This is a genomic window from Ornithinibacillus gellani (genome assembly GCF_003730295.1).
GTDB lineage: Bacteria > Bacillota > Bacilli > Bacillales > Amphibacillaceae > Ornithinibacillus_A > Ornithinibacillus_A gellani.
Window position 1 is genome coordinate 1 of the sequence record NZ_QTSZ01000037.1, and the last position, 230686, is coordinate 230686.

At 38.1% G+C, this 230686-nt stretch carries 243 protein-coding genes, 1 other RNA gene and 1 riboswitch (1 of these 245 cut by a window edge); of the genes, 62 read left to right on the forward strand and 182 right to left on the reverse strand.

The features are described from left to right. The 8 genes from DX933_RS10325 to DX933_RS10360 form a co-directional block, all read left to right on the forward strand. Positions 1-420 (forward strand): IS1634 family transposase (locus DX933_RS10325; RefSeq protein WP_145962274.1); only part of this gene is annotated, 420 nt, incomplete at its 5' end. A gap of 192 nt (positions 421-612) precedes the next feature. Then, complete coding sequence (locus DX933_RS10330; RefSeq protein WP_223805942.1) at positions 613-1749, forward strand: ATP-binding protein; 1137 nt, start codon at positions 613-615, stop codon at positions 1747-1749. A 257-nt stretch (positions 1750-2006) separates the two neighbouring features. Further along, entirely contained in the window at positions 2007-4718 is a 2712-nt protein-coding gene (gene acnA / locus DX933_RS10335; RefSeq protein ID WP_123316359.1) for an aconitate hydratase AcnA, read from the forward strand. A gap of 500 nt (positions 4719-5218) precedes the next feature. Then, the gene (locus DX933_RS10340) at positions 5219-5803 is read left to right on the forward strand and encodes a TlpA family protein disulfide reductase (protein ID WP_123316360.1); all 585 of its coding nucleotides are present in this window, start codon (positions 5219-5221) and stop codon (positions 5801-5803) included. Positions 5804-5908: 105 nt separating this feature from the next. Then, entirely contained in the window at positions 5909-6040 is a 132-nt protein-coding gene (locus DX933_RS10345; protein ID WP_123316361.1) for an FbpB family small basic protein, read from the forward strand. Positions 6041-6692: 652 nt separating this feature from the next. Further along, positions 6693-6929, forward strand: coding sequence for a small acid-soluble spore protein Tlp (gene tlp, locus DX933_RS10350; protein WP_123316362.1), 237 nt, complete (start codon positions 6693-6695; stop codon positions 6927-6929). A gap of 83 nt (positions 6930-7012) precedes the next feature. After that, positions 7013-7435: an acyl-CoA thioesterase gene (locus DX933_RS10355; RefSeq protein ID WP_123316363.1), complete on the forward strand. Its 423-nt coding sequence runs from the start codon at positions 7013-7015 to the stop codon at positions 7433-7435. Then, entirely contained in the window at positions 7435-7734 is a 300-nt protein-coding gene (locus DX933_RS10360) for a hypothetical protein (RefSeq protein WP_123316364.1), read from the forward strand. Before DX933_RS10355 ends, DX933_RS10360 begins: the two co-directional genes overlap by 1 nt. 63 nt (positions 7735-7797) lie before the next feature. Here DX933_RS10360 and DX933_RS10365 read toward each other — a convergent pair whose 3' ends face one another. From DX933_RS10365 to plsY, 4 genes are all read right to left on the reverse strand, one after another. Then, positions 7798-8088, reverse strand: coding sequence for a HesB/YadR/YfhF family protein (locus DX933_RS10365; RefSeq protein WP_123316365.1), 291 nt, complete (start codon positions 8086-8088; stop codon positions 7798-7800). Between the two features lie 48 nt (positions 8089-8136). Next, positions 8137-8361 (reverse strand): membrane protein insertion efficiency factor YidD, encoded by a 225-nt coding sequence (yidD, locus tag DX933_RS10370; protein ID WP_223805943.1) that lies wholly within the window; start codon positions 8359-8361, stop codon positions 8137-8139. Between the two features lie 56 nt (positions 8362-8417). Continuing rightward, positions 8418-9347 carry a GTP cyclohydrolase FolE2 gene (gene folE2, locus DX933_RS10375; protein WP_123316367.1) on the reverse strand — a complete coding sequence of 310 codons (930 nt, stop codon included), beginning with the start codon at positions 9345-9347 and terminating at the stop codon, positions 8418-8420. A 126-nt stretch (positions 9348-9473) separates the two neighbouring features. Beyond that, a complete protein-coding gene (gene plsY / locus DX933_RS10380; RefSeq protein ID WP_123316368.1) occupies positions 9474-10058 on the reverse strand; it encodes a glycerol-3-phosphate 1-O-acyltransferase PlsY in 585 nt (194 codons plus the stop codon). Positions 10059-10376: 318 nt separating this feature from the next. Between plsY and DX933_RS10385 the strand changes: the two genes are divergently transcribed. From DX933_RS10385 to DX933_RS10470, 17 genes are all read left to right on the forward strand, one after another. After that, positions 10377-11444: an ABC transporter ATP-binding protein gene (locus tag DX933_RS10385; RefSeq protein WP_123316369.1), complete on the forward strand. Its 1068-nt coding sequence runs from the start codon at positions 10377-10379 to the stop codon at positions 11442-11444. Further along, positions 11437-12963 carry an ABC transporter permease/substrate-binding protein gene (locus DX933_RS10390; RefSeq protein WP_123316370.1) on the forward strand — a complete coding sequence of 509 codons (1527 nt, stop codon included), beginning with the start codon at positions 11437-11439 and terminating at the stop codon, positions 12961-12963. The genes DX933_RS10385 and DX933_RS10390 overlap by 8 nt, the downstream gene beginning before the upstream one ends. 16 nt (positions 12964-12979) lie before the next feature. Further along, on the forward strand, positions 12980-13399 hold the full coding sequence (locus DX933_RS10395; protein ID WP_123316371.1) for a CoA-binding protein: 420 nt from the start codon (positions 12980-12982) through the stop codon (positions 13397-13399). Positions 13400-13847: 448 nt separating this feature from the next. Then, the gene (parE, locus tag DX933_RS10400) at positions 13848-15803 is read left to right on the forward strand and encodes a DNA topoisomerase IV subunit B (RefSeq protein WP_123316726.1); all 1956 of its coding nucleotides are present in this window, start codon (positions 13848-13850) and stop codon (positions 15801-15803) included. Between the two features lie 67 nt (positions 15804-15870). Continuing rightward, positions 15871-18324, forward strand: coding sequence for a DNA topoisomerase IV subunit A (gene parC / locus DX933_RS10405; RefSeq protein WP_123316372.1), 2454 nt, complete (start codon positions 15871-15873; stop codon positions 18322-18324). Between the two features lie 282 nt (positions 18325-18606). Further along, positions 18607-19749, forward strand: a complete 1143-nt coding sequence (locus DX933_RS10415) for an acyl-CoA dehydrogenase family protein (RefSeq protein WP_123316374.1) — start codon at positions 18607-18609, stop codon at positions 19747-19749. Positions 19750-19804: 55 nt separating this feature from the next. Continuing rightward, complete coding sequence (locus DX933_RS10420; RefSeq protein WP_123316375.1) at positions 19805-21163, forward strand: acetyl-CoA carboxylase biotin carboxylase subunit; 1359 nt, start codon at positions 19805-19807, stop codon at positions 21161-21163. Positions 21164-21177: 14 nt separating this feature from the next. Then, complete coding sequence (locus DX933_RS10425) at positions 21178-21390, forward strand: acetyl-CoA carboxylase biotin carboxyl carrier protein subunit (RefSeq protein ID WP_123316376.1); 213 nt, start codon at positions 21178-21180, stop codon at positions 21388-21390. Positions 21391-21434: 44 nt separating this feature from the next. Further along, positions 21435-22217: an enoyl-CoA hydratase gene (locus DX933_RS10430; RefSeq protein WP_123316377.1), complete on the forward strand. Its 783-nt coding sequence runs from the start codon at positions 21435-21437 to the stop codon at positions 22215-22217. Between the two features lie 19 nt (positions 22218-22236). After that, on the forward strand, positions 22237-23766 hold the full coding sequence (locus DX933_RS10435) for an acyl-CoA carboxylase subunit beta (protein ID WP_123316378.1): 1530 nt from the start codon (positions 22237-22239) through the stop codon (positions 23764-23766). Between the two features lie 219 nt (positions 23767-23985). Then, a complete protein-coding gene (locus DX933_RS10440; protein WP_223805944.1) occupies positions 23986-24456 on the forward strand; it encodes a flavin reductase family protein in 471 nt (156 codons plus the stop codon). Between the two features lie 273 nt (positions 24457-24729). Continuing rightward, positions 24730-25593 (forward strand): ABC transporter permease subunit, encoded by an 864-nt coding sequence (locus tag DX933_RS10445; protein ID WP_190279489.1) that lies wholly within the window; start codon positions 24730-24732, stop codon positions 25591-25593. After that, positions 25586-26500 (forward strand): ABC transporter permease, encoded by a 915-nt coding sequence (locus DX933_RS10450; RefSeq protein ID WP_123316380.1) that lies wholly within the window; start codon positions 25586-25588, stop codon positions 26498-26500. Before DX933_RS10445 ends, DX933_RS10450 begins: the two co-directional genes overlap by 8 nt. 72 nt (positions 26501-26572) lie before the next feature. Next, positions 26573-30217: a dynamin family protein gene (locus DX933_RS10455; RefSeq protein WP_123316381.1), complete on the forward strand. Its 3645-nt coding sequence runs from the start codon at positions 26573-26575 to the stop codon at positions 30215-30217. Between the two features lie 3 nt (positions 30218-30220). Then, complete coding sequence (locus DX933_RS10460) at positions 30221-31081, forward strand: 5'-3' exonuclease (protein ID WP_123316382.1); 861 nt, start codon at positions 30221-30223, stop codon at positions 31079-31081. Positions 31082-31324: 243 nt separating this feature from the next. Next, positions 31325-31528 (forward strand): DUF1657 domain-containing protein, encoded by a 204-nt coding sequence (locus tag DX933_RS10465; RefSeq protein ID WP_123316383.1) that lies wholly within the window; start codon positions 31325-31327, stop codon positions 31526-31528. 188 nt (positions 31529-31716) lie between these two features. After that, positions 31717-32370 (forward strand): peptidylprolyl isomerase, encoded by a 654-nt coding sequence (locus DX933_RS10470; protein ID WP_123316384.1) that lies wholly within the window; start codon positions 31717-31719, stop codon positions 32368-32370. A 248-nt stretch (positions 32371-32618) separates the two neighbouring features. Here DX933_RS10470 and DX933_RS10475 read toward each other — a convergent pair whose 3' ends face one another. The 6 genes from DX933_RS10475 to DX933_RS10500 all read right to left on the reverse strand — a co-directional run bounded on the left by DX933_RS10475 (position 32619) and on the right by DX933_RS10500 (position 41242). Beyond that, a complete protein-coding gene (locus tag DX933_RS10475; protein WP_123316385.1) occupies positions 32619-34136 on the reverse strand; it encodes an FAD-dependent oxidoreductase in 1518 nt (505 codons plus the stop codon). A 105-nt stretch (positions 34137-34241) separates the two neighbouring features. After that, entirely contained in the window at positions 34242-34664 is a 423-nt protein-coding gene (locus tag DX933_RS10480) for a hemerythrin domain-containing protein (RefSeq protein ID WP_223805945.1), read from the reverse strand. A gap of 94 nt (positions 34665-34758) precedes the next feature. After that, entirely contained in the window at positions 34759-35496 is a 738-nt protein-coding gene (gene narI, locus DX933_RS10485; protein ID WP_123316387.1) for a respiratory nitrate reductase subunit gamma, read from the reverse strand. Positions 35497-35516: 20 nt separating this feature from the next. Then, positions 35517-36050 carry a nitrate reductase molybdenum cofactor assembly chaperone gene (gene narJ / locus DX933_RS10490; protein WP_190279490.1) on the reverse strand — a complete coding sequence of 178 codons (534 nt, stop codon included), beginning with the start codon at positions 36048-36050 and terminating at the stop codon, positions 35517-35519. Beyond that, positions 36025-37575, reverse strand: coding sequence for a nitrate reductase subunit beta (gene narH, locus DX933_RS10495; protein WP_123316389.1), 1551 nt, complete (start codon positions 37573-37575; stop codon positions 36025-36027). Before narH ends, narJ begins: the two co-directional genes overlap by 26 nt. Then, positions 37565-41242: a nitrate reductase subunit alpha gene (locus tag DX933_RS10500; protein ID WP_123316390.1), complete on the reverse strand. Its 3678-nt coding sequence runs from the start codon at positions 41240-41242 to the stop codon at positions 37565-37567. The genes narH and DX933_RS10500 overlap by 11 nt, the downstream gene beginning before the upstream one ends. 256 nt (positions 41243-41498) lie before the next feature. Between DX933_RS10500 and DX933_RS10505 the strand changes: the two genes are divergently transcribed. Then, complete coding sequence (locus tag DX933_RS10505; RefSeq protein ID WP_123316391.1) at positions 41499-41768, forward strand: acylphosphatase; 270 nt, start codon at positions 41499-41501, stop codon at positions 41766-41768. A gap of 50 nt (positions 41769-41818) precedes the next feature. On the opposite strand, the gene DX933_RS10510 is transcribed toward DX933_RS10505, so the two are convergent. The 13 genes from DX933_RS10510 to DX933_RS10570 form a co-directional block, all read right to left on the reverse strand. Continuing rightward, complete coding sequence (locus tag DX933_RS10510; protein ID WP_123316392.1) at positions 41819-42064, reverse strand: DUF362 domain-containing protein; 246 nt, start codon at positions 42062-42064, stop codon at positions 41819-41821. Between the two features lie 168 nt (positions 42065-42232). Continuing rightward, a complete protein-coding gene (locus DX933_RS10515) occupies positions 42233-42787 on the reverse strand; it encodes a histidine phosphatase family protein (RefSeq protein ID WP_123316393.1) in 555 nt (184 codons plus the stop codon). Between the two features lie 194 nt (positions 42788-42981). Continuing rightward, a complete protein-coding gene (locus DX933_RS10520) occupies positions 42982-43194 on the reverse strand; it encodes a DUF6501 family protein (protein WP_123316394.1) in 213 nt (70 codons plus the stop codon). Positions 43195-43217: 23 nt separating this feature from the next. Then, entirely contained in the window at positions 43218-44186 is a 969-nt protein-coding gene (msrA, locus tag DX933_RS10525) for a peptide-methionine (S)-S-oxide reductase MsrA (RefSeq protein ID WP_123316395.1), read from the reverse strand. Positions 44187-44276: 90 nt separating this feature from the next. Next, entirely contained in the window at positions 44277-44750 is a 474-nt protein-coding gene (gene vrrA, locus DX933_RS10530) for a VrrA/YqfQ family protein (protein WP_123316396.1), read from the reverse strand. Between the two features lie 252 nt (positions 44751-45002). Further along, positions 45003-45332, reverse strand: coding sequence for a YolD-like family protein (locus DX933_RS10535; protein WP_190279491.1), 330 nt, complete (start codon positions 45330-45332; stop codon positions 45003-45005). Between the two features lie 108 nt (positions 45333-45440). Further along, on the reverse strand, positions 45441-45653 hold the full coding sequence (locus DX933_RS10540; protein ID WP_123316398.1) for a YozE family protein: 213 nt from the start codon (positions 45651-45653) through the stop codon (positions 45441-45443). Positions 45654-45670: 17 nt separating this feature from the next. After that, complete coding sequence (gene tatC, locus DX933_RS10545; RefSeq protein WP_123316399.1) at positions 45671-46432, reverse strand: twin-arginine translocase subunit TatC; 762 nt, start codon at positions 46430-46432, stop codon at positions 45671-45673. Positions 46433-46514: 82 nt separating this feature from the next. Beyond that, positions 46515-46688 carry a twin-arginine translocase TatA/TatE family subunit gene (locus DX933_RS10550; protein ID WP_123316400.1) on the reverse strand — a complete coding sequence of 58 codons (174 nt, stop codon included), beginning with the start codon at positions 46686-46688 and terminating at the stop codon, positions 46515-46517. 29 nt (positions 46689-46717) lie between these two features. Next, the gene (locus tag DX933_RS10555) at positions 46718-46918 is read right to left on the reverse strand and encodes a twin-arginine translocase TatA/TatE family subunit (protein WP_123316401.1); all 201 of its coding nucleotides are present in this window, start codon (positions 46916-46918) and stop codon (positions 46718-46720) included. A 151-nt stretch (positions 46919-47069) separates the two neighbouring features. Further along, on the reverse strand, positions 47070-47648 hold the full coding sequence (gene mobA / locus DX933_RS10560) for a molybdenum cofactor guanylyltransferase (RefSeq protein ID WP_123316402.1): 579 nt from the start codon (positions 47646-47648) through the stop codon (positions 47070-47072). Between the two features lie 24 nt (positions 47649-47672). After that, positions 47673-48173, reverse strand: coding sequence for a dihydrofolate reductase (locus DX933_RS10565; RefSeq protein ID WP_123316403.1), 501 nt, complete (start codon positions 48171-48173; stop codon positions 47673-47675). Positions 48174-48186: 13 nt separating this feature from the next. Continuing rightward, positions 48187-49143 carry a thymidylate synthase gene (locus DX933_RS10570; RefSeq protein ID WP_123316404.1) on the reverse strand — a complete coding sequence of 319 codons (957 nt, stop codon included), beginning with the start codon at positions 49141-49143 and terminating at the stop codon, positions 48187-48189. 208 nt (positions 49144-49351) lie between these two features. Between DX933_RS10570 and DX933_RS18820 the strand changes: the two genes are divergently transcribed. Continuing rightward, on the forward strand, positions 49352-50407 hold the full coding sequence (locus DX933_RS18820; RefSeq protein ID WP_123316405.1) for a C40 family peptidase: 1056 nt from the start codon (positions 49352-49354) through the stop codon (positions 50405-50407). Positions 50408-50479: 72 nt separating this feature from the next. Here DX933_RS18820 and DX933_RS10580 read toward each other — a convergent pair whose 3' ends face one another. Both DX933_RS10580 and DX933_RS10585 read right to left on the reverse strand, forming a co-directional pair. Beyond that, positions 50480-51079, reverse strand: coding sequence for an HD domain-containing protein (locus DX933_RS10580; protein WP_123316406.1), 600 nt, complete (start codon positions 51077-51079; stop codon positions 50480-50482). Beyond that, positions 51080-52750, reverse strand: a complete 1671-nt coding sequence (locus DX933_RS10585) for a formate--tetrahydrofolate ligase (RefSeq protein ID WP_123316407.1) — start codon at positions 52748-52750, stop codon at positions 51080-51082. 426 nt (positions 52751-53176) lie between these two features. Here DX933_RS10585 and DX933_RS10590 point away from each other — a divergent pair, with 426 nt between their 5' ends. Next, positions 53177-53377, forward strand: a complete 201-nt coding sequence (locus DX933_RS10590; RefSeq protein ID WP_123316408.1) for a cold-shock protein — start codon at positions 53177-53179, stop codon at positions 53375-53377. Positions 53378-53449: 72 nt separating this feature from the next. Here the strand turns inward: DX933_RS10590 and DX933_RS10595 are convergent, their stop codons facing one another. After that, a complete protein-coding gene (locus DX933_RS10595; RefSeq protein ID WP_123316409.1) occupies positions 53450-53965 on the reverse strand; it encodes an isoprenylcysteine carboxyl methyltransferase family protein in 516 nt (171 codons plus the stop codon). Then, positions 53962-55053: a type III polyketide synthase gene (locus tag DX933_RS10600; protein ID WP_123316728.1), complete on the reverse strand. Its 1092-nt coding sequence runs from the start codon at positions 55051-55053 to the stop codon at positions 53962-53964. Before DX933_RS10600 ends, DX933_RS10595 begins: the two co-directional genes overlap by 4 nt. Before the next feature lie 391 nt (positions 55054-55444). On the opposite strand from DX933_RS10600, the gene DX933_RS10605 reads away from it, so the two are divergent. The 4 genes from DX933_RS10605 to DX933_RS10620 all read left to right on the forward strand — a co-directional run bounded on the left by DX933_RS10605 (position 55445) and on the right by DX933_RS10620 (position 58443). Continuing rightward, complete coding sequence (locus tag DX933_RS10605) at positions 55445-55597, forward strand: cytochrome c oxidase subunit 2A (RefSeq protein WP_123316410.1); 153 nt, start codon at positions 55445-55447, stop codon at positions 55595-55597. 24 nt (positions 55598-55621) lie between these two features. After that, a complete protein-coding gene (locus tag DX933_RS10610; protein ID WP_123316411.1) occupies positions 55622-56104 on the forward strand; it encodes a cytochrome c oxidase subunit II in 483 nt (160 codons plus the stop codon). Then, on the forward strand, positions 56104-57753 hold the full coding sequence (locus DX933_RS10615; protein WP_397316364.1) for a b(o/a)3-type cytochrome-c oxidase subunit 1: 1650 nt from the start codon (positions 56104-56106) through the stop codon (positions 57751-57753). The genes DX933_RS10610 and DX933_RS10615 overlap by 1 nt, the downstream gene beginning before the upstream one ends. A gap of 102 nt (positions 57754-57855) precedes the next feature. Next, positions 57856-58443 carry an SCO family protein gene (locus DX933_RS10620; protein ID WP_123316412.1) on the forward strand — a complete coding sequence of 196 codons (588 nt, stop codon included), beginning with the start codon at positions 57856-57858 and terminating at the stop codon, positions 58441-58443. Between the two features lie 58 nt (positions 58444-58501). Here DX933_RS10620 and DX933_RS10625 read toward each other — a convergent pair whose 3' ends face one another. The 6 genes from DX933_RS10625 to DX933_RS10650 all read right to left on the reverse strand — a co-directional run bounded on the left by DX933_RS10625 (position 58502) and on the right by DX933_RS10650 (position 61895). Then, on the reverse strand, positions 58502-59635 hold the full coding sequence (locus DX933_RS10625; protein ID WP_123316413.1) for a THUMP domain-containing class I SAM-dependent RNA methyltransferase: 1134 nt from the start codon (positions 59633-59635) through the stop codon (positions 58502-58504). A 135-nt stretch (positions 59636-59770) separates the two neighbouring features. After that, positions 59771-60150, reverse strand: an RNA gene (rnpB, locus tag DX933_RS10630) — RNase P RNA component class B. A gap of 77 nt (positions 60151-60227) precedes the next feature. Beyond that, positions 60228-60533, reverse strand: coding sequence for a cell division regulator GpsB (gene gpsB / locus DX933_RS10635; RefSeq protein WP_123316414.1), 306 nt, complete (start codon positions 60531-60533; stop codon positions 60228-60230). Positions 60534-60672: 139 nt separating this feature from the next. Further along, the gene (locus tag DX933_RS10640) at positions 60673-61071 is read right to left on the reverse strand and encodes a cytidine deaminase (protein WP_123316415.1); all 399 of its coding nucleotides are present in this window, start codon (positions 61069-61071) and stop codon (positions 60673-60675) included. 14 nt (positions 61072-61085) lie between these two features. Then, a complete protein-coding gene (locus DX933_RS10645) occupies positions 61086-61460 on the reverse strand; it encodes a DUF1798 family protein (protein ID WP_123316416.1) in 375 nt (124 codons plus the stop codon). A gap of 228 nt (positions 61461-61688) precedes the next feature. After that, entirely contained in the window at positions 61689-61895 is a 207-nt protein-coding gene (locus DX933_RS10650; RefSeq protein ID WP_123316417.1) for a hypothetical protein, read from the reverse strand. A 133-nt stretch (positions 61896-62028) separates the two neighbouring features. Here DX933_RS10650 and DX933_RS18740 point away from each other — a divergent pair, with 133 nt between their 5' ends. Next, on the forward strand, positions 62029-62151 hold the full coding sequence (locus tag DX933_RS18740; protein ID WP_263363195.1) for a hypothetical protein: 123 nt from the start codon (positions 62029-62031) through the stop codon (positions 62149-62151). Positions 62152-62294: 143 nt separating this feature from the next. Here the strand turns inward: DX933_RS18740 and DX933_RS10655 are convergent, their stop codons facing one another. Beyond that, a complete protein-coding gene (locus DX933_RS10655) occupies positions 62295-63248 on the reverse strand; it encodes a DUF2515 family protein (protein ID WP_123316418.1) in 954 nt (317 codons plus the stop codon). Positions 63249-63373: 125 nt separating this feature from the next. Here DX933_RS10655 and recU point away from each other — a divergent pair, with 125 nt between their 5' ends. Together recU and DX933_RS10665 are read left to right on the forward strand one after the other, a co-directional pair. Further along, positions 63374-63961, forward strand: a complete 588-nt coding sequence (recU, locus tag DX933_RS10660; RefSeq protein WP_123316419.1) for a Holliday junction resolvase RecU — start codon at positions 63374-63376, stop codon at positions 63959-63961. A gap of 16 nt (positions 63962-63977) precedes the next feature. Further along, entirely contained in the window at positions 63978-66656 is a 2679-nt protein-coding gene (locus DX933_RS10665) for a transglycosylase domain-containing protein (RefSeq protein WP_123316420.1), read from the forward strand. 270 nt (positions 66657-66926) lie between these two features. Here DX933_RS10665 and nth read toward each other — a convergent pair whose 3' ends face one another. The 15 genes from nth to DX933_RS10740 form a co-directional block, all read right to left on the reverse strand. Then, a complete protein-coding gene (nth, locus tag DX933_RS10670; RefSeq protein ID WP_123316421.1) occupies positions 66927-67589 on the reverse strand; it encodes an endonuclease III in 663 nt (220 codons plus the stop codon). A 1-nt stretch (position 67590) separates the two neighbouring features. Beyond that, positions 67591-68268 (reverse strand): DnaD domain-containing protein, encoded by a 678-nt coding sequence (locus DX933_RS10675; RefSeq protein WP_123316422.1) that lies wholly within the window; start codon positions 68266-68268, stop codon positions 67591-67593. Between the two features lie 124 nt (positions 68269-68392). Next, positions 68393-69685: an asparagine--tRNA ligase gene (asnS, locus tag DX933_RS10680; protein ID WP_123316423.1), complete on the reverse strand. Its 1293-nt coding sequence runs from the start codon at positions 69683-69685 to the stop codon at positions 68393-68395. 19 nt (positions 69686-69704) lie between these two features. Further along, positions 69705-70886 carry a pyridoxal phosphate-dependent aminotransferase gene (locus tag DX933_RS10685; RefSeq protein ID WP_123316424.1) on the reverse strand — a complete coding sequence of 394 codons (1182 nt, stop codon included), beginning with the start codon at positions 70884-70886 and terminating at the stop codon, positions 69705-69707. Positions 70887-70919: 33 nt separating this feature from the next. Then, a complete protein-coding gene (locus DX933_RS10690) occupies positions 70920-71456 on the reverse strand; it encodes a cell wall elongation regulator TseB-like domain-containing protein (RefSeq protein WP_123316425.1) in 537 nt (178 codons plus the stop codon). Between the two features lie 197 nt (positions 71457-71653). Next, positions 71654-74437, reverse strand: a complete 2784-nt coding sequence (gene dinG, locus DX933_RS10695) for an ATP-dependent DNA helicase DinG (protein ID WP_123316730.1) — start codon at positions 74435-74437, stop codon at positions 71654-71656. Between the two features lie 110 nt (positions 74438-74547). Beyond that, positions 74548-74931, reverse strand: coding sequence for an aspartate 1-decarboxylase (gene panD / locus DX933_RS10700; protein ID WP_123316426.1), 384 nt, complete (start codon positions 74929-74931; stop codon positions 74548-74550). A 1-nt stretch (position 74932) separates the two neighbouring features. Continuing rightward, positions 74933-75814 carry a pantoate--beta-alanine ligase gene (panC, locus tag DX933_RS10705; protein WP_123316427.1) on the reverse strand — a complete coding sequence of 294 codons (882 nt, stop codon included), beginning with the start codon at positions 75812-75814 and terminating at the stop codon, positions 74933-74935. A gap of 4 nt (positions 75815-75818) precedes the next feature. Continuing rightward, positions 75819-76658, reverse strand: coding sequence for a 3-methyl-2-oxobutanoate hydroxymethyltransferase (panB, locus tag DX933_RS10710; protein ID WP_123316428.1), 840 nt, complete (start codon positions 76656-76658; stop codon positions 75819-75821). A gap of 180 nt (positions 76659-76838) precedes the next feature. Further along, on the reverse strand, positions 76839-77828 hold the full coding sequence (locus DX933_RS10715; RefSeq protein WP_123316429.1) for a biotin--[acetyl-CoA-carboxylase] ligase: 990 nt from the start codon (positions 77826-77828) through the stop codon (positions 76839-76841). After that, positions 77804-79006 (reverse strand): CCA tRNA nucleotidyltransferase, encoded by a 1203-nt coding sequence (locus DX933_RS10720; protein WP_123316430.1) that lies wholly within the window; start codon positions 79004-79006, stop codon positions 77804-77806. Before DX933_RS10720 ends, DX933_RS10715 begins: the two co-directional genes overlap by 25 nt. A 20-nt stretch (positions 79007-79026) precedes the next feature. Continuing rightward, positions 79027-80151, reverse strand: coding sequence for an N-acetyl-alpha-D-glucosaminyl L-malate synthase BshA (bshA, locus tag DX933_RS10725; protein WP_123316431.1), 1125 nt, complete (start codon positions 80149-80151; stop codon positions 79027-79029). Continuing rightward, a complete protein-coding gene (gene mgsA, locus DX933_RS10730; protein ID WP_123316432.1) occupies positions 80148-80567 on the reverse strand; it encodes a methylglyoxal synthase in 420 nt (139 codons plus the stop codon). Before mgsA ends, bshA begins: the two co-directional genes overlap by 4 nt. A 26-nt stretch (positions 80568-80593) precedes the next feature. Beyond that, entirely contained in the window at positions 80594-81397 is an 804-nt protein-coding gene (dapB, locus tag DX933_RS10735) for a 4-hydroxy-tetrahydrodipicolinate reductase (protein ID WP_317843093.1), read from the reverse strand. A gap of 28 nt (positions 81398-81425) precedes the next feature. Further along, positions 81426-81764 (reverse strand): nucleotide pyrophosphohydrolase, encoded by a 339-nt coding sequence (locus tag DX933_RS10740; RefSeq protein ID WP_123316434.1) that lies wholly within the window; start codon positions 81762-81764, stop codon positions 81426-81428. Positions 81765-81925: 161 nt separating this feature from the next. Here DX933_RS10740 and DX933_RS10745 point away from each other — a divergent pair, with 161 nt between their 5' ends. Then, positions 81926-82798 (forward strand): YitT family protein, encoded by an 873-nt coding sequence (locus tag DX933_RS10745; RefSeq protein WP_123316435.1) that lies wholly within the window; start codon positions 81926-81928, stop codon positions 82796-82798. Positions 82799-82921: 123 nt separating this feature from the next. Here the strand turns inward: DX933_RS10745 and DX933_RS10750 are convergent, their stop codons facing one another. From DX933_RS10750 to prsW, 33 genes are all read right to left on the reverse strand, one after another. Beyond that, complete coding sequence (locus tag DX933_RS10750) at positions 82922-83605, reverse strand: zinc metallopeptidase (RefSeq protein ID WP_123316731.1); 684 nt, start codon at positions 83603-83605, stop codon at positions 82922-82924. A gap of 63 nt (positions 83606-83668) precedes the next feature. Continuing rightward, a complete protein-coding gene (locus DX933_RS10755) occupies positions 83669-83935 on the reverse strand; it encodes a sporulation protein YpjB (protein ID WP_123316436.1) in 267 nt (88 codons plus the stop codon). Between the two features lie 67 nt (positions 83936-84002). Then, a complete protein-coding gene (locus tag DX933_RS10760; protein WP_123316437.1) occupies positions 84003-84581 on the reverse strand; it encodes a DUF1405 domain-containing protein in 579 nt (192 codons plus the stop codon). Positions 84582-84793: 212 nt separating this feature from the next. Further along, on the reverse strand, positions 84794-85573 hold the full coding sequence (locus DX933_RS10765; protein WP_123316438.1) for a menaquinol-cytochrome c reductase cytochrome b/c subunit: 780 nt from the start codon (positions 85571-85573) through the stop codon (positions 84794-84796). Between the two features lie 15 nt (positions 85574-85588). Further along, complete coding sequence (gene qcrB / locus DX933_RS10770) at positions 85589-86263, reverse strand: menaquinol-cytochrome c reductase cytochrome b subunit (RefSeq protein WP_123316439.1); 675 nt, start codon at positions 86261-86263, stop codon at positions 85589-85591. A gap of 16 nt (positions 86264-86279) precedes the next feature. Beyond that, positions 86280-86783, reverse strand: a complete 504-nt coding sequence (locus DX933_RS10775) for a QcrA and Rieske domain-containing protein (protein WP_123316440.1) — start codon at positions 86781-86783, stop codon at positions 86280-86282. Between the two features lie 167 nt (positions 86784-86950). Beyond that, a complete protein-coding gene (locus DX933_RS10780; protein WP_123316441.1) occupies positions 86951-87409 on the reverse strand; it encodes a YpiF family protein in 459 nt (152 codons plus the stop codon). 134 nt (positions 87410-87543) lie between these two features. Beyond that, positions 87544-88788, reverse strand: coding sequence for a tetratricopeptide repeat protein (locus DX933_RS10785; RefSeq protein ID WP_123316442.1), 1245 nt, complete (start codon positions 88786-88788; stop codon positions 87544-87546). A gap of 127 nt (positions 88789-88915) precedes the next feature. Then, positions 88916-90205, reverse strand: coding sequence for a 3-phosphoshikimate 1-carboxyvinyltransferase (aroA, locus tag DX933_RS10790; RefSeq protein WP_123316443.1), 1290 nt, complete (start codon positions 90203-90205; stop codon positions 88916-88918). A 17-nt stretch (positions 90206-90222) separates the two neighbouring features. Further along, positions 90223-91323 carry a prephenate dehydrogenase gene (locus DX933_RS10795; RefSeq protein ID WP_190279492.1) on the reverse strand — a complete coding sequence of 367 codons (1101 nt, stop codon included), beginning with the start codon at positions 91321-91323 and terminating at the stop codon, positions 90223-90225. Beyond that, positions 91320-92426: a histidinol-phosphate transaminase gene (gene hisC, locus DX933_RS10800; RefSeq protein WP_123316445.1), complete on the reverse strand. Its 1107-nt coding sequence runs from the start codon at positions 92424-92426 to the stop codon at positions 91320-91322. The genes DX933_RS10795 and hisC overlap by 4 nt, the downstream gene beginning before the upstream one ends. Next, complete coding sequence (gene aroH / locus DX933_RS10805) at positions 92423-92803, reverse strand: chorismate mutase (protein WP_123316446.1); 381 nt, start codon at positions 92801-92803, stop codon at positions 92423-92425. Before aroH ends, hisC begins: the two co-directional genes overlap by 4 nt. Positions 92804-92859: 56 nt before the next feature. Continuing rightward, on the reverse strand, positions 92860-93939 hold the full coding sequence (gene aroB, locus DX933_RS10810) for a 3-dehydroquinate synthase (RefSeq protein WP_123316447.1): 1080 nt from the start codon (positions 93937-93939) through the stop codon (positions 92860-92862). Then, a complete protein-coding gene (gene aroC, locus DX933_RS10815; protein ID WP_123316448.1) occupies positions 93940-95106 on the reverse strand; it encodes a chorismate synthase in 1167 nt (388 codons plus the stop codon). It abuts the gene before it with no gap. 136 nt (positions 95107-95242) lie between these two features. Then, positions 95243-96016 (reverse strand): CheR family methyltransferase, encoded by a 774-nt coding sequence (locus tag DX933_RS10820; protein ID WP_123316449.1) that lies wholly within the window; start codon positions 96014-96016, stop codon positions 95243-95245. A 64-nt stretch (positions 96017-96080) separates the two neighbouring features. Continuing rightward, positions 96081-96527: a nucleoside-diphosphate kinase gene (gene ndk / locus DX933_RS10825; protein ID WP_123316450.1), complete on the reverse strand. Its 447-nt coding sequence runs from the start codon at positions 96525-96527 to the stop codon at positions 96081-96083. Positions 96528-96612: 85 nt separating this feature from the next. Continuing rightward, entirely contained in the window at positions 96613-97584 is a 972-nt protein-coding gene (gene hepT / locus DX933_RS10830) for a heptaprenyl diphosphate synthase component II (protein WP_123316451.1), read from the reverse strand. A 203-nt stretch (positions 97585-97787) separates the two neighbouring features. Continuing rightward, a complete protein-coding gene (locus DX933_RS10835; protein WP_123316452.1) occupies positions 97788-98495 on the reverse strand; it encodes a demethylmenaquinone methyltransferase in 708 nt (235 codons plus the stop codon). Between the two features lie 4 nt (positions 98496-98499). Beyond that, a complete protein-coding gene (locus tag DX933_RS10840) occupies positions 98500-99231 on the reverse strand; it encodes a heptaprenyl diphosphate synthase component 1 (protein WP_190279493.1) in 732 nt (243 codons plus the stop codon). A 113-nt stretch (positions 99232-99344) separates the two neighbouring features. Beyond that, on the reverse strand, positions 99345-99569 hold the full coding sequence (gene mtrB / locus DX933_RS10845; RefSeq protein WP_123316454.1) for a trp RNA-binding attenuation protein MtrB: 225 nt from the start codon (positions 99567-99569) through the stop codon (positions 99345-99347). A 129-nt stretch (positions 99570-99698) separates the two neighbouring features. Further along, complete coding sequence (locus DX933_RS10850) at positions 99699-99971, reverse strand: HU family DNA-binding protein (RefSeq protein ID WP_123316455.1); 273 nt, start codon at positions 99969-99971, stop codon at positions 99699-99701. Between the two features lie 477 nt (positions 99972-100448). Further along, on the reverse strand, positions 100449-101927 hold the full coding sequence (gene spoIVA / locus DX933_RS10860) for a stage IV sporulation protein A (RefSeq protein WP_123316457.1): 1479 nt from the start codon (positions 101925-101927) through the stop codon (positions 100449-100451). Positions 101928-102273: 346 nt separating this feature from the next. Further along, positions 102274-102996: a hypothetical protein gene (locus tag DX933_RS10865; RefSeq protein WP_123316458.1), complete on the reverse strand. Its 723-nt coding sequence runs from the start codon at positions 102994-102996 to the stop codon at positions 102274-102276. 16 nt (positions 102997-103012) lie between these two features. Next, entirely contained in the window at positions 103013-103210 is a 198-nt protein-coding gene (locus DX933_RS10870; RefSeq protein WP_123316459.1) for a DUF2768 family protein, read from the reverse strand. A 328-nt stretch (positions 103211-103538) separates the two neighbouring features. Next, a complete protein-coding gene (locus tag DX933_RS10875; protein WP_123316460.1) occupies positions 103539-103799 on the reverse strand; it encodes a stage VI sporulation protein F in 261 nt (86 codons plus the stop codon). A 59-nt stretch (positions 103800-103858) separates the two neighbouring features. Further along, positions 103859-104896 carry an NAD(P)H-dependent glycerol-3-phosphate dehydrogenase gene (locus DX933_RS10880; protein WP_123316461.1) on the reverse strand — a complete coding sequence of 346 codons (1038 nt, stop codon included), beginning with the start codon at positions 104894-104896 and terminating at the stop codon, positions 103859-103861. A gap of 13 nt (positions 104897-104909) precedes the next feature. Continuing rightward, positions 104910-106220: a ribosome biogenesis GTPase Der gene (gene der / locus DX933_RS10885; protein WP_123316462.1), complete on the reverse strand. Its 1311-nt coding sequence runs from the start codon at positions 106218-106220 to the stop codon at positions 104910-104912. Between the two features lie 483 nt (positions 106221-106703). Further along, positions 106704-107834, reverse strand: coding sequence for a 30S ribosomal protein S1 (gene rpsA / locus DX933_RS10890; protein ID WP_123316463.1), 1131 nt, complete (start codon positions 107832-107834; stop codon positions 106704-106706). Between the two features lie 193 nt (positions 107835-108027). Beyond that, positions 108028-108708, reverse strand: coding sequence for a (d)CMP kinase (gene cmk, locus DX933_RS10895; RefSeq protein WP_123316732.1), 681 nt, complete (start codon positions 108706-108708; stop codon positions 108028-108030). 176 nt (positions 108709-108884) lie between these two features. Then, positions 108885-109544: a flagellar brake protein gene (locus DX933_RS10900; protein ID WP_123316464.1), complete on the reverse strand. Its 660-nt coding sequence runs from the start codon at positions 109542-109544 to the stop codon at positions 108885-108887. A 128-nt stretch (positions 109545-109672) separates the two neighbouring features. Further along, positions 109673-111034, reverse strand: coding sequence for a germination protein YpeB (gene ypeB / locus DX933_RS10905; RefSeq protein ID WP_123316465.1), 1362 nt, complete (start codon positions 111032-111034; stop codon positions 109673-109675). Positions 111035-111049: 15 nt separating this feature from the next. After that, the gene (gene sleB, locus DX933_RS10910; RefSeq protein ID WP_123316466.1) at positions 111050-111838 is read right to left on the reverse strand and encodes a spore cortex-lytic enzyme; all 789 of its coding nucleotides are present in this window, start codon (positions 111836-111838) and stop codon (positions 111050-111052) included. A gap of 176 nt (positions 111839-112014) precedes the next feature. Next, a complete protein-coding gene (gene prsW / locus DX933_RS10915; protein ID WP_123316467.1) occupies positions 112015-112686 on the reverse strand; it encodes a glutamic-type intramembrane protease PrsW in 672 nt (223 codons plus the stop codon). 89 nt (positions 112687-112775) lie between these two features. On the opposite strand from prsW, the gene DX933_RS10920 reads away from it, so the two are divergent. Further along, complete coding sequence (locus tag DX933_RS10920) at positions 112776-113750, forward strand: asparaginase (RefSeq protein ID WP_123316468.1); 975 nt, start codon at positions 112776-112778, stop codon at positions 113748-113750. A gap of 620 nt (positions 113751-114370) precedes the next feature. Here the strand turns inward: DX933_RS10920 and DX933_RS10925 are convergent. The 8 genes from DX933_RS10925 to DX933_RS10960 form a co-directional block, all read right to left on the reverse strand. Further along, positions 114371-115351: a YpdA family putative bacillithiol disulfide reductase gene (locus DX933_RS10925; RefSeq protein ID WP_123316469.1), complete on the reverse strand. Its 981-nt coding sequence runs from the start codon at positions 115349-115351 to the stop codon at positions 114371-114373. 135 nt (positions 115352-115486) lie between these two features. Then, positions 115487-116719, reverse strand: coding sequence for a Glu/Leu/Phe/Val dehydrogenase (locus DX933_RS10930; RefSeq protein WP_397316481.1), 1233 nt, complete (start codon positions 116717-116719; stop codon positions 115487-115489). 304 nt (positions 116720-117023) lie between these two features. Continuing rightward, a complete protein-coding gene (locus tag DX933_RS10935) occupies positions 117024-117599 on the reverse strand; it encodes a genetic competence negative regulator (RefSeq protein WP_123316471.1) in 576 nt (191 codons plus the stop codon). Positions 117600-117700: 101 nt separating this feature from the next. Beyond that, a complete protein-coding gene (locus DX933_RS10940) occupies positions 117701-118510 on the reverse strand; it encodes a metallophosphoesterase (protein ID WP_190279494.1) in 810 nt (269 codons plus the stop codon). Between the two features lie 180 nt (positions 118511-118690). Then, on the reverse strand, positions 118691-119014 hold the full coding sequence (locus DX933_RS10945) for a hypothetical protein (protein WP_123316473.1): 324 nt from the start codon (positions 119012-119014) through the stop codon (positions 118691-118693). Then, a complete protein-coding gene (locus tag DX933_RS10950; RefSeq protein ID WP_123316474.1) occupies positions 119007-119594 on the reverse strand; it encodes a CPBP family intramembrane glutamic endopeptidase in 588 nt (195 codons plus the stop codon). Before DX933_RS10950 ends, DX933_RS10945 begins: the two co-directional genes overlap by 8 nt. Beyond that, positions 119581-121134 carry a RecQ family ATP-dependent DNA helicase gene (locus tag DX933_RS10955; RefSeq protein WP_123316475.1) on the reverse strand — a complete coding sequence of 518 codons (1554 nt, stop codon included), beginning with the start codon at positions 121132-121134 and terminating at the stop codon, positions 119581-119583. The genes DX933_RS10950 and DX933_RS10955 overlap by 14 nt, the downstream gene beginning before the upstream one ends. Beyond that, entirely contained in the window at positions 121109-122209 is a 1101-nt protein-coding gene (locus DX933_RS10960; protein WP_190279495.1) for a helix-turn-helix domain-containing protein, read from the reverse strand. Before DX933_RS10960 ends, DX933_RS10955 begins: the two co-directional genes overlap by 26 nt. Positions 122210-122379: 170 nt before the next feature. On the opposite strand from DX933_RS10960, the gene DX933_RS10965 reads away from it, so the two are divergent. Continuing rightward, entirely contained in the window at positions 122380-122634 is a 255-nt protein-coding gene (locus tag DX933_RS10965) for a ferredoxin (RefSeq protein ID WP_397316390.1), read from the forward strand. 40 nt (positions 122635-122674) lie between these two features. Here the strand turns inward: DX933_RS10965 and DX933_RS10970 are convergent, their stop codons facing one another. The 12 genes from DX933_RS10970 to DX933_RS11025 form a co-directional block, all read right to left on the reverse strand. Then, on the reverse strand, positions 122675-124432 hold the full coding sequence (locus tag DX933_RS10970) for an ATP-binding protein (protein WP_123316478.1): 1758 nt from the start codon (positions 124430-124432) through the stop codon (positions 122675-122677). Next, complete coding sequence (locus DX933_RS10975) at positions 124432-125148, reverse strand: response regulator transcription factor (RefSeq protein ID WP_123316479.1); 717 nt, start codon at positions 125146-125148, stop codon at positions 124432-124434. Before DX933_RS10975 ends, DX933_RS10970 begins: the two co-directional genes overlap by 1 nt. A gap of 126 nt (positions 125149-125274) precedes the next feature. Then, positions 125275-126465 (reverse strand): c-type cytochrome biogenesis protein CcsB, encoded by a 1191-nt coding sequence (gene ccsB / locus DX933_RS10980; protein WP_123316480.1) that lies wholly within the window; start codon positions 126463-126465, stop codon positions 125275-125277. Between the two features lie 26 nt (positions 126466-126491). Continuing rightward, complete coding sequence (gene resB, locus DX933_RS10985) at positions 126492-128132, reverse strand: cytochrome c biogenesis protein ResB (RefSeq protein WP_123316481.1); 1641 nt, start codon at positions 128130-128132, stop codon at positions 126492-126494. A gap of 33 nt (positions 128133-128165) precedes the next feature. Continuing rightward, positions 128166-128738 carry a thiol-disulfide oxidoreductase ResA gene (gene resA, locus DX933_RS10990; protein ID WP_123316482.1) on the reverse strand — a complete coding sequence of 191 codons (573 nt, stop codon included), beginning with the start codon at positions 128736-128738 and terminating at the stop codon, positions 128166-128168. 51 nt (positions 128739-128789) lie between these two features. Next, positions 128790-129527, reverse strand: a complete 738-nt coding sequence (locus tag DX933_RS10995) for a pseudouridine synthase (RefSeq protein WP_123316483.1) — start codon at positions 129525-129527, stop codon at positions 128790-128792. A gap of 269 nt (positions 129528-129796) precedes the next feature. Next, complete coding sequence (locus DX933_RS11000; protein ID WP_123316484.1) at positions 129797-130327, reverse strand: spore maturation protein; 531 nt, start codon at positions 130325-130327, stop codon at positions 129797-129799. Between the two features lies 1 nt (position 130328). After that, positions 130329-130916: a nucleoside recognition domain-containing protein gene (locus tag DX933_RS11005; RefSeq protein ID WP_123316485.1), complete on the reverse strand. Its 588-nt coding sequence runs from the start codon at positions 130914-130916 to the stop codon at positions 130329-130331. Next, complete coding sequence (locus tag DX933_RS11010) at positions 130904-131848, reverse strand: D-alanyl-D-alanine carboxypeptidase family protein (RefSeq protein WP_123316486.1); 945 nt, start codon at positions 131846-131848, stop codon at positions 130904-130906. Before DX933_RS11010 ends, DX933_RS11005 begins: the two co-directional genes overlap by 13 nt. Before the next feature lie 138 nt (positions 131849-131986). After that, positions 131987-132589 carry a DedA family protein gene (locus tag DX933_RS11015; RefSeq protein ID WP_123316487.1) on the reverse strand — a complete coding sequence of 201 codons (603 nt, stop codon included), beginning with the start codon at positions 132587-132589 and terminating at the stop codon, positions 131987-131989. A 141-nt stretch (positions 132590-132730) separates the two neighbouring features. After that, positions 132731-133309: an SMC-Scp complex subunit ScpB gene (scpB, locus tag DX933_RS11020; RefSeq protein WP_123316488.1), complete on the reverse strand. Its 579-nt coding sequence runs from the start codon at positions 133307-133309 to the stop codon at positions 132731-132733. A 41-nt stretch (positions 133310-133350) separates the two neighbouring features. After that, positions 133351-134076 (reverse strand): segregation/condensation protein A, encoded by a 726-nt coding sequence (locus DX933_RS11025; protein ID WP_123316489.1) that lies wholly within the window; start codon positions 134074-134076, stop codon positions 133351-133353. A 144-nt stretch (positions 134077-134220) separates the two neighbouring features. Between DX933_RS11025 and DX933_RS11030 the strand changes: the two genes are divergently transcribed. Continuing rightward, entirely contained in the window at positions 134221-134310 is a 90-nt protein-coding gene (locus tag DX933_RS11030) for a YjcZ family sporulation protein (protein ID WP_123316490.1), read from the forward strand. A 243-nt stretch (positions 134311-134553) separates the two neighbouring features. Here the strand turns inward: DX933_RS11030 and DX933_RS11035 are convergent, their stop codons facing one another. The 4 genes from DX933_RS11035 to lysA form a co-directional block, all read right to left on the reverse strand. Then, on the reverse strand, positions 134554-134943 hold the full coding sequence (locus DX933_RS11035) for a GNAT family N-acetyltransferase (protein ID WP_123316491.1): 390 nt from the start codon (positions 134941-134943) through the stop codon (positions 134554-134556). Between the two features lie 197 nt (positions 134944-135140). Next, positions 135141-135599 carry a M50 family metallopeptidase gene (locus DX933_RS11040; RefSeq protein ID WP_123316492.1) on the reverse strand — a complete coding sequence of 153 codons (459 nt, stop codon included), beginning with the start codon at positions 135597-135599 and terminating at the stop codon, positions 135141-135143. A 24-nt stretch (positions 135600-135623) separates the two neighbouring features. Continuing rightward, positions 135624-136064, reverse strand: coding sequence for a peptidylprolyl isomerase (locus DX933_RS11045; RefSeq protein ID WP_123316493.1), 441 nt, complete (start codon positions 136062-136064; stop codon positions 135624-135626). 125 nt (positions 136065-136189) lie between these two features. Next, positions 136190-137491 (reverse strand): diaminopimelate decarboxylase, encoded by a 1302-nt coding sequence (gene lysA, locus DX933_RS11050; RefSeq protein ID WP_123316733.1) that lies wholly within the window; start codon positions 137489-137491, stop codon positions 136190-136192. A 153-nt stretch (positions 137492-137644) separates the two neighbouring features. Between lysA and DX933_RS11055 the strand changes: the two genes are divergently transcribed. Continuing rightward, positions 137645-138040: a hypothetical protein gene (locus DX933_RS11055; protein WP_123316494.1), complete on the forward strand. Its 396-nt coding sequence runs from the start codon at positions 137645-137647 to the stop codon at positions 138038-138040. 11 nt (positions 138041-138051) lie between these two features. Here DX933_RS11055 and DX933_RS11060 read toward each other — a convergent pair whose 3' ends face one another. The 21 genes from DX933_RS11060 to DX933_RS11165 form a co-directional block, all read right to left on the reverse strand. Next, positions 138052-138681 (reverse strand): nucleotidyltransferase family protein, encoded by a 630-nt coding sequence (locus DX933_RS11060; RefSeq protein WP_190279498.1) that lies wholly within the window; start codon positions 138679-138681, stop codon positions 138052-138054. Next, complete coding sequence (locus tag DX933_RS11065) at positions 138617-139681, reverse strand: XdhC family protein (protein ID WP_190279499.1); 1065 nt, start codon at positions 139679-139681, stop codon at positions 138617-138619. Before DX933_RS11065 ends, DX933_RS11060 begins: the two co-directional genes overlap by 65 nt. Further along, positions 139665-140144, reverse strand: a complete 480-nt coding sequence (locus DX933_RS11070; protein ID WP_123316497.1) for a (2Fe-2S)-binding protein — start codon at positions 140142-140144, stop codon at positions 139665-139667. Before DX933_RS11070 ends, DX933_RS11065 begins: the two co-directional genes overlap by 17 nt. Next, positions 140145-140978 carry an FAD binding domain-containing protein gene (locus DX933_RS11075; protein WP_190279500.1) on the reverse strand — a complete coding sequence of 278 codons (834 nt, stop codon included), beginning with the start codon at positions 140976-140978 and terminating at the stop codon, positions 140145-140147. Continuing rightward, the gene (locus tag DX933_RS11080) at positions 140978-143314 is read right to left on the reverse strand and encodes a xanthine dehydrogenase family protein molybdopterin-binding subunit (protein WP_123316499.1); all 2337 of its coding nucleotides are present in this window, start codon (positions 143312-143314) and stop codon (positions 140978-140980) included. The genes DX933_RS11075 and DX933_RS11080 overlap by 1 nt, the downstream gene beginning before the upstream one ends. A gap of 130 nt (positions 143315-143444) precedes the next feature. Further along, on the reverse strand, positions 143445-144941 hold the full coding sequence (locus DX933_RS11085; protein WP_123316500.1) for a spore germination protein: 1497 nt from the start codon (positions 144939-144941) through the stop codon (positions 143445-143447). A gap of 23 nt (positions 144942-144964) precedes the next feature. Then, positions 144965-145396: a stage V sporulation protein AB gene (locus DX933_RS11090; protein WP_123316501.1), complete on the reverse strand. Its 432-nt coding sequence runs from the start codon at positions 145394-145396 to the stop codon at positions 144965-144967. Beyond that, a complete protein-coding gene (locus tag DX933_RS11095; RefSeq protein ID WP_123316502.1) occupies positions 145374-145991 on the reverse strand; it encodes a stage V sporulation protein AA in 618 nt (205 codons plus the stop codon). Before DX933_RS11095 ends, DX933_RS11090 begins: the two co-directional genes overlap by 23 nt. A gap of 410 nt (positions 145992-146401) precedes the next feature. Next, positions 146402-147163 (reverse strand): RNA polymerase sporulation sigma factor SigF, encoded by a 762-nt coding sequence (gene sigF / locus DX933_RS11105; RefSeq protein ID WP_123316504.1) that lies wholly within the window; start codon positions 147161-147163, stop codon positions 146402-146404. Between the two features lie 9 nt (positions 147164-147172). Beyond that, positions 147173-147613: an anti-sigma F factor gene (spoIIAB, locus tag DX933_RS11110; RefSeq protein ID WP_123316505.1), complete on the reverse strand. Its 441-nt coding sequence runs from the start codon at positions 147611-147613 to the stop codon at positions 147173-147175. Beyond that, positions 147610-147963 carry an anti-sigma F factor antagonist gene (spoIIAA, locus tag DX933_RS11115; protein ID WP_123316506.1) on the reverse strand — a complete coding sequence of 118 codons (354 nt, stop codon included), beginning with the start codon at positions 147961-147963 and terminating at the stop codon, positions 147610-147612. Before spoIIAA ends, spoIIAB begins: the two co-directional genes overlap by 4 nt. Positions 147964-148067: 104 nt before the next feature. Beyond that, positions 148068-149246: a D-alanyl-D-alanine carboxypeptidase family protein gene (locus DX933_RS11120; protein WP_123316507.1), complete on the reverse strand. Its 1179-nt coding sequence runs from the start codon at positions 149244-149246 to the stop codon at positions 148068-148070. A gap of 227 nt (positions 149247-149473) precedes the next feature. Then, positions 149474-150781 carry a pyrimidine-nucleoside phosphorylase gene (locus DX933_RS11125; protein WP_123316508.1) on the reverse strand — a complete coding sequence of 436 codons (1308 nt, stop codon included), beginning with the start codon at positions 150779-150781 and terminating at the stop codon, positions 149474-149476. Between the two features lie 16 nt (positions 150782-150797). Beyond that, the gene (locus DX933_RS11130) at positions 150798-151625 is read right to left on the reverse strand and encodes a purine-nucleoside phosphorylase (protein WP_123316509.1); all 828 of its coding nucleotides are present in this window, start codon (positions 151623-151625) and stop codon (positions 150798-150800) included. 15 nt (positions 151626-151640) lie between these two features. Further along, a complete protein-coding gene (gene deoB, locus DX933_RS11135; RefSeq protein WP_123316510.1) occupies positions 151641-152819 on the reverse strand; it encodes a phosphopentomutase in 1179 nt (392 codons plus the stop codon). Between the two features lie 107 nt (positions 152820-152926). Then, on the reverse strand, positions 152927-153817 hold the full coding sequence (gene xerD, locus DX933_RS11140; RefSeq protein ID WP_123316511.1) for a site-specific tyrosine recombinase XerD: 891 nt from the start codon (positions 153815-153817) through the stop codon (positions 152927-152929). A gap of 4 nt (positions 153818-153821) precedes the next feature. Continuing rightward, positions 153822-154025: a DUF4227 family protein gene (locus DX933_RS11145; RefSeq protein WP_123316512.1), complete on the reverse strand. Its 204-nt coding sequence runs from the start codon at positions 154023-154025 to the stop codon at positions 153822-153824. A gap of 196 nt (positions 154026-154221) precedes the next feature. Continuing rightward, positions 154222-154689 (reverse strand): ferric iron uptake transcriptional regulator, encoded by a 468-nt coding sequence (fur, locus tag DX933_RS11150; RefSeq protein WP_123316513.1) that lies wholly within the window; start codon positions 154687-154689, stop codon positions 154222-154224. Between the two features lie 138 nt (positions 154690-154827). Further along, positions 154828-155478 (reverse strand): stage II sporulation protein M, encoded by a 651-nt coding sequence (gene spoIIM / locus DX933_RS11155; RefSeq protein ID WP_123316514.1) that lies wholly within the window; start codon positions 155476-155478, stop codon positions 154828-154830. Between the two features lie 126 nt (positions 155479-155604). Next, positions 155605-156777 carry an endonuclease Q family protein gene (locus DX933_RS11160; RefSeq protein ID WP_123316515.1) on the reverse strand — a complete coding sequence of 391 codons (1173 nt, stop codon included), beginning with the start codon at positions 156775-156777 and terminating at the stop codon, positions 155605-155607. 3 nt (positions 156778-156780) lie between these two features. Further along, positions 156781-157353, reverse strand: coding sequence for an NUDIX hydrolase (locus DX933_RS11165; protein WP_123316734.1), 573 nt, complete (start codon positions 157351-157353; stop codon positions 156781-156783). Positions 157354-157475: 122 nt separating this feature from the next. Between DX933_RS11165 and DX933_RS11170 the strand changes: the two genes are divergently transcribed. Beyond that, entirely contained in the window at positions 157476-158396 is a 921-nt protein-coding gene (locus DX933_RS11170; protein WP_123316516.1) for an aldo/keto reductase, read from the forward strand. A 16-nt stretch (positions 158397-158412) separates the two neighbouring features. Here the strand turns inward: DX933_RS11170 and DX933_RS11175 are convergent, their stop codons facing one another. The 4 genes from DX933_RS11175 to DX933_RS11190 all read right to left on the reverse strand — a co-directional run bounded on the left by DX933_RS11175 (position 158413) and on the right by DX933_RS11190 (position 162363). Continuing rightward, positions 158413-158751 carry an iron-sulfur cluster biosynthesis family protein gene (locus DX933_RS11175; RefSeq protein ID WP_123316517.1) on the reverse strand — a complete coding sequence of 113 codons (339 nt, stop codon included), beginning with the start codon at positions 158749-158751 and terminating at the stop codon, positions 158413-158415. Between the two features lie 165 nt (positions 158752-158916). Further along, positions 158917-159711 (reverse strand): SDR family NAD(P)-dependent oxidoreductase, encoded by a 795-nt coding sequence (locus DX933_RS11180; protein ID WP_123316735.1) that lies wholly within the window; start codon positions 159709-159711, stop codon positions 158917-158919. Next, entirely contained in the window at positions 159701-160663 is a 963-nt protein-coding gene (locus tag DX933_RS11185; RefSeq protein ID WP_123316518.1) for an MBL fold metallo-hydrolase, read from the reverse strand. The genes DX933_RS11180 and DX933_RS11185 overlap by 11 nt, the downstream gene beginning before the upstream one ends. A 53-nt stretch (positions 160664-160716) precedes the next feature. Then, entirely contained in the window at positions 160717-162363 is a 1647-nt protein-coding gene (locus DX933_RS11190) for a M20/M25/M40 family metallo-hydrolase (protein WP_123316519.1), read from the reverse strand. A 150-nt stretch (positions 162364-162513) separates the two neighbouring features. Between DX933_RS11190 and DX933_RS11195 the strand changes: the two genes are divergently transcribed. Genes DX933_RS11195 through DX933_RS11210 form a run of 4 tightly spaced genes read left to right on the forward strand, consistent with a single transcriptional unit; the run spans position 162514 to position 166622 of the window. Then, complete coding sequence (locus DX933_RS11195; protein WP_123316520.1) at positions 162514-163248, forward strand: glycerophosphodiester phosphodiesterase; 735 nt, start codon at positions 162514-162516, stop codon at positions 163246-163248. Positions 163249-163268: 20 nt separating this feature from the next. Then, positions 163269-164288: an NADPH dehydrogenase NamA gene (namA, locus tag DX933_RS11200; protein WP_190279501.1), complete on the forward strand. Its 1020-nt coding sequence runs from the start codon at positions 163269-163271 to the stop codon at positions 164286-164288. Positions 164289-164310: 22 nt separating this feature from the next. Next, complete coding sequence (rnz, locus tag DX933_RS11205; RefSeq protein WP_123316522.1) at positions 164311-165246, forward strand: ribonuclease Z; 936 nt, start codon at positions 164311-164313, stop codon at positions 165244-165246. Between the two features lie 5 nt (positions 165247-165251). Then, complete coding sequence (locus tag DX933_RS11210; RefSeq protein WP_397316408.1) at positions 165252-166622, forward strand: aldehyde dehydrogenase; 1371 nt, start codon at positions 165252-165254, stop codon at positions 166620-166622. 52 nt (positions 166623-166674) lie between these two features. Here DX933_RS11210 and DX933_RS11215 read toward each other — a convergent pair whose 3' ends face one another. From DX933_RS11215 to DX933_RS11235, 5 genes are all read right to left on the reverse strand, one after another. Next, a complete protein-coding gene (locus DX933_RS11215) occupies positions 166675-167925 on the reverse strand; it encodes a DNA polymerase IV (protein WP_123316524.1) in 1251 nt (416 codons plus the stop codon). 110 nt (positions 167926-168035) lie between these two features. Further along, positions 168036-169166 (reverse strand): M20/M25/M40 family metallo-hydrolase, encoded by a 1131-nt coding sequence (locus tag DX933_RS11220; protein WP_123316525.1) that lies wholly within the window; start codon positions 169164-169166, stop codon positions 168036-168038. 48 nt (positions 169167-169214) lie between these two features. Next, positions 169215-170762: an acyl-CoA carboxylase subunit beta gene (locus DX933_RS11225; RefSeq protein WP_123316736.1), complete on the reverse strand. Its 1548-nt coding sequence runs from the start codon at positions 170760-170762 to the stop codon at positions 169215-169217. 2 nt (positions 170763-170764) lie between these two features. Beyond that, the gene (mce, locus tag DX933_RS11230) at positions 170765-171592 is read right to left on the reverse strand and encodes a methylmalonyl-CoA epimerase (protein WP_123316526.1); all 828 of its coding nucleotides are present in this window, start codon (positions 171590-171592) and stop codon (positions 170765-170767) included. A 15-nt stretch (positions 171593-171607) separates the two neighbouring features. Beyond that, entirely contained in the window at positions 171608-173254 is a 1647-nt protein-coding gene (locus DX933_RS11235; protein WP_123316527.1) for an acyl-CoA mutase large subunit family protein, read from the reverse strand. A gap of 142 nt (positions 173255-173396) precedes the next feature. Between DX933_RS11235 and prli42 the strand changes: the two genes are divergently transcribed. After that, positions 173397-173519 (forward strand): stressosome-associated protein Prli42, encoded by a 123-nt coding sequence (gene prli42 / locus DX933_RS18280; RefSeq protein ID WP_223805947.1) that lies wholly within the window; start codon positions 173397-173399, stop codon positions 173517-173519. A 144-nt stretch (positions 173520-173663) separates the two neighbouring features. Here prli42 and DX933_RS11240 read toward each other — a convergent pair whose 3' ends face one another. The 9 genes from DX933_RS11240 to DX933_RS11280 all read right to left on the reverse strand — a co-directional run bounded on the left by DX933_RS11240 (position 173664) and on the right by DX933_RS11280 (position 184261). Beyond that, on the reverse strand, positions 173664-174095 hold the full coding sequence (locus DX933_RS11240) for a BrxA/BrxB family bacilliredoxin (RefSeq protein ID WP_123316528.1): 432 nt from the start codon (positions 174093-174095) through the stop codon (positions 173664-173666). 106 nt (positions 174096-174201) lie between these two features. Continuing rightward, a complete protein-coding gene (locus tag DX933_RS11245; RefSeq protein ID WP_123316529.1) occupies positions 174202-175470 on the reverse strand; it encodes a dihydrolipoamide acetyltransferase family protein in 1269 nt (422 codons plus the stop codon). A 15-nt stretch (positions 175471-175485) separates the two neighbouring features. After that, positions 175486-176469, reverse strand: coding sequence for an alpha-ketoacid dehydrogenase subunit beta (locus tag DX933_RS11250; protein ID WP_123316530.1), 984 nt, complete (start codon positions 176467-176469; stop codon positions 175486-175488). Positions 176470-176483: 14 nt separating this feature from the next. Continuing rightward, entirely contained in the window at positions 176484-177476 is a 993-nt protein-coding gene (locus DX933_RS11255; protein ID WP_123316531.1) for a thiamine pyrophosphate-dependent dehydrogenase E1 component subunit alpha, read from the reverse strand. 42 nt (positions 177477-177518) lie between these two features. Continuing rightward, positions 177519-178940, reverse strand: coding sequence for a dihydrolipoyl dehydrogenase (lpdA, locus tag DX933_RS11260; RefSeq protein WP_123316532.1), 1422 nt, complete (start codon positions 178938-178940; stop codon positions 177519-177521). Positions 178941-178957: 17 nt separating this feature from the next. Continuing rightward, positions 178958-180043 carry a butyrate kinase gene (gene buk, locus DX933_RS11265; RefSeq protein WP_123316533.1) on the reverse strand — a complete coding sequence of 362 codons (1086 nt, stop codon included), beginning with the start codon at positions 180041-180043 and terminating at the stop codon, positions 178958-178960. Positions 180044-180067: 24 nt separating this feature from the next. Then, positions 180068-181162: a branched-chain amino acid dehydrogenase gene (gene bcd, locus DX933_RS11270; protein WP_123316534.1), complete on the reverse strand. Its 1095-nt coding sequence runs from the start codon at positions 181160-181162 to the stop codon at positions 180068-180070. Then, a complete protein-coding gene (gene yqiS, locus DX933_RS11275; RefSeq protein WP_123316535.1) occupies positions 181162-182073 on the reverse strand; it encodes a phosphate butyryltransferase in 912 nt (303 codons plus the stop codon). The genes bcd and yqiS overlap by 1 nt, the downstream gene beginning before the upstream one ends. 115 nt (positions 182074-182188) lie before the next feature. Further along, a complete protein-coding gene (locus DX933_RS11280) occupies positions 182189-184261 on the reverse strand; it encodes a sigma 54-interacting transcriptional regulator (RefSeq protein WP_123316536.1) in 2073 nt (690 codons plus the stop codon). 151 nt (positions 184262-184412) lie between these two features. Here DX933_RS11280 and DX933_RS11285 point away from each other — a divergent pair, with 151 nt between their 5' ends. Both DX933_RS11285 and DX933_RS11290 read left to right on the forward strand, forming a co-directional pair. Beyond that, complete coding sequence (locus tag DX933_RS11285) at positions 184413-184682, forward strand: DUF2627 domain-containing protein (protein ID WP_123316537.1); 270 nt, start codon at positions 184413-184415, stop codon at positions 184680-184682. 95 nt (positions 184683-184777) lie between these two features. Continuing rightward, a complete protein-coding gene (locus DX933_RS11290; RefSeq protein WP_123316538.1) occupies positions 184778-186127 on the forward strand; it encodes an aspartate kinase in 1350 nt (449 codons plus the stop codon). A gap of 63 nt (positions 186128-186190) precedes the next feature. Here DX933_RS11290 and spo0A read toward each other — a convergent pair whose 3' ends face one another. From spo0A to DX933_RS11420, 26 genes are all read right to left on the reverse strand, one after another. Then, positions 186191-186973, reverse strand: coding sequence for a sporulation transcription factor Spo0A (gene spo0A / locus DX933_RS11295; protein ID WP_123316539.1), 783 nt, complete (start codon positions 186971-186973; stop codon positions 186191-186193). Positions 186974-187227: 254 nt separating this feature from the next. Then, positions 187228-188409 carry a SpoIVB peptidase gene (gene spoIVB, locus DX933_RS11300; protein WP_123316737.1) on the reverse strand — a complete coding sequence of 394 codons (1182 nt, stop codon included), beginning with the start codon at positions 188407-188409 and terminating at the stop codon, positions 187228-187230. A gap of 304 nt (positions 188410-188713) precedes the next feature. After that, a complete protein-coding gene (gene recN, locus DX933_RS11305; protein ID WP_123316540.1) occupies positions 188714-190435 on the reverse strand; it encodes a DNA repair protein RecN in 1722 nt (573 codons plus the stop codon). A gap of 27 nt (positions 190436-190462) precedes the next feature. Continuing rightward, positions 190463-190912 carry a transcriptional regulator AhrC/ArgR gene (ahrC, locus tag DX933_RS11310; protein ID WP_123316541.1) on the reverse strand — a complete coding sequence of 150 codons (450 nt, stop codon included), beginning with the start codon at positions 190910-190912 and terminating at the stop codon, positions 190463-190465. Positions 190913-190950: 38 nt separating this feature from the next. Continuing rightward, positions 190951-191775 (reverse strand): TlyA family RNA methyltransferase, encoded by an 825-nt coding sequence (locus DX933_RS11315; protein WP_397316416.1) that lies wholly within the window; start codon positions 191773-191775, stop codon positions 190951-190953. Beyond that, entirely contained in the window at positions 191768-192415 is a 648-nt protein-coding gene (locus DX933_RS11320) for a hypothetical protein (protein ID WP_123316543.1), read from the reverse strand. The genes DX933_RS11315 and DX933_RS11320 overlap by 8 nt, the downstream gene beginning before the upstream one ends. 688 nt (positions 192416-193103) lie before the next feature. Continuing rightward, on the reverse strand, positions 193104-193991 hold the full coding sequence (locus DX933_RS11325; protein ID WP_223805949.1) for a polyprenyl synthetase family protein: 888 nt from the start codon (positions 193989-193991) through the stop codon (positions 193104-193106). 2 nt (positions 193992-193993) lie between these two features. Beyond that, entirely contained in the window at positions 193994-194227 is a 234-nt protein-coding gene (locus tag DX933_RS11330; protein ID WP_123316544.1) for an exodeoxyribonuclease VII small subunit, read from the reverse strand. A 1-nt stretch (position 194228) separates the two neighbouring features. Beyond that, positions 194229-195575, reverse strand: coding sequence for an exodeoxyribonuclease VII large subunit (gene xseA, locus DX933_RS11335; protein ID WP_123316545.1), 1347 nt, complete (start codon positions 195573-195575; stop codon positions 194229-194231). After that, on the reverse strand, positions 195572-196426 hold the full coding sequence (gene folD / locus DX933_RS11340) for a bifunctional methylenetetrahydrofolate dehydrogenase/methenyltetrahydrofolate cyclohydrolase FolD (RefSeq protein ID WP_123316546.1): 855 nt from the start codon (positions 196424-196426) through the stop codon (positions 195572-195574). The genes xseA and folD overlap by 4 nt, the downstream gene beginning before the upstream one ends. Before the next feature lie 68 nt (positions 196427-196494). After that, positions 196495-196881, reverse strand: a complete 387-nt coding sequence (gene nusB / locus DX933_RS11345; RefSeq protein ID WP_123316547.1) for a transcription antitermination factor NusB — start codon at positions 196879-196881, stop codon at positions 196495-196497. A 234-nt stretch (positions 196882-197115) separates the two neighbouring features. After that, positions 197116-197508 carry an Asp23/Gls24 family envelope stress response protein gene (locus DX933_RS11350; RefSeq protein WP_123316548.1) on the reverse strand — a complete coding sequence of 131 codons (393 nt, stop codon included), beginning with the start codon at positions 197506-197508 and terminating at the stop codon, positions 197116-197118. A 27-nt stretch (positions 197509-197535) separates the two neighbouring features. Further along, entirely contained in the window at positions 197536-198894 is a 1359-nt protein-coding gene (gene accC, locus DX933_RS11355) for an acetyl-CoA carboxylase biotin carboxylase subunit (RefSeq protein ID WP_123316549.1), read from the reverse strand. 13 nt (positions 198895-198907) lie between these two features. Further along, entirely contained in the window at positions 198908-199423 is a 516-nt protein-coding gene (gene accB / locus DX933_RS11360) for an acetyl-CoA carboxylase biotin carboxyl carrier protein (protein ID WP_123316550.1), read from the reverse strand. Positions 199424-199678: 255 nt separating this feature from the next. Beyond that, positions 199679-200227 carry a SpoIIIAH-like family protein gene (locus DX933_RS11365; RefSeq protein ID WP_123316551.1) on the reverse strand — a complete coding sequence of 183 codons (549 nt, stop codon included), beginning with the start codon at positions 200225-200227 and terminating at the stop codon, positions 199679-199681. 12 nt (positions 200228-200239) lie between these two features. Next, entirely contained in the window at positions 200240-200860 is a 621-nt protein-coding gene (spoIIIAG, locus tag DX933_RS11370) for a stage III sporulation protein AG (RefSeq protein ID WP_317843094.1), read from the reverse strand. Continuing rightward, a complete protein-coding gene (gene spoIIIAF, locus DX933_RS11375; RefSeq protein WP_123316553.1) occupies positions 200857-201477 on the reverse strand; it encodes a stage III sporulation protein AF in 621 nt (206 codons plus the stop codon). The genes spoIIIAG and spoIIIAF overlap by 4 nt, the downstream gene beginning before the upstream one ends. Before the next feature lie 10 nt (positions 201478-201487). Next, a complete protein-coding gene (gene spoIIIAE, locus DX933_RS11380; RefSeq protein WP_123316739.1) occupies positions 201488-202651 on the reverse strand; it encodes a stage III sporulation protein AE in 1164 nt (387 codons plus the stop codon). 35 nt (positions 202652-202686) lie between these two features. Then, positions 202687-203079 carry a stage III sporulation protein AD gene (gene spoIIIAD / locus DX933_RS11385; protein WP_123316554.1) on the reverse strand — a complete coding sequence of 131 codons (393 nt, stop codon included), beginning with the start codon at positions 203077-203079 and terminating at the stop codon, positions 202687-202689. Between the two features lie 4 nt (positions 203080-203083). After that, positions 203084-203290 carry a stage III sporulation protein AC gene (spoIIIAC, locus tag DX933_RS11390; RefSeq protein ID WP_123316555.1) on the reverse strand — a complete coding sequence of 69 codons (207 nt, stop codon included), beginning with the start codon at positions 203288-203290 and terminating at the stop codon, positions 203084-203086. An 18-nt stretch (positions 203291-203308) separates the two neighbouring features. Next, positions 203309-203821 carry a stage III sporulation protein SpoIIIAB gene (spoIIIAB, locus tag DX933_RS11395; RefSeq protein WP_123316556.1) on the reverse strand — a complete coding sequence of 171 codons (513 nt, stop codon included), beginning with the start codon at positions 203819-203821 and terminating at the stop codon, positions 203309-203311. Then, positions 203818-204741 (reverse strand): stage III sporulation protein AA, encoded by a 924-nt coding sequence (spoIIIAA, locus tag DX933_RS11400; protein WP_123316557.1) that lies wholly within the window; start codon positions 204739-204741, stop codon positions 203818-203820. Before spoIIIAA ends, spoIIIAB begins: the two co-directional genes overlap by 4 nt. A 371-nt stretch (positions 204742-205112) precedes the next feature. Beyond that, positions 205113-205670 carry an elongation factor P gene (gene efp / locus DX933_RS11405; RefSeq protein ID WP_123316558.1) on the reverse strand — a complete coding sequence of 186 codons (558 nt, stop codon included), beginning with the start codon at positions 205668-205670 and terminating at the stop codon, positions 205113-205115. 30 nt (positions 205671-205700) lie between these two features. After that, a complete protein-coding gene (locus DX933_RS11410; RefSeq protein WP_123316559.1) occupies positions 205701-206762 on the reverse strand; it encodes a M24 family metallopeptidase in 1062 nt (353 codons plus the stop codon). Between the two features lie 39 nt (positions 206763-206801). Next, complete coding sequence (gene aroQ, locus DX933_RS11415; RefSeq protein ID WP_123316560.1) at positions 206802-207239, reverse strand: type II 3-dehydroquinate dehydratase; 438 nt, start codon at positions 207237-207239, stop codon at positions 206802-206804. Positions 207240-207344: 105 nt separating this feature from the next. After that, positions 207345-207872, reverse strand: coding sequence for a YqhR family membrane protein (locus DX933_RS11420; RefSeq protein ID WP_123316561.1), 528 nt, complete (start codon positions 207870-207872; stop codon positions 207345-207347). Positions 207873-208187: 315 nt separating this feature from the next. On the opposite strand from DX933_RS11420, the gene DX933_RS11425 reads away from it, so the two are divergent. Further along, a complete protein-coding gene (locus DX933_RS11425) occupies positions 208188-208565 on the forward strand; it encodes a UbiA family prenyltransferase (protein ID WP_223805950.1) in 378 nt (125 codons plus the stop codon). Positions 208566-208588: 23 nt separating this feature from the next. On the opposite strand, the gene DX933_RS11430 is transcribed toward DX933_RS11425, so the two are convergent. The 3 genes from DX933_RS11430 to DX933_RS11440 form a co-directional block, all read right to left on the reverse strand. Then, positions 208589-209485, reverse strand: a complete 897-nt coding sequence (locus DX933_RS11430) for a patatin-like phospholipase family protein (protein ID WP_123316563.1) — start codon at positions 209483-209485, stop codon at positions 208589-208591. Between the two features lie 68 nt (positions 209486-209553). Continuing rightward, positions 209554-209976 (reverse strand): transcriptional regulator MntR, encoded by a 423-nt coding sequence (gene mntR, locus DX933_RS11435; RefSeq protein WP_123316564.1) that lies wholly within the window; start codon positions 209974-209976, stop codon positions 209554-209556. 226 nt (positions 209977-210202) lie between these two features. After that, complete coding sequence (locus DX933_RS11440) at positions 210203-212758, reverse strand: vitamin B12-dependent ribonucleotide reductase (RefSeq protein WP_123316565.1); 2556 nt, start codon at positions 212756-212758, stop codon at positions 210203-210205. 518 nt (positions 212759-213276) lie between these two features. Here DX933_RS11440 and DX933_RS11445 point away from each other — a divergent pair. Then, on the forward strand, positions 213277-213645 hold the full coding sequence (locus DX933_RS11445; RefSeq protein WP_123316566.1) for a rhodanese-like domain-containing protein: 369 nt from the start codon (positions 213277-213279) through the stop codon (positions 213643-213645). Positions 213646-213749: 104 nt separating this feature from the next. Here the strand turns inward: DX933_RS11445 and gcvPB are convergent, their stop codons facing one another. Genes gcvPB through gcvT form a run of 3 tightly spaced genes read right to left on the reverse strand, consistent with a single transcriptional unit; the run spans position 213750 to position 217694 of the window. Next, positions 213750-215210 (reverse strand): aminomethyl-transferring glycine dehydrogenase subunit GcvPB, encoded by a 1461-nt coding sequence (gene gcvPB, locus DX933_RS11450; protein WP_123316567.1) that lies wholly within the window; start codon positions 215208-215210, stop codon positions 213750-213752. Next, positions 215203-216555, reverse strand: coding sequence for an aminomethyl-transferring glycine dehydrogenase subunit GcvPA (gcvPA, locus tag DX933_RS11455; protein ID WP_123316568.1), 1353 nt, complete (start codon positions 216553-216555; stop codon positions 215203-215205). The genes gcvPB and gcvPA overlap by 8 nt, the downstream gene beginning before the upstream one ends. Before the next feature lie 35 nt (positions 216556-216590). Then, positions 216591-217694: a glycine cleavage system aminomethyltransferase GcvT gene (gene gcvT, locus DX933_RS11460; protein ID WP_123316569.1), complete on the reverse strand. Its 1104-nt coding sequence runs from the start codon at positions 217692-217694 to the stop codon at positions 216591-216593. 509 nt (positions 217695-218203) lie between these two features. Then, positions 218204-218298, reverse strand: a riboswitch (glycine riboswitch). Positions 218299-218447: 149 nt separating this feature from the next. Between gcvT and DX933_RS11465 the strand changes: the two genes are divergently transcribed. Together DX933_RS11465 and DX933_RS11470 are read left to right on the forward strand one after the other, a co-directional pair. Continuing rightward, complete coding sequence (locus tag DX933_RS11465) at positions 218448-220097, forward strand: DEAD/DEAH box helicase (RefSeq protein WP_123316570.1); 1650 nt, start codon at positions 218448-218450, stop codon at positions 220095-220097. 1 nt (position 220098) lies between these two features. Continuing rightward, positions 220099-220896 (forward strand): YqhG family protein, encoded by a 798-nt coding sequence (locus DX933_RS11470; protein WP_123316571.1) that lies wholly within the window; start codon positions 220099-220101, stop codon positions 220894-220896. A gap of 19 nt (positions 220897-220915) precedes the next feature. On the opposite strand, the gene DX933_RS11475 is transcribed toward DX933_RS11470, so the two are convergent. Beyond that, entirely contained in the window at positions 220916-221098 is a 183-nt protein-coding gene (locus tag DX933_RS11475) for a YqzE family protein (protein ID WP_223805951.1), read from the reverse strand. 136 nt (positions 221099-221234) lie between these two features. Here DX933_RS11475 and comGA point away from each other — a divergent pair, with 136 nt between their 5' ends. The 9 genes from comGA (at position 221235) to DX933_RS11520 (ending at position 226249) form a co-directional block, all read left to right on the forward strand. Beyond that, positions 221235-222245 carry a competence type IV pilus ATPase ComGA gene (gene comGA / locus DX933_RS11480; RefSeq protein ID WP_123316572.1) on the forward strand — a complete coding sequence of 337 codons (1011 nt, stop codon included), beginning with the start codon at positions 221235-221237 and terminating at the stop codon, positions 222243-222245. Beyond that, the gene (comGB, locus tag DX933_RS11485) at positions 222208-223263 is read left to right on the forward strand and encodes a competence type IV pilus assembly protein ComGB (protein ID WP_190279502.1); all 1056 of its coding nucleotides are present in this window, start codon (positions 222208-222210) and stop codon (positions 223261-223263) included. Before comGA ends, comGB begins: the two co-directional genes overlap by 38 nt. Positions 223264-223275: 12 nt before the next feature. Further along, positions 223276-223593 (forward strand): competence type IV pilus major pilin ComGC, encoded by a 318-nt coding sequence (gene comGC, locus DX933_RS11490; RefSeq protein WP_123316574.1) that lies wholly within the window; start codon positions 223276-223278, stop codon positions 223591-223593. Further along, positions 223556-224011: a competence type IV pilus minor pilin ComGD gene (gene comGD, locus DX933_RS11495; protein WP_190279503.1), complete on the forward strand. Its 456-nt coding sequence runs from the start codon at positions 223556-223558 to the stop codon at positions 224009-224011. The genes comGC and comGD overlap by 38 nt, the downstream gene beginning before the upstream one ends. Beyond that, positions 223998-224336, forward strand: a complete 339-nt coding sequence (locus DX933_RS18905; protein ID WP_190279504.1) for a type II secretion system protein — start codon at positions 223998-224000, stop codon at positions 224334-224336. Before comGD ends, DX933_RS18905 begins: the two co-directional genes overlap by 14 nt. Further along, entirely contained in the window at positions 224284-224736 is a 453-nt protein-coding gene (locus tag DX933_RS11505) for a competence type IV pilus minor pilin ComGF (RefSeq protein ID WP_123316577.1), read from the forward strand. Before DX933_RS18905 ends, DX933_RS11505 begins: the two co-directional genes overlap by 53 nt. Next, on the forward strand, positions 224705-225112 hold the full coding sequence (locus tag DX933_RS11510; RefSeq protein ID WP_123316578.1) for a hypothetical protein: 408 nt from the start codon (positions 224705-224707) through the stop codon (positions 225110-225112). The genes DX933_RS11505 and DX933_RS11510 overlap by 32 nt, the downstream gene beginning before the upstream one ends. Before the next feature lie 126 nt (positions 225113-225238). Then, a complete protein-coding gene (locus DX933_RS11515; RefSeq protein WP_123316579.1) occupies positions 225239-225937 on the forward strand; it encodes a helix-turn-helix transcriptional regulator in 699 nt (232 codons plus the stop codon). A 69-nt stretch (positions 225938-226006) separates the two neighbouring features. After that, positions 226007-226249 (forward strand): DUF2626 domain-containing protein, encoded by a 243-nt coding sequence (locus tag DX933_RS11520; protein WP_123316580.1) that lies wholly within the window; start codon positions 226007-226009, stop codon positions 226247-226249. A gap of 103 nt (positions 226250-226352) precedes the next feature. On the opposite strand, the gene DX933_RS11525 is transcribed toward DX933_RS11520, so the two are convergent. Next, the gene (locus DX933_RS11525) at positions 226353-226979 is read right to left on the reverse strand and encodes an MBL fold metallo-hydrolase (RefSeq protein WP_123316581.1); all 627 of its coding nucleotides are present in this window, start codon (positions 226977-226979) and stop codon (positions 226353-226355) included. Positions 226980-227128: 149 nt separating this feature from the next. On the opposite strand from DX933_RS11525, the gene DX933_RS11530 reads away from it, so the two are divergent. Next, positions 227129-227308, forward strand: a complete 180-nt coding sequence (locus DX933_RS11530) for a DUF2759 family protein (protein WP_123316582.1) — start codon at positions 227129-227131, stop codon at positions 227306-227308. A 205-nt stretch (positions 227309-227513) separates the two neighbouring features. Here DX933_RS11530 and DX933_RS11535 read toward each other — a convergent pair whose 3' ends face one another. The 3 genes from DX933_RS11535 to DX933_RS11545 all read right to left on the reverse strand — a co-directional run. Further along, positions 227514-229421: an LTA synthase family protein gene (locus tag DX933_RS11535; RefSeq protein WP_123316583.1), complete on the reverse strand. Its 1908-nt coding sequence runs from the start codon at positions 229419-229421 to the stop codon at positions 227514-227516. 147 nt (positions 229422-229568) lie between these two features. Continuing rightward, positions 229569-230546 (reverse strand): ROK family glucokinase, encoded by a 978-nt coding sequence (locus DX933_RS11540; RefSeq protein ID WP_123316584.1) that lies wholly within the window; start codon positions 230544-230546, stop codon positions 229569-229571. A 5-nt stretch (positions 230547-230551) separates the two neighbouring features. Further along, positions 230552-230686: the 3' portion of a YqgQ family protein gene (locus tag DX933_RS11545; protein WP_123316585.1), read on the reverse strand. Its footprint extends 69 nt past the window's final position; only the last 135 of its 204 coding nucleotides appear in the window; the start codon falls outside the window, past its right edge; the stop codon is at positions 230552-230554.

The following is a 230686-nucleotide window of genomic DNA, read 5'->3' on the forward strand; positions in this document are numbered from 1 at the left end:
GGATTCTATGGTGTATGTACAAACTTAGAAAGTACCCCGGAGGAAATTGTAAAAATCAATCAGCGCCGCTGGGAGATTGAGGAAACTTTTCGAATTCTGAAAAGCGAAATGCGGACACGTCCGGTTTACCTTCAAAAAGATGAGCGTATCGAGGCACATTTCTTAGTGTGCTTTCTATCATTATTGACCTATCGCCTGATTGAAAAGAAAATTGATGAGTCAGCTACCTGTTTTGAAATCATTCAAACATTACGGGAAATGAGAGTGCTGGAAGCCACGAATGAAGGATATATTCCTACTTATACCAGAACGGATTTAACAGATAAATTGCATGATGTATTCGGATTCCGAACAGATACTGAAATCGTACCCATAAAAAAAATGAAAAAAATTTTAAAAGAGGTAAAAAAACATAAATAGTACTCACTTTTGAACACTAAAAAAACCACAGAAATGCTAAGTGTGAAAGCATTTCTGTGGTTTTAACTGTCAAACATGAGAGTATAAAAGGAATTATACATATAAACAAGTTTCATATCTTAATAATTGATGACATATACATTCACTAGAGCAGTTTTTCTTGTTGAATTTTGGGGGAAAGGAGCGAATGTGATGGTACCAAATAAGAAAGAAAGGGAATACAAATTGGATATGGAGCTAATGGCAAGCGAGAACGAGCACGATCTGCCCTTTAAATCAAGTTTATCATCGCTTCCTAAAAACATGCTTAAGTGGATTGAACAGTCCAGTAATGAATTAATCGTTGTTAGTAATCAAAAAGGTAGAATCGAATTTATTTCGCCCTCTGTGAAATGGTTATTGGGATTTAACCAAGAGGATTTAATCGGATTACCATGGAAAGATTTGGTTTATGAGGCTGATGCATCAGATATTTCGGCTATTTACGATAAAAATTGTAAAAAAGCACAACAGTTTAAAGTTCAAGTTCGAAAAAATAACGATCGATTACTTTACTGTGAATGTAAGGCGGGTAACTTCTATGATGAACATAGCAATCGCAATTATTATATAGGTATTTTATCAGATATTACGGAGAAAAAAGAAGTAGAAGAAATGATGATACGATCGGAAAAAATGTCGATTGCTGGTCAATTGGCTGCTGGAATTGCACATGAGATTAGAAATCCATTAACAGCAATCAAAGGTTTTTTACAGCTGTTACAGGCTGGCGTTAACCGAAAAGATGCGTACTATAAAATAATGATTGATGAAATCGAAAAAATAGAGACAATAACTTCAGAACTATTATTTATTTCCAAGCCAGTCACACATCATATGCAACGAGAATCCGTAAATCAAATGATTTTGGATGTTATTTCTTTACTAAAACCTGAGGCGAAATTAAAGGATATTGAAATTCTTTGCAGGCAAAAGCAAGATGCTTTCATTTATTGTGATCGTTCACAGATAAAACAGGTTCTAATCAATTTGGTTAAAAATGCGATTGAAGCAATGGATGCGGCTGGGATGATTATCGTACATGTGCATCCAAATGAAACGGGTATTTTTTTGGATGTCATTGATGAAGGAAATGGAGTTCCCAAGGAAGCGATACATAAATTGGGGGAACCGTTTTTTACAACAAAAAAGAATGGGACCGGCCTAGGTCTTATGATTACCAAACAAATATTGCAGCGACACGATGCAGCGCTGCAGATCATCAACAATATGGAAAAAGGGAGTACATTTCGGATTAGTTTTCCGATAAAAGATGAAACATCAACCTAAGATATTACGTTCTTTTTGCATACATCATAGTACCATATAAGAAAAACTTATCAGTTTGCATAATATTATTATATATATCTTCAAGCATGAAACATTTGTTTTATGCTTGATTTTCATTTAATATAATACATGGTTAGTAATGTTGAAAGCGTATCTATGAAGGCTTCAACAGGAATGATGAGAGTAATCATATAAATTTCGTCATGAAAATCTATTTTGAATGAACCGAAAAATGTAAACGAGGGGAGATTGTCAACGTGTCAGAACAAAATGCGTTTCAGGCAAAAAAGCAGTTTGAGCTTCATGGGAAAAAGTACAATTATTATCAGCTGAAGGCGTTGGAAGATGCAGGTTTGGGTGGAATTTCCAGATTACCTTTTTCCATCCGTGTGTTATTGGAATCTTTAGTTCGTCAGTATGATGGTAGAGTGATTAATGATGAACACGTCAAAGGCTTAACGGAATGGGGTAAAGTAAAGGGAGAGGCTGTTGACGTTCCTTTCAAGCCATCCCGTGTTATTTTGCAGGACTTTACTGGAGTACCTGCTGTAGTAGACTTGGCATCATTGCGTAAAGCAATGGTAGACATGGGCGGCGAACCAAATAAAATTAATCCAGAGGTTCCAGTTGATCTTGTAATTGACCACTCTGTACAGGTTGACCAATATGGTTCAGCTGATGCTTTGCGTGCAAATATGGAATTGGAATTCGAACGAAATGGTGAACGCTATGAATTCCTGCATTGGGCACAAAAAGCATTCGATAACTATCGTGCAGTGCCACCAGCAACAGGTATTGTCCACCAGGTAAACCTGGAGTATATTGCTAACGTTGTTCACGGTTTGGAAAATGAAGATGGCACATTTGATGCTTTCCCAGACACATTAGTAGGTACCGATTCTCATACAACGATGATTAACGGTCTTGGTGTTTTGGGTTGGGGTGTTGGTGGAATTGAAGCAGAAGCTGGTATGTTAGGACAGCCTTCTTATTTCCCTGCTCCAGAAGTAATCGGTGTGAAATTCACAGGCAGTTTCCCACAAGGTACTACTGCAACAGACTTGGCATTAAAAGTAACACAAGTATTACGTGAGAAGAATGTAGTTGGGAAATTTGTCGAATATTTTGGTCCAGGCTTACAGGATATGCCACTAGCTGACCGGGCTACTATTTCTAACATGGCGCCAGAATATGGTGCGACATGCGGATTCTTCCCAGTAGACGCAGAAACATTAAACTATTTACGTTTAACTGGTCGTAGTGAAGAACAAATTGAATTAGTTGAAGCGTATTGTAAGGCAAATGATTTATGGTATACACCGGAACAAGCAGATCCAGATTATACAGAGATTGTTGAAATCAATCTTTCTGAGCTGGAGCCTAACCTATCCGGTCCAAAACGCCCACAGGATCTAATTGCTTTGTCTCAGATGCAAAAAGAGTTTAATAAAGCAATTACAGCACCATCCGGTAACCAAGGCTTCGGTTTATCAAAATCTGAATTTGATAAAGAAGCGGTTGTGGAACATCCTAATGGCAAAAAGTCCGTATTAAAAACAGGTTCTTTAGCTATTGCTGCTATTACGTCTTGCACGAACACGTCGAACCCTTATGTAATGCTCGGGGCTGGATTACTTGCGAAGAAAGCGATTGAAAAAGGCTTAACCGTACCTGCTTACGTGAAGACATCCCTTGCACCAGGCTCTAAGGTAGTAACACGCTATCTGGAAGACTCCGGTTTAAATGAATATTTAGACCAGCTTGGATTTAACACAGTAGGTTATGGATGTACGACTTGTATTGGTAACTCAGGTCCATTACTTCCAGAAATTGAAAAAGCAATTGTGGATGAAGACCTTACGGTAGCTTCTGTATTATCCGGTAACCGTAACTTTGAAGGGCGTATCCATCCACTGGTAAAAGCTAACTACTTAGCTTCACCGCCATTGGTTGTTGCTTATGCACTTGCAGGTTCTGTTGACTTTGATTTAACAAATGACCAGCTTGGTACAGATTCAGAAGGTAACGCAATTTATCTGAAGGATATTTGGCCAACCATGCAAGAAATTAAACAAGCCGTTTCAGATGTCGTAACACCAGAAATTTTCCGTAAAGAATACGAAAGTGTATTTGATTCCAACGAAAAATGGAATGAAATTAAAACGACAGATGAGCCATTATTTGAGTGGGATGACGAATCCACGTATATTCAAAACCCACCATTCTTTGAAGGACTTTCAAAGGATGCAGGTAAAGTAGAGCCGTTAAAAGGCTTGCGCACCATTGGATTATTCGGTGATTCTGTAACGACTGACCATATTTCACCAGCTGGTGCAATTGCAATGGATATGCCTGCAGGACGTTATTTGCAGGATAAAGACGTATCCCCACGTAACTTCAACTCATATGGATCCCGTCGTGGAAACCATGAAGTCATGATGCGCGGTACATTTGCAAACATCCGAATCAGAAATCTTATTGCTCCTGGAACAGAGGGTGGCTACACTACTTATTGGCCAACAGGAGAAATCATGCCAATATATGATGCAGCAATGAAATACCAAGCAGATCAAACGGGCTTAATTGTGATGGCCGGTAAGGATTATGGTATGGGATCCTCTCGTGACTGGGCTGCAAAAGGTACCAATTTACTTGGTATTAAGACAGTCATTGCAGAAAGCTTTGAACGAATTCATCGTTCTAACCTTGTGATGATGGGAGTTCTACCACTTCAGTTTGAAAAAGGTGAAAGTGCAGAGAAGCTTGGCTTGACTGGTAAAGAAACGATTCATGTTGAAATCGATGAGCAAGTTAAACCACATGATCTTGTAAAAGTAACAGCAGTGGATGAAAATGGAAAAACTACTGAATTCCGTGCAGTTGCTCGCTTTGATAGTGAAGTAGAAATTGACTACTATCGTCATGGTGGAATCTTGCAAATGGTACTTCGTGATAAACTAAAAGCTTAATAGAATAAATATATGATGAGGGACTTGGGTATAACTAGTCCCTCATCATGATTAAACGGTCATGTTTTTCTCGAACAGATAAACATGACCGTTTATTTTATCACAGATTAATTGGTTGTAAGAACTTTATTTCAAGAATTTATGTTGATAGGGGATCAACAGCCAGTAAAGGCCTGATTTATTCAACGAACAGTCAGTGGAGAAGAACGAAAACTCCTACTGATTGAAACTTCACTTTATTGTGAATTTATTGCAATGAAGGAAACAGGAATATATTTTCTCGAATTTACCGCCAATCAGGCAAAACCTAATTTATTTTCTACATTTTGCATTGGGATTTAATGGAATAAAGTCTAATGATTCGATTGTAGTATGCCAGTAAATATGGACAAAATATGAACCTTTACAGGTTAAAAGCTAAAAGGCTTTACTATTCAAATGCCGCTATTTAGAATATAATGTAGCAACCAATTTGCGTAGTTAAATAAAGGAGATTTTATATGTCCAAAAATATTATTGGTGTTGCATTAATTACCATATTAGCCGTTATTTTAATGATAAATACCTTTCAACCGAAGGAAAAAGCATCAAATGAAACAGATGTGACAGGCGATACAAATGTCAATGGAGTTGCCATATCCGCACCTAATCAAGGTGGCATTGAACAGGGCGAAGAAGCACCAGATTTTGAATTGGAAACCATTGAAGGAGAAACCATTCGCTTATCTGATTTACGTGGCAGCAAGGTTCTATTGAACTTTTGGGCCTCCTGGTGTGGACCATGTCGAAAAGAAATGCCGGAAATGCAGCAATTTCATGAGGAACATGGTGATGATATTGAGATTCTTGCGGTTAACCTAACAAATACAGAAAACAAAGAGACAGATGTACATAAATTTTTGGAAGAGAACGGCTTTACATTTCCAGTTGTTTTGGATCGTGACATGGCTGTCGGTGAGACTTATATGGCGGTTTCACTGCCCACCAGTTATTTTATTGGAACAGATGGTGTCGTTCAGTTACCAAAAAAGGTTGGTCCAATGACCTATGAATTTATGGAAGAAATGTTGGAAAAACTAAACTAAATGATAGGCATCATTCAAAGTCATTATGAAAAAGGATAAAAATGATAAGATATGGCAACACTTCTTAATAAAAAGGGGTGAAATGCCATATCTCTTAAAAAACGAATGACCTTTGAAGAGCTCGTTCAAGCAAATAGACAACAAATCTTGCGAGATAAAGAGCGAATGGAACGAATAGAATTAATGATAGAAGAGAGGATGCACCAGTCTCTGAAGGAAAATGAAAAAGAAGCATAGCTATTACCTAGAGCAATGGAGGCATCTAAAGTAAACATGCAAGTTGGAGTTCATATCGTCAATCCAACTTGTATTTTTTATTGTATAAAAGTTTAAGAAAGGCCTCGATCCTATGTTTTGCACGCAGAAAAAATGCTTTTCATTTTCAGGAATCGTGCTAATTTTAGCATGTCAAAAATCAAATAATTATACAACTGTAATTATGCTTGGAAATGCATCATAAAAGACATAGAAAAATGAGGTCACATATTAGTATTTGGGAATACAATCACTATTCTCATTTTAGTTTCTTAGGATTCTAAATTTTTATCACATACTATTATAACAAGTTTTGTAAAATGAATACATTAAAGACAGCATCTTGTCATCAAATGTATTTTGAAGCAACAACCCTTTAGAACTTAGCCTTCACACTCAAAGCGGTATGCGTTCTCCTAGGGTATGGATTTTTATTTTATTCAAATTCACCGTCAATTGCCCAGTTGTTTTATGCGTTTTATCAGAACGAGGGTTTATTCGTCATATGGACGAATCGCTATAGCTTATCCCCACGCCGCAGCATGTCATGCTAATAGTGTATATTTTGATAGCATGGTGAGAAGCTAAGTGTAGCCATTTGGGCAATCATATCATATATGGGAGGAACGGACGAATGACAGACAAAAGGCCAAAAGCAAAACCAGATGATCGCAGTGATAATGTTGAGAAACTGCAAGGAATGGTGCAGGACACATTGGAGAATAAAGAGGCGGCTGAGGAAACGCTGGATTATGCTTCAGGTGAGCAAAAGCAACAAATAAAAGAAAAGAACAAGCGACGCGAAGAAGCGATTAAAGGTATGCGAGATGAAATTGAAGATGAAGCTGATTTCCAAAATCGTACGGAATAAACAGCATCCCAAGCCAACTTGGTTTGGGATGCTGTTTTATATGGAGATATGTTAAAATAGACGGTGTTGGGGAGGACAGAAATATGAAGAAAACATTGACACCAATTGACGTACGTTATCAGGAAACAGATCAGATGGGAGTTGTATATCACGCCAATTATCTGGTCTGGTTTGAAATAGGTCGAACGAAATTTATTGAAGAACTTGGGCTAAGCTATGCGGCGATGGAAGAGAAACAAGTCGTTTCACCGGTTGTGGATGCACAATTATCATTTAAGAAACCAATTCGTTACGGTGAAAAAGCTTATGTAGAAACATGGCTAAAAAGCTATGATGGATTACGCACTGTGTATGGCTATCATATTTTGAATGAAGCAAATGAAGCTGTCGTTTCCGGTTCAACAGAGCATGTGATCGTGAAGAAAGATAGCTTTCGTCCATTATCTTTACGTCGTTCCTTTCCTGAATGGCATCAAGCTTACTTATCCAGCCTGGGAGAAAGCTAATGGCATTTGGAATTGATCGTGTGGAATTAAATGAATGGAAACGTCAGGTAAGAGCTGGTAATATCGCTTTTCTAACACATTATTGGCAGGATGAAAGATTCCCGGGCGCTAATACAGTGACAAAAGTAGGCTGTAGTAATCTGGAAAAATTAATTACCTGGGGCAAGCAATATGGGTTACAGCCAGAGTGGGTTCACAGGGATAGACTTTATCCACATTTTGATCTTTTTGGAAATCGGCAGAAGGACATCTTAATCAAGGAAGGCCAATGGGAGCAGCTGGAACGATTTCATTTATAATCTATTAAAAAAAGTTGGCGCATTGTCGTGTAGCTATACACGAGCACTGTACCAACTTTTTTATCATCCTTGATAATGAAATTCTGGTTCTTTCATTTTGGGATTATAATCAATTTGTAAGTCTTTTTCTTCAAAATACCATGCATCATCTTGATCGACAAAAAAGGTGATGTGGTCCACTTTGGCTGAAGAATGAATCTCTTCTGGTTCTTCGACATTGATACCTAATGAAAATCCTGGAATGTTTCCTCCAAAGCCTCCATACCTGACATAAAAGCGTACATGGGATGGTGATTCTAATTCTAGTTCATCTTTATACCATTTCGCTGCATCTTCACTAATTTGAATTTTCATGTATGACATCTCCTTGGTATAGTAAATCTAGTGATTGGGAACCCCGTATTATTTTTCCTTTTTCTCCGGTACCAGATCAACGCCACCTTTATGAAACGGGTGACATTTACTGATGCGTTTGATGGTTAAATAACCACCTTTGATTGCGCCGAATCGCTTCAATGCCTCTAAACCATAAGCGGAGCAACTTGGATAGAATCGGCATGTCGGTGGCTTAAAAGGACTAATTGCCTTCTGATAAAATTTAATGATTCCAATAAACAAGTATTTCATCATTATTTCCTTCTTTGCTTGGAAAGTAGCCTTGTTTCATATGGGATAAAAATCTCCTATTCGTAAATATCTTCTTCTTTATTATAGCTTAAAGATGCAATGGCGTCATGCATATGGATGGATTCTTCATTTCGACAAGAAACTTTAAAATGTCGGACAAATGGCATTTCATATAAATCTGCAGCTACGAGCCGAACAACATCTTCTACAAAACGAGGATTTTCATATGCTGTTTCAGTTACCATTTTTTCATCGGGACGCTTCAGTACGGGATGAAGTCTGGAACTTGCATTACTTTCCGCAGCTTCAAGCAGCATTACCTTCCAGTCAATTGAATCATGATCAAAATCATCTCGGAATCCAGCTGTCAGAACCACTTCTCCACGCTGATTATGAGCACTATATTCACTGATTTCTTTTGAACAAGGACAAAGCGTTGTAATAAATACGGATAATTTTCCTTCTAATTGAAAGCCTTTCTTTACATCATACGTTACCTTCATCGTAACATCAGCATGATTTAATCCAGCAATTCCCATTTGTGGCCCTTTACGTTCATAGAACCATGGGAAGGTAAGCTCTACTGTTGCATCCTCTTGTTTAAGTCGCTCCGCAAGCTCCTTTGTAAACTGCTTTAGAACTCCAAAATCTGCTATCAATCCTTTTTCTTGATAGATATGCAATTGCTCTGTGAATCGACTCATATTTGTTCCTTTACTCGTTTTAAGAATACTGGAAGAGAAGGTGAATCGTGCAACAGAGGTCTGTTCCAACGGTTTTAGCGTGCTTTTTACGATGATTGGGTGCTTCACATTGGAAATACCAACTACATCTAATGGAAACAGAAAGTCTTTTTGGACATTCTGCAAATCTGACATACTTTCTTTATCAGTCGGTTTAGACTTTGGTCCTGGCGCAACAGAACCGAATATTTGATGCCGCTCTGCTTTTGGAGGCAGCTTTCTTAACGTTTTAATATGATCCATAGCAATATCCCTTTCTCCACAAACTATCAATTTCATTCAAAGTATACGCAACTGCTTGTACATATTCAATCGTTCTGTTTGTATGCTGCAAGTAGATTGATTAAATACCTAATTGAACCGGTACATTTACATCCACGTAATCTTTGGTTCTGTTTTGTTTATGATTCGCTTAATGTTTTCTTTATGTCGGTAAAAGACGAAGATTGTCAATGCGATAGTTACGATAATTAAGCCGACATCCTTCAAGAAAAAGGAGACAATAATTGCAACAATCCCAGTAATCATAGATGATAGTGAAACATATTTGGAAATGTACAGGGTAATTAAGAACGATGCGATCATCACGATAAATAAAAGCGGACTCACACCAAGAATAATACCGCTCGAGGTAGCAACCGCCTTACCACCTTTAAATTTAGCAAAGATTGGATATGTATGGCCTAGCACAGCGAAAATACCGATAATTAACCGATGAACCTCGACATCAGCAAATAATAGCGGAATTAATGTTGCAGCTGTGCCTTTTAAAATATCTACGAGTGTAACAATACTTCCTGCCTTGATGCCCAATACGCGGAAGGTGTTTGTAGCACCGAGATTACCACTTCCATGCTCGCGAATATCTATATTAAATCCAATTTTACCAACTAAGAGTGCGGATGGTATTGATCCAAGTAAATAAGCAATTAGTCCAAAAATAATATATTCCATCATCATTCCCACTTTCCGGCCGTACGAAGCCTAGCCTGGATTTTCTTTCTAGCTCCAATCCTATTCTATCATGAAGTATCTTTTGTAGGGATAAAAAAATGATAAAATCTTCCCTAGGTAACATTATATCAGCGAATTTGCTTCAACAGAAATCCTAATCATCAATGGAGGTGGATTGGTTTTTTAATATAAAACGTTAAGAAAAGACGCTGATTTTGTCGAAGGATGTTTCATTTCCACTGTTCAGGGTAATAATTTTTATGATACGCTAAGTGTCGCTTTACATGTATATGTTGGAAAATAAAAGGGAGCTTGCCAATGATAAAATTTAACAATATTACCAAAAGATATGAAGATGGTACACAAGCTATTCGTGATTTCTCCCTTCATATAAAAAAAGGGGAACTCATGACATTAATCGGTCCCAGTGGCTGTGGGAAAACAACAACGATGAAGATGGTAAATCGTTTAATCGAGCCAACTTCTGGTGAAATATACATAAATGATCAGGATATACATTCCTATAATATTCATGAATTGAGATGGAATATCGGGTATGTACTTCAAGAAATAGCCTTATTTCCACATATGACGATTGCAGAAAATATAGCAATCGTTCCAGAGATGAAAAAATGGAACCGCAAAAAAGTGAAGGACCGTATCCATGAGCTGTTGGAAATGGTTGGACTGGATCCAGCAACCTATGCAAAGCGGATGCCTAGTGAGTTATCAGGTGGTCAGCAGCAGCGGATTGGGGTCATTCGTGCGCTTGCAGCGGATCCGGATATCATTTTAATGGATGAGCCATTTAGTGCACTTGATCCAATAAGTCGTGAACAATTGCAACAGGATATTCGAGCATTAAATGAAAAAATAAAGAAAACCATCCTTTTTGTTACCCATGATATGGACGAGGCAATGGCACTAGGGGATCGAGTGTGTTTAATGAAGGATGGTGAGGTCATTCAGGTTGATACACCACAGCAATTGATTTTACAGCCCAAGACAGATTTTGTGAAATCCTTTATTGGGGAGCGTAAATCCCCTTGGCAAACGGCAATTGATGTGATTGCCAATCGATCAGATACGTACACGTTAACAACGGCTAATAATCCTCCCCAGGAATTGGCCGAAGAAATATTGTTTTTAAAGCATGATGATGGCACATACGAGGGAGCGATTCAATTTGGTAAACGGGTAGATATTCAACCTTTACCGCATGATTTAACTTTGAATAAGGCGAGCGAAATTTTTCAGGGAAGTCGATTTACGCGCCATCCGGTTGTAAGGAATGGAAAGTTAATTGGAACGCTTGATTATGAGGATATGATCCGTTACCTCCATGATAAAACTGCTATGGAAAAGGGAGGGATCAAACATGGCTGAATTTTGGGCAGTCTTTCAGCATCGACAAGATATTCTTATTCAAACGATATGGGAACATTTGCAAATATCCTTGATATCATTGGTCATTGCAATCCTCATTGCTGTGCCACTTGGTTTATTATTAACCAGATATCAACGTATTGCAGAACCAATTATCGGTATATCGGCTATTATGCAAACCATTCCAAGTCTTGCGGTGCTGGCATTTTTGATTCCGTTTTACGGCATTGGTAAAACCCCTGCTATCATTGCATTAACGGCTTATGGTCTGTTACCTATTTTACGAAATACGTATACAGGTATTAAAGAAGTGAATCCAGCCCTTCTAGAGGCAGCAACTGGAATGGGAATGAATTCCATGAAGCGGCTCGGTAAAGTAGAATTACCTATTGCTATGCCTGTTATTATGGCAGGTATTCGGACTTCTATGGTTCTCATTGTTGGTACGACTACCATTGCTGCTTTAATTGGTGCAGGCGGTTTAGGTGAGCTTATTTTACTTGGTTTGGACCGTGGTGCAGACATTAATTTGATATTACTAGGGGCAATCCCCGCAGCACTTCTAGCAATTATATTGGATTTTATTCTGCGCGGCTTTGAGAAAATATCGAAACGTGCGGGCTTTAAATCTTTTATTGCAATGTTAATTATTGCGATACTAGTTGCGGCATCTCCACTGATTATTCCTTCCGCGCAAAAAGGAGACATTGTGATTGGTGGTAAGTTGGGATCAGAACCGGAAATACTCATTAATATGTATAAATTATTAATTGAAGATGAGACAGATTTATCCGTCGATTTAAAGCCTGGATTGGGTAAAACGGCATTTGTATTTACTGCATTAGAGCAAGGGGATATTGATATCTTTCCGGAATTTACCGGAACCGCCATTGTTACCCATTTGGAGCAAGAAGCACAAAGTAATGATGCATACGAAGTATATGAACAAGCGAAAGCAGGTATGAAGGATCAGTTTGATATGGCATATCTGGAGCCGATGGATTTTAATAACACGTATGCCGTTGCTACAACGAAGGAGTTAGCGGAACAGTATGGCTTGGAAAACATTGGGGATTTAAAAGCCATTCAAGATCACATCACAGCTGGTTTCACGTTGGAGTTTAAGGATCGTTATGATGGCTATGTTGGCATGCAAGAAATCTATGGTCTAGATTTAGCAAATGTAAAATCGATGGAGCCAGGTATTCGCCAGCAAGCATTGTCGAATGGTGAGGTCGATGTGATTGATGCCTACGCAACTGATAGTTATATGGTAGAATTGGATTTAGTTACATTAGATGATCCAGAGAACTTATTTCCACCATATCAAGGGGCGCCATTGTTGAGACAGGAAACATTGGAGGAATATCCAGAGCTGGAAGAAATATTAAATCAGCTAAGTGGTAAAATTACCGATGATGAAATGCGCGAAATGAACTACAAAGTAGATTACGATGATATGGACCCAGAAAAAGTTGCAAAAGATTATTTGGTGGAGAACGGTTTGCTTGATCAATAAAAGGAGATGGATGTAAATGGCGTGGGAAAATCCTTCCAAAGAAAAGATAACAACTCTATTACAGCAAGCAAAAACGATTGCGGTGGTAGGTTTATCGGCGAATCCAGACAGAACATCGCATCAGGTTTCTAAAGTTATGCAGGATGCAGGGTACCGTATTATCCCTGTGAATCCGACAGCAGATGAGGTATTGGGTGAGAAGTCATATGCTTCTTTAACTGACATTCCGGAACGGGTGGACATCATCAATGTATTTCGCCGACCAGAATATTTACCCGCTATAGCCAAAGAAGCAGCCAAAACGGATTGCAAAGTCTTTTGGGCTCAACAAGGTATTGTAAACGAGGAAGCGGCTGATTATTTGCAAGCTCGTGATTTCACGGTTGTGATGGATATATGTATAAAGGTTGCACACGCAGTTTTACTTAAAAAATAAGGTGGATTCGAAAGCAAAAGTGCCTTCACTCAGAGGCGCTTTTGTTTTGGAAATCATTTTGGATAATGCATGCAATGTGTTGTAAATGCAGCGTTTAAACTGAATATCCATAAACAACCATAGCAATGCTATACAATGGGAAACGAGTTGTAGTATACTAATACACGGGTTTAGACAAGGATTCATAAATAAATGACACACATATGCAATCATACGTTCGTTTGTGGTATAGTAACAGGAAATGCCATGCTGCATATTTTTGGTATCATAGATGCGGTGTGTGTGATGACATTTTTTTATTGACGTGATGTTCGTAAATTGGGTGTGAATGAACAAACAGCGTGCATGATAAACTATTGTTTCATAGCGGTTCTTTATACCTATTTTTGAGTACGCATATGAATGAAGAATAAATTAAGGGAGTCGATGGCTTTTGGCAAAGGAAACTATGCAGTATTCTGATGATTCCATTCAAGTACTGGAAGGTCTGGATGCGGTTAGAAAACGACCAGGTATGTACATTGGAAGCACAGATCATCGTGGCCTTCATCATCTTGTATTTGAAATCGTCGATAATGCAGTAGATGAGGCATTAGCAGGCTATGGTAATAAAATAACAGTTACCATTCATCATGATAATAGTATTTCTGTAGAGGATCAGGGCAGAGGCGTGCCAACAGGTCTACATAGCACAGGTAAATCAACAGTGGAGGTTATCTTCACTGTGCTTCATGCTGGTGGTAAATTTGGCCAAGGTGGCTATAAAACAAGTGGTGGTTTACATGGTGTAGGTGCCTCCGTTGTGAATGCCTTATCAGAATGGATGGAGGTTACGGTTCATCGTGATGGACATACGTATTTTCAACGATTTGAAAAAGGCGGTCATCCTGTTGGGGGCTTGGAAAAACGAGGCACAACAAGAAAAACAGGGACTATTATCCATTTTAAACCGGATCCAGCTATCTTTTCTGTAACGGTCTATGATATAGAGACCATCTCGGAGCGGTTAAGAGAATCAGCTTTTTTATTAAAAGGGTTGCAAATAGACTTAATAGATCAGCGCAGTGATGAAAAGCAGCATTTTGAATTTCCGGATGGCCTGGAATCTTTCGTTCATTATTTAAATGAAGAAAAGGATACCCTTCATGAAGTTGCTTCTTTTGAAGGGGAGCAGAACGATATTGAGGTAGATTTTGCTTTTCAATTTAATGATGGGTATGCAGAGAGTATGCTATCCTTTGTAAACCATGTACGGACAAAGGATGGAGGAACACATGAGTCAGGTGCTCGTGCTGCCATGACTAGAACCTTTAATGATTATGCCCGAAGAGCTGAATTATTAAAGGAGAAGGATAAGAATCTGGAAGGCTCTGACATTCGGGAAGGATTGACCGCTATCGTTTCTGTACTTATTCCAGAGGAAAAGCTGCAGTTTGAAGGTCAAACAAAAGGAAGACTCGGAACTTCAGAAGCACGATCCGCAGTGGACTCCATCGTTTCAGAACAGCTTTCTTATTTCTTGCAAGAAAATCCTGACATTTCTACCCAGCTTGTTAAAAAAGCAATTAAAGCAAAAGAAGCCCGTGAGGCTGCGCGGAAAGCCCGTGAGGATGCACGAACAGGAAAACAGCGTAAAAAACGTGATACGCTCTTAAGTGGAAAGCTAACACCAGCACAATCCCGCAATCCTAAGAAAAACGAGCTTTATTTAGTGGAGGGGGACTCTGCCGGAGGTTCTGCGAAACAAGGGAGAGATCGTCGTTTTCAAGCGATTCTGCCATTGCGTGGAAAGGTAATTAATACGGAAAAGGCAAAGCTGGAGGACGTGATGAAAAACGAAGAAATCTCAACCATCATTCATACGATTGGTGCGGGCGTTGGTGGGGATTTTGATTTAGAGGATGTACAGTATGATAAAGTGATCATCATGACAGATGCTGATACGGATGGTGCACATATCCAGGTGCTTTTACTGACATTTTTCTATCGTTATATGCGTTCCCTTGTGAAAGCTGGAAAGGTATATATTGCATTGCCACCACTGTTCAAGATTTCAAAAGGTAAAGGTAAAAAAGAACAGGTTGTCTATGCATGGGATGAGGATGAAATGCAGACAGCAATTAAACAATTTAAAAATGGCTATATGGTTCAACGTTATAAAGGTCTGGGTGAAATGAATGCAGACCAGCTATGGGAAACGACAATGAATCCAGAAACGAGAACCTTAATCCGTGTAACCATTGATGATTTAGCGCGTGCAGAACGTAGAGTGACAACATTAATGGGTGATAAGGTCGAACCAAGAAGAAAATGGATTGAAAGTAATGTTGCATTCGGCTTAGAAGAAGATACGAATATATTGGAAAACGAAAAAATTCACAATCAACAGGAACAACAGATTTAAAAAGCTGCTGTGAATTGGTGCAGGAAAAGAATTTTTCCACGGATGTCTGAAAGAAGGGGGAATTGGTTTGTCACAGACGGATAATTATTTGGATCTTCCACTGGAAGAAGTAATTGGTGACCGGTTTGGAAGGTACAGTAAATATATTATACAGGATCGGGCACTACCCGATGTCAGAGATGGATTAAAGCCAGTGCAGCGAAGGATTTTATATGCAATGTTTGAGGATAAGAATACGCATGATAAAAACTTTCGAAAAGCTGCAAAGACAGTTGGAACGGTAATCGGTAATTACCATCCACATGGTGATATATCTGTTTATGATGCGATGGTACGTCTTAGTCAGGATTGGAAGGTAAGAAATGAATTAGTAGAAATGCATGGGAATAATGGAAGTATTGATGGAGACCCGGCTGCTGCGATGCGTTATACAGAAGCGAGGTTATCTAGCATCGCTTCCGAGCTGCTACGTGATATTCATAAGGAAACGATTGATTTTGTACCGAACTTTGATGATACAATTGACGAACCTGTCGTGCTTCCAGCGAAGTTTCCGAACCTGCTTGTAAATGGTTCAACGGGTATTTCCGCTGGCTATGCAACAGATATTCCGCCACATAATCTCGCAGAAATTATAGATGGGGTTATCATGCGCATTGATAAGCCAGCATCATCTGTAGATGATTTAATGAAGGTAATTAAAGGACCTGATTTTCCAACTGGGGGCATCATCCAAGGTGTTGATGGAATCAAGAAGGCATATGAGACTGGTAAAGGACGAATTATAGTTCGTGCGAAGGCTGCAATAGAGGATTTACGAAGTGGACGCCAGCAAATTGTCGTGGATGAAATTCCATATGATGTGAATAAAGCCAATATGGTCAAAAAAATCGATGAGCTTAGACTGGACCGTAAAGTGGAAGGAATAGCTGAAGTAAGGGATGAAACAGATCGAACTGGGCTGCGTATTGTTATTGAACTTCGGAAAGATGTAAATGCAGAAGGTGTATTGAATTATTTGTATAAAAATACGGATCTGCAGGTTGCCTATAACTTTAATATGGTCGCCATTCAACAAAAGACACCAACATTAATGTCTTTGCCGATGATATTAGATGCTTATATTGCACACCAAAAAGATGTTGTTACCCGACAAACCGCCTTTGATCTAAAGCAGGCAAATAGTCGTGCACATATTGTGGAAGGGTTAATTAAGGCCATTTCTATTCTGGATGAGTTGATTGCGACCATCCGTGCCTCGAAGGATAAGCAGGATGCAAAGCGTCAAATCATAGATAAATATGGATTTACTGAAATACAAGCAGAAGCAATTGTTATGCTACAGCTTTATCGACTAACAAATACCGATATTACTGCTTTGGAAGCAGAAGCTGAAGAACTGCGTAAAAAAATTGCGGAATTGGAAGCAATTTTAGCAAGTGATAAGAAATTATTTCAAACGATTAAGCAAGATTTGCGCCAGATTAAGAAAACCTATGGTGATAAGCGTCGTTCGATTATTGAAGAAAAGATTGAAGAACTCACCTTCGATATCGAAGTTACGATTGCAAGCGAGGATGTACTTGTTTCCGTTACGAAAGATGGCTATGTGAAGCGAACAAGCATTAGATCTTACGCGGCATCTAATGGTGAAGACTTCGCAATAAAAGATGATGATTATCTCCTGCGATTATTAGAAATAAATACGACTGATAAGCTGTTAATATTTACGAATAAAGGAAAATACATTTATGTACCGGTTCATGAGCTGCCGGAAATCCGCTGGAAGGATATTGGTCAGCACATCTCGAATATGGTGTCACTGGATCGGGATGAAAAAATGGTGCAATGTATTCCAGTACGAGACTTCAATGTGGATGACTATATCATTTTCTTTACAAAAAATGGTATGGTTAAACGAAGTGAATTGCGATTGTATGAAGTACAGCGCTATTCCAGAGCACTCGTTGCAGTCAATTTAAAGCAGGAAGATGAAGTAATCAATGTGTATCGAACAGATGGAAATGCCGATGTATTCTTAGCTACCAATACTGGGTTTGGGCTTTGGTATCATGAATCGGAAATTTCTGTTGTAGGTGTCCGAACCGCCGGAGTCAAATCTATTCAATTGAAAAAAGATGAATTTGTTGTTGGTGGGCAGGTCTTTGATGATCTATCTGATCCTTCGCTCGTTGTCGTCACACAGCGTGGTGCTTGTAAACGTATGACATTACGTACATTTGAAAAAATGAGTCGGGCAAGACGAGGGTTAGTCATGCTGCGAGAACTGAAAAGCAAACCGCATCGTGTCCGCGGGTTCTTTGCAGCAGATGTACATGAAACCATCTATTTCCGCACAGCAAAAGGAGAAACACATACCATTTATCCGTTGGAACTATCTGCAAGTGATCGTTATAGTAATGGTTCCTTTGTAATTGATGCAGATAACCAAGGGGAAGTAACCGAAGTCTGGCGAGAAGCAAGCTATGAAAAACCTTTTCAAAATGATGAGAAAGAATAATTTCCAAACAGGACAGTTGATTATTTCTCTGTCCTGTTTTTCTATGGAAAATATGTCTTGGATGCAGTGTAAAAACGAAAAATTGCATAGAAATAAGTGTCCAATTCTTCCAATAGGAAAATCAATCAAAATAAAAAAATGCATATTATTATTGAAAAGCGCAACTTTTCACGATAAAGTAAGATGGGAGCATGAAATAGTAAACGCTTTCTTTTTGAGCGTAGCAGGATTTTGTCAAAGTCTGTCCAAGTGACTCTGACATACTTAAGGGGAGGTTATGGGATGAATTTTGAATTAACAAAGGAACAGCAAATGGTTCGAAAAATGGTTAGAGATTTTGCAGAGGAAGTCATTAAACCGCGTGCAATTGAAATAGATACGTCGGCTACGTTCCCAAAAGATATATTTGATCAAATGGGAGAGCTCGGGTTTATGGGAATACCGTTTCCTGAGGAATATGGTGGTTCTGGTGGAGACACTATCTCCTATGCGATTGCGGTAGAAGAAATCGGCAGGGTGTGTGGCAGTACAGGTTTAAGCTTTGCTGCAACCGTTTCGCTTGGGGCTAGTCCGATTTATTATTTTGGTACCGAAGAACAGAAACAAGAATTTCTAAAACCTCAAGCAGAAGGCAGAGCACTTGGAGCATTTGGATTAACAGAACCAAATGCGGGATCTGATGCAGGAGGTACAAAGACAACGGCAATAGCAGATGGCGATAGCTACATTATTAATGGTGAAAAATGCTTTATCACGAATGCTAGTTTTGCAGATACGATTATCGTTACCGCTGTTACTGGAAAAAATGAAAAGGGCAGAAACATCATTTCCGCTATCATCGTACCAACAGATACAGAAGGCGTGAAGGTAACGAGCAACTACGATAAGATGGGAGTTCGAGGCTCTGATACCGCGGAAGTTGTCTTAGATCAAGTTCGTGTCCCGAAGACGAATCTATTAGGTGACCCACAAAAAGGCTTTCATCAGTTTTTATATACCTTGGATGGTGGAAGAATTTCCATTGCGGCGCTTGGATTGGGTATTGCACAGGCTTCCCTGGAAAAATCCTTGAACTATGCAAAGGAAAGAAAGCAATTCGGCGAATCTATTTCTGATTTTCAGGCTATTCAGTTTAAATTAGCTGATATGGCGATGGAAATAGAATTGGCAAGAAATATGGTATATAAGACAGCGTGGTTAAAGGATCAAAATAAACCATTCACTAAAGAGTCAGCTTACGCGAAGCTTTTTGCATCTGAAACGGCGGTACGGGCTGCTGATCAGGCAATCCAAATTCATGGTGGCTACGGATATATGCGTGAATATGAAGTAGAAAGATATTTAAGAGATGCCAAGCTTCTTGAAATTGGTGAGGGAACCTCTGAAGTGCAGCGTCTTGTCATTGCACGACAGCTAGGCTGTTAGATGTGTGTGATATGTTGCTAATTGAAAGATTCATATAGAGGGGGAGAAAATGTGTATGATTAAGAAAATACTTATTGCCAATCGCGGAGAAATTGCGGCACGTGTCATTCGCAGTTGTAAACAGTTGGGGATTCGCTCCATTGCAGTCTTTTCTGAAGCAGATCAAAAATCACCCTATGTAGAAATGGCAGATGAAGCATTCCTGATTGGTCCTCCAAGGGTGAATGAAAGCTATTTGAATATGGATAAGATCATCACTATTGCTAAGGAAGCAGGCGCCGATGCGATTCATCCTGGCTACGGTTTTCTGAGTGAAAATCCTGCATTTGCAAAAAGCTGTGAAGAAGCAGGTATCTTATTTATCGGTCCTCGTAGTGATGCGATGATTAAGATGGGCAGTAAAATCGAAGCAAGAAAAACGATGAAGACGGCTGGAGTGCCAATAGTTCCAGGTAACGAAGCAGCTATAGCTACTGCCGAAGAAGCAGTTAGGGTAGCACATGAAATTGGCTATCCAATCATGCTGAAGGCATCTGCAGGCGGCGGTGGTATTGGTATGCAAGTCGTTCACTCGGATGATGAATTGATAAAGGCCTTTGCCAGTAATCAAAAGCGGGCAGAAACCTTCTTCGGTGATGGTTCGATGTTTTTAGAGAAAAAGGTGGAGAATGCACGACATATTGAAATACAGATTCTTGCCGATCATCATGGAAATGTGGTTCATTTATTTGACCGGGAATGCTCCATTCAACGTCGTAATCAAAAGGTAATCGAGGAGGCACCTTCCCCATTTATTTCCCAAGCAACGCGGGAAGCGATGGGGGAGGCGGCAGTAACAGCTGCCAAGGCACTTGCCTATACGAATGCAGGTACGATAGAATTTTTAGTAGATAATCAGCAGCATTTCTATTTCCTTGAAATGAATACAAGAATTCAAGTTGAGCATCCAATCACAGAGGAGATTACTGGTGTTGATATAGTCGCTGAGCAAATTCATATTGCAAATGGAAACAAACTTTCTTATTCACAGGATGACTTACGTATAGATGGTCATGCCATTGAAGCAAGAATTTATGCGGAAAATCCGGAAACTTTTTTCCCGTCACCAGGACATATCACTGTTTTTGACATGCCGACTGGATCATTTGTGCGTAATGACACCTCTGTTCGTCAAGATATGGATATTACCCCATATTACGATCCGATGATTAGTAAGCTTATCGTGAAAGGTCGTACGAGAGAGGAAGCGATTACACGTATGCGACAAGCATTATCGACATTTCGAGTAGAGGGAATTCAAACAAATATCCCGATGCTTGAAAAGGTAGTGGAACATGAGGCATTTCAAGCAGGTGATACGACAACCTCATTTGTCGAACAGTATTATTTACCGTTAATAAAATCAAAGAAATAATTGGAGGTATGAACATGCAAGAGGTAAAAGCAAGTATGGCCGGAAGTGTTTGGAAAATTACAGTTCAAGTTGGAGAGCAAGTAGAAGCGGATCAGGATGTAGTTATCTTAGAGTCTATGAAAATGGAAATTCCGATAGCTGCGGAAGAGGCTGGAACGGTAAAGGAGTTAAAGGTTGCTGAAGGTGATTTTGTAAACGAAGGGGACGTCATTGCAATCATAGAATAAGTGTTCGGTTCGTCTTTTAAGCATGTGTGACAAAGGGGGATTATATGGGAAAATTAGTAGAATATTCATTGGTGCAAGATCATGTTGCGATGATTCGATTACAACGTCCAGAAGCAGCAAATGCATTATCCAGCGCATTGTTGGATAACTTCAACCGTATCATTCAACAAGCTGATGCTGACCCAAAAATTCGTTGTGTGATTATTACGGGTTCGGGTGAAAAAGCCTTTTGTGCGGGAGCTGATTTAAAAGAAAGAAGCAGGATGAATGATAGCGAGGTAGTTGCCGCTGTTCGTTACATAGGAAAGACCGTATCCGCAATTGAGCGCATGAGAATGCCTGTTATTGCCGCATTGAATGGGGTAGCATTTGGTGGTGGGTTAGAGCTGGCATTGGCTTGTGATATACGAGTTGCCATTGCTGATACAAAAGTTGGCTTAACGGAAACGTCACTCGCAATTATTCCTGGAGCCGGTGGTACACAACGATTGGCAAGATTAATTGGCCCTGGGCAAGCAAAAAAACTGATATTTACAGCAAAGCCAATTACTGCGGAAGCAGCTTATCATATTGGGTTAATAGAAGATTTGACCAATAGAGAGGAACTAATGAAACGTGTTATTCAACTTGCGACGTCTATTGCACATAATGGTCCGATTGCCTTGGAACAAGCAAAGCTCTCTATCAATCAAGGTCTACAAACAGATTTGGCAACTGGATTGGAGTTAGAGCATACCTATTATCAAAAGACAATACCAACGGCTGATCGCATGGAAGGACTAGAAGCATTTAAAGAAAAGCGTCGTCCGATTTATTATGGGAAATAAGACAGGAGGAAAAGAAGACATGTCTTATCAAGAGGAACTTAGGAATCGTATAGAGAAAATTGAACAAGGCGGAAAAGCTGCTTATCATGAGAAGAATGAAGAAAAAGGAAAGCTATTCGTCCGGAAAAGACTTGAAATCCTGTTTGATGAAGGCGTAGAAATAGAAGACGCATTTTTTGCCAACTGTATGGCGGAGGACCTGCCCTCAGACGGGGTTGTTACAGGAATTGGTAAAATAAATGGTCAACCAGTTTGTGTCATGGCTAATGATTCAACAGTTAAAGCAGGGTCTTGGGGAAAACGTACCGTTGAAAAAATCATTCGTATTCAAGAAACGGCAGAGAAACTTGAAATCCCCATGCTTTATTTAGTTGATTCGGCAGGTGCAAGAATTACCGACCAAATTGAAATGTTTCCAGGTCGTCGTGGTGCGGGACGTATTTTCCATAATCAAATTAAATTATCTGGAAGGGTTCCGCAAATTTGCTTGCTGTTTGGACCATCAGCAGCTGGCGGGGCTTATATACCTGCTTTTTGTGATATCGTCGTTATGGTGGATGGAAATGCATCTATGTATCTCGGGTCACCACGGATGGCTGAGATGGTAATTGGCGAAAAGGTTAGTTTGGAAGAAATGGGCGGTGCAAACATGCATTGCTCTGTTTCCGGATGCGGAGATGTATTGGTTAAATCAGAGGAAGAAGCATTACATTATGCTAGAACCTATTTAAGTTATTTCCCACCAAACTTTAGAAAACAACCAGAAGCAGCTGCTAATAAGGATGTAAAAGCATTTGAAAAATCCATTGTAGATATCATTCCTGAAAATCAAAATGCACCTTTCAATATGCATGATTTAATCCAAAGAATTATTGATGAAGATAGCTTCTGTGAAGTGAAGAAAAAGTTTGCACCAGAATTAATAACTGGCTTAGCACGGATAAATGGAAAATCAGTAGGAATTATTGCCAACCAGCCTCGAATGAAGGGTGGCGTGCTTTTCCACGATTCAGCGGATAAAGCAGCTAAATTTATTCAGCTATGTGACGCATTCCATATTCCATTGCTTTTCCTAGCAGATATTCCGGGATTTATGATTGGAACAAAGGTAGAGCGGGCAGGGATCATTCGCCATGGTGCGAAGATGCTTGCTGCAATGAGTGAAGCAACGGTGCCTAAGATTTCCGTTATTGTTCGTAAGGCATATGGAGCAGGGCTTTACGCAATGGCCGGTCCAGCGTTCGAACCAGACTGTTGTTTAGCCCTGCCTACTGCACAAATCGCTGTTATGGGACCTGAGGCGGCCGTCAATGCGGTCTATGCTAATAAAATAGCTGCGCTTCCAGAGGATGAGCGACCAGCCTTTATTAAGCGAAAACAAGAGGAATATCGTGATGACATTGATATTTATCGACTTGCTTCCGAGATGGTCATTGACGCCGTAATTGATCCAGAAAATTTGCGTCAGGAATTAATGACACGGTTTGAACTATACGAATCGAAAAATGTACACTTTACGGAAAGAAAGCATGGTGTTTATCCCGTTTAAGAAATGTAAGAAAATACTTTCCGCCAATATGTTGGGGAAAGTATTTTTTTGAAATGCATCAAGTAAACTATAATTATATTATGTAAACTAAAACATAAACAAGTTAGTTTAAAATTCAAAATGAACGTGTTACCCTAATGAATAGTGTTTATATAAAATCACAGTTTATGCTGCTATAAGTAAAATATATTAGATAACTGGGTGAAGGGGGAAGAAAAGGTGAATGACCGCCAATTTCGTGATGCGATGGGTAAGTTTGCAACAGGGATCACTGTCGTGTCGACTTATCATCAGCAAGAAACAAGAGGTATGGTTGTCAATGCTTTTATGTCCGTATCTTTAGATCCAAAACTCATTGCTATTTCAATTGATGAAAAAGCAAGTATGTACCCGATTTTACAGGAGACGAAGCAATTTGGTGTCAGTATTCTGAATGCAGACCAACAAATTTACTCCATGATGTTAGCCAAGCAAAAGGAAAAGGATAGAGAAATTCCTTATACAGACTTACGTGGTATGCCTGTTGTCGCTGACGCACTTGCAGCCATTGCTTGTGAGGTCAAAGATATGGTTAAAGCAGGTGATCATATGATTTTTATTGCTGAAGTAAAGGACCTGATCATGAAAGATGATAAACCAGTGTTGTATTATGCTGGAAAGTATAGAAATCTATCGGAAGATCATGCGTAAATATTAAACTATCCTATCATATGTAAGTATTTCATATAATTCAAAGCAAAGACCAGAATTTCTTAATAGATTTTCTGGTTTTTTTATGCAAGAAAAAGTATGTAATTTGCATCAGGTTACCTATGATTGTCAGTAATTGTTTCATCCAGCTTAAACACTATATATCATTGTATAAAAAAGGAGTATATGGATAAATTTTTACTTGAATAAATTTTCAGATAGTGGTAACTTTTATCTATTCTAAACATCTATGAAGAAATGGAGAAGTGTGACATGAGAATTGCGCTATCATGTATCGGTATGATTCTTGGAATATTCCTATTGGCTGCTATTCCGCTTACCATTAACATATCAACTGGATCTCTTGTGTGGCAATTGGATGGCGCCTGGCAGGCTATGACTAATTATGTAATCGGGATCGTGAATGGTGATTCCTTCCTGTTTCAAGAAGGTACAAACCGATTTCAAGACTTTTTAAAAGTAGTCCCGAGACATTTCTTATTATCGCTTGGTTATATCGTTTTATCTGGTTTAACCGCAGTCATACTTGGTATGCTCGTTTCTACTTGGTACAGCAGATCAAAGCAGGAGTGGGTTAAGGATATTATTGGTTTTCTAGGAATGATACCGGATTTTATTCTTGTTCTCTTTCTGCAAATTGCGGTCGTATCCGTCTATCAATCTACTGGCTGGAAGGTTGCTAGGGTTGCATCCAAAGGGGTTCATGATCATGCGATTTTATTACCTTTAATAACACTCGCTATTATTCCAACCATCTATCTAATACGCACGCTTTCAGAACGTGCCTATGACGTGATGGGGGAGGATTATATACTAACCGCCAAAGCAAAAGGTTTAACCAAATGGTATATATACATACAGCATGTCGTTCGAAATGTACTGCCGTTTTTAAAAGCAGATTTACATAAGGTCGCATCAATCATGATCAGTAATTTATTCATTGTCGAATATTTATATAATGTAAATGGACTTACTAAATTATTATTTGCTTCCACAGGTTATCAATTTAATTTAACTGTTAATGCGTTGCTTGCTTTTATCGGTCTATACATAGTGATGTATGCAGTACTGCGGCTATTTATCGGCTGTCTCGAAAGGATTTTTGCTTATGATTAATTGGCGGCTTGTTGTAGGAATCACACTTGTGTCTGCGTTTTTTATCGTGGCAATTTTTGGTCCGCTTTTTGCACCGTATGAAAAGGATTTTGTTGAACCATCTGGTTATTATTACAATAATCCAGATGATTTTGGTATGTATGCCTCCCCATATCCACCATCGAAGGCACATATATTTGGAACGGATGAATGGGGCTATGACATATTAACGCTTTTATTATATGGTGCAAAATATACCATATTCATCGGTGTCATTACAGCTGTTCTTCGCATGATAATTGGTGGTTTTCTGGGGATGATAACTGGTTTACAAAAAAAGAAACGTCGAACGGATAATGTATTTGGTTTACTTGGCAGTATTCCAGCATTTATTATTGTTTATTTTACGATGACGGGCATTATTGTTAATTCCCCACTCTCCACGGGAACATTGATCATGATTCAAACAACGGTAATGGTGCTTGTTGGAATTCCAGGAGTTTATGCAGCCGTTTATAGTAAAACAACTGCATTAAAGCAGCATCTTTATATTACGGCCTCTTCTGCATTAGGCGCTGGGTCGATTCGAATCGCAATTAAACATCTGCTGCCACATTTACAAGGTACATTCATGGTGATGCTCCTAAAAGAGATTATTCTGGTGCTCTCGCTGATGGGGCAACTGGGGATATTTAATATTTTTATTGGAGGAACCATTTTACGACTTGGTGGTCCACCTGTTTATGTATCCATTACAAGGGATTGGGCTGGATTAATTGGACAGTGGCGTTCCTTTATATTTGATTACCAATGGATTCTATTCTATCCATTATTGGCATTCGTGCTGTTAATATTTGCATTTTATATGCTTTTGCGTGGTATAGAACTAAATCAGAAGGGTGCTTTCCATAAATATCCCCATATATAGTGTGGTAGAAAATTAGCCGTGACATGCGTATAATAGTACTTAGAATTGTATTGTAGAAGGGATTTGTACAACTTGACTGTTCGAGATGTGGAATTAGCAGCTATCACACCGGAAAAAATAGCTGCGGCTTATCAAACGATAAAGAATCATGGAGATGACGCAAATGCGGATAAAATGATTGATCTATACCAGAAGTTAATGGATCATGAACTGACTGTTGCGTTTGCTGGTCATTTTTCAGCTGGAAAATCTTCGATGATTAATGCATTACTAGGGAAGGACATGTTACCGAAAAGTCCAATTCCAACGAGTGCAAATATCGTAAAAATTACTTCCGGAAAGGGAACGGCCCGTGTTTACTTTCATGAGGCTCCTCCCGTGGATTACAAGGAACCATATGACCTGGACGTGATTCGGGATTACTGTATGGATAAGAATAGCATCAAAAAAATAGAACTTAGTGCATCAGATCCGATTTTACCACCACAAGCTGCTTTGATGGATACGCCTGGCATTGATGCAGCAGATGATGCTGACCGTCTGATTACAGAATCGTCCATGCATTTAGCCGATTTTATGTTTTATGTGATGGATTATAATCATGTGCAGTCAGAGGTTAATTTACAATTTCTAAAGGAAGTACAGGAATTAGGAATACCATACGCCATTATAATTAATCAAATAGATAAGCATCGTGAAGAGGAAATAACATTTTTGAATTTTGAGAAAAGCATTAAACAAACGTTTGATCAATGGCAAGTGACACCACAACAAATCTTTTTTACATCATTAATAGATACACATCATCCGCTTAACCAATTTTCGCTGGTTCAAGAGAGACTAAAACAGATTTATACCATTTCTGAGTCAAAGTGGATGAAAAGCATGGAGCGATCATTACAACAAATTGCTAAAGATCATAGGCAATACTTGGATCAAGAAGCGGATGAACAAGTACAAGAGTATGAGGGACTAGATGACCTTTCCAAACTGGAAACAAGACTTGCTGAGACACTTGACCATATGCAAGAACTGAAGGATAAGCAAGCAAGCTTGGAGCAGGCGTTCCGCTTTATTGTTGATCAAACGCTGAAGAATGCCTATATGATGCCTGCCGACCTACGTGAGCTGGCCAAGGATTTCTTGGAATCACAGCAAAGTCAGTTTAAAGTGGGATTATTTGGTTCCAAAAGGAAAACAGCTGAGGAAAAGCAGGAACGCCTCCGTCGATTTTTAGAACCGCTTCAAAAGGGGATGGAGACGAATATTCAGTGGAAGCTTCGCGATAAATGGACAGAGCTATTACATGCCTATGACTTGAATACGAGTACGGTTATGGATAAGCTTCAAAAGGTACATGTAAATTATGAAGCAACAGATTTACAACGACTAATAAAGCCCGGCGCAGAGATCAATGGCAATTATATTTTACATTATACCAATGATGTGTCAGCAGATATGAAACAAAAATGGAAACAGGCATCCCAAACCATTTTGCGACTTATCCAGGATACCTATATTTCTCAAACGGCTTCAACCTATCAAAAATTACAGGAAGAATCGGAAAAAGGCAAACAACAGCTACGGGAAAGAAAGCAGTTGAATGAAGTACATTCGGTATGGGATGAAAAGCGTGCAGAATTATCCAAGCAATTGGAGCATCCGGATCCTAAAGAGGAAACATTAACCTGGTTGCAGGAACAATATATGCATATGCAAAAACCACAGAACATCCAGGCCGACATGCAAGTTTCGATTGCATCTAAGAAGTCTACACCTGTGCATGTATCGAATACGGAAGTAGACAAACAGGTTTCGGGTAAGTATGTATCGATCGAACGCATGGTTGAATTATTAACACAGGCTCGTTCAATCACGAAAGCTGTTGCAGGTATGGAAGCAATACGAGAAGATTTAGATGATAAGCAAGCGCGATTGGCAAATCGTTCGATTACAGTTGCATTATTCGGAGCGTTCAGTGCCGGAAAATCTTCGTTTGCGAATGCCATATTGGAAGAAGCCATATTACCAACATCACCTAATCCAACAACAGCAGTGATTAACCGTATCATGCCCGTAACAACGGAACATCCGCATGGAACAGTATCCATTCAGTTTAAGGATGAGGAAACACTTATAAATGATATCGTTGCTATTACGGATAAATTATCACCTGAAAAGTCTAGTTTACAGTCGTTATTGCACTGGGTTCGTACAAAGCAGATTGATCAATCTCCTGTGCTGCATAAGCCACACCGTGCATTTTTATCAGCTGTATTAGCAGGAGAATCGAATAATAGTAAATTTATCGGCAGTAAGCTAACGATAACGTTAAAGGATTTTGCCGCTTTTGTAACGGATGAGACAAAGGCATGCTTTATCGAGTCGGTGAATCTTTATTATGATTGTTCGATTACAAGACAGGGCATTATCCTCGTAGATACACCTGGGGCAGATTCCATTAATGCACGTCATACGAATGTGGCATTTGATTATATTAAAAACGCAGATGTTATATTATACGTCACCTATTATAACCATGCTTTTTCACGTGCAGATCGTGATTTCTTAAAGCAATTAGGTAGAGTGAAGGAATCTTTTGAATTAGATAAGATGTTCTTTATTATCAATGCGGCTGATTTATCAGCTCATGATGATGAACTAAAACTGGTGGAGAATTATGTTCATGATCAGCTCGTGCAGATGGGAATTCGTCATCCTAAGCTTTATCCACTATCGAGCAAAAGAGCTTTGGAAAACATCCAGCAGAAGCAGCAGATGGATCAGCAAATGCGTCTATTTGATTCCAGCTTTCAGTCGTTTATTCAAGCCGATTTAGCTCGTTTAATGATAGCTTCCGCAACAGTTGAGTTGCATAGAGCAGAAAAGGCGTTGGCAGGTTATATACATGCATTAAATCTGGATGAACAGGAAAAAGCAGAACGCCAGAAAGCACTTCAAGTAAACTGCGAACGTATGGTTCAGGAGGTTGCAAGGATGGATTTGGAATATCATTTGAAACAAATCCAACAAAAAATAGAAAAGCAGTTATATTATACTGCAGAACGTATGGCTATTCGGTTTCATGACTTCTTTAAGGAAACATTCAATCCAACCACAATAACTGAATCAGGTAGACACGCGGCAAAACAATTGAAAGCTTGCTTGAAAGAACTGCTTGATTATACTGGCTATGAGTTGCTGCAAGAGGTACGTGCTGTGTCATTGCGTGTAGAAAGTGTGATGCGTGAACAGCTGGAAGAGGCAAATCTGAAGTGGAACGAACAATTGCGAGCAGTGGACTCGCAAATGGTTCTCTCAGGAATGACAAGGCAGGATTGGGAAAGCCCGTCCTATCCGCAGGCACTGACTGCGGTGGATATGCGGGATTTTGATCATTGCCTTTCCGCTTTTAAAGGTACGAAGGCATTTTTCGTAAAAAATGAAAAGGAACAAATGAAGGAATCTCTATATGAAGTACTTGAGGAGGAAATCAAACAATACTTGGCTTCTATGCAGCAAATAATGGAGGAATCTTTTGTTAAACAATGGAAACAAGCAGCTCAAATGCGAATAGATCGCATTAATCAGGAGATTACATCTTATACAGACAGTCAGTTGCGTATCATGGCTGAAACGGTGGATCAATCTGTATTAGAGGAAAAACATCAGCTGCTTCAGAACATTTTACAGGAAGTGCAGGAAAAAGGAGACTAAACAATGCGACAAAAAATATTACTTGTGGACGGAATGGCCTTATTATTTAGGGGATTCTACGCAACAAGCTTTCGTGGTAATTTCATGTACACCAGTTCAGGTGTACCAACAAATGGGGTTTATCAGTTTTTACGATACCTATTAAACGCAGTTGATACATTTCAACCAACTCATGTTATTTGCTGCTGGGATATGGGGAGCAAAACATTTCGGACAGATTTATATGAGAATTACAAAGCAAATCGCGGGGCACCTCCGGAGGAATTAATTCCGCAATTTGACCTCGTTAAAGAAGTAGTAGATGCCTTTAATATGCCTAACATTGGCCTGGAAAACTTCGAAGCAGATGATTGTATTGGCACATTGGCGAGAACCTATGCTGAGACAGATTCGGTTCTTATATTAACAGGTGACCATGATATCCTGCAGCTGGTAGATGAGCATATTCAAGTAGCGATAATGAAAAAAGGCCAAGGCAATTATGAAGTATTTAATGTAGATAATTTTTATGAGAAAAAAGGAATTCATCCATACCAGATGGTTGATTTAAAAGGTTTAATGGGTGACTCCGCTGACAATTATCCAGGTGTCAAAGGAATTGGTGAAAAAACGGCATTAAAGCTATTACAGGAGCATGAAACAATTGATCAATTACTGGAGAATTTAGATACCTTGCCTAAAGGAATTCAAACGAAGGTTAGGGATAACTTAGACATGCTTCAGCTGTCAAGAACCTTGGCAGAAATTAAATGTGATGTGCCAGTTGCTTGTCCTTTGGATGATGCAAGATGGCAATATGATAAACCAACCGTAGAAGCAAAATTTATGGAGCTGGAATTTACTCGGCTTACCAAATTAATTTAATATATCTTTTGAGAATAGTCTTTGCCACGCTGCAAGGGCTATTTTTTTATGCCTCATGATATACCCTGCGCACTTTAGTATATACCCCTCTCTATTTATAACATACCCCTATTAGGTATATTATAAATAGAGAGGGGTATATCGCTTGTTGGTGGAGGTATAGGTTGGGAGGAGGAGGGTATGTAAGGATTAACTTATATTCTTGCACCAATTGGATAGCATAAGGAAAGGAGGTGAAGATGAATGACAGTTGCAACACAAATGCAGCAAGCCATTGCCAGTTGCCAAAGTGTTTTGGCTAACTTAAATACATTTGCTCTTGAAACTGAGGACCAAAATGTGAAGAAAATGTATCAAACGTTGGCCCAGCAGCAGCAGGTGATTTTAGACAATTTGGATGCACGATTTTCTTATATTAAAGCAGAGGAACCACAATTTAATGAGTAATGTATAAATGAAGACGAAGCCTGCATGCAGTGATAGCATGTCAGGCTTCATTAGGTTCTATTCGGACATTAGTTGGAAAGTATGATATATCGAACGGGAATAAGCCATTTGATGTATTGATGTTCGCTTTGCAATAATGGTATAATTTAGTCGGTTTATGCATTTATTTTGCTGTAGGAGGTTGGGGAATGCGGAAGAGCAAGATATTAATCGTACTCATGATTGGATTTGCCATGTTATTCACTTTAGGCGCCTGTGGATCCAATTCGGATGAATCTGCCAATGACAAAGACAAAGAAGAATATCCAGATTCAGTTAAGGAAAATCCGGAAGTTACCATTACAATGGAAAATGACAATGAAATTGTTTTGGAGTTGTATCCTGAGGTTGCTCCTAATACGGTTGCAAACTTTGTTTCACTAGTGGAAGACGGTTTCTATGATGGATTGATTTTTCATCGTGTTATTCCAGGCTTTATGATACAAGGTGGAGATCCAGACGGAATCGGTACAGGTGGTCCAGGGTATGCTATTAAAGGTGAATTCAGTGCTAATGGAATTGAAAATAATCTGGAACATGAACGTGGTGTGTTATCCATGGCTCGTTCACAAGCACCAGATTCTGCTGGATCCCAATTTTTCATCATGACGAAAACATCACCACGTTTAGATGGTGAATATGCAGCATTTGGTAAAGTAATCGATGGTATGGATGCCGTAGATGAAATTGTGAATGCCGAACGTGATGCTGTAGATAAGCCATTAGAAGATCAGAAAATGAAATCCGTAACGGTTGATACAAAAGGATTTACATATCCTGAACCGGAAAAAGCAGAAGAATAATTAATAAAACCAGCAAATGCTGCTGGTTTTTTGTTTGCTACGTATGCAACAACTGAATAGAAGGGAATCATCCATGACGGTTTCATTAAAAATAATTTCCTAGTTTACATAATATATATTATAGGAAGTTAATGAGTAGGTTATTTCATAACCAAGTATACTTATGATATTGAGATATTTTTAAAAAATGGATTACATCGCATACAAATATTATTTATATCATGTATGCGATGTTTTAATAAGTTATTTTAATCCCGTTTGTCCAATGGTTTGTTAGCTGGACCTTCGATTACTTCACCAGTGTATGCAAATCTTGATCCATGACATGGACAATCCCAAGTTCTTTCTGCAGCATTCCAGGCAACTTCACAGCCTAAATGTGTGCATGTTGTATCCACCATATGAATTTGTTGCTCTAAATCCTTGTATACACCAGTCCGTTTTCCATCAATATCGGTTATCACTGCTTGATCAGGTGCTAAATGATCGATTGATTGCTGATTAGACGATAATTTTCCTTTTACAAGATGTTTTGCTACATCTGCATTGATGGAAGCGAATGTTCGCACAGACGGATCTGCTTGAAAACGTGCAGGCAAAAATACATTCTCATATGGAGAAGATCGCTCTAATATTCGATCACATAGCATGATTGCTGCGATTGTACCATTGGTTATTCCCCATTTTCTAAAACCAGTTGCAGTGAAAACACGATGTTGCTTTTTGGTAACAGGTCCGATATATGGTAATTTATCTAATGTTGTGTAATCCTGGGCGGACCAGTGATAACATATTTCTGTAGGTTGGAAATTTTTCTCTGCATATTGTTCCAATGCTGCATAATGCTTTGTTGTTGATTCTCCCTGTCCTGTTTTATGCTGTTCCCCCACTAATATCCATAGGTCCTCCCCGTTCTCTGGTGTTGTACGGATAGAATGGGTTGGATTTTCAGCATTGATATATATTCCGCCTGGATACATCTTATTTGTTTTAAAAGCGACAGCATAGGCTCTTTCTGCATACATTCTTGTCGGATAAAAGCCTTGTCCATCATAAAATGGATAATGTGACGCTTGTATCACATAATCACAAATGATGCGGTGCCCCTCGTCTGTTACAATTGCAGGGTTTTTATTGTATTCCACATCAACTGCAGTTGTATGTTCAAAGATTTGTATATTGCTTCCGCAAGCCCCCAATAGGCCTGTTAAATACTTTAATGGATGAAATTGAGCTTGCTCTTTCATCATCAGTGCACCATGTATGGGAAGCTGTAATGGTATTTCGGAAAGGTATTCATGGGGAATATTGAGTGTTTCATATGCTTGCAGCTCTGTTTCCAGCTTTTGCACACTTTGTTCCGTCTCTGCAAATATATACGCGTGCTCGGATTGATGATCACAATCGATTTGTAAAGCTTTGCTTGTTTCGTCCATGTACCGTTTGGCTTCTGTATTTGCTTCATAATATAACTTAGCCTTTTCGGTTCCAAAATGCTGGATGAGCTCATCATAAATGATTCCATGCTGTGCAGTGATCTTTGCGGTTGTATGACCGGTTGTTCCATTTAAAATGACACCAGCATCTATTAAAGCAACAGAAACATTCTGCTTGGATAGCTCGTATGCAGCGGTGATACCAGTTATCCCGCCACCTACAATTCCAACATCTGCTTTAATGGTTTCAGTTAGTGGCGGATAGGACGGAAATTCGATGGATTGTCGCCAAAATGTTTTGGGAAAAGGTCGGATAGGTTGCTTGCTCATTGTCCAGTTCTCCTTTATAAATTTCGTACCATTAGTTTTACCTATAACGACTTTTATATGAAAAAAACCACCCAGCAAATAGATCCAGGTGGTTCCTAAAAAGGATTATTCTTCTAATAGTAATCTTTCCTCGTCCCGACTATGGATTTCATTCACAATTAACAACGATTGGAATTGATCGAGCACCAATTTGGTGACATGATGATTTTCCTTAAATTGTGTTTTTATTTTGTCCAATATTATCCGAAGCAGATCATGGTCACGCGTGAGCATATGGATTTCTTTTTGTAATTGCGGATTTTCCTCGGCTATTTCCACATATAGTCCTTCTTCTTCTGCATCAGCATGGGCAATCACTCGTGTTTCCCAGTATTCTATCAAGACATCCGCTGCTGTGCGGCATTCATCATCACGTTCCTGCTGAAATAATTGATTGACTACATCTGTTAAATCTCGAGCTTCTGCATATGCACCATCATGGATAGAGCGATGCGCAGCGAGTTTTCGTAAGGCTGGACCAGTTGCCATAATCATACTTCCCCCTATTCATTTCTTTTTGACTACCTAATCGTAACGAAGGTTGTCATCAAAGGTCCTGATGACAACCATTCAAACCATCGTATTACTTCGATGAAACGTCGTATTTCGTTTTAGTTTTTGGTGTGCCATATGGTTTGGCATTGCGATATACGACATAGTTACGGTTTAAATACTTTAATGGCAGGCTGAACACGTGCACGAGACGGGTAAATGGCCAGATTGCAAATAATACAAATGCCAATGTTACATGTAATTGAAAACCGATTGGTGCTTGAGCCATGGAAGCAACCATCGCTTGGGATGGTTGAAATGTAAGTAACTCTCTCACCCACGGACCAATGACAACACGATAGTCAAAGGTGCCACCTGATGCAGTATATCCTGCGGTATTTGTAAAACCGACTAACACGACAATGCCCAGCATGATCAGTGCAACATAGTCGCTTGGTGAACTATTTTTTACTACTCTTTTTACAGAAACCCTCCGCAAGAATAAAAAGAATCCACCAACAACAACTGCTAAGCCTGCTAAACCACCAAACCAAATAGCACCGAAATGATAATATTCATCTGTAATGCCAATGGTATCAAACCAAAGCTTTGGTATCAGCAAACCACCTACATGGCCGAGAAATACAAAGATGATTCCCCAATGAAATACCGTACTTCCAAATCGCAGCCTCTTTTGCTCTAAAAATTGGCTTGATTTTGCTGTCCAACCGAATTGGTCCTTATTATAACGGTATATATGTCCAAGGACAAAAATGGTCATGGATATATATGGAAATACTATCCAAAGAAAGATATCCAGACTTGTCATGGTGCTTCCACCCCTTTAAATTAAGATACTTTAGCATCCTGTAAGACATCATGAGCAACTTCCAAAGCTGCTTTTATCAAAAAATGATAGCTGCTATCGTTCTTAACGAGGTCCTTATCCAACTGCTTAAAGGAATTATAATGCAGCTGTAAGAGACGAATCGTGTATTTTTCATCGGCAACAGCTAAAAACTCTAAAATCATTGGCACATAATCCGGTAATTCATTCGTTTCTGTTTCCACATCAGAATCAGAAAAAATTTGTCTTAATTTTACCAATGCTGCCCCTCTGTCACGTGAATCTTTAAAAACATTGTAGGTCAAATTTAAAGTTGTAACTCCGTGAAAATCAAAGGTATTCACATATATTTTGCATAAGTCTTCAAATGAGTGAGATTCCAGATAGTGTATAAAGGATTGAATGTACATCTTTGCTGGTAGCTGTTCAATCGTTTCAACCTCTTGCTTTATTTCAGGTAGCATATCCATCCATTCTTTTTCTGGATAATGCATGAATACGGAAACGAGTTTAAAAACCTTTTGGTGCGTTTTCATCCAATTCCCTCCAAAATCCGCTTTCATAATACGAAAGAGGGTCTGCGTCTTGTGGGCTTCCACCCATACAGCTTCTGCATGCTTCCATGAAGTCAAAGCCTGCAGTACCTTGGCGTAAATGCATGTCTCCAGCATCTTCGCGGTGAGATTTCGGAATGACATATCGATCTTCGTATTTTGCAATCGCAGATAACTGATACATTTCTTCAGCCGTTTCCTCTGTCATCCCAGCCTCTGTAAGGATGGATCGGTCAAATTCTTTATTTAATTCCTTATAACGCATGTACGTCCGCATTGCGACAAGTTTTTGTAATACTTTTCGAATAACATCCGAATCCCCTGCAGTAAATAAACTGGCCAAGTAATCAATTGGAATTCGGAATTGATTAATAGTCGGGAAAATAACATTCGGATCCAATGTATTCACCTGTCCCCCCATTGCGTTCATAAATGGACTAAGTGGAGGAACATACCAGACCATAGGCATTGTTCGGTATTCCGGGTGTAGCGGAAGTGCAATTCGCTGTTCGACTGCCATTTTATAGACTGGTGATTTCTGTGCTGCCTCAATCCAATCAGCAGGAATGCCTTGTTTTAATGCTTCTTTTTGGATTTCCGGGTCGTAAGGATCCAAGAATGTTCCAAGCTGTGCTTCGTATAAATCCTTTTCATCCGGAACAGACGCCGCTTCCAAGACTTTGTCCGCATCATAAAGTACTATTCCGATATATCGTAACCGTCCAACACATGTCTCCGAACAAATGGTTGGCTGACCAGTTTCAATTCGTGGAAAACAGAAGGTACATTTTTCTGCCTTATGTGTCTTCCAGTTAAAATACACTTTCTTATATGGGCAGCCAGTCATGCAGAATCTCCAGCTTCGGCAAGTGTCCTGGTCTACCAAGACAATTCCATCTTCTTCCCGCTTGTACATCGCACCAGATGGACAAGAGGAAACACAGGATGGATTTTGACAATGTTCACATATGCGTGGTAGATACATCATGAAAGTTTCTTCAAATTCAAATTTAATTTGTTCATCTAAATTCCGCATGTTGGGGTCTTGTTTTCCTGTTTCATGCACACCAGCCAAGTCGTCCTCCCAGTTGGGTCCCCATGTGATATCCATATATTCTCCTGTTAACTGTGATACAGGACGGGCTACAGGCTGGTGTTCCTTTTCCGGGCTATTAATTAAATGCTCATAATCATAGGTCCAAGGCTCATAGTAATCATCGATTTGAACCAAATCCTTATTGTAAAAAATGTTAAGTAGCTTACTAGCCTTTCCACCGGCTTTCAGCTCAAGCTTTCCATTCTTTACCTGCCAGCCACCTTTTCGCTCATCATTATCTTCCCACCGTTTTGGATATCCCATTCCGGGCTTGGTTTCAACGTTATTCCAATACATATATTCTGTTCCTGGTCGGTTTGTCCAAGTGTTTCCACAGGTCACACTACATGTATGACAACCGATACATTTGTCCAAATTCATGACCATTCCAAATTGTGCTTTAATCTTCAAGCCAATCCACCTCATCCCTATCCATTCTTCTAATCTTCACCTGTTCATCCCGCTGGTTACCTGTAGGTCCATAATAGTTGAAGCCATAGCTTAACTGTGCATAACCACCAATCATCTGTGTCGGTTTGATATGGATTCTTGTCGGACTGTTAAAGGTTCCACCCCTTGTTTTGGTTATTTTTGAGCCTGGTACGTTAATGAGTCGATCTTGAACGTGATACATATAAACAATGCCACGCGGTATCCGGTGACTTACGACCGCTCGCGCAACAACAACTCCGTTACGATTGTACATTTCAATCCAATCATTATCTTTGATGTGTACCGATTCCGCATCATCGTTGTTCAACCAAACATGCGGTCCCCCTCTGAATAATGTCAACATTGGCAATGTATCGCCATATGTGGAGTGATAGGACCATTTAAAATGTGGTGTTAAATAACGTAATGTGATTTCATTTTCAACCGGCTCAGGTTTTCGATCCTGGCTATAGAAAGTCAGCTTTTGCAATGGTGGTTTAAATGTTGGCAGTTCTTCACCAAATTCCAACATCACATCATGATCCAAATAGAAGTGCTGGCGGCCAGTTAATGTCCGGAACGGAATCATATGTTCAATATTAATGGTAAAAGGTGAATACCTTCTATTGCCTGTTTCTGTACCAGTAAATACAGGTGTTGACAAAACCTTACGTGGTTGAACGGTGATATCATTAAAAGTAATGTGCTCCTCCGCTCTTTCAATTACGAGCTTTGTCAAATCTTTTTGACCTGATTTCTTTTCGAGTGTTTCCCATGCTTTTATTGCCAGCGAACCATTTGTTGCACTGGATAGGCTGAGGATTGCTTCTGCAGCCTTACGATCGGATTCAATACTTGGTAAATCGTGATAATCCTCTGTTCGTTTATTTTTACCCAAAAGTCTGCCCAGCTTATCATATTCTTCTTCTGCCGGCCAACTTAGACCGTGTGCTCCAATTTGTTCGCTAACTTTACTGCCCACTTTTATGAACTTTTCATAAACCTTCGTATAATCTCGCTCCACTAAGTGAATTCTTGGGAAGTTGACTCCTGGAACCGGATCATATTCACCATGCTTCCAATCTGGAATGGTCCCATATGCTTGGGATATTTCGTCTTTCGTATCGTGCTGCAATGGTGTAGCAACGACATCTTTAATTGGATCGGGTAAATATTTCTTCGCCATTTCCGATAATCGCTTTGCTAACGATTTAAAAGAATCCCAATCTGATCGTGATTCCCAAGGGGTTGCGATCGCCGGATTAAATGGGTGTACAAACGGATGCATATCCGTACTGGATAAATCATGCTTTTCGTACCAAGTCGCAGCTGGTAAGACAATATCGGAATACAACCCAGTTCCACTCATTCTAAAATCATAATTGATTAGAAGATCTAATTTTCCTTTTGGTACTTCCTCAATCCATTGAATTTCATTGGTGTTTCTCTCTTCCTCTTGTTCACTTAGTACACCATCATGTGTACCAAGTAAATGCTTTAGGAAATATTCATGTCCTTTCGCTGAGCTTCCAATCAGATTGGCGCGCCAGACAAATAACAACTTTGGAAAATTCACTGGATTTTCTGGGTGATCAATTGCAAACTTTAAATCGCCTGACTTGATTTGTTCAATAATATGGTTGGCTGTTTCATCCACGGTATCTTTAGCTAATGTAATTGGATTTTTATTAAATTGCGGATAGGAAGGTAACCAGCCGAGTCTCGCTGCTAGAGAGTTATAATCACCTAAATGCTCATACATCCCTTTTTCAGTTAGTGGAGAAATGAGTGAATCTACCTTCTGATCCTCATATCGCCATTGTTCTGTTGCAAAATAGAAAAATGAAGTTCCGTTTTGCAATCGTGGAGGTCCGCCCCAATCCTTTGCCATTGCAATGGTTTGGAAGCCCTCCAAAGGTCGAACCTTTTCTTGACCGACATAATGTGCCCAACCGCCACCATTCACACCTTGGCAGCCAGTTAACATGACAAGGTTTAAAATGGTTCGATAAATCATATCGGAGTGGTACCAGTGATTAATACCAGAACCCATGATGATCATGGATCTTCCCTTGGAATCAATCGCATTTTGGGCAAATTCACGGGCGATTTGTGCAACATCTGCTGCAGGAACACCAGTTAGCTTTTCCTGCCATGCAGGTGTATAGATTGCTTCTTCATTTGTATAGCTGGCATCTGGCTCTCCTTCTAATCCTCTTGCAACACCCGTACTTGCTAATACCAAATCAAATACAGTTGTAATCCATTTTTCCTCTCCATTTATAGTTACTTTCTTTACCGGTACAGGGCGTTGGAAGGTTTTCCGTTCTACCGTTACAAAATCCGGAAAACTGACGTTGATGACTTCATCTGAAAAATCAATCATAGATAAGGCAGGATCAATATCGCCAAGCCCATTGTCGGTATCCTGCAAATGAAGATTCCATGTTTGGCGTTCTTCCCAGCGATGACCGATTGTGCCATTCGGTACAGCGAATGTATCTTTGTCATGGTCATAAACCACTGTTTTCCATTCGCTATTAGAAATATCCATGCCAAGGTTTTCTGCACGAAGAAACTTACCAGCACGATAGTGATTTTCATGCTTGTCGAGCGTAATGAGGAACGGTAAATCCGTATATTTCTTCACGTAATCCATGAAATATGGTACCTGCTGATCCACATAATACTCTTTTAAAATCACATGGGTCATAGACATGCCTAATGCAGCATCCATCCCTGCCTCAACCGGCAGCCATGTATCCGCAAACTTAACATATTCAGCATAGTCCGGTGCCACTGCTACTACTTTCGTGCCTTTATACCGAGATTCAATCATAAAATGTGAATCGGGTGTACGTGTTTGTGGAATGTTGGAACCCCAAACAAGCAAATAACTAGAGTTATACCAATCCGAGCTTTCCGGTACATCCGTTTGATCTCCCCAAACTTGTGGTGAAGCTGGAGGTAAATCAGCGTACCAATCATAAAAGCTAAGCAGTGGTGCACCTATTAAATTAAGGAAGCGAGCTCCTCCTGCATAACTAACCATAGACATTGCAGGAATAGGAGAGAAACCAAATATACGATCTGGTCCTTCAGTTTGAATGGTGTGTATAATAGATGACGAAATGAGCGTATGAATCTCATCCCAAGAAGTACGGACAAATCCGCCCTTTCCGCGAGCAGTTTTGTATCTTTCAGACCGATCAGGGTCCTCAACAATACTTTTCCATGCTTTAACTGGGTCTTGCTGTTCTGCTAAGGCCTCTGCCCATATGGAAAGTAATGCTGAACGAATATAAGGGTATCGCACCCGGTGAGGACTATACGTGTACCATGAAAAGCTAGCTCCACGTGGACAACCACGCGGCTCGTATTCTGGCATTCCTGGTCCAGTAGAAGGATAATCTGTTTGTTGTGTTTCCCAGGCGATAATTCCATCTTTAACATGCACTTTCCAGCTACAGGAACCTGTGCAGTTTACGCCATGGGTAGTGCGAACTACTTTGTCATGCTGCCATCTTCTGCGATAAACTTTTTCTGAACTGCGATCCATTGGAGAACGTTCATATTGTTCGTTTAGTTTTTCTGATTTTCCAAAGTACGACAATCTTTTCCAAAAAGGCGTAGTAGATTGTTTCATCCGGCACCTCCATGATATTATTTAAGTAAAAATTGAGAATATATGATTTTTTTCAGCATAACACGTACAATTTTAGAGCACAAATGATAAAGGAAAATAATGGTGTTTCTGTGATACATATCACAGTTATTGCTGTTATCACAATTATCATCCCTACTCTAGTATTGCCGAGCAACTTGACTAGAATACATGTCATGCAAAAATAGGTTTCAGATATTGGAAAATGGTCTAACATAAGAATGGGAGGGGAAAATATATGCATGCACACATTATTGTACATGGTCGTGTACAAGGAGTAGGTTTTCGTTATACGGCCCAGCTTCGCGCCACAGAGAAAGCATTGACCGGCTGGGTTCAAAACAAAGAAGACGGTACGGTAGAATTAGAGATTGAAGGAGCGGATGCAACGGTTACCTCCTTTATCGAGGAGTTGGAAAAAGGTTTCCATCGCTTTATCCAAGTAGACCACATGGATGTAGATACAACCAGTGAAGAAAAAGGATATACAGCATTTCAAATTAAATGATTTATCCAAACAAAAAAGCCTGCGATTTTGAATCGCGGGCTTGATGTGTATTAACCAATGCCATCTTCGTAAAATTTACGGTTAAGGGCAATATATTCAAATTCTTCTTCAGGAACTTCATCTTCCATGTATATTGCTTCCACTGGGCATACGGCCTCACATGCTCCACAGTCGATGCAGATATCTGGATCAATATAAAACATATCTTTTCCTTCTTCTATACAATCAACAGGGCAAACTTCTACACATTCGCCTGCTTTTTCCGCTTTACAAGGTGATGTAATTACAAAAGCCAAAACGATACTCCTCCTTTTTCCTGACGATGCGGCATTAAGATTTAATGTCTATTATTATAAGTCTATGTTTATATTACAGAACATCCTGGATTCTTTCAAGTCCTTTTCATGGACAAAACGCCTCATATGGGGAAAAACAGTACTTGATTGGAGGCCAGTATATATAAATTAACGTTGCCAAACATGACTTGCAACTATATCCTGCTGTGGGTGATATTCTACTTTGTATACATCTGGATTTGTAAGATTCTTCCACTCCGCAAACCCAAAATTCGAATCGTATTGCTGTAATAAAATGGCTAACCAATTTCCGTGCGTGACTAAGATCGTATGCTGAATATTTGGTTGCTCGAGTACGGTATCCAGTAATGGATTCATTCGATTTAAAACATCATTCGCTGATTCTCCACCTGGTAAGCAAAAGTCTGGATGATTAAAGGATTCTTCTAACACATCAAGCCAATCGTCAACTGGTTCCTCACTTAGAATCCGCTCCCCGAGGCGGTCATCCAATTTAATGGATATGCCAGCCTGTTCGGCAAAAGGCCTAATGCTATCTGTTGCCCGTAAAAATGGACTAGAAATAATTTGATCAATTGATATATCTTGTCCACGAAAAAAATCTGCCAATTGTTCGGCCTGCAGTAGCCCTTCTTTTGTTAGCGGTGAATCCTTATGCTGTCCCTCTGCTTGACAATGTCGTACGAAGTAAATGGTTTTCATATGACTCACTCCTCGATTGGGTGGATGAAAAACAGCTTTATTCGTTAAAAGTATACCACTAATCAAACAATAGGAAAAGTACGAGAACAAAAGAATAACCCTGAAAATAGGGTTTATTTGGATTAAATGAAAAACCGAATCGAAGCCAATCGATTCGGCAATCTGTATATATTAGTTTTGTCGTTAGTTACAGCTTATGATTGGGCTACTTCTTCAAAGTATTCTTTGTGGAAGCCACCTATACGTTCGCTATTGTCTATAATAAAATAAAATTCTTCTGTTTCATTTTTGACATTATAGATTTTTCCTGGTGTTAGCTTATTGTTAACAATATATTTTTTGGCATTTGCATGTACACATTTAATTTGTTTCATCGTTGGTCGGTTTTCCCAATCTTTATGAATCATCGTACTTCCCCTCTCTCTATTGGCTACTTTGAATGTTTGTTTTGAAATAAGTAGCTATAGTTACCGTACCCTTCTTCTTCCATCTTGTCCACCGGGATAAAACGGATAGCAGCTGAATTGATACAATAACGCAGACCACCAGTTTCAGCAGGACCATCCTCAAAAACATGTCCCAAATGGGAATCAGCGCCCTTGCTTCGTACCTCTACTCGATTCATACCAAAGGTTCGATCCTTATGTTCCGTAACATGATACTTGTCCACTGGTTTGGTAAAGCTTGGCCATCCACAGCCGGCATCATATTTATCTTCTGATGAAAACAAGACTTGACCAGAAACAATATCAACGTAGATGCCTTTTTCCGCTAAATCCCAGTATTCATTTTGGAATGGTGGCTCAGTCGCATTATTTTGTGTGACATCATATTGCATTGGTGTAAGTTGTTGCTTTACATCTTCCTTATCATATGTCCAATGCTGATTAATAAAATCTGCTCTTCCAGAACCTTTTTTATATAATCGATAGTGAAAGGATTGTTTTTTATAATAATCTTGATGTGCTTCTTCTGCTTCGTAAAATGTTTTGGCAGGAAGAATTGGCGTAACAATTGGTTTATTAAACTTTCCACTTTCTGCAAGCTCTTGTTTCGATTGTTCGGCAATGTCACGCTGTTTGTCATTATGATAGAAAATGGCTGTTTGGTAGGATTCTCCACGATCATGAAATTGACCACCCGCATCGGTTGGGTCGATTTGCTGCCAAAATGTTTCCACAAGTCTTTCGTACGGCATGATGTCCGGATTAAAGGTGATTTGTACCGCTTCGACATGCCCCGTTTTATCTGAGCATACCTCTTCATATGTTGGGTTTTCTGTATGGCCACCAGTATAGCCGGAGCGGACCTTGATAATTCCAGGGCGTTCATCAAAGGGTTCCACCATACACCAGAAGCAGCCACCTGCAAATGTTGCTTTTTCTTGTTTTTGATTCATTATCAACCCTCATTTCTATAACTAATTCCATTGCCTGCTTCTATTCTTTCGCTTTCCGGAACGAAAATCAAGCAGTACGCATGCCAATTGTTATATATATAATTTTGGTATGGACTGTCCTTGTCCTGTTCGGTGGCTTTTCTTTACTTTTTCTTCTTGAATAGCCTCTTGCATTTGAGGTTGCTTTATGGACGCTTCATCAGAATTAACAGAATTACTATCCTGGCTGGCCTCCCCTTCATCCTCCAAATCGATATCCTTGAATGCTTTTAACATCCGATACATTGCAGGAAGGTTTTTCACCATTGGGCCATATTGCTTTACAATGGGGGCAGTCGTTTCTACAACCTTTAACACCTGTTGCAGGTTACCAAGCGCTTTGGAAATGCCTCCAACACTTTTTCCAGCTAATTCAGTTAAGGGAGCATTTGGAGTTGTTAGTTGCTGCAGCATTTGCTGTAAACCAGCTCCACTCCCCCTTCCCATCTGCTGCCTCCCATGCGGCATCACAAATGGTTGTCTATTATATGTTACATGGTCTTGATACGGCGTCGGGAATACCATTTGAACATCCTCCACTCCTATTGTTATTAGGCATCTGCTTTTATAGGATGCACCTTTCTTTCTATTGTACGCCTAGCTAAAAAAAGCGTGCGGGCATAAAGGGGTGGAAATATCTCCTGGATATTTCCCGGGCAAGCGCATAAAACTACAAAAGCCACCAATTACAGTTGCATATTTTGACGAAATCAAGCGAAGTGGGACGAAATATCGGTTCTTCTATACTTATATAACCTTATGATTTCCAAAATATGATTATACATGCTGTGCATCAATTAGATTTTTCGCGGGAATGATGATTTTATTTTTTAGTTTATTTTCAAGGATTACTTGTTGTGTGTTGGAATCTACAGATTGAATAAATCCAGTTACATTGTTGACCTGCTTTTTACTGTAATAAGAAATACATATGGGTGTTTGCTCCCGCTGCGCTTCCATAATGATGGAATGGATGTGTTCCACTTGCTGTTCATCGATTTCTGGTTGCTGTACATGCTGATCCTGTTCGTATAATTCTTTTAACAGGACGACATGCTCCGGCAGCATCAGGGATGTCCATTTGATGCTTCCACGATCCTGATTCATGATGTTTCCCTCCATAAACAAACATATGTTCTTATTATACATCGTATGAAGGATGATAATCAATATACACATCAAAAAATCCGACCCTTTTATGAGGATCGGATGTAATTATTGATTTTCATATTTCTCCCATAATGCATCAAACACGACAAGCGCAGTAGAAAATGGACTATTCCATTCCAAATAATCACTGATCTCTTGATAAGAAGTGGAATACTTAGGGAATAGATGATCTAAAAAAGCCCACTCTGCCAGCCTGCTTTCATCATCTGGCTTTAGCTTTCCGCGGTAGGTCATCAAAAATTGATAAAATGTTTGCATCGCTTTATTCCCCTTACTTATAGGCTATCCTGCTTCATGAATTCTTCGTGCTTGCGTTGCTTTCTACGATATACGATAGCCGAAAGATGGATACTAACCTCATACAATAAGATTAATGGAACGGCAACAACAAGCTGTAGCACGAAATCGGGAGGTGTTACAGCAGCCCCAATAATCACCAAAACAAAATATGCGTATTTCCTTGTTTTCTTCATAAATGTAGGAGTAAGTATACCTAAACTTGTTAGAAACATAGCGACAATTGGTATTTCAAATAAAATTGCAAATGGCAATGTCACACGGATTACAAATTTAAAATAGCGCTCCACTGTAAACATTTCATTAAACATACCATCACTTAATTGGAATAAAAATGGCATAATTAGTTTAATAAAAACCGTATACCCAAACACAAGCCCCACAATAAATAAGATAAATAAAGCAGGGATGTATGCGAGTGAAGCCTTTCTTTCTTTCGAAGTTAGGCCAGGGCGAATAAACAGCCATACTTGAAGCGCGAAAATCGGCAAAGTACCTGCAATGGCAACCATACCTGCAATCGTAAAGTATATCCAAAATACTTCGCCAGGGCTAATAATATTTAATTTCATATCGAGCCCAGATTCAAAAAAGTGATAAATATCTTTTACAAAATAAAAACCAAGGCCAAAAAACAAAATGAAAAATACGACTGTAACAATTAGTCGGTTCCTTAGTTCTGTTAAATGTCCAGTAACATTCATTTCTTTTTCTGAATTGGGATGAGTATGTACTGCCATCTATTTACACTTCCGTTCATTCTGACATAAAAGAAGATGTAAGGTAAGTACCTTACACCTTCAGCCTGTGTACGCATCGTCATTACTTTTTTTCTTTCGCGGAACGATCATCCACGATATCTTTGGTGGCATTTTTAAATTCCTTCAATGAAGAGCCAAATGCTTTACCAATTTCCGGGAGCTTGTCTGGCCCGAACACAATGAGTGCTGTTACGAGGATAAGTATTAACCCCGGGAAGCCAATATTGCTAAACATAAAGACCACCACTCCAAGTATAGAATCAATTATTTATTTTCTTTAATAATTTCCTTAGCTTCATCCAACTCGTCAGTAACATCACTTGTTAAGTCTCGAGTGGATTTCTTAAATTCACGTAGCGTTTGTCCAGCAGCTTTACCAATCTCAGGCAGCTTTTTAGGACCAAAAATGACTAGTGCAATAATTAATATTAAAATTAAACCTGGGAATCCAATATTTTGGAACATCTTGTCACCTTCTTTGCAAGTTAGTATAAAGTATACTCTATTTGCTTATAGCTATCATCCAATCAATGAAAAATACACATAATGTTCAAATCCCACTCACTATGTATTGTTTCTCTACTCAGTTTAACATGTTTCACTTGAATAGAAAAGTTTAAAAAGACTTTGCTGCTTCATATTGTTCCGGGTAGTTCATATTGAAAAAATGCTTTTGTAATACTTCTTGCGTAAATCCGGGAAATGTATCGATTTGAAGCATATCTATATGGTTAAAAAAGCTTTTTACCTTTCGCTTATCCCTCTGTAACTGTTCTTGTATAGCAGGGAGCACGCAAGCACGATAGACGCCCGCTAGTGGGTGTAACTGGTTATCATAGTATGGAACTACCGCATCATGCGTCTTTAGCTGGCACAACAAATAGCGGTACATATCAGGATTGATGAATGGCATATCACATGCTGCGACAACATAAATATCCGCTTTCATATGAAACAAACCAGATTCCAATCCCGCTAATGGCCCTTTATCAACAAATCTGTCGCAGTACATTGGAAGCCCTAGATGGGCGTATTGTTCCATATCATTGGTTACGATACCGACTGTATTACAGCAGGACTGAAGTGCTTCCTCAACATGTTCGATTACCGCCCTGCCTTGAAGAGTCAGTAAGGATTTATTAGTCCCCATCCGGGAAGATTTTCCGCCTGATAAGATGATGCCACCAATATTCATGTCAGGGTTCCCCCATTCAAGGAATTATTGTTTTGATTTTCGATCATATTGCAAAAAATAATAATCATATGGATTTTTTTCATCCTTTTCCCCTTTTACTTTCGAGGTCAGCGCCCATTCCTCATCAGAAAACGCTGGAAAAAACACATCCCCTTCAAAGCGATGATCAATCCAAGTAATATACATCCGATCAGCGGCTGGTAACATCTGTTTAATTAAATTACCTCCGCCAATGATGAATAACTCGTCCTGTGGATGTTTTTTCTGCCAAGCTTCAATTTCCTTTACATCGTGAATAACTTCAACGCCTTCTGGAAAAGTCAGGTTTTTATTTCTCGTCAGGACAATGTTTTTTCGGTTTGGCAACACTCTGCCAATGGATTCAAAGGTTTTTCTTCCCATCACAATGGTGTTCCCGGTTGTTTTTTGTTTAAAAAACTGTAAATCCTTTGGCAAATGCCAAGGTAGGTCATTGTCTGCTCCTATAAGCTGGTTACGATCCATGGCAACAAGTAAAGAAATCATCGTTGTGCCTCCTCTATACTGCTATCGGTGCTTTAATGGTCGGATGTGGTTGATACCCAATTAATTCAAAGTCGGATAGCTCAAAATCAAAAATAGAATACTTCTCTTTATTTATTTTTAATTGTGGAAATTCCCGAATGTCTCTTTTAAGTTGTGTCATCACTTGTTCGGTGTGATTGGAATAAATATGTGCGTCTCCAAGTGTATGCACAAATTCACCTACATCTAAATTACATTCATGTGCAATTAAATGTGTAAGTAAAGCGTAGCTAGCTATATTAAATGGTACGCCTAAGAATACGTCAGCACTTCGCTGGTATAGCTGGCATGAAAGCTTACCATTTTGTACATAAAACTGAAATAATGTATGACATGGTGGTAAGGCCATGCTTGGTATATCCTCAGGATTCCATGCAGATACGATTAATCTGCGTGAATCAGGTGTTTTTTGAATTGCTTCCACTACATCCTTTAATTGATCAATGGTTTCATGATTGGATGTTTTCCAGCTGCGCCATTGTTTCCCGTATACAAAGCCAAGATCACCATATGCCTTTGCGAACGCATCATCTGTTAAAATACGTTCTTTAAATAGCTGTAATTCCTTCTGATAGCTTTCATTAAAGTCCGGATCAACTAAGCTTCGATTACCAAAATCCGTCATATCCGGACCTGTATACGCTTCGCTTTCCACCCATTTTTTAAATGCCCACTCATTCCATATATTGTTATTGTTTTCTAATAAATAGCGGATGTTGGTGTCGCCTTTTATAAACCAGAGCAATTCACTCGCTACTAATCGGAAAGGTACTTTCTTTGTAGTTAATAAAGGAAAGCCTTCCTGCAAATTGAAACGCATTTGATGTCCAAACACAGAGTAAGTGCCAGTATTGGTGCGATCATCTTTTTTTACCCCGTTTGATAAAATGTGCTGACAAAGATCTAAATATGCTTGTTCCCCTTTGCTCATGCAAATCCCTCCAATTTATTGATGATTTTTACTTATTTTTATCCGTGAATAAATGATGATATCAGGATATTACGATTTATCCTATTCATTGTATCACATTACATTTTTACGCCAAATAAAATCTTTGTAACGAAAACGTAATTCATAGTAGGCATCAAATACCCATAAAAATTGTAAAAGAGTGTGGTAAAGAAAGGAGAAGCAAAACATGCAAAGTGCTACGCTGGAAAAAGTAGTCAAACATTCCATGGTGTATAGTCTGATTGCAAGCCAGCCGTTTGCGATTTATGTAGATGCCAATCCAAATGCGACTCGTTCGCTTCAGCAGTCGGAGGGGCTTTCTTTTGGAGCCCATGGGAAAACCGTCCGGCAGCTGCAGTACAAATTATATCAATCATCCTTTTATCCAGATGATGTAGATGGTGATTTTGGTGTATTGACGGAACATGCCTTAAAAAAGCTACAACAACAGTATCAGCTGAAAACTACTGGACAAATGGACGCAGAAACCATCTTCATTTTAGAAAAACTGGAAAACAAACGTTTGCTTAAAAAGCTAAAAGGCTTGTCGACAGCTATTTATCCCGGTATGCATGCAGATGATGTAGCGGTGGTCCAAGAGGCGCTACAGCATTTTGGTTATTATGAAGGTGAAATTGATGGGATGTATGGACCTTTAACAGCAAAAGCATTAAAGATTGCTGAAGAAGCCCATGGAATCCCACTTACTAATCATGCTGGACATACGCTAATTGCAGTTTCAGAGGCTGTACAGCAGGAACAACAGTTACAGGAACAAAAAATGCAGGCTCAGCAAACTGAAACAGCAATGGAAACTGTGGAAAAGGAAGTGGCTCAAACACAAACAACCGAGACAAAAAAAGTACCTGTGAAAGCAGCAGCTGCGCAAGAAGCAAATGCCGTTCAACATGCTAAGGCATTAATAGGAACCCCATATGTATGGGGCGGTACTTCCCCTTCCGGTTTTGATTGCAGTGGATTTATTCAATATATATTTAGTGGAAAGCGTCATACGTTGCCTCGAACGGTGCATGATTTATGGAATTATTCTAGTCCGGTAGCGGAGCCGTCTGTTGGTGATCTTGTGTTTTTTGAAACATACAAACCAGGCCCATCACATGTCGGCATCTATATTGGTAATGGCGAATTTATTCACGCAGGTCAATCACGTGGTGTTACCACTGCCAAATTAGCAGAATCATATTGGTCTAACAAATATCTAGGTGCAGCAAGAATACCTTAAAAGCAGTAATCTGAATATGTGATGGAAGTAAAGAAAGGGGATGTTCTCTGTTGATGACATCCCCTTTCCTAATTACGTGTTCCCTTCCCATTCCTGCAGAAATTGCTCTAGAAATGTTTCCATAAACTGATGACGTGATGATGCCATCGTTTTAGCTGCAGCAGTATTCAATTGATCCTTCAATTTTAATAGTTTGTCATAGAAATGTTGGATGGATGCTGATGGATTCGTTGGATGATGAATCAAGTTTCCCTTTGCTCCACCATAGGCAAAGGTTCTAGCAATACCAATTGCTCCGATGGCATCCATTCGATCAGCATCTTGTACAATTTTTCCCTCTATTGAATGCGGAATGTTACCTTTGGAAAAGGAAACATTCGCTATAATATGCTCTATCTCCTGGATAGTTGAACGAGGCATCTGAATCGAAACGAGAAAGTCTTTCATCGATTGGATTGCTTGTAATGGATCTTGAAATAGTTTTTTATCTCCTACATCATGCAACCATGCAGCAGCTGTGCAAATAAATCGATCAGCACCTTCTGTTTCTGCCAGCTTTCCAGCTGTATGCGCGACACGCTTCATATGAAAGAAATCATGACCAGATGCATCGTCTTGGAATAATTGATATACATAATCTTCAATACATGCTAGTTGCTTTTCTTGGTTCATTTAAAACAACCCGGTGATCTTTCCATCTTCTGTTACATCCATGTTAAGCGTGGCTGGCTTTAACGGAAGTCCAGGCATGGTCATCATATCGCCAGTAAGTACAACAATAAATCCTGCTCCTACTGACGGTCTTAATTCGCGAATGGAAATGGTGAAGCCTGTTGGGCGCCCGACTAGGCTGGGATTGTCTGATAAGGAATACTGCGTTTTAGCCATGCAGACTGGTAATTTCCCCCATCCTTGCTGTTCATAAAAGCTGACTTGCTTTTTCGCTTTTGGTGATAATTCAATATCGTCTGCACCGTAAACGTTTTGTGCTATTTTTCTAATTTTGGTTTCCAATGAATCATCCAGGTCATACATATGTTTAAAGTGACGGTCAGCAGATTTTGTTTTTTGCATGATTTTTTCAGCAAGTTCTATGCCGCCCTCTCCGCCTTTTGCCCACACATCTGTTAAAGCTACTTCAATATCTCGGGATGCACACCAATTTTCAATGAAATCTGTTTCGGCTTTCGTGTCGGTAGGAAACTTATTAATAGCTACAACATATGGCAGTCCGAATTGTTCAATGGTTTCAATATGCTTGTTTAAGTTTTCCATTCCTGCTTTTAGTGCCTCAATGTCTTCCTGCTTTAATTCATCTTTGGCCGCTCCACCATGCATTTTTAAAGCACGGACGGTAGCAACAATAACGACGGCATCCGTTTCAAAATTACCTGCACGAGACTTAATATCCAGGAACTTCTCTGCCCCTAAATCTGCACCAAAGCCAGCTTCTGTAACAACATATTCTCCAAGCTTAGCTGCTGTTTTCGTTGCCATGATACTGTTACAGCCATGGGCAATATTAGCGAATGGCCCTCCATGAATAATGGCTGGCGTATTTTCAAGTGTTTGTACCAGATTTGGTTTAATTGCATCCTTTAGTAAAAGTGTAAGTGCTCCCTCAATAGCCAGATCCTTTACGGTAATTGGCTTTTCATCATATGTATAAGCAATTACGATATTTGCCAGCCTAGCCTTTAAATCTTCTAAACCTGTAGCCAGACATAAGATTGCCATAATTTCTGAAGCAACGGTAATATTGAATCCATCTTCACGTGGTACGCCACGGAGTGGACCACCAAGACCAACAACAATTTGGCGTAATGCACGATCATTCATATCCATTACACGCTTCCATTCTACTCGACGAGGATCAATATTTAATTCATTGCCACGATGAATATGATTATCCAGCATTGCTGCAAGTGCATTATTTGCCGTTGTTATGGCATGTAAGTCCCCCGTGAAATGTAAATTTATATCCTCCATTGGCAGTACTTGGGAATAGCCTCCGCCTGCTGCTCCGCCCTTCATCCCCATAACTGGGCCAAGGGATGGCTCTCGTAAAGCAATCACTGCTTTCTTTCCAAGACGATTCAATGCTTGTCCCAATCCAACCGTTACAGTCGATTTCCCTTCGCCAGCTGGAGTCGGATTAATAGAAGTAACCAGAATAATTTTACCGTCTGGTTTATCATCCAATTGATGTAGTAATTTATCGGATAGCTTTGCCTTTGTATGTCCATAAGGCTCCCAATCATGATCCTGTAAACCGAGCTGTTCGGCTATGTCGCGAATTGGCTTTAATTGGGCTTCCTGTGCAATTTCGATATCTGTTTTCATGTACAACTCTCCCTTGTCAAATGCTAATCCTAGTGTATATCATTTATACAGATTTTTCACCTAAAACAAAAGCGCTTTCATTTTGAATAAAAAGGCTGTAAATGAATCCTAATCCTTCTGTATGTACAAGAAATTAAAGAAGCAAATAAGAAAAAAATAAATATTAAGGATAATTCCCGGAGAAACATTCATATTATTTAGGTAATTCATGCATTATGGGTTCAGATATGGATAAAACCCTTGACTGGACTGATAAAATACGCTATATTAAATGCAAGCAAAGCGGATGTTTGGATCATTAAAAGGCAGCTTCTATAGAAGTGGATGTATGGTCCAATAATCTATAGAGCTGCCTTTTTGATATCATTTTATCTGATTTGTATTAATACGTTTTACGTGAACGTTTTTTTAGGAGGATTAATTTACATGGAAAACGGAGTAGTAAAATGGTTCAACGCAGAAAAAGGTTATGGTTTCATCCAGGTTGAGGAAGGAAATGATGTTTTCGTACATTATTCCGCCATTCAAGAAGAAGGATTTAAATCACTGGAAGAAGGTCAAGAAGTTACTTTCGAAATTGTAGAAGGTGAACGCGGGCCTCAAGCAGCTAACGTAACCAAAAACTAATCATATGATCAATGATAAAAAGCGGTAATCATCGGATTACCGCTTTTTTTGGTTGTTGCATGATTCAAATCTTTAATCTGGAACACCAGCTTTTCGAAGGGCTCGCTCTTCTTCCGGTACTCGAATTTTTAAGAGTAATACATGTAGAATTGGAAATAGAAAAGCTGTCCAATAGGCACCGACAAGCAGTGGAATAACAAACATTTCTATACCAACAATAATATAATTTGGGTGCTTCACCCATTTGTATGGTCCCCTTGTAATTAATGCTACATTAGGAAGCACGATAATTTTTGTGTTCCAAAATTTCCCTAAGCTGGTGATACACCAAACCCTTCCCAACTGTGCAATTAAAAAAATCAGAAATAATCCAAGATGAAATGAAATATTTGCCGTTTGAAGATGGGCCTCCGTCAACAGTGAAAGAAAAAATATTACATGCAATAAGACCATCCATTTATAATGTGTTTCCCCTTGCTCCACTCCCCCTCTCTCTTTCATCCATTGTTCATTATGTTTGGCAATGACTAGCTCTATCAATCGCTGACAAATGATAGCAATAATGAATAACCACATCCATATCGTCATGATTCATCCCACCTAAGCATAAGCAATTCTGAACTGAAACCGGGTCCCAATGCAGCTAATAAATGATATCCTAATTTATTTTCCTCTTGTAGCAGCCAATTGTTGATAACATAAAGAATTGTAGCGGATGACATATTCCCATGCCATTTTAATACATCATATGCGTATATGAGTTGATCCTTTGTTAGCTGTAAACTGTCTTCCATCGTGGTAAGAATTTTTTTACCACCAGGGTGGACGAGAAATCGATCTAGCATACCCAAATGCATATTCATTGATTTTAAAAATGTCTGAACATGTTTCTTCCATAAGGAATTCACAAGGTTCGGGATTTCTTTTGAAAAGATGACCTCTAAGCCATCGTTGGTAAGCTCCCAGCCCATGGCATCCAAACTATGTTTTTGGGTAAAAGAATTGGTAGCCATCACTTGTGGTTTCCCTTTTAATAGAAAGCTTTGTACAGAGGATTGATCACCAATCATTAATGCCGCAGCAGCTCCATCACCGAAAATAGCCGTTCCAATGAAGTTGCTCATTTGCTGATCCTGTTTTTGAAAGGTTAGGCTGCATAGCTCGCAGCAAACAATGAGGACAAGTTTATCCGGATAGGCCTGAAGCCAATCATAGGCCCTGGAAAGTGCACTTGCCCCACCGGCACAGCCAAGTCCCCATAAAGGCATACGTACAACATCATCACGAAAGCCTCGTTCATTCATCATTCTGGCATCTATTGTAGGTGTTGCAATTCCAGTACTCGAAACGTAGATAATCGCATCAATCGCATCATATGGAACTGCCTTTGATAAATAAGACGTGTTCATTAAGCATTCATCTGTGGCTTGTAAGGAATATTGCAATGCCTTCTTTAAATACTGTTCATTCGCTTCAGCAAACGAGTACTCCCCCATAAACCATGCAGGAGGAACGACAATCTGTCTTTCTGAAACAGCAGCATGATCAAATACAGGCAATAATTTATCTATCTCTGCCTGCGGAAAATCAAATAATTTTGGAATCAATTGTTTCACGGAAGACTGTTTTAATGTATGCTCCGGAATTCCCCTCCCAATAGCTGCAATTGTCGCCATAAAATCACCCATTTTCATCTCATATTTCACAACAAGTTAGATAACATTATTAAAATATTTTTCAAAAAATGTATTCCTCGCCTATTCATTTCTATCTATCTTGTGCTTTATTTCATAATTTATTACCAAAACAGCCATAAATACTTCACAAACTTTATTAACAAAAAGGTTAGTAAAATCAATGCTATCAACTAATTTAGGGTTATTGAACAATTTGTGAAAGCGTATAAAAATGACTTAATCCTATTGTTGTATTGTGTATGATAAAAATAGGACTTCACCTACTGCAATCCTTACGTCTAAGCATGTTGTCAATCAACACCATATTTAGATTTGAACTTCCGTTGCAGTAGTCGGGTCATTTATTGAATAGGAAAGGAGCGTCCATGTTATGCCCAAATCACAGTTAAAAAAGCAGGCTGTTGAAAGTCCTGAAGTGGAGGAAAAAGATTCACTTAAAGGAACCTTCATTTCCGTCATGTTAATAGGTGGATTTATTATTATTACCTGGATTGGTGTATGGGCTTTATATCTCTATCGCTAAAACAGAAAGGAGAGAATTGAGCATATGAATATGCATAAATACGAGAAAATATGGCTGCTGTTTGGAACAGCTACATTATTGGTTTTTTTAACAGTAGTAGGAATTAGTGCATTCTATATGGGGAACCAACCACCAAGCTGTGCAGTAACACTTAACCCAGAAAAGGTTCATGAAACAGCTCCATTTGATGAACCTGGATTAAAACAGCTTGGCGACAATGAATACCAGCTGACAATCGTAGCTTCAGCATTTAACTTCGATGTTGGTAATAATGAGAAGCTCATTCAAATACCAAAGGGTGCTACCGTTCATTTTAATGTCACAACGACAGATGTGGTTCATGGATTTGAATTGGCTGGAACAAACGTTAACATGATGCTTGAGCCAGGTTATATCAGTACTTATACCAATACATTTAAAAATACTGGCAAATTTACGCTCGTTTGTAACGAATATTGTGGTGCTGGCCATCACCTAATGGCAGCAACGATCGAGGTGATTGAATAATGATGAAAGCTATACGAAGCATTCATGCTCCAGATGCAAAATTGACGATGGCACATATGTATGTGGCTTTTGCAGCATTATTTGTTGGTGCATCTATGGGGTTATTACAGACACTAGAACGGTCTGGGAAATTTACATTACCATTTGGAATTGGCTATTATCAGATTCTTACAGTGCATGGGGTCGTATTAGGGCTCGTATTAACGACATTCTTTATTCTAGGCTTTATGGTAGCTGTTCAAAGTAAAACAGCAGGAAAATATACATCAGGAGAAAGAAAATGGGGTTGGGCTGGTTTCTGGATGATGACAACCGGGGTCATTACCACAACCATCTTTATTCTTTTGAATGAAGCATCTGTGCTTTATACATTTTATGCACCGTTAATGGCCCATCCAGGCTTTTATATTGGTCTTACGTTAGTAATTGTCGGTAGCTGGCTGGAAGGCTTTGTTATCTTTCGTCGCCATGCGAGATGGCGTAAAGAAAATCCCGGTGAACGCACACCATTATTAAGCTTTATGGCGGTTATCACGATGTTGATGTGGCTCATTGCTACAATTGGTGTTGCAGCAACTGTATTGCTTCAATTCATCCCATGGTCTTTAGGATTAGTTGATAGCATTGATGTGCTGGTAAGTCGTACCCTATTTTGGTATTTCGGACATCCACTTGTGTATTTCTGGTTGTTACCTGCTTACATGGCATGGTACGCCATCATTCCAAAAATTGTCGGTGGAAAAATTTTCTCCGATTCATTAGCAAGACTGTCTTTTATTTTATTGTTGTTATTTTCCATTCCAGTTGGATTCCACCACCAGTTAACAGAGCCTGGTATTGATCCATTCTGGAAGTATATGCAAGTTATCTTGACATTTCTAGTCGTTATTCCGTCTTTAATGACCGCATTCTCTCTGTTTGCAACCTTTGAAGCACGCGGTCGTGAACTAGGCGGTAAAGGGTTATTTGGTTGGGTGAAAAAAATGCCTTGGAAGGATGTTCGTTTCCTTGCACCATTCATTGGAATGCTTTGGTTTATTCCAGGTGGAGCTGGTGGAATTATTAATGCATCCAACCAAATGAACCAAGTCATTCACAACACCATTTGGGTAACGGGACATTTTCATTTAACTGCGGCAACTTCCGTTATCTTAACATTCTTTGGAATTGCATATTGGCTTGTGCCTTCCGTTACAGGGCGTAAATTAACTGCAAAAATGAATAGATTAGGTATTATACAAACGATTGTTTGGTCTGTCGGTATGGCAATTATGTCCGGTGCAATGCATTGGCAAGGATTGTTAGGTGGACCACGACGCTCTGCTTATTCCGAATATCTTGGAAATGCAGATACTGCTGCATGGGGACCATATCAGTTGGCACAGGCTGTAGGTGGATCCATCCTCTTTATTGGGATGATTATTATGCTGATCATCTTTGTTAACTTGGCATTTTTCGCCCCTAAAGGTGAGGAAGAATTTCCAATTGCTGAAGTTTCCGAAGATGCTGGTGAAACACCGAAAGTATTTGAAAATTGGAAGCTATGGATTGGTGTAACGGTTGCACTTATTTTATTTGCCTACACCATACCATTTATCGATATCATCCAGAATGCACCTCCTGGTTCAAAAGGTTTCCGATTATGGTAGCATAGAGGGATTCCCTTCCCTCTATGATCTACGCTATACATCGTGATACGTGCTACATGGAGATTTTGCAATCGATTATCATGAAAAATTGGAGGGAAGGTTTTGAAGAAATTATATATAAGTTTCTCTGTGTTACTCGTTATTGGAATTTCAGCAGGTATCTTTTATTTGACCGTTGTTCGTTCCGGAAATGCAGAATTACCTGCTGACGTGGTTATGGAATCAGCCTTTGATGAGGAATATGCATTTGCTGATATGCCAAAGAAAGCTCGATTAATTGAATTTATGTATACCAATTGTCCGGATGTCTGTCCAACAACAACACTTGAAATGTCTAAGCTTCGTCAGGAATTGATGGAGGAAGGTGTATTTGGAGATAAGGTTGAATTTATAACGATTACCATTAACCCAAGAGACGATACACAAGATGTTCTACGTGATTATGCTGGTCGATTTGAAGTGACATCAGCCGATGATGGTTGGAAGTTTCTAAGGAGCTCAGAAGAAAACACGAAAAAGGTTGCTGACTCCCTCGGCTTTATGTATCGAGATCCGGGAACCGGAGATATCATTCATTCCACTTTTGCATATTTTATGGATGAAAACAACAACCTGTTAGAAAAGTTTGCAATGGGAAATGGGTTCGATAAAGAAAAAGTATACAAAAGAATCATGAGTACGATTAATTAAGATATGATAAAAGCCACAATGCTTAAAACAGCAATGTGGCTTTTCGTTTGAAAAGCGTTTATTTCTCCCATTTTCCAAAGTATTGATAGTAGTCAGTCCGAATGAAACCGTTAAATAGCTTCCGTTTTTTGGTAGCTTTCTGACCATAATATTGCTCAAAGGCTTCAAATGCCGTAATGATATAAACACTCCATGATGGATGCTGTTTCATTACATTACCTAGATCTTGATACATTTCTATAACCCTATCCCTTGTGCTGATTCGCTCTCCATACGGAGGATTTCCGATAATATAACCATTTTTCTTCCGCGGAAATAAATCTTTAACTTGCATTTGTTTCCAGGATATTAAATCTCCTAGCCCAGCTTCCTGACTATTGTTCATCGCGATGCTGATCATATTATGATCAATATCTGCCCCCTGTATGTCCAATTTCTGATCATATTTAGCTAGATTTTCTGCTTCTTCAAATGCTGATTCCCAATATGCATGACGGATAAGTCCCCAGTCTTCGGAAGCAAAGTTTCGATTAAATCCAGGAGCAATATTCTGTCCAATCAATGCAGCTTCAATTGGAATGGTGCCAGAGCCGCAAAATGGATCGATAAGTGGATGATCTGGTTTCCAGTTTGTTAGAAGAATTAAGGCAGCAGCAAGTGTTTCTTTTAATGGTGCCTCCCCCTGCCCTGTTCGATAACCACGCTTATGCAAACCATCACCACTCGTATCAATTGTTAAAGTTGCAATATCTTTATGTAGGGCAATTTCAACCTTGTACAATGCGCCGGTTTCTGCCATCCTGGAAGCAACACCGTATTTCCATTTTAAACGTTCTGCAATTGCTTTTTTGACGATAGCTTGACAATCAGGCACACTGTATAAAGTAGACTTATGGGATTTACCAGTGACTGGAAATTGACCATCCTCACTAATAAAATTCTCCCATGGGATAGCCTTCACCCCTTCAAATAATTCATCAAATGTCGTTGCTTTGAATTCTCCCGCAAGTAATTTTACCCGATCTGCCGTTCTCAACCATAGATTACAGCGTGGAATAGCGGATACCGGTGCATCAAAGCGAACTTTCCCATTTGAGACGGATGTTTCATAACCAAGATTCTTTACCTCATTTGCAACCACTGATTCAAGGCCCATGGCAGCTGTAGCAATTAATGTAACGTGTTGAGCCATATTTGTCGATCCCTTCGTTTATAATGAAATTAAGTCAAGTGTAGCATATACTACTAAAAAATAAATAAAAAAACCTTTCGTAGCTTAAAACTGCAACAAAAGGTTTTACGACTATGTATGATGGACCATTGAATGCTCGATAAGCCATGTTCTGTCCCATAGTACTGCAAACGGTGGTCAGCCTCGTACGCCGGGTGCAATCATCTATCTACAGGCAATAGCCTGTCCCTCTTTCGGTTCATTTCCCTACTTAAGGATGCCCCTACCATTATTTGGGTTGCTCACTCGTGGGGTTTACCTCGTTCCACCCAGTACGTTTCCCTACTGGCTCCGTCACTGTGGCACTTTCAAGGAGTGCAGTCCATATCCCCGAAAGGACTTAGGAGACCTCCTGCCGTTAGCTATAATAGCTACCTTGACTTATGATTTCGTCAAGCACGAACACTACAGACATCGCAATCTGTGTGAGCATGGACTTTCCTCTGCATGTAAACATACAGCGATTGCATAAGCATCCAATTATTATCCACAAGTAATTATATCATAATAACATGAATATTTCACTATTCCTATTGCTGGAAATAGCAAATCATCATGAATCACCATTGGCAAACTTTTTACCAAACACAGCTTTTTCCAAGTTGGAAAGTCGCTTCAAGATATCATAATTCACTTGATGATTTGGTGTTGCTGATCTTGTTCTAACATGATCGGAATCTTTGCGAAGGCGCTCATTTTCCTGTTTCAATCGGTCAATTTCATATTGGAAGGTTTCATAGTCCTGTATAATGGCATCTAGAAATTCATCTACTTCTTCCTGATTGTATCCTCGCATAGCTGTTTTAAAGTCTTTTTCAAGTATTTCTTTACCGGTAAATTGAATCTGATTTGTATTCATTTTGTCACCTCATCAATTTATGAATGGAATTATCAATTATCATACAAAAGTTTCAAGGTCTATATTCCATGCTATTTCAATGTGTATGTTTTATTATACCATAAAAAATTTCATACCATACCGATTTTCATGAAACGGTCTAGTCCATATCCTGAGGAGAAAATGAAAATGGAAGTAGTTCTTTCATTGAAAAAGTCTCATGTTTTTCTGCTTCATTCGTTAGGTGGATTGGCATAGAATCTGTGAAGAATTCACTCATTACCTGGCGACAAGCACCACAAGGTGGTACGGGACGTTTTGTGTTGGCAGCGACAGCCATACCTACAAAATCAGTTTCCCCTTCTGATACGGCCTTGAAGATAGCAACTCTTTCCGCGCAACATGTAACAGAGTAAGCAGCATTTTCGATATTACAGCCTGTATATATTTTACCAGAAGCAGTTAAGAGTGCTGCTCCAACTGGGAATTTTGAGTAAGGAACATACGCTTTATTCTTCATTTGAACGGCAGCCTGAATTAATTGTTCTTTATTTGACATGTGTTGTACTCCTTTCATTCTGTTGCATCTGAATGTAACCTATCGAGCTCTCGAACGAGCTGATCAAATATATATTGTACAGAGTGATTTAGTTCCATATAGCGCTTTCGTCTCGCATCAATAAAGTAACTATGCATAAGCAATAGCTCCAGGTTTTCACGTGTTGATGTAACCTGATGAGGGTGTAAATTGATATTCTTCGTTTTTACAACCGCAAGTGTTTCTTCCTCCCATTGGGCTAATAAATCATAGATTGGAGAGGTTTCTGTCTTTACCATTTGAAAAAAATCACGATCCTTACGATTTTCGGGTGGTTCGTGACTTTCGTACCTATTTTTTAATTCGTCTGTGTGCTTCTTTAATATGATTGTTTTTTCCTTTAAGTCCATGACAAAAAAACCGCCTTTGCACATTTCACTTTGCTTTTAAGTATACAACATTTCACGCCAAATGTTGATATGCTTTTTTGAAATGTATAAAACGGTTTATCGTGTCGTATGCCATGATATTTATATAGATTGTTATTTCGTACTTTTATCACAGATCAACAGGCTTGATTGGTTCAACTAACAAACAGTTGGGAAAGTACGAAAACCCCCACTGATTGAAATTTCACTTTATATTTCCTTATGTGCATCTGTACGTGCGTGTATCTTCCCCATTCTATCGTATTGACGGTAGTAATAATTCCAAATTTCACGGTTTACTTTTTTCGTAATTTGTTGATCAATCTGTTCAAGCTGATGATTCATTTTTTCTAAACCTGACATCAAATCTGCGATGGACACATTGTTTCTTTTCATATCATATAAAACTTCACGCATGTAACCACCCTTTTCTTTATTAAGATTATGATATATTTCGCTGTTTTTGAATATACTCCTTCCCATTCGACAAAACTAGAACTGGATATACAAAAGAAGTCAAAAGATCTCAAAATAAACAGGAGGTATGTACATGAATCACAAATCATCTAATAAACAAGGTAGAAAAGAAACACGTCCCCCGAAGAAACAACAGGATCGAGCGTTGTATCGTGGCGACAAGAAATTGGAAGGCCCTAATCGACCATCAACTTAAATATTTGATTTTTATGAGTAACAGGAAAGTATAAAGGAAACGCTGATGAAAGGTGGCTGCGCTCTAGTAAGCGTCAGCCACCTTATTAACCTGCATTTTTAGCTGTTTTCTTGTATTAGTTGTCTTTAAACAGCTATTTTGCTTCATGTTTGGCAAATTTTTTGTTTTAAGCGTTCATAATTTTGTATCAATCGTCTTTTTCGATAAAAGGTCGAACCGATACTGCGAATTTTAAATGGTTTTTCAGGCAGGATCCATGATTCTTTTATCATTGTATCCTGGTACCAATCCTTTCGCTTGATGTGCTGATGCGAGATGGACGGACAGACGGAGCGGAGATTGGGACTCCTTGTTTTTTCATAGAAGGAAAAAATTTCATAATCCAATCTTGAACCTGTATGTGGCACCGTGTGATGGAATGCATGAATTTCTGGATATAGTTGCGGGTGGAAAATAATGGTGGCTAGTTGCTTTCCAAGTAAAATACGCTCATCCACTTTTGTAAAACGTCGCACCCATTGCCCATAGATGGTTGATTTTGTCGTTGGTAGTAAAACCGCATTTGTTTTCAAGCTATTTTGCAGCATATATGGTAGATTTTTAAAAATGGAATGATGATAATCCTTATTTTCAATGATTGGTTTTTGTATAACATGCTGTTCGTTTATAATGAGTGAACGTAAAAGCCTTTCCCCATCCCGGTGCATCCAATAATGACTCCACTCTGCAATCATAAATTCTGATACTTGCCACTCCGGTAGTAAATAAAATAAAGGGCGTTTTAGCTTTTTGGATAGTTGATATATAAGTAGCTGTGGATAGGCATCGGAAAAAATAAGCCAATTTGCCTTTTCATAGATTAAAAACAATTGTAATCTTTCTTTCTCTCCTAACAGCCCATGAAGTGGTTCATGATATAAATCTGTCATGTTCCACCCTGCATTTCTCGATACCAAGCTTGCAAGTAGCACCCACTTCATTTCTGGAAATCTCGAATAGTATTGTTGATAAGCTTTTGTCCGTTTTAGGTTATCTAGATTATACCTGTTCGTCTGATTTGTTATATAATGTAGGTAATCCTGCAGATGGTATGGCATAAGATGTTGGTTTCCTTTCACATTTTTGTCATATTAGAAGCGGAAGGATTGCTTGAATATTGTGTAAAAGTTAAAAAACGAAACTTTTTCTGTTATGATACGGTAATGTACTAGGAGGGCATCAAATGAACTACCCAAATGGGCAGAAAAGGAGTATTATGAGTAGTCAGTCAAGTCCATTAAAGAATAGCTACAGTAATCGTGGAATGACCCTGGAGGAAGACATTCATGCTACGAATCAATTCTATCTAGATCAAAACAAAGCGGTTATTCATAAAAAACCAACACCAGTTCAAATTGTTAAGGTAAACTATCCAAAACGTAGTGCTGCGGTAATTACAGAAGCTTATTTCAAGCAAGCATCCACGACGGATTTTAATGGCATTTATCGACATAAATATATTGATTTTGAGGCGAAAGAAACCAAAAATAAAACCATCTTTCCCCTCGCTAATATTCATGCTCACCAGATACAACATATGCAATCGGTTGTTGAACATGGAGGTATTTGTTTTGTAATTATTCGCTTCGCCTTCCATGGTGAAACGTATTTATTTGAAGCCAAATACCTATTGGAGTATTGGGATAATATGTTAAATGGTCAAAGAAAGTCGATCCCATATGATATTATTAGAGAACATGGACATTTTATTCCTTTTAAATATCAAGCAAGGGTTGATTACTTAGCAGTTATTGATCGGCTTTATTTTTAGATTGGAGGCGCGTAAGATGGCAGGAAATGGCCAAACTCGCACAGAAAGAAGAAAACAAAAACAAGCAAAAAAGAAACCTATTGGTAAAAGAATATTATGGGGTGTGTTGATTGCATGCCTAGCTGTTATGATTGGCGTTGGTGCACTGTTTACTTATTATATTGTCACTGCTCCTAAAATTGATGCATCTCAGCTCACTGACCCATTCTCTTCCAAAATATACGATCAGGATGAAGAACTATTTGCTGATTTAGGCTCTGAAAAAAGAACAAAAATTGAATTTGATGATTTACCTCAAGTATTAGTAGATGCCGTTACAGCTACAGAGGACGTACGTTTCTTTAAACATCCGGGTATTGATGTTCGCCGGATTGGAGCAGCTGTTATTGCCAACTTTAAACGTGGATTTGGTGCAGAAGGTGCTAGTACCATAACGCAGCAGCTCGTTGAAAAGTCATTCTTACCACCAGATAAGAAAATAAAATATAAAGTTCAAGAAGCCTGGTTATCCTTAAAGCTGGAGCGTAAATATTCTAAAGAAGAAATCCTGGAAATGTATTTAAATAAAATCTTCTACGGTAATGGTTCGTACGGTGTTGCTAAAGCTGCACAAAATTATTTCGGTGTAACGGACTTAAATGATCTAACTTTAGCAGAAGCGGCTATTTTAGCAGGATTACCGCAACGACCTACTGCTTATAATCCGTTTCAAAACCCTGACTTAACGAAAAAGCGAATGGAAACAGTTCTGAAGCTCATGGTTAGGCATGATAAAATTACACAAGAACAAGCAGATGAAGCAATGAAAGTAAATGTTGAAGATTTACTTACGAAAACGAAGACGACCTCTACCCCTTATGAAGCATTTTTACAACAGGTAGAGCGAGAAGTGAAAAACAAGCTTGATGGCGTGGATATTAATACAGATGGCTTGAAAATTTATACAACACTGGATCCAAATGTTCAAAAGCATGTGGAGTTTCTATTGAAAGATGGTGGAGATAATCCTATTCCATATCCGGATGATGAAATGCAAGCAGCAATGACCGTATTGGATACGAAGACAGGTGCTATTCGTGCAATTGGTGGTCGTAGAAACAGTGATGGTACCGGTCAGTATAATTATGCTATTCAAGGCGGTCAACAGCCTGGATCTACCTTTAAGCCGATTGTAGCGTATGGACCAGCCATTGAATATGATAAAATCTCAACATATCACCAGTTAAACGATGATAAGCCTTATGAAGTTAAGGGATCTACTCCAATTCGAAACTGGAACCGAAAGTATCAGGGCTGGATGTCTGCTCGTTACGCATTGAGTCAATCATTAAACGTTCCGACTGTAAAGCTGCTGGAGGAAACGGGATATGGTAATGCGAAAAAATTTGCAGAAGGCATTGGTATAAACTTTGCAGATGATACGATCTCCATCCGTGATGCAATTGGTGGTACTGCAACCATTGCTACACCATTGCAAGTCGCAGGTGCATATCGAGCATTTGCCAACGAAGGTATTTATAATGAACCATACGCAGTAACAAAAGTTGAATTTCCAGATGGACGCGTTGTGGAAATGAAATCCGAATCTAAACCTGCTATGTCAGATTACACTGCTTATATGGTTACAGACATGTTGAAAACAGCTATTACAGAAGGAACTGGTACACTTGCTAACATTCCAGGATTGGCAGTCGCTGGTAAAACCGGTACGACGACACATCCAGATAAAAATGGTGCACCAGATTCATGGTTTACTGGTTATACAACGAATTATACCATCTCTGTTTGGACTGGCGGCTATACAGATGAAAATGGAAAACGAACTGTAATTCCAAATTCACAAACGAAAATACCACATGCATTGTTTAAAAATACAATGACAGAGATATCGAAAGAAATCGAAACAAAAGATTTCAAGATGCCTAGTTCTGTGGTTAAGATTGGTGTAGAAAAGGGATCTAATCCCCCTGCCCTACCGAGCAAATATACACCACAGACACTGATTACAAACGAGCTGTTTGTCAAAGGAAACGAGCCAAAGCAAACATCGGAACGATATGACAAACTGGATCCGGTGAAGAAGCTGAAGGCTAAATACGATGAAGATGCTAATGCAATTGAAGTCAAATGGAAACATGATTCAGATCAAGATGTTACCTTTGAAGTAAGTGCAAGCGTAAATGGTGGTTCAATGCAAGTATTATCAACAACAGATGATACTGAAATGACCATTGAACAGGTTGAAGCCGATGCTACGTATGATATACAAGTAGTAGTCGTTAGTGCGCAGGATTCAGCTAATCGGAGTGATGCTGTTTCAACCAAGGTGAAGACCCCGAAAGATGAAGAGGAAGAAGAAGAGGACGAAGAGGAAGAAGAGTCAATGGTACCTGTTTCCGGATTGGAAGCATCGTATAAGGAAGACAGTGGAATCATTGATGTTTCCTGGGAATATGAAGGTCCTGCTGCTTCCTTTGAGGTAGATGTAAATGGTCAAAAGCAAACCGTATCTTCAAATGGAATTGAAATTAGTGGTGTGAAACCAGATACAACGTACACTATTACGGTGACACCAATAGGAAAAGAAGGTGCTAACGAAGGTATTCGTGCTGAACCTAGAAATACATCTGTTCAAACGCCGCCTCAAGAGGAAGAAGAAGACCCCGGTGAAGAACAACCGGATGAAGGTGAATAATCAATAATAAATACACCCTATCGGAATACCTTTTGGAATTCCAATAGGGTGTATTTTTATCAGTGATGAAAGTGCGAAAATCCCCACTGATTGAAGTTTCACTTTATCACAGATTAACTGGCTGTAAGCCCCCCTCAATAAATTTGTTGATCACAAGCATTGTAAGTGGTGGATCAACAGCCAGTAAAGGCCTGATCGGTTCGACTAACAATCAGTGGGGAAAGTGAAAAAAGCCCACTGATTGAAGTTTCACTTTATCAAGCTTTCGCTTTAATTCGGGGTAACCTCAAGCTTTTTCATCCGTTTCTTCCCTTCTCTACAAATCTCGAGAAGCGGGCATTCCGGACAATTTGGATTTCTAGCCTTACAATGGTAGCGGCCAAAGAAAATCATACGATGATGTGTTTCACTCCACTCTTCCTCTGGTACCTTTCGCATCAACGTTTCCTCTACTTCCAAGACCGAATCCTTCCATCTGCATATCCCAAGTCGTTTGGAAACACGTTCCAAATGGGTATCCACTGCAATTGCTGGTACTTTAAAGGCGACAGAAACAACGACATTCGCTGTTTTTCTACCAACCCCAGCCAGTTTCATTAACGCTTCACGTGTTTGTGGTACTTCACCATGATGCTGATCGATTAATGCTTGGCAAAGTTTTTGAATATTCTTTGCCTTATTTCGGTATAAACCAATCCTGCGAATATCCTGCTGAAGTTCTTCTAGGCTGACAGCTAAATAATCCTCAGGTGTTTGATATTTCTTAAATAAATCAGCAGTTACTTTATTAACGAGCACGTCTGTACATTGTGCTGACAATAGTACTGCGATAACTAATTCAAAAGGATTACGATGATTCAGTTCACATTCAGCATCTGGAAACATCTTCTTCATTTCGTCCAGACAAAATCGAACCTGCTTACGATTCAGCATGCTATTCCCCCTCCAACCAATTATAATAAAATGATGTATCACGTTTTGGATTATTTGGCTGCTGTTGATCTTGTTTGGAATGGAACTTTCTACTAGCCTCTCTTGCATCCTCTACGGTTTGAATTCCTTTTTTATTCCATTCACGCAGGATCCTGTCAATATATTTAAAGTTTAGTTTTCCCATTAAAACAGATTCCCGTAATGCAGCTTTAATTAATGCGGGCATCAACTGATCTTCATCCAACCATACATTAATCGTTTCTATTTCAAAGGGTGATAACGGGCGACCAAATTCTTGTTCAAATAATACAAAAATAGTGCCAGTTTCCGGCTCTTCTTCTGTTTTAGAAGGTGGTGCAAATAGCTTTGTCCAAAGTCCCTCTAATGAATACACTTCACTCAAAACTTGTTTATCGTTGGATTGTTCAATCTTTAACAAACCTTTTTGAATGAGCTTTCGTAAAATTAAGGAACATTCCTGCTCATCCATCGTCAAGCAGGCAGAAAGTTCTGTTGGTGTGGGGAATAGATTCCCGGCTGTAGAAAAACGATGTAATTGAAGAATGAGAAGTACTTCCTGTTCATTCAATCCCAATGATGGAAAATCAGTTAATAATTTAGTAGGAATTGATATTTGATTTTGCAGCACATATTGCATTGAAATAGTATTTTTTTTCATCTGATGCACCTCCCTGCTAGTATATCATGAGTCTTGTGTTTCTGTTGGCTAAATAGAATACATTCCATATGAAAATCCCCTGCCCAACCGCGCAAGGGATTATCTATAAAATGTAGCGATTTGTTTATGGATAAAGTCGATTTAACAGACGTGGGAATGGGATTGTTTCACGTACATGGTCTACACCAGACAGCCATGCAACTGTTCTTTCCAGGCCCAAGCCAAATCCGGAATGTGGTACATTTCCGTATTTTTGTAAATCTAAATACCATTTATAAGCATCACCAGTGAGTCCGTGTTCCTCATATCTTTCTTTCATTAATTCTAAATCATCAATTCGCTGGGACCCACCAATAATTTCACCATAGCCTTCAGGTGCGATAAGGTCGGCGCAAAGTACAACCTCTTCACGTCCAGGAACTGGCTTCATGTAAAAAGCTTTGATTTCCGCTGGATAATTGGTAATGAAGACAGGCTTATCAAAATGTTCAGCGATAGCTGTTTCATGTGGCGCACCAAAATCATCGCCCCAATCTATATCTGTAAAGCCTTTTTCTTTTAATAGTGTAATTGCATCATCATAAGAAATTCTAGGGAACGGAGCTTGAATTTGTTCTAATTTAGATGTATCTCTTTCTAAGGTTGCTAATTCAAGCTGACAGTTCTCTAATACAGATTTGGCAATGTAGCTCACATAGTTTTCTTGGATTTGTAGACTTTCTTCATGGTCGACAAATGCCATTTCAGGCTCTATCATCCAAAATTCAATTAAATGACGTCTTGTTTTGGATTTTTCAGCGCGAAAGGTCGGGCCGAAAGAAAAAACTTTACCAAATGCCATAGCTGCTGCTTCCATGTATAGCTGCCCACTTTGAGACAAATATGCTTCTTCATCAAAATACTGCGTATGAAATAGCTCTGTTGTTCCTTCTGCAGATGAAGCTGTTAAAATAGGCGGATCTATTTTTACAAATCCTTGTTGATTGAAAAACTGGTAGGTCGAACGAATGATTTCGTTACGTATTTTCATAACAGCATGCTGTCTGCGTGAACGTAACCATAGATGTCTGTGATCCATAAGAAATTCAGTTCCGTGTTCCTTTGGTGTGATTGGATAATCAATTGCTTCATGAATTAATTCCAAACCAGTTACCTGCATTTCAAACCCAAGTGGTGAACGCTTATCCTCCACAATTTTACCAGTTATGTAGATAGATGATTCTTGATGTAAGTTCTTGGCAAGCTGAAAAATTTCCTCGTCTACATCATTTTTCGCAACCACTGCTTGCATAAAGCCTGTACCATCCCGAAGCTGTAAAAATGCTATTTTACCACTGGAACGTTTATTTTCCAACCATGCACCAATGGTTACTGTTTCATTTTCATGTTTTTTTACATTTGAAATCGTTGTTTTCACGTTAGTTACCTCCATCAATCTAGGAATGATTTTCTACGAATCGTTTCATTCGTTTTGCTGCTTCAATTAATGCTTCAGTTGATGTTGCATAGGACAAGCGAATGTTATCTGGTGCTCCAAAGCCACCACCTGGTACAACAGCAACCTTCTCTTCTTCAAGTAATGCTTCAACCCATTCTTCTGTACTGTTAAATTGGTTCATTTTAACAGCTTCAGCAATATGAGGGAATAGATAAAAAGCACCGTGTGGTTTAGTACATGAGAAACCAGGAATATCTTCTAATAAATTATATAATAAATCCAGTCGTTCCGAAAATACCTTACGCATGTCAACGGTTGGATCTTCTGTTGCAGTATATGCTGCTAACGCGGCATATTGGGCAATGGAAGTAGGGTTAGATGTAGCATGAGAAGCATGGCTGCTCATTGCTTTTATGATGTCGGCATCACCTGCAGCGTAGCCAATCCGCCATCCAGTCATTGCATGTGATTTAGAGACACCATTAATGACAATGGTTAAATTTTTTAATGCTGGTGACAATTGTGCAATTGAAATATGTTTTTCAGTTGTATAAATCAGTTTTTCATAAATTTCATCGGAAACAATCCATATCTGATGTTTCACACATACTTCACCCAATGCTAACAGTTCTTGTTCTGTGTATGTCATTCCTGTTGGGTTACTTGGAGAATTAATGATTACTGCTTTTGTTTTTTCTGTAATAGCAGCTTCTAATTGTTCAGGTGTAATCTTATAATTGGTTTTTTCATTTGCTTCCACAATTACTGGTTTTCCTTCTGCTAATTTAATCTGCTCAGGATAGCTTACCCAATATGGAGCAGGAACAATTACCTCGTCTTCCGGATTTAATATCACTTGGAATAATGTGTATAAAGCATGCTTTGCACCAGTCGTGACAATGATTTCCTTAGCAGTATAATCCAGCTCATTATCCTGTTTAAACTTATTTGCTATCGCTGCCTTTAGCTCGGGAATTCCACCTGCTGGTGTATATTTCGTATGCCCTTCTTGTAATGCTTTGATTGCTGCTTCGTTAATAAAGTCAGGGGTATTAAAATCAGGTTCACCAACACCTAAACCAATTACATCGTACCCGGCCTGTTTTAACTCTTTAGACTTGGCTGCAATTGCTAGCGTAGAGGAAGGTGTCATCTGTTTTACTCTATTTGCTAATTCCATTTTGAAAACGCTCCTTTTCATGCTTGAATAAGCCTATTTAAATACACGACGGAAACGTAATTGTTCCACTCGCTCTCCGTTATTCATGGAAAAATAATCCAGTACATGACGACCAGAATGATCGGTATAGGTGACTTCCCATAGGGGCTCTTTACCTGAAATGGCTGGAATGATATCAATCAGCTTACAACGATCACAATTTTTTATCCAATCTTGCTGCATCGCTTGCTTACTGACAAGATTTTTTGTTTCAAATACCAAGAAACCATCATTTGTTTTTCGGTTTACTGGTACAAAGACAAGTTTATGTGTCCCATCTTTTTTTGTACCAGTTACAGCAAAATAGCTTTCATCCCCATTAAATCGAGTAATATCGGTAATTGCAGTTAAATCTGTTTCTTTTAATACAGCTTGCTTTGCTTCCACCATTCCAGCTTCTTTTGTTTCCTGGATGTCCTTGTACAGAAAAATACCGTAAATAAACCCAACGATTAGTATAACTCCTAATATGATCATTCCCCAAGCTAACCAGGTAGGAATGGATCGTTGGGAATGTCTCATTTGTTTCATGCCAGGACACCGACTTTAACTTTTTTACAATCATCATTTGTTACTACCATCTGTTTACCTCCTGTATGTATATGAGGTTTTTTCTAGATTGAAAGCGTATTTTCCATCTGTTTGTTAAACATGGATAAATACCTCATTTTATTACTAACAATCTTTTTATATTATATACGGATATGAAACGCATTGCATCCGAATCTTTAAAACCATTTTTCCGCTTCTTCCATCAATGCAGTAGTAGAAGCATATTTCATTGGAACGGCAGGAATAGAAGATAAAAATATGTTACCATAACGTGCCTTCTTCAGTCTGGCATCACAAACAAATACTATACCGCGGTCACGCTTGGAACGAATCAGCCGACCAAAGCCTTGTTTGAATCGTATGACTGCATTTGGTAAGGACAATTCATAGAATGGGTTTTTGTTTTGCACACGCATTGCAGTAGATTTTGCCTCATAAACTGGGTGATCAGGAGGCTGAAATGGTAATCTGACAATGACTAAGCAAGACAAATCCTCACCTGGAATATCAATTCCTTCCCAAAATGAGCTCGTCCCTAATAGTATAGCACGTTCAAAGGTTTGAAAGTTCTTTTTTAATCGTTCCCGACTTCCACTCGAAATTCCTTGAGCAATTACATTATATTCATTTGCTTCCATCATTTCTTTTAACAAATGATAGGATTTTCTAAGCATGTCATAAGATGTAAACAAAACGAGCATTCGACCTGAAGTAATTTTTGACAAAGATAGAATTGCTTCAGCAGTTGAATAAATAAAGTCATCCAGTTTGTCATACTTGATGTCCGGAAAATCATTTGGAATGAGTAATTTCACTTGCTTATCATAAGAGAAAGGTGACGCAATTATTTCTGTTATCAGCCGATCACTTGGAATACCTAAGCTTTTTTCAATAAAGGAAAAAGACTTCCGCATCGTTAAAGTAGCACTTGTTAAAATAACACTTTTTTTCACAGCAAAAAAATCATTCGCAAGCCAACTTGATATATCGGTTGGTTCACTATATAAATAAACTGCATTTCGGGCACCTAAAGCTTCTATTTCTATCCATTTAACTCGTGCAGCTTCTTCCGGTTCTAAAAATAAATGCTCCAGATGGTCAATATATTGTTGGAAGGCTTGTACCGCTTGTGTAGCCTGTTCCCCTTCCCCATTTTCTCTCTCCTGAACTGACAAAAAGGATAAAAGATGAATCAAATCTCGTATGGATACCATTAAACGTCCGACCATCTCTATTATATCATGCCATGCATCATTTGCTTCTGTTTCCGCATGGTAACGATACTGAATTCGTCCGATATCACTTAATGATTTATCCTGCTTTCGCTTATCAATGACATATTGAAATATAGTACGAAATAAATCATCCATTTCATGCTTTACATCATAGAATATAGCATCCCATTGTTCAATAGGAAATTGCTGCTTTATTTGTGGATATTTAGATAAATAATGCGCTAGCCAGCCGTCTTCATCTGAAGTGCCAATTTGGTTGAAGGAATAAAGCATGCTACGATAATCTAATTTTTTTCCGTGATGATGTGATGCTGTTGTTTCAAAATGATGGGCTTCATCGATAATGACACGTTCATAGCTTGGTAAAAATTGATATTCATTCATCATATCTGTGCATAGTAAGGCATGGTTGGTAATGATCAAATCTGCTCGTTGCGCTTTTTTACGAGCATGTTGATAATAGGAATACATCATCCAAGGTGACAATGGATCAAAACTTTCTGATTCACTGGAAATTCGTTTAAAGAAAAGATAACCGCTCGAAGGTAAATTAATCTCCTCAATATCGCCAGTTTCCGTTTCCGTAAGCCAGACTAAAATAATTGCTTTTGCCAGTGCGACATCGTAATTCCCTTGCTGTTCATTCTGAAGCTCCTGCTCAAACTTTTCCAAGCTGATATAATGTTGTTTCCCTTTTAATAATGCTGCCCGAAATGGAAAAGGCATCCATTTTTGTAAGGACGGAATTTCTTCGTGTAACAGCTGAGATTGTAGTTGTGTCGTATAAGTACTAATAACAATACGTTTATTTGTTTTTACAGCTTCATAAATTGCTGGCAAAAGATAGCCAATTGATTTCCCTGTTCCTGTTTCCGCTTCAATCAGTGCATGCTTTTCAGATTGAAATGCATGATACACTTCTTCGGACATATGGCGTTGACCTTCTCTTTTTTCATAATGAGCCATCGATTGTTGCATGATTCCATCATCAGAATAAAGATCATCTAAAAAAGTACCAAAAGAAATGACATCGGTAACTGTCCGCGACATAACCTCATCCTGTTTTCGAAATGCCAATCCGCGGTAAACAACCAGACTTTCATTCGAATCCTGTGCAAAAGCCAGTTGCTCTTCTAATTCTTCGAGCATCGTATGTAAATCAGAATGCAGTTCCTTTGTAAGCTTTCTCAATTGAACAATTGTTTCATAAGGGAGCGTATGTAATTTCTTTTTAAGCATAATAAATAATTTTGCTGTGACAAATGCATCTGAAAGTGCTCGATGTGGATCATCATGTTCGATTTCTAAATAAGCAGCAAGCTGACCCAATTTATAACCAGGAGCATCAGGATATAGAATGCGTGCGAGTTCAACCGTATCAATTGATGGGTTGTTCAGTGATTTTCGTCCACTTGCCTTTAGTTCAGCATTTAGAAATCCCAAATCAAATGGAACATTATGTGCAATTAAATAACTGTCTTTAAATAAATCCACTATATGATCTGCACACGCTGTAAAAGTAGGTGCTTCAGCAACATCTTCGTCAGTTATTCCTGTTAAATTAGAAATAAATGGCGGAATAGTCTGTTCTGGATGAAGGAAGGTCGTATATTCATCAACGATTTTATCATCTTGAATGATTACCATACCAACTTCGATAATTTTGTCTTTCGCTGCAGCGGCATGCCCAGTTGTTTCTAAGTCAATCACAACGTACTTATCCAATATCTCACCAACTTTCTTGGTCGGATTATCATCCTTATGAATCACCTTGTAAGGTACTAAAATCGGTGTAAAACAGGACCCCTATCCATAGATAAGCGTCCTGTTTAAGGTTACATTTTTGTCAATGGAGCTTCTTGTTCCAGTAATTGTTCAATTTCATTATCTGTATTCATAATAGCAACTTTCGGTTTATGATGCTCTAGTTCATCATTAGCAATCATTGCATAAGCGATTATGATAACTGAATCCCCAGGCTGAACCAAACGAGCAGCAGCCCCATTTAAACAAATAACCCGTGAGCCACGTTCACCCGGAATAACATAGGTTTCTAAACGTGCACCATTATTGTTATTTACAATTTGAACCTTTTCATGTGGTAGTATATCTACCTGATCTAATATATCTTGGTCTATCGTAATACTGCCAACATAGTTTAAGTTAGCTTCTGTAACGATAGCTCGATGAATTTTTGATTTCATCATCGTACGAAACATGCTATTTCCCCCTACTGAATGTGGTGATGATCTCCCCTTTTTCATTAAAAAGAAGATTATCAATTAAGCGAGCATGTTGAAATTGAACGGCAATTGCTAAAACAACCATTTGCTTGACTGTAGTAGTTTTTGTTAGAGAAGGATACGCTAGCAATTCTACATAATCAATTTTACCATTTGTTTTTTGTTTCACATACTCTTTTACCTCTTCTACAATGATAACAGGATTGCTTTCACCGTCAACTACTAATTGTCTACCTTTTTCCAGCGCTGCAAATAATGCAGCAGCTTGGGCTCTCTCTGTTTCGGACAAATACACATTTCGGCTACTTTTTGCCAGTCCATCGGCTTCCCTTACAGTGGGTACGCCAATCAACTCGATTGGAAAGTTATAGTCCTGAATGAGCGCATCAACTACCGCAACCTGTTGAGCGTCCTTTAGTCCAAAATAGACACGTGTCGGTTGAATCAGATGAAATAATTTAGTCAATACAGCTACGACTCCATCGAAATGACCAGGTCTTGATTGTCCGCATAGAACATCTGCACGATCAGTAACTTGAAGTTTGATCTGTTGTTTTTGGGGATACATCTCCTTTACATTAGGAAGAAATAGAATATCTACTCCAACTTCTTCAGCGAGCTTGGTATCCCTCTGTGCATCTCTTGGATAGGTTTCAAAATCCTCGTTCGGTCCAAATTGCAATGGATTCACGAAAATGCTTGCAACGACAATATCATTTTCTGTTCCTGCTTTTTCCATTAAGCTCAAATGCCCTTCATGTAAAAAACCCATCGTTGGCACAAAGCCAATTTTCTTACCCTGCTGCATTTCCAAAAGCATTCGTGCTTGCATATCTTGGATGGAAGTAATTATTTTCATGCTATTATTCCTCGCTTTGTTTCGTTGGCAATAATGCTTGATCTTGTATTAAAAAGGAATAATCTTCTGTTGGAAATGCTTGATTTTTTACTTCCCTAATATACTGTTCCAATGCTTGTACACCGATTTCATTGAAATCTGCAAAAGGTTTTACAAACTTTGGTAATCGGGATACGCCGTATTGAAGAATATCATGGTAGACGAGCACTTGCCCATCACAATCTACTCCTGCACCGATTCCAATAGTTGGAATAGAGATACTGTCTGAGATTATTTTTGCCAATTCCATAGGTACACATTCCAATACAACTGCGCATGCGCCACTTGCAGCTAAATCCTGCGCTTCTTTAAGTAGTCTTTCACCTGTTTCCCGGTCTTTTCCTTGTACTTTATATCCACCTAAGACATTCACTGTTTGTGGTGTCAATCCAATATGGCCAACTACCGGAATACCAGCATAAGTAAGTCGTTTGATAAGCTCCGTGACCGCATCATCAGCACCTTCTACTTTTAGCGCCTGTGCATTTGACTCCTGAAAAAGCTTTTGAGCATGTGATAATGAAGCTTCCATGGAGATGTGGTAGGACATAAAAGGCATATCCACAACAGTAAACGTGTTTGGTGCGCCTCTTCGGACGGCTTTTGCATGATGAATCATATCATCCACCGTAACCTGAACGGTGGAATCATAGCCTAAAACAACCATCCCCAATGAGTCACCTACAAGAATCATATCGACTGCCGCTTTCTCAACGGTTTTGGCAGAAGGATAATCATAAGCGGTTACCATAGTGATTTTTTCTTGATCCTGTTTCATTTGTAATAAATTAGAAGTCGTAATCATTTTATTCCCCCTCAAATAGTAAAATATATGATCTATTCACCATTCTTGAAAATGAATCTAATCATTAACTAGAAATCCAAGCATTCGTTCGTATACTTTTGCATGGCCAATGTAATATGGAGATGTGTTGTGTTTCATACCGTTTTCATTGAGAAAGATATCACTTTCCATCAAATAATTCTAATCAGCCTCATGAAACCAATCGATTTCAGCAGAATATAGTTTTTCCGGTTTTCCAGCGGAATCTGTTACTAATAACGCACCATCATCTGCAATGCCTAGAAAAGTGGCATCCCACTCTTTTTGGAAAGTGCGAATATGGATCGATTCGTTTAAGCGAAATCCAAATTGTTCCCATTTTCGTTTGATGGGTGCAAACCCTTGTTTCATATAAGCTGCATAGGTCGGTTCAAAAGCTGCCAAAATTTCTTGAATAAGTGGTTTGATTTGGATGGAGGTTCCCGTTTCCAATAATAAAGAACTTGCTTTATGCCATAGCTCTTCCGGAATATCCCCCTCTTGATGAAGTACGTTCATTCCAATCCCGATAACCATATATTGAATCCGATCCTGCTCAGCCTGCAGCTCAGTAAGGATACCGGAGACTTTTTTGTTTCCAATTAATATATCGTTAGGCCACTTAATATATAATGACTGATTGAGTTTTCTTTGTAGCACGTCAGCTAACACAGTTGCTGTTAATAAGGTAAGCTGTGGTGCTTGATGTGGTGGTAGGGATGGTCTAAGTACCATACTCATCCATATGCCTTTATGAAGCTTTGAGTTCCATGGGCGCTCCATCCTACCCCTGCCATTGGTCTGTTCATCGGCAATAACAACTGTACCATGCGGTGCGCCTTCCTGTGCAAGTTTATGTGCCAAAACCTGTGTCGAGTCTATCGTCGTTCGATGAATCATTGTTGTGCCAAGCCAATCAGTTGTTAGCCCCCATTGTACTGTGTTGGCGCTGACCTTTTCGGGAAAGGAAATAATTCGATAGCCTTTTCTTGGTTTTCCTTCGATTTGATAGCCGTCTTTTTCTAATTCCTTCATATGTTTCCATACAGCACTTCTAGAGATTTCCAGCTGGTCAGAAAGTGTTTGACCGGAAATATATGTATCTGTGTTTTCAGCTAGTAGGTCAATTAATCGATTACGGGTGGGTTCCATTGTAGCCATTCCTTTATCTTTATTTTCGAATTGTCCAATCTGCCCATGACAATTTCCTTTTCAATTCGTAATAGTGTTTCCTGCATCCAACGCCCTTTTTTCCAATCTGGGAAACATCTTGATAAATCATTTCCATTCCAATTCATTTCCTGTTTAGAGCGGATGGGAAGCTGATTAAATAATTGATAAAAATATGTTTCATCCATCTCCTCGTTTGGATTTAGAAGTGACGTGATTGTTAAAAAACATGTCTGAAGCTCTGGCATTAGTCTATAAACAAGCCAGCGATCCATACCATGTGTTTTTGCATAGCTTATTGCTTCCACAAGGTTCATTGCTTCTTTTTTTGTTCGGTTAGAACACTTCCAACCAGTAATCCATGTTTGCAGACGTATTTCTGGAGCTAACATATGGAAAAAGGCAGTGAGGCCGCCCAGTGAATGTATTGGTTTCATATGGTTTGGAATCCGTTCCATGATATATGGATAGTGTATCATAACAGGCAGTTGTTCATATACCTTTGTCTGTCGTAAATACATAAAGCCCTTGGCAGCATATGTCCCTGCTGCCAATTTGGCTAATTCATTGGTGATTCTTTCTACAGCAAGATTCCTCATTTGTGATTGAACTTCTTGGATGGCATGTAATGTTTGTGCTTCAATCTTAAAACCGAGCTGACTGGAAAAACGAAGTGCACGCAAAATGCGAAGTGGATCTTCCGTAAAGCGTTCCACTCCATTACCCACAGTACGAATTAACTTTTTTTGTAAATCAGCTTGCCCGCCGTATAAATCAATAATATTACCGTCTATATCCATTGCCAGCGCATTAATAGTAAAGTCTCGTCGTTGTAAGTCCTCATCAATTTGATCCACATAAAGTACAGTATCAGGATGACGCTGATCAGAATAGGTGCCATCCTTGCGAAACGTAGTTACTTCATAAGACACATGATTTAGACGGACAATTACTGTTCCATGTTCAATCCCCACAGGAATCACCGTATCGAAAATTTGTAACATTTTGTCTGGTGTGGCAGATGTGGCAATGTCAATATCACCTATCTCACGATGTAATAGTACATCCCTTACACAACCACCTACGAAATAGGCATGCTCACCATGCTCCTTTAGTTGTACAATAACTTCTTTTGCGGGATTAAATATATGTGGTAGCATATTTCTTCACCAATTTCTAATTATTTTTCCAATACATGATTGTATAATGCGATATATTGCTCCACAATTTCTGATGAATGAAAGGTTGTTCTAGCATGTTCTACAGCTGATTTTGAAAAACGGTATAATTGTTCCTCATTGGATAATAAATCGATAGCATATGCTGCAGCCTGTTCTACATCTCCCAGTTCTACAATATAGCCTGTTTCTCCATGCTTGATTACTTCTGGGATTCCGCCCACATTTGTTCCAATACAAGGGACTTCACAAGCCATTGCTTCCAGTAAAACAAGACCAAAGCTTTCTTTTTCAGACAATAACAGCTTCAGATCAGAAATGGATAATAAATCACTTATGTTTTTTTGCTTACCTAAAAAAAGCACTTGTTTCTCCAGTTTGAGCCATTGAACCATATGAAATGCATTAGAATATTCTGGTCCATCACCAATAAGCAGTAGCTTTGCTTTCACTTTAGGATAAATAAGTTGAAATGTTTCAATAATATCTTCCAACCGCTTCACTTTACGGAAGTTGGAAATGTGTATAATAACTTTTTCGTCGTTTTCAATTCCGTACTGCCGTCTAATTTCATGCAAATCTTTTTTATAGTACTCTTCTTCATTAACAAAATTATAAATAACCGAAATATCTCTTTCAATGCCCAATGTTGACTTTGTTTGTTCTACGAGACTATTGGATACAGCAGTTACCGCATCTGATTGTTCAATGCCATATTTAATCATCTTTTTAAACGTTCCATCAATGCCTAATACTGTAATATCCGTTCCATGCAAGGTTGTGACGATTTTAACATCATGCTCTGAAATGCTTTGTGCTAATATGGCACAAATGGCATGTGGCATTGCATAGTGTACATGTAATATATCCAGCTTTTCCCTATCGATAACCTCTGCCATTTTAGAAGCTAGTGCCAAATCATAAGGTGGATATTGAAACACGGGATAATGACTTAGCTCTACTTCATGATAAAAAATAGATGGATGGATATGGTTCAGGCGGAAAGGAATGCTGGACGTAATAAAATGAATTTCATAACCCTGTTCGGCTAACAGTTTTCCAAGCTCAGTCGCAATAATTCCGGAACCGCCTACGGTTGGATAGCAGGTAATACCGATTTTTTTCATAGATTTTGTTCCTTCTTCTTTTGGTTAATCATTTCCCGCCATTCAAAATCCCCTTGTTCGATACTGCGAACCATGATCTCCGCACCGGCAGCATTGGTTGCGAGTGGAATCATATGAACGTCGCAGAGTCGCATCAATGCACTCACATCGGGTTCATGCGGTTGGGCTGTAAGAGGATCCCGAAAGAAAATAACCAGATCTAACTCATTATCGGCAATTTTGGCCCCTATCTGCTGGTCTCCCCCTAAAGGGCCTGATTGAAATCGGTGGACGGATAATTCTGTTGCCTCTGTTATTTTCTGACCAGTTGTTCCTGTGGCAAATAGCTGATGTTTTTTTAAAATATGTTTATAGGCTTGGGTAAATTGTATCATTGCTTGCTTCTTTTTATCATGTGCAATTAAAGCAATATTCACGGGTCAATCCCCTCTCTGTCAGATATTCAATCTAAATTTAAAATGTTTTCTAATCCATAGACGAGCTGCTCCAGGTTCATAACATGTTCAACACTTAAACGAATTCCATCCATAAAGGATTCTCGATGATGAGAGTCATGCTTAATGGTCAGTATTTGGCCGCTACCACCAAACATTACCTCCTGATGAGCGACTAAACCAGGCAAGCGTACACTATGAATATGAATGCCGTCGTCCGCTGCTCCTCTTGCTCCGGGAATCAGTTCAACTTCATCTGGATGCCCTTGCTGCTTATTATTTCTTGCTTCCTTTATGAGTTCAGCTGTTTTGATTGCAGTTCCAGACGGCGCATCCAGCTTTTGATCATGATGTTTTTCAATAATTTCTACATCCGGCAAATATCTTGCAGCCAGCTTGGAAAATTGCATCATTAAAACAGCTCCAATTGCAAAATTTGGCGCAATGATGCATCCTGTTTTATTTTCTGCGGCCAGTGCTTGCAATTCGGCAATTTGTTGCTCTGAAAAACCTGATGTCCCAACTACCGCACGTACATGGCTTTTTAGTGCGATTAATGTATGCTCAAATCCCGCATATGGCGTAGTTAAATCAATGAGAACATCTGGGTGAACAGTATGCATGCATTCTTCAGGATCCTCAAATATTGGAACATCTGAATTTGGAAGTGATGAGATATCAGTTAGCTTTTTTCCATTGTTCTTGCGATCGATACAACCCACCAATTGAAATTCTTTATTTTTCAGTACCATATTAACGGCTTCTTGTCCCATCTTTCCCCTGGGTCCAGCAATAATTATACGTATAGTCATTATATATTACTCCAGTTCTTGTTAGATTTTATTTGTTTTCTTTATGCGTCCAGCGGTTCTTATCACGTGTTTCTATTTTTGATATAGATGCTTCGAAGGCCTGAGATAAATCGATATCAAGTGAATTGGCAAAACATGTTAATACAAATATGACATCTCCAAGCTCTTCTTCGATTGACTTTTCTACTTCGCTTGATTTTTTTGGCTTTTCACCATAATAGTGATTAATTTCTCTGGCTAATTCTCCAGTTTCTTCGGTTAATCTAGCCATTAAGCTTAGTGGTGAAAAATAACCTTCTTTAAACTGAGATATGTAATCATCTACCCGTTTTTGAATTTGTTTGGTATTATAAAGTGGTGTGTTCAACTTGTAAACCCCTTCGGTAATCTATTTTCTTTTAATGTTAGCCAATTGACCACCATTTGACAAATTATTTATTCGATTAGGAAAGAATAATGAATGATGGTGTAAAAAAGATGAATGATGGGTACGGTTTTAAGGAAAGCTTTTGAAAGGAGGATATATAGATGATATTTGGTCTAAAAATAAAGAATACCTTTTTTATTCTGCTTGGTTCAGCAATTATGGCATTTGGTCTTGTTCATTTTAATATGCAGAATAATTTAGGTGAAGGTGGCTTTACCGGAATTACTTTACTACTTTATTTTGCTTGGAATTGGGATCCTGCCATTACGAATATTGTATTAAATATACCGGTGTTTTTTATCGGTTGGCGTTTTTTGGGAAGGAATACCTTTTATTATACAATCATTGGTACAGTTGCGGTTTCAGTCTTTTTAAGGATATTTCAAATCAAGCCGTTTCCTAACTATTTGCAGTCTGACATGACGTTAGCTGCATTATTCGCAGGTGTTTTCATCGGTGTAGGTTTAGGTATTATTTTTCGTTATGGTGGTACGACAGGCGGTGTAGATATCATTGCCAGATTAGTACATAAATATGTTGGCTGGAGTATGGGAAAGACAATGTTTCTCTTTGACTTTCTTGTCATCACAACATCTATATTCACCATGTTAGATTTGGTTGAGGGAATGTATACGCTGGTGGCTGTTTTTGTCGGTGCCCGGATTATTGACTTCATTCAGGAAGGTGCCTATTCAGCTCGTGGTGCAACCATTATCTCCATTAAAAGCAATGAAATAGCTGAAAAGATAAATATAGAGATGGACCGTGGCGTGACCGTCTTAGCTGGTCGAGGCAGCTATACTGGTGAACAACGGGATGTACTCTATTGTGTCGTAGGTAGAAATGAGATTGTTAAGTTAAAAAATATTATCAACGCAATTGATCCACATGCATTTGTAGCGATGAGTTCAGTACATGATGTATTAGGTGAAGGCTTTACGTTCGATGAAAATAAGAATCCATTAAAGGATTAAAAAAGGATGACTGTGATCCAACATCGGCACCACTTGGTGTAATTGGATTACTGTCATCCTTTTTATTTATATTTATCACAGATTAACTGGCTGTAAGCCCCCACTGATTGAAGTTTCACTTTATTAGTCTCTGCTTGATGCGTAAATCATAATAAAACGTGCAAGTTCCGCAACCGCCACTAGTGCGGCAGCTACGTAGGTCATTGCAGCAGCACTGAGAACTTTTTTCGTTTCTCTTTCCTCATCATTACGAATGATACCAGTAGATACAAGCTGGGTCATGGCCCTGCTGGACGCATCAAACTCAACAGGAAGCGTGACGAGTTGGAATAAAACAGCAGCTGACATGAAAATAATACCAACTAACATTAACTGATGAAGTGATGAAAAAATCATTCCAGCAATGATTAAGTAAATTCCTAATCTAGAGCCTATATTGGCTACCGGAACAATTGTACTTCTAAATTTCAAAAAGGCATAGCTTTCCTGATCCTGTAGAGCATGTCCAACTTCATGGGCGGCAACAGCAGATGATGCCATCGATTGACCATGGAAATTATTACTGGAAAGGCGTACCACCTTTTGTCGAGGATCGTAGTGGTCTGAGAGAACACCACCTGTCTCTTCCACAGGAACTTCGTATAATCCATGATCATCTAAAATCTTTCTGGCAACCTGTGCTCCAGTCATCATTGAGGATGTAGGAACCTTTGAATATTTTCGATAGGTTGATTTTACCTTGGACTGTGCCCACAAGGGAATAATCATTAAAATAGCCACATAGATAAGATAGCTACTGAAACTCATCATCTTCCATTCCTCCAAAATTATAATAACGCTCTAAGGTCAATTATAGTCAAAAATGATGCATCAGTCTACGTTTTTGTTCTCTTGCTCAAACTTTTTTTGTTCACCTTTATATTTTCTCCAGCTGACGTAAGATAAAGTAAGCCCAATGCAGCCACCGACTATTACAATAATCCAAAGAAATGGTGCCATGTCCATTTGTTTTGAGTTGGTTTTCGCTGATTCTACGGCTGCAAATATTTCTGTAGGATAAAGCAGCGATATAATCAGCAAGATCATTATGATCCAAGTATGGAATGTTCTTATTTTATTCCATATATTCATTCTCATGCATCTGTCACTCCATATACGCTCATTTACTTCAATATATGAAATGTTTGATGTTTATATAACAATTTTACAGGTATTGCTTTTGTTTCTTAACTGTTAATACATAAGCAATCCAGATTGATAAAACACTTAGCCAGAATGTGAAATATCCTATCTCTTGCATATATTGTGTTAAGGAAGAGTAAATTGGCATCATACCAAAGACATAATCAATCACATCATTATGTAATGTCCATATACCTGCTACAACGAGATGGCGCATTTTTATTTTATAAAAAGGAGCATAAAGTAACCCTTGTATCGCCATCGCTCCGTGAGACACAATTAGCATATAAGCTTCCCATGGTAATGGCCCAGAGGTAAAATAAGTTAAAATATTCATCACCACTGCCCAGACCCCGTATTTGAATAATGTGATGATAGCTAGTGCTTCAATATATGGAGTGTTTTTTCCGAATAAAAAAAACAAAAGAAAAATAGTAAAAAACAAGCTTGCTGTAGGACTATCTGGCACAAATGGCAGAAAAATAGGAGGTGTAATGGCAAGCTGATGTTCATACCAAATAAAACCATATATTGTACCAAATAAATTCACCATAAATAAGAAAAACAAAAACTTTTTGTCAATCAGCAAATATTTAAACATATTTAACACCTTTCATACATGTGGGATGCGTTGTAATGGTTATTTTGATGCTTTAGACAGTTTTGCCAATAATAATCGTTCTTAGAATGATAGAACCCCTGAAAAGGAAGGATAGGTATATTTACGCGATGCATTGCTAAGCTTTACGCTTTGTGTATGCATAAATAAAAAAAACAGCACCTTCGCCATCAAGGGAAAAGGTGCTGTTTATATTATTCTGCTGCTTGTTCATTAACGGATAAGATAAACTCAACCAGTTGATCAAGCTCTTCGTCAGATCCTTCAAACATACCAGGAGGCATGCTGCCAATTCCATCATGTGCAATTTGAGCAATTTCCTCAGCTGAATGTTCCATTCCAATTAACGTTGGAGCAGCTGCAGAACCTTCTAAAGAGTCACCATGACAGGACATACAGTTACTTTCGTAAATAGCATATCCCGGATCAGTCGTGTCGATTTCTACTTCTGAAGCAGGAATAGGCTTATTCGCTTCAGCACGGGCTTCCCAATCAACTGCGGAAGCAGATTCGTAAGTTAGCCACATGGTAGCAGCTAGTCCAAGTAGCATCATACCTACTGCAATTGGACGTTGGTGTGGTCGACGTCCTGGTCCATTATCAAGAAATGGAGCAAGTAACAAACCACCAAAAGCAAGTCCTGGAATAACTAGAATACCAAAAATAATATATTGACTACTTGCAAATTTATATTTCAATAATTCATACAAGAACAGGAAGTACCAGTCTGGCAATGGTACATAAGCACCGTTTGTCGGATCAGCAACACCTTCAAGTGGTGCTGGATGCGCCAATGTTAAGCTTAGGAAACCTGCCAGAAATACAGCACCTACTAGCCACTCCTTCAATAAAAAGTTGGGCCAGAAAGCTTCTGTTCTTCCGGGATATTCAGAATAGTCTTTAGGTATTGCGGATTTGCGTTCGGCGGAAATACGTGAATCGCCGACAAATTTCATTCCTTTACCCTTTTTCACAGCTTTCCCTCCTTTTTATAGTGGACCAGAGATACCTTGTCTACGGATTAAGATAAAGTGAACTGCCAGTAATGCGAATAGTGCCCCCGGCAAGAAGAACACATGAATTGCAAAGAAACGTGTCAAGGTTTGTGCCCCAACAATATGATCGCTTCCTGCTAATAATGTTTTCAGATAATCACCTATAAATGGAACTTGTTCTGCGATTTCAAGACCTACTTGTGTTGCAAAGTAAGCCTTGTTATCCCAAGGCAGTAAATATCCGGTAAAGCCTAAGCCGAGCATTACAAAGAATAATAGTACACCTACCATCCAGTTTAACTCACGAGGCTTTTTATATGCTCCCTGGAAAAATACGCGCAATGTATGTAATAACAGCATAACAATAACCACACTGGCACCCCAATGGTGCATACCTCGAACAATTTGTCCGTGGGCTACCTGTGTTTGCAGGTAATATACGGATTTCCATGCATTTTCAATATCTGGCACATAGTACATCGTTAAGAACATACCGGATAGTATTTGGATAACAACTACGAAAAAAGTTAATCCACCAAAGCAATACACAAAAGCCGAGAAATGATGTGCCGGGTTAACATGTTCAGGAACCTCATGATCTGCTATATCCCGCCAAATTGGCGTAATATCTACACGATCGTCGATCCAATCATAAATCTTCTGTAGCATAAATGATTACGCCTCCTTATCTAGGTTTTGCATCACCCAAGTATAGTATTCCATTTTCTACTTTTTGATCATATACATGTAAAGGAGCTAATGGAGGTGTACCGGGAATGTTTGTACCGTCTTTTTCATAACGTCCATTGTGACACGGACAGAAAAATTCATTTGGATAATTGTCGCTACCTTCCCAGGATACAACACAGCCAAGGTGTGTACAAACTGGAGAAAGTGCTAAAATTTCATTTTTATCATCTTTAAATACCCATGCAGACCGGCTTACCTTGGACTCGTACCAGCCGTCTACCTGATCCACTTTCCAATCAACACGCTGTGGCGTGTCAGTAATATCATCAACAGATAAACCTACATTTGCGTAGTCACCTGCTGTAGAAGGCTGCAATACTGGATCTACCGCCATTCTTAACATTGGAACGAGCATACCAGCAGCCATGAAACCACCCACACCTGTTAATGTGTAGTTAAGAAATTGTCTTCGGGACACCTGCTGCTTTTTTTCACTCATGATTTTCCCCCCTCTTTACGTTTCGTTCACGGACATCATTTTTTAGAAAACATATTACTAGGACAATATCATGATAGCGTAAACTATCTTTACGGTCAATCAATATTACTAATTGTGGATAAAGTTTTTTTGCTTCTCCTTATTAATTTGTCCATAATTATCTTTTTTTACCAAAATGAACGAATTAATTCACTTACTTGTGCGACTTGATCTGTAATTAAGTGATGGGTTTCGGATGCATGCACGTCTCCACTTTGAATACTTGGGAACCATAGTAAATTACCTGTAAGATCTTTTTCGCATTTTTTCCAAGCAGGGTCAAAGGTTAAGAAAATGAAATTTGTGAATGGTTGGGTTTCCATGTTTTGTACCCAGGTATTCAAACGTTTTACTTCCACTTCCTGCTCCAATGGCTTTACGTAATAATACGGTGGTATCAGCATAACTCTTCCACTTAGTTCCTTTTCGATTTCGCCGGCAAAGATAGTTGCAACCTCTGCTTGAAATGCTAACTTCTTCATCTCTGCATCTGCAGAAAAGTGAAATGGAATTAAGGGAATGATGATGGTATCCACAAATTCCTTTGCTGGGATGTATTGTTCCATATGATTACTACTATATTTCATATAATCGTCATTCCTCCAGTTAATTAAACATGTTGATTTATCTTGTATCTGCATAAATATTATCGTATTTATATGCAGAAAATCAACCCTTTCCCTTCCAGTTGAAGGAAGGGAAAAGGAGGATCAAACAGGATTTAAGCATCCATCCGTTCTACGTATTCAAGTGTTTCCGCATCTTCTGGAATAATCTGCAAGTATGCTTTTAACAATGCTAAACCATCTTCCTTCTTCCCATCCTCAATCAAAAAGTAGCCATATTCTTTTAAAAAGTCGCTATCTTTATCAAGTACTACATATGCCTCTTGATAATATTTAGCTGCTTCAGCATAGTCTTCCAGCTCATTGTAGGCGCGGGCAAGCTCCCAATCATAAATAGAATCATCTGAACCAGTTAGCTTCATATCTTGAATGAGTTCTATGACTGCATCATGGTTTTCCTTATCTTTAAATATCTGTATTAAAAATAATATCGCTTCTTTATAGTCGGGATCCAAATCAATGGCTCTGCGGATATATTCCTCCCCCTCATGAGGATTGTCCAATTTAAATAACAATGTACCAGCAAGATAATAAAGTTCTTTATTATATTCATTGTGATCAATGCCGGCTTTTGCAGTTTGATATGCTTCTTGCACCCATTCTTCTTCATCATACACTTTCGCCAAATGATAGTAGACAGCATAATAATAGGGATCGATTTCAATTGTTTTTTCCCAAGCTTTGATGGCTAAATCATTACGACCTGCACGTGATGCGGTTAGTCCAAATTTAAAAAGTAACGCAGGGTCTTCACTATCAATCTGCAAGAAACAATCAAGCGCCTTTTCATATTGTCCAATGGCTGCATATGATTCTGCTAATCGGTCGATAATCGTGACATCGGCAATTTTTGGCGACTGTACTTTGAGATAATATGTGATTGCTCGTCCGTAATCAGCGATGGAAAATAGTAATTCAGCCAGTGCAAAATCAATTATCTCCTCATCTGGTGCAAGATTTCTTGCTTCAGATAGCTTCTGCTCTGCCACCTCATATAACCCCTGTGCTTGATATAAATCAGCTAGTTGCAGCAATGCTGGAACATATGCATCATCTCCCGGAGAAATTCGATGTAGCAGTTCCAATGCGTTATCATCTTGATTCATCTCAGTATATAATTGAGCAAGCATCATTAATAGCTCGCTTTCTTCGGGGTATATATGGATGAGCGGCGATAGAACGGATAGTGCCTCCTCGTAAAATCCCCATTGCATATAAATATCTGCAATTGTAAACTTCTCATCATCTGTTGCATGATCAAGAGATTGTTTCAATATAGATAAAGCATTTTCTGTATCATTGTTTTCTAGTAATTGCATTGCTTTCGTTAATTCATTCATACTTCTCACCCTTCCAACAATCAAAATCCTGCAAATAAATTTTACCGATGAAATGCCTAGTTGTAAAATATGTGAATTATTATGCATATAAAACCCCAGAAGCTACTTCCTTCTGGGGTCATTCGTTTTAAGATTGAATACTTGCTAAGTCTTGGAAGAAATTCGGGTATGAAATAGCTGTGGAAGAAATATCATCAATGATAACTTCCTCTGTTGCAATAAGTCCTGCAACCGCGGCCATCATGACAATTCGATGATCATGATAGGATGAGACTTTACCACCGTGCAGGGTTGTACTTCCTTGAATAATCATTCCATCTTCTAAAGTGGTGATGTGTGCACCAAGTGTTGTTAATACATCTGCAACAGCTGCAATCCGATCTGTTTCCTTTACACGAAGTTCTGCAGCATCGCGGATAATGGTTTCTCCTTTTGCCTGTGTGGCCAATAAGGCAATAACAGGAATTTCATCAATCAATCGAGGGATGATATCCCCTTCTATTATTGTACCTTGTAACGCTGCATGGTTTATTGTAAGGCGACCAAATTGTTCCCCGGCTTTCTCAGATACTTGATCAATGATCACATTTGCACCCATTGCTTCTAGTACTTCTAGAATACCGGAACGGGAGAAGTTGATGCCAACTTGTTCTAATACAATGCTACTATGTGGAACAACTGCTCCTGCAGCAAGAAAGAAAGCAGCAGAAGATATATCCCCGGGCACATGAACATCGACAGGTTGCAATGCCTGTTTAGCTTTTATGGTTATTTGTTTTTGGTTAATTAATATATCTGCACCAAATGCCTGAAGCATATTTTCTGTATGGTCACGGGTTAAGGCTTTCTCTGTTATTTTCATTTCACCTTCACTTATTAAGCCCGCTAATAGCAGTGCGGATTTTACTTGTGCACTTTTGACAGGAAGTTGATAGTCAATTGCTTTCAATTTAGACCCGCGTATTGCTAACGGTAATAAATTACCTTTATCACGACCATCTATATTAGCCCCCATTTGGCGTAATGGTTCAACGACACGATTCATGGGGCGTTTGGATAAAGAAGAATCTCCGTGGACAACAGTGAAAAAAGGTAGCCCTGCTAGTAATCCAATCATCAATCTAGCAGTCGTACCTGAATTTCCAAAATAAATGGGTGTCTCTGGTTCCTGAAGTGCTTCAAGCCCGCCACTTTCAACAAAGACAGTTGTTCCACTTCTTTGAATATGCACGCCCATTGCTTGAAACGCGGCAATGGTACGTAAGCAATCTTCGCTTTCCAAAAAATTGGTAATGGTTGTTTTTCCTTCTGCCAGAGCTGCAAAAATAATGGCACGATGTGAAATTGATTTGTCTCCTGGAACCGCAATTGTGCCGGATAGCGGTTTACATATGGACTGAATTATTCCTTCCTTCATCCACCTTCACTTCCCTCTTAGTTTTCAATCATAACTTCATAACCATGGTGTTGGAGTAATGCGTGACTCTTGACTAACTGTTCCTTTGTAGAAAATGTTAGACGAAGTGCACCTGTCATTCGTTCGCGTATTTCTAAAATTTGTATATTTACAATACTAATCGCTTCGGTTGCTAATATACCTGTAACAGCAGCTAGCGCTCCCGGTTGGTCCGTGATATCAACATATAAATCATAGAATGCTGGTATGGCTCCTCTTTCTTGTTGGCCCAAACCATCTCGATATTCTTTCGCTTGCTCAAGATAAGCGATTGTTTTTTCCTTGTCATTGTATTCTAGTAAACCCCTAAGTGAAACCATTTCCGTAATCCATTCATCCAGCAGTTGCGTCATTTTTTCCCGGTTATGATAAAAGATATCTTGCCACATTGTTGGATTGCTAGAGGCAATTCGTGTAATATCTCTAAAACCACCTGCTGCTAGTTTTGGTAAATAAGTATGTGTTTTCTCCCACTTTTTTGCCTGATGTACTAAGGAAGATGCAATGAGGTGCGGGAAATGGGAAACAACCCCAGTCATTTCATCATGTTCATTCGGTTGCAGTACAACGAAATTACTTTTTAACGGTGCCAATAATTCCTTCATCTGCTGTAAAATCACATCTTGACAATTATGAGTTGGAGTAAGCACGTAAATGGCGTTTTCAAATAAATGGGCTTTTGCTGCTTGTACACCCTTTTTATGCGAACCAGCCATTGGATGTCCACCGATGAAAGTGATTTTTTCGTTTGTCAGGCTATTTGCAGTAGCCAAAATGGAGCTTTTCACAGATGCAACATCAGATACGATGACTTGCTTATCTAGTGTTAACTCATTAAGTTCTCCCAGTAACCGAATGGTTGCAGAAATGGGAGCTGCTAAAAAAAGAACATCAGCTTGCTTGGCAGCCTCGGGAAAATTGGTGGTAGCTTCATGAATGATATGATGTTGAATCGCATAATCAAGCGATGCTTCATTCGTATCATATCCAATTATATAATTTTGGTCAGATTGGATTAACCCTTTTGCAATGGAACCGCCAATTAGTCCCAGCCCCGCAATAACGATCGTCTGTTTCACAATGTTGTCTCCTCAAAAATTTGTTCATGTAATAAAGTTAGCAACTGTTGAAGTTGTTTCATATCATCTGCTGTGCCAATGGTAACCCGAATTGTATTTGGATATCCTAACAATTCGCCCGGACGGACGATAAAGCCACGTTCCAAAAGAAATTGAAATGTGTCCATCCCACTTATTGGGGTCGACACCAGTAAAAAGTTTGTATGGGATTCAAAATATTTCCAGCCGAGCTTTGTTAAAAACTGCTCAAACGATTCTTTTGTTTCTTTATTTAATTTTACAGTTTTATCAATGAATGATGTATCCTTCAAGGCAACCATTGCAGCCTTTTGGGAAAGGCTTGTTGTATTAAAAGGAGGTCTGGCAATATTAATCTTGTCAGCAATTTCTTTTTTTGCAATACCATAACCGACGCGGAACCCTGCAAGACCATATGCTTTCGAAAAAGTTCTAAGCACAATTAAATTGTCATATTGATTTAATAGTTCAATAGCCTGAACATCATAATTTGTTGAAACAAATTCTATATATGCTTCATCTAAAACAACTAATGTGTCTTTCGGGCAAGTATCCATAAAATGAATTAGTGATTTACGATCTATTAATGTTCCAGTAGGGTTATCTGGTGAGCATAGCCAAACAACAGCTGTTTGTTTATCGATAGCGTGTAGCATACCATTCAGATCATGCTTCCCGGAAATAGTTGGTACTTCCCGAATTTCAACACCTTCAATTAAAGCATTATGACGATATTGTGGAAAGGTACCTGCTGCCATCACCGTATTGGAAGACGGATATAGCATGGAGCGGCATATCATTTGAACAATTTCATCTGATCCACTACCAAATACGAGCTGATCTTGCTCCACTTGTAATCGATCCGCAACAGCGTGACGCAATTCACCAGCATAACCATCAGGATAGAACTCCATTTCGAAATTCCCTGATGATAACATTTTTTTAACTTCCTCCGAATAGCCATAAGCATTTTCATTCGAAGCAAGCTTCACGATTCGATCTAATTGATAAAGTTTTTTTACTTCGTCAATTTGCATGCCTTGTTTATAGGGCTTTAATTGCTGTAATATCTCTTTTCCAATCATCGATTATTCACCGCTTTTTCTGTTAAGTCTGGACGGAGCTGAATGGCACCGTGATGAAATATATGTTTTATATCCTGTTGGTGAACAGTGGTATTGACAACCATCATTACCCGGATACATTTATCTAAACTGTTTGGTACCTCTATTTCTTTCATGCACATAACTGGGACAAAGGTCCAGTTGGGTAATTGTCGTAAAGCTTTTGCTGGAAATACAGCATTTAAATCAGCAGTTACCGAGATAAATACGTGAGAAATCATATCTGGTGTCACTTGGTTTTCCGCTACCATTTCTTCGATTAATTCTTTCGTGCGGGTAATCATTTCATCTGCCTGATTATGTTCTACTGTTGTTGCGCCGCGTAATCCGCGTGTCATCTAATCACCTGCTCTCCGTCGAATATATAAAAATATCTGAATTTATTTTTGATAAACTATCTTAGCAAGGACGAATATAAGGATAAAAAGGATTCGATATAAACCCGCATATGATGATCATCAATTTTTACAGCCAAAGGCTTCCCTACTTCTTCCAGCAATACCATCTGAATCACTTGATGGCTCGTTTTTTTATCCTTCTTCATCGTTTGAATGATCTGCTCAACCGACAATGACACCTCCATAATAGGATAATCATTCTGAACCATCCAGTTATAAAAGGCATCCATCGGCAATTCACTTGATAAATGTTTTTCACTTACATGTAATGCAAACAATAAACCAATTGCTACTGCTTCACCATGAGTAAGCTTGCCATAGCCAAGCAAAGTTTCCAATGCATGACCGAAAGTATGGCCAAGATTAAGATACATACGAATACCGTTTTCTTGTTCATCCTGCTCAACAATATGTCCTTTAATTTGTACACCTTTTTTCAGATGAGCAATTAAAGCTTCGTTTTGGACTTTTGTAAGCTTTGTTTCAAGCAGTTCTTGGAATAATATTGGATTTGCAATTAATGCTTCCTTCATAATTTCTGCATAACCAGAACGCCATTCCTTCGTTGGTAAGGTTGACAATGTCTCTACATCATAAATGACCATTTGTGGGGAATAAAAACTACCAATGAGATTTTTACCAAGTTGGTGATTGATAGCGACTTTTCCGCCCACACTACTATCGTGTGCCAAAATGGTTGTCGGAATTTGAATATAATCTATACCACGTAAAAAAGTAGCAGCGACAAAGCCGGCCAAATCACCAACAACACCTCCGCCTAATGCTAGAATGAGTGATTTTCGATCCAGACCATTTTGTATGGCTTTCGTTTGTAATTGATGATATGCTTCCATATTTTTGGATGCTTCCCCTGCTGGGATAATTTCAGTGAAAATACGGGGATGATCTAGTGATTGTACCAGATCATCTAAGTAAATTGCAGCTACATGCTCATCTGTTATAACGAAAACAGATGAATATGATTTTTGTAATAGATCGTTAATCCCATAGCGGATTCCTTCCCCAATATAAATTGGGTAAGAATGGGTCTGTGACTGAATCATAGTTTTATGCAATTAAAAACACCTGATTTCATTACGGTAGTCATCCATTGCTTGCTTTAATACTGGGAATTGATCACTTGGGAATTGTTCTGTAATCGCTTTTGCGATTTCGAATGCAACTACATGCTCCATCACGACAGCTGCAGCTGGTACAGCGCAGGAATCAGATCGCTCGATGCTGGCTTGGAACGGTTCCTTCGTTTCAATGTCCACACTTTGTAATGGTTTATATAAAGTTGGTATGGGTTTCATAACCCCTTTTACGACAATTGGCATCCCAGTTGTCATACCACCCTCGAATCCACCTAATCGATTGGTTTTTCGGTAGTATCCTTTCTCTTCTGACCACGCAATTTCGTCATGTACTTCACTTCCATTACGTCTAGCTGCTTCAAAGCCAATGCCAATCTCTACACCTTTATAAGCATTAATACTCATAACTGCTCCAGCAATTTTACTATCTAACTTTCGATCAAAATGTACGTAAGATCCTAGCCCGGCTGGGACTCCTTCTACATAAACTTCTGTGACACCACCAATTGAATCGCCATCTTTTTTCGCTTGATCAATCGCATCCATCATTTGCTGTTCAACAGATTTATCGAGTGTTCGCACGGGTGAAGCTCTTGATATATCAATTCGTTCTTCCATAGATAATGATTCATTTTCAGCAGCATGTATTCCGGCAATTTCTTTTACATAACCGCAAATTTCAATTCCGAGCTGTTTCAGTAATGATTTAGCAACAGCGCCAGCAGCTACTCTGGCAGCGGTTTCTCTTGCAGAGGAACGTTCCAGTACGTTTCTCATGTCACGGTGCCCATATTTTAATGCTCCATTTAAATCAGCATGGCCAGGTCTCGGTCTAGATACAATTCTGCGTAGCTTCGTGTCCTCAGGAATTGGATCTTCCCCCATTATATCTGTCCAATGTTTGAAATCATCATTACTTATCACTAAAGTAATTGGGGAACCTAACGTATAGCCATGTCTTACACCGCTTGCAATATCGACGAGATCCTTTTCAATTTGCATACGTTTTCCGCGTCCATGCCCTTTTTGACGCTCCAGTAATGAATCGTCAATATCTTCTTTCAATAAAGGCATATTTGCGGGTACACCTTCAATAATTGTAGTAAGTTGTTTGCCGTGTGATTCTCCTGCAGTTAAGTAGCGCATTTTTCTCCCCCTAAATATAATTGTTTATTACTATATCACATCTGATTTTACTTTTGTTATTATTCTTTTAATTAATCTGGATAATCTGAGATTAAAAAAACTTCTATCAGAGATGCTTGATAGAAGTAAGCGCATACTATTTTTTTTGATAGAAAAATGTTTCTGTCAGTTTAAATCGATATGTTTCTGGGTGGAATATTTGTTCTGTGCTTCCAACAAATAGTACACCCTCATCAACTAATGCTTGGCTAAAATGCTGATAAATACTTTTTTTGGCTTGTTCTGTAAAGTATATAAGAACATTTCTGCAAATTATAATATGCTGTTGACTTGGATATGTATCTGCTAATAGATTGTGTCTTTTAAAGACAATTTCTTTTTTTAACGCTGGATCAATCGTATATAGCCCATTTTTTTCATTAAAATATTTTTTCTTCCAGGCTTCTGGCAGCTCTTTTAATGCTTGTTCCCGATAAATCCCCTGCTTTGCTTTTTCAAGCACACCTTCATCCAGGTCTGTTGCGATAATGCGAAAGGAAACTTGCGGAAAGTGTTCTCGCATAAGCATTGCTATACTGTATGGTTCTTCACCTGTTGAACAAGCTGCACTCCAAATTGAGATGCTCGTATGTTGTTTGACAATCGCAGGAAGGATATCATTCTTCAATACTTCCCAACGTTTGGGATTTCGATAGAACTCTGAAACATTAATAGTTAGTCGGTCAATAAATTCATTCATTAAAATTGGGTTATTCTCTAACCCTAAAAAGTACGCTTGGAAGCTGTGAAAACCCCGCTTATCCCGTAAGGAAGTTAAACGACGTTTCATTTGTGCCTCTTTGTATAGGGAAAGATCAATTCCTAGCTTCTGTTTCACTTTAGAAATAAAATCTGCATACTCTACTGGCATTGTCCTACCTCTTTTACATATGTAGATGAAAAAATGCCCCCGTTCTAACGGAGGCGGTTATGATTTAATAAATCCAAGCTGTGTCTTGCTTCTCATAGGAAATTAATTCTTCCGGTTGGAAAAATAGACCAATTTCTCTTTCTGCACTTTCAGCTGAATCCGAACCATGAATAACGTTCTTTCCAACTGTTACACCGAAATCACCACGAATTGTTCCTGTAGCGGCTTCAGATGGATTCGTACTACCCATCATATTACGTGCAGTCTTTATCACGTTCTCACCTTCCCATACCATTGCAAATACTGGTCCGGAAGTAATAAAGTCAACCAATTCACCGAAGAATGGGCGTTCTTTATGTTCACCATAATGTTCCTTCGCCAATTCATCAGAAATTTGCATTAGCTTTGCGCCAGCTAATTTAAAGCCTTTAGACTCGAAACGATTTGTGATTTCTCCAATCAAATTACGTTGTACACCGTCTGGTTTTACCATTAAGAATGTTTTTTCCATATTTACACCTCTTTGATTATGTATTGTTCATCAAATATGCAACCTTTTTGATTTTACCAAATTACCTTAAAAATAACAATCATTGCTACATTCTTCTCTTGCCAATATACATCGCGATCTGCTGAAGTGTAGCCTTTGGTTTGCTATTTGGAAATGGTTCAATGGCTGCCATTGCTTTTTGCAAATAGCGGTCACTCATTTGATAGGATTTTTCAATTGCTTTTAATTCTTTTAAATGCGTAATTAAATCGGTAAGCTCCCCAGCATTTATTTTATTCGGATGCTTAAATAAATTACTCAGCCTTTGCTCAAATGCTTTGTCTTCCCGTGCAATTAGTATTGGCAGTGTGATATTACCTTGGATTAAATCATTTCCTGCTGGTTTCCCCAGTTGTTTTTCGGAAGAAGTAAAATCTAGAATATCATCAATAATTTGATACGACATGCCAATAAAATAGCCATATCGATACAGCATGTGTACCTCATAATCAGGTAGTCCAGCAGAAATCGCACCTAATTTACAGCTGGTAGCGATTAATAATGCTGTTTTTCGCTTTATTCGACGTAAATATACCCGTAGATTCTGTCTTAAGTCATATTTATCTTTAATCTGTTCTATCTCACCTATGCAGACCTCTACAATCGCTTTTGACAGCGTATCATGTATGGCAGGCTCTTTGATCTCAGCGATGTTCTCTAGTGCTCTTGCCAGAATATAATCACCAGTATACATCGCCACCCGATTATCATATTGATGGCGAATGGTGAGTTCTCCTCTGCGTAGCTCAGCATCATCAATTACATCATCATGAACAAGTGTTGCCATATGGATGAGTTCTAAGGAAACTGCAATTGAATTGACCTTCTCTCGATTAAAGTCACCGAATTGTCCAGAGAGCAAAACAAAAACAGGACGAATTCGTTTTCCTCCTGCCTTTAATAACTGCGTCGAAGCATTTCGCAGAACAGGGTGCTCTGCTTGAATAACCTGCTGCAAGGCTGTTTCAATTATTTCCAAGTCTTTTTTTAAATACGTATATGTTTTTGCTAGTTTCATGCAGTTCACCTTTTTTATTACGTGTTCAAAAACTCCATACAAATGCACATCCTAGTCTGCTTCTGAAGAAATAATAAATAATGCGGTCACATGTACAAATAAGAGTAGGCTGACAGTCCCTGATCATGGATAGATGAAAGGACTGCAGAGCATTTAAGCAATTCATTATTTTTAAACCCGTATATAATTTCTTTTCATGATTCCTATTGTTTATATCCCATATGCATTGCAGCAACACCCAGGGTATACGATTTGACATCTACCTGCTGAAATCCTGCTTCTAAAAACATGTTTTTCAGTTGATGCTTATCAGGAAATTCTTTTGCAGATTCATGTAGCCATGCATACTCTGAATAGCTTTTGGCAAATAGTTTTCCAAAAAAAGGCATGACAAATCGAAAATATAAATAATATCCTTGTCTGAAGCCAATAAGCGTTGGTTGGGATGTTTCCAAACACACCACTTTTCCACCCGGCTTTACAACACGATACATTTCTTTTAAGACCGTCATATAGTCAGGTACATTTCTAAGTCCGAACCCAATTGTAACGTAGTCAAATTGGTTATCTTCAAATGGTAGTTCCATTGCGTTACCATGCATGAAACGAAGCTGCTTTACATGCATATGTTGCTGTTTTCCTTCTGCTACACTAAGCATATTTTTGCTGAAATCCAGACCAATAACACTACCAGTCTCGCCAGTAGCTTCTGCAAGTGAAAAAGACCAGTCTCCTGTTCCACAGCAAACATCTAATGCTTTAGCACCCTTTTGGACTTGCATACGCTTCATGACGTCTTTTCTCCATGCTTTATGTCTTTGGAAGGAGATAATAGAATTCATCGAATCATAATCGTCATATATTTTTTCGAACACGTGATGCACGCGTTCTTCTTTTGATTGCTCCGACATCGTTTTACCCTTCTCCCAGTTTAATAGCTTTTAGTTGTTGGCTGAAATAAGCCTTTATTTTTATGAAGTTTGATGGCAGTGAGGTTAATTCCAAATCTGCATCCTTCATGAGTGAATCCAAGTATTCCTGACGCTTATAGGCAGGTTCATCAACGATGGGGTGAACACTGTTTTCTAATGGGTGATTCGCTTTCCAAAGTAAAGCTACTTTTTCAGCAAAATCATTCATCTCTGTAAAACCAACAAATTCAGCTACATGTATGATAAGTAATGATTCCATACGCTTTAACATCTCAAATAACTCTAAAGGAGATTGATATTCTTTAAAATAGACATGCATTTTCAATTCATTGATTTTTTTAATGGCTGATGCCAATGTTTGAATCAGTTTAAAGTCTCTTGTCTCTGATAATAATAAATAATACAAACCACTATAATAATCGCCTGCAAGTACAGTCAATTGATTGGTTACTGCTTCCGGAGAATGCTCGGAAAGATTTGGATCATCAACGACTTGATCATGCGCATCCAATGCTATTTGAATAAGCATCGTCGTCGTAACAATCGTTTCTAATCTGCTTTCCGGGACATGAGCCTGTTTTAAAATAGAATACAATATAAATAACGTATAATCATTAATTTCAGGAGTTTGGACAAACTGATTTAAATATGTATGTTTCATCCGATTTTCTATTATATTTTTTAGATGATTGATTTCTCTATTTAATTCTTGCAACATAATCACCTTTGCTCTATTCGTATTCCGTTATGCTTTGTTATTATAACATAGATAGGTGTAGCAGGATATGACGGAAAGCTGGAAAAAAAGACCGCAGAACAAATAAGTGATTAGTCGTTTGTGATCTCACCATGGCTTGTTTGTATAAGTGCCTTACCTCTAATTTTAACTGCTGAAGTATGCTCTGTAAATTGGGCTATCATAATTTCTCCCTGATCCAATTTTTCAGCATGATGGAAGCGTGTATCCGTTCCTCGGGTTAAGCCAATCACATTGACCCCATCTTCCAACGCTTTAATTACAAAAAAATCCGATTTTGCAGCCGATGCTTCCATAAGATTCACTCCCAGTCGATGTACTTTCTTTCAATATGACCTATTCTTTGAACGATGTCAAAACAGATGAATCGAATGCAAAATAAAAAGGGTGCGATTGAACGCACCCTATATGGCCCTATGTACAGATTATTTTACACTGTCTTTAAGGGCTTTACCTGCTTTGAAAGCAGGAACTTTGCTAGCTGCAATTTCGATCTCTTCCCCAGTTTGTGGGTTACGACCCTTACGAGCAGCACGTTCACGTACTTCAAAGTTACCGAAACCAATTAACTGTACTTTTTCACCTTTGCTAAGTGAATCCATGATAGCTTCGAAAACTGCATCTACAGCTTTACCAGCATCTTTCTTAGATAGTTCGCTTTTGTCAGCTACTGCGTTAATTAAGTCTGTCTTGTTCATGATATTCACCTCCTCCCAGTTAATTTTAATCGACATTGGAACAAATCATTTCACAATCATTTGTTCACCATATTGCCATCTTTTATACAAGGTTGCTACCAAATCATTGGTAACAAGGCTTATATTAACTGAGTTCGGCATAAAATTCAACAATTTTTTAGCTATTTCTTAAAAAATGTCTACTATTTGCGGATTTTTAGTTGAAATCCTGTTCCTGCCAGACAGCTAATGGCTTGTACAATATTTGTACACAATAAATATATACGACATGGTTTTTCATTTTCCTTCCGTCCAACTTCATTTTAACGGAAAGAGTTATTGACTGAATCTTATCTTGAATAAATGATGGTCGTCCAGCGGTTGTCGGATGATGAACAAACTGCAAATATTGAAATCAACAAAAAACACGATGCCTCCTGATGCACCGTGTTTTTCAAAAGTCTCGTATTTCATGTTTTCGAGAGCCTTGCATGTTCATTATAGGATGATGGCAATCAGTCCACCAGAGCCTTCATTGATGATTCGTTCTAGTGTGTCTTTTAGTTTATATCTGGCATTTTCAGGCATGAGTGAAATTTTTGCTTGAATTCCTTCCCTTACGATAGAGTTTAATGACCTACCAAAAATATCAGATTCCCATATGGATAATGGGTCTTCTTCAAAATCTTGCATTAAATACCGAACCAATTCTTCACTTTGCTTCTCTGTACCGATAATTGGGGCGAATTCGGATTCAACCTCCACCTTAATCATGTGGATAGATGGTGCTACCGCCTTTAATCTTACACCATAACGTGGGCCTTGGCGTATAATTTCCGGTTCATCCAACTCCATATCCTCCAGGGTCGGTGCAGCAATTCCATAGCCCACTTGTTTCACCATTTGCAACGCACCTGCAACCTGATCGTATTCTCGTTTTGCATGTGAAAATTCCTGCATAATCTCCAGTAAATGGTCTTTTCCTCTAATCTCTTCCCCAACAATCTCTTTTAAGACATCATCATAAAGATGATTTGGGGCATGCAAATCAATTTCTGCGATTCCCTCTCCCATTTCCATACCGGCAATATTTGCGCCATCAATATATTCGTAGTCCGTAAAGGATTGGACAATTTGATCCACATCTCGTAGTCTGCGAATGTTTTTAACAGTAGCCTGAATGGCTTCCTGATAGCTGTCCTTCAACCAATGATTTTCACGTAGTACCATTACCCAGCTTGGTAAATTAACATTCACTTCTAATACAGGAAACTCATACAGTGCTTCCCGCATGACATTATATACATCGTGTTCTGTCATAGATTCTACGCTCATCGATAACACAGGAATGTCATATTGTTCTGCTAAATCCTGTCGAAGCTGCTCCGTCTGATCGCTATTCGGTCGAACAGAATTAACAATCATAATAAATGGTTTTCCAACCTCTTTTAATTCTTCAACTACTTTTGCTTCCGCATCTTCATATTCTGAACGAGGAATTTCACCAATTGTACCATCCGTAGTTACGACGACACCGATAGTAGAATGTTCTTGGATTACCTTCCTCGTACCAATTTCGGCAGCGTCGTGAAAAGGAATAGGATCCTCATACCAGGGCGTATGGACCATTCTAGGGCCGTTTTCATCCTCGAAGCCCTTAGCCCCCTCTACAGCATATCCAACACAGTCTACTAGCCTTATATTAACTTCTAATCCATCTTCTACATTCACTGTGACTGCTTGATTGGGAATGAATTTCGGTTCAGTCGTCATAATTGTCTTTCCTGCAGCACTTTGGGGTAATTCATCATGTGCTCGTGCGCGTTCACTTTCATCCACAATATTCGGTAGTACCAACAGCTCCATCATTTTTTTAATAAAAGTAGATTTTCCTGTCCGGACTGCTCCCACGACGCCTAAATAAATATCTCCATTCGTCCGTTTCGAAATATCTTTAAAAATATCAATTTTCTTCAAGCGATCCCCTCCCGATCTCACTTACAATTGTTATCTTCATGCTACGAATAATTGACATTACAAGTCTATGATGTTGTCCTATTTAAATATGACTGTTTATGTAAAAAGGATGATATTATTTTTAAAGGAACGGTTGCAATACTATTATCTCGTTTGTCTAAGCATGGATAACAATGAATATATCCTAATTACATGACGGGTATGTCAGACATTAAAGGCTAATTAATGCTTTATCCATATTTGGATATTACCAAGTAACCACCCATCTATCATGACAAAAAAGCACACTTGCAATAATATATGCTGCAAGTGTGCTTTTATGTTGGATATTTATATCCTGAATATACTATTTTTTCATGAAAACAGGTTCCCCATCTTTAATGGTATATGGAAAGGAATAAGCGGGTAAAAATGGTGTGTTTTCAGCGATGATGTAGCGAATGTCATCACCGGTTTCATAAGGATTTTCAAAATCCTTTATAGCCTGATTCAAGTCAATACGGTAGTCAACAAAAAGATTACCTTCCACATCCATAATGATTGGTAAATTATTTTTTGTATACGGACTTGTTACATAGGGTGCCTGTTTCAAGCCAAGCTTTTTAAAGTCTATTTGAAAAATATTCCCTTCAATCTTATCGCCAAATGGTGGATATAAGTGTTTATTTCGATAAATATTTAACTTAGTATGAACGCTTCGAATTTGTTCTGTCATACGCAAGTCAATTAGTTTCACTTGTGGATTGTTTTCGGGATCCAAGATAGCATATTGATAAACTCCTCCATTTTCATATGCATTACCAGGGATCGTTTGCAGTGTATTACTTTCTCGTAGCAAGGAAAAATCAACTAAATATTTTTCAAATATAGGTGTATCATTATCCTTCGTTTTAATAGGTAAAATCCCTTGGTTTTTTTCCTGATATGCTTCCACAGCATGTTGAACCATTGCTAACTGTTCTTCATTAGGCGATTGATTTTTTTCCAATTCGTTCTGTGGATACATACAGCCGCCAAGCAAAGATATAACAAGGATTATTCCTGATAATTTCAATAAAGTGTGCTTCATTATTTATCCTCCTAGCCTATACTCCTGTTGGGCCACTGAACACAATATATAATATAATTAAGCCGCCTAGTATCAGGCAGATAAAGCCAAGTATATTTATGATAATGGCTAGGACACCATTTAATTTACCACTTAAAAATTTCAAACCCAATGCAAGAAATAACAATATCATTCCAGCAAAGGAAACCCACATTTTTAACATTGATAAAGACATCTTTCATCTCACCTCTGCTTTTCGAAATGGCTTGTAAAAACATGATTATGTAGTGTTTATTTGATATGCTTTTTAGTAATAACTCCAATTGAACGATAAAATGACCCTTCCGTATTATATCATAGGATGGGGTCAAGATTGTAAGGAAATCTTTCTATGATTGAAGTAATGGTTACTGAATGTCATAAAAAAGAAGCCGGAATAAAAGGGGCAATTTTTATTCCGGCTCGACTAAATAACACCCACAGCAACTCTATCCATGAATGCTTCTGCGTTTTATTGTATGCGGGTTAGCAAGCATTTGCATCCTCATCAGCCCAGCCTTTTGCTACTTTTTAAAAAGCTGACTTAAGGACTGCATATCATGGGGCATTTTATTATTCGTGATCGACTGGACAATTCGATCCTCTTTTTCTTTTGTCAATGGTTTATTTGCCATTCGAGCTAATTGGCGAACAAGATTTCGGACCGTACGTTCATCCGAAAAATCAGCATGCTTTACAGAATCAGCGACCTGATAAATATCACCTGGTTTCATATTTGTATTCTGTTGGATTTTTTTAAACACATTGCTGCGATTTTGATTCACTTATTCTCCTCCTTGCTGCATGAATTCAACATATTATATGCAGCAATGGATAAATCGTGTTACTTCGTATAACGGTTCCGCAGCAGTGAAGCTAAATCATCCATTTCTTCGCGTTTGTCGCGATTCATAAGCTGCTCGACAACATCCTTTGGTGATTTGTCTTCAAACAAAATTTGATATATCCCCGTTGTAATTGGCATTTCGACATTTTCCGATAATGCAAATTTATAGGCTGCCTTTGCTGTTCGCACTCCCTCAACTACCATTCCCATTTGTTCGAGAACCTCATCCAATTTACGTCCTTTACCGAGTAAATTTCCAGCCCGCCAATTCCGGCTGTGTACACTTGTACAGGTCACTATTAAATCACCGACACCTGGAAGACCTAAGAAAGATAACGGGTTGGCACCTAAAGAAGTTCCCAGCCTGGTAATTTCCGCTAAACCACGCGTAATTAAAGCTGCCTTTGCATTATCACCATAGCCAAGACCATCGGAAATACCTGCGCCAAGGGCAATAATGTTTTTTAATGCCCCGCCTAGTTCAATTCCAATTAAGTCTTTACTTGTATAGACTCTGAACGAATCATTAAAAAACAAATCCTGCGCGAATTTTGCATGTTCTTCATTTAAAGAAGATACAGTTACAGTCGTTGGTTGGCGTTTGGCAACCTCTTCTGCATGGCTTGGTCCAGATAAGACGACAATATCTTCGTAGGTTATCTTGGTCATTTCTTCACTTATCATTTGTGAAACGCGCTTCAATGTACCAGGCTCAATACCTTTAGATGCATGAATAATGACTGCAGAATCTGGCATTATCGAATCAAGCTGAGCACAAACATCCCTTATGGCTTTTGTTGGAACAACTAGAACAATCGCTTCTACACCCTTTACTGCTTCTTCCATTGAGTAAAATGCCTTTATTTTTTCGGGTATCATAATTTCAAGATATTTTTCGTTTTTATGTGTCGTATTAATGGTTTCTGCTTGTTCTTTGCGATGAGACCATAGACGCACATCATGTCCACAATCTGCTAAGACGATACTTAACGCTGTTCCCCAGCTACCCGCTCCCAAAACTGCTACAGTAGACATAATAAATTCCTCCTTATTGCCTCTTTCTTGCAAAGATTTTAATCGGTGTTCCAATAAAACCAAAAGCATCACGAATTTTATTTTCTAAAAAACGTTGATAAGAAAAATGCATGAGCTCAGGCTCATTTACAAATATGACAAAACTAGGTGGCTTGGTAGATACCTGAGTCGCATAAAGTACCTTTAATCTCCTGCCTTTTATCGTAGGTGTTGGGTTCATTGCAATGGCATCCATAATGACGTCATTCAAAACATTAGTTGGTATTCTTTTCACATGGTTTTCACTGGCCATGTTTACTGCAGGCAGAAGCGTGTGCAACCGTTTTTTCGTTTTAGCTGAAAGAAAGACTATTGGTGCATAATCTAGAAATTGAAAATGTGCCCTAATATTTGCTTCAAAATCTTTCATCGCTTTTTCATCTGAAGCAACGGTATCCCATTTATTTACAACAATAACAATTGCTCTTCCTGCATCATGTGCATAACCAGCAATTTTTTTATCTTGCTCTCGTATTCCTGTATCAGCGTCGATTAATACAAGAACGACATCTGATCTTTCTATTGCTTTTAGTGCGCGTAACACACTATATTTTTCTGTCGTTTCATATACTTTACCGCGTTTTCGCATACCAGCTGTGTCAATGATGACATAATCTTTATCGTCCCGATGCAAATGTGTATCAACCGCATCACGCGTCGTTCCTTCTATATCACTAACAATGACACGATCTTCATTTAAAATAGCATTAACGAGCGAAGATTTACCAACATTTGGTCGTCCGATTAAACTAAAATGAATGGTGTCTTCACTTTCTTCTATCGGTTCATCCGTAGGAAAATGACGAACCACCTCATCCAGCATATCACCTAAGCCAAGTCCGTGCGCTCCTGAAATAGGAAAAGGTTCCCCAAAACCAAGTGAGTAATATTCATAAATTTCATCACGCATTTCAGGATTGTCTACCTTATTTACCGCCAACACAACAGGTTTGTTGGAACGAAATAATAATTTGGCTACTTCTTCGTCTGCACCCGTAATACCTTCCTTTGCGTTAACGATAAAAATAATAACATCCGCCTCATCAATTGCAATTTCGGCTTGCTGGCGGATTTGCACCAATAGTGGTTCATCGCCAATATCTATTCCACCAGTATCAATTAAGTTAAATTCAGTGGCTAACCACTCACCCTGTGCATAAATTCTATCCCGTGTAACACCTGGTTTATCCTCAACAATTGAAATTCGCTCGCCAACAAGACGATTGAAAATGGTTGATTTTCCTACATTCGGTCTTCCAACAATTGCTACAACAGCTTTTCTCATGAAAGGTACATCCTTTCCTTTATATCATTAACTTTTTTCACGGATTAACTGGCTGTAAGTCCCCCACGTCAAGAATTATAGTTGATCACAAGCATTGTAAGTGGGGGATCAACAGCCAGTAAAGGCCTGATTGGTTCAACTAACAATCAGTGGGGAAAGTGCAAAAACCCCCCCCTGATTGAAGTTTCACTTTATTATTCTAGCAAATGTGACCAAGATAAACAATTTTAAGTTGTGGCCACTAGGCTATCTATAGACGCTTTTAACGTACTTCTTATCTTAAATGATACTTGAATGAATGATGGAAAGCGAATCTGCCATATTTGGACTGATCATGATTCGCATGTTATTTCACGAAGTATATGATCCGATTCATTTCAACCTGAGAACATATTAAGAAAAACAAACAGCACCATTATTAGCGTAAACAAAAAAGGTCCCTCCCAAACATTGGGAAGGACAAAATCCTTAAGAGTTGGATTATTATTTGTATTTATTCAATTTATCTCCAATGATGTCGCCGAATTGAAAACTAGACTGATCGTCGTCTTTTTCGTATTTTCTATAGTCTTCTGCTTCCTGCTCTTGTTCAATTTCTTTGATGCTCAGTGACATACGTTCCTCTTCTTCATTAATATCAAGCACCTTGACATCGATTTCTTGACCAACCTCTAATACTTCTTGTGGCGTGCCAATATGACGGTTTGCAATTTGAGATATATGAACAAGCCCCTCCACACCAGGTGCTACTTCAACGAATGCACCAAAGTTTACAAGACGTTTAACCGTTCCTTGTACAACTTGTCCTTTTGAAATTTTATCAGAAATATTGGACCAAGGTCCAGGTAGAAGTGTTTTACGTGATAAAGAAATTCGCTCATTATCACGGTCTACAGATAATACCTCTACTTTAATAACATCTCCTTCTGATACAACATCAGAAGCTTTTTCTACATGTTCATGTGCTAATTGTGAAATGTGAACCAATCCGTCAATGCCGCCTAAATCAACAAATGCACCAAAGCTTGTTAGACGTTGGACCTTACCTTCTAATACTTGGCCATCTTCAAGGGAGTGAAGTAATTCGTTCTTTTTCGCTGCAGCTTCTTCTTCTGCTACTGCGCGGTGAGAAAGAATGACGCGATTTTGTTCCCTATTGAAGTCGACAATTTTAACTGCTAGAGTTTGACCCTGATAGTCAGAGAAATCTTCTACAAAATAGGTTTCAACTAAGGATGCTGGGATAAATCCACGGACCCCAACGTCTGCAACTAGTCCACCTTTTACAATTTCTTTAATTTTTGTTTCAAATACTTCACCTTGATTAAATTTTTCTTCAAGATCTTCCCAGGCGGCCTCAGCATCTACTGCCTTTTTGGAAAGAACTACTTCATCATCGTCGATTTTTTTAATTTTTAATGTGATGGAATCTCCTACGCTGACTACATCTCCAGGTACTTCTACATGAAGGCTTGAAAGTTCACCAATTGGGACAATGCCTTCCGTTTTATAACCGATGTCCACTAGAACGTGGTTGTCTTCTAACTTTACCACTTCTCCAGTAACCATATCGTCTACCTTTAAATCCGGAAATTCATTATTCACTTCACTCATTGCCTTTTCCTCCTTAATATGCAGTTACCTCATTTTAATCAAATGAATGGTGGATTCATTCATTTTTGTATGTGATAGCGTTTTAAAAACAGCTTTCTTGTTATAACTTCTAATAATTCGATATATTTGTCAAGTAAAGAAGATTATGATTTATTAACCGTTCTGATTTATTCATCATGCACTTTAGTAACGATCACCGTTGAATACATTCCTTTGCTCGGTTAAGAATTTCTGTTGCCACTTGGTCAATCGTCATAGAGGTTGTATCTAATTCAATTGCATCGTCTGCTTTCACAAGTGGTGCAGAGGAACGATTCGAATCAATGCGATCTCGTGCTTCAATCTCCTTTTTTAATTCTTCTAAATCCGACGCAAAACCCTTCTCCAGGTTTTCTTTATGCCGCCGTAGAGCACGTTCTTCCACTGATGCGATTAAAAATATTTTCAGTTCCGCTTGGGGTAAAACATGCGTGCCTATATCCCGGCCGTCCATGACAACGCCATGTGATACCGCCAAATCCTGCTGCCGTTTAACCATGATTTCTCTCACTGGCGGGTGCTTAGCCACATAAGACACACTGTTTGTCACATCATGCGACCTAATTTCAAGGGTAACATCTTGCTGGTCCATTTCCACACGTTGACCATCTTCCGTTTGTTTTAATCCAATTTCTGTATGACGCAATAATTCAGTTAATGCAGCTTCGTCTTCCAAATCAATTGAATGCTGCAGTGCTTTTAAAGTAAGTGCACGATACATGGCTCCCGTATCAATGTAGAGATATGAAAGCTTGTTTGCAACGATTTTAGCAACTGTGCTTTTACCTGCAGCTGCAGGACCATCGATTGCAATGGCGATTGTATTTCTGTTCATCAACACTGACCTTTCCTTTCATTGGACATTTAGTGCGGTAAACCATTTAAAAAACTTGGCATCCGCCAAGTTCAATTGACTTCCTACTATAAATAATACCATACGTTGCTAGAAAATGGACTACGTTTTGTGATTCGAAATATAATTTTTGTCTGATTTGTAACAGCAATCCTATCTCAGGTGTTGCCCATTTCCTTTCGCCTTGCATCACGCTGCTTTTGAAAGCAGTAGCGAATAATTCGTTGTTTATCCTGTCTATGTATCGCAGTAAATTTAATGGATGCTAATGGGACGGATTGTTCATAGCTACGAACATGCTCACCCTTAGCGTAAATATAATGTGGGTTAGCTCCATCCATCGGAATAACGAGACAGATATCCAAAGCATCTTTATGAGGAATTTCATTATCTTCAGGTACGATCAATGACAATCCTCCTGCACTAATATCCGCAGTAACGGTGCTAAATGGCGCGAAATTTCCTCCAATCGAATGAACAGCAACGTCTACAGCGGTTTCAATTCTAACATATTGCCTGCGTTGGATTCGTTCAATTTCCTCTGGTGCAGGCATCATCAATGCCAATGCTGGTATGGGTAGATTTGCTTTACCTGCAATATAAGTTTTAAATTGATAAATACTTTGATCTTTATCGATATACGTAACAATAAATCTAGCGTGACGTGGAAAATAATTTGTTCTTTTACTTAACTCATCAAAAGGATAATCGATAAAGATGTATTGCTCATTTTTTTCAATTATTTTGGAACGAAAGGTTTGTTTATCATAGGGATGAGCTAGTAAAGTTTCCAGTTGCAGGGATGCACCGATTTGCATAGACTTCACTCCTTGTTAATGGGTAAAAAGGCTTAATTATTATTTTTAATCATGCTTTATCCCTATTATTGCAGAAAAATGAAAATAAGGAAAGGCTTTTTACCTTCCCTTATGACTAAATGGTTGTTTTATCCAATTAATCGAGTTAATATACCGGTGTATGCGACATTGGCTGCGCTCTTGCTAACTTTTTCAACTTTTTCCTCTCTGCCATCCATTGCATTAATAAAAATTCGGTAGGTATCATTTCCCATCGTACCTAGAAATTCATATGTTAATACTTCTTCACCTAAATCATTATCTATAATGGACAGATATTCTTCATGAATGGTAACATTTGGATTAACCATGTCTTTTGCTTCATCTGATGAAAGCTCTGGATTAGGGATATCACGTTTTGTATGATTCATGAAGAAGTTTCTAGATGCCATTCCTAATATTTCGCCATCATCTAATGCAACCTTGATTTCAATGGCATCTGAATAAACTCTTACTCCATCCTGATGGTGAAGGAAAGAATAAACACCAATCGTATCATATTGGGAGCTGCGAAATAATTTCATATCTGTAAAGTTATGCTTCTTTATATAATCTTCTGCTTTAACCAATCCCTCATGTAGGCTTAGCTCTTGTTTACCAATTTCCCTTGAAACTAATAAGGATAATGGATGTCCCCCTTGTTCTGTAACATCAACATAAGCAGTTTTATTATCATCTTCGTAGGATATAGTATAGGTTGGAACATCTGCTCCTTTTCCACTTTTTACGACTTGTAATTGGCTTGTGTTTTTATTTAGCAAAGATTTACCGAGCTTTAAAGCCTCTTGTTTAGAAATTTTCTTTTCATCTAAATTTTTAAAGCTATGGGTTTGTGAAACAGTACCAAGTACGTTCGACTTTTCGTTTGCTTCTGCATATCCTTCTACCTTCTTTTCCACTGTTTTGAATCCATCGATAATCGTATTATCCATTTGTTCATCAGCCGTCGCTAAAGCTAATTGTACATCCATCCAACGTAAATTATTTTCCAGTACATTTTTCTGTACTTGTCTAAGCTCCGACTTTATTTCTCCAGACTGTTTATATAAATTCTGTAAAGACTTTAATTCTTGATCGGATAGTGGTTCTTGATCTAAATCTCGTACAGCAGTTCGATAGGTGAAATTTCCAATGTTAGATAAAAATTCTTCCGTTTTATTGAATGGTAAAAGGGTTAAAGGAAGCTGTCCGACATTAGACATAGCCTCCGAGGTGAGTCGCCAAATTTCAACTAATTGTGGTGAAATTCTATCCTTGGTATTCATCGCTAGCGTTGTCCCTATTTTATCGTGAAGCATATCCATATGGTAAGAAAGCTCATGAAAGGAGCGCTGGTATGTGTTCTCTGCTTGAATGAGTATTGCATTCTTCTCCTGATGCTCTTTATATCCCCAAAATGCAGTACCAGCAATTGCTAGTGACAGTATGGAGATTAGAATCCAGCGAAACATAAAATTACCGCCTTTCTATTTACAAAATATATGCTTGCCAATTTGTTTGATTTGAGGTCGAGTCCAAATCCATGCCGATGTTGCTGTATCTGGATTAAAATAGTAGGTAGCATTACCAGTAGGATCCCAACCATTAATTGCATCTAATACTGCTTTTTTTGATGTTTCATTGGGTGTTAAATATATCTGACCATCTGCAACTGCTGTAAATGCTCTTGGTTCAAAAATAACACCTGCAATTGTATTTGGGAAAGTTGGGCTGTTTACCCGATTTAGAATAACAGCAGCTACAGCCACTTGTCCTTCATATGGTTCCCCTCGTGCTTCCCCATGAACGGCATTTGCCATTAGATCAATGTCATTCTGGGAATAACCCTGTGGGGTTTGGTTAATGGAAGTTGTATTACCTGTATTGCCTTTTTCAGGTGCTTTATTTGACTGATTACTTCCTTGCGATTTTTCCTGCTCTGTTTGAACAGAATTACGATCAAATTTTGTTGCCTTTACTAATTTGTTCTTTGTCGTTTGGCCAGCAAGTCCATCTATTTCCAGACCGAATTCATATTGAAAGTTACGTAATGCCCAGTATGTTCTCCATCCAAAGATACCATCAATTGGACCAGTATAAAATCCGATATACTTTAATCTGGATTGCAGTTCAATAACATCTTCTCCAACCGCTCCATGTTGAATAACCTGTGGACTAAACGCATGTACGGTTTGTCTTTCTGTAGTCACTGTCGTTACTGCAATGCATAAGGTTATCATGAGTAGCAATATGATTGGATTTTTATGATCATTCATGCTTATTCCTCCCACTTTTGTCCTAAAGCTCCTGCTATCTATTTTTCGATAGATGTTATATTTTATACATGTAAGGGATGTTTATTTTGGAAGGAATCGCTTGAACTAAAATCGGCATCCGAAATTAGCAGTTTATATGCTGCCATTTAGGATGCCGCTAAAGATACATAGATCATTTATGCTTGTTTTTTCATGGTCTGTTTTTGATAGGAACTGGATTTATTTGCTGATCGTACACGCTGTAGCCCAAATATCCAAAGTACAATCATGAATGGGATCAGTATAAAGAGCCAATCGGTTTCTACCGCTTTTAAAATATAATTATAGGAACCATGTAATAAAAATGGGATTAGAAATGCAAGTAAAAAGTTTCTTTTCTGATATGCTGGCTGCATTTTTGCCTTACCAAAATGGTACCCCATGATGACACCAAACAAAGCATGGGAGGAAACCGGGAAGATAGCTCTAGTAAATGCATAGCCAATGCCATTGACAAACAAATATAAAATATTTTCGACTGTAGCAAAACCAAGACTGATAGAAACAGCATAAACTATTCCATCGTAATGTGCGTCAAATTCTGTATGATGATAAATGACATAAATAAATACAAACCATTTAAAAAATTCTTCGGTAAATGCGATAATAAAGAAGGATTGGATAAAGTGTTGATCCACCCCTTCTGTTGTAAATGTATATTGAATAAACATGATTGGAAAAACGAGCAGTGCACCAATAATGAATGTACGAATAATTAAAGGAATTGGCTCTGAAATCCTGTCCTTTAAATAGAAAAAGGACAAGAGTGCTAGTGCAGGTGCTATTCCAGCTGAGAATATGGCAAACATATCTGCAAACCTCTTTCTGAGTCTATTATACTAATCGTACCATGCAATAGAGGTAATGAAAATAAAAATAATAATGGTAGGTGTTTTGGATGAAAAAAATCGCAATTATTCATACAGGTGGTACTATTTCTATGGTTGAAAATAAGCAGACAGGTGTCGTCCAGCAAACAACAGAAGATCATCCACTTCACGCAAGTACGCCTTTACTAGGTAAATATGCTGATGTAGATGAATATAACGTATTCTCCCTTCCTTCTCCCCAAATTACTCCAAAGCATATGCTTGAATTAGCAAAGCTGGTGGAAGCTAAATTGGATGATTATGATGGATTTGTCATTACGCATGGCACGGATACATTGGAGGAGACGGCATATTTTTTAGATCTTGTTTTAGAGACAAATAAGCCAGTGGTTATTACTGGGGCAATGCGGTCTAGTAATGAAATTGGTTCGGATGCACTATACAATTTAATAAGTTCTGTTCGAACAGCTATCAATGCGGAATCTAGGGAAAAAGGTGTACTTGTTGTGATGAATGATGAAGTGCATACGGCAAGTAATGTCACCAAAACAGCAACGAGCAATATTGCAACGTTTCAAAGCCCGCAATATGGCCCAATCGGTTTGCTTACGAAGGATTCAGTTATTTATAAGCATCATCCAATCCGATCATCTACACTTCGAGTAGAAGAAATGAATAAAAATGTTATACTTTTAAAGGCTTTTGCCGGTATGGATTTAACTTTTATGCAGGCAATGAAGAATTTACAACCTGATGGTTTGGTTATTGAAGGATTTGGGCAAGGGAATTTACCAAAGCAAATTTTACCTGCTATCCAGGACATGCTATTAGAGAAAATTCCAATTGTACTTGTTTCTAGATGTTATCAGGGAATTGTTCAGCCTACTTATGCCTATGCGGGTGGTGGCAAACAGCTAAGGGATATGGGTGTGATTTTCACCAATGGATTAACGGGCCCAAAAGCACGTTTAAAGCTGTTAACAGTTTTGGAAACGACCAGTAATATGAATGAAATAAAATACTTATTTGAAAAAACCTATTAAGTTTTGACTCTTCTCCGCTCTGACATGCAGACAAAATATCGTCTAGAAAGAAATACAGTGAAACACAATAACAGGAGTTGAGACAAAACTAATTCTATCCAATCATCAAGCGAACCATTCATAAGTAGAATACCTCGCTCCAGGAATATACTTTGCTTACAGTACTACGGGTACGAGCGCAAGCGCAGCCCCAGGACGTCGCGATTTTCTGGTTCGCTTTGCGGGGTCTTATATGGCTCTTTGTTCCCACAGGACAGGGTTGCTGCAGTGATGTATCGAACGCAGAAAAAGCGCATTGCATTTTCAATTGGTCCAGGTATATTCCCGGAGCTGATTCAGTCGTTTATTCGTCTTTTTAACTGATATTTTGAGTTATGACCCAGCTCCCTTCTATTTTTTTGGAGCAATTTCGCGGTCCATCAATCTACCGCACCGGCCCCAGCTAATAAAGAAAGAAATTCACCATAAAAAAGGTCATGTTTTTCTTTTCGTAAGAAACATGACCTTTTTATTCATAATAAGAGACTCGTCTTCCTAAGAATAGCGGAGCAAGCTCATCCGTTGATGATCTAACCCTGTTTTATATATCATTCAGTACCCCATTATTTACTCATAGATGGTTATTTCATTTTATTTAGAATATCGTTGGCAATTACTTCTCCGTGAAATCTGCCATTCTCAATAAAAATCTCATTGTTATTATAACCAGCGGCAATGACGCCAGCTATATATAAATTAGTCAAGTTGGTCTCATAAGTAGCTTCATTAAATGTGGGTTTTCCTGTATTTGAATCATATGTTATTCCAATATTTGATAAAAATTTGATATCAGGCTTATATCCAGTCATGGCGAACACAAAATCATTATCTACTTCATGTGTCTTCCCATTCACCTGATAAATCACTTTGTCGGCTGTAATTTCAGTTGGATGTGCTTGAAATGCCATATGAATGAGATCTTTCTTAACAAGCGCGTCAAAATCAGGAAGAATCCATGGTTTGATACTTGGTGAATAATCATTTCCACGATAAAGAACTGTAATATTTGCACCTGCTTTATAAAGCTCAAGTGCTGCATCTACTGCAGAATTTTTACCACCTATGATAGTAACGTTTTTCCGATAATACGCATGTGCCTCTTTGAAATAATGCATGACTTTAGGCAATTCTTCACCCGGTATATCCATATAATTTGGCTGATCATAGTAACCTGTAGCCAAAATAACATATGTTGCTTGATATTGTTTTTGCTGCCCATCTCCTGTAATAACCTTTAATTGGTATCCAGTGCTTGTCTGAATGACTTCATTTACCAATTCAAAGGAATGGACCCGTATATCACTTCTTTGAGCAACTGCACGATAATAAGCTAAGGCTTCATTACGAACGGGTTTTTGTCTTTCCGAAATAAACGGATAAGAGCCAATTTCTAGTTTCTCACTTGAGCTAAAAAACGTTTGATGAGTAGGAAAATTGTAAATCGTATTTACGATATTTCCTTTTTCAATAATTAATGGATTGATACCTTGTTTTTGCAGTTCCATTGCGCAGGACATCCCACAAGGTCCTGCTCCAACAATAATTACATTTTCTTCTTGCATGATGACGCACTTCCTTCTAATCTAGTGGTACAATATGTGTATTAGAATGAAAAAACTCCTATCGATATACATAGATAAGAGTTTTTTCTTTATCAAATCGACGTCCCAACAACATATATTGGGAAAATACTATGATTAAATCCAGCCACGGAAGCGGGATGCTTCAGCCATTTTTCTAACACCGACCATATAAGCGGCTAAGCGCATGTCAACCCGGCGTGTCTCCGCAGTATTATAGATTGTATTAAATGCCTTAATCATAGATGCATGTAATTTTTCATCAATTTCCTCTTCAGTCCAATAATATCCTTGATTATTTTGTACCCATTCAAAATAGGAAACCGTTACTCCACCTGCAGATGCTAAAACATCCGGTACGAGTAAGATACCTCTGTCAGTCAATATCTTTGTTGCTTCCATTGTTGTAGGTCCATTCGCAGCCTCAACAACTATATTTGCTTTTATTTGATGCGCATTTTCTGCAGTAATTTGATTCTCTACAGCAGCAGGAACCAAAATATCACAATCTAGCTCTAGTAATTCTTTATTGGTAATTGTATTATCAAATAGTTTGGTAACTGTCCCGAAGCTATCACGGCGATCCAGTAAATAATCGATATCTAATCCATTTGGATCATGTAATGCACCGTATGCATCTGAAATACCTACCACTTTAGCACCGGCATCATGTAAGAATTTGGATAGGAAACTACCAGCATTTCCAAAGCCTTGGATGACTACCCTTGCACCTTTCACGTCGATGCCACGTTTTTTGGCTGCTTCATTAATGACAATGGTTACACCTTTTGCTGTTGCAGACTCTCTACCATGGGAACCGCCAAGAACAATAGGTTTACCCGTAATGAATCCTGGACTATTGAATTCATCTATTCGGCTATATTCATCCATCATCCATGCCATAATCTGGGAGTTGGTAAACACATCTGGCGCAGGTATATCTTTTGTTGGTCCTACAACCTGGCTAATTGCGCGAACATAGCCGCGACTTAAGCCTTCCAGCTCTCTGAATGACATCTCCCGAGGATCGCAAATGATACCACCTTTACCTCCACCATATGGTAAATCAACAATCCCTGCCTTTAGACTCATCCAAATAGCAAGTGCGTTCACTTCCACTTCTGTAACATCTGGATGAAAACGAACCCCACCTTTAGTCGGACCTACCGCATCATTGTGTTGTGCGCGATAACCAGTGAATACTTTGATGGATCCATCGTCCATTCGAACTGGAATTCTAACCTTCAACATACGGATAGAATCCTTTAGTAATTCATACACTTCATCAGGATAACCCAGCCTTTCTAAGGCGGTTTTTACAACAGCTCTTGTCGATGTTAATACATCCATTTTTTGATTTTCCCCTTTTGTTGAATCTGCTGCTTTGTCGGCTCCCATGAATTTACCTCCTAGAGTATCTGATTAAATGATTTTATAATAGCTTTGCTCAGTGATTAGTATACACCTTCATAATAAATATGCAATATAATAAGTTAATCTTTTTGAGATTTCATCACGGTTTGAAAACGCTTCCTTGTTTGTGATTATATCCGATAATAATTGCATATTATTTATGGCAAAAGCTTCCAATGTTCTCCAAATTTAGTATGTTTAACCTATTATAAGACTGAACAGCCATTTTTTTGATGTATTTCTAAAAAAATGAATTAATTTGTTTGACCGCATTCGCGTCCATAATGACTTTACCATATTCTTTCAAACGATGAGAAGTTATGATACTTGGCGAACCATATTCAGACATGACTGCAATAATGTCATCCTTATTTTTTGAAGGGAAATCCGCTTCCTCCAGGAGCATATAGTAGCGTTCATCCATATGGTATACACTACCACCTTGTAATTGCATTGTTTCTAAACATGCGGCGACTTGGATAACATATTCAAAATCATGAAATGAGAACATTAGCTCTTTACTTTCGTCTAATGTAACCTTCATTTCAATGTAATCCTCTTCTACATCCAATTCATCTAGCTTTTGGGTGACCGTTACATGCATTCCCTGTGCTTGCATCAAATGAACTTGAACAATTAATTTCCCTTCTAATTCAAAACCGAGTTCATCACTTGCTTCATACATCATATCGCTGAATAGATTTTGGATACCATTTACATCATACCATAGGTCTTCCTTGGTAAAGCCACGGTCAACCAGGTCATCAAAGGTTAAGAAAATAGTAAATTGATCTTTGGATAACCGTTCTATACGCATATAGCATCCCCCCTAATCATACCTGTCAATAATTAACACCTTACTTACATTCCAATACATCTACAAGCTAATTGCTTAGCTTAGCATATTATATGCGAGATTTATATTTGTTGAACGTCATTTAACCTAGGTTGGGCTTGATTCGTTAGCGTTAATAAATGGCATTCGGCTTTTGTTCCTAGTCGAAATGGTAATAAAGTGTATCCATATCCTTCACTAATAAATACGGTGGAGGTGCCAACATGCTTTAAACCACCATTTGTATAATAGCCTAACGGACCAAAACGAATTTGACCACCATGCGTATGACCGCCTAGTACCAAATTCACCTTACTCATTCTGGTTGAATCAAGTGTATCCAAGATAGTTGGATTATGGGTAATAAGGATAGAATAGTCCTCCATCATGTTAGGAGCAGCTAGATCTAGTCTCGCTTCACGATATTCACTACAGTCCAACCCAACGAATTGAATTGTTTCATTTTGTCGTTCAATTATATCGTTTGAATTGGCCAATATGTGAATGGATTCTTTTTCCAATAAATCTTGAAGGACTAAATAATCAGATTCATAATCATTATTTCCCCAAACAAAATATATCGGAGCTTGCCATTGTTTAAGCAATTGAAGATTGGCTTTTGTTCTGGAAAATGGCACGCCTTTTTCTCTTAAATCACCGCCAATAATGACAAGGTCCACCTGCATACTACTTAATTTATTCATTGTTTTGATGTTTAAGCTGCGTCGATGGATATCAGAAATAAAAAAGATGGTTAATCCGTTAAACGCCTCTGGCAACAAAGGATCCCGAATTGTTCGTACGTCAATTACATCGTGATGAGCAATATAGAACATATAGAAAGCAAAACCCATTAAACATAACGCGGTCAATCCTATTGCCATCAGATACATGCGTTTATTCCTCCTGTATATGTAAGAATAAGTCATCAAGCCTTTTAGTCATGCCTTCACATATTAGCGCAATCAGAAGAAATAATACATGTATCACATAAGTATTAATAGCTGTTTTCTAATATGCCCTGTCAAGGATGGGCTATGCAAATAGATGACATTCCATACATGGAATGAATTTTAATTCATTTGGTTTAATATATTTAAAATCTCATCTCCGTAAAAATAAAACAAACCAGCAGTGAATCCAATCACTAATAACAGTACGATAATCAATCGAAACAGCGGTCGATTAAAAGTCATTCGTGCTTTACTATTATTATTACCATGAACCTCTCTTCTTGGCGGTAAGTTAAGAATATCAATTTCCCTTGAATAGGTAGGTTCAGTTTCTTCCTTTATTTGTTCCGATTCTTTTTCATCATTTGCTGATTGCTGTACTTCATCCAATAATTTGCGTAGCTCGTCCGCTTGATCCGGACTTTTATCTTTATCTTCAACCAACGTTCACTACACCTCTCTTTGTATAACGTATCCAAAGACCCAATAAAAAATCAATTGTAAAGTGAGTAGTTATTGTAACAACTAAATTATTTGTTAACAAAAATAAATAACCGATATAAAAACTAACGAATAGTACTGAAATAAGCAATACCGGCTTTCGTAAATATCTAAAGTGCACCAATGCAAAAATCGTGCTTGCGGTCATATAACCAAAAGTGGTTTGCAGGACACCTCTGAACAATAATTCCTCTGATATAGCGATAAGTAATGTAATCCAAAAGATTCCACCTATGGAAAGGTCAGTGAAAATTTTTTCATTTAACCCACCATCATCCTGATACTTTTTCGGTACAAATGTCATCAGAATGAAATCAATCCCTACAATAATCAATCCAGGCAATACTCCATAATAAAATATTTCTGATGGAATAAGCTTTATATATTTCAACCAGTTTGTCATGGAATCAAATATAAATATGCTTGCCGCCATCGCCACAACAATAAAAATAAGTTGCGTATATACGAGCGATTGACGCAATTGCTTTGGAGATAATTGTTGAATAAGTTCACTTTGTTTCATATTCTGCTCCGATTAACAATTTGCTGCGTAAAGATTCTTCCCAGCTGTCGTAGAAAATTTTTTCTATGCTATTGATGGATGGATTCCATTTATTCAACTCGAATCCGCAGTTACTACAACACTGACCAGTTGGCTGCTTATAGGTGGGTTGAAAAACAGAATAAAGTGTTTGACGTAGACAGACTGTTTCATTCACCCATTGAAGCATTGATTGTAATTTATTTTCTTTTAATTGTATGCGCTCTTGGATAAAGGATTGAATTTGACGATAAGCATCTGTCCAAGTTTCATGGTGAAACAGAATCGCATTATTTACTATAATATCATGTTTTTCCAGCTGATAGTAAAAAAACCGCCATTGCACTTCATTCATTTGAAAAATGGTTTCAATTTCTTCTGATGAATGAGGGATACTTATTCCTTGTTCAGCATAATTCTTTAAGATTTGAAATGCAGCCGATACGACCTGCTCAGAGGGAAGTTCTTGTTGAATGATTCTTCTAGGCAGTATTTCATCGGCTTTAGAATATAAGATAAGACTTACACTATCCTGTCCATCTCTCCCCGCTCTGCCAGCTTCTTGGATATATGCTTCCATCTGATAAGGAAAATGATAATGTATGACAAGTCTTATATTACTTTTATCAATTCCCATCCCGAAGGCACTTGTACAACAAACAATGTCAATTTGGTCATTCATAAATTGTTGTTGGATGGAGATACGATCCACTTGATCCATACCGCCATGATAATAAGCAATACGGCGGTGTGGAAACTGATTCAGCAAACGGGAGGCTACTTCTTCCGTCATCATCCTACTAGTAAAATATATCAAGGTAGGAACAGGTCGAGCAGACAAGTAAGAAGCGATAACCTGATTTTTATCGTCTTCTTTTTCGACATGTTGAATGGAAATAGCAATGTTTTCTCGATCCATGGGATAAATATGCTTTTGAATATCGGGACGGTTTAAAGACGTTAGGATATCCCGCTGTACATAATTGGTAGCTGTTGCAGTCAGTGCTAGAACCACTGGATTGTCCAATGCTGTGATAATCGGTCCCAATCGTTGATAATCTGGTCGGAATTCATGACCCCATTGTGAGATGCAATGTGCCTCATCAATCACAAATAGATCGATGTTTATTTGTAATAACCTATTAATAAAAGATTGACTTTGCAGTTGTTCTGGAGAAACGAAAATAAGTTTGTATGTATCTAATCGCTCTATAATAGCCTTTCTTGTTGGGAAATCCATAAAACTATTGATGGCAACAGCTGCTTTAAATTGTTTGGCTTTCAATCGCTTTACTTGATCCATCATAAGGGAAATTAATGGCGAAACAACAAGCACTTTACCTTGTAAGATTCTAGCGGGAAGTTCGTAGCATAAGGATTTTCCCGAACCAGTTGGTAAAATACCAAGCACATCCTGCCCGCGTAAAATATCCGAAATAATTTCTTTTTGACCAATCCGAAAAGACGTTAGTCCCATCTCCTGTTGCAAAACAGCTTCAAGTGAAATCGGTTGTTTTGTCATGAACCTCCCTCCTTTCATCTGATTTGGATAAATGAATTCGAGTTAAGCTTAATCGAATTTGAAAATAGCTTATTTGATGATCAACCGCTTTTTTAATCGTTTTTAGCTTTAAAGATTTGCATGTATGAACTGCAGATTCAATGGCTTGAAATTCATGTTCACTAACATATGGTTTGATTGAAAAATCGGAATCTATTAGGGCCATTTCAACAATATGATCATAAATCGTATTCTGCTTTAACTTCCGTCGTTCCGCTATTTCCTCAATCGTCATCCCGAGTTGCATCATTGCATTGGTTTTTTCTGCAGAGGCAGTAATAAAGGACGTTTCCATTGAGCAGTATTGCAGCAACTGTGAAAGAATAGGTAGTTTATTTTGCTTCACTTCTGTGATAAAAAGATGTACTACAGCCACTAAAAATAGTTGTACATCTTCCTTACTCAAATCATAAGCGATGGCGAGCTGGCTGATGCTTAATCCATAATCCTTATAGCCGGTTAATCGATCTACAAATAGTTTAGCAGCTAATGGATTCGTTTTTCGTAATACATGATGAAGTTCATCATACAATCCTTCGAGCATTTTAGCATCAGATATTTTTTTATGGACACGATAGATAGCTTTGATAGATTGAGTTACATCCCGGTTATCAATCAAAGGTATAAAGGAAAAATGTTGTTTATAACTATTTGTATAAGTCTGAATGAGAAGCAGGATTCCCTGATAAAATTCATTGTCCATCTTTGAATAAGAAAATCCATTATAATCATCAAATGGTAAACCTGCTTGATGATGTATCAACCAATCTTTTCCAAATGGTGAAAGCAAATATGAATGATCAGCCTGTTTGGATCGAATTAGATATCCTTCTGTTGTTAAATCATCCATTCGGTCCGTAAATATCTTTTTATCCAAACCAGGATATATACCATAAAAGCGTTCTAATTCAAATAACCGTGCGTCATGTACGGTTTGGATTCCTTTTTTTCCCGTTAACAAATGGTAAATAGCAGAACTACTACGTGTGTCTTTAATTACTTCTGTACATGTTAAGATAATACCATTGAATAACAATCCATCCCCCTCCATTCGTAAATCCGAAGTTATATGATTATATTGAAAAGATTTTTAGTTGAAAAGAATACGTTATCGTAATACTATTAAATTATAAACGTTAATGTTTTGGTTTGCACGATTGCACCTGCTTCATCATGCTTTTGTGCATAGGATGTGAGGTATTTATTGTGGCAGACTTATTTGTTATTGTAGATAAGGATACATGTATTGCCTGTGGTGCATGTGGGGCAAATGCTCCCGATGTATTTGATTATGATGAGGAAGGTCTTTCCTACGTTCTGTTAGATGAAAATGGAGGCATTAAATCTGTTCCAACGGAGTTAGAAGATGATGTTCTTGATGCTTACGAAGGTTGTCCAAGTGATTCTATTAAAGTATCAAGTCAACCATTTTATGGGAATCCCTTTCAACATGAAGAATGAGACAGAAGCTGCTTATAATTAAAGCAACCTCTGTCCTTTTTTATTTAGGGATTCTAAAAGTAAAAGTAGTTCCTTTATTTACGAGACTTTTTACCGTTATGGTGCCATTATGTGCATCAATGATATTTTTTACGATGGCAAGGCCAAGACCCGTTCCCTTTTTCTTCTCTTTTCTTGTTCTGGATTTATCCGCTTTATAAAAACGTTCAAAGACAAATGGTAAATCTTCTTCTGGGATACCACTGCCACTATCCTGAATGGATACTTGAAATGCATCTTCGTTATTTTCTACATGAATATGCACCGTTCCATTCTCCCCTGTATGACGGAGTGCGTTATCAATTAGATTGGTAAATACTTGCTCAATTCGATCTGGATCGAAATCGGCTTCTGGAACACACATCTCTTTACTAAATTCAATGGTAATCAACTGATCTTTCGCAATTCCATTAAACTTTCGGATAATCCGGTCAATATATGATTCAATCAAAACTGTCTCCTGATGTAATTGAATATGACCTGCTTCCATACGTGCTAAATCCAACAGCTCATTAACAAGTCTGCTCAATCTTAATGATTCTTCATATATGATTTGTGCCAGCTCGTTTTTCTCTTCTTTTGATTCGGCAATATCATCTACAATAGCTTCACTATATCCTTGCAGCATTGAAATAGGTGTACGTAATTCATGCGAAACATTGGCAATAAAGTCCTTGCGCAGCTTATCCAATCTTCTTTCTTCTGTCATGTCACGTATAACTGCAACAGCACCCCGGACATAGGATTGATCATACAATGGAGTCATTATCATGACCCAGCTTCTTCCTTGTAAATTGATTTCTTTTAATCGTTCACTTTCACTATGAACAACCTCTTGTAGAATTTCATTTAATTCATTTGGCAGCTTGCTATTGTTATCTGTAATCGGTACATTATTTTCATAATACCAATCTTCCAAAAATCGTTCAGCTGGTGGATTGGTAACAATCATTTCACCATTGCGATTTAGGGTGATAACACCGTCTGCCATCGAGCTTACAATACTTGATAGCTGTTCCTTCTCTTGTCTTAAAGCATTAATATGGAATTTCAGCTGCCTACCCATGCGATTAAATGCAATGGCCAATTCACCAATTTCATCATGCGTCAGAATCGGTACTTTCGTATTAAATTCCCCACGTGTCAAATCAAACGCGGCTTCTCGCATTTTAATCAATGGCGATGTAATTCGAGTAGAGAGAAAGAATGCGAATATCGTAGTTAGAATAATTGCAATTCCTGCTGCTAAAAAGATGATATGGGTTGTTTCCGCTTTTGTTTGATCGATGACTTCTAAGGATTGGTATACAAAAACAGCACCATGCTCAGAATTCGTTGGGGTACCAACAATCATTGCTTCCTTTTTTTCACTTGGCATCAAAAACTGCTTTTTTACTTCCGCTCGATCGGTAAATACCTTCCGTAAATCAGAATCACTTTCCAACCATTGGTCATCTAGTTTGGCAAGCTCATCATCACTCGTTTCAGAAACCCAAGAAGTTCCGTCATCAAAAATAATAATAATTCGACTAGCTGGATCTTTTACCCGTTCGGTTGTATCAATAATCAAATCCCGGTCTGTGTAACTTTCCACCATTACAGATACTTTTGTTGCGGTTTGTTGCATACCTTTTTCAGCTTCTTGAATATGGAAATTCTCAAAAAACTCGAGTAATAAAATCGTCAGGATTAATAAGACAAAAGAAACTAGCAATAAAATGGTTATTGCTAGCTTACCGACAACACTTCTCCAAAACATTAGACTGTTTCCACCTCAAATTTATAGCCTACGCCCCAGACTGTAACAATCATCTTTGCAGCTTCTTTTGAAGCGCTATTTAATTTCTCGCGAAGCCGCTTTACATGTGTATCCACTGTTCGTAGGTCTCCAAAGAATTCATATTGCCACACTTCTTTTAATAATTGTTCGCGATTAAATACTTTATCAGGTGTTTTCGCTAAAAAGCAAAGTAATTCATACTCTTTTGGTGTCAAATTAACTTCTTTTCCTTCAGCAGTAACACGATGAGCATCATGATCAATCGTTAGATGAGGAAATACGAGAATATTCTTAGCTTGTGTGTCTACTTCAGAATAGTTAGAAGCAGTAGCTCTTCTCAATAAGGCTTTCACGCGTAGAACAACTTCCCTTGGGCTAAACGGTTTTACTATATAATCATCTGTACCAACTTCAAATCCTTGCACGCGATTAGCTTCTTCACCTTTTGCTGTTAGCATAATCACTGGGGTGTTTTTTTCTTTTCGTAGCTCCTGACAGACCTCAATTCCATCCATTTCAGGCATCATGAGGTCAAGCAAAATAACATCATAGTTATTGGTTAAAGCGAGCTCTAAGGCATCGCTACCATTATCTGCTTCATCAACTACATAATCTTCGCGCTCCAAATACATACGAAGCAAGCGGCGAATGCGATCTTCATCATCTACAACAAGTAGTTTAATTTCTTCTGCCATGCGTATTCCCCTTTCAACATTCTATTCACTAGTATAAACGAAGCGACAAAAAAAGTATAAGAATAAAAACAAGACACCCGTAAGCAATACATAGAATGTCTTGTTTTTTGTATTTACATGGAAGGATTATGCATAGGAATGCAAACCGGCCAATATCAGATTTACGGCAATAAGGTTAAACATGATGATGGCAAAGCCACCTACCGCAAGCCATGCTGATTTTTCGCCATGCCAGCCTCTTGACAGACGTAAATGTAAGAAAGCTGCATAGAAGAACCAGGTTACGAGCGCCCATACCTCTTTTGGATCCCAGCCCCAGAATCGATCCCATGCTATCTGCGCCCAAATTGCGGCAAATATCAGTCCTCCAAGCGTAAATACCGGAAAGCCAATTGCTACAGAGCGATAGGTAATTTCATCTAGTAAATCAAGCTTGGATCGTTTTAGTAATGGCTGTAATGCCGCACCAAGACGTTTTCGCAAAATCAAACGTAGTAGTAAATAAATGATTGAACCTGTAATAAATGACCATATTATTGTATTTAGTTTTTTACCCGCATCTGCACCATGCATCCAAGCAGGTGCTTCAAATAACGGAGTCATTGCATCACTGGTCAATAGCTCACCATCTGTTGGTCCAGCAATAGGTGGAAGCGTATAAGTTGATGTTAGTGTTTTATTATCAACAGGATATTCAAATGTTGCTTCGTAATTCATTATACTAAAAGTCACTGAGATGACACTAAAGCCAACAAATAGAATTAATGAGTATAAAACAATTTCCAACCAAGTTGTACGTTTGCTGCGTACGGTTTGATCGATTTTCTTAATTAAATAAGCTAGTCCAGTTACAAAGCTAATAGCAAGTAATCCTTCACCAAGAGCTACTGTTGTTACATGAATATACAACCAATGGCTTTGAAGTGATGGAACAAGTGGTGAAATTTCTCTTGGAAACATACTTGCATAAGCAATCACAATAATCGCAACAGGTAGTGCGAATAAGCCAATAATAGATAAGCGATAAATAAAGTACAGTACAATAAATGCCAATACCATCGCCATTCCGAAAAATGTCATGAATTCAAACATATTACTCACTGGTGCATGTCCACTAGCAATCCATCTCGTAATGAAATAGACAATTTGTGCTAAAAAACCGATCAAGGTTAAGGTAATACCAATTTTACCGGACAAACTTTTTTTATTACCTTTTCCTTTATCTTTTATTGTTGCGCCAAAGAAAGCAGTCGCGATGATATATAAAACGAATGCAACATAGAGCATCGTACTGCTTAGGCCCAATAGGTCACCCATTAAAAAACCTCCCTGAATGGATCAAGTTATTCCTCTAATTCTTGTTGATCCACTACCATATTAATATTTGTTCCTTCAATTGCTTTTTCAATATCTTTTTTAACCCCAAACCAGTTCTTATTCGTATGTGCTGCAACAAGAAGGCCATCTCCCTTTGGATTTACCCAAATTCTTCGATGCTGCCAGTACATGCCTTGAATAACACCAATCATGAAAATTGCTGCTCCAAATATAAAGAATGGCAAGGTATAATCTCTTTTTACGGTTAAACCACTTACGTTATGCATGGAGAAATCCTGAATACTCACTTTATATTTATTTTCTCCAGTTGCATCAATGTTTTTTCCGATTCCGATAAAGCTTACCTCTGGTGTATCACTTTCTGGTGGATAAATTAATAATACAAATGCCGGATTACGCGGGTAATTCGTTTGGGATGCTGGTTCCCCGTCCTGAAAAACATAATCCGGGAAATATTCCTCCACTTTTACGCGGAATCCATTTTCAAGCTCATATTCAGCTTTTGGTTCTGTTAAAGATATCGAAAATTCATCCAGTTTTTGCTCATCAGCATCATCTGTCTCATGAATGATAAAAGACATACTTGTAAATTCATTTTCCTGATATCCTGCCTGATAAAGGGTATAGCCATCAAATTTCAATGGTTGGTTCATTCGAATGTCTGATTCAATTATCTTTTCTAAATCAGGCTCTGCCCCTGGGACATCTGCATTATTATCTTTATAAATAATAGCATCTGTTTGGAAATTACTTGGAATCATACCACCTTGCTTTTCGATGGCTGCTTTAAATTTCTCATCATCTGCATCATAGGTCTCTAAAGTGAATTTTTTATTTTCAATATAATATTCACCATGGGTTCCTGGAATAACAATTTGTTCTCCTTCTCGCACCCATACGTATTCATCCATAAATAATATGGGTGTGAAGCGTAGTAGTGCGGCGAGTAAGATAATGATAAGACCTATATGATTGACATATGGACCCCAACGGGAAAATCTTCCTTTTTCCGCTAAAATATACCCATCTTCATCTCTTACATTATAGCGTTGCTTTTTTAAGCGGTTTTTGACCTTTTCAATATCCTCTGGGCTGACTTGCTCCGTTTCACTAAATAAACGCTGTCTATTTAGAAATGTTTCATGTCGTTTTGCTTTTTGTATTTTCAATGCTTTGTATAATGGTACAAATCTATCGATACTACAAATAACGAGTGAAACACCAATCATGGCAACAAGCAGCATATACCACCATGATCCAAATAAATCATGGAACCCCAGCTGGTAGTATATCTTCCCTAGAATACCGTATCGATCCTCATAAAATATCGCGGGATCTCTTGAAATGGCATCACTTGGTATGTATTGTTGTTGTGGAAAAATAGTTCCCACGGCAGACGCGATTAATGTAATAACAATTAACCACACCCCGACCTTTACAGAGGAAAAGAAATTCCATGTTTTATCTATAATTGATTTATTATAGGTTTGAGAACGTCTTGCACTACCGTCATATCGCATATTTAAGAGTTTTTTCTTGTCATTTCCATCAATATGCTGATTCCCTTCGATTGGTTTTCCGCATGCCTCACAAAGGACAGTTCCTTCCGGGTTTACGTGACCGCATTCGCATTTTATTTTTTTCATAAGTAAATCCCTCACAATACTTCTAAATGGAATTTATTTCGGTTCGATTTTCTGAAGGTAATCTTCTAATTTTTCTAATGTAAGCGCTCCTTCTACCTTGTCTACAATTTTACCTTCTGGACTGATAAAAAAGGTACTTGGAATCGGTCCAATCTTGTATAACTCTCTGACACGGTCTGATTTGTCATGTGGTATTGGGAAGGTTAAACCATACTTTTCGATAAAATTATCAATGACCAATTGTGTTGCATCTAAGCTTACGGCAACAATTTCAATCCCTTTTTCTTTATATTCCGGATATAATTCTTGCATAAATGGCATTTCTTTTTCACATGGCTTACAGAATGTCGCCCAGAAATTTAGCATGACCCCTTTACCACGTAGTTCGCTAAGTCTGATGGTTTCAGTTTCATTGTTTTTGTTGACCTGTGTTAATTGAAAATCCGGTGCTTCATCTCCTACACCGTAGATGGATTTATCTTTTTGGAAATTCGACACAAGTGCAAAAATGACTGCTGCCAATAAAACTGCCAATATAATGGTTCTAAATATAAAACGATTGCGCTTTTTATTTTTTTTGTCTTTTCTTACCTGATCAAGGCTCACGTTTATCACTCCTTGTGCCATTATACCATCTATACACAGTGGTAAATTTGTCTAATGTTTAACAATTGATAGCGCAAGATTTCTCATCTGCTTCACTTCTTTTGGTGTAAGAGCGCGATATTGTCCAAGTGTAAGTCCATCAAGTGTTAGCAGACCGTATTTTAAACGTTTCAACCTTGAAACAGGATAACCCAACTGGTCCAACATTCGTCGAATATGCCTGTTCTTTCCTTCATTTAATGTAATCTCCAAGTGCATTTTGTTCTTCTTTTTGTCAATAGATTGGACACGATAGTTTGTTGCCTTTAATAAATCGCCTTGATGTTTGATTCCTTCAAGGATTGTTCGCAATTCTTTATTGCGTGGGATGCCGTCAATGGTTAATTCATAGACTTTATCAACTTCATGTCTCGGATGCATAAGCAAATTTGCGAATTCACCGTCATTTGTCATTAATAAAATGCCAGATGTCTCATAGTCAAGACGACCTATAGGAAAGATTCGTTCCTTCACTTCTGGTAAATAATCGGTAACTACGCTTCTCCCCTTATCATCAGAAACACTTGAAATAACGCCACGGGGTTTATAAAACAAGTAGTAAACAGGCGCTTCTTTTTCCAGTTCCACTCCATCTACCTCTATTACATCGTTAGGGGTTACCTTTGTTCCAAGTGTTTGCACAACCTTGTGGTTTACCTTAACTTTACCTTCCAATATAAGTGCTTCTGCTTTTCGGCGGGAAGTGACTCCGCTTTGAGCAATCACTTTTTGCAGTCTTTCCAATGTCATATTATCACCATGTTTTTCTGTAAATTTAATATCTAACGATTCAGGTTCATTATATCAATTAGCATGAGCAGTTCGACAAACATCATGTACAGCTATTATTCCCGATATGAGTATAACACAATCAAGATGTTTTTTAATCATTTAGGGTTTGGGAAATGATATCTGTAACATAAAAAAACCTCTACACATGTAGAGGTTGCTAAATGAGATAGTCACAGCGGTTCCTTTAGAGTTCTTAATCAAATTGAAAAAGCTTTTTATGTGGTTCATTAACCAAATACGAGGGTTACGATAATGATAGATGCCATAATTCCAATTAAATCTGCGAGCAACCCGACTTTTAATGCATATTTCATTCTCTTAATTCCGACTGCACCAAAGTATATGGTAAGAATGTATAATGTCGTATCCGTGCTCCCTTGCATAGTAGAAGCTAATCGCCCAATGAATGAATCTGGTCCATGTGAACCGACTAGCTCATTTGTCACCCCAAGTGCAGCTGTTCCCGAGATTGGTCTTACAAGTGCTAGGGGAATTATTTCTGGTGGGATACCAATCCATGCCAATATAGGAGAAAGTAATTGTGTGAAAGCCTCAAGTGCTCCTGAGCTACGTAAAATAGAGATAGACACGATCATTCCCACTAAAAATGGAAGCAATGAAAATGCCATCTGAATCCCCTCTTTACCTCCTTCTGTAAACAGTTCATAAGCAGGAAGTCTTTTCCAAAGGGCAGCTCCTAAGATGACAAGAAGCATACATGGAATAATCCACGTACTCATTTGGGAGATGGTTTCCATTTTACCCCCCCTTTTTTCGATGCTGATGATAGTAATATCGATCTAACAACAGCGCTCCTGTCGTGGAAATTGCAGTTGCCAAAATGGTAACAACAACAATTTCTGTTGGAAATACTGATTGATGTTGGATTCGGATTGCTATAACAGTAGTAGGAATTAAAGTTAGTCCCGAGGTGTTCAATGCTAAAAAAGTAATCATGGAACGTGATGCTTCATCAGAATTACTTCGTTTTTTCATTTGTTCCATAGCTTTTAGCCCCATTGGTGTTGCTGCATTTCCCAGTCCTAATAAATTAGCAGAAATAGATGAAACAATATAACCAATTGCTGGGTCATTTTTTGGTAAATCCGGAAATAGACGAACGACGATTGGCCGTAATAACTTGCCGAGTTTGTTTAATAATCCAGCCTTCTCAGCTATTTTCATAATTCCAAGCCAAAATACCAAAATGCTAATGAGTCCAATTGATAAAGTAACAGCTTCCTGGGCACTTTCAAGTATGGCTATATTGACTTCATTCATCGTACCATTCATCATCGCATATACAATTCCGACAATCGCCATTCCTGCCCAGATTAGATGGACCATGGCAAATCCACCCCAGTTATTTTTGACATAACCTCCAGTATGACTTCTCTCCATGTGTGAATTTGATTTTTTGAGTCCAACTGTGTATCTTTTGAAGGTGAAGCAGAGGTTTGTCCTTTTTCTTCTAAGGCTTGATCTTCTAATGTTTGAAATCCATATTCAAATAACTGGATATGATCATTCCAATCATCGGGAGCCCGCAGTGTTACCGCGATTAAATCCTTACCATCTACATGAGCAGTTGAAACAAGCGTACGACCAGATATTTTTGTAAAGCCTGTTTTTCCACCGGTACAATATTTATAATAGGAGGTTAATAGTTTATTTTTATTTAACCAGCTATAGGATCTCGTTTTAGCACGGTACATCTCGGTATTGGATACTTTTGAAAATACCTTATTTTGCATGGCATATTGCATTAATAATGCCATATCGTAAGCGGTTGAATAATGATTTTCTTCATCTAAGCCATGTGGATTCGCGAAGCTCGTGTTCGTCATTCCAAGCCATCGCGCTTTTTCATTCATTAAATAAACGAAGCCTTCTTCACTACCAGCAACATGTTCACTAATGGCAATTGCAGCATCATTGCCGGAACGAAGCATTAGCCCATAAATAAGATCTTCCAGTTTCATTTTCTCCCCTTGTTCTAAATAAATGGAAGACCCCTCTGTGTAGATGGCCTTTCTGCTTGTCGTCACCATATCATCCATTTTTCCAGATTCGATTGCCAAAATTGCGGTCATGATCTTCGTGATACTCGCAATCGGTCGTTTTTCATGGGCTGCTTTTTCATAGAGCACCCTTCCCGATTTCGCATCCAAAAGTACAGCTTGTTGGGCAGATACCGCTGGGGCAGCTTGTGGCTGAAGTGGTTGAGCGGCTATCACCAATAGACATATAAGAACAAAAGCAATGATGCGTTTGTGCATGAAGACTTCCTCCCGAAAAAAGTTTGTCCATACAGTTTATGCAGTTGAACAAACGTTATGCTTTTCGGTAAACACAAAAAATGCCCTTCCTGAAGAAAGGCGGTGGAAATTGGTTACTATTTTCATTAGAAGAAAAAATCATCTTTTTCTACGGATTAACCATACGATTAGAATCAATCCGAATATAAGGAGCAATACATAAATGATATTTGCGTAAATATCCATATACATTACAATCGTTTCCCAGGAACCAGCCAGTTTGGCACCTAAGCTTACGAGCACTATATTCCAAAGAAACGTGCCTAAGGTCGTAAACAATAAAAATACGATCACATTCATATGTGACATACCTGCGGGAATAGATATGATACTGCGGATTAATGGAATAAAACGACAGAAGAAAATCGTCCATGGACCAAACTTGTCAAACCAAGCGTTGGCTTGATGTAGATCTGATTTGGTCAATCGTAATATATGTCCCCATTTATCAACGATTATCTCCAATCGTCGAATATCCAGTTGTAGTCCCACAATATAAAGAATAATGGCACCAACGACTGAACCTAAGGTAGCAGCGATAACGACATACCATATTTTCGCATCAGTAAATGTTGTCATAAATCCACCAAATGTTAAAATAACCTCTGATGGTATAGGTGGAAATATATTTTCTATAGCAATGAGAAACATGATCCCCATATATCCATATGCATTCATAATTTCAATAAGCCAATGATCCATGCCTTTACTCCTTTGTATAAAAGCTTGTACCAATGATGTATATCATTAGGTTATGACATGGATTAAAAAAATATCTCGATTTGTTTATAATTCTTATACCGGTGAATATGGAGTGACTAGAATACAATTATTAAGAATGGATTAATTTTCGTCATCCATCTCACTGAAAAATAAATCTGCTTCCTTTTCTAATTCGTCCATATCCAGGTCTTCAGGTAATGGTGGCAATTCTTCAATGGAACTAAGACCAAAATAAGTAAGAAATTCTTTGGATGTTGCAAATAAAATTGGTCTGCCAATTCCCTCTTTTCGTCCTGCTTCTTCAATGAGCGATCTAGCAACTAAAGTTTGCACTGATCGATCACTATTGACACCACGAATATCTTCAATTTCACTTCGAGTAATTGGTTGATTGTAAGCAATGATTGCTAATGTTTCTAATGCTGCCTGTGACATTCTGGATGATTGCGGTGCTTCTAGTAGTTTTTTAAAATAACTGCTATGCTCGGGCTTCGTAGTCAAGTGATATACTTCGTGAGACCTGATAATCATCATTCCGCGCTCAGCGTGTTCGTAATCATATTGAAGTTCTTTTATTAAGTGGACAGCTAATTCCTCGCTAATATCCATTATTTTTCTCAGTTGCTTTATCGTAATACCTTCATCCCCACTTGCAAAAAGCAGACCTTCTGTAATTGCTTTTAAATTTTTAATCTCCAAATGTGCGCCTCCTATTCCGATATATGTATGGTTGGCTAGCTTTATTTAGCATGGATATACAAGGCTTCAAAATGCTTTGTTTGCCGACAATAAATTTGTTGTTTTTTCATTAGCTCCAGTATAGCGATGAACGTTACAACCATATTGGATTTGGAAGGATAAGTGAATAATTCATCAAATAATATCCCATCTTTGGTTTGTTGAACTTGCATTAGTACTTCTTCCATACGCTGTTCAATTGGAATTTCCGCACGATGTACTTTTGTTTCTAATGGCGCAGTCCATTTTTTTCTTTCCAACATTTTACCGAGTGCACCTAGCATGTCATAAATGGATAATTCACCAGGCATAATAGGAACTTGCTTCTCTAATTCCTTAAATATAACTGGTGGTCGTGTAAATATTTGGTTTGCGTTGGTTTCTTTTTCTTTTAATTGTTCGGCAGCATTTTTATATTTGCGATATTCAATTAACCGATTCATTAATTCTTCACGAGGATCTTCCATATATTCTTCTTCATCTGGAAGCTGTTGTTTGGGTAAGAGCATTTGACTTTTGATGGCAATCAAGGTAGCAGCCATCACTAAATATTCACTCGCTATATTCAGTTCAAGCCGTTTCATTGTATGGATATATTGCATATACTGTTCTGTAATCTCTGCAACCGGAATATCATAAATATCAATTTCATAACGATTAATGAGATGAAGCAGTAAATCAAGTGGTCCTTCAAATGAATCTAATTTCACCTGATAGCCATCATTCATAAGGGAACGTCCTTTCTTCTTCAAGAAAATAAGCTATTCTGTCACATCCGCCCATACCATCTGCATGTTTCTTTCATAAGTTATTAACGTAAGATAAATGTTACCATAAAACATTTATGTTAAGAAGGTAAAGGAGGAATTCAAATGGGAGCTAATTATGGTTACGGTGGAGGCTTCGCGTTAATCGTAGTACTGTTCATTCTTCTGATCATTGTTGGTGCTGCCTGGTTCTAATATGATCAGCTCATAAAACCACGATGAGAACAGTTCTTTATAACGGATTAAATGGCTGTAAGTCCCCTGCTTCAAGAATTATTGTTGATAACAAGAATGGGAAGTGGGGGATCAACAGCCAGTAAAGGCCTAATTCGTTCAAACTAACAATTAGTGGGGAAAGTGCAAAACCCCCCACTGATTGAAGTTTCACTCTATCGAATGGGAATAAAAATCCAGCCCGATGTGGGGCTGGATTTTTATTCATTCATTCTCACGCTCGTTATCTTGAACCTGCTCTGGCATTGGGTCATCACATTTATTAAAAAATTGCTGGGTTAGTTCATCTGCGCATACTGCGTATTTCCCCTGATACATTTCCATGATTTTTCGAACCATTTTTTTGCCGATTCCCATGTTCCGATAGGATGGATTGACAGATATATGTTGGATGACAGCATTAATGTCATCCTCTATCTTCAATCCAATTGCACCTAGAACATCCTCTTCTTTCCAAAGATAAAGATGCCAGTTGGGATTTGTTTCATATTCCTTTATTGTTTGTTGCAGTCTTTTAATATCCTTTTCTTCCGGCATAAAAGAAAGCAACCCCATTGCGATCTTTTCTTGGTTTTTCTTATAACGAATTAGCATAAATACCCCTCATTAGTAAAAACTTAACTGCCATGGAGTGAACGGAATGCATATTATATATAGTTATGACGTATTTTATGTGATTTGTCAACTTTTAATAAAATGCCAGACTTTACAGTAAAAAAGTAACCTATTCATTTTACTGCTTTCTTACAATATGGACAAATGATCGGCAAATCATACATATCCATTATAGATTAGATTTGTCTATTCTTTTGAATTGCTCGCAAAACAATGTATCCATCAGATAATTTACTTTTTATTTTAAAAGGGATTAAGTTAACAATCCCTAACCAACTATTATAAAAAAGGAATAGCAGGATAAAATCAGATGGATAATAACGATAAGTCAATAAGCTGACTGCAACCATAATTAAGTTGCAAAGCGGACCGCATAATGAAATGATTGCTGCTTCTTTTTGTTTATAGCTACTTGCCCGCTTACTCTCCGTTTGCCCAGAAATAAAAAAATAAAGTCTAACATCCATTGTAATTTTCCCGAAACTGCGAGTAAATAATTTTTTCCCACTTCCAATGGTCAGTTTTATTGTTTCTGCTCTACAAATAATGGCACCAATCATATGACCACCTTCATGGAGAAAGGTACAAATTGGTGCAACGATGAATAGCAGAATCAGTAACATTTCAAATGTCATTTAATTATTCACATGTTATGCGTCTTAGGATTCGGATACAACCTTCAATTCCTTCATAACATCTCCATTTTGCATTGCTTTAACATGCTCCATGCCTGATGTTACTTTCCCGAATACTGTATGAACTCCATTTAAATGTGGTTGCGGTTCATGGACAATGAAGAATTGACAGCTTCCAGTATCCTTTCCAGCATGTGCCATAGAAAGTGTACCTTCTACATGTTCATGTGGATTTCCTTCCGTTTCACATTTAATGGTATAACCTGCAGAACCAGTACCTGTTCCATTTGGACAACCACCCTGACTAACAAATCCAGGAATAACACGGTGGAATGTCAATCCATCATAGAAGTTTTCATTTGCTAGTTTTTCAAAATTAGCTACTGTACCTGGTGCTGCATCAGGATACAGTTCAAAGTCAATTCTATTACCATTTTCCATTACAATATATCCAGTTTTAGACATGTTCATATCTCCTTCATCTGATAAGTTTACATACAAATTCTTTATTATCTTACCACTTATACGCTTATTTTAAAAGAAACATAAATGGAACGGTTGATTTAGAGCTTGTTTTGATACACAGCTAACTAACCCTCGTAGGATAAATCATGTTGGATAATATCCTCTAGTGATTCCCGTTTTATCACCAATTGATCTTGCCCGTTTTCTACAAATACAACTGCTGGGCGAGGAAAACGATTATAATTATTAGCCATGGAATAACCATAGGCACCTGTCGCAAAAACTGCTAAAATATCACCTTGCTCTGCAGAAGCAAGTGGCAAATCCCAAATAAGCATATCACCAGATTCACAGCACTTACCTGCAATGGATACTGTTGAATCAATCGGCGCAGCTGCTTTATTTGCCAAAACTGCGTGATATTGTGCTTGATACAGGGCCGGCCGCAGATTATCGGTCATCCCCCCGTCCACTGCAAGATACTGACGAACATCAGGTATTTGCTTAGAAGCACCAATAGTATATAAAGTCGTACATGCATCCCCAACAATGGAACGCCCAGGTTCAATCCAAATTTCAGGCATTGGTATACCCCATTTTCCGGCATTTTCCTTTACTTTTGTTACGATGGCATCAACATGCATCTCTAAAGGAATCGGCTTGTCTGTATCCGTATAACGAATACCGAATCCGCCACCCACATTTATAATTTCCGGTGTGTAATGATAGCTTTCCTTCCAGTTTGCCAATGCATGAAATAGCACATCGATTGCCGTCGTATAACTATTTGTATCAAAAAGCTGTGAACCAAGATGACAATGTAAGCCTTTAAATTTCATATACTTGTGATCTTTCAATTGCTGAAAGGCTTTTTCAGCTTGTCCATTCTTTACATCAAATCCAAATTTAGAATCTTCATTACCAGTCATAATATAGCGATGCGTTTCAGACTCGATACCTGGTGTGACTCGAATTAATACATCCATTTGCTGCTGTTTACGCTCCAATATTTCCCCAAGTTGTTCAATTTCCAAAAAATTATCAATCACGATACAACCAATCTGATGTTCAACAGCCATTTCCAGCTCATCGATGCTCTTATTATTGCCATGGTAATGGATTTTTTCAGGCGGAAAATCTGCCTGAAGCGCTGTATAGAGCTCGCCAGAAGAAACTACATCAATTGATAAACCTTCTTGCTTCATCACCTGCAGGATTGCAATGGATGAAAAAGCTTTACTTGCATAGGCGACTTGAAATTTAACACCCCTTTTTTGAAAGGTATGCATAAACGCACGGCAATTTTCCCGGATGCGTGCAACATCATAAACGAATAAAGGTGTTTGATATGTATTCGCTAATTCAACTGCATCTTTGCCACCAATCGTCAAGTGACCTTTTTCATTTGTGCCAAATGGTTCTTGTATATGATTCAATTGAAAGCCTCCCGTTATAAAACATAAAATGTTAAAAACACATTATCATAATAATCGGTAAAACGGAAGATAAATGTATACATAAGGTATTGTCAACAAAGAATAAATATATCTGAAAGTAGTTGAATATAAGGAGAGATAAAATTGAAGAAGAAATTAACCGTGGAACAAAAGTATGCGAAACAGCAACAAATGCAAAAACAGGTGGATGACATGACAAAGACGGAAAGCCATGAATTTAAAGGTTCCGAACAACAACAGTCTTTACTCTATATCAAACAAATGGAGCAAGCATTGAAAGTAGCAGCACAAACGATACAACAAATGCAAACGAGCCATCCAGAATGGGAGCAATTGGTTACCATTGAACAAGCACTTGCCAATGCGATGCAGCAGTTTCAACTACTGAAACAGGATGCTCATGGATGGCTTTACGGATTACCTAAAGGAGAAATGCAACAAATAAAGGAGTTACAGCATGCACTCGAACAAGCAGGTGAACAGTTACAGTTCATACAGCAGACAGCATTTGAACAGTAACATGCTTCTTATTAATACATGTCATTCTTATTCTGACGTTGTTCCATTTGATACCAATCCTCCTTGGTATCGATATCCATAAAGGATTCCTTTTTATCAAAATCTAATATGACTCCCTGCTGTTCATATGCTTGAATTAAAGATTTTGCCCCACTGTCTCCAGTTAAATGTAAAAGGTGGTTAAACAAATTTGCGTGAAACAATACGGGTGGCTGAATCATTTGATTACAGCTGGCCGCAACAAAATAAATCGTTCGTTTGGTTGATTGTTGAAGATAGGTATTGATTATTTTGTCAATTATTTCTGTTGTAAGGAAAGGCTGATCTGCAAGCAAAATAATAATTGCATCTGCGCTTTTTTCCATAGCCTGTAACAAGCCGCAGCGAATAGAATACGCTTGACCAAAAGACGTATTTTTACAGTATATCAATTCCCATGCCGCACTGCTTCGCGGAAGCCAATCCATTGCACTTTCTTCCCTGCCAACAACAATTACATGGTCTAGCTTAGAATGGATTGCTACATCCAGCCCGTATTGTCCAAGTGGTTTATTATTCCATAAAGTTGAAAGTTTATTACTTCCAAATCGTCTGCTGCTCCCAGCCGCGAGGTATATGCCCACGATATAAGGTCGTTTCACATGGCACCTCCCATTTTTTATGTTGTTGGCGTTGTATTTGAATCATTTCAGCAACCATACTAATTGCAATTTCCGCAGGTCCTTCCGCTTTAATATTCATTCCGACTGGAGCATGTATATATGGTGGTAATGCTTTTCCATTATGAAGTCTTTCAGTTCTTTTTCTTGGTCCTAACACACCGATATAACGACATTTCCCCCAGTTAATTAACGTTTGAAGCAGTTCTCTGTCTTTTTGGAAATGATGACTCATAAGAACGACAAAATCTGTAGGTAATAAGGATATCGATTTTGAAAGTTCGTTTCCATTAGGTAAAAACACCAATTTTGCATGAGGGAAATTCGTTTGTTTTAGTCTGTTTTCACGCCAATCTAGTATTGTAACTGAAAATCCAACGGTGGACGCGATATTGGCCAGCGGTTCTGCATCTAGACCTGCTCCAAAAATAATTAAGCGAGGATTAGGCATCACTTGCTGAATAAATAGATCAAGATCTTGGGAAGATTGTTTGGCTACAGATAGCTGGGTGTTGATCCTTTGTCCTATCTGCGATGAATCAACAGGGATAAAAGTACGTCTAACTGTTGGACGATTGTGAACGAGCTTAGTCATAATAATGACAGGCTGTCCCCTATCAAGCTGTTTTTTAACAGATAATAATTGCTTTTTTAGTTTTTCATCTATTTTTTCTAATAAAATATGTACCTTACCATTACAACCCGCTCCTCTTCCCCATGTTAAATCGTCTTCTGCTTGCAAATCATATATACATATTTCAGGATTAGCTTGAGCCGACTGCAGCATGCTGCTCGCTTGATATGCCAGATCCGTTTCTAAGCAACCACCACTAATCAGACCGTATTGCTTTCCGCGATTAGAAAACAGCATAGCAGCTCCCTCTTTACGATAGGCAGAACCGTCCACATGTATAATCGTAGCCAAGACGAAGGAATCATTTTTATTTTTTAGTACTTGTAATAAATCATGAATGGTGTTCATGATATTCATTCCGATCGATTAATAATGTGACAGCATCTATGATTTCCTGATAACCGGTACAGCGACAAATATTTGAATCCAGCCATTGTTTCATTGTTTCCTCATCTGCATTTGGATGATGCTGAAGTAAGGCATACGCATTCAAAATATAACCTGGTGTACAATATCCACATTGTAATGCCCACTTTTCTTCAAATGCTTTTTGTACTGTTTGATCAATAAGCCCTTCAATGGTCATAATATTTTTATCCATTACTTCCATAGAAAATAATTGGCAAGCCTGAATTGGTATATGATCCACTAAAATGGTACATGAGCCACAGTCACCGTTTTTGCATCCTGGTTTTGCTCCAGTAAGACCAGCATTTCTTAATGTGTCCAAAAATAATTCAGCTTGGCGAACCATTAGTGTTTTCACTTGTCCATTAATCTGTACTTGAATCGTTTGGGGAAGATGATTCATTTAAGATGCCCCCTTCCAGTTGATTGCGATATCTTTTATGATTTGTTTAAAAAGAAACAGACGATAGTCCGATTGAGCTATCATGTCATCTATAATGGGTGACGGGAGATAGCTTTCTATTTGATCTAAGCAGTCTTCTATCTCGACCGCTTGTAATATATCCTTCTCTAACTGTTTCATACGTAATGGATTAGCAGTTAATCCGCTTGTAGCAATACGAATTTCATTGTCGATGTGCATCGCAGCTACTGAAACAATCGGGTAGTTTATTTGTGATTGTTTCGTCTTTTTAATCCAAAAATGAGGATGTTTGATAAGCTTGGAATCCAGATGAACCTCCATCATCAACTCGAGCTCCTTGAGATGTTCATTAAATGGAAAAACATCATGGATATTTTTAGTGATAGCGCCTTTTGGGGTAGCAAGGACAATGGTGCTATCTGTGAGTAACAGTGGCAATACTGCTTCTCGATATGGCAGGGAACTAGCTAAATTACCTCCAATGGTAATTTTATTCCTTGCCGTTTGTGTAGCTATGGATTGAATAACCGTTTTTAATAAAGGAAAATTACTGTGAGTAGCTGCATGATTAAGTGTAACTGCAGATCCAATTTGAAGTTTACCTGCTTTATGCTCACATTTATGAAATCCGGGGATGTTTTTTAAATCGATAATCGCATCTGGTTGTACCTCATTTCGTCGAGCACGAGATATAATTTCTGTCCCGCCAGATGCATAAATTGGTTTTTTATTTTCTGAAATAAATTGCTCGTAGATGTTGATGGCATCCTCTATTGTGTTTGGTTGAAAATATTGTAGGTCAAATGAAATCATCATACTTCTCCTTTAATTGTTTTCCATATTAATTCGGGAATGAGTGGTAATTCTGTTAATTCAGCATCCGCAGCATGGGAAAGACTGTTTGCCAATGCACCAGCCATGCCGATTACGCCATATTCACCTATTCCCCTCGCGCCATATGGTCCATCAATTAATGGCGTTTCGATAAAGTCAACTTTGTATGTTGGTATTTCACTTAGGCGAAGTGTATCATAGGTCCGAAACTGAGGGTTTAATACCTTGCCTTGATCATCAAATACAAAGGTTTCTCTACTTGCCCAGCTTAAGCCTAAATACATACCACCACGCATTTGGCTTCGTGCTGCAATTGGGTTAATCACTTTTCCCGCATCTAGTGCCGTTGCGGCCTGTAAAATTCGATACGTACAATCAGTTGGGTCATATTCGACTTCAACGGCCTGTGCACCAACAGTCCATTGAGGCCCCGGCTTACCAAATCCTGTTTCAGGATCTATCGGTGTTAAATGTCTTACAACATGTGAGCCTTTCCCAATGATTAAGCCACCAACAGTATTACCATTTGGATATTTATAACCAGTGGCAACATCCTTTATAGGAATAAAATATTCTGGACTATCTCGTAAGTAAATTCGCCCATTGCCAACAGCTAAATCATCTGGTAGGCATTTCAAAGCAACTGAGCCAATCTGCAATAATTGTCTGATGGCATCGTCTGCTGCGGCTATGACTGCGCGTCCTGCTAAATAGGTCGTACTACTAGCAACTGTCTTCCATTGATGTGGATCATACATGGTATTGACTTCAATAGTTACATGAATTTTATTCATATCTAATTGTAATTTCTCTGCTAAAATTTGTGCTAACACTGTTTTAGTACCTTGGCCAATTTCAACTGCTGCACAATTCAGATTGACGCTTCCGTCCGTGTTAAAAGTAAGCAACACACCAGCAGTTGCATTAGATGGTGTACTGGACGTTTTCCAAAACGCGGCTACACCCTTTGTTCGTATTTTCCCATCAGTTGTTTTTGTTCTCTGGCCTTCATCCCATTGGATAGATTTCTTAACTTGTTGCAAACACGCCCTAACATCCCCGATATTGCTAGCATTTAAATGGACCTGTGTAGGAGTCGTGTCACCAGGCTTTATAAGATTGTTTAGTCTTAGTTGAATGGGATCCAGGTTTAGCTTCTTTGCTAGTAAATCCATCATTCGTTCCATAACAAAGGTTAATTCTGGATGGCCAAAGCCTCTGAATGAAGTAGCATATGGATGATTCGTATACATACAATACGAATCACATGAGACATGCTCGAGTTTATATGGACCTGTACAGTCCACTGCTGCAGCTTTACTCATTCCGGCCCCCATATCCGAGTATGCGCCACCATCAAATAGAAATTCATAGTGAGCAGCAGTTAATGTACCATCTGAACGGGCACCCAGTTTAACCGTTGCTTCTAAACCAATATGAACGGGCGAAGTAACCATGTCTTCTTCACGACTATTGGCAATACGAACTAATTTACCACCTGTCGCTCTCGATGCTAAATAAGCAAGAAATTCAAGCTGTACAGTCCCTTTTCCGCCAAATGCACCGCCAACAAACGGTGTGTGTACCATGATATTTCCCGCATCAATTTGAAAAAATTCACTCAGCAATTTTTTTACGTAAAATGGTCCCTGTGTGGATGTTGTTACCATTACTTTTCCATTCGGCAAAATCTCGACCCGAGCAACTCGTGGTTCTAGAGCAGCGTGATCTGCCGGTGAAAAAGAAAATGACGATTCTACCATGACTTCACTCTGCTGCCAGCCTTGTTCGATATCCCCTTTTCGTATTTTGGTATGATTAGCAATGTTCGTACCAGGTACAGCATGAACGCCTTCCACTTGAACTTTGTAACTACCTAAGTTTTCGTGAATCGTTATGGCATCTTTTTTCATCGCTTCCCTGGGTGATTGAATGATTGGTAGTGGTTCATAAGTGACCTGTATTTGTTCCGCAGCTCGTTTTGCCTGTTGTTCTGTGTCAGCTACGACGATGGCAATCGGTTCGCCATAATAACGGGTCTTTTCTATTGCTAGTGGAGGTCGGTCTGCAAGCATAGGTCCGACTGGAAAGGGAAAATCTTCCCCTGTGATAATTGCGTGCACTCCAGCTATTTCCCATGCTTTAGAAATATCGATTTCCGTTATGTTGGCATGTGCTTCTGTACTTGTGTGCAATTTAGCATGGAGCATGCCAGCAATATTGGTATCGTCCGTATAACGAACCTTTCCTTGTGCTTTTTCTGCAAGATCAATGCGCTTTATATCTTTACCTATATACGTGAAAGGCTGTTTCATTATCTACACTCCTTGGAAACGTGCATGCTATGTTGTGGGTAATGATCATTTCAATCCTTACATGATTTGCTGGATATTTATGTCTATATGACGAGTATGAACAAAGTAGGTTTGAAATATGCTTGTATCCTTACTTTTTTTGAGTCTCCGGATTTGGCTGACTGTATACATCTTTTGGATGAACAATACTTGGTCTTTTATTTGTGTATGGAATCGGTACGCGTAAAACATTGTGAACCATGGCTTTATAATTGAATGGAATAAACGGCCATAAATAAGGTGCTTTGAATGCCTTAAAGCTAACCAGTGATACAATGCTGATTACAAAACCAATACTGAAACCAATTGCTCCGAAAAATGCCGTCAAAATAAGAATCATTAATTTCATTATTTTATTGGCTACACTTAGCTCATAGCTTGGGGTTACATAGGAGCCAATTGTACTGATGGAGACATATAGTATAACCTCTGGACTAAATAGCCCAACATCTACTGCGATTTCTCCAATCATGACTGCAGCAATTAATCCCATTGCAGTTGCTAAAGGAGTCGGAGTGTGAATTGCCGCCATTCGTAAAAACTCAACCCCGATATCGGCTAAGAGAATTTGGACAATAATTGGTACATTACCTTCTTCGTTTGGTCCAATAAACGCCAGTTCCTTTGGCAATAACGATGGATCAATAACGAATAATAGCCATAATGGTAATAAATACAAAGAAGCTAATACTGCTAAAAATCGAATCCACCGAATAAAAGTACCAATTGATGGTGCTTGCCGAAATTCCTCAGCATGCTCCATGTGATCGAAGAATGTAGTTGGTAAAATCATAATGCTGGGCGATGTATCGATAATGAGAAGAAGATGTCCTGCTAATAGATGTTTCGCAGCAACATCTGGCCTTTCCGTATAACGAACAAGTGGATATGGATTCCATTTATGGTCAACAAAGAATTCCTCAATTGTTTTATCTGCCATTGGGATACCATCAATATCAATCTTACTAATTTTTTCTTTGGCCCAGGCGACAGATTCATCATCTGCTACATCTTGCAAATAACTAATACAAACATCCGTTTTAGACCGCTCGCCAATTTTCATCATTTCATTTCTCAGCCGTTCATCACGGATTCTTCTACGTGTTAATGCAGTATTTTCGACAATACTTTCGGTATACCCATCCCTCGAACCCCGAACTACCCGTTCTGTATCTGGTTCCTCTGGTGTTCTTCCAGGATAATTACGAATATCCAAAATATAGGCATGTGGGACACCTTCAACAAAAACTGGTATTAAGCCGGAAAGTAATTGATCCACAATTTCATCCATTGAATCAGCTTTCTCAACCTGTTGATGGACAAGCCGATTCTCGATTACCTTTCCAATGGCATCGGTATCACTTTCTGAATCATTTGTCTCAACCAATGTTTTAATAATTTCCTGTATGATGGTAGAATCACATAGTCCAGTTACGAAATATAGACACACGTTTTTTTCCAAAATTACAAGCTGTCGATAGCCAATATCAAATGATACATCTGTACCAAGATGCTTTTTCATATAGCTTTGAACGTCTTTGATTCGTTTAGGAACGCGTTGTCCATTATCCTTTTGTTTATTTGTCATCTGTTTTTCCACCAACCTCTTTATCATTTCTGTACAAAAATAAGCCATTGAAATAGCGAGCCTGCTACTTTGCCAAATACGAAAGCCATGAGTAAACTTTTTAAGTATTGATCAATGCGTAATCGCTTGGATAAGATTGGAAACACGTTAAGTACCTCTGTTAAAGCGGCTGCAAGCATCCCGTTAAAAATACCGTGAAATGTACCCCATAAAAGTAACGTACCGTTTGGTTGATTCCAGGTAATATCTGAAAAGGATAAAAAGGTTCCGAATAACGTTCCCGCAATAACCGCTCCTGTATAGCTTTTTATTAAATGAGCACTCTTACTAAGCTGTACCAACCGAGGAATGATTCCGAGTACTGTCAATAGTGCTACAAATCCACACCCGACTGCTAGTCCACTTGCGAAACCGGTAAGCCCTTCAAGCATATTAAGGAAGATGTTTTTTATCATGAAGCGCATTCTCGTGATAGCTCATATATTCATCCATACTTTGCTGATATTGAAATAATTCTATTTCTAAAGGGCTTGGTTCTTCATTAAATCGCTTTTTAAACCAGTGGTTGAAAAATAATAGCATACCAATTCCCAAACCAAAGGAATAAGGGATTTGAATCCATAGTGGATGATCGGATTGTCTACCTGTAAATAAGAAATGTAATTTTTGCTGTACTTCCAACATGCTGACATCATAATGAAAATTCATGATTGTCATTGCAGTCCCAATAAATAATAGAATCCAAACAAAGGATGCTAATAAAATGGAATGTTTATGTTTCTTTTTCTCCACATTCACAATCGTGTAAGTGGGGCCAACCAATTGAATTTCCAGATCTGGAAATTGTGCATGTATTTGCTCGATAATCTGGAAGCTATCCAATACGACAGCTTGTTTATCCTGCTTCGTAATTTGATATAAATTCGTTTCAGCTAATTTCATTTTATTGGGAGCCATCGTGGATATGTAGGCAATATCAGCTAACCGAATTTGTTGCATGGGTCTTAAGTGGACATGTTTTTTTAAGCGCAGATAGACAATGGATGACATGTTGGTGCCTCCTTGCTTTAAATTCATATACTTAGTATTGGTAATCGAACGGGATTCTATGATAAAAATTTTGTACTTGGAAAAAGTATAGTGAGGTTGAACGTGGGGACATTTATCAAAAGTAAAGGGCAACCTAAGCAAGGTTTCCCAAGAAACACAGGAACTACGGGAATAGCTCGATTCATAAAAGAAACCCCGTTAAAATTGTATGCCACCATAGTTAAGTACACACTATTCGTAAGACCTCTCCATTACAATCAAACGGTATGGTTGCTGAGTGGCGGACAGTTCAATAATAAAAAACGAACAAGAATAGAATTAGATATTGTAAATATGAGTGACATCTATTATCCGCATATTCACCATCTATTACTATTGCATTGTTCGTTTTCCTCAAGGGGTATATGAAGTTAATCGAGCATTTGTTTAATATTGGACATGATCTTTTTTTCTAGTCTTGAAACCTGTACCTGCGAGATCTCTAACCTCTCTGCGACCTCTGTTTGTGTTTGATCTCGGTAGTACCGGAGATAAACAATGAGACGCTCTCTTTCCTCCAGTTCTCTAATAGCTTCTCTCAAAGTTAACTTATCAAACCAGTTCGTCTCTTCTTCTGAAATTTGATCCAATAACGTAATGGGATCTCCATCATTTTCGAATACTGTTTCATGAATGGAATGTGGTGCCTTCACCGCTTCTTGTGCATGGACAACTTCTTCGGGTGAAAGTTCCAGTTCATGAGCAATTTCTTGAATGGTCGGAGAACGACGTAATTTTTTGGTAAGATGATCCTTCATTTTTCGAACTTTATTGCCAGTTTCTTTTAAGGTCCTGCTTACTTTTACACTTCCGTCATCACGTAAAAACCGTTGAATTTCTCCAATAATCATCGGAACAGCATACGTGGAAAATCTGACATCGTAGCTTAAATCAAATTTATCAATTGCCTTGATTAATCCAATAGAACCGATTTGAAACAAGTCATCTTGATCATGTCCACGATTCAAAAATCGTTGGACAACAGACCAGACAAGTCGTGTATTCCTCTCAACAAGTGTATCACGTGCCAGCTTATCACCTTTTTGACTAGCTTTAATAAGCTTTTTTACCTGCTCATTGGTCAGCATCTTTTTATCAGTTGTTTTCTGATTTCGCTTTACATGTACCTCCATAGGGCGCACCTATTTACATACCGTTTTATTTGAGATAAGCTGTTTTTTCATACGAATACAAGTACCTTCGCCTATTGTTGAGGTGATTTCAACTGCATCCATGAAATTTTCCATAATTGTAAATCCCATGCCTGACCGTTCCAATTCAGGTTTTGACGTATATAATGGCTCCCTTGCTTGTTCCAAATCTTCAATTCCAATTCCTTGGTCTTCTACAGTAAGTTCCATCTCTTCACCAGAGATTTGACAAATTAATGTTATTGTATGGTTTTCTTCATTATTATAGCCGTGAATAATGGCATTGGTGACAGCCTCTGAAACAACGGTTTTTATTTCTGTTAACTCTTCCATACTAGGATTTAATTGTGCTACGAATGCTCCAATCGCAACTCTTGCGAAGCCTTCATTTTTACTTACACTTGAAAACTCCAACTTCATTTTATTATTCATGATGCCACCCCCAATGATTCAAGTGCAAAAGCTTCTGTTTCCTCTAATTGTACAATTTTAAATAGACCCGACATTTCAAACAAACGTTTGATTGAAGGTGATAGTGCACAGACTACCATTTTCCCCCCTAGTTGTAGTACCTCCTTATATCTTCCAAGGATGACGCCAAGCCCAGAACTGTCCATAAATGTTACATCTTCTAAATTTACAATCACATGTTGTACTCCATGCTGGTAAAGCATATCCTTCCATGATTTTCTAAGCATTTCAGATTCATGATGATCAAGCTCTCCAGCTAAGCGAACAATTAGAACATTTTTTTGAACCTGAAATTGATAATTAAGTCCCATTTGAACTCCTCCCTGCCTTATGTTTAACTATACATTTCTTTTTTGAGGCTTCGAATTCCTTCTTATTGACAAAGGTAGAAGTAATTCGACAAAATTAGAAGCACCTAATTGTTTTTTGTCAATTGCATCACTGATCGCTTGAACAAGGTTAAATAACTGGCAGATTTAATGTGTTCATTAACAGTTAAGGGGGTTTTGGACAAGACCTCGTTGTTCTTTTTAATGATTAACTCCCCTACTTTCGTTCCTTTTTGAATCGGAAGTTGAATATCATCATGGATAATTGTTTCTGTCTGAATATTTTCGGCGGATTCCCCTTTTTTTAACAGCATACTAATAGATTGAGATGCTTGAATATCAATCAATTGTTGCTCTGCTTTTAATAATTTCAGTGTCGTGATCGTTTCTCCTTTTTGATACAAAGGTTTGGTATCAAAATGTCCGAAAGCATAATCTAGCATTTTAGATACATCGGCATTTCTTTTTTTCGTTGTATCAGCTCCCATAACAACAGCGATAACACGCATATTATCTTTTTTTGCTGTTGCGGTTAAACAATATTTGGCTTCGTTTGTGAAACCAGTTTTTAAACCATCTACATCTGGATAAAATTTAACAAGTTTATTTGTGTTAACGAGCCAAAATTCATTCTTTTCCCCTTTACGTAGATAATCCTCATATATAGAGGTATATTTTGTTACGGATTCATAGCGTAATAGTTCCTTGGCAATTATGGCCATATCATGTGCGGTACTGTAATGATTGGCAGCTGGTAATCCAGATGAATTTTGAAACTTTGTGTTTTTCAAACCTAATTCTGTTACTTTTTCATTCATTCGTTTAACAAATGCTTCTTCACTGCCTGAAATCCTTTCTGCCATGGCAACACTTGCATCATTTCCTGAAGCAATGGCAATACTTTTGATTAAGTCCTGAATGCTCATTTCTTCTCCCGCTTCTAAAAATACCTGTGACCCCCCCATAGAGGCAGCATTTTCACTAATGCGTATGGTTTCTTCCAATTTAATATTTCCACGATCTAATTCTTCCATAATGAGTAGCATCGTCATAATCTTTGTCATACTGGCGGGTGGCAGTACTTCATCCTGATTTTTGTTATAAAGTATTGTTCCTGTATCTCGTTCCAATAAAATAGCTGATTTAGAATTTGGTGCTAGATCTGGACTATCTGCCGCTTGCTCTTTTTCAGCTGCCCATGAAACGCCACTAGGAAAAGCAGTCATAATCAATAGAATAGCAAACAATAGGGCAAGTTTTTTCATTCGATTACCTCCAACAGTCAATATACTGATAGGATTGCCATGTTTGATTCTATTTATAACCAGTTTGAAAGCAAATTTTTTTGATATATTTGAGCGAAAAAATCGGATGGAAGATGCTTGGATACATGCTGTGAATTTTATTCGAAAATATGAAATTATCTGAGGAATAAATGAACCTTATTCACAAAAAAACGCACACAGAATCTCTCTGCATGCGTTTCATTGAACTATTTATTTATAATTGTATCGTAGATCAACGTTGGCGTGGCTACTTGTTTATCTTCTATGTGAATTGCTTCATAAAGCTTATTTTTCACAGCATCCACTTGCTGATTATTTGAATAAATTGTTAATAACGGCTCTCCAGCTTCTACATGGTCACCAATTTTTTTATGAAGGATGATGCCAACTGCCAAATCAATTACAGAATCCTTCGTTGTTCTTCCTGCACCAAGCATGGCAGCAGCTGTACCTATATCATTTGCTATTAGCTGAGCAACAGTCCCTGATTGTTTGGCCGGTAAATCTATTTGGTAGCTCGCTTGTGGTAAAAGTTCCATATGGTCTACAACTGCTGGATTACCACCTTGTGCTTGGAGCATGGTTTTAAATTGTTCTAAAGCTTTCCCATTTTGAAGATTTTTTGTTAATAACGAACGTGCTTCTTCAATAGAATCGCATCTTTCAGATAATACAACCATTTGTGATCCAAGTGTTAAACAAAGTTCTGTTAAGTCATTCGGTCCGTTCCCTTTTAATGTGTGAATGGCTTCTTCCATTTCTAACGCATTCCCAATCGCGTTCCCTAGTGGCTGGGTCATATCAGAAATAACGGCCATTGTTTTTCTTCCGGTTCTGTTTCCGATATTAACCATGGCTTGTGCAAGATTTCTTGCATCCTCTAAATTCTTCATAAATGCGCCGGCGCCGGTTTTGACATCTAATACAATCGCGTTTGCTCCTGATGCTATTTTCTTGCTCATAATGGAGCTAGCTATAAGTGGAATGGAATCAACCGTAGCAGTCACGTCTCGTAAACCATAGATTTTTTTATCTGCAGGTGTTAAGTTCCCTGATTGTCCAATGACTGCAATTTTATTTTGATTGACAAGTGATACGAATTCATCGTTTGATATTTCCACATGAAATCCTGGTACAGATTCCAGCTTATCAATCGTTCCGCCAGTATGACCCAATCCCCGACCACTCATTTTGGCAACGGGAACACCAACAGATGCAACTAGAGGAGCAAGTATTAATGTTGTGGTGTCTCCCACTCCACCAGTCGAATGTTTATCTACCTTTATACCATCAATAGCTGATAGATTAATGACATCCCCAGAATCAACCATCGCCATGGTTAAAGCAGCACGTTCATCTTCTGTCATATCCTGGAAATAGATTGCCATTAACAAGGCACTAACTTGATAATCTGGAATCTCATCTTTTGTATAGCCCTCTATCACATAGCGTATTTCAGCTTCTGATAGTTGTAGACCATCTCGTTTTTTCTCAATGATGTCATACATTCTCATGTTTGATCATCCTTTTCTATGAATTGGAAATACGATTAACAATACGTTTTACAAATGAAAGAAAGTCCGTTTTTACCTTTTCAGTCGTTTCCATTACTTCTTCATGTGTGAGCGGTTGATCCAAAATGCCAGCAGCCATGTTTGAAATACAAGATATTCCCAGTACGCGCATGCCAGTATGAGCTGCTACAATAACCTCTGGTACAGTCGACATACCAACAGCATCTCCGCCTAAAATACGAAGCATATTTATTTCAGCAGGTGTTTCGTAGGTTGGTCCACTATTACCGACATATACGCCTTGTTCCACAGAAATCCCTAATTCATTTGCGCAAGAATTGGCAAGCTGGAGTAAGGATCTATCATATACTTTTGACATATCTGGAAAACGTTCGCCTTGTTCACTAATATTTGGGCCGATCAATGGGTTGTCTCCCATTTGATTGATGTGATCTGTAATTAACATTAAATCACCAGGTGAAAAGCTTGTATTAACTCCACCAGCGGCATTTGTTACAATTACAGAATGAATGCCAAGTTGCTTCATGACACGTACCGGAAACGTAACCTGTTGCATCGTATATCCCTCATAATAATGAAAACGTCCCTGCATGGCTAGAACTGTTTTCCCTTCCAATGTTCCAATCACTAGCTGTCCCTTATGTCCAGCAACGGTGGAAGTCGGAAAATGAGGAATTTCCTCATATGGAATAATGGTAGCTTGTTCAACCTCATCACCAAGTACGCCAAGCCCAGAACCTAATATGAGTCCAATTTCCGGTTTTTGTTGGATTCGTCCTGTTAGGTACTCTGTTGCTTCTAAAACAGCTGTCCAAGTTTTCATTACACAATCCCCCTTTTATTGGATTTCCTTTAGAAAGCTAGTTCCGTACGCAGGCATGGTGACATTAAAGTTATCTGCAATGGTTGCTCCAATGTCTGCGAATGTACGACGAACCGGCAATTTTTTACCTTCTTTGATTGACGTATGATAGACAAGTAATGGCACAAATTCGCGTGTATGATCTGTTCCATGATGAATAGGATCATTTCCGTGATCGGCAGTAATAATGAGTAAATCATCTTCAGTTAGCAACTCGATAACTTCCGGTAATCTTGCATCATAAGCTTCCAGTGCTTTACCGTAGCCGATTGGATCACGTCGATGTCCATATTTCGCATCAAAATCAACTAAATTTAAAAAGGATATACCTGTAAAACCTTCCTTGACTGAATCTACAAGTTTTGTCATACCATCATTATTGTCAATCGTTCGAATGGATTTGGTTACACCTTCTCCATCAAAGATATCTGAGATTTTCCCTAATGCTATTACATCCAATTCAGCATCTTTTAGTTCATCCATAACCGTTCTTCCAAAAGGCTTCAAAGCATAATCGTGGCGGTTCGATGTACGTTCGAAATGGCCTGGTTTTCCAATGAAAGGTCGAGCGATAACACGACCTACCATATATTTTTCATCCAAAGTTAATTTACGTGCAATTTCGCAGATTTTATATAATTCATCAATTGGTACAATCTCTTCGTGTGCAGCGATTTGCAATACAGAGTCAGCGGATGTATAGACGATTAAGGCACCAGTTTGCATATGTTCTTCTCCCAGTTCTTCTAATATCTCTGTACCAGAAGCTGGTTTATTGGCAATAATTTTTCTTCCGGTTTGTTTTTCTAATGCTTGAATTAATTCGTCTGGAAAACCATTCGGAAATGTTCGGAATGGTTGTTCAATATTTAATCCCATGATTTCCCAATGTCCTGTCATTGTGTCCTTACCATTGGAGGCCTCTTGCATTTTCGTGTAATATGCCATTGGTTGATCTTGTACTGCAATTCCTTTAACTTCTCGGATATTACTCAGACCCAATTTTTCCATTGTAGGCATATGCAAGCCACCCATTTTTTCGGCAATATGCCCCAATGTATCAGCTCCGATATCGTCAAATTTAGCCGCATCAGGCGCTTCTCCAATACCAACTGAGTCCATTACCACAACAAAAATACGTTTAAAATGTTTCATTCTATTACCTCCCTAATATCATGTTGTTCCCTTTTCTAGTATATTTTATGTCCAAGTAAAGAAATACATTAAGGTTGTTAGATGTCAGACAACTAAAAAATGAAAAATTAAGCCCTTGGGTGATGAGATTGATAAATGTCTTTCAGCCGTGCTTTTGTGACATGTGTGTAGATTTGTGTAGTAGATATATCTGCATGTCCCAGCATTTCTTGTACTGCTCTTAAATCAGCCCCGTTTTCTAGTAAATGTGTTGCAAATGAATGTCGAAGTGTATGTGGTGTAATATTTTTATAAATGTTTGCATCCTTGGTAATCTGTTTTAACACTTTCCAAAAACCTTGTCTGGTCATTGGACGGCCATGCTGATTTAAAAATAATATGCCAGTATCAGTATTTTTCTTTAAAAGCTTCCCTCTTGACTCATCCAAATAAGTATTGATTGCTTGAATGGCAATATTACCGAGTGGTACAATTCGTTCTTTTGAGCCTTTTCCCATACAACGGAGGAACCCCATTGTTAAATGTAAATCATTGATTTTTAAACTGACTAGCTCTGTCACCCGTAATCCTGTTGCATACATTAATTCCAGCATTGCTTTGTTACGAATACCAAGTGCTGTAGTTGTCGGAACCGCTAATAATTTATCTACCTCTTTCATAGAAAGGATATCCGGTAGTTTTCTAGCTTTTTTAGGTGTTTCAATATGTAAGCTAGGATCCTGTTTAGTAATTGATTCCCGTATTAAAAATTGATGAAACAGACGAATCGACGATAGCATTCTAGCTATCGTTGCAGGTGATTTACCAGTATCATTTAATTGATAGAGAAACTGGATAATCATACGTCTATCCACGTTATCCCATTGTTTAGCTTGTTCCGCCGTGAGAAATTGATGATAACGATTTATATCCCTTCGATAAGATTGAAGCGTATTATCTGATAAACCTCTTTCAATTTGTAAGTAATAAAAAAAATCATCCATCACATCAGTCTGCATGAAGTTATTCACCTCGAAAAAAGAAGTTTAATCGTTCCAACATTTGCTGTTCTTGTAGAAATACTTTAACAGATGGTCCTTCTGGTGGATCGTAACGGTGATAATGCTCTAATTCTATATGCATCATACGCAATCCATAATAAAATATCGTTGTACAAACAGTAAAAATGATAAATATTTTAAATGTATTCCATACAATTCGATTCATGATTTCTCCTCTTTCCAATACATGTACTATTAGAAAGATATGCGAAAAATGAATCAGTTTATACCAATATAAGAAGATGTACAAATAATATTTAATTGATATACGTATGTTTAATTAATATGTAAAAAATGATTGCCCTTTTTCAGATGAAAAAAGGGCGTAAAATATAGGTAAGCAATTTATCTGCTTTATCATTTTAAGACGATGTTGGAGCTGTTTCTACTTTTGCTTTTTGACATTGTCTACAAAGACCGTGGAAAGTCAGGCGATGATCCTTAACCTGAAAACCCCAATCTTTTTCTATTATTTTTTCGACATCGACAAGTAAATCTTCCATTATTTCTTCTACAGAACCACATTCGATACAAACGAGATGGTGATGGAAATGCTCAGCACCTTCTTTACGGAGGTCATATCTGGAAACACCATCGCCAAAGTTTATTTTATCGACAATTTTTAATTCTGATAATAATTCTAATGTACGATAAACAGTAGCTAGGCCAATTTCCGGTGCTTTTTCTTTTACTAGAAGGTATATTTCTTCAGCACTAAGATGATCTTCTTCGCGTTCAAGCAATACCCTCACGGTTGCTTCGCGTTGTGGAGTCAATTTATAGCTTTGTGCATGAAGTTGCTTTTTTATTTTATCTATGCGATGTTCCACGGTATTTCCCTCCCTCATTTCCCATCTTTATTATAGGCACACATAAAACAGGTGTCAATCGAGATTTCTTTTTCAATTTATAATTATTATTATATAGGAATGAGTGTTTTTTTCAACAAAGAAAACTGTTTCTTCCTCTTATGAGCTGGACTTCTTGTGAAATGTTGGGATAAAGGACTCCATTGCTCCATTTGCAATAAATGCTTCAATTGCTGCTGCAGCAAAGGATAACAGAAATAAACAAGCAAATAGAACGGTATAGCTACCTAATGCTTCCATAATCGGCCGTGCATTTCTTTTTGCGGCAAGCTGTTTGATTAATCGAAGCGAAAAAATCATGGACAAACTACTTGCTATAAAATAGACCGGTATAATCAACAGATTTTGAGGCGCAATTGAAATAGTCGCTAACATAAAACCATTCCAGCCCATTTGATTAACGATAAAACCAACGGAGAAACCTAAAAATATACCTTTTGAAAACACAAGTATCCATACGATTGGTAAGCCGATAATGGTTAAGCCTAAGATAAAAAATAAAGTTAAGTATTTCGCATGAAGGAGGAAACTGAATTTCATTAGTTCTATTTGATTTGTGAACTTTCCATGAATAATTTGATTAAAGAATCGTTCCAGAAAAAAATACAAATCTTGTTTCTGGCTGTAATTCATACTATTTACCATGATGGCGCCAAAAATAATTCCTGTTAAAAATAGGATGGCGGTAAATATGTAAATCGCTGCATTATCTCTTAAATGGTTCATGATGGGATTTGTTTGACCGAGCATTAATTTATCCTCCATTCAACTATCTTGATACTTAAAAACTATGAAGGAGTTCGGACAAACATACCAATATCTCTATCTTTTTAAAAAAAGCAACAGGGGAACCGATTTAATTTATGCTTTAGCAGATTATTTTTTGGTAGATAATTTCCCATATCTACCTCCTCCACCTGCTATGATATCCATCTGTCCCTCTCGCATCTGACATATAGCATCTGCCATTGATGCAGGAATTACCTCTAAAAGTTGTTCGTATGGAACATGATGAATAATATTCATTTCTGTTTGAAAGGCGTTCAATAGTTTATTGAATGTTTTTGGTCCTAGCTTAGGAATATACTCCAGTGGCACTTGATAAAGATATGCTGGGCGTTCAGACGGATTGTTTTCGGCATCTGCCAGTTCTTGTATTCGATCTGCTACACCTTTTACAATCTGTTTTGAACCGCAGGATGGGCATAATGCAGTCTGTGTTGCTACTTGATTCATACAATTTGCGCATACCGTCGAATGATATTTCCCAAGCAAAGGATTCATACCAAAGTTACGAATGATTTTCCTTCCTTCTACTTGATGCAACGCCCAATAAAATTCTTTAAAAGATGGATGTTCCATCATAATCTCTTGATATTCTCTAGCGATTTTTGCTAATGAATGTGCATCCGAATTGGTGATGAACGTATATTCGTGGAGCTCTCGTATTTGATCGGCCATAGACGTATCAGCACTTAAGCCAAGCTCGATTCCGTCAATTAAATCTGGATCAAATACTTCTGTTAAGGAACGGTTAACTCCTTTTCCATATAAGCTTTTAAATGGCGTGAATACATGTGCAGGTATGAAGATACCTTCCAATTCCTTTACTTTATACTGTAATGCCCTGGCTGTACCATAATAACGTTGCGAGCTTAATGAAATATTCTTCATTCTTTCGGTTAACCATGCAGAAAACGCTTGAATATTTTCAAGCTTTGGGAAAAAACATAGCACATGGATTGGTCCTTGACAGTTTTCATCAAATATTTCTATTTCGGAACCAAGAATTAGCGTGACATTCTCGAATTGAACACCACCTTCTTCCAATTCAATGGCTTTGTTTTCTTGAATCAATATTTGTAGTTCTTGTTGAACATGTGGTGCGTGACTGTCGATAACACCAATCATATGAATACCTTTACGGCGACTCGATTCTTTCAATATATTGGTTAACGTAAGGCTTTTTGCCCCTGTGATTTTAACTGGCTTATCATACATATCACGACCAATATGGATATGCATATCAGCAAAATAGGATTGTAGCATGGTCTATTCATCTCCAGATTCATTTTGCAGCCAGACATGTTGATGGAGCTGTAAATAGAGTACAGCATAATTAGATTTTGCATCATGAATACGCTGTTCTTGTACAAGCTGAACTGCTTCTTCTAATGTGAATTCCCTGATTTCTATAAATTCATCATCATCGCCAGGAACTTTTTCCTCCAGCAATTTTAATTGGTTGGTAATGTATAAATATACAATTTCATCTGCGAAACCTGGTGACGTATAAAAGGAACCGATATATGTCAGTTTGTCTGTTGTATATCCTGTTTCTTCCTCCAGTTCACGAATCGCAGTTATTTCAGGTGCTTCTCCTGGTTCTAATTTTCCCGCAGGTATTTCAATTAGTGCTTTTTCAAGTGGCTTACGATACTGTTCTACCAATACAATTTTTTGATTTTCGGTAATTGCAATGACTCCTACTGCTCCCGGATGTTTAACCAATTCACGTTTAGCAGTATTCCCATCCGGTAACACGACATCATCTACTTGAACATCAATGATTTTCCCTTTAAATATTCCCTTCGATTGAATGGTTTTTTCTTCGAATGGATGCAATTCGTTCACCTTCTTTCTAAGTCTCTTTTCCATCATATCACATCCGTGGACGAGTATAGCTTGTAAATGAATGGATGACTCCCTACAATAATAAATAGAATCGATAGGAAAGGATGATCAGCATGAAGAAAAATCAAATAGGTAAATCAGATCTATTTATTTCTGAACTTACTTTAGGATGTATGTCACTTGGAACGGATGAAAAGCAAGCAAATCGTATAATTGATGCTGCATTGGATGCTGGTATCAACCATTTAGATACAGCTGATCTTTATGATTTTGGAGAGAATGAGAAGCTTCTTGGCCAGGTAGTGAAACAAAAAAGAAATTCACTCATCATTACTTCCAAGGTTGGCAATCATTTTGAAAAAGCTAAGAAGGATTGGTTTTGGGATCCTTCAAAAACACATATTATTGCAGGATTAAAAGACAGCCTGCGCCGACTTGGAACCGATTATATTGATCTATATTTATTGCACGGAGGTACAATGGATGACGCATATGAAGAGACAATAGAGGCATTTGAATCATTGAAGCAGGAAGGTCTCATTCGCGCATACGGTATTTCTTCTATTAGACCAAATGTAATTAAACGATATGTTGAGCATGCTTCAATTGATGCTGTTATGATGCAATATAGTATATTGGATCGCCGTCCGGAAGAGGAAATATTGGATTTATTACATGATAATCAAATTAGTGTTTTAGCAAGAGGTCCACTTGCAAAAGGGCTGTTGTCCAGTAAGGCAGAACAACAGCTAGAAAGGAAAGCTGCAGATGGATATTTGGCTTATGAATTAGATCAATTGAAAGAAATGGTTCATTCGTTGCAACAGCTTTGTCCTGAGAAGATGACGATGAATGAGTTAGCATTGCGATATGTATTGAAGCATCCTTCTATCGCTTCAGCTGTATTTGGGGCAAGTTCCGAATTACAAGTAATGGAGAATATTTCTGCAGCCAATATAGAACAAATAACTAATGAATTATACGCAAAAATTCAACAGATTAGCAGGCCAATTCGTTATGAAGCTCATCGTTAAATGAGAAAAGAGAGGATCAGGATCGATCCTCTCTCCCCTCTATCAAACGCGTAGGTGATATGAATGGATTTAAAATCCCCTCTGGGCTGGAGAGTCTAAATGTTTCGTTAGCAAAGTCCAGTGTCATTTCTTTGGTGAAGAAAATCGACTGCTGGCGATCAACCAAAGCGGGAAAAGATTCACTTTCCAATTCGATTTCCGTTGGTTTTTTATCATGGACGAGCGTAGGGATTGGTAATCCATTTACTCCACAACCACAATCTTCTGTATCATACCAAATCAGCAGGTAAGAATAATGCTCTTTATTTATTTTTGACAATTTGTCGCTTGCCTGTTTTGTCAAATGAAGTTTCATCATGATACCTCCCCGTTATTTAAAATTCTTTATTTCCTACAACTCTTTTATTCATGTAACAATGTTCATTATTTATTTATGCTTGACATCATACGCTCTATATTGCTTCGATTTTCAATTGAACACTTATGCATCAATGAACCATTTTAGATAAAACGCACGCTCTTATTTTTTTGAAAATTGCTTGCGAAACAGGCATTCCATGATCCTTGGTGATAATTGATACAGCTTACTTCCAAATTCCATCCACCATGGCATGTTAATTTCTCGTTTATTAGTAAATAAATAGCTGATTACCTTTTTTGCAACATGATCAGGATCCAACATATAAGCTTGCACACTTTTAACATAGTTACCAGTTGGATCGGCAGTTTGAAAAAAGTTTGTCCGTACAGGCCCAAGATTCACTGAAGTTACATAAATCCCTTCCGATGCAGCTTCCATTCGTAAAGCATTGGTAAAACCAATTACAGCACTTTTAGACGCTGCATAAACGGATGACTTTGGAGTTGCAATCTTTGCTGCCTGTGAAGCAATATTAATAATGTGTCCGGACCGAACGGTAGAAAAATGGTTTAGCATGATTTGGGATAGACGCATCGTAGCCAACACATTCAATTGGAACATTCGCTCCATGGATTGCCAGTTCATATCTTGTACATATTCAAAAATTCCCATGCCGGCATTGTTTATGATTGCATGTATTTGCCCGTGATCAGCAATAATATGCTCCATGGTATTTGCAAGTGCTTTTTCATCTGTGATATCGACGGAATAAATGAAGCAGTTTGTATGAATTTCGTTGATTATATCTTGTTGTATTCGTTCCAGCTTGTCAGTAGAGCGTGCCAACAAAATGGGAATTCCCCCACTTATTGCTGTGTGCCATGCAAGCTTTTGTCCAATACCTGCTGATGCACCCGTAATAATAATTTTTTGTTTGTTTACGTCATGTCGCATAATAATGATATACCCCATTATCTTTTTGCCAAGCCACTTTTCCAATCTCCTCCAGGAAATCCAATTGACCAATTGTTTCAGACATTGTTAGGTGTAACTGTGTTTGCACATGGACAGGAAAAAGTAATTCACATATTTGAAAAGCTGTTTTAGGAGCTTCCTGTAACATGCCAAGAACTTTTTGCGCCCGTTCCTCCTGCTGATGCAATCGAGTGTTAATGAGCTTGTGAATACCTTGAAACGGCTGGCCGTGTCCTGGTAACACCCAGTTAATAGTGTACGGCAATAACTTTTCCATGTTTTTCCGATATTGTAGCAATGGTTTTGCTCTTTGTTTTTGTCCTTCGTATGCAGGTTCCAACAATGGATTAGAAGAAACATGCTCAAGCAGATGATCCCCGGCAATGAGAATTTGCATGGATGGATCAAAAAAAGATACGTGGGTCTGTGCATGACCTTTCGTTTCGATAACTTGCCAATCTGTATGTCCTGGCAAACTATCCCCTTCCGAAATATAGTTGGTAACCCGTCCTTCACCACCATATTGTAACAGACTGCGGAGCGAGGTTAGCTGCTGCAAAAACACTTCGGGTACACCATTTTGTTTATAAAAATCAAGAAAAAACCGCTCATAATTTTGTATAAATGCTTCTTCTTTTTGCAGCCATTTATCCACATGCTTATGCGCGACAATATGTTTCACTCCTGAAAAACGTTCCACCAATCCAGTATGATCTGGGTGGTGATGAGTCAAAATAATTTGTTCAATATCTGATTCTTTGTAGCCTATTCGCTTTAGCTGTTCATTTACGGCTTGCCACGCTTCTGCTGTTTGTACACCTGCGTCTACAAGTGAAAGATAATCCCCTTTTAGCAAATAGGCTTGCACACTGCCGACTGCAAAAGGTGTTGGAATTGTAATTGGATAAATGGTTTCTTGTAATGCTGTCACATTTAAGCCCCCAAAAATGAATGATCATTCAATCTAGTTTTATTTTACCGCTTTTATGCATGCTTGTCACTTGTCGGGGACTTACTTAAAAGTAAGTGGATCGCTTTTTCGATGATGTCTGGTAGTATTTCAAAGCTATAATGTAATTCTACACGTTCTGTCCATTGGTGTGGGTCCCTTCCTAATGGTCCAATATTTATAATTGGCATGGATAGCTTTTGAATTAGTTCATCTGGAAATGTAAATCCTTTATTTTGAATTGGCATGTTTTGTGTAAGCTGTGATAGATTGTCACCAGAGGTTAATGGACCGATGAAGCTTAGATCAGAAAGCCCCGTAAAAAATTCGGAAACCGTCCACTTAAGTGGATTCTGGTTTTCTATCTCTGCTTTAACCTCTCTCATCACCGTCTGAATATATGGGTCTGAATGAGAAGATACAGCTGGATAAAATGGTGGACTATAAAATAAGATAATCATCGGTGCTAGTTCTTTACACATTTTTGCCAAGTCTTGAACGAGTAACGTTGAAAAATCACGATCTCCAGTTGTTCTTTGTGCCGTTAATAGGTTTTGCCGGCGTTCTATTTCTTCCGCTCCATATCGCAGTTTTGCTTCTTCCAATAATTCTTGATAAGTCATTATTCGAATCGGATCATAGGTTGTATGAAATTGTGCTGATGCTTCCGCAAAATGCTTTACTTTATCTTGCATGAACGCATCTAACTTTTCACATGCCCGCTTTGCTCCTGCCAACAACTTGTTATTGATATCATCTATGGACTGTTTCAAAAAAAGTACATTATACATTGCGACAGATGCTTGCGGCGTTTGTACTGAATAAGCTTCTTTTAAATCACGTTGCATCAAACTGACAGGTGGCGGTGTAACTTCCTCATCTATTTTTTCAATAAAACTTTCATTTAATTCCAATTCCCTAGCTAAAAAACTTGTCATTAAATTTGGATTTAAGCCAGCGAATGGATCCCCAACATGTGTTTCTTTACCATAGCAATAAAATCCTGGCAATACCTTTCCTATCGATCCGGTATAGGCATAATAATGGTCATCGCCAGGATATTTACTAAACATTGGTTCTCCATTCATACAAGCTACATATTCTAAATCTAAATCATCCTGCATACGTTCCAATGCAGGAAGTGCTGTTAACATTCCCAAAGAATTTACTTCCTCATCTGGTACAGTCAATAATAATACATTACCATCAAAGTTGCCTTCCATTGCCCTTTCAAGCATAGAAAGATGAAGCACTAATCCCGCTTTCATATCCATGGATCCACGTCCAAATAACCATTCCCCTTTACCGTTTAAATCTTCCTGAACTGCTATTGGTAATTCATTGTATAACTTATTCATTTCCAAGGTTAATGCTCGAGGATGAAAGGCGAGGTTTTCTAATGAGCCGAAGTCTTCTACCTCAACAACATCAAAATGACTTAATAAAATAACTGTTTTCTTTGTTGGTTGTTTGCTTTTGACCAAAGCTGTTAATAAACGTCTACCGTCATCCAATGGATGTAATAGAAGATGATTAGGTCTTTTTTGAAAATATTTTTTTTGCCCAAGTAAGTGATGTACATATTCAGCAATCGCAATTTCTGCATTACTGCCAGTAATACTTGGATGTTCTACTAAATCACAGAGTAATTGCTTTCTTGCTTCTTTCGTCTGCCAATTCATAGGATTCCTCCTTGATAAATTTCCTTTATATTCAAATGTTACCATGGAAATTGGGAATTCTGTTAGAAGTGAATATAAATTCCCAGTCAGACTTTATAAATTGACTTTCCATGTAAAATAAAACACAATCAAAACAAGAGGTGAAATATATTGCAAACTGCTATTATCGCACATCGTGGTGCAAGTAAGCACGCACCAGAAAATACAATGCCCGCCTTTGAACTAGCCTATCAAGCTGGTGCAGAGGGAATAGAAACAGACGTACAGCTTACCAAGGATTGCATTCCAGTTATTATCCATGATGAGCAATTACGTCGAACAACAAATGGCAAAGGTTTGATTAAAGATTATACGATATCTGAATTAAAACAGCTGGATGCCGGCTCATGGTTTTCCGCGAAATATGCAGGTACTACCCTTTTGACATTAGAAGAGTTTCTCATATGGGCAAAGCCAAAGCATCTACAGCTAAATATTGAATTAAAGAATAATAAAATAGATTATCCTCATCTGGAAGCGATCGTAGTTGACATGTTAGAAGCTTATCAATTAACTGGTTATACAACTATTTCAACATTCAATCAAGGGAGTGTCAAAAGATTAAGACAAAACCACCCGCAAGTTGAAATTGCATGGCTGACATCTAAGCGAAGGAATGATTTGTCATCGTATGCGCTTGAGCTTGGTGCAGATGCTTTACATATCAAATATCGACTATTAAACAGGAAATTGATAACGAATTGTCAGCGTGATCAACTAAAAGTACGGGTATACACAGTCAATACAGCTAAAAAGCTTTCCCTTTGTTTTCGAAGACAATGTCATGGCATTTTTACAGATGTGCCTGCTAAAGCCATTAAACTACGGCAGCATCTATCTCATTAACATATCTAGGAGGAATAAGGATGAGTAAGCTATTTTCACCCATACAATTAAAACAAATTAAATTAAAGAATCGTATTGTGATGTCTCCAATGTGTATGTATCAATCCACTAATAAAGATGGACATTTGACTCCATTTCATTATACGCATTATATTTCTCGTGCTGTTGGGCAAGTCGGTCTTATCATGCTAGAAGCAACAGCTGTCTTACCCGAAGGAAGAATATCTGACCAAGACTTAGGCATTTGGAGTGATGCACATATTTCAGATTTGAAACAATTGAATGAACAAATGCATACATACGGTTCAAAAACCGGAATCCAATTAGCGCATGCTGGACGTAAGGCTGGGATTGAACCACCTATATTTGCACCATCAGCAATCCCGTTCAATGAGCAATCCATTAAGCCAACAGAGATGACGAGTGCAGACATTCAACATACGATTGCTGCCTTTACCGCTGCAGCCAGACGCGCGAAGGAAGCTAATTTTGATATGATAGAACTACATGGTGCGCATGGTTATTTAATTAATGAATTTTTGTCACCACTTACGAATCAACGTACAGATGAATACGGTGGTAATCGAGAAAATCGTTATCGTTTTCTTCGCGAAATCATTGCTGCTGTAAAAGCAGTATGGCATGGTCCTTTATTTGTTCGTATTTCTGCAGATGAATATGCTGACGGTGGCAATACAATAGATGATTTTATTTACTTTGTAAATCAAATGAAAAATCAAGGAATAGATTTGATTGACTGTAGTACTGGCGGTGTTGTACCAGCACGAATTGATGTCTACCCCGGGTATCAAGTGAGATATAGTGATCAAATAAAGTCTCATGCACAAATCATGACCGGTGCTGTTGGACTGCTTACCAATGGAAAACAAGCAGAAGATATCCTGCAGCAAGGACAGGCTGATTTAATTTTTATTGGGCGTGCATTATTACGGAATCCATATTGGGCAAAGGCAGCTGCAGATGATTTAGGTTATTCTCTACAAGCGCCTTCTTCCTATGAACGTGGATGGAGATTATGAAGCAGAATGAAGGAGAATTTTGATGGAACTTTTATTTTTAGGAACTGGTGCTGGACTCCCCTCCAAGGCTCGGAACGTAACTTCCATTGCACTGTCCCTATTACAGGAAATCAATGAAATTTGGATGTTTGATTGCGGAGAAGCAACCCAACACCAAATATTACGAACATCGATTAAGCCAGGGAAAATCAGTCGTATCTTTATTACCCATATGCATGGAGACCATGTTTTTGGGCTTCCAGGTTTTCTAAGCAGCCGATCCTTTCAGGGAGGATCAGATAGACTCACTATTTATGGACCTAAAGGCATTAAAGCATATGTTGAAACAGCTTTAGCATTAAGTGAAACACATTTGACTTACCCCCTAACCATACAGGAAATTACCGAGGGGAATGTTCTGGATGAACCCGCTTTTGCAGTAGATTGCAAAATACTTGATCATGGGGTACAAAGCTTTGGATTTCGTATCATGGAGAAAGCAAAACTTGGAGAATTACAAGTAGACAAATTAAAAACAATAGGTATTTCCCCTGGACCAATATACCAGCAAATCAAATCACAAGAAACGACAGAATTACCTGATGGTCGTTATATTGAACGAAAAGATTTTATTGGGCCTGATAAACCAGGAAGAATTATATCTATTATGGGAGATACGCGTAATCCGGATAAACAGATGGATTTTGTGAAGGACTCTGATGTTTTGGTTCATGAGGCAACTTTTGAACAGGATAAGCAGCAGCTTGCTAAAGCCTACTTTCACACAACGACAGCCCAAGCAGCTGAGCTTGCTAAACATGCAGGTGTGAAACAACTTATACTGACTCATATTTCCTCACGTTACCAAGAGGAAGATAATGCTCGTTTACTTGCAGAAGCTCGTCATATATTTCCAAATACATGGCTAGCACATGATTTTTATCATTTTCAAATACAATCTAAAACTTTGCAGGAGTGATGAAAATGGTGAACGCAGCAAAAATTTTAAGTGATCAACGTAAATATTTTCACACGGGTGCTACTTTATCCTATGAATTTCGTATGGAAAAGCTGAAACAGCTTAAAATAATGCTGAAAAAATATGAATCCGAGTTATTTCAGGCGTTAAAATTAGATTTAAACAAGTCAAAACACGAAGCGTGGACAACTGAACTTGGGTTTTTGCATGTAGAAATAGACTTTGCAATCAAACATTTAAAGCAATGGATGAATATTCAACGTACCAATCAACCAACTACCCATATTGGTTCTAAAAGTTATATTCATAAGGAACCTTATGGTAATATCATGATTATCGCACCATGGAATTATCCGATTCAGTTAGCGCTTGCTCCGGTAGTTGGAGCGATTGCTGCCGGGAATACAGTTGTGATAAAACCTTCTGAGTATGCTGTTGAGACTTCTAAACTATTGAAAGAAATGATTGCCAATACATTTGAGCCTAAATTTATGACCGTTGTTCAGGGGGCAATAGAAGAAACAGAAGAATTACTTCGTGTTCCTTTTGACTATATCTTTTTTACAGGAAGTAGTACAGTTGGAAAATTAATTATGAAAAAGGCAAGCGAACATCTTACACCAGTGACATTAGAGTTAGGTGGAAAAAGCCCAGTCATTGTTGATCGACATGCCAATATCAAGCTTGCTGCAAAACGAATCGTTTGGGGAAAATTCACAAATGCGGGTCAAACCTGTGTAGCACCAGATTATTTACTTGTCCATGAAAAGGTAAAAAAACAACTTGTAAGAGCCATGAAAAAGCAAGTGAAACAATTCTATGGAAAGCACCCCTTAAAGAACAAATCTTATATTCGGATTGTTCATGATCGACATTTTCAACGGTTAAAGGGTTTCCTCTCCGATGGACAAATACTTTACGGTGGTGCAGTTGACGCGGAAAAGCTGATGATTGAACCTACATTACTTGATCAAGTAGATTGGAATGCCCCGGTTATGAAAGAAGAGATATTTGGTCCCATATTACCAATCATGACGTTCCATCAGTTAGACCATGTAATTGCCGACTTACAAAGCCGGGAAAAGCCACTTGCGCTATATTATTTTGGCAGGAAGAAAAAGCAACAACAAAAAATAATCAAACATACTTCTTTTGGCGGTGGCTGTGTGAATGATACACTCTATCATTTAGCTAACCCGCATCTCCCCTTTGGGGGGGTTGGAAATAGTGGAATAGGCGCATATCATGGCAAATACGGCTTTGAAACTTTTTCTCATTCAAAATCAATCTTAAAACAAAATAATTTGTTTGATATACCATTACGTTACCCTGGTGGAAAGCTAACCTATAGCATTGCCAAACGATTATTATCCTAAAAATATCTATAAAAATCCGAACAATCTATGATGAGCGTGATTGTTCGGATTTTTATTTTTTATAATCATCTAAAAAGTCCTTTTGGAAACTAGTGTGTGGCTGATCTGTATCTTGTTCCTGTTGAAATGATTGGAATGGATTTTTCCCATATTTTTCGGATAAAGATTGGATAGTGGAATATAGCCCCTCTTTTTTTGCTTCGTTTTCATAAGTAAATATATCTAATTGTTTACCAATAAGAGCTTTTTCCTCTACCTCCTGAACCGTTATTCCGAGTAATCGAATCGGTTCTCCATTCCAATGTGTTTGCCATAAATCATTGGCAATCAAAAGGATTTCTTCTTTCGTGTCAATATATGTCTGAAGCTTTTTACTTCGAGTGATTGTTTGGCGGTCGTGATAGCGAATCATGAGCTGAACGCTTTTACCAGCTGCTTTTTTTCTTTTCATTCTTCTTTCTACATTTTCTGTAAGCAGATGCATTAATTGACGAATTTCTATTTCGTCCGTTGTGTCTCGTGGAAGCGTTTGTGAGCTGCCGATACTTTTAAATTCATGAATTGCCTCAGGGTCCACTGGTCTAAGGTCAATTCCATTGGCACGATTTTGCAGCCTTTCCCCATTTATGCCTAATAATTGCTTTAAAGTATAAACATCCTTATTAGCTAAATCGCCTATGGTTTCCACCTGTATGGTATGGAGCTTTTGAGCTGTTTTTTCCCCTACTCCATACATTTCTTCAACTTGTAGTGGCCATAGCTTACGTTGGATGTCTCGCTTTCTCAAGATGGTTAATCCAAGCGGCTTTTGCATATCGGATGCCATTTTTGCCAGAAATTTATTGGGTGCTATGCCAATACTGCACGGTAAATCCAATTGATTCAATATGTCCTGTTGCAGCTTTTGTGCAATTTGAATTGCAGTAGCATCTTGGATAACATCGGTTACGTCCATATAACCTTCATCGATGGATACTGGTTGAATAAAAGGTGTTATTTCGGCAAGCATTTTAAATATTTCCCGAGATGCTGCGCGATAGCGATTAAAATTGGGACGCATAATAATGAGCTCAGGACATAGCTTTCTAGCTTGCCATACAGTCATAGTTGTTTTGACACCCTTGGCACGTGCTTCATAGCTACTTGTAACGATGATTCCTTTGCGTTCCTCAGGATTTCCAGCGATGGCAAGTGGTTTTCCTTTCAAAGAAGGATTATAAGCCATTTCAACAGAGGCGTAGAAGCAATTCATGTCTATATGAAAGATGATTCTTCTTTTTGAAGGAGTTAGTTTATTTTGCATCTTTTCAAGCTCCTCTTAAAACTGTACATATTCTTATTATATCATGGTTCACGATTCATAGGAAAACCCTGACAATAAAGGTCAGGGTTCATGTTTTTTTGGGTTATTTATTATTGTTTTCGTGCGGCTTCTTTTATAATGGCAACAGTTAACTCTGTAATTTTTACAAGCTCAGCAACTGGCATTTTTTCATTTGTCGTATGAATTTCTTCATAACCTACCGCTAAATTGACGGTTGGTATACCAAATCCCGCAATGATATTGGCATCACTGCCTCCACCGCTTTTCAGTAATTTGCTTTCTCTACCAATTGACTTTGCAGCTGCCCTGGCAATCTCTACCACCGTGTCACCTGCTTGCTGATGAAATCCAGGGTACATGAGCTCTATTTGTACGTCTGCTTCAGCTCCTAAAGATTGTGCAGTGGTTTCAAAGGCCTCTTTCATTTTGGCTACTTGTACATCTAATTTATCCGGATTTAAAGAACGAGCTTCTGCAAGGATAGCGACATGATCACAAACAATGTTCGTTTGTTGTCCACCTTCAAATCTGCCAATATTTGCTGTTGTTTCTTCATCAATACGGCCTAAAGGCATTTTGGAAATAGCTTTTGCTGCAACAGTAATTGCTGAAACACCCTTTTCAGGAGCAACACCAGCATGAGCTGTTTTGCCTTTAATGGTTGTAAATAATTTTGCCTGTGAGGGTGCAGCAACGATGATATCTCCAACCTCTCCGTTGCTGTCAAGTGCATAGCCGTAGTTAGCTTTCAGTAGGGATGAATCTAATGCCTTTGCGCCAACAAGACCGGACTCTTCGCCTACTGTAATAACGAATTGAATATCTCCATGTGCAACCTCATGTTCCTTGAGCAGTTGAATAGCTTCAAATATAGCAGCGAGTCCTGCTTTGTCATCTGCTCCTAGAATAGTTGTACCATCAGATACAATATAATCACCTTTAATTTGTGGTTTGACCTCGTTTCCTGGAACAACAGTATCCATATGAGAAGTAAAATAAATCGTATCTGCTTCAGGACTATTTCCTTTTAAAGTACAAATAAGATTTCCAGCTCCGTGTCCAGTTTTTTCTTTTGCATCATCCTCGACTACTTCCAAGCCTAGAGATGAAAATTTTTCTTTTAATATGCTTGCTATATTACCTTCATTTCCTGTTTCTGAATCTACTTGTACAAGTTCAAAAAATAAGTCAACCAATCTTTTTTTGTTTGCTTCTATCATGTTCTTATCTCCTTTGATGTACTTTTTCGGAATGGGTAATAAAGAATATTATAGTGGAATATTACCATGCTTTTTTGCTGGGCGATTTTCCTGTTTATTACGAAGCATTTCCAAAGCTTGGATGAGTTTTATCCTTGTATGCCTAGGATCAATAACATCGTCTACCATTCCTAATCCTGCAGCAATATAAGGATTAGCGAATTTTTCTCGATACATATTAATTTTTTCTTGTCTGGTTTGCTCAGGATTTTCACTTTCAGCAATTTCCTTGGCAAAAATAATATTTGCTGCTCCTTCTGGTCCCATAACTGCAATCTCAGCATTTGGCCAAGCATAAACAAGATCAGCACCAATAGATTTACTGTTTAAGGCGACATATGCACCACCATATGCTTTCCGGGTGATTATCGTAATCTTAGGAACTGTTGCTTCAGAGTAGGCGTATAATATTTTAGCCCCATGACGTATAATACCACCATGTTCCTGTTTTATGCCAGGGAAAAAACCTGTCACATCTTCAAATGTTATCAATGGAATATTAAAGGAATCACAAAATCGGATAAACCGTGCTGCTTTATCACTAGAATCAATATCAAGACCACCAGCTAAATATTTCGGTTGATTACATATTAGGCCAGTGGTTTCTCCATTTATTCGAGCAAAACCTATAACAATATTCTTTGCGAAGTTCTCATGAATTTCAAAAAAACTATCTTTGTCGACGACTTGATGGATAACATTTTTCACATCATAAGGTCTGGTTGAATCGAATGGTACAACATCTACTAGATCAGGGCGCAAATTGTCTGTTTCTTCATGATGTTTCATTGCTGCTTTTTCTCCATGATTTGCTGGTAGATAGCTTAGCAATGCTTTCACCGCGTCTAATGCTGCTTCTTCAGACTCCGCTTTAATATGCGCATTACCACTTTTAGAATTGTGAATATGTGCGCCACCAAGTTCTTCAGCAGTAATTTTTTCACCGGTAACTGTTTCGATGACCTTAGGGCCAGTGATAAACATTTGAGACGTTTTATCAACCATAATGACAAAGTCTGTAATAGCAGGGGAATATACTGCTCCCCCTGCACTGGGGCCCATAATAACCGATATTTGAGGAATTACACCTGAATATATTGAATTACGATAAAAGACATGGCCATAGCCATCTAATGAAGATACGCCTTCTTGAATTCTAGCACCACCAGAATCGTTTAAACCAATAAAAGGAACACCATTTTTAGCAGCTAAATCCATGACAGCAGCAATTTTATTACCGTGCATCTCTCCCAGGGCTCCGCCATAGACTGTAAAATCCTGTGCAAATAGATAAACGGGTTTGCCTTCGATTTTTCCGTAGCCGGTTACAACACCTTCCCCTCTTGCAATGGATTGGTCCATACCAAAGTCAGTCGTCCGATGTTCAATAAACGTATTTAATTCTACAAAGCTACCATCATCTAACAGATAATCTATCCGCTCTCTGGCTGTCATTTTGCCTTTTGCATGTTGCTTCGCAATTCGTTCATCCCCGCCGCCCAGTTCAGCCAGTCGGCGTTTATCGTATAATTCATTAATTTTATCAAAGATATCCATTATCATTCCGTTCCTTCCGTATGTTGGCAAAGCTCGAACAAAACACCATTTGCTGCTTTTGGATGTATAAAAGCGATGCTACTATTGTTTGCACCCGATTTTGGTGTTTCATTAATTAATGGGACTCCTTGATCTCTATAGGCTTTTAGCCGGCTTTCTAAATCGCCTGCTTCCAGAGCGATATGGTGAATTCCTTCCCCTTTTTTTGATAAAAATTGATGAATTGCGGATGTATCTTCTATTGACTCAAGCAATTCAATTCTTGTCTCGCCAATGCGAATAAAAGCGACCTTCACGCCTTCAGATTTTACTTCCTCTACGCCTTCAAGCGGAAGACCGAGGACATCTGTATAAAATCCAAGGGCATGCTCAATGGAGTGAACGGCGATACCAATATGTGCGATTTTTTCTGGTGGTTTAATTATCGTGCTTTCTTTCGGATGAACCAACCGCTGAATATATTGGGCAAGCGCAACAGTTGAAGAACCACTAGTAAATATTTTGCGAACGCCTTTCTCAAGAAGAAATGGTATGTCTTCACTTGGAATGACACCACCGCCAACTACGGGAATATCGCCTGCATTTCTCTTTTCCAGCTCTTCAACAACCTTTGGAAACAAGGTCCGATGTGCGCCAGATAAAGAAGATAGGCCGATAACATCCACATCTTCTTGTATAGCCGCTTGCACAATTTGCAAAGGTGATTGCCTTAATCCAGTATAAATCACTTCCATCCCATGGTCTCTCAGTGCTTGGGCAATTACCAATGCGCCCCTATCATGTCCGTCCAGTCCTGGTTTAGCTATCAAGACTCGAATTTTTTGTTCCATGATTTATCCCCCTTGTTACAGTCCGGTATATTCTCCAAACTCATCTCGCAACACATTGCATATTTCACCAATGGTAGCATATGCTTTTACAGCTTCTAATATATATGGTATTAAATTATCATGTTCATTCCTTGCAGCTTTTCGTAGCTTTTGAAGAACGTTTTGAATAACTTGTTGATTTCTTTTGCTGCGTAAGCTTTGCAATGCTTCAATCTGCCCTTTTTCTAATGCTTCATCAACTTTCAATAAATCGGGATTTACCTCTTCTTCAATTGTAAACTTATTTAAACCAACAATAATCTCTTCATTACGTTCAATTTTCTTTTGTGTTTCATAGGCGTTATGCTGGATTTCCCTTTGCATATATCCTTCTTCTACAGCTTGGACTGCGCCACCAATTTCATCAATTTGATCCAAATATTCTTGAATCTTTTCCTCCATTTTATCCGTTAATTCTTCCACATAATAGGATCCGCCCAATGGGTCAATTGTATCTGCTACCCCACTTTCATGTGCAATAATCTGCTGCGTGCGTAATGCAATCCTTGCCGAATCCTCAGTAGGTAATGACAGTGCTTCATCACGAGAATTGGTATGCAAGCTCTGGGTACCTCCTAATACCGCAGCAAGCGCTTGCATTGTAACGCGAACGATATTGTTATCCGGTTGATGTGCAGTTAAGGTTGATCCTCCTGTTTGGGTATGGAAACGCATTTTCCAGCTTTTCGGGTTTTGTGCATGATATTTTTCCTTCATTATCTTAGCCCATATTCTCCGGGCTGCTCGAAATTTAGCTATTTCTTCAAAAAAATTATTATGAGCATTAAAGAAGAAAGCTAGCCTTGGAGCAAAGCTATCAATATCAAGGCCAGACGCAATCGCAGCGTCTACGTAAGCGATTCCATTTGCAAGCGTAAAAGCTGCCTCTTGAACGGCATTTGAACCAGCTTCACGTATGTGATAGCCGGAAATACTAATGGTATTGAATTTTGGTACATTTTGCTGGCAGAACTCAAATATATTCGTAATCAGCCGCATAGAAGGCTTAGGTGGATAGATATATGTTCCTCTGGCAATGTATTCCTTCAGAATATCGTTTTGAATGGTGCCTGTTAATTTATCTAATGGTACTCCTTGTTTTTCTCCAACAGCCAAGTACATGCATAATAAAACAGATGCAGGAGCATTGATTGTCATTGACGTACTGACTTTATCTAATGGAATCTCCTCTAGTAATTTTTCCATATCTTCCAAAGTATCGATGGCTACACCGACCTTACCTACTTCTCCCTCAGCCATCATATCATCAGAGTCATAGCCAATCTGAGTTGGTAAATCAAATGCAACAGATAAACCAGTCTGCCCCTGGTTTAACAGATAACGAAATCGTTTATTCGTTTCTGTTGCGGAACCAAATCCAGCATATTGACGCATCGTCCAAAAACGACCTCTGTACATGGTCGGTTGAATACCTCGAGTATAAGGGTATTCACCTGGAAAACCGATTTTTTCTTCATAAAGCAAATCATTATCCGGATAATACAAGCGATCTACTTCCATATCAGATAAAGTTGTAAAGGTATCCTTACGTTCTGGAAAACGTTTGATGGTTTGATCCGTGTTTTGTTTCCAAGCTTCTACAGGACGTTTATTTTTATCCATTAAGTTTCCCCCCCAATATATTATTAATAAACAGTTTTATCCCACATTTGTTTTACTTTATTGTCTTTTGTTTTTTAGTACTTGTCCAAATTAATTTTTCGCGATAAACTATACATAGTACGATGGATTGAAGGAGGCATGAATGAAAATGGCTGTTTCCAAGAGAAAATCAAAACGCGAGCGCAGAATGAAAATTGCTATTTACGTAATGATTATTGCAATGGTATTGTCCTCACTTACAACAGGAGTCGCCCTTTTTCTATAATTAAATGGTTCTGATAAACCGAGATGCGATGCATGTCGGTTTTTTAATTTTAAAAAATATGTATGAAATGATTAAAAATCTTCCGCTTGATTAAAACTGGGGCTGACCCACAAAGAAGAGACAGCCCCAGAACAGCAATCTATATTATATTTCTTCGCAGTGCTCATCAAAGATCTGCTGTAGTTTGCCGATTACGTCCATTGCTGAAAAGCCTTCTATATCATGTCTTTCTAGCATGGTTACGATTTTTCCATCCTTTAGAAAAGCAAATGAAGGTGAAGAAGGTGGATAGCCTTCAAAATAGGTACGAGCTTTTTCAGTTGCCTCTCGATCCTGACCAGCAAATACGGTTACCAAATGATCTGGTCTTTTATCATAATGAATAGAGTTAGCTGCTGCTGGTCTAGCGACACCGCCTGCGCATCCACAAACGGAATTTATCATCACTAGTGTTGTACCCTTTCGCTCTAACGCTTGATCTACATCTTCGGGGCTCGTTAATTCTTCATAGCCAGCCTCCCGTATATCTTGACGTGCAGCATCTACCACATCATTCATGAACAGATTGAAATCCATGCAATCCCATCCCTTACTTATAGTTATTAATGATTAATACTATGTTTTAGCTTAACAATTTTAGCCATTAAATTCAATTTTAAAAGATTGGATTCTTGTCCTATGGTTAATAAACATTCGTCGTCTGTTCATTCATATTTTCTAAAATTTCCTTGACTCGAGCAAGGAAATTACCGCAAACAAGTCCATCCAGGATCCGATGGTCTAAGGACAAAGAAAGATTGACCATATCTCTGGCGGCAAACATTCCATTGATAATCATTGGTCGTTTTACAATGGCCTCCACCTGCAAAATGGCAGCTTGTGGATAGTTAATCACACCCATGGAATGAATCGATCCAAATGAACCAGTATTGTTAACTGTGAAAGTTCCGCCTTGCATATCTGCTGATGTGAGCTTTCCCGAGCGTGCTTTCATGGCAAGCTCATATATGTCCTTGGCAATTCCTTTAATACTTTTTTCATCTGCATGTTGAATCACCGGCACAAATAATTCTTGATCATTTGCTACTGCGATAGACAAATTAATATCTTTCTTTTGAATAATTTTGTCCCCTGCCCACATGCTGTTTAATTGAGGATATTCTTTAATTGCTTGTGCAACGGCCTTTACAAAAAATGCAAAGAAGGTTAGACCAAAGCCTTCATTTTTCCGAAAACTGTCTTTAATGTTATTTCGGTAATTTACCAAATCCGTTACATCTACTTCAACTGTCATCCATGCGTGTGGAATTTCAGTCTTGGAACGAACCATATTTTGAGCAATTACTTTTCTAACGCCCGCAACTGGTATTTCAATATCCCCGACAGCTGGCTGTGGTACTGGAGCCGATTTAGGTTCTGTGGCACGAATTTCGGTAACTTCTGCATCGCTTGGCTGAGCAGGCTTACTGCTATCAGATTTTGGAATATTGCCTTCTGCAAGTAATTTTTCAAGATCCTTTCGAGTAATTCGTCCTCCTCGACCTGTTCCATTTACTTGCTCTAAATTAATGTCATTTTCCTGAGCCATTCGTAATACAGCTGGAGAATAACGTTTTTTCATCGATTGATCTGCCGCCTCGGATGATGTTGTTTCCTGCTTAACTTCTTCTGTTGATGATTCTTTTTCAGTTGCCTTGGATGTCTTGGCTGCTTCGGTTTCGATATAGCACATCAAAGCACCAACTTCCAGTGTTTCTCCCTCGTCTGCTTCTAAGCTAACGATTTTACCTGTGTATGAGGATGGTACTTCCGCATTCACTTTATCAGTCATCACTTCTGCAATGGGGTCATATTTATTGACTTGATCGCCTATTTTTACAAGCCATGAACTGATGGTACCCTCTGTGACACTTTCTCCAAGTTGAGGCATCGTAATCTTTTCTTTAGCCATAAATAATCCCTCCTGCTAATATTCCGCTAGCTCACGCATCGCTTTTTCAACTTTATCCGGATTAATCATAAAATATTTTTCCATCGTTGGTGCATAAGGCATGGATGGTACATCTGGACCAGCCAAACGTTGGATTGGTGCATCTAAGTCAAAAAGACAATTTTCAGCAATGATGGCTGCCACTTCGCCAATGATGCTTCCTTCTTTATTATCTTCTGTAATCAATAAAACTTTACCAGTCTTCTTGGCGGCTTCAATAATTGCTTCTTTATCTAAAGGATATACGGTTCGTAAATCCAGAATATGCGCACTGATTCCTTCTTCAGCCAGTTTTTCGGCTGCCTGAAGTGCAAAATGAACACATAATCCGTATGTGATAATCGTGATATCCGATCCTTCACGTTTCACATCTGCTTTTCCTAATGGTAAGACATAATCCTCATCAGGTACTTCTCCTTTTAATAGTCGATATGCACGTTTGTGTTCAAAGAATAACACCGGATCATTATCCCGTATTGCTGCTTTTAGTAACCCTTTTACATCATATGGTGTAGAAGGCATTACAATCTTTAATCCTGGTTGATTTGCAAATACAGATTCGACTGATTGGGAATGGTATAGCGCACCATGTACCCCACCTCCATATGGGGCACGGATTGTGATTGGACAATTCCAGTCATTGTTGGACCGATATCTCATTTTTGCTGCCTCTGAGATGATTTGATTGACTGCAGGCATAATGAAATCTGCAAATTGCATTTCTGCAACAGGGCGCATGCCATACATCGCTGCTCCAATACCAACACCAGCGATTGCAGATTCAGCAAGTGGTGTATCTAATACGCGATAATCACCAAATTCATTAAATAGTCCATCTGTTGCACGGAAAACACCGCCTTTTTTACCAACGTCCTCACCAAGAACAAATACTTTTTCGTCACGCTGCATCTCTTCTCTTAATGCAGATGTTACAGCCTGAATATATGAAATAACTGCCATGTTATTCTCCCTCCTTACTCTTCATAAACATATTTAAGTGCAGATTCTGGTTCAGCATAAGGTGCTTCCTCTGCGTAATCAGTAGCTTCATTAACGATTTTATCGATTTCACTGTGGAAATCTTTTTCTAGTTCATCTGTTAAAATGCCAGCATCCTTTAAATATTTCGCAAAAGAAATAATCGTATCCTTTTTTCTTGCTTCTTCAATTTCTTCAGATTCCCTGTATAACCGATCATCATCATCACTAGAGTGGGAAGTTAAGCGATCTGTTACAGCTTCGATTAGCGTTGGACCTTCCCCATTCATAGCTCTTTCCCTTGCTTCTTTAACAGCTGCATAAACTTCTAATGGATCATTCCCATTAACTGTAATACCTGGCATACCATAGCCTTTAGCGCGATCAGATACATGTTCGCATGCCAATTGACGGTCGTATGGAACAGATATCGCATATTTATTATTTTCCACCATTGTTATAACCGGGAGTTTATGTACCCCTGCAAAGTTAAGACCCTCATGGAAATCGCCTTGGTTGGAAGAGCCTTCACCAAGTGTTACGAATGAAACAAAATCTTTCTTTTCGATTTTTGCAGCCAATGCGACACCAACAGCATGTGGTAGCTGTGTAGTAACGGGGGATGAGCCAGTAAGAATTCTGTTTTTCTTTTGGCCAAAGTGTCCCGGCATTTGGCGTCCACCTGAATTGGGATCTTCTGCTTTGGCAAAACCTGAAAGCATTAATTCTTTCGCAGTCATGCCAAATGCTAATACAACGCCCATATCACGGTAATAAGGTGCAACATAGTCTATGTCCCGATTTAATGCAAATGCAGCGCCTACTTGTGCCCCTTCTTGTCCCTGACATGAAATAACAAATGGAATTTTACCTGCACGGTTTAAGAGCCACATTCTTTCATCAATTTTTCGAGCTAATAGCATCGTGCGAAACATTTCAAGTACTTTCTCATCACTTAATCCCAGTGCCTTATGACGATTTTCACTCATGATAATACCTCCCTAATCATTTCTTGGCCTGAGCCAATAACATTATCCATGAATTTGGTTGCCATCAACTGCTAATGCCGCTTCACCCATTATTTCAGATAGTGATGGGTGCGGATGAACAGTTCCCGCGATTTCCCATGGTGTTGCGTCTAACACCATGGCAAGACCAGCTTCAGAAATCATATCCGTTACATGTGGACCAATCATATGGATACCGAGGATATCCTCCGTTTTTTTATCGGCAATAATTTTTACAAAACCATCTGAATCACCATGAACAAGTGCCTTTCCGATAGCTTTAAAAGAGAATTTTCCTACCTTGATTTCATAGCCTTGTTCAAGTGCTTGTTTTTCAGTTAGTCCTACACTGGCAGCTTCCGGATTTGAATAAATACAGCTAGCAATTTTTGTGTAGTCAAGTGGAGTTGGATTTTGGTTTGCCATATGTTCGACTGCAATAATGCCTTCATGAGAAGCTACATGTGCAAGCTGCATACCACCAATCACATCGCCAATTGCGTATATATGCGATTCTTTTGTTTGATAAAATTCGTTCGTCTGGATATAACCTTTCTCCGTTTGGATATCAGTGTTCTGTAAGCCGATATTATCGGAATTTGCCTCCCTACCTACTGAAACAAGCATTTTTTCCGCTTGGAATATTTTTTCTCCTTTTTTCATTTCTGCCTTTATTTCAACTGTTTCACCCGTTTTTAATGAATCGGAAATGACTTTGGCCCCTGTGTGGATTTTTACGCCTTTTTTCTTTAATAATCTTTTGGCTTCACGTGCTATAGCTTCATCCTCCGTTGGGAGAATTTGATCAAGGTACTCCAGCACGGTTACTTCAACACCAAAATCAGCCAGCATAGAAGCCCACTCTATTCCAATAACCCCTCCACCTACGATAATAATGGAATGAGGTAATTCATTCATTTCCAGTGCTTCATCAGAGGTTAGAACATACTTCCCATCGATTTCCAATCCAGGTAATGTTCTTGGTTTAGATCCTGTAGCAATGAGCACGTTTTTTGGAACAATCATCGTGTTTTCATCTCCGTTTGCATACTCGATGGAGATCGTACCTGGCATCGGTGAAAAGATACTCGGTCCCAATATTCTCCCAAAACCTTCAAACACATCGATTTTTCCTTTTTTCATTAAGCCTTGCACACCTTGATGCAATGTGTTTACAATGCCATTTTTTCGCTTTTGAACAGCAGAAAAATTGAGCGTAACATCTTTTACATCTACGCCAAACTCCTTAGCTTCTTTTGATTGCTTGAAAACCTCTGCACTTCTCAACAGTGCTTTTGATGGAATGCATCCTCTATGTAAACAGGTTCCGCCAAGCTTATTAGCTTCTACTATTGCAACCTGCATGCCCAACTGGGCAGCCCTAATCGCTGCAACATAACCCCCTGTTCCTCCGCCAAGTACAACCAAGTCATATTCTTTTGTCATTCTTGAATCCGCTCCTTTCAAACATAAGTTGGATAAGTTTTGGGTTGTTCCTCTTGTCGAAGTACCCGTAAAGTACCTTCCGTTAATGCCTGAAGTTCATCTTCTCCCGGGTAAACAATGGTATCTGCAATCCAGTCTACTCGTTCGGAAATGTTATCTGTAAAGGCTTTTCCATATGCTAAACCTCCAGTCAATACAATGGCATCAACCCGGCCCGATAAGACAGCGCTAGCAGCACCGATTTCCTTCGCGATCTGGTAAGCCATTGCATCGTATACAGATTTAGCTAACTCATCCCCATGTTGTATTCGATTTTCAACCTCTATTGCATTGTTAGTGTTCAAATATCCCATTAAGCCGCCTCGTCCAACCAGCTTTTCCATTATTTCATCCCGGTAATATTGCCCTGAGTAGCATAGAGAAACCAAATCACCCGCCGGTACAGTCCCGGCCCGTTCCGGAGAAAAAGGACCATCACCATGTAGTCCATTATTTACATCAACCACTCGTCCTTGCTTATGTGCTCCAACCGTTATCCCACCACCCATATGGGCAACAATGAGGTTCATATCCTCATAACTACGGTTTAAATCTTTTGCAGCTCTCCGTGCAACTGCCTTTTGATTTAAGGCATGAAAAATACTTTTCCTTGGCACATCAGGTATACCGGAATAACGGGCGATTTGATCTAGCTCATCTACTACTACTGGGTCTACGATATATGCTGGTATATGGAGTTGGAAGGCAATTTCATGTGCAATAATACCGCCTAAATTAGAAGCGTGCTCTCCGTAATAACCGACCTTCAAATCGTGAAGCATCGTATCATTCACTTCATATGTGCCACCTTCAATCGGTTGTACCAGGCCTCCTCTGGCACAGATTGCACTGAATTTAGAAATATTAATACCTTCATAGTCTAATTGCTCCATGATTACTTGTTTTCGATATTCAAATTGATCCATTACCCGCTTGAAGCCAGCAAGATCACTGGCCTCATGGCGGATTGTTTTTTCAAATACACACACTTCATTATCGAACACACCAATTTTGGTAGAAGTAGATCCTGGATTAATAACTAAAATCCGATAAACATGCTGCATGCTATTTGACCTCCGTTATGAAAGTTAGCGTCTGCTTAGTGTGTGGTGACCATTTAGTAAAAATTGATTGCGTGACTTTCGCACAGATTCAATACGTTCTTCTGCCATTCTATCTGCTGCAACATATGTCGGAATATGATCCCGTTTCGCAATTTCGTATACCTTGCCTAAAATATCATAAATACCTTCAACTTTACGTAATGCACGATTCTGGTTATAACCATTCAGTTCATCTGCTACATTAATAACCCCACCAGAATTAATAACATAATCCGGTGCATATATAATTCCTTTTTCATGGATAATATCTCCATGTTCTGGTGTTTTTAATTGATTGTTTGCAGAACCAGCAATCACTTTTGCTTTTAATACGGGAATGGTATCATCATTGATTGTAGCACCAAGTGCACACGGAGCATAAATATCACAATCCACGCTGTAAATATCATTAGGGTCAATTGCTTTCGCTCCAAACGCATCTACCGCACGTTGTACAGCCTCTTTATTGATGTCAGTTACAATCAAGCTTGCTCCTTCTTCATGTAAGTATTCACAGAGGCGGTATGCTACGTTTCCTACTCCTTGTACTGCAATTACCTTACCCTCAAGAGAATCTGAACCGAAAGCTTCTTTAGCGGATGCTTTCATTCCTTTGTATACGCCATATGCAGTCACAGGAGACGGATTACCAGATGAGCCAAACTCTGGTGATATTCCGGTAACATAGTCCGTCTCCATGTGAATTAAATCCATATCATCTACTGATGTACCCACATCCTCAGCTGTTATATAACGACCATTCAGACTTTGGATATATCTTCCAAACGCGCGGAACATTTCAGGATTTTTATCTTTTTTCGGATCACCAATAATTACTGTTTTCCCTCCACCGAGATTTAAGCCAGCTGCAGCATTCTTATAGGTCATCCCTCGTGCAAGACGAAGCGCATCTTCAATTGCTTCCGATTCTGATTGGTATGTCCACATTCTTGTACCCCCTAATGCAGGTCCAAGTGTCGTATCATGAATTGCGATGACTGCCTTCAATCCAGAGTTTTCATCTTGGCAAAAAACAAGCTGTTCATAATCGTATTTTTCCATATAAGTAAAGATTTCCATCATTGATTCCTCCTATTATTTGTTGATAACAACGCTAGTGCAAGAGAATATAATTTACTTTCTGCTGTGTCTGCTCGTGATGTTAGCACGATAGGTGCTTTAGCACCGCTTATAATTGCTGCAACTTTCGCCTGCGCGAAATATATAAAGGATTTATATAAGGCATTAGCCACTTCGATGGATGGTGCCAATAAAATATCCGCACGTCCAGCGACATCGGAAACGATATCCTTTTGTCTGGCTGCATCTAATGAGACAGCATTATCAAATGCTAACGGTCCGTCAATCATACATCCATTTATTTGGCCACGATGCTGCATCTGAGTAAGTGCAGCTGCATCCAAAGTTGATTGCATAGCAGGATTTATGACTTCAACTGGTGCCAATACAGCCACCTTAGGCTGTAATATACCGATTGCATGTGCAACTTGAACCGTGTTGTGTATAATATCTACCTTTTCTTTAAGTGAAGGTGAAATATTCATTGCAGCATCGGTCAAAAACAACAAACGATTTTGGCTTGGGATTTCAAATAATGCGCTATGGGATAAAACGCCACCAGTTCTTAAACCGTATTGTTTATTTAACACCGCCTGTAATAAGGCTTTTGTAGAGATATTTCCTTTCATTAAAATATGTGCATCGCCACGGTCGATTGTTTGTACAGCTGCATCTGCAATTGCCGATGTCGTGTGCACAACTTCTATGTCTTGATGATTTAAGTCGAAACCCAGTTTGTCCGCATAGGCTTGAATAACTTGTTGATCTCCATGAAGCAAGAAAGAGGCTAAGTCCTGATCTACCGCTTGTTTCACAAAACGCAACACTTCCACGTCCGCCGCATTGGCAATAGAGACAACTTGTTTATCTAGTTGTTGTGCATGTTTAATTAGTTCCGATAATGTTTTCATATAACCCCCCATTCCACCTACCCTTATATACAGCAAATACCGTGCCAACTTATAATTAATGAAAACGCTTTATTTATCTGTTTTTTACACTTGCAATAAATTGCATAACTGCAAATTATTGCAGGAACGTTTTGTCAATTTGGTACTTTTCCATTTTATAATATAAGTTTCTAATAGAAATTTTCAATGCTTTTGCTGTTTTAGTCTTATTATATTCATTCTCTTTATAAGCCTGTGTTATAAGTTGTTTTTCATAATGGTCCATCGCATCCTGTAACGATGAATGCGTTGTACCAAGCTGTAATCCAGGTGCATTACTGGATATCTTTTCACTGGTAGGATATAAATTCGGTAAATGAATCGTTTGGATCATTTCTTCATTCATGTCCATAAAAATCATAGCTCGTCCAATCACATTTTCTAATTCACGGACATTACCTGGCCAATGATATCCTTTTAATGCAGATAAAGCTTCATCAGATATGCTGGAAACATTTCTTCCGTAATCTTGATTTATTTTTTGAATCATTCGTTCAATCAGAAATGGTACATCCGTCAAACGATCCTGAAGTGGCGGAATAAAAATTGGTAATCGATTTAGTCGATAGTATAAATCTTCACGAAAAGTTTTCTGCATAATAGCTTTTTCTAAATTAACATTTGTAGCTGTAATGACTCGAACATCGATATGGATCGGCTCTGTACCACCAACACGGACAATTTCATTTTCCTGTAATACACGTAGAAGCTTTGCTTGCATTTTCAAGGATAATTCGCCAATTTCATCTAAAAATATACTTCCCATATGCGCTTCTTCAAAAAATCCTTTTTTACCTCCGCGTTTCGCACCTGAAAACGCGCCTTCTTCATAACCAAATAATTCACTTTCCAAAAGAGATTCTGCAATAGCTGCACAGTTAACTCGAATAAATTTATGGTATTTGCGACTACTTTCATTATGAATTGCATGTGCGAAAAGCTCTTTACCCGTTCCAGATTCTCCACGTAAAAGTACGGTCGCAGGTGTACGAGCACCAACTTTAGCTTGCTCGAGCGCGATTTTCATTTCCTCAGAAGATGCAACGATATCATCAAATGTGTATTTTGCTTCCAAACTGCGAATAATTTGTCGGGCTCGCTGCAACTCACTTGTAAGAGACTGAATTTCCGATAAATCATGTAGTACGCCAACACTTCCTTTTATTTTTCCATCCACAATAATTGGCGCAACATTGACAAGTACTTCTTTATTACTTGGACCTACTTTCATTCTTACTCCTCTAACAGGGCGCCTTGTTTGCAACACTTTCATATGCATGCTCTCCCCTTCAGAAATATCTGTTGAGGCTGGCTTCCCTACAATATCATGCTGTCTAAGGCCAGTAATTCGTGTGTAAGCTGGGTTAATCATTAACCCATTTCCTTTTTCATCGACAACACTTATCGCTTCTTCTGAGGAATAAATAATAGCTTCAAGCATTGTTTTAATTTCATTTAAATCTGTATTCTGTTCAGCAAGGTTAACCACTTCGGTAATATCTTTAAATACGGCAAAAGCACCACGCAAAATATTTTGATCATCAATGATTGGAATGCGAGTGGTAATCACTTTTTTGCCATTTTCTAAGAAGAGTTTTTGATTTACTTCTTTTCTTCTACTTCTTAGCACATGTTTTAATCTGGAATTCCTAATGATGTCATTAATATTACTTCCTTCAAATTGCTCTCTTGACACTCCAACAATTTTCTCCGCACTTTTGTTAACAAATTGCACATATTCATCGTTGTTAATGACGATCATTCCATCATTAATATTATCCATGATTAATTTTTGGTTATAAGATTGAAGCTTGAACTTGTCCAATAAAATTTCTTTTTCATCGAATAGTTCCGAGATAATAAATGCAACCGAGCCAGGAACAACAACTGTTTTATCTGAACGCGCTTTAAATAAAGCATCAAATACTTTATGATCACCAGTTGCTTCTATCATAATGTCCACATCTTCATGAATCCAATTACGCCAATCGGTATCAATTGGAATATCCTGTCGTTTCGCTAGCGCCAATCCTTCAGCCTGTTCATTGATATCTATCATGGCTACAATTTTCATTCGGTTTGTAGCAGATAAAATCTTAAATAAGGCCGTACCACCCTTCCCAGCTCCAACGATAAGCACACGTTTCATATCCACCACCAACCTTGCAAGATTATGCATATCATTATTTTACGATAATCTGCATTATTTTTCAATTCGATATCAATATCAATTTTATGAGTGCTTTGATATACTTATCATGGTCTAGATTGTAAATGAAATCATAAAGGTGGAATTATAAATGGTGCGTATTATCGCTTTTTCTTTATTGTTAATTCCTGGTATTTTCGCAGCAATTGGAATCAAATTAATGAGAGATTCTATATTTGATCAGTTTCATGCTATTTTTATACATACAGGAATCCAATTTACTGTGGGACTAATTTTATTTGTTGGTGGTTTGGCATTTATCGGAGGCTTTGTCGTTCACCGTGATCGAAAAAGAAATTTAGTTCAAAGAGAAAAACGACAAAAACAGCGAGAAATAAGTAATGGGAAAGAGAAAGTATAATGTGTGAAAAGAATTTTCGCACATTTTACTTTTTTTATTGTGTGAATTATGGTATTCTTTTATGAAAATCAAAAATTGAATAATGGGGAGATCGTATGAAAGTAGCAAAGTTTGGTGGTAGTTCTGTAGCAAGTGCAAGGCAGATTCAAAAAGTAGGTTCCATTATCCGCAAGGACCCACTACGAAAAGTAATCGTCGTATCTGCACCGGGGAAACGTCACGGAGAGGATATGAAGGTAACAGATCTTCTCATTGGCTTAGGTAATGCTTATCTGGAAAATCGTGATTATGATATGTATATGCAGTTTGTTATGGATCGTTTTTCAGAAATTGTATCTGAGCTAGATTTAGATACTGGCGTGTTAACAACGATTCAAGAAAATATATCAAACGTTTTGTTTTCAGATTATTCGAATGAATTGAAACTTGATGCAATTAAAGCAATCGGCGAAGACAGTTCAGCACGCATTTTAAGTGCGTATTTAAACCGTATTGGTTTGGAAGCAATTTATATGAACCCGAAAGAGGCTGGCATCATTGTGAGTGATGAGCCGGGAAATGCACAAATTTTAGATGAAAGTTTCTCAAAGTTGCGGCAGCTGCGTAACAAACAAGAAATTATCGTTATTCCTGGTTTTTTTGGGTATACAAAAACCGGGAAGCTTTCTACCTTTTCACGTGGAGGTTCTGATATTACTGGTTCAATCGTTGCAGCGGGAGTACAAGCAGAGTTATACGAAAATTTTACAGATGTTGATTCTGTTTATACAGTTAATCCTACCCTCGTTCGTAACCCAGCTGAAATAACGGTATTAACGTACAAAGAAATGAGAGAATTATCCTACGCAGGTTTTTCGGTTTTCCATGATGAGGCATTGATTCCAGCTATCAAGGAAAAAATTCCTGTGGCAATCAAAAATACAAATAACCCAGATGCCCCAGGGACAAAGATTGTAGCTGAACGTGAAATTAATGGGACTTGTGTAGTTGGAATAGCTAGTGATACCGGATTTTCAAGTCTGTACGTCAGTAAATACTTAATGAATCGCGAGCTTGGATTTGGAAGAAAGTTGTTCCATATTTTAGAGGAAGAATCTATTTCCTTTGAACATGCACCTTCAGGAATTGATGATTTATCCGTCATTATTCGTGATAATCAATTAACTAAAGAAAAAGAATCCACAATTATTGACCGAATTAAGACATTACTTCAGGCTGAAACGGTAAAATTTACTCATAATTTAGCGGTGATTATGATTGTTGGAGAGGGAATGCTAAATACAATTGGCATTGCTCAAAAGGCTACGACGGCACTTGTTAATGCAAATGTGAATATCGAGATGATTAATCAGGGCTCCTCGGAGGTTTCCATGATGTTCGGTATTCAAGCGAAAGATATGGAACGTGCTGTACAGTCGTTATATCAAATCTTTTTTCAAGCATAATAAAAAAGGATTGCTGCAATAGTTTGCAGTAATCCTTTTTTTAATTGTGAAAACGATGATGGTTCAACTGGCTTTATGCTCTAGACGAAGCCGGTCTGCAACCATAGCAATGAACTCCGAATTGGTCGGCTTTGCTTTTGATATATTTACCGTATAACCAAATAAAGCAGAAATGGAGTCGATATTCCCTCTATTCCAAGCAACTTCAATTGCATGTCGTATAGCCCGCTCTACCCGGGAGGAAGTAGTGTTAAATTTCTTAGCAATATCCGGGTATAATACTTTTGTAATTGATCCAAGTAATTCTATATCATGATATACCATTGTAATGGCCTCTCTTAAATACATATATCCTTTGATATGTGCAGGTACTCCAATTTCATGAATAATGTTGGTGATGCTCGCTTCCAGATCCTTGCGTTTTCTTTCCTTCTTATTCCCTTTCAAATGCATACTGGATGAGGATACAGAACCATCTGGAACTTGTCTAATCTGGTTTGCTAAATTATCCAAATCAAATGGCTTTAAGATAAAATAAGAAGCCCCAAGATCAACCGCTTTCTTCATTACCTCTTCTTGTCCAAATGCGGTTAGCATGATGACATTTACTTCACGGTGCTGTTCAGATTCACGTAATGTTTGCAGAACAGCCAACCCATCAATATGTGGCATGATTATATCCAACACAAGGACGTCGGGTTCCACATCATCCAATAGCTCCAAACATTCCCTGCCATTGTATGCAGTACCGACTACCTCAATATCTTCTTGCTTAGAAAAATATTCCTCCATCATCTGAATTAATTCCCTGTTATCATCAACCAGACATACAGATATTTTATTCACAGACAACTTCCTCCTTTAGATTGTATGGATTCCATTATATGTATTCGACATAAGTTCCAAATATCCTTTTAAATCAGGAAAAACTTTAAGAAAATTGCATTTTGCTTTGATTTAATTTATTTTACTCGTGTTTTCGTTGTTTTTCGATATTATATTTCAAATTATGACAAAAACAAAGATGAATTTGTCGAATATTATTTTAATTATAACATAAATCGAACCCATACAATTTTGTATGGGTTCGAATAAAGTTCTTAACTTGCTTTTTTTGAACTTTTTACCATTTGTATTCCTGCATCTTGGAGCATCCATTCAATATGCACTCCGTAGCCGGAGGTGGGATCATTAACGAATACATGTGTCACTGCACCAATAATTTTATCGTTCTGGATAATTGGACTTCCACTCATACCCTGAACAATACCTCCAGTTTTATTTAATAGCTCTTTATCCGTTATTTGGATAACCATTCCTTTAATTGCTGGTGTTTTTTGCGGAATCGTACTTACAATTTCCACATCGAATGCTTCAACTTTTTTATCTTCCACCACTGTTAAAATTTTTGCAGGTCCCTCTTTTACTTCATGTGATAAAGCGATTGGCATTGGTTTGTCATATTTTCCATTCTCTAAATCCTGTTCCAATTTACCAAATATGCCGAATGGACTATTTTTGGTAATGGTTCCGATTTTAAAATCTTTAACCGAAAATCGGGCCTGTTTTTCCCCTGGATGTCCATTATCCCCTTTTTCTATTGATGTTACTGAAGAATGGACAATTGATCCGTTATTTATTTCGATTGGTTTTTTTGTATCCATATCTGAAATAATATGACCTAAAGCACCGTATTTTTTGGACACAGGATCATAAAAGGTCATGGTACCTATACCAGCAGCGGAGTCACGAATGTATAGGCCAATTCTGTATTCCTCTTCTTTCGCATCCATGACAGGCTCTAGAAAAGTATCCAAAGTTTCATTCCCTCTTTTAATGGTGACTTTTAACTTATTGCCTTTTTTTCCAGCTTCCTCCACGAAAGGCTTTATTTCTGACATCCCATGAATGGTTTCATCATTTATTTTTAATATAACATCCCCAACATATATTTTTGCTTTTTCCCCTGGTGACTGTGGACTTTCCCCATCACCATATACGAGATGGTGCCCAACCACTAGAACTCCCAATGTGTGTAACTGTACACCAATCGATTGACCACCTGGAATTACTTTTTTATTTTTTAGCGATGCATCTACTTTTTCACCAGAATCCTTCGATGAAGAAAATTCCGATATCGTATTTGATTGCATATTTGTATTCGAAAAAACAGGTAATGTGGTCCATTCATTTGGGGAATTTTCAGCGTTGACGACAGGCAATGAAAGGTTCATTTGTAAAGATGGAATTGTAGGGGTTAAAGTAACAGCAAGCAGCATCATCAAAAGGCCAATCCAGAATGTTAACTTTTTACGTATTCTCACTCATCTTCACTCTCCTCTTTTTTTACGATATAGCGCTTTATATCTGTAGTTCTAATTTGACCTTTAGCGTGCTGTTTTAAACTGGTGAAAGTTATGTAAACCTGTGTATCATTTCCTGTTTTACATGTGCATGGAAATATTTAAATTATAAAATATGTCAAGAAAATTTATGCATGAAAATGAATGGATATGGAAAAATAAAAAAGCCAGTACTAATTGTAGCTTCTGGCTTTTTCCGTATTTTATGCTATTAATTTATACATTATTTATGTTTCTGCTTTTGTTTAAACGTGGCAGCAGATTGCAATAATTCTTTTGCATGCTCACGGGCCGTGTCGGTTACTTTCGTTCCAGTAATCATTCTGCTCAGTTCCTCGGTCTGTTGCTCAGGTGAAAGCTCTGATACCCTTGTAGCATGTCGTTCGTTTGTTTCTCTCTTCTCAATTAATTTATGCGTATCTGCCATGGCAGCTACCTGTGGTAAATGGGTAATGCAAAGGACTTGAGATTGCATAGAAATTTGATATATCTTTTCGGCAATTGCTTGTGCCACCCTTCCACTAACGCCTGTATCCACCTCATCAAAAATAACACTTGTTACACCTTGATGCTTGGCAAATATTTTCTTCAATACGAGCATGATTCGGGATAGTTCACCACCAGAAGCAACTTTATCAATTTGTTTAAGAGGCTCGCCTGGGTTTGTAGAAATTAAGAATCGAACGTGATCAAATCCATTTTTATGAAGGTTAATCTTTTCCTCGGATTGCTCTACTTGATCTGGTTTAAATTGTATCTTGAAGCATGCCTTGTCTAGATACAATCCCCGTAATTCTTCATGGACTTCTTTTGTTAAAGCCTTTGCTGCTTTTTTTCTTAGATCATGCAGCTGTTTTGCTTCCAAAAATACATCTTGTTCTAGTTCTTTCATTTCTTGCTCTAGTTTAATTAAATGTGTATCTTTATGCTGAATTTGCTCAAGTTCTTCCTCAATGTCAGCCATATATTCGAGCATATCATTTACGGTAGCACCATATTTTCTTTTTAGTCGGCTGATTTCATCTAATCTTGCCTCAATATCATTTAGCTTATCTGGATGATAGGCAAGGGATTCGCTGTAATTCCTAAGTGCAAATGTTAATTCTTCAATGATAAAGTAATGATTGGTCAGTTCCTCAGCTTTTTCTTCAATAAACGCATCATATTGGCGATTGTCTTGTAGGGCTTGTTGAGCAATATTTAACCATTCTATTCCTTTTCCTTCACCATATAGTGCTTGGTAAGCATCCTGGATGCCATGAAAAACGCGGTCAAAATTAGCCAATTGAATTCGTTCTTTTTCTAATGCTTCGTCTTCACCTGGTTCTAATTGTGCTTTTTCCAACTCCGTCAATTGAAATTGAAGTAAATCCATTCGATGAACCATTTCTTTTTCGTTTTCGTTAAATTCCTTGTAACGTTTTTTCAATGTGGTTAATTTCTCAAATAATAGATGGTACTCTTCTTTTGATTTTTCAATTTGTTGCTGGTCGTATAAATCCAATAAATCAACATGATGTTCAGGATCCATTAAACTTTGGGTTTCATGCTGACTGTGTATGTCGATTAGGGTTTTACCGAACTCCCGTAAAATTCCAAGCGTAACAAGTTTCCCATTCACACGGCAAATACTTTTGCCATTCTTCGTAATAACACGTTTTAGTACTACTTGGTCTTCTGTGATAGGAACGCCGTATTGTTTGGCAACAGTATAAATGGGATGGCTTATATCATCCAATACAAACAGCCCTTCAATTTCAGCTCTTTTAGCCCCATAACGAACAAATTCCACAGAGCCTCTTCCACCAGCTAATAATTGAATGGCATCAATAATAATGGATTTACCTGCCCCTGTTTCACCAGTTAATACGGTTATACCTTCATCAAACTGGATGGTTGTTTGATCAATAATTGCAAAATCTTCAATCGATAATTCAATTAACATGATTCAATCTCCCCATTAATTTGTTACCTACAGCATATTTAGAAATCTATTTTTTACTTGCTGAACATCTTGTTCCGTTCGGCAAATGATTAAACAAGTATCGTCACCACAAATGGTTCCCATAATTTCATCCCAAGTTAAATTGTCTATTAAAACACCCACCGCTTGGGCATTTCCAGGTAATGTTTTTAAAATAATAAAATGGCTTGTATGATCCAATTTCACAAAAGTATCCATAATCAAGCGCTTTAATTTCCCTAAAGGATTAAAGCGTTGATCGGCTGGCAAGCTGTATTTATAATTTCCATCCAGTGCAGGTACTTTTACTAAATGGAGCTCTTTAATATCGCGGGAAACCGTTGCTTGGGTTACATTAAAACCAGCTTGTTTCAATTCATAAACAAGCTCATCTTGGGTTTCGATTTCCTGATCACCAATTAATTCCCTAATTTTGATATGCCGCTGCATTTTACTCATGTTTTACCTCCAGCATCATCACTATTTCATATATGGTTTTAATTATTTTTATTCGCTAATAACTCTGTATGAGCAGCTTCTGTAATCTGATTAAAATTAAATCGCTCTCTATCCTCTATTACTGATTTATTCCAGCCAAAATGTGCAAGAAACTCAATATTTCCATCTCCACCTGTAATGGGAGAGTGCGTTAAGTTTAAAAGAACAAATCCCTCATTCTTCGCAAAGCTTATAATCGTATCTAGTACCTGCTGATGTACTTTTGGATCACGAACGATGCCTTTTTTGCCAACTTGTTCCCTTCCCGCCTCAAATTGTGGCTTTATCAATGCTATAACATCACTATCAGCTTGTAGAATATGCTTTAAAACGGGAAGAATTAACTTTAAAGATATAAATGATACATCAATCGTTGCAAGATTGGGAAAGCCCTGCTGAAAATGGTCTGGTGTTACATGGCGAAAATTCGTTCTTTCCATCACAATAACACGTTCGTCGCTTCTGAGTTTCCAATCCAATTGATTATATCCGACATCAATAGCATAACTTTTCAGAACACCATGTTGTAATGCACAGTCTGTAAATCCACCTGTAGAGGAGCCGATATCAACCATAACTTTTCCCTTCGCATTTATATCAAAAAACTGTAACGCCTTCTCGAGCTTTAATCCTCCCCTACCAACATAAGGAATAGCCTTTCCTTTTACTTCCAATGGTATATCTTCTGACACTTTCATACCAGGCTTATCCATGCGCATTTGATTAGAAAACACGAGCCCAGCCATGATTGTCCGCTTTGCTTTTTCACGTGTTTCTACTAAATTTCTTTCTACAAGAAGTACGTCAAGTCTTATTTTACTCATTATCAAAATTCCTTTTCTTTCGCGACCTATTTCCTTTCGTAGTCGTAACCTTTTTATCCTTTGGTTTAGACGAAGGAAGAAGCTTAATTTTAAATTGATTTTCTAAAATGGCAAAAAATTTACCAGCGTAAAAGATAATACTGGTTGATGAGTTAATAGCAAAATATTTCCCAATTGCCTTTCCACCCACGGTTATAGCTGCAACCAAGCTGGTAAGCACCACAGATAACGTAATTTGACCCGGAGAGCCATCAGGATGATCCATTAATGTAGCGATTTGAATAACGACAATCGCAGTAGCAGTACCACTTACAATGCCGGAAATATCTCCAATCACATCATTACAGAAACTAGAGAATTTATCTGCATTTCGAATGATAATAACTGCTTGTTTGGCTCCAGGAACCTTTTCAGCAGCCATCGCATGAAATGGCGCTTCATCTGCAGAAGCGGAAGCGATGCCTAACATATCAAAAACAACACCAATCAATACAATGACCAATACAACTGTAATACCAATCATCCATACAGCTTTACTTAGTATAGACGATGAGATAATTGAAAAAATAGCCGCTAGCACAAATGTGATAACGGCAATAGTCAAGCTAAATTTAAGCGAGCGTTTTATATTTGATTTCATTTTATTCTCCAATATAACAGATTCAAATATGCTATGTAGTAAGGAATGGTCGTATAAATAGTAAAAACTGCGGCTTAGGTCCAGTAGGTTTTCCCAAATGTATACCCCATGTTGCCACGCAGGCGGTTCCCCTTTAAATACATCTTGACACTGTCACCAAATGTCAGACTGGATTACCACTTAGTCCACACTATAATCCCATTTATACGTGCATTGAACAGTCTAGGAGATTTCCTCAACAGCCTTTGACCGTTTCCTAGCCTCTTTTGCAGTGCTGATTTCATGGGGACAAAAACAACAGACCAGTGGCCACCAGATATGTTATTTAAAACCCCAATCCCCTCAAACACCACTCAAGGCAGGCTACGCTGCAAATAAGGTGTCCCTTACCTTCTGATGCAGGTTCATACCCCAGTCCATAATAGCCCCTAGGCTTAGTTGCTACTACAGAGATGGGCCTCCACGGAAATCGGGTCAACGCCCACATGCCTTTGTGGATCGCCCGAAATCCTTAACTCCCAGCATTAACCCAAGGCTGGGCGCCTCAAGCCAACACAAGGAACTTCATCGATGTGCCCTTTAGCGGATTTTTAGCCCCGCCTTCAGAAACGGAGGACTGACTAGAATACTGCACCATTCCTTTGATAATCAAATTATACCATAAAATCGTTAAAATATATACAGTTTATTAACGGTCACGCTGCCCAAAATACGTTGTCAATTGCTCGATACGACTGCCTTCTAAGTTGGCTTGTTTTAGATAATGCAGTGCATGTTTGGTATACTCGTCCTTTTTCGCAATCGCCCCATTTAAACCAAGCAGACTTGGGTAAGTGCTTTTATCATTATCCACATCACTTCCAACAGGTTTACCAAGCTTTTCTTCATCACCAATTTGATCCAAAATATCATCCTGCACTTGGAAAATCAATCCTAAGAAATGTGCAAAGCTTTTCAATTCGTTCAACTGTTGTTCTGTTGCTCCACCAAGCAGAGCACCAGCAGTTACCGCAAAGACGAGAAGTTCACCAGTTTTTAGGGTGTGAATTTTCTCCAACCCTTCTATATCTACAGGATTTGTTTCTGCAGCCATATCAAGAATTTGACCAGCTACCATGCCTTTTGGACCGCTGCTTTTGGCGAGTGAACCTAGAACCGCTACTTTTTCTTCGGATGTAAGAAGGGAATCATTTGCAATAATTTCAAAAGCATATGTTAGCAAGCCATCACCTGCCAGAATCGCAGTTGCCTCGTCAAATACTTTATGGTTTGTTGGTTTACCGCGACGATAATCATCATCATCCATTGCTGGCAAATCATCGTGAATTAATGAATACGTATGAATCATTTCTAAAGCAATTGCTGTTGACATCGGTTTTTTAGAAGACTGTTTTGCAAAAGCTTGATAGCTGGCAAATAATAAAATTGGGCGTAATCGTTTTCCACCAGCTTCTAATGAATATTGCATGGATTGTTTTAGACGTTGTGGAATATCAGCAGTTTGTAATGCACGAATCATTTCCGTTTCTATTAATTGCTTCGTATTTTTAATGTATGTCTGCAAATTTTCCGTCACGTCTATTCTTCCTCCTGAACTTCGAAAGATTCAAGTTCGCCCTGTTCATTCATAATTTTTACCATTTTTTCTTGTACATGGTTTAGCTTATCACTACATGTTTTAGATAAGTCCATCCCTTCCTGATAAAAAGCAATAGCTTTTTCTAAAGGAACGTCACCTTCTTCGAGTTTAGATACAATCTCTTCTAATGCTTTCATTGCTTCTTCAAATGAAAGTTCATCTGTTTTGGTCATATCATTCTTTCTCCTCTCGCAAATCCTGTATCAAGCAGTCCAATTCCCCATCCAGTATTTTTAATACTATCTGATCTTTACGATTCACTTCTTTAACGGACTTTAGAAGGTTTCCGTCAGACTGGTAGGGTATTGCAAAGCCTCTTTTCATTGTATCAAGCGGGTTTAATATTGTTAACTTGTCAATGAAGGATGAAAATTGATTGGTTTTTCGTTCTAATATACGTTCCATCGCTTGGTTATTTCTCAACTGTAACGGTTTTAAAACAGAAGCCGCTTGCTTAATTTGTCTGTTTGGATGTTGATTACGTAATCGATGCTGTAGTTGATGGAGTATATTTTGCTTATGTTGGATTCGGATTTCCATTACACGGTGCAGCTGATCCGTCAAACGATCAAGTTCCTGCTCTTTTTGACGGATAAGTTGTGCAGGATATCGAAATGCATAGGCCTGCTTAAACTGTTCTAACGTTTGTTGATGTTGGCGTAAAATATAAGACATATGTTGTGAAAGTGTTTTTGTACATGCTGACAACTTATCTTTTAATTCTATTAAAGACGGTACCGCAATTTCTGCTGCACCAGTTGGGGTTGCTGCACGAACATCAGCTGTGAAATCGCTTATAGTTGTATCGGTTTCATGGCCTACTGCTGAAATAATAGGTATCTCTGATTGAAAGATGCTTTCCGCAACGATTTCCTCATTGAAACTCCAAAGTTCTTCAATAGATCCCCCACCACGTCCAACGATTAATACGTCACAAGTATGTAAAGTATTTGCTTTTTCTATAGCCGCAGCTATGGATGCTGCTGCCTTTGGTCCTTGTACTAGCACAGGGAAGATTGTTATACGTACAATTGGGAACCGCCTTTGTATGGTAGAAACGATATCTCTAACAGCGGCCCCGGTTGGAGAAGTAATTACCCCAACATGGGTTGGGTATGCAGGTAAACTCTGTTTGTATCGTGGCTCAAAGTACCCTTTTTTGTGTAATTTCTCTTTTAACTGTTCAAAGGCCAGATAGAGCGCCCCTACACCATCAGGTTCCATCACTTGTATATAGAGCTGATATTGACCAGCTGCTTCAAAAATGCTCACTTCTCCTCGAACAAGCACATGCATGCCATTTTCGGGAACAAACTTCAAAAAACGGTTACTACCTGCAAACATAACGGCTTGGATTCGTGCTTGTTCATCCTTAATGGTCATATACATATGACCTCTACTGTGATGTTTAAAATTAGATATTTCACCTTTAAGCCAAACAGTCCGTAAATGCGTATCTGTATCAAGCTTCCGTTTTAAATATTTCGTTAGAGCGGTTACCGTTAAATACGATTTGCTCACTGCTTTATGCTCTCCTTTGCAGCTTGAATCGTGTTTTGTAAAAGCATTGTGATCGTCATTGGTCCAACACCGCCAGGAACTGGTGTGATATAAGATGCAATTTCCTTGGCACTGTCAAAATCAACATCACCCGTTAGTTTCCCTGCAGCCGTCCGGTTAACACCAACATCGATAACAGCTGCACCCTGTTTTATATAGTCTCCATTTATAAAATGCTCACGACCTACCGCAACAATTAGAATATCTGCTTGTTTTGTAATGTCTTTTAAATTCTTTGTTTTTGAATGGCAATATGTAACTGTTGCATGTTCATTTAGTAATAGTTGTCCAACTGGTTTTCCAACAATGTTACTTCTGCCGATGACAACAACGTGCTGTCCAGCAATCGGTATCTGCTTTGATTTCAGCATGGTAACTATTCCATAAGGTGTACATGGTAAAAATGTATCCTCTCCAATCATCATTTTACCAATACTAATAGGATGGAATCCATCAACATCTTTTGCAGGATCTATCGCTTCAATTACTTTTTGCTCATCGATATGATCCGGCAAAGGTAATTGCACCAATATGCCGTGGACTCTCTGATTGGTATTTAACTTTACGATTTGGTCCAGTAAAGCATCTTCAGACACCGTTTCAGGTAGTTCAATTACCTCTGATTCAATTCCTATTTCTTTAGATGCTTTTTGCTTACCACTCACATAGGATCTGGAAGCTGGATTGTTTCCAACGAGTATAACGGTTAAATGAGGTGAAACACCCGCTTGATTTAGTGCTTTCGCCTCATGCTTCATGTTTTCTCTTAATTCTTGTGCCAATTCCTTGCCGCTAATAATTTCTGCAGTCATACAAACATCTCCCCTTCTACTGTATTAAGGCATGTACTGTCATGATGGATCTGAACCACTGTCATTTGTTAAGAAGCTGATATTATTTTTGAAAGTACACCATTCACAAATTTACCAGATTTAACATCCCCATATTTATTGGCTAATTCAATTGCTTCATTAATGGATACACTTGTAGGTATATCCTCTAAATAGTTTATTTCATATACTGCGATTCGTATCACGGTTTTTTCAACGGAAGCAATACGTTGGATGGTCCAATTTTCAAGGTTGTCAGAAATTGTTTTATCGATATTTTCTTTATTCGTTACTACACCTTCTACTAGTGAACGCAAGAAAGGATCCGCGCCCTCAGCTTCCAAAAATTCTTCAATCGCCTCTTTGGGAACAATCTCATTCATATCTATTTGAAATAATAGCTGAAATGCCTTCTCTCTTGCTGCATGCCTTTTCATCTTTCCATTCTCCTTTAATCAATATCTACATCAAATAATAACACGATTAACCATGCAATGCTACAATCTCACCGTACATCGAAATTCTTTATATTTCATTTGTTTTATTGTATTTATAGCCAATATCTATCTTAGCTTATTCACTTTAATAATGATGACGAAATATACTTTTCACAATGCAATTAAAAAGAGACCAAAGAATTCGTTGGTCTCCTTTCGTTTAGGCTAATTAAATTATGCTTGATTTTCTTGTTCTTCTTTGTCCATCTGGATACCCACTACATGAACATTGATTTCGGATATTTCTAGCCCAGTCATATTTTTAATCGTTTGACGAATATTTGTTTGAACTTTTTGTGCAACCTCTGGAATGGAAACACCGAAATGAAGTACGACAAATAAATCAATGAGAATACCACTATCGGTTAATTCTACTTTAACCCCTTTGCCATGTGACTTTTTACCAAGCTTCTCCGCGACACCGGTAGCAAAATTCCCTCGCATTGAAGCAAGTCCTTTTACCTCTAAAGTAGCAAGACCAGTAATTACTTCGATTACTTCTGGTGCTATTTCAACTTTACCTAAGCTCACGTCATCACTTACATCCAGCAATGATTGCTCATTCATTCAACTCTCTCCTTCCATAATCTGTGATTAAGAATTAGGTTGATCGATTTGATTTTCTTCGAGAAAATTTGTATTAAAATCACCTTTTACAAATACATCGTTTTCCATGATCAACTGATGGAATGGAATGGTTGTGTGTATACCTTCTACAACAAATTCATCCAATGCCCGCTTCATACGCTTCACTGCTTCATCACGCGTTTTCCCATACGTAATTAACTTTGCAATCATTGAATCGTAATACGGCGGAATGGAATAACCAGGATAGGCAGCTGAATCAACACGTACTCCATAGCCGCCTGGTGCAAGATACATGTCAATTTTTCCAGGTGACGGCATAAAGTTTCGAAATGGATTTTCTGCATTAATACGACATTCGATTGCCCAGCCATCAAATTGAATATCTTCTTGCTTAAAAGAAAGTGGTTCGTTGTTTGCAATTTTAATTTGTTCTTTGATTAAATCAATACCAGTAACCATTTCTGTAACTGGATGCTCTACTTGAATCCTTGTATTCATTTCCATAAAATAAAAATCATTTGTGGTGCGATCAAAAATAAATTCGATGGTTCCAGCCCCAACATAATTAACTGCAGCAGCAGCCTTTACTGAAGCTTCTCCCATTTTCTTTCGAATTTCAGGAGTAATGGCAGGAGAAGGGGTTTCTTCTACAAGCTTTTGTAATCGACGCTGGATTGAACAATCTCTTTCTCCTACGTGAACGATATTGCCATGTTGATCTGCCAAAACTTGGATTTCCACATGACGAAAATCTTCAATGAATTTTTCAATATATACGCCAGGGTTACCGAACGCGGTTTCTGCCTCTTTTTGTGTAATTTGAATGCCGCTTATTAATTCTTTTTCATTTCGAGCGACCCGAATTCCACGCCCACCACCACCAGCAGTAGCTTTAATTATTACCGGATAGCCAATATCATTAGCAATTTCGATTGCGTCTGCTTCACCTTCAATAATCCCTTCAGATCCAGGTACAATTGGAACATTCGCTTGTTTCATTGTTTCCCTTGCAATATCTTTTATACCCATTTTTTGGATTGATTCTGCATTCGGGCCGATAAAAATAACATTGCACTCCTTACAAATCTCAGCAAAATCGGCATTTTCGGCCAAGAATCCATAACCAGGGTGAATGGCATCTGAATTTGTTAATGTAGCGACACTCATAATATTGGTGATATTTAAATAGCTGTCCTTACTTGCTTTCGGTCCAATACAGTACGCTTCATCAGCCAGTTGCACGTGTAGGGACTCTTTATCTGCTTCAGAGTAAACTGCAACCGTTTCTATACCCAGCTCTTTACAGGCTCGGATAATACGTACTGCAATTTCACCTCTATTAGCTACGAGCAGTTTGTTAATCAATGACTACATCTCCTTACTTTGTCTTTACTCGGAATAATGGTTGTCCGTATTCTACTAGCTCCCCATTGTCCGCTAGCACTTCAACAATCTCTCCTGATTTTTCAGCTTCAATCTCGTTGAAGAGCTTCATCGCTTCAACAATACAAACTACTGTATCAGGATCTACCTTACTGCCGACTTTAACGTATGCATCACTTTCAGGATTTGGAGAGCTGTAAAAAGTACCTACCATTGGTGAAACAATTTCGTAGTCATAATCGCTGGCAGATGTCTTTTCAGCAGACTGTTCTGTTACAGTCACACTCTCTTTAGCAGCTTTATCGTTCGTATGTTCATTGGTAATTTCTGCTACGTTTTCTTGTACTGGTGTAATTGCTGGTGCAACTACTTGTGGAGCAGCTTGTACTGCTAATGTTTCCCCAATCTTTTTCATTTCAATTTTAGAACCATCTGTCTCATAAGTAAATTCATGAATGGAAGATTCATCAATTAATTTTATTATTTCACGTATTTCTTGTACTTTCAGCATAATGTTTGGCACTCCTTCATCAAATTTTACAATATTTATGATTAGGTACTAATAACACCTCTTCATATTTTACGATACATACCCTGTAATCGGCAACAAATTTTATTAAGTCATTGCGTCATCGCGTAAGTTAATGTTTGTTTCTATTATATCAATGATGTTGTTAGTATGCGAATGCTTTTATTTTATCGTATTTTTAGAAAAATTATAACGGTACAGCTACTAGAGCTGTACCGTTATAATTTTATTGCCATATTATCCTTCCGTCTTTTGAAAATTTACATCCACTGTTATTTCCCCAAACTCATCATGAACCAATTGCATAATATTTGCTGCTTCTTCAGCAGAAAGTGAATCAACCATAACATGTACGTGGACTTTGTCTCCCTCGTGGCGAACAAGCACATCTTGATAGGACGCATTTGCTAGGATTGTATCTTCTAAAATCCCTTCTTTTGCGTCCAGTTCATTTATTTCATCTATTTCATTTTTTGCTTCATTTTTTTCTTCAGCCGTAGCCGTGCTGGATGCAATTGTTTCCTTTAATCGATCTTTTTTCATACCCCTTTTATCTTGAATGCCCATACGAATGGATGCAAATACTTCATCACCTGAGGTACTAATTGTGTTGTTTGCCATTGCTTCATCATTTCCATCTGCATTTGTTTGACTGTCTTGACTTGTTTCTTTATCTTGATCCAAGTAGGCAAGATCATCATTTTTATCGGATAACATATAATATGCACTCAACACAATCATTAAACTAAGCATGGTTAGTAACCAAACAGTTTGCTTTTTTAACATTCATTTACCTCCTCAATTTTTGGACATTACAGAAACTCTATGTGATGGAACACCGAGTACCCTTGTAACTGCTTCTACCACCCATTGCTTTCGAGTGGCCTTGTCTACCCCTTTTGCTACAATTAGCACTCCCCTTACCTCAGGTTTTTTAGTTTGAATGAGTAATGGTGTTTCCTTGTCCCCTTGTCTAATCGTTACGACTTGTGTTTCCTCGGTGTGCTCCTCGATTTGTCTTGTGCCACCATTTTTATCATTTTCATCTGTAAACTGCTTGCCTGCAATGAGGTTCTTTTCATATACTTTTTGATTTGTGGCTTCCAGATTTACCATGACTTCTACTTCAGAAATTCCTTCGATACGTTCTAGCATGGACTCCAAATCTTTTTTATAACTTGCTTCTAGTTCTCCTACATTTGCAGTACTATCTTGATTATGAGACTGTTTCTTGCTTGCCGTTTGCTCTGTTTGTATGCCGATGTGATTCTCTTTGTTCTTCGTTTGGTCCCCGAAAATATTGCTTACGATTAGCAAAAGAATCCCGACTAATCCAATAATCAGCATGTAATTTACTTTCTTGGAACGTTTTCCATTGAGGTCCTTCCATTGAAACAAGGAAAGCAGTTTTTTTATCACGATGTCCCTCCTTCCCATATAACGGTGACTTCCTTATCTTCTATTTCCCATACGTCCAGCAGTAATTGTTCCATTTGAACAACTGCAGGATTATCCTGATGCTCTGTGGTTTCATTTGCTTGGATTTGTACTTGTTCTATTTCATGAATCATTCCCTCCCCATGGCCGCTTTTCCCTACGTAAACAAGTAACCTCTCCAAATTTTCATAGGTTAACTCGTTATCTACAGAGAATTCATAGTCAATTGCTTTTATTTCTGCTTGAAACTCATTTGCAAGTGGTTCTTGTGCTATCCCTTTTAGTTGGACAGCCATCTGTTCTAAAATATATGCATTCTGAACAGATTCTATATCTTTTTTTTGTTTTTCAATTAAAAAATCTGTATTGGTATCGTCCTCTAATTGCTCTAGTTCAGTCTCAAATGCTGTTTTTAAATCTGTTGCAGCATTAAAGTTGAAGATAAAAAACACCGGCTTTAAAAATATGAGGATCAAGATAAAACCAATGACAAATTGGACATACTTTTTTAATGCGTTTTTGGGTATGAGCAGATCTACTACTGCAGCCAACAGTAGAAAAATGATGATTTGGGTAATCCAATCGATTAAATATTGCATGAGCATCATCCTAGCGCAGCATAATTGTGATATTACTGGCGATTACTATGATGGTAATAGCGAGAAAGAACATGAAAGAAACAGCTAGTAGACACGCTAACATATACATCATATATTTACTGATTGTTTGGAGAGACTGGATAACTGGTCCGTCTGCTATTGGTTGTAAAATTGCAGCTGCTAATTTATATGTTATTGCTATTGCAGCAATTTTTAATGCTGGAAAAAGTACGATGAGCACGATAATCCCAACACCAACAATTCCTATGCCATTTTTTAATAACAGGGAAGCGCTAAGAATGGTATCCGCAGCATCCGTTAAGGTACGACCTATAATAGGAATGAAATTACCTGCGACGAACTTAGCTGTTTTCATTGCTATTCCATCTTGAATGGCACTTGCTGCACCTTGCACAGACATTACTCCTAGGAAGATGGTAAGAAACAATCCTAATGTTCCCATTCCAATGGTGGTTAACAGACTGGCAAGCTGGGTCACTTGATGATTCTTATTTAAAGTACTAACAATGAGCAAAATAGCAGCCAAAGATAATAGTGGTAATATGAACGATGAAACGACCAATCCACTTGCATTAATCAAAAAGATAATAATTGGATGAAAAAATGATACAGCAACTAAATTACCGAAGGAAGCTAGCAATCCCAGAATGAGTGGAATCAATGCAATCATAAAACTGCTCATTGTACGTACCGTATCTGTAATATAGGAGACGCCACTATAAAAACTATTAAGTGCAATTAATAAAAGTACGGCATAGACAATAAAATAGGCAATCTTACTTACAGATCCCTCTTCAAACGCCGTATGCATTGTCTGAAGAAAAACGGAAAACAAAGTTAATAAAATAAGCATGGAAAGTAATTTTCCATTAATAATCATTTCTTGAAAGAAATATTCGAGGATACTAAGCAGCATATTCTTGAAAGAAAAACCGCCTTTTCCTTGAACAAGCTCATAAATACTCGATTTGTTTAATTCCGCTAAATAATCGCCATAATTATTGACGAGCCCCTGCCAATATTGTTCGATGCCGTCCAAAGAAACGTCTTCTAATAATTCTTCTGATGGTAAATTTCCTTCCGCTGCCAGGACAATTTCAGCCTGTCCAAAGATAATGAGCATGCAACCAGCAAAAATGAGCCCTTTCATCATGTTTTGCAACGATATGCTCCTTTCGAACGGATCCTTCAAGTAGCTGGAAGAAAGCTTAGAATAGCTTCTACGACAGAAGAGATAATTGGGATAGCTAATATTAAAATAAACACCTTACCTGCTAGCTCAATTTTAGAAGCAACTGATGACAGACCTGCATCTTTCGTTACATTAGCACCAAGCTCTGTGATGTACGCAATCCCGATAATTCTAAATATGGTTGCTATGTAAATACCATCAATATGCGCTTTCTTTCCCAACGTATCCAGCAACTGAAAAATTACCCCGATTTGTTGTATAACGATTATAAAGATTGTGATTCCTGTTAGTAGCATGATGAAAAAAGCGAAAGTAGCATGCATGTCCTTAATAAGAAGAAACAATATACTTCCAATGAGACCTAGTAACACAATTTGAATGATATCCATCGATTTATCCTTGAAACAAAAATACAGATTTAATTTGCTGGAATAAATCGGAAAGACTATTCACCACAATAATTAATACGATGATGAAGCCAACTAATGTGGCGAATTGAGCGATTTCTTCTTTTCCCATTTGTTTTAAAATAGTATGAATTAACGCAACAATTATTCCTATTCCAGCAATCTGAAATAAGATGGAAGCATCTGTGAGCATAGCCTTGTTCCTTCCTTCCTATAAGAGCAATAAGGCAATAAATAAACCGCTTAGAAGACCTAATGTTTTCGCCATTTTACCGTAACGATTCACATCATCAATCGCATCCTCCAGCTCCCTGTCTAGATGTGTAACAGTGAGACGGATAAATTTTTGCTGCTGCCGCAAGTCATGTTGTCCCAAAGTTTTACCAAACTGATTTAGGATTTCCAGTTCATTTTTACCGAGACTAGCGTGATGCGCATATTTTTTCACACATGATTCCCATATAGTTACAAAATCCGCTTCCCTTGTATCTAATTCTCTTGCGACCATATCGAATAATAATTTAGTAGGCTCTGGTACCTGTTTTGCGATAAGTAAAAAAGCATCTTGTATCGTAAGCTGACTATAAAGCATCTCGGATTCTAATATTTGCAGAGCACTTTTCATATGGCGGATATGTTTAGGTCGTTTATTTAGCTGTTGACTCCATTCCATTCCCATCCAGGTCGTTACGGAAATTAGTAGCAGCGCACCAAACCATTTCATCTTAATTGACCAGTCCGATGAAAAATATCTATTCCACGGCGATTATAAATATGTTTTATTGTTCCTGGTTCATGATGTCTTTCCAATACGATAATCCGTTTAAAGATCTTCTGTTTAAACAGTGGCTTCAATGAAGGGCGTCCCTCCAAATCATGAAGTGCATTCCCATGTACTGTACAAATAACAATTACACCTGCATGAACGGCTTCCAATAATGCATGTACATCCTTCTCGCTACCTATCTCATCAACAATTAATATCTCCGGCGACATTGAACGAATCATCATCATCATTCCGTCTGCTTTTGGACAAGCATCCAGAATATCCGTTCGTCTCCCAAGATCATGCTGAGGTATTCCTTTAATAGATGCGCCAATTTCTGAACGTTCGTCAATAATTCCCACTTTACAAGCATCTCTTCCACCCCATCCGGAACTAATGAGCCGAGATAAATCACGTATGATTGTCGTTTTGCCAGTCTGTGGAGGACCAACAATTAATGTATGGGAATATCCATTTTCAAATAAATAGGGAATGATTTCAGATGCGGCGCCAATTGTTTGTTTTGCAATGCGAATATTTAAGAATGTAATGTGCTGTAGTGCCTTCACAGTGCCGCTTTCTGTATTTACTTTCCCAGCAAGTCCAACCCGATGACCACCCTCGATTGTAATATATCCTTCTCTTAATTCATCTTCTAAACGATAGAGAGAGAATTCACTTATTTGATTAATGATATGAGTAATTTCTGTTTTGGTTATAACGACTCGCTCCAACCATTCTGACTTATGATCATAGACGAATTCTATCGGCTGATGGATGCGAATCCGGATTTCTTGTAACATATGCCAATTCGAAGCAATATGCGTATCAATAATGGAACGAATAGGTTCAGGAAATAAATAGATAATTTCTTTCATATTTATTCACACCTTTAAACAGCTTTATAGTAAATGTATGTCCATATGTGATAAATATGTCTGGTTTGCACAAGCAGTTTTTGTATGGATGACGTAGATCATATGAGGAAAAATAATTGTTTGTATCTGTTAATCGAAACGTGACATCCTTATGCTTTATTCCAATTTGTTTCAAAGGGAATTAAGCTGATGTAACGTTTTTACACAAAATAAAAGGTATTCGAATAAAGTAAAGTTTTCATACTTTATTCGAATACCCAGTTGGTTAAATGGAAGATGTCTTGTTCTATTTTTCGGTGAAAAATTAATTATATCGTCATTAAAAAAGCAGCAATACAAAATTAGTTGTACTGCTGCCGGATATTCATCTATTAAGCTCTGGAAACATATTTTCCATCTGTTGTGCTAATGACAAGTGTTTCTCCATTATTAATAAACAAAGGTACCTGAACAACGAGGCCTGTTTCCAGTTTCGCAGATTTGGATCCACCGCTTACAGTATCTCCTTTTATTCCAGGTTCTGTTTCTGTAACCTCAAGCTCCACGTTTTTTGGAAGATCAATACCAAGGATTTCGCTATTATAGGTCATAATAGAAACTTCCATGTTTTCTTTTATATATTTAAGCTCATATTCAATTTGATTTGCTTGTAATTCAATTTGTTCATAAGAGCTTGTATCCATAAATGCATGTGTATCTCCAGACGCATATAAATATTGCATTTTTTTATGTTCAACATGTGCTCTACTTACTTTTTCACCTGCACGAAATGTTTTTTCCTGAATGTTACCGTTTTTTAAATTACGTAACTTAGAGCGTACAAACGCTGCACCTTTTCCTGGTTTCACATGTTGAAAATCAATTACTTGCCATACATCGTTATCCAGTTCAATTGTTAAACCAGTTTTAAAATCATTAACCGAAATCATTCAATAACCTCCTGTTCTCTCATGAATGTATTATAGCTGAATTAATTCCTTATTTGCATGTGTTAATCTTTCGCTGCCGTTTTCTGTGATAACTAAATCATCTTCAATTCTGCAGCCGCCAACATCAGGGATATAGATACCTGGTTCTACTGTTACTACCATGCCTGGCTCAAGCTTTGTTTCTGATCGGAAGGATAGGCTTGGGGCCTCATGCACTTCCATACCAAGACCATGTCCGGTTGAATGTCCAAAGTAGTCTCCATAGCCCTTTTCTGTGATGTAATCTCTTGTTAGGGCATCTGCTTCTTTACCAGTCACACCTGGCTTAAGCCCTGCAACACCACGAAGTTGAGCCTCAAGTACAGTATTATAAATATCTTGTAATTCACTATTAATCTCACCAACGGCAAGTGTACGCGTTATATCAGAACAATAACCATTGTAAAGCGCACCATAATCCAGTGTTACCAATTCTCCATGTTTAATTTCCTTTGTTGATGCTACACCATGCGGTAGTGCGGAACGAAGACCAGATGCAACAATGATGTCAAAACTTGATGAAGTTGCTCCCTGTTTACGCATAAAGAACTCTAATTCATTAGACACGTCCAATTCCTTTACACCAGGCTTGATAAAACCTTGAATATGCACATATGCGTCGTCCGCAATCTTTGCTGCTTGCTTCATGATTTCTAATTCTTCTGGTGTTTTAATCAATCTTAATTTTTCAACTTCATCACCTGTTGGGACTAATTCTACTCCTAGTGTTTCCTCGTACAATTGATAAGCAGCATATGTAAGCTTGTTTTTTTCAAAGCCAACTCGTTTTACTTTCATTTGTTTAAGCTGATCAGCAATTTCCAGCTCTATCTGTTTTTTATGTTCTACAATTTGAAAATTAGGTGCTTGCTCATTAGCTTGCGCAGTGTAACGAAAATCTGTGATAAATTTAGCATCATGATGACTAATGATTGCAACACCAGCTGTTCCCGTGAATCCTGTCATATACCTTCTGTTGTAGCTACTCGTTATTAATAAGGCATCTAAGTCTAATTTTTCCAGCAACTTCCTTAATTTTGTCAGTTTCTCCATCTCATCCATTCCTTTCTCTATGTTTACGATTAGGGCTGCTCAACTTTCTTTTTGGTTTACAAATGCTAGCACGGCTAACAGATAGCCCTGTATCCCAAATCCAGAAATTTGTCCAATACATGCAGGTGCTGTCATCGATTGATGTCGAAACACTTCCCGCTGGTAAATATTTGAAATATGAACCTCTATAACAGGAACATCAATGGCTTTAATCGCATCATGCAACGCAATACTTGTATGTGTATAAGCTGCCGGGTTAAAAATAACACCAAAATACTTGCCATCAGCTTCATGAAGCTGATCAATCAGCTCTCCCTCATGATTCGACTGAAAACAATCTACTTCAAAACCATTTTCTCCAGCCGCCTTCGATACAATACTTTCAATCGTTTGCAGTGTATCTGATCCATAAACGTCTGGTTCTCGTTTCCCGAGTAAATTGATATTAGGGCCATTCAGCAAAAGCAGCTTTTTCATGCACTAGATCATCCTTCATCGTATTATTATTTTGACGATTCTAGTTTATCATAAACAAGCCTATTTGAATAACGTTTTTACCAATCAATGTCTTGTTTATTATAATTATATCGTATATTCTGACGGTTCATCTCCCTTATTTTGAAGATTATACTTCTGAAACATCGCATAATCATAAGATACCGAATAGCCAATAAATAAACCGTATAAGGAGAATAGTGAAAGCGTAGATATAATCGTTTTTAATTCTAATTCCTTCAAGTTAGGAATCATTGTGTAAAATGGTGTGACAACCAACATAATCAACGCCCACAATATACCACCATAAATCATTCCGACCCACAGGCTGTTTACTTTTTTTAATACAGCATAATAAAGTATAGCAACAACCATAGATAGAACGCCAATTATGAGTAATACAATGATTTCCGAATACCATCGAAATGTCCACGTACTTCTCGTCCAAGAATGAAGTACATAAGCCTTTGCTGAGATTTCAGTAAAGTTAAAATAATGCATGACTTTTCCCATCAGACCCCAAAAAACTCCCCCAATAAAACCGGTTTGTAGGGCACGTCTTAATATAATACTGCCAGTTATCGTTTCCTCTTGGTTTTGTGTCTTTTCCACCATCTTTATCACCTCTTTTTTAGTATCTCCAGCTTGCCCAAAACAAACCAGATATTACAAAGTATGTGAACAACCGATAGTTTTTTCTAATTCTTTTTAGTAGAATAGATATATATCCTTCCATTTGGACGAAGATGGCATATTTATCACAGCGTAACCAGCTGTAAGACCACTACTGATTGAAGTTTTACCTTAAACTTGGTAAGCCTAAAATGATTGAAAAACCGTTGGATGAACGATTTCTGGAATAAATAGTTATCATTGGTGGTATACAATTAAATAGATAGTAACGTATTTTATAGTAAAGGAGGGATGACATTGCGGAATAAGTTCTCCATATTTATTTACATCGTCATTGCTTTAGCAATCGTTGGTGTCGTATCAAGTCTGTTTACCAATCCGATTAAATTTATTTCAAATATACTACTGATGCTTGTGGTTGGGGCTGTTATTTTCGCACTTGTGTATTTCTTTGTGATCAAACGTCGTCTGCCTTCCAATGAAATGAAGAAATATAAGCAAGCTGTTCGCCAATCCAAGCAAAAATACAAGCAACATACCTCGGTTAGCACTAAGACACCGCATCAAAAAAAACATTCTTTAACGAAAATTCGTACAAAAACAAAAAAAAGACCCGACCATTTGCGAGTCATTGATGGAAATAAATCAAAACGAAAAAAACGTGATTCCATCTAACGTGTTATTAAAAATTGTCAACCTTAATTACCATTTGGCCAATGCTTTAAAAAAACTGCTGCACTTGATTTTCCTTGGACTATCAAGCTCTGCTTTGTAGCATCATCTATATTAAAGTCTGTTGCATGAATGGATTTTACGGGTATGAATATAATATTATCTTCATTTGACTTGGAGATATATCGCGTATCATGTGCTTGTTTCATAGTGGAGAATAATGCATGGAGCATATTTTGAGCATTGCTTATTTTACGAGGTTTCTGTAACTCAATGGACTCACTTAATTGCACACCTAGAACTGGTCTTTTCATGTCTCCTTTATCATTTTTAAATAACCATAAAGGAAAATTACTTAGAAGACCACCATCCACGATAATGCTTTTCATATTTACTTTTCCAGGCATTTTCTTTGGCATAAAAAAATATGGAAATCCAGCACTCATCCTAACTGCTTTTGAGACTGGGAAATGTGCTGGATCAATGCCATAGATATCTTTTAGATCATCTGGTATAACAACAAGTTTCCCCAATGTCAAATCACTCACGACAACACGTAATGCTTGCTCCTTCAAATCGCTGAAAGTATGTACATTCTTATTAGCTAGTTGTGTATGCAACCAGTTTTCGAATCGATTCCCTTTATAAATTCCCATTTGAAAGTACAGAAAAAACCACTTACTACCAGGGATTAAAGTAGTTAGTTTTGGTGGGTCTAAAAATAGGCTTAAGTCTAATGAGTCCATTAGCTTGCGAATTTCCGTTGATGTATAGCCTGCAGCTAAAAATGCAGCTAAAATAGAGCCCGCTGATGTGCCTGCTGTCCTCTGGATCGACAGTTCTTTTTGCTCAATACTTTCCAAAGCACCTAAAAATGCGTATGCTTTCACACCGCCACCGGAAAAAACGCAGTCAATTTTCATCAAAATGCTCCTTTACTCATTTATATATATGTAAGCAAAGTGCACTTCGATTAGAACAGGAGACGTGCTTATATCGATTCTGTTTTCCTTTGTACTGCTCTTAAAGCTTCTACACGCTGTTCGTCTTCTTGAAAGTATCGTACTAAATCACCTATTCGGTCGATTGAATTCCAACTAAGATGATGTTCAATTCCTTCTACATCATCATAAATATTTTCATCCTTTACGCCGATAATTTCTAAAAACTGCTCTAATAATTCATGACGAAACACAAGTTTCTCGCCAACTTTTTTGCCTTTTTCAGTTAACACAAAGCCCCGATATTTCTCGTAGTTTACAAAGTTGTCCTTATCTAATTTCTGCACCATTTTTGTAACTGAAGATGGGTGAACCATTAGCTCTTCCGCGATATCGGATACACGAGCATAGCCTTTTGTTTCAATTAAGTTGTAAATTTGTTCAATATAATCTTCCATACTAGGTGTAGGCACGATGCAATCTCCCCTTAAATTGAAATAGTTTTTATCTTAGGCAACATTGTTTCTATATTGAGAATACCTTAATTATGCTTGTATAACAAGTTTTTGAATAAAAGCACGACTTCTCTCTAATCAAATCATGTAAAAAAGAATAAAAAACGAGCAAATGATAATAGAAGATGTACACTTCTATATCATTTGCTCGTCCTATGGCATCAATCACATTCGTCTATAATCTTTACAGCCCACATTTTAACTGTGCTCCACAGCTTACACATGTGTTACAGCCACCAATATCTTCTACATTCCCTTTACGGCAAACCGGGCAGGTATCGCCAACTTCTGAGCCAATTGTCACATTTGTATGTTCCAATTCATGGATTGTTTCCATGAGGACAACTTTAGGCTTTTCATCCTCAAATAATTCTGTTTGTTCACCAAACGTATTCTCTTCCGCCTTTAATGTTAATACTTGGGAATCACGGCTACCATCCACATAGACGGTACCTCCCTTAGCACCTCCATTGTATAAGCGTTTATATACATTTTCTACTTGTCCAACTGTATAGCCACGTGGTGCATTTACCGTTTTGGATATAGAGCTGTCTACCCAGCGTTGAATGACACATTGTGTATCAGCATGTGCTTCAGGTGCAAGGTCCATCGCCGTAACAAACCAGCTTGGCAAATGGTTTGCATCTTGATCTGGGTTCGCATCTAAATATTCTTGAACGATATCAGCCTTCACTTCAATAAATTTACCCAAACGGCCACTTCTATAATAAGAGAAGGAAAAATAAGGTTCAAGCCCAGTACTAACTCCAACCATTGTACCCGTACTGCCCGTTGGGGCAACCGTTAATAAGTGGGAGTTACGAATACCATGAGCCAACACACCTTCACGGATATCCTCTGGCATTTTTTTCATATAACCAGTATGAATAAAAGCTTCCCGTAATGCCTGTGTATCTTCTTCTGTATCACCAATTAGAAATGGAAAACTACCTTTTTCCTTAGCTAGTTCAATAGATGAACGATATGCTGTCGTTGCAATTGTTTCAAAAATCTTATCTACTAGTTTATTTCCTTCAACAGAACCATATTCAGTTTCGCAATAGATGAGTAAATCATGCAGACCCATCACTCCAAGTCCTACTCTTCGCTCTCCTAATGCCTGTTTTTTATTTTCATCCAGGAAATATGGTGTTGCATCAATAACATTATCCTGCATACGCACGCCTGTTTGAACGGTTTGTATCAGTTTTTCAAAATTAACAGTTTTTGTTTCCTTATCTGCCATTTCAGCTAAATTTACTGCTGCCAAATTACAAACAGAGTATGGTGCTAAAGGTTGTTCACCACAAGGATTGGTAGCAACTACTTGATCACCATAAGCTTTTGCATTCGTCATATCATTCGCATTATCAATAAAGAATATTCCCGGTTCAGCAGAATATGTGGCACATATATTAATTAAATTCCACAGCTCTGAAGCCTTAATCCGACGATAAACCCGTACGCCATAGCCCATTTCTTCCCATTTTCTAACATCTCCAATATGATGCCAATTTTCATTATAAGCCTGCATTTCTGCTTCTGTGTAGTTTTCTACATCCGGAAAACGTAGCTCGTAGTCATCATCATTCTCCACTGCTTCCATAAATTCCTTTGTTAAACAAACGGAAATATTTGCCCCAGTTAAGAACTCCGGATTATGCACATCATATCTTCCGCCTGTATGTAGTTTTTCTGCAGCCTCTTTTATCGCATTTTCTGTAAAGCCTCCAAGACCTGGCATAGAGCGATAATTTAATATCCCTTGATATAAATCTATTTCTGTTTCTGTTAATGGTGTAAATTTTAGTTTTTCTTGCGCTAATTGTTTAATTTGTTCATCCGTTGTATTTTCAATTAAATATCGTAATATTCGAGGGTTTTGCATTTTCGAGATAATAAATTCAATAATATCCGGATGAGAATCCACTAGCATAATCATTTGTGCACCGCGTCGTGAACCACCTTGCTCTACAAGATGTGTTAATTTCGCGATGTCATCTAACCATGATACAGAACCAGATGATTTCCCATTGACTCCGCGTGCTAAAGTATTACGTGGTCGTAAAGTAGAACCGTTCGTACCAACACCACCACCACGACTCATAATTTCCATGACTTGCTTCCGATGATCTGATATGCCACCTCGGGAATCTTTAATAAAAGGCATAACATAACAATTAAAATAGGTAACATCTGTATCAGCACCAGCACCATATAGAACACGTCCTGCTGGTATGAAATTTAAGTTTGCAAGTTCTTCTTCAAATTGATGGAACCATTCTTGTTGCTTTTCAGGGCTTAATTCAACACGAGAAAGTCCGGTTGCGTTTCTCTTGGCAATCTGCTCATAAAAAACTTCTAATGGCTTGTCAATTGCATCTAAACTTCTTTTCACAATTCTGGTTTCCATTTCATCTTCATCTAGAACGGAGGCAAACTCAGGCTCGACTTCTATTGCAGCTTGTTTATTTTTCCAGTCCACCGATTTGACAAAACCCAAGCCTCGTGCAGGGAATTTGGGATCTGATTTTACAGTCAAAACAACAAAGTCCCCTTCTTTCAGGGTCTTTTTTTCAGTATCTTTAAAAGCATAGCGATCTAGCATTACCAGCCTGGATACCCCTTTATGGGTAAGATGCATATTTTCTGTGATGGGATGCACTTGAGGAAATAGTGCAATGTCTTTGTTTAACATGTCCACATTTAAGTTGGATGTATTTTTGACAATTGTCGACATGGAATCGCTCTCCTTTAACAAGTAAAATTCAATGTACAATTAACATATCAAATAAAACAATGAAAGACAATATATTGTGTTAAAAAATAAAAAATAACACTATATATTGTGTTAAAGCAAAAAATAGTTATTTTGTCAATAGCGAAAAACGAACAAAAAAGTACGTAATAATGAGATATTGAAAGCAAAATATGGATAAACAGGATGGAACAACTATTTTACCAGTTGCTATTCTCAAAGAATCTATTTGCTTGTACTACTCTAAACCATCCACCCTGCAGTTTGCAATCCAGAAATAGATAAACATGTTACAATTTTTTATATAAAATAGTAAACCACTATTAAATTCTTTGATTTAAACGTCACGAGACCATATAATAAAGAATGTGGAAAAAATAATTCAAGTGCGTTAGTTCATATCGGCAATACACGCATCTGCAGTTGGCTTTGTAGATGTATAGGATAACAAAGGCTTCTTGATTATATCCAATTGAAAAAAAGAAAGACGGGGGAAAATGATGGAATTTATTATACCTGCATTAGTAATTTTATTAGCCATTGGAATATTTCGGTACTTTCGTCAGCGTAATTATTTAAAAACGTTAACAGAAGAACAATTTAGACAAGGCTATAGAAAAGCGCAGTTAATCGATGTAAGAGAACCACAAGAATTTAAAAATGGACATATTTTAGGCGCAAGGAATATTCCATTAACTCAAATGAAACAACGTCTAATTGAAATGAGAAAAGACAAACCTGTATATTTATATTGTCAAAGTAGTACAAGATCTGCAAGAGCTGCACAGTTACTTCATAAACATGGTTACGAAGATATCAACCAATTAAAAGGTGGATTTAAAAAGTGGACAGGTAAAGTTAAACGCTAATGGAGAAACCAGATATTCTTTTATGAAAAGACCTTGCGTAGTGTCATTTAATTATTTATTTGAAAAACAGCCCCATGGAGCATAGGGCTGTTTTTATTTTGTTGTTATATTTTTTTGTAACGTAAAATTGGTTTTCTTGCTGCTGTTGTTTCATCCATTCGCTTCACTACTGTATGATGTGGTGCTTCCTGAACAATTTCTGGATCCTCTTCCACTTCTTTGGCGATTTGTAGCATCGTATCAATAAAACCATCTAAGGTTTCTTTTGATTCAGTTTCTGTTGGTTCAATCATAAGTGCCTCTTCCACGTTTAGTGGGAAATAGATGGTTGGTGGATGGTAATCAAAATCCAACAGTCTTTTGGCGATATCCAATGTACGTACGCCAAGTTTTTTCTGTTTTTTACCAGACAAGACAAATTCATGCATGCAATGCTGTGTATATGGCAATACATAAGCTTGCTCCAATTTTCTCATCATATAGTTTGCATTCAGAACAGCATACTCACTAACTTTTTTCAGTCCTTCTGCCCCCATCGTACGAATGTACGTGTAAGCGCGTAAATAGATACCGAAATTTCCGTAATAAGGTTTTACACGGCCAATAGATTTTGGACGATCATACTCAAATACATATTGATCATCATTTTTTACGATGACCGGCTTCGGCATAAAGGCTGCAAGTTCTTCTGAAACCCCTACTGGACCAGAACCAGGACCACCACCGCCATGAGGGCCGGTAAATGTTTTATGCAAGTTCAAATGAACGGCATCAAAGCCCATATCTCCTGGACGCGCATAACCCATTATCGCATTTAAATTCGCACCATCATAGTATAATTTCCCGCCAGCCCCATGAACAATTTCTGCCATTTCTAAAATTTCCGTTTCAAATAAGCCCAATGTATTTGGATTGGTTAACATTAACGCGGCAGTATCATCACCAACGACACGCTTTAAATCCTCCAAATCAACGAGCCCTTTATCATTCGATTTTACAGTTACGGATTCAAAGCCTGCAACTGTAGCAGAAGCAGGGTTTGTTCCATGCGCTGAATCTGGAACAATTACCTTTTTGCGGTTGAAGTCTCCATTTGCTTCATGGAATGCGCGTATCATTAACAGTGCCGTCCATTCACCATGGGCACCAGCTGCAGGCTGCAAAGAAACTTCAGCCATTCCAGTAATTTCTTTTAATGATTCTTGGAGATCATACATCATTTCCATAGCACCCTGTACACCTTCTGGTTCTTGATGAGGGTGAATGTGACTAAATCCCGGCATTCTTGCTACATCTTCGTTAATCTTTGGATTATATTTCATCGTACAAGATCCAAGTGGATAAAAGCCAGAATCTACACCGTAGTTACGATTCGATAAACCTGTATAGTGGCGCATAATTTCTAGTTCACTTACTTCTGGTAAGTCAGCTGGGGTTTTCCGAATATAGGAATCATCTAATTCCTTTTCTAATTCTACAGTAGGAACATCCATTTCCGGCAAGCTATAACTTGTTCTACCTTTTTTACTACGTTCGAATATTAATGGAAAATTTTCATTAGCCATTGATTATTTCCCCCAATTCAATCACAAAAGCTTCTATTTCTTCTTTTGTACGAATTTCTGTTACTGCAATTAACATATGCTGATCTAAGTCTGGATAATTTTTCCCTAAATCATAGCCACCAATGATGCCACGATCTAATAACTTTTTATTTATAGTAGAGACAGAATTAGAAAGTTTTACTACGATTTCATTGAAAAACACACCATTAAATACAACCTCAAAGCCAGATGCTTCTAACTTTTGCTTTGCATATCTAGCCTTTTGCATATTCAATTCAGCCATTTTACGTAAGCCATGTTTGCCGATAGAGCTCATCGCTACTGAACTTGCAAGTGCATTTAATGCTTGGTTGGAACAAATATTAGACGTTGCTTTGTCTCTGCGAATATGTTGTTCTCTTGCCTGAAGCGTCAAAACATAACCACGTAAACCATTTTCATCGGTTGTCTGACCTACTAGTCTTCCCGGAACTTTGCGCATCAACTTGTCAGTGGTGGCAAAATAGCCACAATGCGGTCCACCAAACTGTGCAGGTATACCAAACACTTGTGTGTCTCCCACGACTATATCTGCTCCAAATTCTCCTGGAGGAGTCAAATATCCAAGTGCAAGCGGATTACTAGATACGACAAGCATGGTTTTCTTTTGCTCCTGTATAAGTTCTTTTATTTTTGCAAGTGGTTCAATTTGTCCAAAGAAATTTGGGTACTGAATAATGACACTTGCCGTATTTTCGTCTAATTCTTTTGCCAACTGTTCTAAATCCGTAACACCATTATGATGATCAATTTCAACAATTTCTAGATCAGGTCCGACTGCATATGTTTCCATTACGGCCCGTGACTCTGGATGAACGGCTTTCGAAACAATGATTTTCTTTTTTCTTGTGGAGGCAGCGCTTAAGTTCATCGCTTCCGCAAGCGCAGTCCCTCCATCATACATGGATGAGTTTGCAACAGGCATGCCTGTAAGCTCAGAAATCATCGTTTGAAATTCAAAAATAGCTTGTAATTCTCCTTGGGAAATCTCTGGCTGATATGGTGTATAAGCTGTATAAAATTCAGAACGTGAAATCACATGATCAACCACAGACGGAATAAAATGATCGTATACACCTGCACCTAGAAAGGAAGTATTGTCAATCGTATGTTTATTACGTGCTGCCATCGATGCTAATTCTTTTTTTAATTGAAATTCATTTGCTGGTTTTTTTAGCTTTAAATCTTCTTTTAAACGAATTTTACCTGGAATATTTGAAAATAATTCATCAGTTGATTGAATGCCAATTTGTTCTAGCATATTTTGCTTGTCCGCATCTGTCATTGGCAAATAGCGAAACTCCATGATAAATCCTCCCCTGTGTTTAAATAATTCTTACCTTATTTTGATAAAAAAGGCTTTTTAATAATTACAGATTTAAGTTGTCGCTTTCTAACCTGTACGAATAGTTCCGTTCCAACCTCAGTATATTTACTATCAACTAATGCAAGGCCAATATTCTTTTTTAATGTTGGTGATTGTGTGCCCGAAGTGACAAAGCCTATTTTGTCTTCTCCAACCAATACATCATAACCAGTACGTGGAATTCCTTTATCAATCATTTCAATTGCAACAAGTTTACGTGTTGGTCCTTCTTCAACTTGCTTTTTTAAAATATCTTTTCCAATAAATTCTGCAGCTTTATCCACTTTCACTGCAAATTTAAGACCGGCTTCTATTGGAGAAATATCCTTCGATAACTCTTGTCCATACAATGGTAAATTTGCTTCGAAGCGAAGTGTATCTCTAGCGCCTAATCCCACTGGTACAAGCCCTTCATCTTTTCCGGAATCTAGTAATTCATTCCATAACCGTGCACCAGCTGCTTGGTCTATATATATTTCAAAACCGTCTTCACCAGTGTAACCCGTTCTAGACACAAGAGCAGTATCTTTCACAGAACCGATTTGAACATCTGTCTGAAAACCAAAAAACTTTATTTGAGAAAGATCTGTTTCTGTTAAAGCTTGTAGAATTTCCTCTGCTTTCGGTCCTTGTAATGCAAGGAGCGCATAATTATCTGAAACATTTTCAATGGTAACTGACTCATGTTCTTGATGCTGCACCAACCATTCATAGTCTTTATCTGTATTTGCTGCGTTTACAACAAGTAAATAGTCCTTTTCTTTTAGCATATAAATTAAAAAATCATCGACAGTTCCACCATCCTCGTAGCACATAAAAGTATATTGTGCCCGGTTTGGCTTTAATTTGGATACATCATTGGTAACCATCTTTTGTAGAAAAGCTAAACTATCGTCCCCTTGGATTCGAATTTCTCCCATATGAGATACGTCGAAAAGTCCTGCCTTTGTTCGGGTTGCCTCATGCTCTTGCTTAATACTAGAAAATTGTACTGGAAGGTCCCAACCTCCAAAGTCAATTGTTTTTGCCCCATATTTCTCATATTCCGGGAACAAAGGCGTTCTTTTCAGTTCACTCATCGTCATCCACTCCTTTTTTTGGCATAAAAAATAGAGATTTCACTTTTAGAGGTAGCCGCATCATAAATAAAAAGACAGTCCGTCTTTTTATCCGAATTAACATACCCTTCATATCGAAAGGAAATCTCTGTCCTATTACCAGAAAGTTGCACACCCTTAAAGTATCCCGTTCAATAAGCATAAAGGATCTTACATGAACCACATTTTGATGCTAGCGCCGTGTAGCACATCACATCTTGCATCATATCAGCCTGCTTCATTCTCTTATCAAATAAATGATATGTACAAACAAACTGTTGTTTGTACGGTGACATAACATGAGCTGACTGAAGCGGGTTCGGTTTCGAATGATAAGTCCTATGCTGCCAACTAGCTTATACAACTGGTGAGATAAAAGCATTAATTCCTTTGTCCGGCTAGGGCTTACTGAACAACCACTAAAAATATTCCTTAAAGGTGCTTGCTTCGTTGGTGGTCTGAATAAATGAACCAGACACTCTCCAGAGTTGCGTCCTACAAGAGTCTTTTTGCCTGAGAGATTCACTTTCGTTTGCTCCTTCGGCGTTACCTTGATGAATATGGTAAGCTCTCCCCTTGTATTCATTCGCTTTTATGAAAAATGATGATTTGGGTTATACTATGTAACAACTTTGTGAAATAACTATTTTCTAAATCATATTATAGCATAGAACCAAATTTAAAAATAGTTGCACTTTTATACATAAACTATCATTAGTTAAAGGATTAGATGCAATGACAGATTTTCAAATTGAAACAGATCAGCAGTTTATTGAAGCATTTTTACACCAGTTAAAAAAAGATGAACAATTCTCTTCTTGGGAACTGTTTAAAATGGCCTATGAGGCAGAAGCTTCAACAATCATACCGGATTTTGATGGCTTACGTGCACTGGAATATCTACCACATATGTCCTTCCTCCCCCATCAAATAGATACTGCCAAAACCGCTATTGAGGAAATGAATGGTCGTGCTATCTTAGCTGATGAAGTTGGTCTTGGGAAAACGATTGAAGCAGGACTAATTATGAAGGAATTAATGGTTAGAGGGCTTGTACACAAAGCGTTAATTCTTGTTCCAGCTTCTCTCGTTAGTCAATGGGCACAAGAACTGCAGGAAAAGTTTTACATCCGAGCTATACCATATCGAAAAAATATGGCCTGGGATCAGTCGAGTATTATCATCAGTTCTATTGATACTGCTAAACGTGATGCCCACAGGGAAATAATACAAGACATTGATTACGACTTACTGCTAATCGATGAAGCACATAAATTAAAAAACCATCAAACCAAAAATTATGATTTCGTAAAGCAAATTCGAAAAAAATATTGTTTAATGTTAACCGCAACTCCTATTCAAAATAAGTTGATGGAGTTATTCAATTTGGTGTCTATCCTAAAACCTGGACACTTAGGTAGTTATGATATGTTTTTAAAAAGATACGGTAATCACCGTCACGCTATTCAAGAAAACGAATACTTAAGAAAGTTAATACAAAAGGTAATGATTCGCAATACACGTGAATCGACTCAGCTCCAAGAGAGCAAGCGAAATATTGAAACCGTGTGGGTTGACTTTTCTCCATTGGAAATGGAACTATACCGTGAATTAGAACAAGTAACAGAATCATTTTCTCCATTTTCCAAGATAACCCTTCTTCGCGAATATTGTTCATCGAAAGAAGCCTGCATGTTATCTTTACAGAAGGTTGCCCAAACCGAAAATGCAGTGGGCCAACTCGAGCCACTTATCGAAAAATTTTCGAAGCTGCCACATCATGCAAAATCCCAGAAAGTGCTTGACATTATTCAAAAGGCTCCAAATGAAAAAATAATTATTTTCACAGAATATCGTGCCTCCCAGCTATATTTGCAATGGTTTTTACAACAACATGATATTCGTTCCGTTCCTTTTCGTGGCGGGTTTAAACGTGGTAAAAAGGATTGGATGAAACAGCTCTTCGAAAATCACGCTCAAGTGTTAATTGCTACTGAAGCAGGTGGTGAAGGTATTAATCTTCAGTTCTGTAAAAATTTAATTAATTATGATCTACCATGGAATCCAATGCGGTTGGAACAGCGTATTGGCAGGATACATCGTTATGGTCAAAAAAGTGATGTGCATATTTATAACTTATCAATTCGTGATACTTTCGAAGAACAAATTATCAAAGTTTTATATGAAAAGATTAAATTATTTGAACGGGTAATTGGTGAACTGGATGATATTTTATCAGCATTAGATATCCCGGATATCGAACAGGAAATTCAAACCATATTTACCCAGTCCACCTCACCAGGAGAAGCTAAAATCAAATTGGAAAACCTATCATCGGTAATCGAGCGACATACAAACGCTAGCAAGGAGGATGAGGCAAACTAAGATGGCAATTACAAATATAAATACATTTCTACGTGATTACTTCCAACTGAATGAGTGCCCCATTCTTCAAGAACAGAATGGCGTATTAACCGTTCAGCTTACTGAAAAGATGGATAAGCGACTAATGAATCGTCCTTTTTATTGGCAATATGTAAAAAGCATCGGAAAACATGGTGAGCCCATGAAACTCACACTAATTACCAATCCAGTAAATCGCCATTCGAAAGGAGAATGGGTCCATTTTGGAAGTCCGTGGTATGTACAAATTTTAAATCATTTAAAGGAAGAACACCGCTTCACCAAACTATATCAACGAGATTTTGTGCAAGAAGAAAAAACGGAGCTGCACCCATGGTTGATATTAAATCAAAAAATCAGTTACATAGGGCGCCAAAAGCGTGATGAGCTTTTTTCACTTGGACTCAATCTTATTAATGGACAAATGAAAACCAATATGATGACGTTTCTGGATGCACTTACACTTCAGCCTAGTATTCCTGATTTTAGTTACACGATTTCTCCTTTAATTAAATTAAAAAGTGGCTATTTACGAGTGCAATCCGTTTTATATGATTATGTTACCCAGCAGAAACATCCATGGGCAGTTGAAGCGAGAGCAAAAATGGAAGAAGATGTAGATTTGGCGAAGCATTTTTTTCATGACGAAGCGGATCACGCCCAATTGGATAAAGAAATTAGTGAAATTAGAAATAGGTACGAACCAAGGATTTGCATACAAACAATTAATGGCGGATTATTTTATTTGAAGCGACAACAACCACCAAATCAACAAAACTAAAAGCAGCTGAACTTGTTCTTCAAGGCCTCAGCTGCTTTTTTTGTCGCATTAATTGTACAGAAAATGACAACATACCAAACCAACGATATGTGTGCTCAAGTTTCGGTTTTTTCCTTTTTTCCTTTTCTTCCTGTGACATATCAAGATACGTAACAATTTGTTGTGTCAAAAATTTAACATATTCATTTCCAGAAATCCCCATCACCCCTTTTATTCCTTTATCCTATCATGCCAATTTTAACATCCATCTATTCAAAAACTTTTTAAAAAATAAGAAGGAATTCTATACTGCAATGGCGAATTAAGTATACAAGCTATTGAAAGGAGCTGTTGTGTGATTGAAACAACCCAGTCATTTATCTGAGAAACTGCTTCAATCTGCTTTTGAACAAGATGCCTCTGATATCCACTTCTACCCCCAGAAAGAAGCCACGACTATTTATTTTCGCATCCATGGTAAAAGAAGCTTCTATCAACAAATTAAGAATCCACATTACAATCTTTTACTAACCTATTTTAAATTTACTGCTGGTATGGATATTGGTGAAGTAAGGCGTCCACAAAGTGGGACTATCTTTCATGAACATTCAGGAACTTCCTATTCTCTTCGATTATCGACTCTACCTGTAAATCAAGCAGAAAGTCTAGCCATACGTATTTTACCTCAACAAGCAAGCCTATCCTTGGATCAACTTTTTTTATTCCCACATCAATATAAACAAATCGAGCAATGGATGTTGCATCGTGCTGGATTAATATTATTAAGCGGTCCAACCGGCAGCGGTAAAACAACCACACTTTATTCATTATTGCAGGCAATTATACAAAAACATGCATTCCAAACGATTACATTAGAGGATCCAATCGAAAAAACGATACAGGACATTCTCCAAGTTCAAGTGAATGAAAAAGCTGGAATTACTTATCAAACAGGATTAAAGGCTGCATTACGGCATGATCCTGATATTATTATGGTTGGCGAAATCCGCGACGCTCAAACTGCTAAATTTGCTTTGGAAGCAGCATTAACAGGACATCTAGTACTGAGCACTGTGCATGCAAAACACACCATAGGTACCATCCATCGGTTAAAGGAAATGGGTTTTACTACCATTGAATTAGAGCAATCTTTAATTGGCATTGCCTCACTTCAACTACTTCCAGTCATTATTGGCAATCATTCCTCTAGGCGCGCTGCTATCATGGAATTATTAGATGGTACACATTTGGAGCTTGCACTGAAAGATACCAGCCTAAATAAGCAACAATTATCCCATTCATTTCAAAATTTAAAAAGGAAGGCATATGCCTATGGATTTATTTCGAAACATACGCTACAAACACTTTAAAGATAAAAAAGTTTCTGCACCCCTGCAGTATCGATTTTTATCCCGTCTTTCCCGACTTCTTGGAAATGGTTATCCTATGTTACATGCATTAGAAACCATGCAATGGGATAAGACACTTGCACCTATTGCAAAAGAAGTTACCAACGAACTAAAGCAAGGATATACATTAGATCAAGTGCTTGTTAACCTTCAATTTCATTCAAGTATTACCTCTTATCTCTTTTTTTCTAGAACAAGTGGTGAGCTAAAAGAGTGTATTGATAAAAGCATTTTGTTGTTTGAACAACGCAATACCTACACCAAGAAATTCAAACAGATTATACGCTATCCGATTATCCTTCTAATGATTTTCTCCATATTACTAATCGTTCTGAAACATACGGTGCTACCTGCTTTTTTGGATCTTTTTCTTTCTACGCCTGAAATAACATTAACCATTCAAACATCTATTTTTCTTATTGACTTTTTTATATTTTTCATTAGTGGAACTGCTGTTGTTTTATTCATTAGTTATGTTGTATGGAAATATAAATCACCTACTATTTCTATAGAAAATCGTTTGCGAATATACAGAGGTATTCCAATTATTCGCAGTTTTCTTCGGCTGCAAACATCCTTTTTATTCGCAACCCATGTCGGCACATTGTTAAAAGCAGGAATATCCATTAAGGAAATACTACGAATGCTATCGATTCAAGACAAACAAAAGATAATCTCCCACTATGCGCACCTCATGAATCAAGAACTTTCCAGGGGGGTGTTTATTACAAGCTTAATGACACAATTATTCTTTTTCGAGAAACAACTTGCAGCAATCTTTCAGAAGAATACAGAATCTGTCGCATTGGAGAAAGATTTAATGGTCTATGCAGATGTACTTATTGAAGAACAGCATCGAAAAATCATGAAAATAATTACACTTGTACAGCCAATTGTTTTCGCTGTATTGGCAGGATTTATCGTATTTATTTATGGAACACTTATGTGGCCTATGTTCCAACTATTAAAAACCATTTAAAGGAGAATGAGTATGTTTACTAATAATCGCGGTTTTACATTGATTGAAATGCTCATCGTATTACTCGTCATTTCAGTTCTAATTATATTAATTGTTCCAAACCTTGGCGGTAAAAGTAAAGAAGTTTATAGCAAAGGCTGTGATGCATTAGTTGCTGTTGTGCAAGCTCAGGTAGATGCTTATTATTTAGAGGAAGGCTCCTATCCAACAAACTTAGATGCCCTTGTTAGCGCTGGATACATTGAAGACAAACAAACTGCCTGTCCAAATCATCAATCATTGGTTTATCAAAATGGAAAAGTATCCCCTCCAACCAACACGAATGACTAATGAAAAAGGTTTTACCCTAATTGAGATGTTACTCGTATTAGTCATCTGGTCCATTATTGTTTTACTGGGTGCACCACTTGTGTCTTCTATTATAGAACAACAAGAAGAAAAGCATTTCTTTAACCAACTTGAGTCAGATATTTTGTATGTGCAAAATATGACAATTGGAACAGGTGAATATATGCGCATGCACATGCATGAAACTAAATACGATATTATTGATAGGGAATCGGGAAAGAGGATTACTCGACAATTGCCTGATGGCTGGAAAATCCAAGTTAGAGTGTCACCTGTTATCAGTTTTAGCAGTTTTGGTGTGATTAAAAATCCCGGCAGCTTTACCATCACTACCAAAAACAAAAAATATTCAGTTGTATTTCGTTTTGGTAAGGGGCGAGAATATATTGAGGAAAGCTAATGGTTTTACTTTAATTGAAGTACTTTTCGCCACAGGAATCATATGTATATTGGCTACAACATTCATCCCTATCCTTTCTCTCGTCGCTCAAGAAAGAGTAGTTTTAAGTGATCGTCGGTTTATTGTTAACCAATTACAAGACGACCTGCAAATTTATATGTGGGAGAATGATACTTATCCAAGCATCTACGAAAAGAATGTAAGACAAAGAGTTGTTAACTATATATTCCAAATGGAACACGCTTTAGTAAAAGGATGTGCCAATTGGATCAATGTCAAACAAAGAGAAGAGGTTTTCTGTCTATATGCCGCGCTTCCAGAATGAAAGTGGGTTTACACTTTTATCTAGTCTCCTTTTTCTATCCATGATTTTATTCCTAGTTCCAATACTAGCTAATATGATGAAGCTCACCCAGTATGATTCTAGGTATGATGAACTTTCTGTTTGGCATTTCTTTCTTTTCCTTCAGCACGAGACGACTGAAGCAGCAGGCTATCAAGTTACTGGAAACACATTACATTTACAATTAAGAAACGGGAAAACTGCTAGTTATAGCCGCTATTATAGTGATATAAGAAGGCAAGTAAACAGCGTAGGTCATGAAATATATTTAAAAGATGTTAAACAAATCGAATTTGTACCTCTGACATTTGGCTTCAAAACCATCGTACATTCTATCCAAGGAGAAATATATGAAAAAGTCATTATCTTTCATCCAAAATAGTAGCGGCTTTATGATGCCTTTGATAATGCTGTTGATAGTCGTCATTCTTTATGCAACTTCTGCATGTATACACTTATATATCAATGACTTACAAATTACTGAACGATTACTAGAACAGAAAAAAGTAGAATCCATCATACAGCTTGCTGAAGTATCTTACCGTAAAGACATGACTGATACAGCATATCAACCACAAGATGTAAAGATGTATCACTTTCCAAATGGAACAGCAGAGGTTTCGGTGTCTTTTTCATCAGATACACCGAATAATTTATTTCTAAGAATCCATACAAATAATAATTTTTACAATGTAATCACGATGCCCTACCCAAATATAAACCCGTCCTCCCCAGCTATTTCGGATGAAATCGAATAATTTTGACTAGGTTGTGACAATATAGGCATAAAGTTGTGTATAATTTATAACAAAACATAAGAAGATCACTATCTCGTGCAACTATTTACTATAATAAAAGTAATAAACGTTGTGAGGTGGATTTCTATGCAACAAACATTGAAAGTCACGAACGTATTAAGTGATCCAACACGCTTTAATATTTACCAATATTTAATTCAAGACAAGCATGAAGCAACTGTACTTGATGTTGCAGAACAATTTGATATTCATCCGAATGTCGCCAGAATGCATTTAACGAAATTAGAAGACATCAATTTGGTTATCTCCTTTGCACAAAAGACTGGTAAAGGTGGTAGACCAAGCAGAATGTATCGATTATCAGAACAGGTAATTGAATTAAATTTTCCACACAGAGATTACAAAATGTTTTCTATTATTGCACTTGAAACCTTTGCTGAACTTGGCGAAACTGGGAAACAGGCATTGTACGATACAGGTAGAAAATATGGTATGAAGGTAATGGAAAGATATCAAACACCAAGTTTAACAAACATTACAGTTGAGGAAAAGATTCAGATCTTGGAGGATGCTGGTTTAATGCTGGGTATGTATCCTAATTTTGATTACAATCCAGAAAAGAAAAGTATTACATTCAAAGTAAATAATTGCCCTTTCAAAGAAATTGCAGTGAATAACCAGGCCATGGTATGTAACATGCATCGTTATTTTCTTAAGGGGATGTTCGAAACATTGTTCACTGATATTGAACTAGTTGAAACAGGAAATATGTTCCAAGGCTGCGAAAATTGCATTTATGTAGCAAAAATTGCTGCAGAAGCATAAGATTCATTTACAATATTTCATTCCTCGTTTATAATACAAATGATAAGGTTACCAGAAGGAGGGGAAAGCATGGATCGTATGTTCCGCGTGCTGGCTTTTTGGACTGGGATTTTTACAGTTATGTTCTACGTTGGTGATATGTATAATACCGCACTAATATTCCTGGTACAAACTGCTTTTTTCCTAACAGTGAGCTATTTGAAATTATCTGAAAGAATGTATATGTATCTATTTGGAGCCTACTGTACCGTTTTTTTCATCGGTTTCACCTGGTACTCCGAATTTATCTTGGTGCCAGGATTCGGGCACTAAGTCTTCCAGGCCCAAAAGGCTTGGAGCTGTACATATCTTCAAATAAAAGATCCGTTGCAATTGCTGCAATGGATCTTTTATTTTTATTATTTGATCAGATGATTTAATTTTCCGGGACAAAAGGATTTTGTTTCTTTTCTGCATGAATGGTAGTTGCCGCACCATGGCCTGGATATACTATAGTTTCGTCTGACAGTTTATACAGCTTTTGACGGATGCTATCCACGAGGACCTGTGTATCCCCACCTGGTAAATCAGTACGGCCAATACCTTGTTGGAATAATACATCACCACTAACTACAAATTGTTCCGCTTTAAATACAAAACTAACACTACCGGGAGAATGTCCTGGTGTGTGCAGCACTTCAAATTGGAAGCTTCCCAATTTCATTTGTCCTGGTAGGATTAACTGCTCTGGTGATTCAGTTGTGTAGCCAACCCCATCGAAGTATAGGGATCGATTTAATTCCGGCGACATAAGCCAATCTTTTTCATTTGCATGGAGATACACGTCTAAACCATAATGCTTCCTTAGATCTCCTACTGCACCGATATGATCATAATGAGCGTGTGTTAATAGTATTGCTAACGGCTTTAACTGATTAGATTCTAAATATTCTATAACCTGATCCGCATCCCCGCCTGGATCAATGATCAAAGCCTCTTGATGTTGGGAAAGAAGATAGCAATTTGTGCCCAATGGTCCTAACGGCTTTTGTATAATTTTCATCTATAATACCTCCAACAGTTCTTTGATGATAACACTCGACAAATTCATTACTTTCATATAAAATAAATATTGTATGAGTTATAAGTACATCATAATACATAAGTAAAACGTTTATCAAATGCAAACAATGTTAGGGAGGTTGACTTTACATGCAGCATATCATACTGGCCAGTATTTTATTAGTTGTTGCACTACTTTCAGTTGTTTCTGTAATACGCCAATTGAAATTTAAGAACTTATTCGCACTTGGTTTCTCTGCTGTTTCTGCATTAGCGTTTGGTTTTTTCTCCATCGCTACGATTATATCAGTAATTAAAGACAGTCTATAAATGATAAAACTCCGATCCTTATATGGAAATCGGAGTTTTTTACTGGTGCTGTTGTGAATGATAACAACGGACTGTGAAATAACTGGTCCCTCATCATAAAAAAACGGTCATGTTTATCACGATAAGATAAATATGACCGTTATTAATATTGGATACTGCTAAATAAACCAAATCTAAGATTATTTTCCAATTCCTTTATCATTATTTACGGTGTATCGTTGAAGTCAATAAATCGAAATAAATCTCCATAAATAATTTGATCTGAATATTCAAGCTCTGTTTCCACTTTTTCAGCAATTGGTGTACAAGCATTTTCCACAGGAGTTTCCCCGTTTGTATCTTCTATATTCTGTTCCAATGGTTCCCCTGTCCTTCGATCATAGCAGATACTACTTGTGTATATATAGTCATCGCTGATAAAGTCTCCGTTTCGCAAAGCAATAAACCCTTTACGATCATCATGAAATAGATCATTTCCAAAATATATATCATTAGATGTATCTAAGCCAACCATGTGCATGATTGTAGGCTTCACATCAATTTGTCCAGCAATCTTATCCATCACCTTTCCTTTACCATGGCCAGGAATATGGACAAAGAATGGAACTTTTTGTAATTGAACATGGTCAAAAGGAGTAATTTCATCTTTTTCTAAATATCTACTCATTGCCCGATTATGATTAGCACTAATACCATAATGGTCTCCCATAATAATGATAATCGAATTATCATATAAATTAGCTTGTTTTAGCTGTTCAAAAAATAATTCTATCGCTTCATCCATATAACGTACCGTTGGAAAATAATTATTTAAAGTATTTGAATTAGAATCATATGGCTCAATAGACCGATCCTTTTCATCCAATTCAAAAGGAAAATGATTGGTTAACGTAATAAACTTCGTATAAAATGGCTGTTCAAGTGACTGTAAATACTTCATGGACTGTTCAAAGTAAGGTTTATCCTTAAGGCCCCAGCCCACTGAGTTTTCCTTGGTTACTTCATACGCCTCTACCCCATAAAAATAATCGTATTTTAAGCTATCGTACATTTGATCCCGATTCCAGAAACTCTTTCCATTCGCATGAAAAACTGCTGAGTAATAATCTGCTTGTTGCAACAGCTCCGGTAGACCATTATATTCATTTTGTCCATGGGTAAAGAAAACCGCTCCCCTCGATAAAGGGTATAAAGAATTTTCAATCAAAAATTCAGAATCTGACGTCTTCCCCTGCTCTGTTTGGTGATAAAAATTCTCAAAATAATAGGTGTCTTCATCTTCCACAAGTTCATTTAAGAAAGGGGTAATTTCTTGACCGTTCACCTCATTGTTAATAACAAAGCTTTGGAGTGACTCAGCCGAAATGAAAATGATATTTTTATCCTTTGCAATTCCAAACAAATCTGATTTCGTATTACTACGAATATGCTCTTCCATATAATGTTTAATTTCCGGAATTTCATTACCATCAGCAAATACTCGCTGCGTTTTAACCTTCGAGTGAACGATCGTGTCATAAATATGATAGTTGAATAAACCAATATTTTTAACAAGATATTCCCTATCAAATGCCTTGGTAAATAATTGTGGTCGCTCCATTTCTGCCAAGAAAAAATTCCCAGCAAGCAACATAAGTGACAGGACTAGCGCAAATACTTTGCTGCGTCGTAAATAATGAACAGCCATTTGCTCTTCCCGCTTGGAACCTAACCACCAAATGATTGCAGCATCAGCAAACAGCAATATATCATAAGGTTTAATTAAATTTAAAATACTCGAACCTAAATCAGCTGCATTTCCACCTTGAAATAGTTGTGGAACAGTAATAAAATCTGTAAAGGAACGATAGAATACGAGATTTGCAAAAATGATAAAAGAACCGATTAATGCCGTGTACCGTAAATATTTCATTTGACGTGTCTTCTTTTTAAACCATACACTAATTGAAAAAACCAAGAACGCTGAAATAAATGGATTGATAAAAAGAATTAACTCCTGCATGGCGTTGTCAAGTTCTATATTAAACAGAACGCGGTACACAATATATGTCTTCAGGCCGAAAAGTATTGTCGCGATAACATATAAAGGAACTTTAAACCGTTTGACATGCATATGGTATCCTCCTAGATAATGCACAAACCTATTTTAATTATAAATATGCTGCAATAATATACCCGTTACTGCTGATAGATAAACCTATATTTTCTCTCTTCTATAATAAAGACGTATACAACATGGAAAAAGTTTCATCATTTTTATTTATTTTTGTTTATTATTATTTTCTTCATGCTGTAAAACTAGATAGGCTGCTCCGATTAAGCCTGCATCATTTCCTAGCTGTGCAACCTTCATTTCGCATGCAGCTGCTGTTCGCGTTAATGCATAGGATTGAAATGCCTCGCGAATAGGTTCTACGAGCTGATTACCAGCCTTGGAAACACCGCCACCAATTAATACTTTTGAAGGATTGAGAACAGTTGCCAAGTTTGCAATCGTTAAACCTAGTAAATCAGTTGTACGATCAATAATTTTCATGCTTCCCTGATCGCCATCTGCAGCAAAATCAAATATATCCTTTGCAGTAATATGTCCAGTTTTTTGATAATGTGCAGCTAACATTCCAGCCGGATCCTGAATTGCCATTTCCAATCCTTGTTTTGCAAAACCTGTGGCAGAAGCAATCGTTTCTAAACAGCCTTTTCTTCCACAATTACATGGTAGTCCATTGGGATCAATAGTCATATGACCAATTTCTCCAGCTGTACCATTCGCACCATCAATGATTTCTCCATTTGCTATAATTCCACCACCGACACCCGTACCCAGCGTTATTGCAATCACGTTATCCGCGTTGTTTCCAGCCCCTTGCCAATTTTCACCTAAGACAGCAACATTTGCATCATTTTCCAAGTAAGTTGGCAAATTTGAAATCTCCTGGAATTGTGTACCAAGGTCTACATTTTTCCACCCGATATTAACTGCTTCAAACACATATGCATTTTTAGAATCAATAAACCCTGGCGCTCCTATCCCAATGCCTAATAAAGATGCATGTTCTACACCGCGATTATTTAGCTCATTTTCAATAGATGACCAAACTTCTTGAACGATGAATTTACCGTGTTCTGCCTTATTCGTTTCAATTTCCCATTTATGCTGTATGGCACCATTTGTATCGACCAATCCCATTTTAATACTTGTGCCACCTATATCTACTCCAATACATATTTTCCCCATTTCATTCACTCTCTTTCTGATTTTGCTAGTCTTATTTCTTTCTTTAAAATTAACACAGCTTGTTGATATTCTTGTATCTGGATACATCCAGATTGGTATAACTCCCTTACTTCCATTTCCATTAATTCTAAATCAGCAGT

Coding starts and splice junctions, on each gene's coding strand:
- rnz (WP_123316522.1), top strand. CDS start 164,311: ATGGAACTTTTATTTTTAGGAACTGGTGCTGGACTCCCCTCCAAGGCT.
- DX933_RS10715 (WP_123316429.1), bottom strand. CDS start 77,828: ATGGAACCCACCCGTAATCGATTAATTGACCTACTAGCTGAAAACACA.
- DX933_RS11440 (WP_123316565.1), bottom strand. CDS start 212,758: ATGTCGACAATTGTCAAAAATACATCCAACTTAAATGTGGACATGTTA.
- DX933_RS11285 (WP_123316537.1), top strand. CDS start 184,413: ATGGTGCGTATTATCGCTTTTTCTTTATTGTTAATTCCTGGTATTTTC.
- DX933_RS11160 (WP_123316515.1), bottom strand. CDS start 156,777: ATGCTACAATCCTATTTTGCTGATATGCATATCCATATTGGTCGTGAT.
- hisC (WP_123316445.1), bottom strand. CDS start 92,426: ATGATTGGAAAAGAGATATTACAGCAATTAAAGCCCTATAAACAAGGC.
- folD (WP_123316546.1), bottom strand. CDS start 196,426: ATGACTGCAGAAATTATTAGCGGCAAGGAATTGGCACAAGAATTAAGA.
- DX933_RS11245 (WP_123316529.1), bottom strand. CDS start 175,470: ATGGCTAAAGAAAAGATTACGATGCCTCAACTTGGAGAAAGTGTCACA.
- DX933_RS10920 (WP_123316468.1), top strand. CDS start 112,776: ATGAAAAAAATCGCAATTATTCATACAGGTGGTACTATTTCTATGGTT.
- spoIIIAE (WP_123316739.1), bottom strand. CDS start 202,651: ATGATGAAAGGGCTCATTTTTGCTGGTTGCATGCTCATTATCTTTGGA.
- DX933_RS11535 (WP_123316583.1), bottom strand. CDS start 229,421: ATGCATGTCAAACGGTTTAAAGTTCCTTTATATGTTATCGCGACAATA.
- ahrC (WP_123316541.1), bottom strand. CDS start 190,912: ATGAGTAAAATGCAGCGGCATATCAAAATTAGGGAATTAATTGGTGAT.
- DX933_RS10535 (WP_190279491.1), bottom strand. CDS start 45,332: ATGAATCAGGATCGTGGAAGCATCAAATGGACATCCCTGATGCTGCCG.
- narJ (WP_190279490.1), bottom strand. CDS start 36,050: ATGAAAACGCACCAAAAGGTTTTTAAACTCGTTTCCGTATTCATGCAT.
- DX933_RS10505 (WP_123316391.1), top strand. CDS start 41,499: ATGCATGCACACATTATTGTACATGGTCGTGTACAAGGAGTAGGTTTT.
- DX933_RS10515 (WP_123316393.1), bottom strand. CDS start 42,787: ATGAAAACCATTTACTTCGTACGACATTGTCAAGCAGAGGGACAGCAT.
- DX933_RS10385 (WP_123316369.1), top strand. CDS start 10,377: ATGATAAAATTTAACAATATTACCAAAAGATATGAAGATGGTACACAA.
- comGD (WP_190279503.1), top strand. CDS start 223,556: ATGGAAAAGTATCCCCTCCAACCAACACGAATGACTAATGAAAAAGGT.
- DX933_RS10595 (WP_123316409.1), bottom strand. CDS start 53,965: ATGACGATATGGATGTGGTTATTCATTATTGCTATCATTTGTCAGCGA.
- DX933_RS10345 (WP_123316361.1), top strand. CDS start 5,909: ATGACCTTTGAAGAGCTCGTTCAAGCAAATAGACAACAAATCTTGCGA.
- DX933_RS11075 (WP_190279500.1), bottom strand. CDS start 140,978: ATGATTTCATTTGACCTACAATATTTTCAACCAAACACAATAGAGGAT.
- DX933_RS10750 (WP_123316731.1), bottom strand. CDS start 83,605: ATGAGTTTCAGTAGCTATCTTATCTATGTGGCTATTTTAATGATTATT.
- DX933_RS11035 (WP_123316491.1), bottom strand. CDS start 134,943: ATGCTAATTCGTTATAAGAAAAACCAAGAAAAGATCGCAATGGGGTTG.
- plsY (WP_123316368.1), bottom strand. CDS start 10,058: ATGGAATATATTATTTTTGGACTAATTGCTTATTTACTTGGATCAATA.
- DX933_RS11080 (WP_123316499.1), bottom strand. CDS start 143,314: ATGAAACAGCCTTTCACGTATATAGGTAAAGATATAAAGCGCATTGAT.
- DX933_RS11530 (WP_123316582.1), top strand. CDS start 227,129: ATGCAGCATATCATACTGGCCAGTATTTTATTAGTTGTTGCACTACTT.
- DX933_RS11525 (WP_123316581.1), bottom strand. CDS start 226,979: ATGAAAATTATACAAAAGCCGTTAGGACCATTGGGCACAAATTGCTAT.
- aroA (WP_123316443.1), bottom strand. CDS start 90,205: ATGAAGGAAGGAATAATTCAGTCCATATGTAAACCGCTATCCGGCACA.
- DX933_RS10785 (WP_123316442.1), bottom strand. CDS start 88,788: ATGAATGAATTAACGAAAGCAATGCAATTACTAGAAAACAATGATACA.
- DX933_RS11190 (WP_123316519.1), bottom strand. CDS start 162,363: ATGAATTGGCAGACGAAAGAAGCAAGAAAGCAATTACTCTGTGATTTA.
- DX933_RS10340 (WP_123316360.1), top strand. CDS start 5,219: ATGTCCAAAAATATTATTGGTGTTGCATTAATTACCATATTAGCCGTT.
- DX933_RS10330 (WP_223805942.1), top strand. CDS start 613: ATGGTACCAAATAAGAAAGAAAGGGAATACAAATTGGATATGGAGCTA.
- DX933_RS10520 (WP_123316394.1), bottom strand. CDS start 43,194: ATGATTCATAAAGATTGGGAAAACCGACCAACGATGAAACAAATTAAA.
- DX933_RS10760 (WP_123316437.1), bottom strand. CDS start 84,581: ATGTTTAAATATTTGCTGATTGACAAAAAGTTTTTGTTTTTCTTATTT.
- rpsA (WP_123316463.1), bottom strand. CDS start 107,834: ATGAGTGAAGTGAATAATGAATTTCCGGATTTAAAGGTAGACGATATG.
- DX933_RS10475 (WP_123316385.1), bottom strand. CDS start 34,136: ATGAGCAAGCAACCTATCCGACCTTTTCCCAAAACATTTTGGCGACAA.
- DX933_RS11090 (WP_123316501.1), bottom strand. CDS start 145,396: ATGATAAAAAACATCTTCCTTAATATGCTTGAAGGGCTTACCGGTTTC.
- aroC (WP_123316448.1), bottom strand. CDS start 95,106: ATGCGCTACTTAACTGCAGGAGAATCACACGGCAAACAACTTACTACA.
- DX933_RS10940 (WP_190279494.1), bottom strand. CDS start 118,510: ATGTATCTGATGGCAATAGGATTGACCGCGTTATGTTTAATGGGTTTT.
- cmk (WP_123316732.1), bottom strand. CDS start 108,708: ATGAACAGAAATACAATCGCCATTGCAATCGATGGTCCTGCAGCTGCA.
- DX933_RS10835 (WP_123316452.1), bottom strand. CDS start 98,495: ATGTCGGAGCAATCAAAAGAAGAACGCGTGCATCACGTGTTCGAAAAA.
- recN (WP_123316540.1), bottom strand. CDS start 190,435: ATGTTAATTGAATTATCGATTGAAGATTTTGCAATTATTGATCAAACA.
- DX933_RS11465 (WP_123316570.1), top strand. CDS start 218,448: ATGACAGATTTTCAAATTGAAACAGATCAGCAGTTTATTGAAGCATTT.
- DX933_RS11475 (WP_223805951.1), bottom strand. CDS start 221,098: ATGGGGATTTCTGGAAATGAATATGTTAAATTTTTGACACAACAAATT.
- DX933_RS10685 (WP_123316424.1), bottom strand. CDS start 70,886: ATGGAATTAGCAAATAGAGTAAAACAGATGACACCTTCCTCTACGCTA.
- ccsB (WP_123316480.1), bottom strand. CDS start 126,465: ATGGGTGACCTATTGGGCCTAAGCAGTACGATGCTCTATGTTGCATTC.
- DX933_RS11045 (WP_123316493.1), bottom strand. CDS start 136,064: ATGTCTAAAACTGGATATATTGTAATGGAAAATGGTAATAGAATTGAC.
- DX933_RS10415 (WP_123316374.1), top strand. CDS start 18,607: ATGAATTTTGAATTAACAAAGGAACAGCAAATGGTTCGAAAAATGGTT.
- DX933_RS11180 (WP_123316735.1), bottom strand. CDS start 159,711: ATGCGACATGACGTAAACAAACAAAAAATTATTATTACGGGTGCATCA.
- DX933_RS11015 (WP_123316487.1), bottom strand. CDS start 132,589: ATGGATCATTGGCTTATTGAAATTATGAATGCATATGGATATATGGGG.
- msrA (WP_123316395.1), bottom strand. CDS start 44,186: ATGAATCAAAAACAAGAAAAAGCAACATTTGCAGGTGGCTGCTTCTGG.
- DX933_RS10565 (WP_123316403.1), bottom strand. CDS start 48,173: ATGATTTCTTTACTTGTTGCCATGGATCGTAACCAGCTTATAGGAGCA.
- DX933_RS10950 (WP_123316474.1), bottom strand. CDS start 119,594: ATGAAACAAAGTGAACTTATTCAACAATTATCTCCAAAGCAATTGCGT.
- DX933_RS11315 (WP_397316416.1), bottom strand. CDS start 191,775: ATGAGTAAAATAAGACTTGACGTACTTCTTGTAGAAAGAAATTTAGTA.
- DX933_RS11470 (WP_123316571.1), top strand. CDS start 220,099: ATGGCAATTACAAATATAAATACATTTCTACGTGATTACTTCCAACTG.
- comGC (WP_123316574.1), top strand. CDS start 223,276: ATGTTTACTAATAATCGCGGTTTTACATTGATTGAAATGCTCATCGTA.
- DX933_RS10900 (WP_123316464.1), bottom strand. CDS start 109,544: ATGCAAATCGGTGCATCCCTGCAACTGGAAACTTTACTAGCTCATCCC.
- DX933_RS10880 (WP_123316461.1), bottom strand. CDS start 104,896: ATGTCTACTGTAGCAGTTTTGGGAGCGGGTAGCTGGGGAACAGCGTTA.
- aroH (WP_123316446.1), bottom strand. CDS start 92,803: ATGACACGCGGATTACGCGGCGCAACAACAGTAGAACATAATCAGGCA.
- spoIIAA (WP_123316506.1), bottom strand. CDS start 147,963: ATGGGACTTAATTATCAATTTCAGGTTCAAAAAAATGTTCTAATTGTT.
- spoIIIAF (WP_123316553.1), bottom strand. CDS start 201,477: ATGCAATATTTAATCGATTGGATTACCCAAATCATCATTTTTCTACTG.
- namA (WP_190279501.1), top strand. CDS start 163,269: ATGAGTAAGCTATTTTCACCCATACAATTAAAACAAATTAAATTAAAG.
- gcvT (WP_123316569.1), bottom strand. CDS start 217,694: ATGAGTGAACTGAAAAGAACGCCTTTGTTCCCGGAATATGAGAAATAT.
- DX933_RS11025 (WP_123316489.1), bottom strand. CDS start 134,076: ATGAATGATGGCTATCAGGTGAAATTAGATTCATTTGAAGGACCACTT.
- DX933_RS10605 (WP_123316410.1), top strand. CDS start 55,445: ATGCCCAAATCACAGTTAAAAAAGCAGGCTGTTGAAAGTCCTGAAGTG.
- tlp (WP_123316362.1), top strand. CDS start 6,693: ATGACAGACAAAAGGCCAAAAGCAAAACCAGATGATCGCAGTGATAAT.
- DX933_RS10995 (WP_123316483.1), bottom strand. CDS start 129,527: ATGACATTGGAAAGACTGCAAAAAGTGATTGCTCAAAGCGGAGTCACT.
- spoIIM (WP_123316514.1), bottom strand. CDS start 155,478: ATGCTCGGTCAAACAAATCCCATCATGAACCATTTAAGAGATAATGCA.
- DX933_RS10820 (WP_123316449.1), bottom strand. CDS start 96,016: ATGCCAGTAGAGTATGCAGATTTTATTTCTAAAGTGAAACAGAAGCTA.
- spoIVB (WP_123316737.1), bottom strand. CDS start 188,409: ATGATGCTGCTTGCTGTTACTTTAACCCCTACAATTCCATCTTTACAA.
- DX933_RS11125 (WP_123316508.1), bottom strand. CDS start 150,781: ATGAGAATGTATGACATCATTGAGAAAAAACGAGATGGTCTACAACTA.
- DX933_RS10925 (WP_123316469.1), bottom strand. CDS start 115,351: ATGCAAGAAGAAAATGTAATTATTGTTGGAGCAGGACCTTGTGGGATG.
- DX933_RS10865 (WP_123316458.1), bottom strand. CDS start 102,996: ATGAAGCACACTTTATTGAAATTATCAGGAATAATCCTTGTTATATCT.
- mtrB (WP_123316454.1), bottom strand. CDS start 99,569: ATGGAAGCATCGGCTGCAAAATCGGATTTTTTTGTAATTAAAGCGTTG.
- DX933_RS11170 (WP_123316516.1), top strand. CDS start 157,476: ATGAAGAAAAATCAAATAGGTAAATCAGATCTATTTATTTCTGAACTT.
- DX933_RS10395 (WP_123316371.1), top strand. CDS start 12,980: ATGGCGTGGGAAAATCCTTCCAAAGAAAAGATAACAACTCTATTACAG.
- prli42 (WP_223805947.1), top strand. CDS start 173,397: ATGAAAATGGCTGTTTCCAAGAGAAAATCAAAACGCGAGCGCAGAATG.
- DX933_RS10690 (WP_123316425.1), bottom strand. CDS start 71,456: ATGAAACAAATGAGACATTCCCAACGATCCATTCCTACCTGGTTAGCT.
- DX933_RS11515 (WP_123316579.1), top strand. CDS start 225,239: ATGCAACAAACATTGAAAGTCACGAACGTATTAAGTGATCCAACACGC.
- bcd (WP_123316534.1), bottom strand. CDS start 181,162: ATGGAAATCTTTACTTATATGGAAAAATACGATTATGAACAGCTTGTT.
- DX933_RS11010 (WP_123316486.1), bottom strand. CDS start 131,848: ATGCACAAACGCATCATTGCTTTTGTTCTTATATGTCTATTGGTGATA.
- dapB (WP_317843093.1), bottom strand. CDS start 81,397: ATGACTATACGTATAATTATTGCTGGACCCAGGGGAAAGATGGGACAA.
- DX933_RS10470 (WP_123316384.1), top strand. CDS start 31,717: ATGCGGAAGAGCAAGATATTAATCGTACTCATGATTGGATTTGCCATG.
- DX933_RS10355 (WP_123316363.1), top strand. CDS start 7,013: ATGAAGAAAACATTGACACCAATTGACGTACGTTATCAGGAAACAGAT.
- DX933_RS11410 (WP_123316559.1), bottom strand. CDS start 206,762: ATGGAGAAACTGACAAAATTAAGGAAGTTGCTGGAAAAATTAGACTTA.
- qcrB (WP_123316439.1), bottom strand. CDS start 86,263: ATGCTACAGAAGATTTATGATTGGATCGACGATCGTGTAGATATTACG.
- DX933_RS10460 (WP_123316382.1), top strand. CDS start 30,221: ATGCGACAAAAAATATTACTTGTGGACGGAATGGCCTTATTATTTAGG.
- DX933_RS10930 (WP_397316481.1), bottom strand. CDS start 116,719: ATGGATGTATTAACATCGACAAGAGCTGTTGTAAAAACCGCCTTAGAA.
- bshA (WP_123316431.1), bottom strand. CDS start 80,151: ATGAAAAAAATCGGTATTACCTGCTATCCAACCGTAGGCGGTTCCGGA.
- DX933_RS11290 (WP_123316538.1), top strand. CDS start 184,778: ATGAAAGTAGCAAAGTTTGGTGGTAGTTCTGTAGCAAGTGCAAGGCAG.
- DX933_RS10625 (WP_123316413.1), bottom strand. CDS start 59,635: ATGGCTCAACACGTTACATTAATTGCTACAGCTGCCATGGGCCTTGAA.
- DX933_RS10870 (WP_123316459.1), bottom strand. CDS start 103,210: ATGTCTTTATCAATGTTAAAAATGTGGGTTTCCTTTGCTGGAATGATA.
- hepT (WP_123316451.1), bottom strand. CDS start 97,584: ATGAAACTAGCAAAAACATATACGTATTTAAAAAAAGACTTGGAAATA.
- DX933_RS10555 (WP_123316401.1), bottom strand. CDS start 46,918: ATGTTCCAAAATATTGGATTCCCAGGTTTAATTTTAATATTAATTATT.
- DX933_RS10665 (WP_123316420.1), top strand. CDS start 63,978: ATGGCAGGAAATGGCCAAACTCGCACAGAAAGAAGAAAACAAAAACAA.
- DX933_RS10720 (WP_123316430.1), bottom strand. CDS start 79,006: ATGCTACCACATATATTTAATCCCGCAAAAGAAGTTATTGTACAACTA.
- accB (WP_123316550.1), bottom strand. CDS start 199,423: ATGCTGAAAGTACAAGAAATACGTGAAATAATAAAATTAATTGATGAA.
- DX933_RS10935 (WP_123316471.1), bottom strand. CDS start 117,599: ATGCGTATAGAACGGTTATCCAAAGATCAATTTACTATTTTCTTAACC.
- DX933_RS10650 (WP_123316417.1), bottom strand. CDS start 61,895: ATGCGTGAAGTTTTATATGATATGAAAAGAAACAATGTGTCCATCGCA.
- prsW (WP_123316467.1), bottom strand. CDS start 112,686: ATGTTTGCCATATTCTCAGCTGGAATAGCACCTGCACTAGCACTCTTG.
- panD (WP_123316426.1), bottom strand. CDS start 74,931: ATGTTTCGTACGATGATGAAATCAAAAATTCATCGAGCTATCGTTACA.
- DX933_RS11095 (WP_123316502.1), bottom strand. CDS start 145,991: ATGTCATCCATTGTCTATCTGCGCTTAAAAAAACATGTCCACTTAAGA.
- nusB (WP_123316547.1), bottom strand. CDS start 196,881: ATGAAAAGGCATGCAGCAAGAGAGAAGGCATTTCAGCTATTATTTCAA.
- DX933_RS11330 (WP_123316544.1), bottom strand. CDS start 194,227: ATGACCAAAACAGATGAACTTTCATTTGAAGAAGCAATGAAAGCATTA.
- yidD (WP_223805943.1), bottom strand. CDS start 8,361: ATGAAATACTTGTTTATTGGAATCATTAAATTTTATCAGAAGGCAATT.
- DX933_RS10640 (WP_123316415.1), bottom strand. CDS start 61,071: ATGTCAAATAAAGAACAATTAATTCAGGCTGCCGTTCAAATGAAGAAT.
- panC (WP_123316427.1), bottom strand. CDS start 75,814: ATGAAAATAATTACTTCCATCCAAGATATGCAAGCACGAATGCTTTTG.
- sigF (WP_123316504.1), bottom strand. CDS start 147,163: ATGGAGGTACATGTAAAGCGAAATCAGAAAACAACTGATAAAAAGATG.
- DX933_RS10675 (WP_123316422.1), bottom strand. CDS start 68,268: ATGAAAAAAAATACTATTTCAATGCAATATGTGCTGCAAAATCAAATA.
- tatC (WP_123316399.1), bottom strand. CDS start 46,432: ATGGCAGTACATACTCATCCCAATTCAGAAAAAGAAATGAATGTTACT.
- DX933_RS11510 (WP_123316578.1), top strand. CDS start 224,705: ATGAAAAAGTCATTATCTTTCATCCAAAATAGTAGCGGCTTTATGATG.
- parE (WP_123316726.1), top strand. CDS start 13,848: ATGCAGTATTCTGATGATTCCATTCAAGTACTGGAAGGTCTGGATGCG.
- DX933_RS10610 (WP_123316411.1), top strand. CDS start 55,622: ATGAATATGCATAAATACGAGAAAATATGGCTGCTGTTTGGAACAGCT.
- DX933_RS10955 (WP_123316475.1), bottom strand. CDS start 121,134: ATGACAAAACAACCGATTTCACTTGAAGCTGTTTTGCAACAGGAGATG.
- DX933_RS11005 (WP_123316485.1), bottom strand. CDS start 130,916: ATGGTCCATCTAATCTGGGCAGGAATGGCGATTGTCGGAATTGTATAT.
- DX933_RS11085 (WP_123316500.1), bottom strand. CDS start 144,941: ATGACAAATAAACAAAAGGATAATGGACAACGCGTTCCTAAACGAATC.
- DX933_RS10550 (WP_123316400.1), bottom strand. CDS start 46,688: ATGTTTAGCAATATTGGCTTCCCGGGGTTAATACTTATCCTCGTAACA.
- deoB (WP_123316510.1), bottom strand. CDS start 152,819: ATGAAACATTTTAAACGTATTTTTGTTGTGGTAATGGACTCAGTTGGT.
- DX933_RS11505 (WP_123316577.1), top strand. CDS start 224,284: ATGTCAAACAAAGAGAAGAGGTTTTCTGTCTATATGCCGCGCTTCCAG.
- DX933_RS11350 (WP_123316548.1), bottom strand. CDS start 197,508: ATGAATGAGCAATCATTGCTGGATGTAAGTGATGACGTGAGCTTAGGT.
- DX933_RS10360 (WP_123316364.1), top strand. CDS start 7,435: ATGGCATTTGGAATTGATCGTGTGGAATTAAATGAATGGAAACGTCAG.
- DX933_RS10435 (WP_123316378.1), top strand. CDS start 22,237: ATGTCTTATCAAGAGGAACTTAGGAATCGTATAGAGAAAATTGAACAA.
- DX933_RS11225 (WP_123316736.1), bottom strand. CDS start 170,762: ATGGATATCTTTGATAAAATTAATGAATTATACGATAAACGCCGACTG.
- ndk (WP_123316450.1), bottom strand. CDS start 96,527: ATGGAAAAAACATTCTTAATGGTAAAACCAGACGGTGTACAACGTAAT.
- DX933_RS10745 (WP_123316435.1), top strand. CDS start 81,926: ATGATATTTGGTCTAAAAATAAAGAATACCTTTTTTATTCTGCTTGGT.
- folE2 (WP_123316367.1), bottom strand. CDS start 9,347: ATGGATCATATTAAAACGTTAAGAAAGCTGCCTCCAAAAGCAGAGCGG.
- DX933_RS10755 (WP_123316436.1), bottom strand. CDS start 83,935: ATGAGAATGAATATATGGAATAAAATAAGAACATTCCATACTTGGATC.
- DX933_RS10465 (WP_123316383.1), top strand. CDS start 31,325: ATGACAGTTGCAACACAAATGCAGCAAGCCATTGCCAGTTGCCAAAGT.
- DX933_RS10600 (WP_123316728.1), bottom strand. CDS start 55,053: ATGGCGACAATTGCAGCTATTGGGAGGGGAATTCCGGAGCATACATTA.
- DX933_RS10975 (WP_123316479.1), bottom strand. CDS start 125,148: ATGGCAGAAGAAATTAAACTACTTGTTGTAGATGATGAAGATCGCATT.
- DX933_RS11280 (WP_123316536.1), bottom strand. CDS start 184,261: ATGAAACGTGTGCTTATCGTTGGAGCTGGGAAGGGTGGTACGGCCTTA.
- yqiS (WP_123316535.1), bottom strand. CDS start 182,073: ATGAAAACATTATCGGAACTAATTAAACATGCACAACAACTAGATAAA.
- DX933_RS11235 (WP_123316527.1), bottom strand. CDS start 173,254: ATGGATAAAAATAAACGTCCTGTAGAAGCTTGGAAACAAAACACGGAT.
- DX933_RS11210 (WP_397316408.1), top strand. CDS start 165,252: ATGGTGAACGCAGCAAAAATTTTAAGTGATCAACGTAAATATTTTCAC.
- DX933_RS10775 (WP_123316440.1), bottom strand. CDS start 86,783: ATGAGTGAAAAAAAGCAGCAGGTGTCCCGAAGACAATTTCTTAACTAC.
- spoIIIAA (WP_123316557.1), bottom strand. CDS start 204,741: ATGAAAGAAATTATCTATTTATTTCCTGAACCTATTCGTTCCATTATT.
- lpdA (WP_123316532.1), bottom strand. CDS start 178,940: ATGACAAAAGAATATGACTTGGTTGTACTTGGCGGAGGAACAGGGGGT.
- DX933_RS11320 (WP_123316543.1), bottom strand. CDS start 192,415: ATGAAATCAAATATAAAACGCTCGCTTAAATTTAGCTTGACTATTGCC.
- gcvPB (WP_123316567.1), bottom strand. CDS start 215,210: ATGGCTAATGAAAATTTTCCATTAATATTCGAACGTAGTAAAAAAGGT.
- DX933_RS11430 (WP_123316563.1), bottom strand. CDS start 209,485: ATGAAAATTGACTGCGTTTTTTCCGGTGGCGGTGTGAAAGCATACGCA.
- DX933_RS10390 (WP_123316370.1), top strand. CDS start 11,437: ATGGCTGAATTTTGGGCAGTCTTTCAGCATCGACAAGATATTCTTATT.
- DX933_RS11255 (WP_123316531.1), bottom strand. CDS start 177,476: ATGAGTGAAAATCGTCATAAGGCACTGGGATTAAGTGATGAGAAAGTA.
- DX933_RS11250 (WP_123316530.1), bottom strand. CDS start 176,469: ATGGCAGTTATTTCATATATTCAGGCTGTAACATCTGCATTAAGAGAA.
- DX933_RS11040 (WP_123316492.1), bottom strand. CDS start 135,599: ATGACATTTGAAATGTTACTGATTCTGCTATTCATCGTTGCACCAATT.
- DX933_RS10590 (WP_123316408.1), top strand. CDS start 53,177: ATGGAAAACGGAGTAGTAAAATGGTTCAACGCAGAAAAAGGTTATGGT.
- DX933_RS10780 (WP_123316441.1), bottom strand. CDS start 87,409: ATGAAATATAGTAGTAATCATATGGAACAATACATCCCAGCAAAGGAA.
- DX933_RS11365 (WP_123316551.1), bottom strand. CDS start 200,227: ATGTTAAAAAAGCAAACTGTTTGGTTACTAACCATGCTTAGTTTAATG.
- DX933_RS10430 (WP_123316377.1), top strand. CDS start 21,435: ATGGGAAAATTAGTAGAATATTCATTGGTGCAAGATCATGTTGCGATG.
- DX933_RS18740 (WP_263363195.1), top strand. CDS start 62,029: ATGAATCACAAATCATCTAATAAACAAGGTAGAAAAGAAACACGTCCC.
- mobA (WP_123316402.1), bottom strand. CDS start 47,648: ATGAATATTGGTGGCATCATCTTATCAGGCGGAAAATCTTCCCGGATG.
- buk (WP_123316533.1), bottom strand. CDS start 180,043: ATGCAGCATGTTTATCGGATTTTAGTTATTAATCCAGGATCTACTTCT.
- DX933_RS11445 (WP_123316566.1), top strand. CDS start 213,277: ATGGAATTTATTATACCTGCATTAGTAATTTTATTAGCCATTGGAATA.
- DX933_RS11540 (WP_123316584.1), bottom strand. CDS start 230,546: ATGGGGAAAATATGTATTGGAGTAGATATAGGTGGCACAAGTATTAAA.
- gcvPA (WP_123316568.1), bottom strand. CDS start 216,555: ATGGAGTTTCGCTATTTGCCAATGACAGATGCGGACAAGCAAAATATG.
- DX933_RS11120 (WP_123316507.1), bottom strand. CDS start 149,246: ATGAAAAAACTTGCCCTATTGTTTGCTATTCTATTGATTATGACTGCT.
- DX933_RS10615 (WP_397316364.1), top strand. CDS start 56,104: ATGATGAAAGCTATACGAAGCATTCATGCTCCAGATGCAAAATTGACG.
- panB (WP_123316428.1), bottom strand. CDS start 76,658: ATGATTACGACTTCTAATTTATTACAAATGAAACAGGATCAAGAAAAA.
- DX933_RS10585 (WP_123316407.1), bottom strand. CDS start 52,750: ATGAAAACAGATATCGAAATTGCACAGGAAGCCCAATTAAAGCCAATT.
- DX933_RS10420 (WP_123316375.1), top strand. CDS start 19,805: ATGATTAAGAAAATACTTATTGCCAATCGCGGAGAAATTGCGGCACGT.
- comGB (WP_190279502.1), top strand. CDS start 222,208: ATGGATTTATTTCGAAACATACGCTACAAACACTTTAAAGATAAAAAA.
- DX933_RS10425 (WP_123316376.1), top strand. CDS start 21,178: ATGCAAGAGGTAAAAGCAAGTATGGCCGGAAGTGTTTGGAAAATTACA.
- DX933_RS10850 (WP_123316455.1), bottom strand. CDS start 99,971: ATGAACAAGACAGACTTAATTAACGCAGTAGCTGACAAAAGCGAACTA.
- gpsB (WP_123316414.1), bottom strand. CDS start 60,533: ATGAATACAAATCAGATTCAATTTACCGGTAAAGAAATACTTGAAAAA.
- der (WP_123316462.1), bottom strand. CDS start 106,220: ATGAGAAAAGCTGTTGTAGCAATTGTTGGAAGACCGAATGTAGGAAAA.
- spoIIIAC (WP_123316555.1), bottom strand. CDS start 203,290: ATGCTCACAGATGCTTCCATCTTATTTCAGATTGCTGGAATAGGAATA.
- DX933_RS18820 (WP_123316405.1), top strand. CDS start 49,352: ATGCAAAGTGCTACGCTGGAAAAAGTAGTCAAACATTCCATGGTGTAT.
- ypeB (WP_123316465.1), bottom strand. CDS start 111,034: ATGTTTCGCTGGATTCTAATCTCCATACTGTCACTAGCAATTGCTGGT.
- nth (WP_123316421.1), bottom strand. CDS start 67,589: ATGCTGAATCGTAAGCAGGTTCGATTTTGTCTGGACGAAATGAAGAAG.
- DX933_RS11000 (WP_123316484.1), bottom strand. CDS start 130,327: ATGGAAACCATCTCCCAAATGAGTACGTGGATTATTCCATGTATGCTT.
- DX933_RS11030 (WP_123316490.1), top strand. CDS start 134,221: ATGGGAGCTAATTATGGTTACGGTGGAGGCTTCGCGTTAATCGTAGTA.
- narI (WP_123316387.1), bottom strand. CDS start 35,496: ATGACAAGTCTGGATATCTTTCTTTGGATAGTATTTCCATATATATCC.
- DX933_RS11175 (WP_123316517.1), bottom strand. CDS start 158,751: ATGAAACTTCATTTGACAAAACAGGCAAGCGACAAATTGTCAAAAATA.
- DX933_RS10500 (WP_123316390.1), bottom strand. CDS start 41,242: ATGAAACAATCTACTACGCCTTTTTGGAAAAGATTGTCGTACTTTGGA.
- DX933_RS10970 (WP_123316478.1), bottom strand. CDS start 124,432: ATGTTTTGGAGAAGTGTTGTCGGTAAGCTAGCAATAACCATTTTATTG.
- aroQ (WP_123316560.1), bottom strand. CDS start 207,239: ATGAAAAAGCTGCTTTTGCTGAATGGCCCTAATATCAATTTACTCGGG.
- DX933_RS10480 (WP_223805945.1), bottom strand. CDS start 34,664: ATGGCAACTGGTCCAGCCTTACGAAAACTCGCTGCGCATCGCTCTATC.
- DX933_RS11145 (WP_123316512.1), bottom strand. CDS start 154,025: ATGAATCGAATTGTATGGAATACATTTAAAATATTTATCATTTTTACT.
- DX933_RS11065 (WP_190279499.1), bottom strand. CDS start 139,681: ATGAACACCATTCATGATTTATTACAAGTACTAAAAAATAAAAATGAT.
- DX933_RS10540 (WP_123316398.1), bottom strand. CDS start 45,653: ATGCAAACATTTTATCAATTTTTGATGACCTACCGCGGAAAGCTAAAG.
- resB (WP_123316481.1), bottom strand. CDS start 128,132: ATGAAAAAAATAAAATGCGAATGCGGTCACGTAAACCCGGAAGGAACT.
- DX933_RS11520 (WP_123316580.1), top strand. CDS start 226,007: ATGGATCGTATGTTCCGCGTGCTGGCTTTTTGGACTGGGATTTTTACA.
- DX933_RS10655 (WP_123316418.1), bottom strand. CDS start 63,248: ATGCCATACCATCTGCAGGATTACCTACATTATATAACAAATCAGACG.
- xerD (WP_123316511.1), bottom strand. CDS start 153,817: ATGCAGACTGATGTGATGGATGATTTTTTTTATTACTTACAAATTGAA.
- DX933_RS10450 (WP_123316380.1), top strand. CDS start 25,586: ATGATTAATTGGCGGCTTGTTGTAGGAATCACACTTGTGTCTGCGTTT.
- DX933_RS11215 (WP_123316524.1), bottom strand. CDS start 167,925: ATGCAAAATAAACTAACTCCTTCAAAAAGAAGAATCATCTTTCATATA.
- DX933_RS10570 (WP_123316404.1), bottom strand. CDS start 49,143: ATGAGCAAAGGGGAACAAGCATATTTAGATCTTTGTCAGCACATTTTA.
- vrrA (WP_123316396.1), bottom strand. CDS start 44,750: ATGGTATTCCCGACGCCGTATCAAGACCATGTAACATATAATAGACAA.
- DX933_RS11070 (WP_123316497.1), bottom strand. CDS start 140,144: ATGAATCATCTTCCCCAAACGATTCAAGTACAGATTAATGGACAAGTG.
- DX933_RS10445 (WP_190279489.1), top strand. CDS start 24,730: ATGAGAATTGCGCTATCATGTATCGGTATGATTCTTGGAATATTCCTA.
- DX933_RS11420 (WP_123316561.1), bottom strand. CDS start 207,872: ATGGTGGAAAAGACACAAAACCAAGAGGAAACGATAACTGGCAGTATT.
- DX933_RS10645 (WP_123316416.1), bottom strand. CDS start 61,460: ATGGACTTAAAGGAAAAAACAATCATATTAAAGAAGCACACAGACGAA.
- efp (WP_123316558.1), bottom strand. CDS start 205,670: ATGATTTCGGTTAATGATTTTAAAACTGGTTTAACAATTGAACTGGAT.
- recU (WP_123316419.1), top strand. CDS start 63,374: ATGAACTACCCAAATGGGCAGAAAAGGAGTATTATGAGTAGTCAGTCA.
- sleB (WP_123316466.1), bottom strand. CDS start 111,838: ATGAATGATCATAAAAATCCAATCATATTGCTACTCATGATAACCTTA.
- spoIIIAB (WP_123316556.1), bottom strand. CDS start 203,821: ATGAAATGGTTTGGTGCGCTGCTACTAATTTCCGTAACGACCTGGATG.
- DX933_RS10580 (WP_123316406.1), bottom strand. CDS start 51,079: ATGAACCAAGAAAAGCAACTAGCATGTATTGAAGATTATGTATATCAA.
- DX933_RS11220 (WP_123316525.1), bottom strand. CDS start 169,166: ATGATAGAAGCAAACAAAAAAAGATTGGTTGACTTATTTTTTGAACTT.
- mce (WP_123316526.1), bottom strand. CDS start 171,592: ATGGAACAAAAAATTCGAGTCTTGATAGCTAAACCAGGACTGGACGGA.
- DX933_RS10365 (WP_123316365.1), bottom strand. CDS start 8,088: ATGAAAATTCAAATTAGTGAAGATGCAGCGAAATGGTATAAAGATGAA.
- DX933_RS11130 (WP_123316509.1), bottom strand. CDS start 151,625: ATGAAAACTTGGACAGCTGTTTTAGAAGCAACAGAGTACCTAACAGGA.
- DX933_RS11240 (WP_123316528.1), bottom strand. CDS start 174,095: ATGGATTTCAATCTGTTCATGAATGATGTGGTAGATGCTGCACGTCAA.
- spoIIIAD (WP_123316554.1), bottom strand. CDS start 203,079: ATGGATATCATTCAAATTGTGTTACTAGGTCTCATTGGAAGTATATTG.
- spoIIAB (WP_123316505.1), bottom strand. CDS start 147,613: ATGAATAATAAAATGAAGTTGGAGTTTTCAAGTGTAAGTAAAAATGAA.